This is a genomic window from Cellulomonas sp. P1_G12_2 (assembly GCF_056405535.1).
In genome coordinates this window covers 1-219,644 of sequence record NZ_JBFUBX010000001.1, presented here as the reverse complement: position 1 = coordinate 219,644, position 219,644 = coordinate 1, and the positions used below count along the sequence as shown (strand labels likewise).

Sequence of the window (219,644 nt, the reverse complement as noted above, 5' to 3'; positions counted from 1 at the left end):
GACTACATGATCCTGGGCGACATCATCGGCGGGGCGGTCGACGAGATCGAGGCCGCCGGCCACCGCGGCGAGGGCATGATCGGCGTGCCGACGGGGTTCTCGGACCTGGACCGGCTCACCAACGGGCTGCACCCGGGCCAGATGATCGTGCTCGCAGCACGTCCGGCCATCGGCAAGGCGCTGGCACTCGACACGCCGCTGCCCACGCCGACGGGCTGGACGACGATGGGTGAGGTCCAGGTCGGGGACCAGCTGCTCGCCTCCGACGGGACGCCGACCAGGGTCGTCGCCGCGACCGAGGTTCTCACCGACCGGCCGACCTACCGCGTGACCTTCGACGACGGCAGCCAGATCGTCGCCGACGCCCTGCACCAGTGGTCCACCAGCACGCGCGCGGAGCGTCGGCGGAACGCCGGTCTGTCGGCGATCCGGACAACCGAGGAGATCCACGCGACGCTGCGGTGCGCGACCGGCGACGCCCGCGCGAACCACTCGGTGGCCACCACGGCGGCACTGCGGCTGCCCGAGGCTGACCTGCCGATCGACCCGTACGCGCTCGGCGTGTGGCTAGGCGACGGCCACTCCGCGTCGGCACGGTTCACCAGCGCGGACCCCGAGATCGCGATGCTCATCGAGGGTCGTGGCCTGGTCTCACGAGCGGCCCCGGCCGGCCCCGGTGCCGCGCGTCTGTACTCGATCCAGCTGCCCGTCGACCCGATCGCGTCGCGCGCCTGCGAGGTCTGCGGGGCGTCGTTCGTGCCGCAGCGGTCCCAGGTCCGCACGTGTGGGCGGTCGTGCGGCGGCAAGGTCAAGGCGCTGTCCGGCCCCGTCGCGGTGCCCACCTGCCCGGACTGCGGGGTCGAGACCACCGGACTGCTGCGCTGCCAGCCGTGCCACGACGCGAACGGCACGATCCACGGTCGGCTTCGCACGCTCGGCGTGCTGGGGAACAAGCACATCCCGTCGACCTACCTGCGCGCCAGCGAGCAGCAGCGGCGTGACCTGCTCGCCGGCCTGCTCGACACCGACGGCACGGTCAACCCGACGGGATCGCCGCAGATCGCGCTGACCAGCCGTCGGCTGGCCGAGGACGTCCGGGAGCTCGTGCACTCCTTGGGCTACCGCACGGGCTGGTCGACCAAGCGGGTCGCGGGCCGGACCGAGGACTCGTCGGTCGCCTACACGCTGACCTTCACGACGGACGACGAGGTGTTCGCCCTCGAGCGCAAGCGCCTGGTGCACAAGGAGCGCCGCCGTCCGTCGACCCCACGGCTGACCCAGCGGTACATCGTCTCGGTCGAGCCGATCGACACCGTGCCCGTGCGCTGCGTCGAGATCGACCATGCGTCGCACCTGTACCTCGCGGGCGACGCGATGATCCCGACGCACAACTCGACGATGGGCATCGACATCGTCCGGTCGGCGTCGATCAAGCATGGGATGACGTCCGTCGTCTTCTCGCTCGAGATGAGCCGCAATGAGATCACGATGCGTCTGCTCTCGGCCGAGGCGCGCGTGCACCTGCAGAAGCTGCGCAACGGTCAGATGGGCGAGGACGACTGGGCCAAGATCGCCGCCACCATGGGCAAGATCTCCGAGGCACCGCTGTTCATCGACGACTCCCCCAACATGTCGCTCATGGAGATTCGCGCCAAGTGCCGACGGCTCAAGCAGAAGCACGACCTCAAGCTCGTGGTAATCGACTACCTGCAGCTGATGTCCTCCGGGAAGCGCGTCGAGTCCCGCCAGCAGGAGGTCTCGGAGTTCTCCCGAGCGCTCAAGCTGCTGGCCAAGGAGCTCGAGGTCCCGGTCATCGCCATCTCGCAGCTGAACCGTGGCGCCGAGCAGCGCACCGACAAGCGCCCGCAGATGAGCGACCTGCGTGAGTCGGGATCCATCGAGCAGGACGCCGACATCGTCATCCTGCTCCACCGCGAGGACGCGTACGAGAAGGAGTCACCCCGCGCCGGGGAGGCCGACCTGATCGTGGCCAAGCACCGAAACGGTCCGACGGACACCCTCGTCGTGGCGTTCCAGGGTCACTACTCGCGCTTCGTGGACATGCAGGCCTGACGTTCTTGCTCAGCGAACTCGTAGATGCGAGTCGGAGGGTTCTGAACTGGACCGAGCGGTCGTCGAGCACATCACCTTCTCGGGCCCCTCGCCGCGTGGCGAGCTGCGGTTCGCGCCCGCGTTCGACGCCGCGGGTCGCTGAGCGCCGCTCGACAGCCTCCTGGCTCAGCCGCGAGCCGATCAGTCGAAGTCTGACCTGGCCGGGTGTCGTGGCTACGACGGGCGACCCGCGTTCGGTGCGGTCTCGCTGCTGGTCGCTGCCCAGCTCGCCAGCATGCGGATGGCGTCCGCGTCGGGTGAGCCGGCCGGGCTGGTGAAGGTGATCAGGGTCAGGCCGGGGTCGGCGGCCAGGTCGAGCACCTCGAAGTCCAGGTGCAGCTCGCCGACCACCGGGTGGCGGACGTGTTTGCGGCCGGTGCGGTGCAGGCGCACGTCGTGCGCGGCCCACCGGGTGCGGAACGGCAGGCTCTGGGTGCTGAGCTCGCCCACCAGGTCGGTCAGGGCGCGGTCGTAGGGATCACGGCCGGCTTCGGTCCGCAGCTGGGAGACGGAGTCGTCGGCGGCGCGTTCCCAGTCGATCCAGAAGTCGCGAGCCCGATCGTCGAGGAACGTGAACCGTGCGTGGTTGGCGGGGGCACCTTGGTGGTGCGGTGTCGCGTACACCGGCGAGAACAGGGCGCGCCCAAGGGCGTTGGCGGCGACCAGGTCGAGGCGCCCGTTGTTCACGATGACGGGCACGGTCTGGCCCACGAGGTCGAGCAGCCGTTGCACGCCGGGGCGGATCTTGGCAGGTGTCGGCGTGCGGCGCTGCCTGGTGCCGGGGCCGGCTTCGCGGGCCAGATCGGCCAGGTGGGTGCGTTCTGCCTCGTCGAGCTGCAGCGCGCGGGCCAGGGAGTCCAGGACGCTGTCGGAGACGCCGGCCAGGTTGCCGCGTTCGAGCTGGGCGTAGTACTCGACACTGACGCCGGCCAGGTCGGCGACCTCACCGCGCTTCAGGCCGGGCACACGCCGGTTGCTCGCGAACGCGGTCAGTCCGGCGTCTGTGGGACTGAGTCGGGCTCGGCGGGTGCGCAGGAAGTCCTTGACCTCGTCTCGGTTGTCCACGTCGCCACCGTAGATCGCGTCCGCGGGTCCTGGGGTGGGCTGTCGGTACGCCTTCCCGCAGTGACTTCTTCGCTGGTCTCCTCGCGGGTTGCATGGAACGCGTGCCGCTCCTGGCGGCGGACCCGAGGTCGAGCGGCCCGCGCGGAGACCATGCGCCGCGACTGCTGGCCGGCGGGTACGCGAACCGCACTCCACGACCCCGAAGGAGCACGACCCACATGCGCAACGCCCACCTCGGCGCTCTCGATGTCTCCCGCATCGGCCTCGGCGCCATGACCATGGCCGGCACCTACACCTCGGAGGGCGCTGTCGACGACGCCGAGTCCATCCGCACCATCCACCGCGCCCTGGACCTGGGCGTGACCCATATCGACACGGCGGAGATCTACGGCCCCTTCCACAGCGAGGAGGTCGTGGGCAAGGCCGTGGTCGGCCGGCGCGACGACGTCGTCATCGCCACCAAGTTCGGTCTGGTGTCCCATGCGGGCGGAGGTCCCGGTGCGCTGGACAGCAGCGCCGCCAACATCAGGGCTGCGGTCGAAGGGTCGCTCCAGCGGCTCGGCACGGACCGCATCGATCTGTACTACCAGCACCGCGTGGATCCGAGCACGCCCATCGAGGAGACTGCCGCCGCGGTCGGCGAGCTGGTCGCCGAGGGCAAGGTCCTGCACTTCGGCCTGTCCGAGGCCGCGCCGGCCACGATCCGCCGAGCGCATGCGGTCCACCCGGTCGCCGCGCTGCAGACCGAGTACTCGCTGTGGACCCGAGACGTGGACGACGAGATCCTGCCGCTGCTCCGCGAGCTGGGCATCGGTCTCGTCCCCTACTCCCCGCTGGGCCACGGCCTGCTCACCGGGCAGATCCGCACCGTCGACGACTTCGCCGACGACGACTGGCGCAGGACCAACCCCCGGTTCACCGGCGAGAACTTCCACCGCAACCTGGCGATCGTCGACGAGGTGAGGGCCATCGGCGCCGAGAACGGCGCTACCCCTGCGCAGACCGCACTGGCCTGGCTGCTGACCCGCGGCGCCGACATCGCCCCCATCCCCGGCACCCGCCGCGTCACCCGGGTCGAGGAGAACACCGCGGCCGACCTCATCACCCTGACGCCCGGCCAGCTCCACCGGTTGGACACCCTCGCCCCCGCCGTGGGCGAGCGCCACGACGAAGCCAACATGGCAAGCATCGACCGGTGAGGACGCCGGGCACAGCGGGCCGCTATGACGTCTCGGACGCCCGGCGAGCCCGGTCCTCTCGCAGGAGTCGCCGTGCCCGCTCCACCGGTTCGTCGGTGGCCAGCTCCTGCCTCGACCCGGGGGTCGTGGCGTACAGCTCCACCATCTCCTGGTACGGCAGCGGCGGGAGGAAGGCATGGGGGATCGAGACGGCGTCAGCCTGGACGACCTTGCGGCGTCCGCCGAGCAGCGGCAGCGTGCGACGGCGTCGCGCGGGGCGGCGCGTCTCGACGATGAGCTCCTTAGGCGTCGTGACCAGACCGCGCACGTCGTCCCACGGCACGAAGACGTCTGACCCGGCCCACAGCTGGTGCATGCCCTCCGGGGTGAGCGTCAGCGTCCCGTCGCCGGCCCGTCCGGTGGCGCGCGCCCAGCTCAGGTAGACGAGGTACGCACCGACAACGAGGAACGACGCGGCCGCGTACGGTGCCGACCGAAGGTACCCGACACCGACAGCCAGCATGCCGACGGCGAAGGCCAGCGCCAGCAGGGGAAGCAGCCGGTGCCCACGTGCGGGGTGAATCGCCAGCCCGCACGTTCCCTCGGCCGGCTCGAGGGTCACCACCTCGTCGACGGCCAGCCGTCGCACCGACAGAAGGACCGGCACGGCACACAAGAGCACCAGGGTCGCGATCGCCAGCACACCACCAACGGCACCTCCCACGCGACCACCCCCTCGTCCAAGCGACCTCGCAGGGAAAGCGTCACACGCGGCCAGGGCGCCGTGTGGGCACCGCCGCTCGGCGTGAGCGGGTCGCGCTGCTCGCGCGCAGCGGCTACGGGACGTCGACGGGGGGTTGTGGCGGCGAAACCTCGCTCGAAGTCTCCCGCGGCAGCCCGCCGCGCCTGCGTCGTCGGCGGAAGCGGAGCCACACCAGGACGAGCCCGACCAGCCCGACCAGGACCAGCAGGGGCGCCAGGATCGCCGCGAACGACAGCCCGACGCTCGTCACGTCCTCGACGGTGCTCACCACGGGTGCCCCGGCGCCGAGGGTCGTGACGTTGACGACAGGCCGCACGGTGGCCTTCGCACCGTGCACGACGAGCGCCAGGACGATCCCGATGACGATCGGGACCCACTGGCCGGACTCGACGAACGCCTCGGGATCCGTGACGACGGCGGTCTGGGAGCTCGAGCCCGCACCGAACGCGATGCCACCCGCGACGGGCCGCACGACCGTCTGCACCACGTCGTTGACGCTGTCGACGCCGGGGATCTTGTCGGCGACGACCTCGAGCGCCAGGAGCACGGCCAGCACGGCCAGGACCCAGCCGTTCGTGAGCCACTCCCACCCGGCAGGTGTGTCCATGAGGTCCGTCCACCGCGCGAGCGCGCCGATGACCAGCAGCGGGATGTACGCGTTGAGACCGGCCGCGGTGGCCAGGCCGGTGCCGGTGAGCGCCTCGAGCATGCGGCCAGCATCCCATTGCGGCCCGGCAGGGCGCTCGCTACGCGGCCCGCATCAGCCACCGGGCGAGCGCGTCGGAGATCGGCAGCCCCGCGGCCGTCTCGTACCAGGAGTAGCCCGGGGACGGGTTGACCTCGAAGCACACGATGCGGCCGTCGTCCGCGAGCTTTAGGTCGACTCCGGCGAACGGCAGGTCGAGGTTGCGGGCGAGACCGACGCACCGCTCGGCGACGTCGTCGGGCAGCGCGTACGGCGCGAGCTCGGCGTCCTCGCCCACCTGGGCGCGGGCGTAGCGGTAGTCGGTCGCGGAGGAGTCGACGATCGCGGCGTACACCTCGTCGCCGACCACATGGACGCGCACGTCCCTCCCACGGACGTTCTCCTGGAACTGCACGGGGCACCAGCGGATCAGCTCCAGCCGCTCGGCGTCGCGGTCCAGGTCCACGATGCTGACGATCGAGCGGACCCCGCTGACCGACTTGTAGATCGCTCCGCGGTGCGCGCGCACGAACGCCCGCGCCTCGTCCGGGTCGTCGGTGACGACCGTCTCGGGGGTGTCGAACCCGCCCTGCTGGACCAGCTGCGCCTGGTACGGCTTCGACATGTTGGAGGCCATGGCGGACAGCCGGCTCGCGACCCTGCAGCCCAGCGCGTCAGGAGCGGCCTCGGTGAAGGCCATCAGCGCGTCGAACTCCGCACGAGCGCGCTGCATCGCGGGGTCGTCGGCAGGCACGCCCTTGAGCTCCGGAACGAGCTCCGGCTCGATCGGCCGCACGTAGGCGCCGCCGATGTCGCCGAGATCAGTCGTCCGATCTCCGACCCGGATCGAGCCGCGCAGCTCTCCGCCCGAGAGGTGGACGTCGACGCTCTGCTCCAGGAACTGACGGGGGTGGACCACCACCGGGTCTGCGCCGCGACGGGCCAGGGCCCCCAGCAGGAGCTCGACCGGACTCTCCGTCGGCACTCCCCACACCATGACGCTCATGCCGGCACCTTCTCCACAAGCCCGATCAGATCCTGGACGAGGGCGTCGCCCGCGACCATCAGGTCGGGCAACGGCGTCATGCCCGCGAACCACCACCGGCTCCCCGCGACCACGACGTCGATGCCGATCAGGCCCTCGGCGGCACCGACGGCGGCAGCGAAGCGGGTGACCGCCGACGAGAAGCCCTCGGGCATCCGTGCGCCGACCCGTCGCTCGACGCGGTCGGCATCCGCGATCCGGCCGTCGAGGACGACGAGGTGCAGGACGTGCGCGGCCGGCCCGGCGCGGCGCACCGCGGCCTCGAGGAGCTGGAGCGTGGACGTGCCGGCAGCGAAGTCGGCGTCCGGCACGTCGAGCCCTGCGCGGTGCGCGACGACGGCGGCGCGCAGCGGGTGCGGCGACGGGCCGGCGAGGCAGGTGGGGGACGGACGGTTGCGGACCGCCCCTGGCACGGCCGCGAGCCAGCTGAGCGTGAACGCGGTCATCTCCGCCCCGGCGTAGTCGCGCTCGCCCGGCTTCGCCCACTGCCAGGCGGCGACGGGTGGTGACAGGAGGCGGTTGACGACGAGGTCGGGCTGGTCGATCACGCTGGCCTCGCCGAGGTCGACGACGGCTCGGGTGCCGTCGCGGCCGATCCACTGCGATCGTCGCCGAGCGAACGACAGCAGGCCGGAGGTGACGAGCGTGCAGCTCTGACCGAGGTCGCGGAATCGCGAGTCCAGCCAGAGAGCAGCACTGTCGTCGAGGTCGCACAGGACGACGAACATGGGGTTCCCCTCGGTAGGGACCCGGCCGGTGAGGTCGTCACCGGCCGGGTCGCCGTCTGCTCAGCCCAGAAGGTTGTCGAGGTCGGACTTCGCGGCCGCGGCGTCGGCGACCTGACGTTCGGCCTCGGCACGCAGTGCTGCGATCTCGTCGGTCGAGAGCTCCTCCTCGGCGCTGAACGCGCTGGAGGTCAGGTCCGGGCGGAGCTCGGGCGAGATGAAGCTCTCGAGCGAGCCGAGTCGGCCCTCGAGCTCGGCCAGGCGGTCGTCGAAGCCACCACCGAAGCCCGGACCGTCGCCGGGGTCACCCGGGTGGCCGGGGATGTCGGGCGACTTGAACACGTCCTTGATGTCCTTGAGCCGCTTCCCGTCGATGATGAGCTCCTTCTTGAGCTCCTTGTCCTTGATGACTTCCTTCCTCAGCTCCTTGTCCTTGATGAAGTCCTTGCGGAGCTCCTTGTCCTTGTCCTTGATGATGTCCTTGCGACCGTCCTTGATGTCCTTGATGATCGACTTCCCCTTGGGGATGGCGATGTTCAGCTCGGACAGGACGCTCGCGATCGGGTTGCCGACGGTGTTCGTGCCGGATCCGGCGAACAGCAGGGCCACGACCGCACCGGTCGAGTCGACGATGACGGAACCGGAGTCGCCGTGGTCGGAGAACAGCGGGTTCTGTGCGGTGTCGGTGGCGATGCTCACCTGGTTGGTGAGGGTGTGGACGCCGAGGCCGTCGCCGTAGTCGACGTTCACGGTGAGCGACAGCCCGTCGACGGAACCGTGCGTCAGACCGGTGGTGCGTCCGCGCTTGCGGACCACCATCCCGAGCGTCGCCGGCTTGGTGCCGTTGACCGTCCCGATGTCGACGATCGTCCCCGCCGTCGTCTTGCCCGCATCGATCGAGATGACTGCGCCGTCCACGTGCGACGACAGGACGGCTCGCAGGATCGCCCCGAACTCGTCGCCGGGCACCGTGCCCGTGTCGACGCGGCTGGGCTGTACCTGACGGTCGCCCACGGCCCACCCGCTGTCCACGCACGCCACGTGGAAGTTGGTCACTGCCGCCTTCTTGCCGCTGACGTTGTCCGTGACGATCGCGCCCAACGTTCCGGCGAAGACGAAGCCGCCGATCGCCCTGCTCGGGCCGATGCTGATGCCGCCCTGGAGGGTGGCGTAGTGAGTCGTGTCCGCCTGGGCGCTGAAGTCCAGCGGCTCGCGGACGACCTGCAGCTCGTAGGTGCGCTCGAGCACGTCCGTGACAGCGCCGTCGATCGTCGCCGGAACCAGCTGCGCCTTCGGCACGCTGGCCTTCTTCTTCTCGACGTGGACCCGGATGGCGACCTCGTCCGTCTGGACGCCCCCCACGACCTTGTACCCGACATCGATGCCGGTCACGCCGGGCCGTGCGAGGTACTCCGCCTCGACGCGCTCCTTGATGGCGACCAGCTCCGCAATGGATGGCATGGCTTACCCCCTCGTATGCACCACCGTCGGATGGGCAGACACCCACCCATGGGACAGGAGCGCACCCTCGGTGAGGGAGATACGTCCGACGACGGCGGGCGGCGCCTCGGCACGAGTGGGACGATGGTGCGATGGCACTCACGTATGACGAGGCCGTCGCCGTCCAGCGCGAGCACGAGGCGCGGCTCATCGATCTCGCAGGCGTCAACGCGGTCGGCGTGAAGCAGACCGACTCCGGTCTGGTGCTCGAGGTCACCGTCTCCCCGGACGCCGAGCTCCCCGCCGAGCTGGACGCCGACGAGCTGGACGGTCTGCCGCTCAAGGTCGTCCGCGGCGGCTACACGCTGCAGTGACGCCCGGGCTCAGGCCCCGCTGACGACCACCAGCTCGTTGCCCTCGGGGTCGGCGACCCGCCACCTACCCTCCGACTCGTCCAGGATCCGGCCACCGGCTGCGATGCTCGTGGCGAGGCGCGTCTGCGCGAGGTCCGACGGCACGGCGAGCTCGACGTGGATGCGGTTGCGCTGCCGGCGACGCTCCGTCTCCGACGTGTCGATGTCCTGGAACACCAGCACCGGGTTCAGCCGCCACGGATCGACGATGTCGGTGTTCCAGTCTCGCCGGTCGGGGGTGTAGCCGAGGGCGGCGACCCAGAACGCGCGGACCGCGGCGACGTCGGCGGCGTCGAAGAAGAGCTGGACGAAGCGTGGCAGCCCCGGGTCCGCCGTGGCCCCGAACTCGCGGGCAGCGGTCTGGAGGTTACGGGCGAGGTCGGTGAAGTCGAGCTCGAGGCCGTGGGCATCGTCCACCCACTGGTCTTTGCCGCTGTCGAGGATCACGAGCCCCGGGCGCAGGTCGACCAGCAGCGGGAAGCCGGCGTCGTCGGCCAGCGCCGCTGCGGTGACGGCCAGGTCACGCTGCTGGGCCGGCGAGGTGGTGCGGTAGCACGCCATCGCACTGAACACCGCCTGCCAGTCGGCCGTCCCGGTCTCCTCGCCGAGCGCGTCGCCCGGCACCAGGTCGACCTCGTTGCCGTCGGGGTCGGCGTGACAGACCCCGTACGCTCCGTACGCCTCACCCAGACCCGCCTGCTCGACCGCCGCGGCCGGCCGCACCACGTCGAGGTGGATGCGGTTGCGCAACGGCCGTGGCTCGCTCGACTGCCGGATCCGCATCGCGGGGTCGCGCCGCAACGGATCCGCCAGACCGCTGTCCGGGCCGGGCGCGTAGTCGAGTGCGCGCTGCCAGAACGGCCCGACCGCAGCCGGGTCCGCGGACTCGAGCACGACGCTCAGGTGCTGCAGCGCGGAAGGGTTCGCCACCAGCCCGAGCTCCCGCGCGGCCGCCGACACCGTCTCGGCGTGCTCGGCGGAGTCGAGGCGCACCCGCACGCCTGTCGCGCGCAGGTCGACCACGATCTCGCCAGGCAGCTCCACGATGCGTCCGGCCAGCGCAGCCCCGTCGGTGAGCGAGGGCGCGTCGAACCACGCCGTCACCGCGCCGTCGACGACCCGCCAGTCCGTCCCGACCTCTGTCCTGTCCGGCACTGTCGAGTCCCTTCGGAGGCCGGCGCGTCCACCGTCGATCGCGGCGGTCGTGTCAGTATCGCGGGTCGGGTCGGCTGGGGCCATGGCCCCCTACGCCTTCTTCAGCTCCTCGGCGAGCATCACGAGGATGCCGCTGGGACCGCGGAGGTAGGTGAGCTTGTAGACGTCCTCGTACGTCGCCACGCCGCGGAGCGGACGGTAACCGTGCCTCGCGGCAGTCTCGAGGGCGGCGTCGATGTCGTCGACCGAGAAGGCGACGCGGTGCATGCCGATCTCGTTCGGACGAGTGGGCTCCGTCTCGATCGCTTCGGGGTGGATGTACTCGAAGAGCTCGATGCGACCGTGACCGTCGGGCGTCTGGAGCATCGCGATCTTGGCGTGGTTGCCGTCGAGACCGACGGCCGTGTCGGTCCACTCACCGCTGACCGTGTCACGGCCGACGACCGTGAGGCCGAGGTCGGTGAAGAACGAGATCGTCGCCTCGAGATCGCGCACCGCGATGCCGACGTTCTCGAGCCTGATGGGCATGTCGCGCATGCTACCGAGCCGGCGGTCGGGACAGCCCGATCACGCGCGCACCGCGGCAGACGTGCGCCGACGCTGCCGAGCGGCCCGGCGTGCCTGGATCCGGTGTACCGACCGTCGGATCGGCGGTAGCAGCTGGAACACGCTCAACACCGCGAAGACCAATGTGTTCACGCCGACGAACAGGCTCAACGCCTCGAACCACGTCGACTCCAGGACAGAGGACGGCAGGGGGTTCCACTGGCCCAGCAGGGGCGCGGCGAGCAGCAGGGGCAGAGCGAGCGCGGTGACCGTGGTCCGTGGGACGTAGTTCCACCCCGACTTCTTCCCGCTCGCGATCTGCACGAGCGACGTGACGAACGTCGACTGCAGGAACAGCGCGTACCCCAGCTCGAGCACCAGCGGCAACGCCACCAGCCGCCCGCGCCACCCCTCCGCCCAGGCGGTCACGACGCGCTCGAGCAGGAAGACCAGCCCGACCGTGGTCCAGAACATCGACCAGCGGAACCCGTCGGCCGCGAGCAGGGAGATCGTCGTGAGAAGGAGGAAGGAGTTCAGCGCGACGACCCCGTACGCGAGCCCGACCTGCTGCCACCAGTAGTGGGCGGTGGTGCGCGTCAGGCCGTAGGCCGCGATGTTCTCCAACGCACCGCGCTGCCACCGGTTGCGCTGCCGGCGCAGGTCCCGCCACGTCGGCATGACCTCCGTGACGACCCGGCACTCCGGCGGGGACGCCAGCCCCGCCCCGAGCGTCTTCAGCGCCAGGGTGAGCTCGTTGTCCTCGGTCATGGCCAGCGTGTCGTAGACGTCGCCGGGCCGACCGGGGATCAACGAGCCCCTCGCCTCCGCGACGGCACGCAACGCGTACGCGCGGATCACCGACGCGGTGCCCGTCAGGACGAACACGCGCCCTTCCCGACGACGCAGCACCCGCTGGTACCGGGCGAACTCGTTGCGCTGCATCTGCCCGAGGAGCCGCCCGCCGTCCTCGCCGGAGAACAGACCGCCGACCGCCATCAGGTCGGGGTCGTCCTCCAGCCGGCCGAGCGCCACCTCCAGGAAGTCGGGAGTGATCGTCGAGTCGGCATCCATCACGAGCACGACGTCCGCAGGTCCGGCGTCCGGCAGGAGGCGAGCCAGCACCTGGTTGAGCGCACCGGCCTTGGCCTGCGTGTTGTCGACCGTCTCGACCACCTCGACGCCGTGGTCGCGAGCGATCTGCACGGTCGCGTCGGCGCAGTTGTCCGCGACGACGAGAATGCGGTCCGGTGCGCGGACCTGCCCGAGCAGCGAGGTGAGGGTCCGACCGATCACGGCCTGCTCGTCGTGCGCCGGGATCAGGACGGTGCACCGCACGACCCCTCCCGCGGCGTCGGCGTCGGCGGGGATGGCGGAGCGCGGCCAGGCGGGCGGGTCGTCCAGCGCGAGTGCGCGCGTGGCCGCGGCGCCGAGGACGCGACGCCCCAGCACGGCGGTCGCTCGGGGTACCGGTCGCTCGAGCCCGCGACCCCAGGACAGCACGCGCATCGCGGCGGCAGTCTGCTGAGCGGTCATCGCGACCAGGAACGCTGCGACCGTCAGGCCCACCGCCAGGACGATGATCGGTCGCGGTGCTCTCAGCTCGACGTCCACCGGCAGGATCGCGATCGCGATCTCGGCGTCCGGGACGATCGGCGGAGCACTCGTCGCCAGGAGCCAGATCGCCCACCCCAGGAGCAGTGCAGCGGCCAGGGCGAGCGCGGCGGTGACCCAGCCGAGCCGGGCGGCTCGACGATGCCAGGTCCGCGGCGGCCTCGGGGTCATGGTCGGTTCCGTCGCTGCGTCATGACGGCGCCGACGAGGCCGGTGAGGACGATGATCAGGCCGAGCCAGAGCAGGATCGTGCCCAGACCGGCGAAGCCACCGATCACGAGCGCCACCCCGGCGAGCGTGAGGATCAGCCACAACGGCATCGAGCGAACCCCCCGCCAGTCGGCCACCACCGCCGTTCGGCAGCCTACCGCCGGGTCTCGGCGGGAGATCCGGCACGTCGAGGCTGCGTCCGCCGCCGGTCGACCAGCACCAGGAGAGCGGGCACGACGACGAGGGCGCCGGCCGCCAGGGTCAACGCGGACCACCCGGCGAGCGCGAGGACCACGGTCGAGGTGAGGGTGCCGGCCGCCGCGGAGACCCACACGACGGCCTCGACGGAGCCCTCCACGTCGGTCCGCTGCTCCGCCGGCAACCCGACGGCCAGCGACGCGCTGCCGCCGACGAAGCACAGGTTCCACCCGTAGCCGAGCGCGAACAGGCCCACCGCCTGCGGGACCAGGGAGCCGGACGCGGCCACGACCGTCGAGACCAGCAGCGTGCCGAGACCGAGCGCCATCACCCGCCCCGGGCCCAGGCGGTCGACGAGGCGTCCCGTGAGCGGCGACAGGACGAACATGCCGAGCGTGTGGGCGGCGAGGATCACGCCGACGACGTCGAGCTCGTGATGGTGCAGGTGGAGCTGGACCGGCACCGACGTCATCACGGCGGCCATCACGACCTGGCCGGTGACCATCACGGCGAGGCCGTCGCGACCGGCCGGTGATCCCAGGACGGTCCGCACAGGTACCCCGCGCCCGGTGCGGGGTCGCCTGGCCGTGCGCAGCCCGCTCACCGCCAGCGCGGCGAGCAGTCCCGCCGGGACGCTGAGCAGGAACGCACCGGACAGAGCGGGCCGTCCGACCGCCTCGGCGAGGCGCGCGGTGGGGAGCAGGAGCAGGGGGCCGCCCACGGCCCCGACGGTGCCGGCCCAGACGATCAGGCCGATGGCGACGCCGCGCCGTCCCGCGGGCACCAGCTCAGCTGCCGCGTACCGGGACAGCTGCGCGGCGGCGTTCCCCAGGCCGATCAGGAGCATCGCGCCGACGAGCAGCGGGATGTGTCCGAGCGGCACGGCCACGGCACCGGCTGCGGCGCCGAGCGCGCTCGCCAGGTACCCGAGGCGCAGGGCGGTCCCGGTGCCGGCGCGGTGGGTGAGTGCGGTGACCAGGAGGGCGCCGAGCCCGGTCCCGACGACCGCCGCGGTGCCGGGCACCCCGCCCCAGGCTCGTCCGAGGACGTCGACCGCCACCAGCGCGGCCACCGTGCTGGTCGTCGCGATCACCGCACTGCTCAGGGCCGCACCGGTGAACAGTGCGGTCGTCGCGGGGGCGACGGCGGTGGGACGTGCTGCGCCAGGGGTCATGCGATCGACGCTACGAAGGCCAGGCGCTGCCGTGAATGGCCGATCGCAGACGTTGGTGGCTCTTCGCCTACTGATCACAAGGTGTTCCCGGACTACGGTTTACAGATGAGCAAACCGCTCGACAGCACGGACTGGCGCATCCTCGCCGAGCTGCAGGACGACGGTCGCCGTCGTTCAACCAGCTCGGCCGCAAGGTCAGCCTGTCCCCGCCCGCGGTCGCCGACCGGGTCCGGCGGCTGGAGGAGGCGGGGGTGATCGCCGGGTACCAGGCCCGGATCGACCCCGCGCGTGCGGGCCTCCCCCTGACTGCGTTCATCAAGCTGCGGTGCTCGCCCGGACGCTGCCTGCTCAGGACCACGGCGTCCGACGAGTTCCCCGAGGTCGTCGAGATCCACAAGCTCAGCGGCAGCTCGTGCACCCTCCTGCGGGTGCGTGCCGCGTCGATGCCGCACCTCGAGGAGATCTTCGAGCGCATCGGCAGGCACGGCGAGATCGACACCCAGATCGTGCTCTCCACCCAGTACGAGGGCCGCCCGGTCGCCGAGCCTCCCGCGCACACCCGGTCCGCGCAGCCGTCGCCGGGATGGAGCCGCGAGGCCGGGCCGGACGACGCCTGACCGGGGCTCAGCCCAGTCGGAACTCGTTGCCGTCGGTGTCGGCCAGCTCGACCGCGCCCTCCTCGACCACGCCCAGCCGGGTGGCGCCGAGCGCAACCAGCCGATCCACCTCGGCCGCGAGGTCCCCGTCGACGAGGTCGAGGTCGAACCGCTGGCGGTTCCTGCCCTGCTTCGGCGGCACCGGCGGACCGCCCCATGCGACCTTCGTGCCGCCGAGCGGGGACTGCACCGCGGTCTCCTCGTCCTGGTCCCACACCAGCGGCCACCCCAGGGCCTCCGCCCAGAACAGGCCGACGTCGCGGGTGCCCGTGCACGCCACCTCGCCGAGGAAGCCGCAGCCCGCGAGGAACTTGTTGCCCGGCTCGATCACGCACAGCTCGTTGCCCTCGGGATCGGCGAGCACCACGTGCCCCTCCTCCGGCAGCTGCCCGACGTCCACGTGGCTGCCGCCGAGCCGGAGCGCGTGCGCGACGGTCGCCTGCTGGTCGGCCGGGCTGGTGCTCGTGAGGTGGAGGTGGGTGCGGTTGAGGCCGACCTTCGTCGTCGGGCTGGGCTCGAACCGCAGTCCGACCTGTGTGTCGGAGCCGGGCAGGAGGGCTCCGCGCGAGTCCGTGACGGCGTCGCGGCCCAGGATGCCGGCCCAGAACTGGGCCACACGCGTGGGGTCGTGGGCGTCGAACACGACGGCCGTCAGTCGGGAGGGCACCTTCGCAGGCTAGGCACGGTGCGATGTTCCGGCACAGGTCATTTTCGGACGGCGGTCACTGAGCGGCCACACACCTCGACGGCGTCAGTCTCCGCCCCCGATCGACGACGGTGCGAGCAACCCCGCGAGGCGGTCGCGCTCGGAGCGGTTGGCCTCCAGGTCGGCCCGTGCCTTCCCCTGCGCGGCGGCCGGTGCGCGCCCCAGGAACCCGGCGTCGGCAAGTCGCGACGACAGGCGGTCGGTCTGCTCCTGGGCCTTCGCCAGCTGCCGCTCCAGCGAGCGCCGCTGCGCATCGTCGAGCTCCGGGGCCGCGGGAAGGGTCAAGGTCCCGCCGCGTCGGCTGATCCTGGTGCTCTCGCCGAGCTCCCCGTCGGTGAGGCGGGCCGTGCGACACAGCTCGGTCCACAGCGCGATGCCGTCGCCGCGCGCGGGGAGCCACGCCGCAGCGGGGAAGCCCTGCCGGCCCCGGTGGGCGCGGGCCGCGTCGCGCAGCTCCCGCAGCTGGGCTCCGGCGGATGCTGCCTCCTCGTCCGGCCGCGCCGACGCGGGGAACGGCTCCTGGTCCATGATCCCGGTCCAGCCGATCTCCTCGGCGAGCTCCTCGGTGAGGAACGGCAGCATCGGGTGCAGCGCCAGGAGCAGCGCCGTCAGGGCGTGGGAGAGCGCGGCGATCGCACCACCGTCGCCGCGGTACAGGTCGTCCTTGCGCGCTTCGAGGTACAGCCCGGACAGGTCGTCCTCGGCCAGGCGGGTCAGGGCGTCCGCTGCGCGAGCCAGGTCGCCGCTGTCGTAGCCCGCGTCCGCCTCCGCCAGGGCCGCGTCGAGACGGGTCAGCAGCCACCGGTCGAGCAGGTGCGTCGTCGTCGGCCGCGCTGTCTCCCACGTGCACCCGAGTCGAGCGGCCAGGCCCGCGATGCTGCGCAGCTTGGTCACGTAGCCCCGCGCGCGCGTGAGGTCGTCGAGGCCGAACGGGACGTCCGCTCCGGGGCGAGCCTTCCTGGCCATCGAGAACCGCAGCGCGTCGGGCCCGTGCTGGGCGATGAGCGGCTGCGGGTCGATGGTGTTGCCGAAGCTCTTGCTCATCTTCTTGCCGTGCTCGTCGCGGATCATGCCGTGGAACAGCATGCGCCGGAACGGTGCCTGCCCGGTCAGGTGGGTGCACAGCAGCATCATCCGGAGCGCCCAGAAGAAGATCAGGTCGTTGCCGGTGATGAGCAGGTCGTTCGGGTAGAACCGGTGCAGGTCAGGGGTGTCGTCCGGCCACCCCAGGGTCGAGAGCGGCCAGAGGGCCGACGAGAACCACGTGTCCAGGGTGTCCAGGTCCCGCGTCCACCCGGCAGGGATCTGCTCGTCGGACGCGAACGCGCGCGCCTCCCCGTCGGGGCCGTACCAGATCGGGATGCGGTGGCCCCACCACAGCTGCCGGGAGATGCACCAGTCGCCCAGGTCGGCCGCCCATCGCAGATAGTCCCGCCGGGCCTCGTCCGGCTCGATGCGCGTCGTCCCGCTCGTGATCGCGGCGGTCGCTGGGGCGGCGAGTGCGCTGGTGCGCAGGTACCACTGCGGGGTGGAGCGGGTCTCCAGGGTGGTGCGGCAGCGAGAGCAGGCGGGCGTGCCGGTCGACTCGTCGGCCTCGATGTCGGACAGCGTGGTGGCGCACCCGGGACACCACAGGGTCTCCCGCTCGGCGCGGTAGACCAGGCCCTCGTCGAACAGGCGGGTGAACGCCGTGCGGGTGGCGCGGCTCGGCCCGTCGTCGAGCGTGAACGTCAGCCGGTCCCAGTCCGGGCTGTCGCCGAGGAGACGCATCTGCGCGGTGATGCCGTCGGCGCACGACCTCTTCCACGCCCAGGCGCGGCGGGCGAACTCGTCGCGACCGATCTCGTCCCGGCTGGTCCCCTCCGCGCGCAGCCGGCGCTCGAGGAGCGCGTTCGTGGCGATCGCGGCGTGGTCGAGGCCGGGGAGCCACAGGGTGTCCGCGCCACTCATCCGCTGCCGTCGGGCCAGGGTGTCGGAGAGCGTGTGCTCGTAGGCGTGCCCCAGGTGGAGGTCGCCCGTGATGTTCGGCGGGGGCAGGATCATGGCCCACGTCGGTGCGTCGGTCGTGCCGGTCGCGGCGAAGGCGCCGGCCGCTTGCCATCGCCGGTAGCGGTCGCTGGGGGTGGTCGAGGTAGGCATGGTCGTGGGTCCGTCCGTACGTGTCCTGGAGTCGTCGCTCGAGTCGAGATCTGCTCGACGAGCACAGGAGAGCCCTCGCCAGGTGTCCTACGGACGGCGAGGGCTACGGAACGAGCGCGAGGCGCAGCGAACCCAGGAACCGGGGTGCGCGCGCGGTGGCCATGCCTCCATTGTGCGCGCGGTGCGCTCCGACGCACCACCCGTCACCCGGCGCTCGTGCTCTCCAAGCCGGCCGTGCCGTCCCCGATGACGATCTCCTGTCCCGGACACACCGGCCCGGCCAGCACCACGGACTTGTCGGACGGGAACTCGACGGTGACGTCGCCGGGCGTGCAGCCGTAGTCGAGGAGGGCTGCTCCGCCCCCCGCCGAGACGGTGACCTCCTCGTCCCCGGTCAGGACGGTGACGTCGGCGCTCCCGTCGTTCCTGATGGACAGGTCGCCTGTGTCGCTGCACGCGGTCAAGGACGCGGTGAGGGTGACGGCGACGAGCCCCACACCGATGCGCCACGTCCGACTGCTCATCGCATCCTCCGCCTGATCGCTCGGCCCACCGGTGTTCGTGACGGTAGCCGTCGTGCTCGCACCCGTCCGGGGTATCGCCCGACGGACACGGAATGTGCACAGGACCTGCGGCTGGGCGGTGCTACGTTCCCGCGCATGGGCAGGAGGAACTACCTGGTCGAAGGGCTCTCCGGCACCGGCAAGACCACCGTGGCCGACGAGCTGCAGCGGCGCGGCCACCAGGTCGTCCATGGCGACCGGGAGCTGGCCTACCTGGGCGATCCGTCGACCGGCGAGCCAACCCTCGACGGCGGGCACGAGAACCACCTCTGGGACGTCGACAAGGTGCGAGCCCTCGCCGCGGACCGCACCGTGGAGGCCACGTTCTTCTGCGGTGGGTCGAGGAACTTCTCGACGTTCCTCGACCTGTTCGACGAGGTCTTCGTCCTCGAGGTCGACCTCCCCACGTTGCATCGGCGGCTCGACGCACGGCCGGACGAGGAGTGGGGTGGCGGACGGCCCACGGACCGGGACCTCATCGTGCGATGGCATCAGACGAGAGCCGACGTCCCGAAGGACGGCGTGGTCATCGACTCCACGGCACCGATCGAGCGCGTCGTCGACGACATCCTCCGTCGATGCAACCCGGACGCGTGAGCACCATGGATCTCGTCGTGCGGTTCGACGTCGACGACGAGGCACTCTCCCGGCTCCACACCCGCGCGTTCGACGACGGGAGACCCGCGCAGGTCGTCCCGTGGGCGAGCCGGCTCAGCCGGCACGCGCTCACCTGGGTCGGGGCGTTCGAGGGCGATCGCCTCGTCGGCTTCGTCCATGCGTGCTGGGACGGCGGGGCGCACGCGTTCCTCCTCGACGCCGTGGTCGATCCCGAGCGGCAGCGTCGTGGGATCGGTCGGCGGCTGGTCGAGGCGCTGGTCGACGAAGTCCGGTCGGCCGGGTGCGAGTGGCTGCACGTCGACTACGAGCCCCACCTGGAACCGTTCTACCGGCAGTGCGGCTTCGCCTCGACGCGCGCGGGAGTCCTGAGGCTCGAGCGGTAGCCGTCACCAGATCAGTGGTGGTGGCCGTGCCGGCCGAGGGTCTGCTCCGGGGTCGCGCCGGGCCGGGTCCACTGCGGCGCGGGCCGGCTCGTCGGGCCCCAGCCGGCCCTGCCGCCGGCGTCCGAGCGCCAGAACCAGCCCGGCTCGCGTCCGGCCGGGACGTCCTGCCACGCCTCGCCGCGCCCGGTTCAGGCCTCCGGGATGTCGCGGCCGAACGTCTCGAGGGTCACGACCTCCGGGGCCGGGCCGCCGCGGTGGTCGGTGTCGAGGGCGTCGATCGAGGCGAGCTCGTCGTCGGTGAGGTCGAAGTCGGTGACGGCGAAGTTCTCCGCGATGCGCGAGGGTGTGACGGACTTGGGGATCGCCGAGCGGCCCTGCTGCAGGTGCCAACGCAGCATCACCTGCGCCGGGGTCCTGAGGTGGGCCCGCGCGATCGCGCCGATGACCGGGTCCTCGAGCGTCGAGGTGTGACCGGCGTCGCGGTAGAACGTGATGCCGCCGATCGGGGACCAGGCTTGGGACACGATGCCGTGCTCGGCGTCGGCTGCCAGGACCGAGGGCTGCCGGAAGTACGGGTGGATCTCGATCTGGTTCACGGCCGGCACCACGGTGGTGGCCTCGAGCAGGTCGGTCAGGTGGTCGGCCATGAAGTTGGAGACGCCGATCGCGCGGACCTTGCCGTCCGCCAGCAGCTGCTCGAGGGCGCGGTAGGCGTCGATCGTCAGGTCGAACCGGCCGGGCAGCGCCTGGTGCAGGATCAGCAGGTCGATGGTGTCGACGCCGAGCTTGCCGGCGGACTTGTCGAACGCGTGCAGGGTGGCGTCGTAGCCGAAGTCGCTGATCCAGACCTTGGTCTCGACGAACACCTCGTCGCGGGGCAGCCCGGACTCGCGGATCGCCCGGCCGACCTCCCGCTCGTTGCCGTAGGCGGCGGCCGTGTCGATGTGCCGGTAGCCGACCTGCAACGCGCTGCGCACCGCTGCGACGGTCTCGTCGGGCGGGGTCTGGAAGACGCCGAAGCCCAGGGCGGGCATCGTGACGCCGTTGTTCAGGGTGAGGGTGGGGATCGTCATGCCTGCCACGGTACGAAGGGTTCCGACCCACCGGGAGGGTCTGGTGGTACCTCCCGGGGGCGTAGCAGGAGACGTACGGTCGAACCATGGACCTGAGAGCCGAGACGCGTGAGTTCCTCACGACGCGACGCGGCCGGATCACCCCCGAGCGCGCCAACCTGGCTGCCTATGGCGGGAACCGGCGCGTGCCCGGGCTGCGCCGCGAGGAGGTCTCGATGCTCGCCGGCGTGAGCATCGACTACTACACGCGCATGGAGCGCGGGAACCTGTCGGGGGTGTCCGAGGAGGTCCTCGAGGCCCTCGCGGAGGCGCTCCAGCTCGACGAGGCCGAGCGGGGTCACCTGTTCGACCTGGCTCGCGCCGCCAACGCCTCGGGTGTGGCCCGCTCCCGTGCCCGCCGCCAGCCGGCGCCGGTCCTGCGTCCCGCGGTCCAGCGCATCGTCGACGCCCTGGACGGTGCACCGGCGTTCGTCCGCAACGCCCGGCTCGACGTGCTCGGCGCCAACCTGCTCGGTCGCGCCCTGTACGCGCCCCTCTACGACTCGCCCCAGCACGTGCCCGGCGGGCCGGTGAACACGGCCCGGTTCCAGTTCCTCGACCCGGCCGGTGCGCGCGCGTTCTGGGGCGACAGGGCCGACCGGATGGCGCACGACGCCGTGGCGATCMTGCGCGCCGAGGCCGGCCGCAACCCGTACGACAAGCGTCTGACCGACCTGGTCGGCGAGCTGTCGACCCGCAGCGAGGACTTCCGCCGCCTGTGGGCCTCGCACGACGTGCGCTACCACCGCTCGGGCACCAAGGTCTTCCACCACCCGGCGGTCGGCCTGCTCGAGCTCGACTACGAGGCCCTCGTGCTGCCCGCCGACCCGGGGCTGCAGCTCAACGTGTACACCGCCGTCCCCGGGTCACCGTCCGCGGACGGGCTCACGCTCCTGGCGTCCTGGGCGGCGACGACCCTGGCCCCGATCGAGGCTGCGCAGGGCTGAGGCGCTCGCGGTCAGGAGCCGCTCGCGGCCGCGGCCGCCGCGAACAGGGCGAGACTGCGGCCCCAGGAGCGGGCGTGCTCGAGCTCGTCGGGCAGCAGCCCGCTGCTCCGGCCGCTCACCGTGAAGGACTCAGGCGGGACCACCAGGACCGCGCCGGCCTTGGTGAGCCGCTTGCCGATCGTGGCGGCGGCGGAGCCGGAGAGCCGGCCGGCGACCGCGGTGTCGAAGACGGCGGTCGGCTGGCCGGACACCCGACCGACCAGCTGGTCGAGCCACTCCCGCACGCCGTCTCCGCGCGACACGGTCTCGGCGACGTCCCCACGCGCCACGTCCCGGGTGCGCGTGGTGGACAGTCCGCGCTGGTGGGTGGGGGCGCCGATCACGAGCAGGCTCGGCCGGGTGTTGAACGACGGGACGTGGGCCATTCCCACCTCGCACACGGTGGTCGGGATGCGCAGGTCGGCCAGCCCGGCGGCGACGGCCTCGGCGATCGCAGCGGTACTGCCGTACATCGACTCGAAGACCAGGAGCGCACTCATGGACTCACGGTCCCGTGCCGGTAGGCAGGTGTCGCAGGCCTAACGTCCTCACCCGATCATGATGATTGACAGGAATATAGTTCATCGGCACCTAGTTGTGCCCGACATGGACTTCTTCGACGCACTCGTCCGGTACGAGACGGAGCTGTGGAACCACCTCGACGACCGGCTCCGGGACGCCGGCGCCGTCTCGCTCGCGACCCTCTCGGCGCTGCGGGTGGTCGGACGGCACCCCGAGGACTGCCGGGTGCACGAGATCCGCACCGAGCTGGCGATCACGGTCGGCGCCGCCAGCAAGCTCGTGGACCGGCTGGAGCGCGACGGGTGGGCGGTGCGCCGCGCGAACCCGGGCGACCGGCGCTCCTCGTTCGTCGCGCTGACGCCGGCGGGTTCGGACGCGCTCGCGGTCGGCGCCGCGCTGCTGCAGCGCGAGCTCGATGAGCACCTGAGCGACGAGCCCGGTGTCGCGGACGCCACCGCCGTCCTGCTGCGGCTGCGGTCGCGGCTGGGGGTGCGGTGATGCGCGCCGTCGTCGTCGACGCCCCCGGCGGCCCGGAGGTGCTGCGGGTCCGCGACGTGCCGGAGCCGCGCGTCGAGGCCGGTCAGGTGCTGGTCCGGGTGCGCGCGTCCGGGCTGAACCGGTCCGAGCTGCACTTCCGCCGCGGGCAGGCGTCGTCGGGCAGCTTCCCGCGGATCCCGGGGATCGAGGCCACCGGCGTGGTCGAGTCGGCGCCGGGCGGGGAGCTCTCGGTCGGGACGCAGGTCATGACGATGATGGGCGGTATGGGCCGCACGTTCGACGGCGGCTACGCGGAGCTCGTCGTCGTGCCCGCCGCGCAGGTCATCCCGTTCACCAGCGACCTGCCCTGGGACGTGCTCGGGGCCGTCCCGGAGATGCTGCAGACCGCGCACGGGTCGCTCGCCGTCGGCGTGCAGGCACGTCCCGGCGACACGGTGCTCGTGCGCGGGGGGACGTCCTCGGTGGGCCTGGCGATCGCGGTGCTCGGACGTCTGCGCGGGCTGACCGTGCTCTCGACCACCCGGTCGGCGGACAAGGTCCGGCTGCTCGAGGGGGTCGGCGTCGCGCACGCGCTGGTCGACGACGGTCAGGTGGCCCGCCAGGTGCGCGAGCTCGTGCCCGAGGGCGTCGACGGCGCCGTCGAGCTGGTCGGGGTGAACACCCTGGCCGACACGCTGCGCGCCACCCGCCCCGGCGGCACCGTCTGCTTCACCGGGATGCTCTCGGACCAGTGGACGATCCCGGAGTTCTACCCGATGGACTGGCTGCCCAACGGCGTGCGGCTGACGGCGTACTCGGGCGCGTCGGCCGACCTCCCGGTGGACGTGCTGCAGGGGTTCCTCGACGCGGTCGCCGCCGGTGCGGCGCGGGTCCCGCTCGGGCGGACGTACCGGCTCGACGAGATCGTGCGGGCGCACCGGGACCTGGAGGCGGACGCCGTCGGCGGGAAGGGCGTGGTGGTCCTGTGACACCCGACACCGTGTGCGTGCGCGTCTGGGCGGGCGAGGAGGGAGCCGGTTGGCGCCGCAGGCTGTGGGCGCGGCTCCTCCTCCTTTTCAAGGTATAGCCGGGCGGGGGGCTTGCGGCAAGGCCCCCGTCGCGGCGAAGAATCTCCGACCGTGACACCCCTGACCACCCGTGCGTTCGACCTTCCCGACCACCTCGCCGCCAAGGCGGACCCCGCGCTGATCGCCCGCGACGAGCAGCACCTCGCAGCCATCGGCGAGAGCCTCGCGGAGCAGATCGCGGAGCTGTCCGACCGCCTCGACGTCCAGCGCACCGCCCCCGGCCGGGGCGGTCAGCAGGCGCTGGACCGCGACCAGGAGATCCACCGCCTGACCGCCCGCCTGCGCACCCTGCGGCGGTACGGGCTGGACCTGTGCCTCGGGCGCATGGTCGGCTCGGACGACTCCGAGCCGGTGTACGTCGGACGGCTCGGCCTGACCGACAGCGCCGGGCGTCGGCTGCTGGTCGACTGGCGCTCCCCCGCGGCCGAGCCGTTCTTCGGGGCCACCTACGCGCAGCCGATGGGCCTCGCGAGCCGCCGTCGGTACCGCTGGACGGGCGGCCGGATCCGCGACTACTGGGACGAGGTGTTCACCGCCGACGGGCTCGAGCAGAGTGCCGCGCTCGACGACCAGTCCGCGTTCATCGCGAGCCTGGGCAGCGACCGATCCGACCGGATGCGCGACGTGCTGGGCACCATCGCGGCCGACCAGGACGCGATCATCCGTGCAGGCTCCCGGGGCGCCCTGGTGGTCGACGGCGGTCCCGGCACGGGCAAGACCGTCGTCGCCCTGCACCGCGCGGCCTACCTCCTGTACTCCGACCCGCGCCTCGGTCACCACCGCGGCGACGTGCTGGTGGTCGGACCGCACGAGCCCTACCTCGCCTACGTGTCCGACGTGCTGCCGAGCCTCGGCGAGGAGGGGGTGCAGACGTGCACCCTGCGCGACCTCACGCCCGAGGGGGCCGCGGCCACCGTCGAGACCGATCCGGACGTGGCCCGGCTGAAGGCGTCGGCGCGGCTGGTGGGGGCGATCGAGCCGGCCGTGCGGTTCTCGGAGCGGCCGCCCACCGAGGGGATGCTCGTCGAGACGGAGTGGGCGGACCTCTGGCTCAGCACCGCCGACTGGGCGGAGGCGTTCGGCGCTCCGGACCCCGGCACCCCGCACAACGAGGCCCGCGACCAGATCTGGGAGACGCTCCTGGACATCCTGGTGGACAAGCACGAGGACGAGGACGTCCCGGCCGAGGTGCTCCGCCGGGCCCTCGCCAGGAGCACGGAGCTGGCCCGCGTGTTCAGCGGCGCGTGGCCGGTGCTCGAGGCGACAGAGCTCGTCGGCGACCTGTGGTCGGTGCCGGCCTACCTGCGGCTGTGCGCCCCGTGGCTCACCCCCGACGAGGTCCGCACGCTCCAGCGCGAGGACGCCCAGGCGTGGACCGTCTCCGACCTGCCGCTCCTGGACGCGGCCCGGCAGCGCCTGGGCGACCCCGAGACGTCCCGACGCCGGCGACGGCAGGAGGCAGCGCTGGCCGAGCAGCGCGCCCGGATGGCCGACGTGGTCGACGACCTGATCGCGACCGACGACTCCGAGATGCTCGTGATGTCGATGCTGCGTCGCCCTGACCTGCAGGCTGCGCTCGTCGACGACTCGGCGCTGCCGACCGCCGACCCGGACCTGCTCGCCGGCCCGTTCGCGCACGTCGTCGTGGACGAGGCTCAGGAGCTGACCGACGCGGAGTGGCAGATGCTCCTGCTGCGCTGCCCGTCCCGGAGCCTCACGATCGTCGGCGACCGTGCGCAGGCCCGGCGCTGCTTCCCCGAGTCGTGGGAGGAGAGGCTCGCACGGGTGGGGCTGCACGAGATCTCGGTGGCGTCCCTGAGCATCAACTACCGGACGCCCGAGGAGGTCATGGTCGAGGCCGAGCCGGTCATCCGGGCCGCGGTCCCGGACGCGAACGTGCCGACCTCCGTCCGCCGCAGCGGCCTCCCCGTCGTCCACGGGTCGTGGGCGGAGCGCGACGCGATCCTCGACGCCTGGCTGGCCGCGCACGCCGACGGGATCGCCTGCGTCATCGGCGACCCGTCGTTCGAGGCCACGCCCCGCGTCCGGTCGCTGAGCCCGGAGCTGGCCAAGGGGCTCGAGTTCGACCTGGTCGTGCTCGTCGACCCGGAGGCGTTCAGCGCGGTCGACCGCTATGTCGCGATGACCCGGGCGACCCAGCGGCTGGTCCTCCTCACGAGCGCGACCGGACCGTGAGCGACGAGGCCACCGGTGTCACTCCTCGATCGCGGCGTCGAGGGAGCGCAGGTGCTGGCGGAAGGTGATCCCGTCCCGGTCGCGGGCGACGAGGTAGTCCCCGAACCGGGTCTGCTCGCGCAGGGTCGTACCGAGCTGCATGCGGGCTGCCTGCTGCCGTTCGGTGTCTCGGATCCGCGCCGCGACGACCGCGATCTCGGCAGCCTTCCCGGACGGGATGAACACGACCCCGTCGTCGTCGACGAGCACGACGTCGTCGTCTGTGATCGTGTGCGGTCCGCACCGCGCCCACGCGAGCGCGTCGGCGGGCTGGGCGTCGAGGCGCTCGGGCCCGCCGGGGCAGGCGCCGAGGCTGGCCACGGGCAGGGCGATCGAGCGCAGCTGGGTGGTGTCGCGATGCAGCCCCCAGATCACGATCCCCGCGAGCCCCGCGCGCGCGACCTCCAGGGCGACCAGGTCTCCGACGCAGGCCTCGTCGGTGCGACCGTCGTTGTCCACGACCAGGACGTCCGCGGGCTCGGCGCGCTCGAGGGCCTCGAGGAACACGTCGACGCTCCCGACGTGGCGCACGGGCCGGGCGCGGCCGACCACGTGGACGCCGGCCCACAGCGGTCGCAGCGAGGGCGGGCCGCACCGGACGGCGACGCCGAGACGCAGGCACGCGTCCGCGACGTGCGGGGTGGTCAGGTCCAGGAAGGTGGTCTGCAGGGTCAGTGCGTCCATGAGCGCATCCTCGCCGGTGGTGCCGCCGCCGAACAGGTGAGTTCTGTGCCGAGCCCTCGTGTCGCGCGGGTCCGTCAGTAGGTTCGGCGGATGACCATGGCCAGCGAGGACGACGCGTACGTGCGCGAGCAGGCGATGTTCGGTGGGGTCGCGGTCCAGTCCAGCCGGCCCTCGGACGAGGCGGTGGTCGCCGTGCTGCGGGACGGGCTCGAGCGTGTGGTCGAGCAGTGCATGGGGATCGATCTCTCGTGGACGACGGTCGCCACCGTCGCGTCCGACGACCTGTCGACGGGCCGCGGGGACACGGGCCGCCGCCGGATCGACTGGGACTTCGCGCTCGGACGCGGCGAGCCGTTGCAGACGGTGACGCTCATCGGGATGGCGAGCGCGCTGGAGGGCTACCACTGGCACCCGAAGTGGCTCCCGGTGACTCTGCACGCGACGCTGCCGGTCACCGTCGCGCACGGCCGGGGGGACGGCGGCGGGCTCGCGGTCCGGCTCTCGATGCACCGGTGGGCCATGTACGGGGGCGGCGAGGACCTGGTGCGGGTCGCGGACCTGCTGACGCCCTGGCTCCTGGACGCCGCGGACCGGCTGGACGCCGACACCGGGTACGCGACCCTGGACCAGGTCACCGCGGAGGACGGTCAGAGCCCGTGGGAACGGGCCACCGGATGCGCACCGTCGCTGCGGGACGTCACGCGGACGCTCTGGGGGTACGGCTGGGGCACCCTGCTGTCACCTGTCCACGTCGAGGCCGTCGGTGGGCTCGACGCGCTCCGGGACGTCCTCCCCACGGTCGAGCTCCGCGACGTCGGATCGGGCCGGACGTGGCTGACGCTCGGCCCGGACCCCGCCGCCGTCCAGGCCGAGGACATCAAGGCGCTCCGTGAGGTCCTGGCCCCCGCGCTGCCGGTCGGGGACCGGACCGTCGAGGAGTGGGAGCGGTCCGTGGCCCTGGACGAGCACCCCGAGCGATACGTCGTCTGAGGGCACCACCAGGGTTGGACGGCCCCGCGGGTCAGGGTCGAACCAGGGCCTGACCAGGGGCTTCACCGATGCCGCGCGCGTTCGGGTGACGGGACCATCGTCACGGAACAGATGTCCGGACGTGCACTGAGGTGAGGACCATGACGAGCGAACAGACCACCCCCATCGCGAGCGCCCGCGGGCTCGTGAAGACCTACGGCAAGGGCGACACGGCGGTGCACGCCCTCGCGGGGGTGGATGTCGACTTCGGTCGCGGCGAGATGACCGCGATCATGGGCCCCTCGGGCTCCGGGAAGTCGACGCTCATGCACTGCATGGCCGGCCTCGACCGCACCGACGCCGGGACGGTCGTCGTGGACGGGCTCGAGGTCAGCGGCATGAACGAGCGGCGGCTGACCAAGCTGCGCCGCGACCGCCTCGGGTTCATCTTCCAGGCGTTCAACCTGGTGCCCACCCTGACGGCGCTGGAGAACATCACGCTGCCGCTGGACATCGCGCGCCGGCCCGTCGACAAGGCGCACCTCGCCGAGGTCGTGGAGGCCGTCGGGCTGGCGGACCGGCTGAGCCACAAGCCGTCGGAGCTGTCGGGTGGGCAGCAGCAGCGCGTGGCCTGCGCGCGCGCCCTGGTGTCCCGGCCCGCGGTGGTGTTCGCCGACGAACCGACCGGCAACCTCGACTCCACGTCCTCGGCGGAGGTGCTCGGGTTCCTGCGCCGGTCCGTGGACGAGCTCGGGCAGTCCGTGGTCATGGTGACGCACGACCCGACCGCCGCGTCCTACGCGCACCGCGTGCTGTTCCTGGCAGACGGGCGCGTGGTCGGCGAGCTCACCGACCCGACGCCCGAGTCGGTCCTCGCGGCGCTCGCGGCCATGCGGCCTGCCCGGCAGGGTGCTCCCGTCCTCCTCGCGCAGACCGCGAGCCTGTGATGGGACGCGTCGCACTGCGCGGCATCCGCGCGCACCTGGTGCGGTTCCTGCTGTCCGTGCTTGCCGTCGCGCTGGGCGTCGCGTTCGTCGCGGGCACGTTCGCGCTGCGCACCATGCTCTCGGGCACCTTCGACGGGATCGTCGACGCCGCGGCCCCCGGGGACGTGTATGTGCGCGTGCTGCAGGCCGAGGGGTCGTCCGTCGTCACGGGCACGGCCAACGCCACGGGCGAGAGCGTGCCGCGGGACCTGGTGGAGGAGATCGCGGCGGTCGACGGCGTCGCCCACGCGGTCCCCGGCGTCTCGGGACCCATCGTGCTGGTCGGCGCGGACGGGACCGCCGTCCAGAGCACGCAGGCACCGTCGTTCGCCCTGATGTACGTGCCGGACGACCCGTCGCTCGACGTGGTCGAGGGTCGCGGCCCGCAGCGGCCCGGCGAGGTCGCCCTGGAGTCGGCCACGCTGGAGTCGTCCGGCCTCGCGGTCGGCGACACCACCGACGCGGTGCTCGGGGGCGAGGTCACGCAGGTCGAGGTCGTCGGCCGCGTCGACCTCGGCGGGCCGATGGCGGGCGCGACGATCGTGCTCGTCGACGCGCAGACCGGCCAGGACGTGCTCGCGCCCGAGAACGGTGTCAACGACATCGCGGTGTACGCGGCGGACGGCACGTCGGTCGACCAGCTGGTCGACCGGATCTCCGCGATCGCCCCCGACGGCCTGGAGGTCGTCACGGGTGACGCGCTGCGCGCCGAGAACAAGACCGAGATCGCCAGCCAGCTCGGCTTCGTCACGACGTTCCTGCTGGTCTTCGCGGCGATCGCCCTGTTCGTCGGGGCGTTCATCATCTCCAACACCTTCGCCATGTCGGTGCGGCAGCGGATGCGCGAGCTCGCGCTGCTGCGGGCCGTCGGGGCGTCGCCGTTGCAGGTGTTCTCCTCGGTGCTCGTGCAGGCCGCGGTCGTGGGGCTGCTCGGCTCCGCGCTGGGCATCGCGGGTGGGCTCGGGCTGGTCTCGGCGCTGCGCGTCGGGCTCGGCTCGGCCGGGATGGACCTCGTGGGGACGATCCCGCTCGACGTCACGACGGTCGTGGTGTCGCTCCTGGTCGGCACTGTCGTCAGCGTCCTCGCGGCCGCGCTGCCCGCGCGGCGGGCGGCACTCGTGCCCCCTGTCGAGGCGATGCGCGACGACGTCGCGACCCCGGAGAAGTCACTGCGCTGGCGCGCGTTCGGCGGGCTCGTCGTCACGGGTGCCGGTGTGGCCGCGCTGGTGGTCGCGCTGCTGCGGCCGGAGGCGGACTCCGCGGAGGTCTGGCTCGGCACGGGTGCGGCCGCCGTGCTCGTGGGGGTGCTCATGCTCTCGCCCGTCGTCGCGCGCTCGGCGGTCGGGGTCCTCGCGTGGCCGTTCGTGCGGCTGCTGCGGCCCATCGGGCGGCTCGCCCGCGGCAACGTCGTGCGCAACCCGCGCCGGACCGCCAACACGGCCGGCGCCCTCATGATCGGCATGGCGCTGGTCGGCGCGGTGTCGGTGATCGCCGTGACCGCTCAGCAGTCGGTCGCCGGGGTGGTCGAGGCGCAGACCAACGCGGACGTCGTGGTGCGGTCGGCGACGCAGGTGATCCCGGCCGGCGCGGTGGACGACGTCGTCGCGCTGCCGGAGGCGGGCCGTGCGGACCCGATCGCGTTCGCCCCGCTCGGGGTCGCGGTCGGCGACGCGACGCCCGAGGTGCAGTACGTGATCGGCCTGGACTCCGGGACGCTGGGCGGCTCGGTCGAGGTCGACGTGGTCGACGGCTCGCTCGACGGGCTCGGTGCCGGAGAGGTCGCCGTCCTGGAGTCCGCCGCCGAGGAGCACGGCTGGGGCGTCGGCGACACGCTCTCGGTCAGTGGCACGGGAGGGCCGCAGGACCTCACCGTCACGGCGGTCTTCACGACGAACATCCTCGGGTCGCCGCTCGTCGTCGACCGTGGGGTGCTCGACGACCTGCTGCCGCGCGAGCAGCAGATGGTCGACACGATCCTCGTGTCCGCGGCCTCCGGGGTGAGCACGGCGCAGCTGCAGGACGCGGTCGCCGAGGCTGTCGCGCCGTACGTCGTGGTCTCGGTGCTCACCCGTGCCGAGTTCGTGTCGAGCCTGGCCGACCAGGTGAACCAGGTGCTGGTCATCCTCTACGCGCTGCTCGGGCTGTCCGTGGTGATCGCCGTCCTCGGCATCGTCAACACCCTCGCCCTGTCCGTGATCGAGCGGACGCGGGAGATCGGCCTGCTGCGGGCCGTCGGGCTCGGGCGCCTGCAGCTCGCAGGGACGGTGACCATCGAGTCGGTGCTGACGGCAGTGTTCGGCACGGTGCTGGGGCTGGTGGTGGGCGTGGCACTCGCCTCGACCCTGCCGACCCTCTTCGCGGACGAGGGCCTCTCGACGCTCGTCATCCCCTGGGGGAGCCTCGCCGGGATGCTCGTCCTCGCGGTGGTGGTCGGGGTGCTCGCCGCGGTGTGGCCGGGCTCCCGTGCCGCCCGCATGAAGGTGCTCGACGCGGTCGCGTACGAGTGAGGTCCCGCCGAGGGCGCCCGGAGGGGGGCGCCCTCGGCCGGGTCAGTGCGCGCCCACGAGGACGGCGGCCCCCGAGGCGAAGAACGCGGTGGAGTAGCCGTCGGTGAACGCGACGAGCCGCCCCGCCCCGCTGCCGAGCGAGTCGGCGACGGTGTTCGCGTAGAGGACCGTGAACACGGCGATGCCGATGGAGCCGCCGATGTGGAACGTCGAGCTAGTCCCGGACCGCGGTGCTCGTGAGCATCCGCGACCGCCCCGGACGGGGTCGCCGGGCAGAGCGCCAGGATGCTTCCGGAGCTCCGCGCGAGTGTCGGAGGGTCGTGCAACGCTCGTCACATGACGACCGAGTCGCGGCACCTGAGCGTGCACATCGACCGGCCGGTGGCGGAGGTCTACGCCTTCGTCTCCGACCCGGTGAACCTGCCCCGGTGGGCTCCCGGGCTGGGCACCTCGGTGGTCCACGAGGACGGCCGCTGGTTCGTCGAGACGTCGCAGGGGCGGGTGCCGGTCACGTTCGCCCCGCAGAACGAGCTCGGTGTGCTCGACCACGTCGTGGTGACGCCGTCCGGCGAGACGGTCTATGTGCCGCTGCGCGCGATCGCCGACGGCGACGGGTGCGAGGTGGTGTTCACGCTGCGCCGGGCGCCGGGGATGACCGACGCCGAGCTGGAGCGTGACGCGGCCCTCGTCAAGGGCGACCTGGCACTCCTGAAGAGCATCCTGGAGCGCTAGCCGAGCACGTCGATCGTCGAGCGGTCGCCCTCGAACGGCTGCAGGGTGTCCGGGGCGGGGAACGCGAGGACGTGGCGGGTCACCTCGACGTCCACCGAGCCGAAGTCGTCCGTCTGCACCACGACTCGGTCGGGTGTCACCTCGACGATCCGGACGCGTGCGCGGGTGCCGTCCGGCAGGTCGAGCTGCCACAGGTCCGAGAGCCAGTGCAGGCCGCGCTCCTCCAGGGCCTCCTCGGCCTCCAGCCACTCGACGGGGCCGGTGAGCTCGCGCCCGAGGACGTCCAGCGCGACGAAGGAGTCACCGTCCGGGCGGATCCAGCCGAGGCGCTCGCGGTCGCCGGGGCGCACGTGCTCGATCCAGTCCTCGCTCAGCATCGGGCGATGGTACTGCTCGACCGAGCGCGTCGAGATGCTGCCGCGTTCCGTCAGGATCCCGACAGCCGCTCCGCTGGAGCCACCTCGTCCCGGGCGCCGGCCCTACGATCCGGAACCCCCGAACGGAACGAGGTCAGCGCATGAGCGAGCCCACCGTGGTGTTCGTCGCCGGGATCGGCAACTCCGACCCGGACCACTGGCAGCGCCTCTGGCACGCCCGGCTGCCCGGCAGCGTGTGGGTGGAGCACCGCTCCTGGGACGACCCGGTCCGCGATGAGTGGGTGCGGGACCTCGAGGAGACCATCTACAGGGTCGACGGGCCCGCGTTCCTGGTCGCGCACAGTCTGGGCTGCACGCTCGTCCTGCAGTGGGCCGCGGAGCACGTCGGCGACGGCGTGGTCGGGGCGCTCCTCGTCGCGCCACCGGACGTGCACGGCCCGGTCTTCCCCGTGCGCGCCGTCGGCTTCGACCGATGGGCCCCCGCACGACTGCCGTTCGGCACCGTCGTGGTCGTGGCGGATGACGACCCCTACGGCTCGCCGGAGCACGCGGCGGCGATCGCCGGAGCGGTCGGCGGGGACCTGGTGAACGTGGGGTCCGGCGGGCACCTCAACGCGAGTTCCGGGCTGGGCGACTGGCCTACCGGGTGGGCGGTTCTCGAGCGACTCAGGTCGGCAGAACGGCTGCGATCGCGCTCACCTCGATGAGCGCTCCGGGCACGCCGAGCCCGGCGACGCGCGCGGCGGTGACGAGCGGTGGCTTGTCGGAGCCAGCGAGCCGCGGGGCGATCGCGCCGTAGGCGGCGCCGAGGTCGGCGTCCTCGGCGATGAGCACCGTCCACTGCACGACGTCGGCGAGCGATGCTCCGGCGGCCTCGAGCGCAGTGCTCACGTTGTCGATGGTGCGGACGGACTGCTCGGCGACGTCGTCCGAGACGACCGCACCGGTGTCGTCGACGCCGTTCTGGCCGCCGACGTAGATGGTCGTCGCGCCCGCGGGCACGACGGCGACATGGCTGAATGCCGGGCTCACCACGAGACCGGCCGGTTGCAGGCGGGTGATCTCCATGCCGTCCACCGTGGCACGGACCTCTGACACACGGAGCAGGATCCGAGAAGCACCGGGCGGGCACTCGTTCGTAGCGTCGTCACCATGGCAACCATCGACTCCGTCCTCATCGGTGCGGCCGACCCGTCGGCCGCCGAACGCTTCTACACCGCGGCCTTCGGTCCGCACGTCCCCGTGCACGTCACGGCATCGCAGGAGCCGACCGCGGGCTTCCGCGGGTTCACCCTGTCGCTCACGGTCGCGCAGCCGGCTGACGTGCGAGCTCTCGTCGATGCCGCTCTCGACGCCGGCGCCGTGACGCTCAAGCCGGTGACCAAGTCCTTCTGGGGCGTGGGCGGCGTCGTCCAGGCTCCCGACGGCACGATCTGGAAGGTCGCGACGTCGGCGAAGAAGGACACCGGCCGGGCGACGCGGGAGGTGGACCAGGTGGTGCTCCTGCTGGGCGTCGACGACGTGGCCGTGACCAAGCGGTTCTACGTCGAGCGCGGGCTGACCGTGGCGAAGAGCTTCGGCCGCAAGTACGTCGAGTTCGCGAAGGGCGCCGGCCGGGTCACGCTCGGGCTCTACGGGCGTCGCGCGCTGGCCAAGGACGCCGGTGTCGACCCCGAGGGCTCCGGCGCGCACCGGCTCGCGATCGTCGGTGACGTCGGGTCGTTCGCGGACCCGGACGGGTTCGCGTGGGCGACGGCGTCGGTCGGGGCCGATCAGGGCCGCAGCACGTCGTAGAACAGGTGCGCCGCGTTCCGGGTGATCACGGTCGCGGACTCGTCGAGCCGCAGGGACTGGTGCGTCCCGGCGAACAGCGGGGCGCCCGCGCCGAGCAGGAGCGGAGCCACGTGCAGGTGCAGCCGGTCGACCACGCCCTCGCGCAGGGCGGACCCGCCGAGCTCACCGCCGCCCATGATGAACACGTCCTTGTCCCCGGCGGCGACCGCTGCCTGATCGAGCGCGTCCCTCAGGCCCGAGGTCACGATCGTCATCCGGTCGGTGAGCCGGACGTGGTCCGGCGCGTGGTGGGTGACCACGAAGCACGGTGGCGGCTCGTCGCCCTGGTCCGCGCCGTAGTGACGCTCGTCGTTCCACCCGCCGGGGCCGTCGACCACGTCGAAGGTGTGCCGCCCCATGACCACCGCGCCGGTCGCGGCGGTCAGCGTGGCGAGCACCCGCACGTCGTCGGGCGTCCGGTCGCCGATCGCCCACTCGTGCAGGGGCAGCCCGTCGTCGCCGAGCCCGTTGTCCGGACCCGCGTTCGGTCCGGTGACGAAGCCGTCGAGCGAGATCGTGATGTCGAGGATCACCGCCATGGCAGACCACGATGCCACCGGCTGCGGGTATCTGCGCCTCCTCGCGGGGGTCCTTCGGGAGTGACCGCCTGGAGGCCCCCATGTCCCGACTCGTCCTCGACCGCCCCGTCGACGCGCGCCACGCCGCCGCCCTCCTGGCCCGCGGCCTGCCCGTGGCGCACGGTTTCGGCACCATCTACGCCCTGACCTCCCGAGGCGGCGGCGTCCGTCGGCTCAACGCGCTCAAGGGTCGACCGCTGGGCCAGACCGGCAGCGTGACCGCGCCGACGGGACACGTGCTGGACGCGTTCGACCTCGCGGCGCTGCCGGTCGGCGTGTCCCGCGAGCTGGTACGAGACGTGGTCGACGCGTTCGGCGCGCTGGGCCCGTTCGGGTTCCGTGCACCGGCCGCGGGCCACGTGCCGCCGGAGCTGACCGCCGACGACGCCGGTGTCGTGACCACGCAGGTGATCGTGCCGGGGGACGCCTGCCCGTCGCAGAGGTTCCTCGCGGCCGCGGCGCGCGCCGTGGGCGACGAGCCGCTCGCGATCTCGTCGGCGAACCGGTCGCGTCACGTCACGGGCGGCCACGACGCCCCCGTGCACTGGCGCGCCGACGGACTGCGAGAGGAGCTGGGCGCCGCCGACCTGGTGGTCCTCGAGCACGCCGACGAGGCGGCGGCCCGAGCCCGCTTCCCGCGGCACACCCCGGTGTCGACGACGATCCTCGGGCTGCACCGTGCCGAACGCGCGCACGGTCGGGTGCACCTGGTCCTCGAACGGCACGGCTCCCTGCACGCCGATGACGTCGCCCGCGTGCTGCACTCCCTCGGCCTCGGGCTGACGCTCGGCGAGCGGGCCGCCACCCGCCTGGAGCCCCGCGTCTACTCCGCGCTGGAGCCCGTCGCCTGACGCGTCAGCGGCTGCGAGGTGGCCGAGCCCCCGTGCGCACGCCGCTCGGCCGGGGCGGGCCGGCCGAGCGGCGTCGACGGCGTCAGGCCGCGCTGTACTCCACCGCCACGTCGACCACCCAGGTGACCCCGAACGGGTCCGTGAGCATCCCGTACAGCGGAGCCCACTGCGAGGGCGCGAGCGGGACGGCGACGGTCGAGCCCTCGGACAGCCGCTCCCAGAGCGCGGCGACCTCCTCGGCGGTGTCGCCCCGGAGCGAGACGAAGAACGGGTCGTCACCCCGGCTCCACGGGCGCGCCGCCGGAACGTCGTAGGCCATGACACGGAAGCCGTTCTCGGCGGCGACCTGGCCCCAGACCACCTGGTCGGCCTCCGCCGGGTCCTGGACCGCGCCCATGTCCTGGTAGCTGATGACGGTGAGTGCTCCGCCGAACACGGAGTGGTAGAAGTCGAGCGCCGCACGGGCGTCGCCCCGGAAGTTCAGGTGCGTGGTGGTCTGCACGGTCAAGGTCGTGTCCTTACCTGGGTCCGACGAGGCGGGAAGTCCCGTCCTCTGCGCGCCACTCTCGTCGGCGTAGCGGTCAGGTCCTGTCCTGCTCGTCGTGGCGCCTTGACCTGGCCCTCTCTCCAGGAGAACGGTGGGGGCGTCAGCAGTGGGAGCGCGATCAAGGATGGGTGGCATGGCGAACAAGTCGTCCGGTGCGGGAGGCGGAGCCGTCTACGGGATCGGGTTCGTCGGCGCCGCGGTGTTCTACTTCCAGCAGGCGGACACGTTCTGGTCGTTCGTGCTCGCGATCCCGAAGTCGCTGATCTGGCCCGGGATCGTGGTGTTCGAGCTGCTCAAGAGCTTCTACGGCTGACCTCAGCCCCGCAGAGGCCGCCCTCGCGCGTCACGACTGAACCGACCCCGCCGGACGGACAGGATCAGCAGCCCCTCGGCGAAGCCCCAGACGCCCATGACGATCGCGGCCAGGCCGAGAGTGAAGAACCCGCCGACGACGGTGATCGCGAGCATGGTGAACCCTCGTCGCCAGTAGCCGAGGTAGATCCGGTGCAGGCCGAGACCGCCGAGGAAGACGCCGAGCAGGCCGGCGGCCACGCGTGACCGGGTGAGCTGGGGCAGTCGCCACGGCACTCGTACGGGCTCGCGGGTCCCGTGCACCGCTGAGGTCGTCAGCCACCGCCAGCGCCACCGTCTCGGCACCCGCTCCGTCTCCCGGGCGACGGGAACGGCGTCCTGCACGTCGGGCACCCGACCGGGCGGGTAGCGCACGGTGGCCGAGAGCGGCAGGAACGGTGGGGGCGGCGGGTGCATCGGGCGGCGCGTGACCACGGGGCGCTCGCGGACGTCGTCGTCGAGGTCGAGGTCGAGGACGTCGAGCCGGTCGATGGTGTCGGTCACGGGTGCTCCCGCGGGTCGGCCGCCGCGAGCTGCGGCGGATCCTCCGAGAGTAGGCCGCCGACCGCGTGGCCGGTAGCGCTGGGAGCCCGACCGGTGTCGGAGCCCGGTCCTAGCCTGACCGGTATGAGCGACCTCTCCGACCTGCGCGGCTCGCGGTTCCAGGACGCCGACCTGCAGGGATCACAGTTCACGATGGTGGACCTCACCGGCTCCACGTTCCGCTTCGTGGGGTTCCACGGGGTCGTCATGCGCGGTGTCGAGATCACGGACACGACCATCGACGGCGAGGTCCAGAGCCTCGTCATCAACGGCATCGACGTCGCCCCGCTGGTGGAGGCCGAGCTGGACCGGCGGCACCCCGAGAAGCCGCTGTTCCGGCCGGCCACCGCCGACGGGTTCCGGCAGGCGTGGGACGTCGACGAACGGCTGTGGGCCGCGACGGTGGACCGTGCACGGCGGCTGCCCCCGGAGCTGCTGCACGAGTCGGTCGCGCAGGAGTGGTCGTTCATCGAGACCCTGCGGCACCTGGCCTTCGCGTCCGAGTCGTGGGTGGCGCGCGGGATCCTGGGCGACCCGAGCCCGTGGCACCCGCTCTCGCTCCCGTGGGACCAGATGCGGCCGCGACCGGGAGTGCCGCGGGACCGGGACGCGCGACCGTCGCTCGACGAGGCGCTCGCCCTGCGACTCGACGCGATGGCGGTGGTGCGCGGGGTGGTCGACGACCTGACCGACGAGCAGCTCGACCGCATGACCGCGCCGCTGGTGGGTCCGGGGTGGCCCGACGAGGGCGCGACCTTCCCGGTCCGCGAGTGCCTGCTCGTCGTGCTCAACGAGGAGTGGTGGCACCGCAGGTACGCCGAGCGCGACCTGGCCGTGCTCGAGGCCCGCGGCGGATACTGACGACGTGAGCGATGCGGCCCGCCGTCCTCGACGCACCTACGCGCCCGGTCGGTGGCGTTCGGTCGGGAACAGGGTGATGCTCCCGCTGGTGCGGGCAGGCCTCGTCCCGTACACGTGGATGCTGATCACCCGCGGCCGCACCACCGGGTTGGCTCGGAAGGTGCCGGTCACGCCGGTGGACCAGGACGGCCGGCGGTGGCTCGTCGCGCCGTACGGCGCGGTGGGCTGGGTGCACAACGCCCGGGCTGCCGGACGCGTGCAGCTGGCTCGGCGTCGGGACGTGCGCACCTACGCCGTGCGGGAGGTGACCGACCCGCAGGAGGCCGCCCAGGTCATCCACCGCTACGTCCAGGTGGCCTCGGCGACGCGCGCCTACTTCGCCGCCGACCGGACCGACCCCGTGGACGCGTTCGTCGCCGACGTCGCGGACCACCCGGTGTTCGAGCTCACCCCGGCCTGAACCGCAGCGGCGCCCAGAGCGGTGCGCTCCGGGGTCAGGAGCCCGATGTCGTCGTCGTGGTGCAGCGTCCGCACGGTCAGCCCGGGAGACCCCGGCCAGCTCGCCCACCCGCCAGGACGCACCGTCCATGGTCAGCGCGTGGACGAGTGGATCGCCCAGCGGTGACCGAACGGGTCGACCAGCCACCCGCGCTTCTCGTCGCCCTGGTCGGAGGGCTCCCGGTCTGCGGTCGCCCCGGCGGCGACCGCGGCCGCGTAGACGGCGTCGACGTCGTCCACCCCGAGCACCATCGCGGACGTGCTGTGCCCGAGCGTCGCCGGGGCGTAGGCGCCGTAGTCGTGGAACTCGTCGGACAGGTAGAAGGCGATCTCCCCGATGCGGAGCTCGGCGAAGCCGATCCGGCCGTCGCCCTCGTCGCGCTCGCCGGTCTCCTGCGCACCGAACGCGGCGCCGTAGAACGCGATCGCGGCGGCCGCGTCGTGCACGGTCAGGTACGGGACCAAGGTGGTCATGGTGCCTCCTCGACTCGTGCGGCGCGTCGTCGTCGCCGCTGCGCCCGACGCTAGGCCCTCACGTCAGGTGAGGTGCAAGCGGGTCGCGACGGTGATCAGGTGCGAGCTGAGCCCGAGCAGGCTGGGCTCCGCCTCGATCACGCGCGCGGAGTCCAGGACCACCTCGCGGTCGGCTGCGTCGTCGAGCGCCGGCGCGATCGCCCGGATCCAGTGCGCGAGCCCCTCGACGCCCACGGTCTCGGTGATATCGAGACCGGCCTCGGTCGCCTCCGCGCCCAGCTCCTCCGGGCGGTGGAAGTACGCGGTCGTGAACCAGCGGGGGTCGCCCGTGGGGTTCTGGTGCACCCCGGTTGCGAGGTCCTGCGCGACGATCGCCCGGAACGCGGGGTCGAACAGGTAGGACTGCGCGAGCCCGTCGAACAGGGACGCGAACCGGGAGATCGCCATCGCGATCACCACCCCGCCGGGCACGACGACGCGCCGCGCCTCGCGCCACGCCGCCAGCCGGTCGGCGCGGTCGGTCAGGTGGTAGAGCGGGCCGAGCAGGAGGACGGCGTCCACGGACTCGTCCGGCAGCTCGAGGGCGCGGGCGTCGCCGACGGTCGCGGTGAACCTCGCGTGAACGCCGAGCTGCTCGGTCGCCCGCGCGACGTGCCCGGGCAGGAGGTCGACCAGGTGCACGGTGTGCCCGTCGCCCAGCAGCCACTCGGCGTGCACGCCGGTGGCCCCGCCGACGTCCAGCACGCGGGAGGTCGGGCGCAGGTGGCGACGGACGATCTCCTGCACGCGAGCGAGCTCCAACCGGCCCAGTCCCTGGCGCAGGCGCTGGTCCTCGTCGAAGTCGCTCTCGTAGTGGGAGTGGATCGGGGGCTGCTCCATCGCGACAACCTAGGGCCTGGCCCGTCGCGTCGGCACCGGGTTATCGGTCGAGCAGGACGGGAACGATCAGCACGGCGGCGAAGCAGAGGGGTACGAGCGACGCCAGGGCGACGGTGCTGCGAGTCCGCCACCGGGGCCCCCATCCGCGCCCGGCCTGCACGATCCCGACGAACAGAGCGAGGACCGCAGGGACGGCCGCGACCATCAGGATCACCACCGCGGCGAGGTCGCCCCAGGTCTGCGGGTCGCGGGCGTTGTCGATCGCTGCGTCTGCCGCGAGGACGGCGCCGGCGGCTGCCACGACGGCGAGCACGAGGCCGGACCAGCCCAGGACGGCCGCCCACGGGAACCCGCGCCCGACCTGCAGTGTCACGCCGGTCTCCGTCATGCCCGGACAGTACCGACCGCGCCGCCCCAGCGCCGGAACACGACGACCGCCGTGAGCACGAGGAGCGGCAGGACGAGGAGTCCCTCCGGGCGCGCAGCGTGCACCAGCGGGCTGTCGATGACGAGCACGTCCGCCGCCAGCAGCGGGAACGCGACCGCGTTGGCCATCCCGTGCCCGAGCACCGCGGGCCACACGCTGCCGGTGCGGTCACGGGCGACGCCCCAGATCACGGCCATCGCGAGCACCGCGACGGTGAACAGCGGGAGCTGCGCCGCCAGCGGCAGGTCCGTGTAGCCGTCACCGAACGCGACGATGTACGGCACGTGCCAGACGGCCCACAGGACGCCGACTGCGAGGTGCCGCCGCAGCGGTGGCACGCCGAGCGCGGCGAGCCGCGGCTCCAGGTATCCCCGCCAGCCGAGCTCCTCGAACGCGGCGAACGTCACGCGGGCGAGGAAGCCGGTCGCGAAGAGCGCCGCGAACCGCGGTCCGGCGCCGGGCGCCACGTGCACGTCGCCGGTGAGTGCACCGAGCAGGATCGGAACCGCGAAGAGCACGGGGAACAGCAGGAGCGCGACGGCGTACCAGGCGCGCTCGCGACCCAGCCGCAGCCCGGCGTCGGCCCAGCCCTCCCGGCCGATCGTGCGCAGGCCGACCGCGAGCAGGAGTGGGCTGAGGACGAACACGAGTGCGCCGGCGCTCGTCCCGGGGTCCTCGGACGAGGACATGACCAGACCGCCGATCGTGGCGAGGACCAGGACGCCGGCGGCGTAGACGAGCACCCCGCGGCGGCTGGCGGGTCGGTGGGTGCGTGCGGTGCGTGCGGCGGTGGTGGCGGTCATGGCGCGACTCCTTCGGGCGTGGGGCATCGCCCGGCCGCCGGGTGGCGGTCGGTGAGGGTGCGGGTCGGTCAGTCGGTCAGCTCGGCGAGCAGGTTCTGGGTCCAGTCGAGCTCCGCGCGCGCGTGCGCCAGCCCGTTGGCCAGCGTGGCGAGGCGCAGCCGCATCTCGAGGTCGAGCGTGATGCCTGCCGCGGCGACTGCCTGCTCGCTGGCGTCCCGGGTCTGCTCGAGGACGGCGGCGAGCTCGCGCGCCTCGTCGGCCCGCTCCTGCAGGACGGTCCGGACGCGCTCGACGCCGAGCCGGCCGACGAAGAACAGCCGAACCAGGAACACCTCGCGCGACGGCACGTACTCGACCGGGGACGCGAGCCAGTCGTCGAGCTCCGCCAGCCCCGACTCGGTGATCGCGTGCTCGCGGCGGTCGGGCTTGCCCTCCTGCGGGATCGTCGTCACCGAGACCAGCCCGTCCGCCGCCAGGTGCCCCAGGGTGCGGTAGATCTGCGCCTGGTCGGCCGGCCAGAAGTGCGCGACCGACTCCTCCATGTGCTTGCGCAGGTCGTAGCCGGACATCGGGGCGATCGACAGGAACCCGAGAACGGCGTGCTTCAAGGACATGCCCCGACCATAGAGGACCGGTCATCTATAGGACAAGTCCTGTATGGATGCCGGCGTACTGTCGCGTCGTGCGGAGCGAGTACTCAGGCGAGGGTCTCAGCGAGGACCAGCTGGCGGCGACCCCGCTCGAGCAGGTGCGCAGGTGGGTCGCCGAGGCTGAGACGAGGCAGGCCGACCGCGGCGACGTCGTCGAGCCCGTCGCGCTCTCGGTCGCCACGGTCGACGCCGATGGCCTCCCGAACGTCCGCACGGTCCTCATGCGCTTCCTCGACGACACCGGTCCAGGGTTCGTCACCGACCTCGGCTCGACCAAGAGCCGCGAGATCGGTGCCACGGGTGCCGTCGCTGCGTCGCTCACCTGGCCGGCCATGTACCGCGCCATCCGGTTCCGCGGCCGAGCGGTGCCCATCGGTCGCGACGAGATCGCCGCGTACTTCGTCTCCCGGCCGTGGGGTTCGCGGATCAGCGCGTGGGCCTCGGAGCAGTCGCGGCCGATCGCCGACMGGGCAGCGCTGGTGGAGGCGTACGAGCGCTTCGCGGCGCTCTACCCGGACACCGGCTCACCGGACGACGTGCCGGTCCCGGACAGCTGGGGCGGGTGGCGGATCGCGTGCGACGAGGTCGAGCTGTGGGCGGGCCGTCGCGACCGGCTGCACGACCGGCTCGTGTTCAGGCGCGTGGCGGACGGGGGCCTGGACGTGGCGGAGGCCTGGACCGTGCACCGGCGACAGCCCTGATCAGAGCGGCCGCACCATCTCGAGCTCGGGGCCGATCGAGCCGGTGAACGTGACGCCGGACGGGACGAAGCCGGCTCGACGGTAGGCGCCCTGCGCCCGCGCGTTGTCCTGGTGGACGCCCAGGCTCAGCTCGTCGAAGCCGCGGTCACGCGCCCACTGCGCGGCCGAGTCCAGCAGCCGGTCGATGAGCCCGTCGCCGCGGTGCTCGGGCCGCACGTAGACGCCGACGACGACCGCGCGGCTGCGTTCGACGGGCACGCCGTGGTAGTCGACCGAGCCCGCGCGCTGGACGATCACCGTCACGGAGCCGGCCCACGTGTCGCCGTCGATGGCGACGAGCTGCACGACGTCGTCCCCGGCGGCCGCGCGAGCCGCGCGGTCCTGGAAGAGCTCGTCGGGCTCAGCCGCCGCACGCTCGTAGGTCTCGAGGAACGCGATGCCGGCGGCCTCGTCACGGAGCGCGTCGAGGCGCAGCGCGCGGGCGAGCGCCCACTCGTCGGCCCGGATGCGTCGGACGGTGAGCAGCGGCACCTCGCCGGACGACGAGAACCCCGGCCGGTAGTCGCCGTAGCGCGCCCAGGTCAGCCGGACCCGCACGAGCACCACGCCGTCGTCGGACAGCGAGGCCTCGAACTGCGGGAACGCGTCGAGGTAGGCCCGAGCGCACAGCTCCCGCTCGGTGCCCGCGGGAAGGTCGGCGACGCCCTCGCACTGCAGCGTGGTCCCGTCGCGACCCCCGACGACGACCGCGACCCGCGGGTCCCGGCGGAGGTTCGCGATCTTGCGGGACGTCGCCCGCGCGTCGAACACCAGCTCCGCGCGGTCGGTCGCCGTGATCGGCAGGTAGGCGGCCTGCGGCGATCCGTCCTGGCCGAGCGACGACACGACGCCGTCGCCCTGGGCGCGCACGTACGCGACGAGCTCTGCACGATCCATCGCGGCATCGTAGGGGCGCAATGCCGTGGACGGGGCCGGTCCGGCGCTGCCATCGTCGGCGGGATGGATCCTGACCTGCTCTGGGACGCCGAGACCGCCCGCCGCTACGACACCCCCGGCACCGGCATGTTCGCGCCCGAGGTGCTCGGACCGACCGTCGACCGGCTCGTCGCGCTCGCGGACGGCGGCCGCGCCCTCGAGCTCGCCATCGGCACCGGCCGGGTCGCCGTCCCGCTGGCGGAGCGCGGCGTACCCGTGGTCGGCATCGAGCTCTCCCCGCACATGGTCGAGCAGCTGCGCACCAAGGTCGACGAGGACACGATCCCCGTGGTCCTCGGTGACATGGCGACCGCGACGGCGCCGGGCGAGTTCACGCTCGTCTACCTGGTGTTCAACACGATCGCCAACCTGCTCACGCAGGAGGCGCAGGTCGCCTGCTTCCGCAACGCGGCCCGGCACCTGGCTTCGGGCGGCTGCTTCGTGATCGAGCTCTGGGTCCCTGAGCTGCGCAAGCTCCCGCCGGGCGTGGAGGCCACGGTCTGGCTGAACGAGCCCGGCTACATCGGCCTCGACACCTACGACGTCCTCCACCAGCGGGTGGTCTCGCACCACTTCCGGTTCGACGAGGGCCGCCAGGCCGAGCTGGGCCGGACGCCGCACCGCTACATCTGGCCCTCCGAGCTGGACCTCATGGCGCAGCTGGCCGGGCTGGCGCTGGAGAGCCGGCACGCCGACTGGTCCGGCGCGGAGCTCACCGCCGACTCGCGGTCGCACGTGTCGGTGTACCGGCATGAGTGACCTCACCTACCCGCACCCGCTGGACGACGGCACGGTCCGGCTGCGCCCCTGGGCCGAGCGCGACGTGTCGTGCGTCGAGCAGGCGTCGACCGCCCAGGACATCCTCGGCGGCACGACGGTCCCGCCCGAGTACACGCCGGAGGAAGGGCTGGCCTTCGTCCGCCGCCAGCACGAGCGGCTGACGAGCGGGCAGGGCGTGTCGCTCGCGATCACGAGCACCCGCACGGATGAGGCCGCCGGTCTGGTGATCGTCCAGGTACGCCCTCAGCCCGGCGTCGCAGGGATCGGGTACTGGGTGGTGCCAGGCGAGCGGCGACGGGGCTACGCGAGCCGCGCGGTCTCCCTGGCCACCGACTGGGCGCTCGGCCCGGCCGGGTTCGCGCGGGCGGAGGCGTGGGTGGACCCCGAGAACACCGCGTCCCAGCGAACCCTGGAGCGCTGCGGGTTCGAGCTCGAGGGCCGACTGCGCAGCTTCCGCGAGGTGGGCTCGCGTCGGTCGGACGCCCTGGTCTACTCGCGGATCGATGCAGGATGCTGACCGTCGTCGTGGGTCCCGTCCCCGGGGAGCGCCGGGGTGCCGTGGCAGCCCTGATTGCCGACGCCGTCGGGACCGCCGACGCGGCGGGGCGCCTGCTCGATCGCTCGGTGGCGGTCACCGCGCTGTGGTCCGACGACGTGGTGGCCGCAGCGTGTGTGTCCGTGGACGCGGAGCGCGGCAGACTGCGAGCGATCGCGGTCGCCGAGCCCTTCCGCGGCCGAGGTTTCGGACGGGCACTGGTGGACGAGGTGACCGAGCAGCTCGGGCTGGAGGCCCTCGAAGCCGAGACCGACGCGGACTCGGTCGGCTTCTACCGCTCCTGCGGGTTCACGGTCGAGTCTCTGGGCGAGAAGTACCCCGGCGCCGAGCGCTTCCTGGCCACGCGGCGCGCGACGTTGCACACCCGAGCCCTCACCGACGGTACGACACCTCCGTGAACGTCGGCGGGTGTCCGGCCCCGGCCTCGTCCGATCCGGCGGGATACTGCCGGCATGGTCAGCCAGCGACGTGAGCCTTCCTTCCGGGCGATCGTGGAGGCTGTGAAGGCGACGCCGCAGGTCGCTCCTCCTGATCGGGTGCAGCCGGGCATCGATGCCGACGGCACCGTGGTCGCGCCCGGTGGCCGCACGTACCGCAGGACCGCACGCGACATCTCCGCCGCCGACGCCTTCACCGCGGCGGCGGCCGGCGCGCAGCTCGCCTGGGACCCCTGCGGCTGCGGCGGCTACTGCGGCCTCACCTGGTTCGACGAGGCCACGGTCGCACGGATGGTGGTCGCGGGGCGCCCGCACATCCGACGCACCAAGAACGGTCGCGGCGCCATCTCCACCTACCGCAGCGACGACGGACACATCCTCCTGCTCGCCGAGGACACCGTGCGCTGGGGAAGCTACCTCGCCTGACGGATGGGACTCCTCAGCGGGGTCCTGTCGGTGACCAGCCGTCCGCCCCGGACAGGTACGCGCGGACCGTAAACGCAGCAGCCGCGGCGCGGCCGAGCTGCGGGCGGGCGTCGGTGACCAGCGCGCCGGGTCCGCGGTTGTGGTGCTCGGCGAACCGGGCGTCGCGCCAGGACCACCCCCCGGAGAAGTCGGCCCACGCGACCGGCCCGACGTGGTCGCCGATCCAGGAGTCGCGGACCAGCACCTGCCCGATCGCGTCCGGGTCGTTGCTCGGGTGCCACGGCCGGCCCAGGAACACCGTGCCGGCGGGCGCGTCGCTGGTGAACCGGACCCGCGTGAACAGGAACCCGTAGGGATTGTCGATCATGGTGCTCGGCGCGGTCACGTAGCCGTTGTTCGTCGTCGAGCCGCGGGTCAGCGAGTGGACCTGGCCGCCCTCGAACACCGCGGTGGCACGGCCGAAGATGAAGTCGACGTCCCCCTCGACGTAGCAGTCGCGGAGGTAGGCGCGTGCGACGACGGCCGCGGACGAGCTGTTCACGTAGAGGGTGTCCTGGTTGCCGAGGAACCGGACGCGGTCGAACACCAGCCGGTCCGCGCGCGTGAGGACCGCGACGGCCTGCCGGTTGGTGATCTCCGGGTGCGCGGCCTCGTCGAACAGGTTGGCGAACGTGAGGTTCCGGGCCGTGAAGTCGGCGCCGTCCAGCGTGACGCTCGCGCTCCCGGACGTGCCGTAGGGGCCGGAGCCGTCGGGCTTGGGCGTGCCGTTCGCATTGTCGTAGGCGATGACGACGTCCTGCGCGTGCCGGCCGGTGCCGACGAGCGTGAGGAACGGCTTGGTGGCGGGCACCTTGACCAGCTCGCGGTACAGCCCCGGCCGCACGGCGATGACCCACGGTTCGGTGGCACCCGCGGGAGCGGCGTCGATGGCTGCCTGCACGCTGGTGAAGTCCCCTCGGCCGTCGAGCGCGACGGTGGCGTCGGGTCTCTCGTGCGCCGACGCCGTCCCGCCGAGCGCGACGGTGAGGGCGGCGAAGGTGGCAAGGAACAGGCCTGTACGTCGTCGTACGTGCATCTCAACCCCTGTGAGAAAGCGCTTGCCCAGCGGCGGGACGACGCTAGGGGAGCCGATCGAGGGACGTCACGAGGGCGGGCCGGTGGAGCCGCGCACCACCAGCTCCGTGGCCAGCTCCATGTGCAGCGCCTCGACCTTGTCGCGGTTCATCAGCCGGCTGAGCAGGGCGACCGCCGTGCGGCCCATCTCCTCGAGCGGCTGGCGCGCGGTCGTGAGCTCGGGCGTGGTGGCGCGGCTGATGTCGATGTCGTCGAAACCCGTGATCGACAGGTCCTGCGGGACGGCGAGCCCGCGCGCCTGGGCGGCACGCAACGCGCCCACCGCGATCTTGTCGTTGAAGCAGACCAGCGCGGTCGGCCGGTCCGGCAGGTCCAGCAGGTGACCGGCAGCCTCGAACCCCTCCTCCAGGGTGGGCGGGACCAGCCGGATCAGTGCCGGGTCGGACAGGATGCCCGCCTGGCCCATGGCTGCGTGGTGGCCAGCGAGCCGGTCGCTGCCCGCCAGCCACTCCTGCGGCCCGGCGATCACGCCGATGCGACGGTGCCCCAGCTCGAGCAGGTGGGCGGTGACGCGGCGCGCGCCGGTGACGTGCGCGGCGGACACCGACGCGATGTCGGGGCCCGGCCGGGTGCGCGGGTCGACGACGACGAACGGGAACCCCCGCCGGCGCAGGGCGAGCAGCTCCGCGGGATCCTCGGGCGGCAGGACCAGGATCGCCCCGGCGGCCGAGCCCGCGAGGGTGGCCAGCGGGTGGCTGGACTGGGACGACTCACCGGCGTCGAGGTGGACCACCCGGTCCTGCAGGCGCAGGGTCTCGGTCACCGCGGAGACGATGAGGCCGAAGTAGTCGCTCAGCAGGTAGGGGCAGCGGACGAAGACCGGCCCGCTGCGGGGGATGGTGCTCCGGCGCGGCACCAGCACGGCGGGGGCCCGCGCGGCGATGGCGGCCTCCACGCGGGCGCGGGTGTCCGGAGCGACGTTGGTGTGCCCGTTCAGGACGCGCGAGACGGTCGCGATGGACACCCCGCAGTCCGCGGCGATCTGCCGCACGCTGCTCTGGGCCATGGTGTTACATCTCGTTTCATTGACAGAGCAGGTCTACGGGGTCACGGTATGTCCGATACGAGCGATCTGTTACAGAGTGTTTCACGGCAGCGTGGCCGTGGACAAGCCGCTCGGCGAGGAGCACACGATGAGACGAACAGCCCTGTCCCTGCTGGCGGTGGGATCCCTGGTGGTCGGGCTCGCGGGACCGGCGTCGGCGGGTGACCGAGAGCCTGCGCAGGCCCAGGTGTGGGTGACGACGCCCGACCGCGCGGAGCTCCTGCAGCAGCGCGACCCCGTGGCCTTCGAGCGCGGCGGCAGCGACCTGACCACGATCGTGGTGGACCCGAGCCAGCGCTTCCAGACGATGGACGGCTTCGGGGCGTCGATCACGGACTCGTCGGCGAGCCTGCTGTCCGCGTTGCCCGCGGCCGCGCGGGACGAGGCGATGCGGTCCCTGTTCGACCGACGCGCCGGCATCGGTGTCAGCTTCCTGCGCCAGCCGGTCGGCTCGTCCGACTTCACCGCGGAGGCCGAGCACTACACGTTCGACGATGTCGCGCCGGGCGCCACCGACTTCCCGCTGGAGCACTTCTCCATCGCGCACGACGAGGCGGAGATCCTCCCGCTGCTGCGCGAGGCCAAGCGCCTCAACCCGGCCCTCAAGGTCATGGCCACGCCGTGGAGCCCGCCGGCCTGGATGAAGACGACGGACTCGCTCGTCGGCGGCCGGCTCAAGGACGACCCGGCGATCTACGACGCCTACGCCCGCTACCTCGTGAAGTTCGTCCAGGCGTACACGCGCGCGGGCGTCCCGATCGACTTCCTCTCGGTGCAGAACGAGCCGCAGAACCGCACACCCGACGCCTACCCCGGCACGGACATGCCCGTCGCGCAGCAGGAGAAGGTCATCCTGGCGCTCGGCCCGCTGCTGAAGAAGGCCAGCCCGCGGACCCAGATCCTCGGCTACGACCACAACTGGCAGACGCACCCCAACGACGCGGCGAACACCCCGCCGGGCGAGGACCCCGCCACCGACTACCCGTACCAGCTGCTCTCCGGCCCGGCCGCGAAGTGGATCGCCGGCACGGCCTACCACTGCTACTACGGCAACCCGAGCGACCAGACCGCGCTGCACGAGGCGTTCCCGAAGAAGGGCATCTGGTTCACCGAGTGCTCCGGGTCGCACGGCCCGACGGACACCCCGGAGCAGATCTTCCGCGGCACGCTCACCTGGCACGCCCGCACGATCGCCATCGGCACCACCCGCAACTGGGCGCAGTCGGTGGTGAACTGGAACATCGCCCTGCGCGAGGACGGCACCCCGCACCTGGGGGGCTGCGGCACCTGCACCGGCCTGCTGACCATCGCCGACGACGGCACGGTCCGCACCGACGCCGAGTACTACACGATCGGCCACCTGGCGAAGTTCGTCCGGCCCGGTGCCCAGCGCGTCGCGTCCACCAGCTTCGGCACCACGGGCTGGAACGGTCAGATCATGGACGTCGCGTTCCGGAACCCGGACGGCTCCACGGCCCTCGTCGTGCACAACGAGAACGACGCCCCGCGCAGCTTCGCGGTGGCGGTCGGTGACCGGTCGTTCGAGTACACGCTGCCGGGCGGTGCGTTGGCGACGTTCACCTGGCCGGACTCCCGGGCGCTCCGGGACGTCCCGCGCCAGCTCGACCTGTCGGGTGCCACGGCGACCGCGTCGCTCGCCTCAGCCGATGCCGGCCTGGCGATCGACGACGACGCCTCGACCCGCTGGTCCAGCGGGACCTCCCAGGCTCCGGGTCAGTGGCTCGCCGTGGACCTCGGTCGGCCGACCCTGTTCCGGCAGGTCGCCATCGACTCCGGCGACAACCTCGGCGACTTCGCCCAGGGCTACCGGGTCGAGGTCAGCCTGGACGGTCGACGGTGGCGCACGATCGCCGAGGGGCAGGCGACCGGTCAGCTGACCACCGTGTCGGTCGACCCGACGCTCGCGCGGCACGTGCGGATCGCCTCGACGGCGACCGCCGGGAACTGGTGGAGCCTCGCGGACGTCCGCCTGTACCGCTGACGGTGGTGGCGCGCACGGGGGACCGTGCGCGCCACCCGGTGGTCAGGAGGCCCGCTCCCAGTCGAGACGGTTCTCGTCGGTGCCGAACTTGCCGTGACCGTGCCCGTGGCCCGGCCAGGTGTGCCCGTCGCCGGGGCCGGACACGTTGTTGATGGCCGACGTGTCCCACGCGAGGCTGTAGGTGGACGCGGCGATCGCCTTGGCCATGATGCCGAGCGCGGTCCGGTTCACGTTCGACAGGTTGTCACCGGCGGAGTGGTAGTTCGGGTCCTGCGTGATCCCCGCCGTGCCGCCGAAGAGCGCGACCTGGGCGTCGGTCTTGACGTCGTCGGCACCCGTGAACAGGCCCGACGCCGGGACGCCGTTGAGGATGAACGCCTGGTAGTCGGACCGTCCGGAGAACTGGGTGTCCACCCAGGGCTGGCCGATGCCGTCGAACCAGGTGGTCAGCACGTCCTCGGTGGCGGCCGACCCTTCAGGGATCGGGACCCCGACGGGCGCCGGGTAGGTCGACTGGTCGGCGTCGTAGACCCCGATGATGTAGTTGGGCGAGCCGACCATGTCGTAGTTGAGGTAGGTGGCGATCCGGTCGAGCTCACCCTCCTGGGTGGCCAGCTCCTCGACGTACGCGGTCGAGCCCTGCAGCCCGAGCTCCTCGGCGCCCCACCACGCGAACCGCACGGTGTTGTGGTGCCGGGTGTGCGACTTGGCCAGCTGGACCGCGACCTCGAGGATCGCGGCGGACCCCGTGCCGTTGTCGTTGATGCCGGGTCCCTCCTCGACGCTGTCCAGGTGCGCGCCGAGCATCACGACGTTGTCGTCGCGCCCCTGCCGGGTCTCGGCGATCACGTTGAACGACTCGACCGTCTCGACGTGGTTGGTCAGGTCGAGGGTCACGTTCACCGGCCCGGGGGTGAGGGCGGCCGCGAGCGCCTGCCCGTCGGCCTGCGGGAGGCCGGCCACCGGGATGGCGACCACGCCCTCGGCGCCGAGCGTGCCGAACAGCTGCACGTCGGGCACGTTGTTGTAGATCACCACCGCGATGACGCCGGCGGCCGCCGCGGTGGTGGCCTTGATCGCGAACGTGCAGCCGCCGCGGCTGATCAGCGCGATCTTCCCGGCGGCGGCCGGGGTCCACGTGCCGGCGGTGCAGCCGAACGTATCGGTCGGCGCGGCGAGGTCCCCGGTGACACCGCCCACCGGGGCGTTCGGCGAGTACAGCATCTGGTCGACCTCGTAGGTGGCCGTCCCCGGGCTGTTCTGGGTGAGGGTCGCGGTGTCGATGACCTCGCGGTCGAACGTGAACGGGTCCCGCTCCGTGCGGTACCCGGCCTTCTTCAGGGTGCGCTCGACGTAGCGCGCGCTCGCCTCGTAGCCGGGCGTGAGGGCGGCACGGTTGCCACCGTTCTGGTCGGCGATCTTCTGCAGGGCCTCGAGATGGCCCATGACGTGGCGGGTGGTGACCTTCTGGGCGAACTTCTCCTCGGGTGTCCCGCGACCGTGCGCGGCCGCCGGGGACGCGAGGGCCCCGGCGGCGACGATGGTGATGGACGAGACGAGTGCGACCAGTGTTCGACGTGGCGCCACGGACGGGCCTCCTCACGTGTCGGCACAGCCCGTGGGCCACGCCGGGGCCGACCCCCTGTCGGCCGACCCCACACCAGCACATACCCGGCACCCGGGGGAAGACTCAGATCTCCCGGAGCACCTCGTCGGCGAACCGGGCCGACCGCTCGCGCAGGCCTGCGATGCGGCGCCGGACGACCCCCGCGGCGTCGTCGCCCGCCTCGATGATCGTGGGCGGGCGCCGGACGTTGGCCGAGCAGCCGAAGGTCGTGCAGATCAGGGTGCCGATGGTGTCGCCGTTGCGGCCGGGTGCGCCGGCGCGACGGGCCACGTACAGGGAGACGTCGTCGGTGGCGTAGACGTCCTCGCACCAGGCGCAGACCGCGCGGCGACGCTTGCCGGCGACCTCGGGCGAGCGCAGGGCGATCCCGACGAGGGCGTCCTCGACGGGCAGGACCACGTACGCGCGCAGGGGTGCCTTGCGGTCGATCCAGCCGAGGTAGTCGAGGCGGTCCCAGCGCAGCTCGGACAGGTCGGCGGGGAGAGTCACCTGGGCGGCCTCGCGGCGTGAGCAGTTCACGAAGGACGCGCGGATCTGCTTCTCGGTCAGGGGGTCCATGGGGGCGCTCACGCCGACAACGCCTTGCGCACCGTGAGCAGGAGCTGGCCGACGACGTCGTGCTGCGGCGCCGTCCCCTCACGCAGCTCGCTCCAGGCCAGGTAGAGCGAGGACCACAGCGTGCCCTGCAACCAGGCAGGGGACAGCCGCGGGTCGAGCGTGCCGTCGGCGAGCCCTCGTGCGATCGCGGCGTCGAGCGCCTGGGAGAACCCGTCCTCGTCCCCGCAGGCCTCGAGCGAGATCGTCTCGGTGAACAGCAGGGTGAGCAGGTCACCCAGCGCGAGGCACGTCTGGCACGCCCGGAGCAGGGCGTCGAGGCCCGGACCCTCGTCGAGACGTGCCCGGACGGCTGCCTCGCCCAGCCGTCGGCCGGCCTCCTGCGTCACCGCGGCCAGCAGGTCGGCGCGGTCGGGGAAGTACCGGTGCAGCGTGGTGCGGCCGACGTCGGCGGCGTCGGCGATCTGCCCGAGGCTGGCACCGGGGTCCTGGGCGAGGACCCGGACGGCCGCGTCGAGGATCGCCTTGCGGGTCCGGCTCCGTGTACCCGTCTCGAGCTCGACCGTCATCCACCAAAAGTATCAGGACGTTCCACCGGGGAACACTGTTGACCTTTATGGAACATCAGTGTTCCACTGGACTGATGACGGATCCCGAACCTCTGCGCGGCGAGAAGGTCCGCATCCTCCTCGGCTTCGCGCGACCGCACCGACGCGCCCTGCTCCTGGGCCTCCTGCTCAGCCTCGCGGCGACCGCCATGGGCCTGGCGACGCCGATGGTGACCAAGTGGGTCCTCGACTCGCTGTCGACGGGGGTCAGCCTGGCGAAGCCGGTCGCGCTGCTGCTGGTGATCCTCGTGCTCGGCTCGGCGATCGGGCTCGCGCAGTGGATCCTCATGGGCACGGTGGCCGAGCGGATCGTGCTCGACGCGCGCGAGACCCTGGTCCGCCGGTTCCTGCGCGCCACGGTGCCGGCCGTGACACGGCGCCCCGTCGGTGAGCTGGTCACCCGCACCACCTCGGACACGCTCCTGCTGCGCGAGGCGGCGTCGTCGAGCCTGGTGAGCCTGGTCAACGGCGTCGTGGCCCTCGTCGGCACCCTGATCCTCATGGCCGTGCTGGACCTGGTGCTCCTGGCCACGACCATCGGCGCGATCATCGTGGTCGGCATCCTCATGGCGCTGCTGCTGCCCGGGATCGCGAGCTCGCAGCAGGCGGCGCAGGAGTCGGTCGGACGGCTCGGCGGGACGCTGGAGGGGACGCTGCGGGCGGTCCGGACCGTGAAGTCGAGCCGCGCCGAGGAGCGGCAGGGCGAGCGGATCCTTGCGGACGCGCGGGACGCCAAGGACCACTCGGTGCGCGCGGTGCGGACCACCGCCGTCGCCTGGACCATCTCCTGGGGTGGGATCCAGCTGGCGATCGTGGTGATCCTCGGGCTCGGTGCGTGGCGGGTGTCGGAGGATCTGCTGGCGGTGTCCAGCCTGGTGGCGTTCCTGCTGTACGCGTTCAACATCGTCGGCCCGATCACCGAGCTGACCCAGGCCTTCACGCAGCTGCAGTCGGGCATCGCGGCGGCCGCGCGCATCCGCGAGGTCACGGACATGGACAGTGAGCAGCCCGTGGCGTCCACCCCGCTCGAGGTGGTCCCCGACGACGCGACGCCTGTGATCGAGCTGCGGAACGTGACCGCCGCCTACGGACCGGACGCGGAGCCGGCGGTGCGGGACATCTCGATCACGGTGCCGCGACGGGGCCACACCGCGCTCGTCGGCCCGTCGGGTGCCGGCAAGACCACCGTGTTCTCCCTGCTGCTGCGCTTCCTCGAGCCGCAGTCCGGGGAGCTGCTGCTGGACGGCCGCCCGTTCGCGGAGATCGGGCACGACCGCCTGCGCGAGCGGTTCGCCTACGTGGAGCAGGAGACGCCGATCGTGCCGGGCTCGATCCGCGACAACCTGGTGTTCAGCGCGCCGGACGCCACCGACGAGGAGCTGGACGGGGTGCTCGCGGCGGTCCGGCTGGACGGCGCGTTCGACGCGCTCCCCGAGGGGCTCGACACGTCGCTGACCTCGACGTCCGTCTCCGGCGGCCAGCGGCAGCGGATCGCCCTGGCCCGCGCGATCCTCAAGGCGCCGGACGTCCTGCTCCTCGACGAGGCGACGGCCCAGGTGGACGGGCTCACGGAGTCGGCGATCCACGACTGCATCCGCGACCTGGCGTCGCGCGGCGCCGTCGTCACGGTCGCGCACCGGCTGTCCACGGTCCTCGACGCCGACACGATCCTGGTGATGGAGGACGGCGCCGTGCGGGCCCGGGGGACGCACGAGGAGCTGCTGGGGACCGACGCGCTGTACCGCGACCTCGTCGAGGCGCTGCGCATCGGGGTGGAGCTGCCGGGACGCGAGAGCGTCGGCGTGTAGCTCTCAAGATGCTCAGCATGCTGAGGTTTGGCACGCTGGACGCATGGAGACCCTGAGCACCCTTGTCGACGCCCCCGCCACGACCCGTGACCGGGTCCGCCAGGTCACGGTCCTGCTCGGTGCGGTTGTCGCGATCGCCGGCGCTGCCGTGGGCTCGGGCGCGTTCGGCGGCCAGCCGATCGCGGAGGCTGCCGGAGGTGCCCTGTCCGCGACGGCCACACCGCTGGCCCCCGACTCCCCGGCGTTCTCGATCTGGTCCCTGATCTACCTCGGCCTCGGTGTCTTCGCGGTCGCCCAGGCACTGCCGCGCCAGGGCGCCGACCCGCGGCTGCGTGCCGTCTCGTGGTGGGTGCTGGCGTCCATGCTGCTCAACGCCCTGTGGATCGGGGTCGTCCAGGCGGGCTCGGTGGGCGGCAGCGTCGTCGTGATCGGCGTGCTGCTAGTGGTCCTCGCGGTGATCTTCGTGCGGCTCGTCCGGATCGCCCACACCGGGGCCGTCACCTCGGTGATCACCGACACGACCGTCGGCCTCTACCTCGGCTGGGTCAGCGTGGCGACGCTCGCCAACATCGCCGCGTTCCTGGCCGACGCGGGTGTCGGGGAGCTCGGCCTGGGCGCGACCGCGTGGTCCGTGATCGTGCTCGCTGCCGCGGCCGCACTGTCCGTCGCGTACGCGGTGTTCGGTCGGACCCGACCCACGGTGATCGTGCCGATCGGGCTGGCGATGGCGTGGGGGCTGACCTGGATCGGCCTGGGCCGCACCACCGGCCCGGTCATCGACCGGACGGTCGCGACGGCAGCGTTCATCGCGGCGGGGGTCGCACTGCTGGCCCCCGTCGTCACGTCGATCGCCGCCCGTCGCCGCTGACCATGTCGTTGACACCGTTCTGACGGTCCCGACCCACCACAACGACATGGTCGGCCGCGAGAACAACCTGAGTCGCGGCCGGACGGTCGATGACGCGACCCGGGTTGTTCTCGCGCGCGGGGGCGGACCGGGGGACGCTGGGTCGATGGAACTTCGGTTCAGCGGCGAGATCATCTACTGGCGTGGGCCGTCGCCCTATCACTACGTGCCCGTGCCCGAGGCCGAGAGTGCGGCGATCAAGGCGGTGTCCGCGCAGGTCAGCTACGGGTGGGGCGTGATCCCCGTGCTTGCGCGCATCGACGACACCGAGTGGGAGACGTCCCTGTTCCCGAAGGACGGCCGCTACCTGGTGCCGGTCAAGGACATGGTGCGCAAGGCCGAGCTGCTCGACGTCGGCGACACCGTCGCGGTGCGGCTGATCCTGGGTGGCCCCCGCTGAGGCGTCCCGCGCGGATATCGTCGGGCGCATGCCGACGACCAGCTTCCCCACCGACGCCGCTGCCTGGCCGGACTTCCTGGCCACCACGGTCGACGCCCGTCTCGACGACGCCCGCGCCCTCGTCGCGCGCCTGAAGGACGGCTCGCCGCGCACCTCGAGCGAGGTGCTCGACCTGTGGAACGACTCCGACATCGCGATCGGCACGGCGTCGTCCGCGGCCCACCTGCTGTCCGAGGTGCACCCGGACGCCGACCTGCGCGCGGCCGCGGAGGAGCGGGCGCAGGCGGCCGAGGACCTCGTCACCGAGCGCGGGCTGGACCACGAGCTGTGGCGGGTGCTCGCCGCGACCGACCCGGACGGGCTCGAGCCGGGCGCCGTGCGGGTCCGGGACCGGGTGCTGCGCGACTTCCGCCGCGCCGGCGTGGACCGCTCGCCGGAGGACCGGGACCGGCTGCGCGCGCTCGCGCAGCGGTGCACCGAGCTCGGCCTGGAGTTCTCCCGGAACATCCGCGACGGCGTCCGCAGCATCCGGGTGCGGCCCGAGCAGCTGGACGGGCTGCCCGAGGACTTCCGCGCGGAGCACCCGGCCGACGAGGACGGACTGGTCACGCTCACCACCGAGTACCCCGACCTGCTCCCGGTCCGCACGTACGCGACCGACCCGTCCGTCCGGCTCGCGCTGACCACCGAGCACCAGCGCATCGGCTGGCCCGCCAACGAGCAGGTGCTCGCAGAGCTGCTCCAGCTGCGCGCGGAGCGGGCGACCCTGCTGGGCTACCCCGACTGGCCCACGTACGACGCCGAGGTCAAGATGATCGGCTCCGGCAGCGCCATCGCGGACCTGGTCGAGCGCCTCGACGGACTCACCGCCGAGCACGCCGCGCACGACGTGGACGTCATGCTCGCGCGGTACCGCCAGGACGTGCCCGGTGCCACGGCGGTCACCGCGGCGGACAACCTGTACTACGACCAGATCATCAAGAACGAGCAGTACGACGTCGACTCCCGCGAGGTCCGGGAGTACTTCCGCTACGAGGCCGTGAAGCCGGGCGTGCTGGACGTGGTCTCGCGGCTGTTCGGGATCGCGCTCGAGCGGGTGGACGCGCCGACGTGGCACGAGGACGTCGAGGTGTACGACGTCACGGACGACGGTCGCGCGATCGGCCGGGTGTACCTCGACATGCACCCCCGGGCCGGCAAGTTCAACCACGCCGCCCAGTTCCCGCTGGTGCCGGGCATCGCGGGGCGGTCCCTGCCCGAGGGCACGCTGGTGTGCAACTTCCCGACCGGCCTGATGGAGCACGACGACGTCCTGACCTTCTTCCACGAGCTGGGCCACCTGGTGCACGAGGTGCTCGGCGGCAACCAGCCGTGGGCCATGTTCTCCGGTGTGGCTACCGAGTGGGACTTCGTCGAAGCGCCCAGCCAGCTGCTCGAGGAGTGGGGCTGGGACGCGGGCGTGCTGGGCTCCTTCGCGACGAACGCCGCCGGAGAGCCGATCCCCGCCGCGCTGGTCGAGCGGATGCGCCGCGCGGACGCGTTCGGCCGCGGCGCGTGGACCCGTCGCCAGCTCAACTACACGGCCCTGTCCTACGGCCTGCACGCTGACCCCCCGGCCGACCTGGCCACCTACACGGCCGACGTCGACGCACGGTTCGGCCCCTACACGCCGATCCCCGAGACCCACCAGTACGCCGGGTTCGGGCACCTCGACGGGTACGGGTCGGCCTACTACACGTACCTCTGGAGCCTGGTCATCGCCAAGGACCTGCGCACCGCGTTCATCGACGGGCTGATGGATCCGGTGGTCGGCCGGCGGTACCGCGACGCGATCCTCGCGCCCGGGGGATCGGCCGACGCCGCCGAGCTGGTCGAGCGGTTCCTGGGCCGGCCGTCGTCGTTCGAGGCGTTCGAGGCGTGGCTGTCCGAGGGGACGGTCCGACCGTGACCCGCACCGTCCAGCTCCGCCGGTACAACCTCAAGCCGCACCTGGTCGACGAGTTCCTCGTCTGGTGGCCGACCCGGCTGGTTCCCGCCCGGGACGCCTTCGGGTTCACGGTCGAGTCGGCCTACCTGAACCGGGACACCGCGGAGTTCACGTGGGCGGTCAGCGCCGAGGGCGACCAGGACGAGTTCCGCCGGCTCGAGCAGGTGTGGATGACCTCGCCCGAGCGGACGGCCGTGTTCGAGGGGATCGACGGCTGGAACGAGTCCACCGTCATCGCGTTCGTCGAGCGGTTCGTCTGAGGGTCACTGCGCGAAGGCCGCCGCCCAGAAGTCAGAGAAGACGGGTGTCGGCTGCGGGGACGTCCACGCGTCGGTGGTGAGCAGGATCGCGACGGTGTCGGTGACGGGATCGGTCCACCACGTCGACCCCATGCCGCCGTCCCAGCCGTAGCTGCCGGCGTGCCGACCGTCGGGGAGGTCGGCGAGGAGCACACCGATGCCGAGCCCCCAGCCCTCGCGGCCGTCGGCGTCGTGCGCGCCGCCCCGCGCGGCCAGCATGTCCGCCCGCGGAGCCGCCCGCAGGCTCGTCGCGAACGCGTGCAGGTCCGCCACCGTGGAGACCAGACCGGACGCGGCGTCCGGGAAGGCCGGCGGCCGCGCCCACTGCCCGTCCACCTCGTCGTACACGTCGGTCCCCAGCCACTGCCGGCCGAACCGGCCCAGGCGGTCGGGCGGGACGTGGAAGCCGGTGTCCACCATGCCGAGCGGGTCGAGGAGCCGCTCGGCGAGGAGCTCCGGCAGCGGCCGACCCGCCGCGCGCGCCACCAGGACGCCGAGCACCTGGGCGCCCGTGTTGTACAGCCAGCGGGCGCCCGGCTGCGCCGCGAGCGGGACGCTCCCCACGATCTGCATCCACTCGTCGGGGGCCGGTGACTGCTGCGGTGCGGGCGGACCGACCGGCAGCCCGCCCTCCGCCAGGGCGCCGAGGACCGTGCCGGGGAACGGTCCGGCGAAGTCCATGCCGAGTCCGAGCCGGAACTCGAGCACGTCCCGCACGGTGATCGGCCGGTCGGCGCGGACGGTGTCGTCGATCGGGCCGGCGGGATCGCGCAGCACCCGACGGTCGGCCAGCTCAGGGAGCAGCCCGTCCACCTGGTCGTCCAGCCGGAGCAGCCCGTCGTCGACCAGCTGCATCGCGAGCGCCGCGACCACGGGCTTGGTCACCGACGAGATGCGGAAGATCGTGTCCGTCGCGCTGATGCCCGCCGCCCCGGTGCTCACGTCCCCAGCCCGGTCCACGAGCCAGGCGGCGCCGTGCACCTCACCGGAGTCGACCCGGCCCTCGACCGCCGTCCTCACGTCCATCTGCCCACTGTGCCCCGAGGGTCCGACACGCCCTCGCGACCGGCGTGACTGGGCCGATCGGATGACTGCGGTCGCTCGTGGAGGGTTCACACGGGTGACAGGCCCGGGCTGACCCCATCTTGGGCAGGATCGCCGTCCACAGGACTACTGCAGGGGGGCATCGTGAGAGTGCGACGGACGCTGGCGTCGGCGGTGACGGCTCTGGCCCTTGTGGCCACCGCGGCCGGGTGCATCGACCACCCGCCGGACGCCGCAGAGCTGACGAACGAGAGCGGCCAGCCCGTGGTGGTGACGTTCGAGGGGTCCGACGAGGTCGTCGAGCTCCCCGCCCGGGAGGGTCGGAGCCTGCCCGGCGACGACTGCGTGGGGACCGGCATCGTCGTGTCCGCGCAGGACGGCACGGTGCTCGCCTCGTTCGACGGCGGCGCCTGCACCACCACGATCCTGACCGTGCACGACGATGGCGAGGTCACCGTGCACGACCGCGGTGAGGAAGTCGATCGGCCGACCCGCGACGAGTGACCGACCGGAGCGCTAGTTTCGGCTCGTGCCGCGCCGCGACGACCACTCGGTGTCACGCCGGCTGCGACTGACCCTCGGGATCGTGGCCGTGCTGATCGGCGCGCTGCTCGCGGTGCGGCCCTTCGCGTCGCTCGCGGTCCTGGTGGTTGTGGTCGTGGTCGGGCTGGTGGTGCTGGGCGTAGACGAGCTGGCGGACGGCGACAAGTGGTCGGTGGTGCGCGGCTCGGTCTCCCTGGGTGCCGCGCTCGCGGTGGTGGTGTGGCCGGGCGTGACGATCCGCGTGCTGGCCCTGGTGGTCGCCGCGGCGCTGATCGTCGACGGCGTGCTCGACCTCGCCCGGTCCCGCGGGCTGCACGGGACGGCCCGCGGCAACGCGGTGGTCGGGGGTGCCACGGCGATCGTGCTCGGTCTGCTGGCGCTCGCGTGGCCGGACGTGACCGTGCTGGTGGTCGCCGTCGTGTTCGCGGTGCGGCTGGTGATCGTCGGCGTGCGCGAGATCGTCGCCGGTGTCCGCGGGCAGGACGCCGACCTCGGCCGGCTGTGGCCGCGCCGGGCGGCTCCCCGCGGTGGCTGGTGGCGGCTGACCGGCTCGGTGCTCGGTGCGCTGGTGGCGCTCGTCCTGGTGCTGACCAGCGTGGTCGTGCAGCGCGGCGTGCCCCGGCCGGACGCGTTCTACGACCCTCCCGACGACGTCCCGTCCGCCCCCGGACAGCTGCTCCGCAGCGAGCCGTTCACCAGCGACGAGATCCCCGCGGACGCCAGGGCGTGGCGGATCCTCTACACGACCACCCGCGGCGAGGGGCGTCCCGCCGTCGCCAGCGGGTTGGTCGTCGCGCCGGAGTCGTCGGCCCCCAGCCCGGTGGTCGCGTGGGCGCACGGCACGACCGGTGTGGCGAGCGGGTGCGCCCCCACGGTGCTGACCGACGGGCTGAGCGCCGGCGCGATGTTCGTGCAGGACGAGGTCCTCGCGCAGGGCTGGGCCATGGTCGCCGCCGACTACACCGGTCTGGGCACCGAGGGGCCGCACCCCTACCTCATCGGGCAGGGCGAGGGGCGCTCGGTGCTCGACGCGGTCCGGGCGGCACACCAGCTCTCCGACGCCGACCTGGCCGACGAGACCGTCGTGTGGGGTCACTCGCAGGGCGGCCACGCGGCCCTGTGGACGGGGATGCTTGCGCCGACCTACGCGCCCGAGCTGCAGATCGACGGGGTCGCCGCCCTGGCGCCCGCGAGCAACCTGCCGGCGCTGGTGGACGTCGTGGAGAACGTGACCGCCGGGGAGCTGTTCGCGTCCTACGTGGTGGAGGGCTACACCGCCGAGTACCCCGACGTGACCTTCGACGACCTGGTCCGGCCGGGGGCGCGGATCATCACGCGCGAGATGGCCCAGCGGTGCCTCGCCGAGCCCGGCGTCCTCGTCTCCGTGCTCACCTCGGTGGCACTGGACCGTCCGATCTGGTCCGGCGACCCCAGCAGCGGGGTGTTCCTGGACCGCCTGGTCCAGAACGTGCCGTCGGGGCGCATCGCGGCGCCGCTGCTCGTGGCTCAGGGGGCCGACGACGCCCTGGTCACGCCGGCCGCCCAGGGCGCCTACGTCGAGGACCGGTGCGCCGCCGGCTACGCGGTCGACTACCGCACCTACGCCGGTCGGGGTCACGTGCCGCTGGTCGAGGCGGACTCCCCGCTCATCGGCGAGCTGATCGCCTGGACGGCCGACCGCTTCGCCGGCGAGCCGGCCGTCGACACGTGCCCCTGAGTCAGTCGAAGAGCTCGCCCAGGAAGCCGCCCGGCTTCTTCTTCTTCTTGTAGTAGTCGTCGCGGTCACCGCGGTACCGGTCGTCCTCGGGGTACCTGCTGGGTGTGGGGGCGGCCTGGCGTGAGCCGTAGAACGCGGCCTCGGCGTCGGTGAGCCTCTCGAGCTCCCCGCGGTCCAGGAAGATCCCCCGGCAGCCGGTGCACTGGTCGATGGTCACGCCGTTGCGCTCGTACGCGCGCATGTCGGATCCGCACTTGGGGCAGACGAGCGGGGTCATGGGGTCTCCGTCCGGATGGGGGCTGTCCAGGGGTGAACGACCGAGGCGGCCGGACGGTTTCCTGTGCCTCGGCCGAAGGGAGGACGACGCCGCGGCCCATCGGCCGATGACCGGCACGCTCGAGGTGGCCAGGCTCGGACCACGACGATCCGCACCTGACGAAGGGGGCCCCGTGCCCAGACACGAGTGGCGCATCCCGGCCGGGCTGATCCTGCTGAGCATCGTCCCGGTGCTGGCCGGATCGATCCGGCTGGCAGAGCTCGCCGGCAACCCGGAGGTCACGCCGGACAACGCGCGGTACCTGGCGCTGCCGATGCCCGTGGTCGTGCACATCGTCGCCGCGAGCGTGTTCTGCCTGCTCGGTGCGTTCCAGTTCCACCCCGGCCTGCGGCGCCGGCGTCCGCGGTGGCACCGGCTGGCCGGTCGCGTGGTCGCCCCCGCCGGGATCGTGGCGGCGCTCGCGGGCGTGTGGATGGCGGTGTTCGCGGAGCTGCCCGCCGGTGACGGTCCCCTGCTCGAGGTGTTCCGCGTGGTGTTCGGCTCCGCGATGGTCGCGTTCCTCGTGCTCGGCGTGCTGGCCATCCGGCGCCGGGACGTCGTCACGCACAGCGCGTGGATGACCCGCGGCTACGCGATCGGCCAGGGCGCCGGCACGCAGGCCGTGCTCTTCATCCCCTGGACCCTCGCCGGGTCGGTCGGCGAGACGAGCCGCGCCCTGATCATGGGCGCGGCCTGGGTGCTCAACCTCGCGGTGGCGGAGTGGATCATCCGGCGCCGGCGTCGTGCGGGCGTCAGCTCCGCGGCGGCGCACCCGGCAGCGGCGGGACGGCCGGTGCCGCTGGGCGTTCCGCGGTACCGAGCGGCACCGTGAACGGTCGCACGTCACCGGTGCGCACCGCGCTCGGTCCGGCCCGGACCCGGCTGACCCTGCTGAACCCGGGGGACGGCGCGGCGAGCCCCTGATCGCGTTATCGTCGCCGGGGCCACGACGACGAGGGAGGTGGCCGGTGACCGACTGGGGACCGCTGCCGTACCACCGCGACGTCGCGGCGCTGCTCGAGCGCGAGAACCCGGTGGCGTTCGGCTCGCTGCGACCGCGGGTCTCGGCGCCCTCCGGCGAGCTGGACCAGCTGCTGCTCCGGCAGACCTACCGGGTGGAACCGGTCGGCCACCCGGAGGTGCACGCGGCCGTCCAGCGCGCCGCGGACGCGCTCGGCGTGACGGTGCCGATCGAGATCTACGTCGACGAGGGCGGCCAGGGCAGCAACGCCGAGCTGGTGTACGTGCCGGACCGGGCGGTGCTGGTGCTCACCGGCGGCACGCTCAACCTCCTCGACTCCGACGAGCTGTGCGCGGTCGCAGGGCACGAGCTCGCCCACCACCTGCTCTGGACCGCGGACGACGGCCGGTACCTGGCGGCGGCCCGCCTGCTGGACGCCGCGGAGTCTGATGCGCGGACGCCCTCGGAGTACCTGGAGACCGCCCGCCGGTTCCGGCTCGCCACGGAGCTGTACGCGGACCGCGGCGGCATGCTGGCATGCGGGTCGCTGACCACGACGGTGAGCGGCCTGGTCAAGATCGTCACGGGGTTGGCCAAGGTCGACTCGGCGGCCTACCTGCGCCAGGCGGCCGAGGTGGACTACAGCGTCCCGAGCGCGGGCACCACCCACCCGGAGACGGTGCTGCGTGCCTGGGCCCTCCAGGAGTGGGCCGAGCGCGGACCCGGCGCGGACGCGGCCGTCGCGGCCGCCCTCGGTCCGCAGCTGGACCTCGGCGCGCTGGACGTCCTCGGGCAGGATCGCCTGGCGGAGGTCACACGGTCGCTCGTGTGGATGCTCGTCGCGGACGACGTGGTGCGCAGCGAGGAGGCGCTCGACCTGGCGCAGCGGTTCGGGGTCGTCGTCGGCGGACCGCCCGCCCTCACGGACACGCCCTCGAACCTGGCCTCCGAGACGCGGACCTACCTGGCGGCCGTGCTGGTGGACTTCGCCACGGCCGACGACGGCGGTGGGGTCGACGACCTCGGTGCGGTGCTCGCGGTCGCCCGGCGGGTGGGCCTCGGCGACGAGGTGCTGCGGCTCTTCACCGACGAGCTCGACCTCGGCGACCGGGCGCTGGCCAAGGTGACGGCGGCGGCGGGCTGATGCGCGCACTGATCGGTCGGGCCGTGGCCCGCGGTGGGCTTCCTCCCGACGACGTCCTCGGCCTGCTGCTGCCGATGTTCCGCACGGTGCAGACGCTGCACGAGACCGGCCGGGTCGCCCCGCTGCGCGGCCTGGGAGCCCTCGCGCAGGTCGACGACGAACCGGTGACCGTCGACGTCACGCAGGCGGGTCCGCCGCAGCGGAACCGCGCGGCCATCGCGGCCGCGGAGGTGTCCGCCGCGGTGGAGGTGGAGCACCGAGGGACCGTCGAGCGGGACCTCTCGGGTGCGGCCGGGGAGACTCGCACCTCCGAGGAGGGCACGGTCCGGATCGTCGCCGGCTGGCAGCGGTGGGAGCACCTGGCCGGCCACCACGACGAGCTCACCGACATCGCGAGCCTGGGCGAGCTGTTCGTCGCTCTGGTGTGCGGCCTGGACCTGGCCGACGAGGCCGACGCGGCCCTGCTGCAGCAGCGCCGGAACAACCTGTTCGCCCTCGCGCCCGCTCTGCACCCGGTGCTGGCCACGGTCGCGAGCTCGATGATCGCGCCCGACCGCCGCCGCCGCGCTCAGGACCTCGCGGACGTGATCACCCGGCTGGAGACCTACCGCGACCAGCCCGAGGACTTCGACCTCGACCGCGTGCTCGGCGCGCGCACCGACCGACGCGCCGCCGTGCTGGAGCACCTGCGCGACCGGCTGTTCGACGCGTCCCGGCGCAACCCGCTGCTGCACTTCCGGCCCACCGGGCGGACCATCAACCTCACCGAGGCGTCGGTGCCGCTGGTGCTCGACGTGCGGCACATCCGGGCGTCGCAGCTGTTCACGTGGGGCGGCCCGGCGTCCGCGCGGCTGGTGGACGGGAAGGCGGTCGACGTCGGCTCGCTCGTGCGCTGGGACGACGCGCCCTACGCCGCGGCCGCGCTGGACGCGATCATCTCGTCGGCGCGTCGCGACCGTGCCGAGTACGGCCGGGACCAGCTGCGCCTGGTCGTCGCGTTCCTGCGCTGGCACGACGTGAAGAACGACCCCGGCACGCCCATCGACTCGCCGCTCGTGCTCGCTCCGGTGACCCTGACCAAGCAGCGCGGCGTGCGCGACGCCTACCGGCTGCAGCTGACCGGCACGCAGGCCGAGGTCAACCCCGTGCTGCGGCACCAGCTGGACGAGCTGTTCGGGCTGCGGCTGCCGGAGACCATCGACCTCGCGTCCGAGGGGGCCGTCGAGGAGCTGCGGGCGAGCATCGAGAAGCAGGCGCGCGCGACGCAGCCGGCGGTCGTCGTCGGGCTCGTCGACAAGCCCCGGATCGAGCTGGTCCGGCACCGGGCGCAGGTGGCGCTGCAGGCCTATCGGCGGCGTCGGCCCAGCACCCGTCCGCTGTTCGGCCGTCGGCAGTACGCGTACTCGTACACGAGGCCCGGCTGGAACCCGCTCGGCGTGCAGATCTTCCAGGACCGCATCCAGCGCCGGCCGATCCCGCTGTCCGTGGAGCTCGGCGACGCACCCGCTCCCCAGCACGTGGTCGAGACGTTCTCGGTGCAGACGCAAGGCGACGACAACCCGTACACGTGGGACGTCGACCTGACCATGGTCACGCTGGCCAACTTCAACTACCGCACGCTCAGCCTGGTCCGCGACTACGACTCGTTGCTGGCCGAGCCGATGCCGAACGAGGCGTTCGACGAGCTGTTCTCGACCGCCCCGCGCGACGTCGCCGAGCACGGCGCGACCATCCCGGTGGCCGACCGGTACCTGGTCGTCCCCGCCGACGCCTCCCAGCTGGGTGCCGTGGCGCTGGCTCGCTCCGGCGACAACTTCGTCATCCAGGGACCGCCCGGCACCGGCAAGTCGCAGACGATCACCAACCTCGTCGCCGACTTCGTCGCGCACGGCAAGCGCGTGCTGTTCGTCTGCCAGAAGCGCGCGGCCCTCGACGTGGTGCACGCGCGGCTGCGGGCGCAGGGCCTCGGCGAGATCTGCACGCTGGTGCACGACAGCCAGGAGGACAAGAAGGAGTTCGTGCACGGCTTGCGCGACACCTACGAGCGCTGGCTGGCCGACGACGAGCCGCTGGACGCCGTCGAGGCCCGGCGGACCGCGCTGATCGACGCGACGACCGCCGCGCTGGCCGAGGTCGGCGCGTACGAGCAGGCGCTCGGCGGGGTGCAGGACGTGCTGGAGCGGCTGATCGCGCTGCGCGGGTTCCGCTGGGGCGACGACCTCACGCCCGCCGAGCAGGCGCTCCTCCCCGAGCCCGCCGACTGGATTCCGGCTCGTCCGCTGGTCGACGCCCTCGTCGCCGCGCTGGCTCGGGCCGGCGCCGCCCCGGTGCTCGCGCGGACCCCCGCCCGCTTGATCGACCCGTCGGTGCTGGACCAGCCGCGCGCCGACGCCGTGGTCGCGCAGCGCGCGCAGGAGGCGGCCGCGGCGGTCGACGCCGTGCTCGCCGTCCTGGACGACGGCGACGAGCTCACCGTGGACGACGCCGACGCGGTCGGCCAGATGCATGCCGTCCTCGCGCCGCTGGTCCAGCGCGACCTCGGCTCGGCAGTCACCCCGCGTACCCCGGCCGCTCGGCGACTCCAGGAGGCCGCGGTTGCGTGGCGCGAGGTCGAGGCGGCGGCGGACGCGGCCGACCGGGCGGCGTCGGGCTGGCGCGAGCCGCTCTCCGCGCCGGACGCGACAGCGGCCGTGGAGATCGCCCGGCGCCGCGAGACCTCGGTCTGGAAGTTCCTCGACGGCGGCTGGCGCCGCGTGCGCAAGCTGGTGGACGCCGGGTTCGACGCAGGCGACCGGCAGGTCCGGCCGACGGCCACTGCTGCCCTGGAGCTCCTGGTCGCACGCTACGAGACGGCAGCCCGGGCCGACGCGCTCTCGCAGGAGCTGGCCCGCGACTGGGGGCACGCCGACCTGGCGGTGCTCTCGGACAGGATCACCGCGATCCGGCGGTACACCGGCGCGCTCGCGGTCTGGCGCACGCGGTTGGCGGACACCGAGCCCGACGACGTCCTGGACCGGCTGCCGGAGCTCGTCGAGACGGTCAGGACGCACCTGGCCGGGCTCGTCGCCGGGGCCGACGACCTGCCGATGAGCGCCCTGCGCGACGAGCTGCGCGGCCTCACGGGCGCCGACGGGCAGGCCCTGGTCCGCGCGGCGGCCGGCACGTTGCGGGACCTCGCGGCGGCGCCGACCGTGCTTCGCGCGCTGCGTCAGCTCGACGCGTCCCCCGACCAGCTGGAGCACGCGGTCGTCGCCGCGTCGATGCGCGAGGCCCGCGCACAGGAGCCCGCGCTCAGCCGGCTCGACGGCGACCGGCTGGCCGACCTGCTGGACCGCGTGGCCGAGCGCGCCCCGGAGCTGCAGCGCGCCAACGCCGACGTCGTCACCGCCCGGCTGCGGGCACAGTTCGTCGACGCCGTCGCGCACTCGCAGCGCAGCGTCAGCGGGATGCAGCTGGAGGACCGCGCGCTCAAGGCGGTGTGGATGGCCGGGCGGCGCGAGCTGGAGCACGAGTTCGGCAAGGTCCGGGCGTACAAGTCGATCCGCTACCTGGCCTCGGCCGACCCTGGGGCCGTCGTCGCGGCGATGCGCCCGGTGTGGTTGATGAGCCCGTCGTCGCTCTCGGACACCCTGCCGCTGGAGACGACCTTCGACGTCGTGATCTTCGACGAGGCCAGCCAGATCCCCGTCGAGGAGGCCGTGCCGGCGCTGTTCCGCGGGGCGCAGGTGATCGTGGTCGGCGACCGGATGCAGCTGCCGCCCTCCCGGTACTTCCAGGTGGGCGCGCCCCCCACGGAGGAGCCCGCGGACGAGGACGACGACAACGCCACGGTGGGTGTCGTCCTCGACTCCGACAGCTTCCTCGCGGTCGGGTCCGTGCGGCTGCCGTCGACCATGCTCACCTGGCACTACCGCAGCCAGTACGAGGCGCTGATCCAGTTCAGCAACGCGGCGTTCTACGAGGGCCGGCTGACCACGATCCCGGACCGCACCCTCACCCACGTCCGCGCGCGGCCCCTGGAGGTGACGGTCGCTTCCTTCTCGCAGGAGGACGTCGTCGCCGCCGTCGACGGTCTGCTGGAGCGGAGCATCACTGCCGTTCGCGTGCTGGACGGCGTCTACACCCAGCGGACCAACCCGCAGGAGGCGGTCTGGATCGCCAACCTGGTCCGCGAGCTGCTGGCGCGCGGCAGCGGTCAGACGCTGGGGATCGTCGCGTTCTCGGAGGCGCAGCAGTCGGAGATCGAGCGGGCGCTGGAGCGGCTGGGCCGCGACGACGCCGAGTTCGCGCGCCTGTACGACGCCGAGCTGACCCGCGAGGAGGACGGCCAGGTGGTCGGGCTGTTCGTGAAGAACCTCGAGAACGTCCAGGGCGACGAGCGCGACGTCATCCTCATGAGCGTCTGCTACGCCGCCGGGCCGGACGGTCGCATGCGCATGAACTTCGGCCCGATCAACAACGCGGGTGGCGAGAAGCGGCTCAACGTCATCTTCAGCCGCGCCCGCCGGCACATGGTCCTGGTCAGCAGCATCGATCACACCGCGATCACCAACGTCTACAACGACGGCGCGAACACCCTGCGCGGCTTCCTGCACTACGCCGACGCGGTCTCCAACGGGGACGCCGCCGCAGCCGCCGGGGTGCTGGCTGGCCTGCGCGAACGCTCGGGGCGCGCGGCGGTCCAGCCCGTCCCGCCGATCGTCGAGCAGATCGCCGACGCCGTCCGCGCGGCCGGTGTCGAGGTCGTCGCCGGCGTCGGGCAGTCCGCGTTCCGCTGCGACCTGGCCCTGCGCCCACACGGCGCTCCTGCCCACACGGTCGGCGTGCTGGTCGACCAGTCCGCCCGGCTCGCCGCGCACTCCCTGGACGAGCGGCGGGTCACGCAGCCGACCGCCCTGCGCTCGGGCGGCTGGCGCGTGGTGCAGGTGCTCGCGACGGAGTGGGAGGCCGACCCGGACGGCGTCGTGCGGCGGCTTGTGGCAGCGGTGGGGTTGCCGGACCGGCAACGTGGCTTGCTGGCGTCGTCGGACGCGGCTGACGATGTCGAGCATGACTGAGCACACGCACGGCGAGCACTACTGGGACGAGCACTACGAGACGATCGACCCCTCGTGGGGCACGCGGCCGAACGCGGTCCTGGTCGACGCTCTTCCCGCCCTGGCCCCGACTCCCGGGCGCGCGGTCGACCTCGGCTGCGGGCACGGCGGCGACGCCCTCTGGCTCGCCTCCCTCGGCTGGCACGTGACCGCGGTCGACGCGGCAGCCGTCGCGCTCGGACGCGTGGCGCAGGCGGCCGCCGACGCAGGCCTGACCGACCACGTCACCGTCGAGCAGCACGACCTGCGGGCATCGATGCCGTCCGGCTCGTTCGACCTGGTGACCGCCACCTACCTCCACGGACCGGAGGAGTTCCCGCGCGCGGAGGTGCTGCACCGAGCCTCCGACCTGGTCGCACAGGGCGGGTTGTTCGTGGTGATCGAGCACGCGTCCGTCGCCCCCTGGTTCTGGGACCAGCACCGGGCCTTCCCGACCGCCGCCGAGTCGCTGGCGTCGTTCGAGCTGGGCGACGGCTGGTCCGTGGAACGGCTGGAAGCCCCCCGGCGGACCGCGACCGGTCCGGACGGTCAGGTCGCCGAGGTTACGGACAATGTCATCGCGGTACGCCGGACGCGCTGACGCTCGGCCGTGACGACCCGACCGCTGCCCTCTGGCGCTGGCTAGGATTCCTGGATCACGGCGAGGGGGGATCCCCGAGCCGTCTCCGCGGCGTCGAGCCCAACCGGAGGTGCCCTCGTGCGGAAGGTCGTCCTGTACGAGCTGTTGTCGCTCGACGGCGTGGCGGAGGATCCCTCGGCGTTCTTCACCACCTGGGACGACGAGCTGGACGCCAACCTCGCCACGGTGATCGCGACGCAGGACACGGTGCTCCTCGGCCGGCGCAGCTACGACGAGTGGGCCGGGTACTGGCCGACCAGCACGGTGCAGCCGTTCGCCGACTTCATCAACGGGGTCACCAAGTACGTCGCCACCTCGACACCGCTCGATCAGGAGTGGGACCACGCGACGGCTGTCGACGGCGACCTGGTCGAGTTCGTGCGCGATCTGAAGGGCCGGCCGGGAGGCGACGTCGGCGTGCACGCCAGCATCTCCGTCGCGCAGACGCTGCTCGCGGCCGGAGTCGTCGACGAGCTCACGCTGGTGGTCGCGCCGACGGTGGCCGGCCGCGGACGACGCCTGCTCGACGGGCTCCCGTCGATCGGGCTCCAGACGATCCGGGCCGTGGCCTCACCGACCGGCCACCTGCTTCTCGACTATCGCGTCACCGGATAGCCAGAGTGCGAGCGCGCCTCAGAAAGGCGGGTCGCCCGAGTCGGCTCGTCGCGATGAAGGTCGCCAGTGCTCGAGAGCCTCGGGCGGGACGAGCACGGGGACCGGATGTCGAGCACTGGTGATCCCGTGCCGGTCGGTCCACCGTGAGACGCCGGTGTCCCTGTCGTAGGTGACCTGCCACCAGCCCTCGGTCTTGGCCTGGTGGTGGTGCTTGCACAACGCGTGCAGGTTCGCCTCGCAGGTCTGCGGATCGTGCAGCTGTTCGTGCGGGCTGCGAGTGAAGTCGTAGGGGATGCGGTGGTCGATCTCGCACCTGGTCGCGGGCTGACGGCAGCCCGGGAACGTGCAGGTCACGTCACGGGCCTGCACGGTGCGGGTCAGGTCGGCGCCGGGCCGGTAGGACTGTGTTCCGACGGAGCACGCCTGTCCGGTGGCGGGGTCGGTGAGGACGCGTCGCCAGGTGGCGTCCTGGGCGAGCTCGCGCGCGAGCTGCGCCGGGATGGGGCCGTAGGAGCCGAGGGAGGCCGGGGCGTCGTCCAGGCCGGCCAGGGTGGTGGCCGCCACGGTGACCTGCAGCGCGACCCGCTGTCCGTGGCGCGTGGGGAGCGCCGTCCCGTCGGGGGTCGCCTGCCGTTCCAGGATCGAGGTAAACACGTCGCTGAACGCGTCGGCGCGGCGTTGGTCGATGGTGCGTTCGTCGCCGTCGATCGCGGCGTGCCCGGCCAGGGCGTCGATCGCGGTGAACGCCGCCGTCGCGTCCGCCGCGGGCAGGTAGGCGACCAGTCGGGCCATCGCGTCCGGCGCCAGCTCCAGGAAGACTCCGCGCCGCGTGCGCTCCACCACCCGACGCTCCTCAGCGACCGTGGGACCGGCGGCGATCAGGGCAGCGCGCACGTGCCGGGTCAGCTGCGGTCCCGTCATCTCCGTGGCCCGGTCGACCGCGTCGCTCACCACCGCGTCGACCGCATGCGCGGACAGAGCCGTCCCGGACCGGTGGATCTCGTCGAGGATCACGTCGACCTTGCGCGCGTCCACCGCCCCGGCCGCCCACGCGTCACCCAGCGCAGGGTGCTGGGCTGTGCCCCACGCCCGCATGAACGTGTTCTCAGCGTGCCGCTTGGTGGACACCAGGACGCACGCGAGCTCGTCCGGGACGTGACGCAGCGCGTCCGGCGTGCGAGCCTCGAGCTCGCGGACCCACACCGCCTGGGCGGCTTGGACCATGTTGAGGACCTGCTGCCACGCGGCTACTCCGTTCACCAACGCCGCCCCCGACACCTCCGCGACCGGCACGGAACCGAGCATCGCGACGAGCGCAGCGACGTCCACCCCGGCCAGCGGGAACTCCTCCACAGCGCCCAGGTCCACTACGCGCGCACCTTCCGGGACGACCGGCGACGCCTCAGGACGTGCACCGCGTCCGGAGTCGGCCCACACCATCGTGGGCGAGGTGGGCGAGGTGGGCGAGGTGGGCGAGGTGGGCAAGGTGGGCGAGGTGGGCGAGGTGGGCGAGGTGGGCGAGGTGGGCAACGTGGACGAAGGACGAGGAGTGCGCCGGGCGTCGCGCGCGGGTGGTTGGACGAGAACCGAGGCTCTCGCGGCAAGGTCGCCAACCGCGCGGCCCTCGAGAACTGCCGTCACCCCGATCACCTCCCACGGCACTTGTCCGATCCGACCCGATATCGAACAAGTGTACGATTCACCACTGACACTCTGCTCGGACCTGTGCACTCAGCGGGGCTGTCGGGTCGCGAAGGGTGCGGGCCAGGTCGAACTGCCCGCTGCCCGGCTCGGCCGATCGCAGCACCCGGCAGCGGCCAGGTCGAACTGCCCGATGCCCGGCACGGCCGATCGCAGCACCCGGCAGCGGCCAGGTCGAAGTGCCCGCTGCCCGACACGGCCGATCGCCGCACCCGGCACGACATCTCGACCGGCACCACGCGCGGCGGGAGAGGTCCTACAACCCGCCGCCCCCCGGCTCGTCGACCGACCGCAGCACCCGGCACGGCACCCCGACCGCCACGACGCGGGCCGGGACGTCGTGCGTGACCACGCTGCCGGCGCCGATCACGCCGCCCGCCCCGATGGTCACCCCGGGCAGGATCACCACGTTCGACCCGATCCACACGTCGTCCTCGATGTGCACGGGCAGCGAGAACTGCCGACCACCGGCGCGATCCTCGGGCACGGTCGGATGGCCGGCGGTCGAGATGGTGACGTTCGGCGCGATCATGACGCGGTCGCCGATCACCACGGAGGCGTCGTCCACGATCACGAGGTTGAAGTTGGCGTAGAAGTGCGACCCGATGTGGATGTGCGAGCCGTACGACACATGGAACGGAGGCTCGATCCACACGCCGTCACCGACCGACCCGAGCAGCTGCTGCAGGAGGGCGGTCCGCAGGTCCGCCTCCCCCGGTCGCGAGTGGTTGAAGTCGTGGGCCAGCTCCTTGCCGGCGACACGCTCCGCCTCGAGCGCCTCCAACCCGGGGCCGTAGTCCACGTACAGCCCGCCGGTGTCCATCACGGCTCGGACGGCGTCGTACTCGTCGGTCATCTCACGCTCCTCTAGGGTGTCCCGCAGACATCATCGTCGAATCGATCCGACCCAGGGACATCCTCATGAACGCGGCCTACCAGGACCCTGCTCTGACCGTCGCGGAGCGCGTCGCCGACCTCGTCGGGCGCATGACGCTCGAGGAGAAGGTCGGGCAGATGATGCAGCTGAACGCCCAGGGCGGTGTCGAGGACCTGGTGCTGAACCTGCACGTCGGCTCGATCCTGCACACGTCCCCCGAGCGGGTGCGCCAGGCGCACGAGCTGACCCCGCAGACCCGGCTGCAGATCCCGCTGCTGATCGCGGAGGACTGCATCCACGGGCACTCGTTCTGGGAGGGCGCGACGATCTTCCCGACGCAGCTCGGCATGGCGGCCAGCTGGGACGCCGACCTGCTGGAGCGTGTGGCGCGGGCGACCGCGGTCGAGGTGGCCGCGACCGGCATCCACTGGACGTTCTCGCCGGTGCTCTGCATCGCGCGGGACCTGCGCTGGGGCCGCGTCAGCGAGACGTTCGGCGAGGACCCGTTCCTCATCGGCGAGCTGGCGTCGGCGATGGTCCGCGGCTACCAGGGCGACGGCCTGTCCGACCCGACCGCGATCCTCGCCACCGCCAAGCACTTCGCCGGGTACTCCGAGACGCAGGGCGGCCGCGACGCCACCGAGGCCGACATCAGCCGCCGCAAGCTGCGCTCCTGGTTCCTGCCCCCGTTCGAGCGCGTGGCCCGCGAGGGCTGCCGGACGTTCATGCTCGGCTACCAGTCGATGGACGGCGTGCCGATCACCATCAACGACTGGCTGCTGGGCGAGGTGCTCCGCGGCGAGTGGGGCTACGAGGGCACCCTCGTCACCGACTGGGACAACGTCGGCCGGATGGTGTGGGAGCAGCACATCCAGCCCGACTACGCGCACGCGTCGGCCGCGGCGGTGCGGGCCGGCAACGACATGGTCATGACCACGCCCGGCTTCTTCGAGGGTGCGCAGGAGGCGGTGCACGAGGGACTTCTCGACGAGGCCGCCCTCGACGCCGCCGTCGGCCGGATCCTCACGCTGAAGTTCGAGCTGGGCCTGTTCGAGGACGCCCGCCACCCGAGCGTCGAGCGGCAGGCTGCGGTCATCGGGTCCGCGGAGCACGCCGAGCTCAACCTCGAGGTCGCCCGCCGGTCGCTCGTCCTGCTGACCAACGACGGAACGCTGCCGCTCTCGGAGGGGACGAGGACCATCGCCGTCGTCGGCCCCAACGCCGACGACCAGCACACCCAGCTCGGCGACTGGGCGGGCGCCTCCGGCCAGGCCGACTGGCTGCCCGACGGCCACCCGCGCGAGATGACGCAGACCGTCCTCGACGGCTTCCGCAACCACGTCCCTGCCGGCTGGACGGTCACGCACGCCCGCGGCGCCGAGATCCTCACGCTCGGCGTCGACCCGGAGGGCGAGTTCTTCCCCGACGGCCAGCCGCGCCCGCAGGTCGTCTTCCCGGCGGCACCCGACGAGGCGCTGATCGCGGAGGCCGTGGCCGCCGCCGAGGACGCCGAGGTCGTCGTCGCGGTGGTCGGCGACCGCATCGAGCTCGTCGGCGAGGGCCGCTCCACGGCCACGCTCGAGCTCGTCGGTGGCCAGGTGGCCCTGCTCGACGCCCTCGCGGCGACCGGGAAGCCGCTGGTCGTCGTCGTGATCGCGAGCAAGCCGCTCGTCCTGCCCCCGAGCGCGATGAACGCGGCCGCGATCGTGTGGGCCGCCAACCCGGGGATGCTCGGCGGGCAGGCGATCGCGGAGCTGGTGCTCGGGCGGATCGAGCCGTCCGGACGCCTGCCCCTCTCGTTCGCCGAGCACGTGGGCCAGCTCCCCGTCTTCTACAACCAGCTGCCCGGCCAGCACGGCAGCCGCTACGCGGACCTCACGCAGCGCGTGCCGTTCGCGTTCGGCGAGGGGTTGTCCTACACGACCGTCGACTACGCGGACCTGCGGGTCCTGGAGCCCGTGCTCGGCGTGGCCGACACCGTGCGGGCGCAGGTCACGCTGCACAACACGGGGGACCGGCCGTCGCGCGAGACCGTGCAGGTCTACGTCCGGGACACGGTGACGTCGGTGACCTGGGCGATCAAGGAGCTCAAGACCTACCGGCAGGTCGACGTGGCGGCTGGCGAGCGGGTGACGGTGGACCTGTCCCTCCCGGTCGCGGACTGCACGCTGGTCGACGCGGGCGGGCGCCGGATCGTCGAGCCCGGGAAGTTCGAGCTGCTCGTCGGCCCGTCGTCGCGCGACGAGGTCCTGCTGCGCGCGGGCTTCCTGGTCACGGCCTGACCTGTGGCCGTGGAGCAGCCGGCACGGGGGAGCCGGACGGGCCGGTGACATGATGTGCCCCGTCGAGCGGATCGACGGACGTGACGGGGGAGGACCATGCGCCGAGGGACGAACCTGCCGCGGATGGCCGGGTTCAACCAGACGGTGATCCTCGACGTGATCCGCCGCGCGGACTCGGGCCTCACCCGCGCGCAGCTGGCCCGGCGGACCGGTCTCTCGGCGCAGACCGTCACCAACGCGACGCGACGGCTGCTCGAGCAGGGCCTCGTCCGCGAAGAGGGCGAGGGCACGCGGCTCGGTCCGGGCCGGCCGGGCACGCTGGTCCACCTGGACGCGCGCGGACGGTACGCGATCGGCGTGCACCTGGACCCCGCGACCATGACGTTCGTCATCCTGGACCTCGCCGGGAACGCGGTGGCCGAGTCGCACCTTCCCGTCCCGCGCCCGGACCAGCCCGATCGCGTGGTGGAGGGGATCGTCGGTGCGATCGAGGCCCTGATCGCCTCCGCCGGCATCGATCGCACCCTCCTGCTCGGTGTCGGCATCGCGAGCCCGGGGCCGATCGACGTCGAGCGGGGCGTCGTGCTCGACCCGCCCCACCTGCCGGGCTGGGACGGTGTCCCGCTGCGCGACGCGGTGCAGGCAGGGACCCAGCTGCCCGTCATCCTCGACAAGGACACCATCGCGGCGGCGTCGGCCCACCTGTGGGACCCGGGCGTGCACAGGTCGAGCGAGTTCGTCTTCTTCTACCTCGGCACGGGCGTGGCGATGTCCCTGGTGATCCGCGACGAGGTGGTGCGCGGCGCCTCCGGCAACGCGGGCGAGGCGGGGCACTTCGTGGTCGACCCGACCGGGCCGCTGTGCGACTGCGGCAAGCGCGGCTGCCTGGGCGCGGTGCTGGGCCTCGAGATCCTGGTGCAGCAGGGCCGCGCGGCCGGCGTCCCGCTGCCCGAGGCCGGCGACGTGGTCGAGCTGGACCAGGCGTTCACCGCCCTGTGCACCGCGGCCGACGCGGGTGATGCCCGGGCCGTCGAGGTGCTGGAGACCGCCGGACGTCGGCTCGGGATGGGCGCGGTGGTGATCACCGACCTGGGCGACCTCGACACGGTGATCGTCGGCGGTCCGCTGTGGTCGCGCATGGAGCGCCACGCGATGCCGGCGCTGGAGAAGCTGGTGGCCAACCACCGCGTGCCCAGCAGCGAGCACTCGGTCGCCGTGCTGGGCTCCCCGCTCGGGTCCCAAGTGGGTGCCGTGGGGGCGGGGCGGCTGGTGCTCAGCCACGCCTTCACCCCGCGGACGTCCGACCTCCTCCTGGGCGCCTGACGCACCGCTCCTGGAGATCCGGACGAACAGGGCTTGTTAATAAGTCGTTTCGCGTTAATAATTGAGCCCGGCGTGCGGCAACGAAGCCCGGCACGCGAGGAAGCACGGGAGCAAGGGAGCATCCATGCGTCTCAAGGCAGCAGTGGCCGCGTCCGGAGTGCTGGCGCTGGCCGCACTCACCGCCTGTTCCGGTGGTGGCGGCGGCGCTGACGGCGATGGCACAGCCGGGGCCTCCACCGTCACGGTGGCGTACCAGAAGACCACCGCCTTCCACCAGCTCGACGACATGCTTCAGCAGGCCAGGACCCAGTTCGAGGACGCCAACCCGGGCATCACGATCGACCTGCAGCCCATCGAGGCGGAGCAGGACCAGTACTTCACCAAGCTCGCGCTGATGAACGGGTCGCCGGAGACGGCACCCGACGTGATCTACGAGGACACGTTCCAGATCCGCTCCGACGCGGCCGCCGGCTACCTCCTGCCGATCGACGACTACCTGGCCGACTGGGAGGACTGGGACCAGTTCTTCGAGAACGCCAAGCAGGCCGGCCTGGGCGACGACGGCAAGACGTACGGCGTCTCCATGGGCACCGACACGCGCGGCATCTACTTCAACAAGACGATCTTCGAGCAGGCCGGTCTGCCGGCGGACTGGCAGCCGGAGAGCTGGGACGACATCCTCACGGCCGCACGGGCCGTCAAGGAGAAGGTCCCGGACGTCATCCCGCTGAACATCTACGCCGGCAAGGCGGCCGGCGAGGCCACCACCATGCAGGGCTTCGAGATGCTCCTGTACGGCACCGAGGACACCCTCTACGACACCGACTCGAGCAAGTGGGTCCTGGGATCGCAGGGGTTCACCGACTCGCTCGAGTTCCTCGACACCGTGTACGGCGAGGGCCTGGCTCCGAGCCTGGACATCGCCCTCGACGCCGCTGTCGGCAACCGCGTCAGCACCGAGCTGCTCCCCCAGGGCAAGCTCGCGATGGCGGTCGACGGCTCGTGGATGCCGGGTGGCTGGATCTCCGGGGAGAACGCCTGGCCCGAGTGGGAGCAGACGATGGGGATGGCCAAGATGCCGACGCAGGACGGCGGCGGTCCCGGCTTCACCTCCATGTCCGGCGGCTGGACCCTCGCGGTCGGCGCGAACGCCGAGGACCCGCAGGCGGCGTTCGACTTCATCACCACGGCGCTGAACAAGGAGAACACCTTCAAGTACGACACGGAGAACAGCCAGATCGCCGTGCGCAAGGACGTCGCCGAGGACCCGGAGTACGTCGCCTACAACCCGTCGTTCGAGTTCTTCTCCGCGCTCGTCGACGTGACGCACTTCCGTCCGGCCACCCCGGACTACTCGCAGATCTCGTCGAACATCCAGGTGGCCGCGGAAGCGATGGCCACCCAGCAGCAGTCGCCGGAGGACGCGGCCAAGGCCTATGACGCCGCCGTGACAGGGATCGTCGGCGACGACAACACGACGACCGACTGACCGTGGCGGACCTCGCCATCGAGGCGGGTCGCGGCCGGGGGACCTCCGCCCCCCGGTCGCGGCCCCGCCGGGCCGCCCTGACCCGGGTCCTGCCGCTGGTACCGGCCATCGCTCTGCTGCTCCTCTTCCTGGCCGGTCCGATCGTCTACTCCCTGTACGGCTCGCTGACCAACACCGCCCTGACCGGCTACAAGGCGGCGAACCCCGACTTCATCGGCCTGGACAACTACGCCAACCTGTTCTCCAGCCCCGAGTTCTGGAAGTCCGTCTGGCTCACCGTGCTGTTCGTCGGTGCGTCCGCCGTGATCGGCCAGAACGTGCTGGGGATGCTGCTCGCTCTGCTCATGCGGTCGTCGGTCAAGCCGCTGCGGTCGATCGTCGGCGGGTTGGTCGTCACCGCCTGGGTGCTGCCGGAGATCGTCGCGGCGTTCGCGCTCTACGCGTTCTTCTCCACCGACGGCACGCTCAACACGATCCTCGGCCGGGTCGGGCTCGAGGGCACCACCTGGCTCATCACGTTCCCGATGTTCGCGGTGATCATGGCGAACATCTGGCGCGGCACGGCCTTCTCGATGATGGTCTACAACGCCGCGCTGTCCGAGGTGCCGCCCGAGATCACCGAGGCCGCCGAGATCGACGGGGCCGGCCCGTTCCAGCGCTTCTTCCGCATCACGCTGCCGATGATCCGCCGGTCCATCTCCACCAACCTCATGCTCACCACGCTGCAGACCCTCGGCGTCTTCACGCTGATCTGGGTCATGACCGGTGGTGGCCCGGGGACGGCGAGCTCGACGCTGCCGGTGCTCGCGTACCAGCAGGCGTTCAAGTTCTCCCAGGTCGGCTACGGCACGGCGATCGCCACCGTGACGCTGGCCGTCGGTGCGATCTTCTCGATCGTCTACATCAAGGCGCTGAAGCCGGAGGTGGACTGAATGTCCGTCGTGGACCTGCCTGTCAGCACGCCGGTCGTGCCGCCCACCCGCAAGGAGCGCACCGCGCTCGCCTCCCCGCGCGGCCGGACCTCGCGGTGGGTGTCGTCGGTGATCCTCGGGCTCATCGGCGTGACCTTCCTGGTCCCCCTCGCGTGGATCGTCCTGGCCTCGCTCAACCCCGCCGCGACGGTGGGTGTCACGTGGCCGGGCAACCCGACGTTCGACAACTTCTCGTCGGTGTTCACGTGGGAGCAGACGCTGCTGCCGCTGTGGAACTCGACCGTGATCTCGATGGGCACGGCCGTCATCACGGTGGTCGTCTCGGTGCTCGCGGCGTACCCGCTGTCGCGCTACCAGATGCGGTTCCGCAAGTCGTTCCTCTACGGGATCCTCTTCGCCACCTGCCTGCCCATCACGGCGATGATGGTGCCGGTCTACGCGCTCTTCGTGAACCTGCACCTGCTCGACTCGGTGCCCGGGACCATCTTCTTCATGGCGGCGACGTCGCTGCCCATGGCGATCTGGATGACGAAGAACTTCATGGACTCGGTGCCGATCTCCCTCGAGGAGGCGGCCTGGGTGGACGGCGCGAGCGCGATGACGGCGCTGCTGCGGATCGTCCTGCCGCTCATGCGACCCGGGCTGGCCGTCGTGTTCATCTTCGTGTTCACGATGGCGTGGGGGAACTTCTTCGTCCCCTTCGTGCTCCTGTACAGCCCGGAGAACCAACCGGCCGCCGTCGCGATCTTCGACTTCTTCGGCACGTACGGCTCCGTCGCCTACGGCAAGCTCGCGGCCTTCTCGATCCTGTACGCCACCCCCGTCCTGGCTCTCTACCTGCTGGTCCAGCGGTTCTCCGGCGGCTCGTTCGCCATGGCCGGCGCCGTCAAGGGCTGACGCCCCCAACCGTTTTCGACGAAGGAGCACGATGCACGGCAACCCCCTGCTCGCCGAGGCGCGCATCGACCGGTTCGTGGCCGACCAGATCGTCCCGGCGGTCTATCGCGCCCGGATCCCCCTCGACCTGACTGCGTGGTCGGCTCCCGGCGAGCCGGTGCCGTTCCGGGAGGCGATCAGCCAGGAGTACGCGCCGGTCGCGCCGGGCCTCGCGTGGGGCGCACCGTGGAGCACCACCTGGTTCCACGTGACCGGTGAGGTGCCCGAGGGGTGGTCCGGCGAGGGCACCGCGGTCGAGCTGGTGATCGACCTCGGGTTCTCTCGGTCGAACCCGGGGTTCCAGGCCGAGGGGCTCGTGTGGCGGCCGGACGGGACGACGGTCAAGGGCGTCTCACCGATGAACCAGGCGGTGCCGTGGGCCGGCGACGGGCAGATCGACGTGTTCGTCGAAGCGGCCGGCAACCCGAACATCGCCAGCAACTTCGGGTTCGTGCCGACGCCGTACGGGGAGCTGGCCACGGCGGGCGGCGAGCCGCAGTACGTGCTGCGGTGCGTCGACGTCGCGCTGCGGGACGTCGCGGTCTGGGAGCTGCTGCAGGACCTCACGGCGCTGATCGGGCTGATGAAGGCGCTGCCGGTGGACTCGACCCGACGGGCGAGCATCCGGTTCGGGCTCGAGGACCTGCTCGACACGGTCGATCCCGACGACGTCCCGGGGTCCGCGGGCGCCGCCCGCAAGTCGCTGCGCCCGCTGCTCGACGCACCGGCCTCGGCCAGCGCGCACCACGCCTACGCGGTCGGGCACGCCCACATCGACTCGGCCTGGCTGTGGCCGGTGCGCGAGACCGTGCGCAAGTGCGCCCGCACGTTCTCCAACGTCATCGCGCTGATGGACGCCGACCCGGACTTCGTGTTCGCGTGCTCGTCGGCCCAGCAGTACGCCTGGATGAAGGAGTTCTACCCGGAGCTCTTCGCCCGCATCAAGGAGAAGGTGGCGGCCGGACAGTTCGTGCCCGTCGGCGGCATGTGGGTCGAGTCCGACACCAACATGCCCGGCGGCGAGGCGATGGCCCGGCAGATGGTGGCGGGCAAGCGGTTCTTCCTGGAGGAGTTCGGCGTCGAGACGCAGGACGTCTGGCTGCCCGACTCGTTCGGCTACTCCGGGGCGCTCCCGCAGATCGTCCGGTCGGCGGGGTCGCGCTGGTTCCTGTCGCAGAAGCTGTCCTGGAACGACACCGACCGGATGCCGCACCACACGTTCACGTGGGAGGGCATCGACGGGTCCCGGGTGCTCACGCACTTCCCGCCGGTCGACACGTACAACTCCGACCTGTCCGCGGTCGAGCTGCTGCACACCGAGCGGAACTTTGCGGAGAAGGGCGTCGCCGGCTCCTCGATCGTCCCGTTCGGCTGGGGTGACGGCGGAGGGGGCCCGACGCGCGAGATGGTCGCGTCGGCCCGCCGGTTCGCCTCGCTCGAGGGTGCTCCGACGGTCGAGCTGGGCAGCCCGAACACGTTCTTCGCGCGCGCGGAGGCCGAGCTGGCGCAGCCGTCGGTGTGGACCGGGGAGATGTACCTCGAGTTCCACCGCGGCACGTACACCTCGCAGGCGCGCACCAAGCAGGGCAACCGGCGCAGCGAGCACCTGCTGCGCGAGGCCGAGCTGTGGGCGGCGACGGCCGCCGTCCAGCAGGGGGCCGAGTACCCGTACGACCGGCTCGAGCGGCTCTGGCGCACCACGCTGCTGCACCAGTTCCACGACATCCTGCCGGGCAGCTCGATCGGCTGGGTGCACCGCCAGGCGGAGGAGACGTACGCCGCGATCGGGGAGGAGCTCGAGGGCCTCATCGCCGACGCCGCGTCTGCCGTCGTCGGCGACGGCGACCTGGCTCTGCTGCTCAACGCCGCACCGCACGCCCGGTCCGGGGTGCACGCGCTCGGGGCGGGTCCGGTGGAGGTCGCAGGCGGTGACCCGGTCGTCCTCGTGCGTTCCGAGGACGGCACGATCGCGCTCCGCAACGGCCTGGTCGACGTCCACCTCACGGCCGGCGGGCAGATCGACTCGCTGCGCGACCTGGTGGCGGACCGCGAGGTGATCCCGGCCGGCGCGCTCGCCAACCTGCTGCAGCTGCACCGCGACGCCCCGGCGCAGTGGGACGCCTGGGACATCGACAAGGAGTACCGCCGGGTGGGCACGGACCTGCTCGACGCCGACAGCCGCGAGGTGGTCTCCGAGACCGCCGACACCGTCGTGGTGCGCACCACGCGCTCGTTCGGCTCGTCGCACCTGGTGCAGGACATCACCCTGCGGCGGGGCAGCGCGGCGGTCGAGATCGTCACGGACGTCGACTGGCACGAGCGGCAGAAGCTGCTCAAGCTCGCGTTCCCGCTCGACGTACTGGCGGACCGGTCGGCGGCCGAGACCCAGTTCGGGCACGTCTACCGCCCGACGCACACCAACACGTCGTGGGACGCGGCCCGGTTCGAGATCTGCGCGCATCGCTGGGTCCACGTCGGCGAGACGGGCTACGGCGTCGCGATCGCCAACGACTCCACCTACGGCCACGACATCACGCGCCGACCGGGCGGCTCCGGGACGACCGTGCGGCTCTCGCTGCTGAGGGCCCCGCTGTTCCCGGATCCCGAGGCGGACCAGGGGCGCCACCGGCTCACCACCGTCCTGCACCCGGGTGCCGCGATCGCGGACGCCGTCCAGGACGGCTACCGCACCAACCTGCACGAACGAGTGGTGCGGGGCGCCCACGCCGCCGACCCTCTGGTCACCGTGTCGAACCCGGCCGTCGTGGTCGAGTCGGTCAAGCTGGCCGAGGACCGCAGCGGTGACGTCGTCGTGCGGCTGTACGAGTCGCTGGGCGGGAAGGCGCGTGCAACGCTCGTGCCCGGGTTCCCGGTGTCGGGCGCCCGGCCGGTCGACCTGCTGGAACGCGACGTCGACGCCCCCGGGGTCACCGCGACCGACGACGCTGTCGAGCTCGAGCTGCGCCCGTTCCAGCTGGTCACGCTGCGCCTGCCGAGAGCATGAGAGGACCTGCCGTGAAGACCTTCACCCTGCCCGGCACGGACATCGTCGTCCCCAACGTGGTGCTCGGCCTGATGCGCATCACCGAGAAGTCCGACGAGGAGATCCGCACGCTGGTCGCCGCCGGCCGCGACGCCGGGATCACGATGATCGACCACGCGGACGTCTACGGCGGGGCGATGCACGTCTGCGAGCGGCGGTTCGCGGAGGCGATGCGCCTGACGCCGGCCGACCGCGCGGAGCTCGTCATCCAGTCCAAGTGCGGGATCGTGCCGCCCGACGGGTTCGACTTCTCCTACGAGCACATCATCGAGTCCGTCGACGGGTCGCTGGCCGCGCTGGGCACCGACTACCTCGACATCCTGCTGCTGCACCGCCCGGACGCGCTGGTGGAGCCGGAGGAGGTGGCGCGGGCGTTCGACGAGCTCGAGGCGGCCGGCAAGGTGCGCGCGTTCGGCGTCTCCAACCAGACGCCCGGACAGATCGATCTGCTGAAGAAGCACGTGCGGCAGCCGATCGTGGCCAACCAGCTGCAGCTGTCGATCACGCACTCGTCGATCATCGCGAGGGGCGTCGCGGCGAACATGCAGGCCGAGGACCAGTCGATCGACCGCGACGGCGGCATCCTCGACTACTGCCGCCTGCACGACATCACCATCCAGGCGTGGTCCCCGTTCCAGGCCGGCTTCTTCACCGGTGTCTTCCTCGGCTCGCCCGACTACCCGGAGCTCAACGCGGTGATCGACCGGCTGGCCGGCCAGTACGACGTCCCGCCGATCGCGATCGCCACCGCCTGGATCACCCGGCACCCGGCGCAGATGCAGGTGGTGCTCGGGACCACGAGCMCCGACCGCGTCACCGGTGCGGCCCAGGGGTCGGACCTCCCGCTGACGCGCCCGGAGTGGTACGAGCTCTTCCGGGCGGCCGGCTACATCGTCCCGTAGGTCGCTCGCGTGACGACTCTGTTCCGCCGAGCGCAACAAAGTCTTCACGCGGCGCGGGCGTTCTAGCGCTCGATCCGCCCGAGTGCCCATTGCCGCACGGGCAGGGCCTGGGTCGCCGCGCAAGTGGAGAGCAAAGGTGCCGACGAGGTCTCGACGAGCGTCACGGTCACCGGACCGCCCGCGGTGCCCAGTCGCACGGACCAGCCGTCGTCCGTGCGCTCCTCGTGCAGCGGCGGGTACGCGTCGAGCCTGTCGTCGCCGAGGGAGGCCCGCGCGAAGTGCTGCGCGGCCTGGACCGGGTGCGAGGACGAGCTGCGTCCGCGCAGGAACGCCGGGACGACCCGGCCGTCGAGGTAGGCGTCGGCCACCGCGACCGCGTCGCCGTCATCGACCCAGCCGTAGTACAGGCCGTGCGGGAGCAAGACCATCGTGCCGGCGAACCGGTCGCCGCCCAGGTGCGAGCACTCCCAGGTCTCCTCGGGGTACTCCGCCGCCAGGCGCGCCGCGACGCTGCGACCGCGGACGGCGCAGCACTGGTCGTGCCGGCCGTGGGCACAGACGGCGAAGACCGGGCGGTCGCTGAGTGAGCCCGCCGACCCGTCCAGCGGCACGTCGAGCAGGTCGCGGGGCGTGTCCACCCACCCCCAGCGCACGGACTCCTTGCCCGGCCGCGAGTCGACGAGCGCCCAGCGGGTGCCGTCCTGAGCGGCTCGCCTGCCCGGGCGGCGGATGGCCAGCGGCCGGATGCCGGCGCCCTCGATCCGGTGCACGAGCGCGCGGCCGAGGTCGTGGTCGAACGGCGGGTCGAGCAGGGCGTGCCGACCCCAGCCCGCCTGGTTCTCGACCAGGAACCACCGGTCGCCGTGCGAGCCGGTCGCGACGAGCGAGTCCTGGCGTGCGCGGGCGCCGTCGCTGCAGGGCACCCACCCCTCGGTCACTCCGACGTCACCACCACACCCTCGCGCAGCAGGCGCCGGACGACGACGAGCGCACTGGCCAGGTCGAGGCCGGGCAGGGCTCCGACGGCGACCACGTCACCGGCATGCAGGACCCGGATCGCCGCTGCGGCTTCGACCGGGAGGGACAGGACGGTGCCGCGGGCGGTGATCCGGACGCGGTTGCCCGCGGTCTCGACGCGGCCGCCCAGGGACGGCCGCCACCGGACGCGCGTCGCCTCGGTGAGGCCGGTGATCGCGGAGAGGGTGGCCAGCGGAGCGACGGGCTCGGGACGGGTGTCCCGGCCGAACCGGGCGCCGAGCGATCGCGCGGAGAGCTCCGCGGGGTCGGCGGTGGCCGTGAGCACGCGGACCAGGTCGGCGACGGTCTCCTCGACGATCGGCCGGAGCTGGTCGGGGTCGGACACGTCGATCCCCAGCGGCAGCGACGCGCGCAGCGACCCGGTGTCCCCGACGACGCTGAGCAGGGTGTCGACGACGTCGGCGCGCGTGTAGGCGGCCATGCCGACGGTCAGGTGGATGGACGTGTCGCCCAGCGCGGTCGCGGAGTGGATCCAGCCGCGGGGGAGGTAGAGGGCGTCGCCGGGTCGCAGGACCTGGTCGATGACCGGCTCGCCGCGGCCGGCGTCGGCGACCGCGGTGCGGTGCTCGGTCCACACCTGGTTCTTCAGGGGATCGGGGTGCACGGGTGCGTGGATGACCCAGTGCTTCTCGCCGGACACCTGCAGGACGAACACGTCGTGGGTGTCGTAGTGCGGCGAGAACCCCTGCGAGGAGGGCGGCGTGACGTAGGCGTTGACCTGCGCGGGATGCCCGAGCTCCTCGACCAGCCGCCGTGTGAAGTCCACCAGCGGCGGCCACATCCGGTGTAGACCCTGCAGCACGATCGTCGCGCCCGCGGCGAGCTCGGCCAGCACCTTGTCGCTCGACACCTGGTCGGACACCTCGGCGCCGAACCCGCCCGAGGACGTGAACCGGTCGGGAGCGAGCACGCTGCCCTCGTGGGCGAGCCTTACGAACGGCGTCCGCAGACCGCGCCGGCCGACCAGCTCGTCGACGGCCGCGGGGGAGAACAGGTCCGCGAAGTCGTCGTTCGCCGCCGACAGCAGGGGCGCGCGACCCCAGTGGTCGCGGGCGAACTGCTCCGTCGGCACGTTGATGCAGCGCGAGAGCGCGGACCGGAGGACCGGTCCGCGCTCCACCAGGGCGTCGTGCGGCACTACGCCGAGCCGTCCGCCCCGCCGTCGTGCCCGCCGGGGTTGGCGCCGCCGTCAGCGACACCTTCGCCGGCCGACCCGTCCGCGCCGCCGTCGTGCCCGCCGGGGTTCGCGCCGCCGTCGGCCACACCTTCGCCGGCCGACCCGTCCGCGCCGCCGTCGTGCCCGCCGGGGTTCGCGCCGCCGTCCGCCACGCCCTCGCCTGCGGGCGCCGGCTCGCTGGTGATGTCGTCGTCGTTGATGCTCATGGACACTCCCTCGTTCTCGCAGCCGTGCAGCGACGTCGCCGCCTCGGCGAGCGTATCCACGCCGCGCCGACGACGCCCGACGACCGAGGAGCTACTCGTGCCGGCTGCGCAGCGCGGTGGCGATCCGCTCGATCAGGGCGGTCGGCACCGGGTCCCGGTACAGGAGCTTGACCGTGTCCTTCTGCGTCCGGTGGGGAGCGACCTCGACCTCGAGCTCCGGGTCCAGGGTCGACACCGGGTAGAGGCCCACGTGGTGCTTCCACCCGGCGAAGTGCAGGGCGTAGCGGTCGCCCAGCATGAACGCGGGCATGCCGTAGCGGATCCGTTCCTCGGCCCCCGGCAGCGCTCGGCGCAGCGCGGCGGCCACCTCGGTGAGGATCGGGCGGACGTCGTCGGGGAACGTGGCGATGTACTCGTCGGTGGTGTTCACCTCAGACCGGCTTCGTCGCCTTGCCGTCCAGCCAGAGCGTGTCGCTCTCGTCGCGGTGCACGCCGTCGGTGCCGACGTGCTTGGTACTGATCGTCGGACCCTTCGTGATCACGTGCCACAGGGCCATGGCGTGCCCGCGACCGACGCCGTAGTCCTCCTGCAGCCAGGTCACCACGCCGGCCGCCTTGGCGCCGGGGGCGTCGAGCCCCTTCTCGTGCGCGATCTCCACCAGCTGCCGGGGGGTGAGACCGGTCTTGTCCTCGATCGTGTCGAGGTAGGCCTGGAACGACATGCACGGCTCCTCTCGTCAGCGGAAATCTAGCGCGGCTCGGCCGTGACGGACGGGGACGTGGTCCGGCAGCCCGGGCGCGTACCTGAGGGCCCTCGGTCAGGCGGGGGCCCTCAGGTACGCCTCGATCTCGGCCGGGGTGTTCACCAGCAGGCAGAACTCGTTGCCCTCCGGGTCGGCGAGGACGGCCCAGGGGGCGTCACCCTGGCCGATGTCGACCCGGACGGCACCGAGCTCGAGCAGTCGCGCGAGCTCGGTGCCGTGGTCCTCCGGGGGTCGGAGGTCGACGTGCAGGCGGTTCTTCCCCGTCTTGGCGTCGGCTACCCGGTTGAACAGCCAGTTCGTCGACCCGCCGGTCGGCGACCCGATCGCCACCTCGGCGCCGTCGTCGGACCGCCAGACCTCCTGCCACCCGAGAGCCTCGGCCCACCAGGCGGCGAGGGCGGCGGGATCGGCGCTGTCGATCGTGAGGTGTCCGACGACGGGTGTCATCCCCCGGACGCTAGCGACGGTTCAGGAGAGTCGCCCCTGGAGGTGCACCTCCACCAGCTCGCCCGCCGCGCTCTTGCCGATCGTCGTGCACAGCGCCTTGCGCAGGGGGAGCCAGTGCGGCCCGTTGCCCGACGGCATCAGGGTCGCGGCGAAGTCGTGCCCGTCGAGCGTGCCGGTGACCTTGACCGCCTTGCGGGTGCCCAGAAGCTCCGCCGAGCCGTCCAGCTCCAGGTAGGTGGCGAAGGCACCGTCCTTACGGATGGGCGCGGTGAACGTGGCGTCGAGGCTCATGCGCCGATGATCTCGCGCAGCCGCACCGCGAACGCGTCCGGCTGCTCGGCGAAGCCGATGTGGTCGCCGGGGAACAGGGTGGGCTCGAGGCCGAGCAGGTCCGCGAGCGCCCGCGAGGTCCGGTCGCAGAGCTGCCCGGTGGACTCCTCGCCGATGCCGATGACCAGCCGGGTCGCCGCCGCCGTGAGGGCGTCGATGTTCGGCCGGAAGCGCACGGTGTGCCGGATCAGGTGCGCGAACTGGAAGTGCTCGTCCGCCGCGGCCTGCCCCTCGCGGGGGGAACCGAAGACCATCTCGAACACCTCGTCGGGCATCTGGACGTTCCCGATGACCATGAACTGCTGCCACGCCGACCGGGTGTCGCCCGACAGGTAGGTGGCGATCATGCGCTCGGTCTTCTCGTACAGGTCGGCATGGTCGGGGAGCAGCTCGTCCAGGGGCGGCTCGTGCACGATCGCCGTGTGCACCAGCTCCGGGTCACGCTCGACCAGCGCGAGCAGGCTGACCGCTCCGCCGCTGGAGCCGAGCACCGTGGCGGGTCCGGCGTCGACGTGCCGGATCAGGGCGGCCAGGTCGGCGGCCCGGTCCACCGGCGTCGAGTCCTGGTCCGGGTGGTCGACCGGGCTGCGGTTGATGCCGCGCGGATCGGTGGTGAGGACGGTGTGGTCGGTGGCCAGCAGGTCGGCCAGCGGCGCGAAGGAGGTGGCGTCCATCGGGGCGCCGACGAGGACGACCAGGGGTCCGGAGCCGCGGAGCTCGTAGTGCAGGCGGGCGCCCGGGACGTCGAGGGTGGTGGCGGTGGTGAGTGTGGTCATGCCCCTAGGACTTGCGGCGGGGAGCAGAATCATCGGTCATGACGGACGTCTCCGAGATCCGCGCGCAGGACTTCACCGAGCTCGTCGCGCCGCTGCGCGGGGAGCTGCACGGGCACTGCTACCGGATGCTCGGCTCGGTGCACGACGCCGACGACGCCCTGCAGGACGCGCTGCTGCGGGCCTGGCGGGCCATCGGCGGGTTCGAGGGCCGCAGCTCCTTGCGCTCGTGGCTCTACCGCATCGCCACCAACACCTGCCTCGACGCGATCGCCCAGCGCGGTCGTCGGGCACTGCCCGTGGACCTCGGCCCGTCGAGCGACCTCGCCGTCGTCGGCGACGCGCCCCTGACCGAGGTCGCCTGGCTCGGTCCCTACCCGGACGCGCGGTACGAGCAGCGGGAGTCGGTCGAGCTCGCGTTCGTCGCCGCCCTGCAGCACCTGCCCGGCAACCAGCGGGCCGCGCTCCTGCTGTTCGAGGTGCTCGGCTTCTCCGCCGCCGAGATCGCCACGTGGATGGACACGACCCCCGCGTCCGTGAACAGCGCGCTGCAGCGCGCGCGGGCCACGGTCGCGGAGAAGGTGCCCGCGCGGGACCACCAGCCACCTGCCGACGCACGCGTCCGGGAGGTCGTGGCGGCGTACTCGTCGGCCCTCGAGCGCGGGGACGTGGACCTCCTGCTCTCCCTGGTGACCGACGACGCCACCTGGTCCATGCCGCCGCTGCCGCACTGGTACCGGGGGCGTTCCACCGTCGGCGACTTCGCGACCACCGTCGCGTTCGTGTGCGGCTCGTGGCGGCACGTGCCGACGAGCGCGAACGGCCAGCCGGCGGTCGCGTCCTACCTGCGAGGGCCGGGCGAGCACGTGCATCGGGCGTGGTCGATCGACGTGCTCACGTTCCGCGGGGACCAGGTGGCTGAGCTGACCGCGTTCATCGGCCCGGAGCACTTCGAGGCGTGGGGGTTGCCTGTCACCCTGCCGTGAGCCGTCCGGGTGACGGCCACGTCGTTCGGGCGCCGCCCGGTCCGCGTCGCTCTACCGTCGACGCGGAGGTGGGGCGGTGCTGTTCGTGATCACCTGCTGGGTGCTGCTTCCCGTGGGGGTCGTGCTGGGCGCTCGAGCTCTGCGGCGGCGTGCCCGGGCCGAGCGTCGGCTGTGGGGTCGGCGGCCGATGTCTCTCGGCGAGGAGCTGCGCTGGCTGCTCGTCCTCCTGGTCCCGTGGGGTCTGTTCCTGGCGATCGGCGCCTACGCGATCGACCGGAACTGCGCCGAGGACAGCTACTCGATCGAGCTCGCCCCCGGCACGACCGTCGCCGAGCACTGCGGCGGGGTGCTCCGGGAGCGGTTCCCGGGAACCCTGATCGCCGTGACCGCGTTCTTCGCGTCGGTCGCGCTGCTCTGGGCCGCGATCGTGCTGGTGGTCCGGACGCGCGAGCGTCGGCATTCGTCGATCAGCTGACGCCGGGCCGCCGGCGCTCCCGCCGCGGTCGTCCGTCCGCCGGCTTCTCCAGGATGAGCCACACCACGACCGCGACGAGGATCCACACCAGCAGCCCGACCGACAGGTCCGGCCACAGGAAGATCAGCGCGACCGGCACCGCCACGCTCGGCAGGCCGCGCGCCAGGATCCACCGCCGGTCCTTGCCCACCAGCAGGGCGGTCACCACGCCGATCGCGCAGTAGGCGGCCACCGCTCCGCACAGCAGGGCCCGATACTGGTCGGGCAGAGGCTCGTGGGCGTGCTCGACGGCGACCCCGAGGGCGGCGGCCAGTGCCGCGAGCGCCCCGGTGAGCAGGGCGTGCAGGAGCATGACGATCCGGGGTGCGACCGTGTGCGGCGTGAGCTGGGGGATGCCGGCCGTCCCGTGCAGCAGGCCCGCGGTCCACACCGCCGCGAGCAGGGCGAACGCACCGAGAGCGACGACTGCGGGGTCCTGGTTCCAGGTCGCGGAGTCGGCGGCGGCGTCGATGATCTGGATGAGGCCCTCGCCCAGCACGATGATGACGAACAGGCCGAGCCGCTCCGCGAGGTGCTCCTCGTCGGCGTGGGTGCCCTGGAGCACGAAGGGCCGGCCGCCGCCGGGACCTCCCCGGCGTCCACCCTGCGCACGCTCCAGACGTTCCTCCGCGTTCTGCATCGTGCGTGACGCAGACGCGAGGAGCAGCACGACGAGGTCGATGGCGATCCCGACGACCCAGAGCCAGTACTTCAGCGGCGCGTCCACCCACAGGGAGACCAGCCACGGCACCGCTCCGAGCCCGTACTGCGCCAGCGGCCAGTCGAGCAGGACCTTCCCCCGCGCGATGACCGCACCGGAGAACCAGCGCAGCGCGACGTACGCGATGACGAACGCATTGGACCGGGACTCGTGGATGCCCGGCACCGACGCCGCCATGACGGCGAGCCCGAGCATCGCGGTGATCAGGACGCCGGTGCGCGCGTCGTCGCCCGCGATGTTCCCGTACACCGCGAAGCCGGCCCACGAGATCCAGAACGCCAGGTAGAGGACGGCGTACAGGCCGAGGGTGGTGGGCTCGGTGTCCTCGTGCAGCAGGTGGGCCAGCTGGCCGACGCCGGCGACGACCACGAGGTCGAAGAACAGCTCTTTCCAGCTGGCGTGCCGCTCGACGGTCGCGACGGGCTCGGGTGCCATGCGGTCAGTAGACCGCACCCGCCCGTCCCCTGGTCGGGGACGGGCGGGCGTCGGGTCGCTCAGTGCGTGCCGCAGGTGGCGGTCAGGCCGGTGCCGCTGCCGTTGGCGATGAAGCCGGCGGTGGTGGTGCCGCCGGCGGGAACTGCGCTGTTCCACGCAGCGCTCGTGATGGTGTTGGCGCCCGCCAGGGAGCCGTTCCACGCCTGCGTGAGGGTCGCGCCGCCGATGGCCGTGTGCCAGCCGGTCAGTGCGGTCGAGCCGGCCGTGATGGTGACCTCACCGACGAACGCGCCGTTCCACGCGTTGACCACCTTGACGGTCGCCGTGCACCCGCCGGGCGTCCCGGTCGGTGTGGGGGTGGGCGTCGGGGTGGCTGTCGGCGTGGGGGTCGGGGTCGGCGTCACGGTCGGGGTGGGCGTCGGCGTGGCGGTGACCGTGGGAGTCGGAGTGGGCGTCGGCGTCGTGGTGCCGCCGCCGATGTTGATGTCGCTGCACAGGTAGTAGGACTGGTCGAGGTGGCTGGCCTGCCAGACCGTGTACAGGACCGCGCGGCCGCTACGGCCGGCCAGGTTGATGTCGGTCTCGTACAGACCCGTCGTGCCGTAGCGAGGGGTCTCCTTGAGCAGCGTGAGGTCGTCCCAGCCGATGGCTTCCGTGGTCGGGTCGAAGCCCTGCTTGGTCACGTAGATGCGCAGGTAGTCGGCTCCGTGCTTGGCGCTGTCGGTCAGGGTCAGGGTGAACGACGTCGGGACGCCCTTGGCCACCCAGGGGCCGACCGCGTCGAGCGCGTTGTAGCGGGGCGCCTGGGTCCGGCCGCCCGAGCAGAGCTGCCCGTCGGGGATCGCGGCCTGGTGGTTGCCGGCCACTCCCTCGCGGAAGAGCCCGTTCCAGTTCCACATGGCGTTCGGGTCGGCCTTCCAGGCCTGCCAGCACATGGGGTCCAGCTGTTCCATCGCCGGGTCCAGGTGGTTGCTGCCCCAGCGCTCCCAGCAGCCGTAGTTGCGGGAGGGCGGGTTGGTGACCGATCCGTGGGCGGACGCGGGCTGCGACGTGACGATCGCTGCCGCCAGCGCCAGGACCACCGCGAGGAGTGCGGTGACCAGGATGCGTGGTCGTGCTCGGACAGGCATGGGTTCCCCTTCTCGAAGACGTCGTCGTTGACCCCCCGGAAGCGCCCCTGCCAGCAACCGGGGTCGCTGACGGGGCGACCGGGGCGTCCGTCCACCCTCACGACTGCGGGCCGGGGTGACCAGGCGCCGAAGCGATTCACACAGGGCCGAGGTGTCAGCGCGTCAGGATCCAGTCGAGGGCGGCGGGGGCGGCGCCGAGCACCGACACGTGTCCGTCGCCGGGGCGCAGCCACAGCTCCGCCGACGGGATCCGCTCGGCCAGCCACCGGCTGTGCGCCGCCGGCACGACGCGGTCGGCGTCGCCGTGCAGCAGCAGCACGGGGGCGGTGATGGCCGCCGGGTCGAAGCCCCAGGGCGCGACGTAGGCCAGGTCGTCGTCGACCATCCCGCCGATCCCGCCCTTCTGGGCCTCGCCAGCGATCCGTCCGAGCCAGCCCCACTCGCCGTCGAGCGCCGCGTGGTCGGTCGGCGTGAACATCTCCGGGTCGTACTGGCCGGCCGACAGCTCGCGTTCGAGGGCGCCGCGGCCCGCGACGGCGGCGCGAAGCTCCGCGGTGCCGGTCGGGTTGATGCCCGCGAACCAGTCGAGGCCGTCGGCCGGGTACGGCGCGAGGCCCGATCCGCTCACCGCCGCGACCACCCGGTCACCCAGGAGCGCGGCGCAGGCGAGCGCGTGCGGTGCTCCGCCGGAGTGGCCGAGGACCGCGAACCGCTCGATGCCGAGGGCGTCGACGATCGCCTCGACGTCGCCGGCGGCCGACGCGATGTCCCGGCCGGGGTGCGGGGTGGATCCGCCGTAGCCGGGTCGGTCGTACGAGACCCAGCGGATGCCCGCGTTCAAGGGCAGCAGCGGCTCCGGCGGCGTGCCGACGTTCGGGGTGCCGTGGTGCCAGACGACGGTCAGGCGTTCGTCGTCGACGGGGACGTCGTAGGCGCGCAGCGTGCGGCCGTCGGGCAGCTCGACCCGGGTGGGGGCGGTCACCGGTCGAGCCTAGGGACCTGCGGTTGTGCTCGCCGCCCGGCGCCCGACACGATCGGCACGTGATCCACCTGGACGTCGCGGAGCGGCGCGCACGACTGGCTCGTCGGCACGCCGTGGCCCCGGCCTTCCGCGTGGACTCCGTCGAGGCGGCGGTCGACACGATGGTCTGCCTGCACGGCACGGACCCCGCCGGGCTCTACCTGTCCGCGTGGGCGCGCGTCGACGGGTTCACCGTGCCCGACCTGGACCGCGCGCTCTACGACGACCGCACCCTGGTGAAGCACCTGGCGATGCGGCGCACCCTGTTCGCGGTCACGCGCGAGCTGCTGCCGGTCGTGCAGGCGGCCGCGAGCAACCGGGTGGCGGGGGTGGAGCGGCGTCGGCTCGAGAAGGAGGTCCGCGAGGCGGGTCTGGTCGAGGACGCCGAGCGCTGGTTCGACGAGGTCACGGCTGCCGCTGTCGGCGGCCTCGCCGACGGGCCGCTGACCGCGGCGCAGCTCCGCGACCGTGAGCCGGTGCTGGAGGGATCGATCGCGTACGGCCACGGGAAGTCGTGGGCGGGCACCTTCGCGGTGGTGTCGCGGGTGATGACCTGCCTGCAGGCCGCCGGGACGATCGTGCGAGCGGGCAACCTCGGCTCGTGGACCAGCTCGCGGCCCACCTGGGCGCTCGCGAGCGACTGGCTCGGCGAGGAGATCCTCGCGCTCCCCGAGGATGTCGCCCGGGCGCGCCTGGTGGAGCGGTGGCTGCGCCGGTTCGGCCCGGGCACCACGATCGACCTGAAGTGGTGGCTCGGGTCGACGCTCACCGCGGTCCGGCAGGCGCTGCGGGACGTCGGCGCGGTCGAGGTGGCGCTCGACCAGGGGACCGGGTGGGTGCTCCCCGACGACGTCGACCCGGTCGGTCCGGTCGAGCCGTGGGTCGCCCTGCTGCCCGCGCTCGACCCGACGACGATGGGGTGGTCCGAGCGCGACTGGTACCTCGGGCCGTACCGGGCTCAGGTGTTCGACTCGGTGGGCAACGGCGGCGCGACCGTCTGGGTGGACGGGCGGATCGTCGGCGGCTGGTCGACGAAGGACGGGGTCGTCGACCTGGTCCTGCTCGAGGACGTCGGTGCCGACGCCCGCGCCGCGCTGGACGCCGAGGCCGACCGGCTCACCGCGTGGCTGCACGGCACGCCGGTCCTGCCCCGGTTCCCCGCCCCGCTGGTCACCCCACCCCGGCGACCGCCTGCTGGATGAGGTCCGCGACCTCGTCGGGGTGGCTGATCATCGCGACGTGCGAGCTGTCGATCTCGACCGTCGTCGAGCCCGCCCGGGCCGCCATGGCACGCTCGGCCGCCGGCGGGATGACCCGGTCCGACGACGCGACCAGGTACCAGGAGGGGAGCGTCTTCCACGCGGGCGGACCGGACGGCTCCCCGAGGGTTGCGAGGGCGGCGGGCCGCTGGGAGACGGCCATGACGGCACCCACCTCCGGGGGCAGGTCCTGGCAGAACGTCTGCGGGAAGATGTCGACGTTCAGGTAGGCGTCCGCGTTGCCCTCCCCGGAGTCCGGGAACGGGCGCACCGTGATGACCTGCGTGAGGTCCGGCGGCGGGCCGTCGGCGCCGAGGGCGGTCGCCGCGCCGACCGCCTCGCCCTCCTCGAGCGCGAACGCCGCGATGTAGACCAGGGCCTTCACGTTGTCGGCGCCCACGGCCGCGTTGGTGATGACCGCGCCGCCGTAGGAGTGGCCGACGAGGACCACGGGCCCCTCGATCGTCGACACGAACGACCGGATGTACGCGGCGTCGGCGGACACGCTGCGCAGCGGGTTGGCGGGGGCGTAGGCGGTGACACCGGCGGCGCTCAGGCGGCTGATGACGCCGCCCCAGCCGGAGGCGTCGGCAAATGCTCCGTGGATCAGGACGACGGTGGGGCTCATGGTCGGTTCCCTTCGGGCGACGGCAGGGTGCAGCCCAGTCTCAGGACGTGCGGGCGCGCGTCGGTAGCCCGTGCGTGCACGGTTCTGGTCGGGCTGTGCACGATCAGGCGTGAGACGGGAGGTGCCAAGCGTCGGTCGACGACCGTACGGTTGCTCACAACCGAGATGCCCGACTTGTGAGGTTCCGGTATGAGCCTGGTCCTGCGCTCCGACGACCTACCGCCCGACGACCGCATCGAGATCATCCACGACGCCATCTGGGCCGGGGTGCTGCCGGTCGAGATCGACTACGACCGGCCGGGACCGCAGATCGAGGTGCTCTGCAAGGTGGCGCAGGCGGGACCGGTGAACTTCTCGTCCGCCCGGTCGACGCCGACGATGCTGCGGCGGACCCCGGCCCTGGCGCGGCAGGACCACGACCCGACCGTCTTCCTCGCGGTGCAGGTGTCGGGCACGACGATGGTCGCGCAGGGCGAGCACCAGGCCGTGCTGCGCGCCGGCGACATGGTGGTCTACGAGAGCACCCGCCCGTACACCGTGCTCAACACCGACCGCACCGAGCTGCACTACTTCCAGGTGCCCCGCAGCGCGCTCGGGCTCCCGGCCGGGACGCTCGACGCCGTCACAGGGCTGCGGATCGGGCCGGACAACAACGTGCTCGCGGCCGTGGTCGCGCCGTACTTCGACTCGCTCGGGAGCACCGACGTCCTCGACGACCCGGCCGCGGCTGCCCTCGTCGCCGGCCCGAGCATCGACCTGCTGCGCGCGCTCATCGCCACCCACGTCGCCGACCCCGAGCTCGCCGCCGCACCGCTGCACGGGTCGCTCGTCCTGCGCGTCCAGGAGTACGTCCGCGCGCACCTGGCCGACCGGGGCCTGTCGGCGGCGACGATCGCCGCGGCGCACCACGTCTCCGTCCGGCAGCTGTACGCCGAGCTGGCGCGTGCCGGGATCCGGCTCGGGGACTGGATCCGGGCCGCCCGGCTCGAGGCGTGCCGACGCGACCTGCGCGACCCCGCGTCCGCCCACCTCACCGCCGCGACCGTCGGGGCGCGCTGGGGGTTCACCGACGCCTCGCACTTCGGACGGGTGTTCCGGGACGCGTTCGGGACGACCCCGCGGGAGTGGCGCCTCGCAGGGTCCGCGGGGGCGGTCTGACCTGGGCGAATCCTCCGTTCGTGGGACCTCGTGGGAGGATCGTCCGTTGTCCCAGGGCGAGAGGACGAGGATGAGTGGTCTGTCGGGCACCCCGCGAGCGGTCTTCGTCGACCCCTCCGGACGCCGGGGCCGCACGGTGCGACGGGTCATGTGGACCCTGGGGCTCCTCGTCGGGCTCTACTGCGCGCTCGTCGTCCTCGCCCTCGTGCTCCCGGTCGGCATGAGCAGGCTCGCCGTCCCGGGCCTGGGCCCGCTGCTCCCCGGTCCGGTGGCTCCCGCGCTCGCGGACCCCGGCGCGGACGGTGCACCGCTCGCTCCCCTGACCACCCCGTCGAGCACCCCCTCGCCCACCTCGACCGCCGCGCCCGCGCCGCGAGTGTCGCCGACGCGGGCGACCGCACCGGCCGCGACCGCCGCGCCCACGGCCGCCGCCGTCCCGGTCCCCGTCGCGACGCCCACCCCGTCGACCGAGCCGGGGCGCTCCGCGGAGGCGCCCGGGCAGTCGGCCGACGCGCCGGGCAACGACCCGACCGCCAAGCCCGTGCCGGCGTCGACGCACGCGACCGTCCCGACCCCGCGCCCGACCAAGGGCTGAGCACCGTGCTGGACGAGATGGTCGGCATGGCCGCTGCGCCCGCGCGCCGGCGCGGCGCGCACGTGGAGTACGTCGCGCGGCGACCCGCCCTGGCGCACTGGGTCCTGCTCGTCGCGGTGCTCTCCGCACTGCTCCTGGCGCTCGGGCTGCAGACGCTCTCGTCCGGCGTCGGCGGCGCCGGGACCGCCGCGGCGCGGGAGCGCGTCGCCGCCGACGCGCCGACCGGGGGTCCGGTGCTGGTGCAGGACGGTGGCCGGCTGGTGGGTGTGCCGATGCAGGACCGGACGGTGGCGCTCACGTTCGACGACGGTCCCGACGAGCGGTGGACTCCGCAGGTCCTCGAGATCCTGGCCAGGGAGAACGTCCCGGCGACCTTCTTCGTCGTGGGTGCCCGGGCCGTCGAGGACCCGGCACTCGTGCGTGAGGTGCTGGCAGACGGGCACGAGATCGGGGAGCACACGTGGTCGCACGCCGACCTGTCGGCCGTCCCGGGCTGGCGCCGGAACCTGGAGCTCTCGCTCGGCCAGCTCGGCCTGGCCGGCAGCACGGGTCTGAGCACGTCGCTGCTGCGTCCGCCGTACTCGTCGTCGCCCGGCACGCTCGACGCCGCCGAGCTCTCGGCCGTGAAGAGCGCCACCGACGCGGGCTACCTGGTGGTGCTCGCCGACCGGGACACCAAGGACTGGAGCAGCCCGGGCGTCGAGCAGATCGTCGCGAACGGCCGGCCGGCCGGCACCGACGGGCACATCGTCCTGCTGCACGACGGCGGCGGTGACCGGTCGGAGACGATCGCGGCGCTGCCCGAGCTGATCGAGAGTTATCGGGCCGCCGGCTACCGCTTCACCACGGTGTCCGAGGGCATCGGTCTGACGGGTGGCGCGTCCCGGCCCGCCGAGGCCGTCCCCGCGTTCCAGGGGCACGTCCTGGGGTTCGCCGTCCGGGCGTCGTCGTGGCTGGTCACCGCCGTGAGCTGGGCGGTGCTCGGGTTCGGCATGCTCTCGCTCCTGCGGACGTTCCTCGTCGTCGCGCTGGCCCCGCACCACGTCCGGGTGTCCGCGCGGCGGGTGGCCGGCGAGCCGTGGCTGCCCCCCGTGAGCGTGCTGGTGCCCGCGTACAACGAGGCGGTCGGCATCGAGCGCGCGGTCCGGTCCCTCGTCGCCGGCGACTACCCGGACCTCGAGGTGGTCGTCATCGACGACGGGTCCACCGACGGCACCGCCGACGTGGTCGAGCGCCTCGGGCTGCCGGGGGTGCGGCTCGTGCGCCAGGCCAACGGGGGCAAGGCCGCCGCGCTGCGCACCGGGACCCGGGTGGCGTCGCACGACGTGCTGGTGATGCTCGACGGAGACACGGTGTTCGAGCCGGACACCATCCGGCTGCTGATCCAGCCCCTGCGCGACCCGGCGGTCGGCGCCGTGAGCGGCAACACCAAGGTCGGCAACCGCCGCGGCCTGCTCGGCCGCTGGCAGCACCTGGAGTACGTCAGCGGGTTCAACCTGGACCGTCGCCTGCAGGACCTGTGGGGGTGCATCACCACCGTGCCGGGCGCGGCGGGTGCGTTCCGCCGGCAGGCGGTCGAGGCGGCAGGCGGCCTGAGCTCCGAGACGCTCGCCGAGGACACCGACATCACGATGGGGGTGCTGCGCGCGGGCTACCGGGTGGTGCACGAGGAGCGGGCTCGCGCGTGGACGGAGGCGCCGAGCAGCGTGAACGACCTCTGGCGCCAGCGGTACCGCTGGAGCTACGGCACGATGCAGTGCCTCTGGAAGCATCGCCACGCGGTCCTCGACCGGGGAGGCAGCGGGCGCCGGCTCGGGCTGATCGGCATCCCGTACATGCTCCTGTTCCAGGTGCTGCTGCCGTTGCTGGCGCCGGCCATCGACCTGTTCGCGCTCTACGGCCTGTTCACGGGCAACGCGCAGTCGGTGCTCACGATCTGGCTCGCGTTCGCGCTGCTCCAGACGGCGGTGACCGCGTACGCCCTGCACCTGGACGGCGAGAGCCTCCGGCCGCTGTGGAGCCTGCCGCTGCAGCAGGTGTTCTACCGGCAGCTCATCTACCTGGTGGTCATCCAGTCCATCGCCAGCGCGGTCGCCGGTGCGCGGCTGCCGTGGCACAAGCTGCGCCGGTCCGGGGACGTCGTCGTCCCTGCCTGACGGCGCGATGCCTTGTATCTTGCGAGCACCTGCTCGGTGAGACGCTCGGTGAGATCGAAGGAGCACGCGCCCATGGCATCGCCCCAGGGCCTCGCGCCCTCGACCCGCACGCTCCTGTTCCTCTCGGCCGCCGTCGTGGTGCTCGCCGGGATGCACGCGGCGCGCGAGGTGCTCGCGCCGCTGTTCCTCGCCGCGGTGCTCGTGATCATCGTGCACCCGCTCCGGCACCCCCTGGAGCGCCGCGGATGGCCCCGACCGGCCGCGACGACCGTGGTGATCCTCGTCGTCTACCTGATCCTGCTCGCCCTGATCGCGATGCTGACGTTCGCCGGCATCCAGTTCGGCGGGCTGGTCCAGGACTATCTGAACGAGCTGCAGTCGTCGATCTCCGAGATCACCGCCTGGCTCGCGTCCCTCGGGGTGGACCAGAGCTCGATCGACTCGATCCGGGACGCCCTGCAGCCGTCGCAGCTGGTGGGCGTCGCCGCGTCCCTCGGCGGTGCCGTCATGGGCATCCTCACCACGCTCTTCGTCGTCGTCACCTACGTCATCTTCATCTCGGTCGACGCCGCGCGGTACGACGGGGCCGACGACCACTTCGGGGCGACGCAGGGCAACGTGCTCGGACGCGCCACGACCTTCAACATCGGCGTCCGGCGCTACTTCGTCGTCAGCGCCTCGTTCGGTGCCGTCGTCGCGATCATCGACGGGCTCGCCCTGTGGGCGCTCGGCGTCCCCGCCCCCGCGGTGTGGGCGATCCTCGCCTTCGTCACCAACTTCATCCCGAACATCGGGTTCGTCATCGGTGTCATCCCGCCGACGCTGCTCGCCCTGGTCGTGGGCGGCTGGCCGTTGGCGCTCGCGGTGATCGCCGTCTACAGCGTGGTCAACGTGGTGCTGCAGGTGCTGGTGCAGCCGAAGTTCGTCTCGGACGCCGTGAACATCACGCTCACGCTCAGCTTCGTGTCGGTGATCTTCTGGACCTTCGTCATCGGGCCGCTCGGTGCGATCCTCGCGGTGCCGCTGACCCTGCTGACGCGCGCGGTGCTGCTGCAGGGCGGGCCCGCGACCGTCTGGTACTCGTGGTTGTCGGGGGAGGACCTGCCGAAGGCGAAGGAGCTGCCACCGGCTCCCGCACCGGACGCCGAGGCCGACGTCGACGAGCCGGCTGCGAGCTGACTACTCGTCGCCCTCTATCCGCGCCGGGAACGCGCGTCGCGCCACCGCGATCACCACCAGGCTGACCGCCACGAGGCCCGCGCCGGCGTAGGGCAGCGCGCCGAGGCCAGGGCCGACGAGGACCAGCGCCCCGAGCGCCGCACCGCCGCCGATGCCGATGTTCGCGGTCGAGTTCACGAGGGCGCCGATCACGTCGGGCGAGCCGCCGCGCGTGCGGATGGCGGCGGCCTGGAACACGGACGCCATCGCGCCGAACGCGCCGGACCACACGGCGGCCGCGACGAGCACCCCGACGCGCGAGGGGAACACGACCCCGAGAACCAGCAGCGCGAGCGCCATGACCGCGTGCACCACCAGGGTCCCGCGCCGGGGGTTCCGGTCGAGGGACAGCGCGGCGTACGCGGTGCCGACCAACCCCACGGCACCGAGCCCGAGCAGAACCGGCCCGACGGCGGTCTCGCTCAGCCCGGTCGCCAGCAGGATCACCGACACGTAGGTGTAGACGGTGTACTGCGCGAGGTACGTGAGGGTGTTCGCCGCCGACACCGTCCCGAGCCGGGTCCGCCGGTCGGTCCGGGTGTGAGCGGGGTGCGGGGCGTCGTCGTCGGCGGAGACGGGCGGCAGGAGCAGGGCCACGAGCAGGGTCGCCAACGCGCACACGCCGGCGAGCACGAGGAACCCGTTGCGCCAGCCGACGGCGGTGCCCAGCGCGGTGGATAGCGGGACGCCGAGCACGAGCCCGGCGGACGCCCCCGCGGTGACCAGGGCGAGCGCCCGACCGGTGACCTGCGGCAGGACGAGCCGGGACGCGTACCCGATGCTCAGCGAGAAGAACAGGGCGTGCGCGATCCCGCCGACCGCGCGACCGGCCGCCACCAGCCCGAACGACGGCGCGATCCCGACCAGCGCGTTGCTCACGGTGTAGGCGACGAGCGTGCACAGGAGCAGCCCCTTGCGCGGCAGTCGGCGGGTGCCGAGGGTCAGCGGGATCGCCAGCACCGCCACCATGAACGCGTACACGGTGACCAGCAGCCCGGCAATGGATTCGGTGACGTCGAGGTCGGAGCTGATCTGGGGGAGCAGCCCGACGGGCACGAGCTCGGTGGTGATCGCGACGAAGGTCGCCAGCGTGAGCGCGCCGAGCCCGCCGGTCGCCTCGCCGACCGACCCAGGGCGCCACGTGCTCTGCTCGGTCCCGGTCACCGGCGCATGCTCGCACGGGCCCCCGACAGGATCACAGCGTCCGCTGCCACTCCGCGTCGACGCTCGCCTGCCGGAACCCGAGTGCCACGTTGATGGCGAGCATGTGCGCGTTCTCCTGCGCGTTCCAGGTGTGGATGCGCTCGGCGGCGGGCCGGACGCCGGGGAGCGCGTCGAGCACGGCGATCTTCGCCAGCATCCCGAGGCCGTTCCCGCGGTGCTCGCGCAGCACCAGGGTGTCGCCCTGGAACACCACGGCGGGCTTGTCCAGGGGGAACTCGACCATCGAGAACGCGGCGAGCGTCCGGGTGGGCACGTGCTCGACGACGGCCACGAGGAACCCCTGCCCGCGCGAGCGGATGTCGGCGGCGTTCGCGACGACGCGGGCGGCGTCCCACGGGTCCTCGGCCAGGTCGAGGCCGGCGGACGGGGCGTCGGTGCTCATCCGGGTCTTCAGCACGGCCAGCTCGTCGAGCCACTCGGCGGCGTACGCGTCCCGCATCGTGTGGACGCGGTAGTCGGGTCCAGGATCGCGCCGCAGCGGGCCCAGCACCGACTCGGGGACGGGGAGGTCCAGCACGGAGTGCCGGACCACCTGTTCGAGCGTGAACCCGCGGGCGAGCGCGAACAGGGTGGAGTCGTCGTGCCGGGGGATGCGCCCGCTTCCCGTGGGGGACTCGAGGGCGTCCGGCCCGGGCGGCGGCTCGGGGGCGAAGCTGGAGTCGGAGATGAGGACCCGGCGGTCGGCCTCGCGGGCGATCTCGACCGCGGCGTCCCAGAGCGCCGAGCCGACGCCGCGTCGGCGCCAGTCCGGGTGCACGGCGACGTAGACGAACGCGAGGTGCGTGTTGCCCAGCGTGGGCAGCCGGACCAGCGCCCGACCGACGACCGAGCCGGGTTCGCGTGAGCCGGCCGGCACGGCGACGAGCCGGTGGGTCCTGCGGTGCGGCTCGGACAGGCTCGCGCGCGTGGTGGGCACGTCGAGCGCGAAGTCCGTCGACCCGTGGATGGCCAGGTCGACGGCGTCGCTGACCAGGACCGTCCCCTCGACGGTCCAGGCGTCGGGGTGGGCGGGGTCCGCGGGGACGTGCACCAGGTCGACCATCCGGCCAGCCTCGTGCCCGTCCCCCGCGTGCGGCAACGTCAATCCGTCACCGGCGCACCAGGAACGCCTCGATGCGGTCGAGCGCTCCCACCCAGACCTGCTGCGAGAAGAAGTCGCGCACCTCGACGGCCGGGAAGCCGCTCTGCACGATCGTCATGAGCGTGCCGCCGTCGACCGCCTCGAACGTGATGTCGACGCGCGTGGTCATGGACGAGCCGTCCGGGCCGCCGCCGGTCGACTCGGTGACCAGCCGGTGCGGGCGGTCGATGACGAGGTACGTCTGGGTCTCGTGGAAGAGGTTGTCGCGGTCCGGTCCCCACACGGCGTTCTGCTGGCCGCCGACGCGGAGGTCGACCGTGATCTCCACGATGCCCGGCGTCTCGTCCAGGATCGAGAACCAGATCTTCTGCTTCTCCGCGTCGGTGTAGGCGTCGAACACCTGCTCCGGGGTGGCCGGCAGGACGCGGGTCATGCGCATCTCGAGGGTGTCGGTGGTGGTCATGAGTCGGTGCCTTTCTGCAGGGTGAAGTAGGCCTCGAGACCGTCGAGCCGACGCTCCCAGAGCCGCTGGTAGAACGAGATCCACGCCATGGCGTCGTCCAGTCGCTCCTCGCCGAGCCTGCACTGCCGGGACCGGCCGACCTTCTCGGTGCGGACGAGGCCGGCGTCCTCGAGGACCCGCACGTGCTTGGTCATCCCCGTGAGGGTCATGCCGTGCGGTTCGGCGAGCTCCCCGATGCTGGCGGGGCCCTCTCCGAGTCGCGTGAGGATGTCGCGTCGGGTCGAGTCGGCGAGCGCCGAGTAGATCCGGTCGAGGGTGTCATGCTGAACCATGTGGTTCACCATACGACACTGAACCGAATGGTGCAATGACGGACCGTAGGATCGTGGCGTGAGAGCAATCCGGGGCAAGGTCGGGATCGTCGCTGCGCTGGTGCTCGCCATCGCCCTGGCCCTGTCCGCGCTCGCGGGACTCGGCTCGAGGCCGGCGGGCATCCCCGAGCAGGGACCCTGGGGCATCTCGCTCTCCTACCCGGAGGGCGACTGGAGCACCTGCGTCGACGACCCCTCGATGACCGACGGCCAGATGACTGCCGACATGCCGGTGTCACGCGTCTTCGTGAGCTCCGCGCCCGGCGCGACAGAGGCCGACGTCCAGCGCGTCCTCGACTGCCTGTCCGCCCGGATGACCGGCGGGACGGTCGAGGTCGGTCAGGTCGAGACCCCGCCGCTCGACAGCTGAGCGACGCGCAGGACAGCGACCGCGGTCAGCGCGACCGGACCTCGGCGAGAACCGTCTGCAGCCGGACGGCGAAGTCCTGGGGCGTCCCCGGCGGCAGCGCGTCGACGCCGAACCACGCGACCCGCTCACTCTCGGCGCTCACCACGGGCACCGTGCCCGCGGCGGCGTACGCCACGAACCCGACGTCCCAGTGAACCCGGCAGCGCCCGAACGCCGCGGAGAGCTCGTGGCGGTGCACGTCGGCGGGCAGGTGGCTCTCGAGCTGCAGGTCGGCGATGCCGCCCTCCTCGCGCGCCTCCCGGAGCGCGCCGGCCGCCAGGGACCCGTCGCCGGCCTCCAGGTGCCCGCCGAGCTGCACCCAGAACTGACCCTTGCGGTGGAAGCAGAGCAGCACGCTCGACAGGTCCGGCGTGAGGACGAAGCAGCTCGCCGTGAGGTGCTCGGGGGCCAGCGACCGGTCGACCGCGGCCGGCCCTGAGACGGCGACGAACGCGCGGTACTCCGCCAGCAGACCGGCCTGCGCGGGGTCGCGGGGGGTCCAGGCATCGAGCGCGTCGGTGATCACCGCGGCAGCGTACGGCGCCCGCTCCGAGTGGCCGGTCGGCGGAGCCGGGCTCATACTCGCCGACGTGACGATCCCCCGCGAGACTCCCGCCGAGCAGCGACTCGACCACGCCCCCCTGCGGTCGGCGGTCATCGTCAACCCCAACCGGGTCGAGGGTCTCGACGAGCTCCGCGCCGGCATCCGGGAGCAGCTGGCCGAGGCGGGCTGGCCCGAACCGGCGTGGCTCGAGACGACCGCCGACGACCCCGGCACCGGCCAGGCGAAGCAGGCGGTCGCCGACGGCGCCGAGGTGGTGTTCGTCGCCGGTGGTGACGGGACCGTGCGTGCCTGCATCGACGGGCTGGCCGGGACCGAGGCGGCGCTCGCCATCCTGCCCGGCGGCACCGGCAACCTGCTCGCGACCAACCTCGGCATCCCCACCGACACGATCGAGGGCGTCCAGCTGGCCCTGGACCGCGGCCGTCGGCTGGTCGACCTCGGTGAGGTGGACGGGCAGACGTTCGCGGTGATGGCGGGCATGGGCCTCGACGCGGCGATGGTCGACGACGCCCCCACCAAGCTCAAGGCGGTCCTCGGCTCCGTCGCGTACGTGTACTCGGCGCTCAAGCACCTGAACGACGCCGAGATGAAGGTCGAGGTGCAGGTCGACGACTACCCGGTGCTGCGCCGCCGCGCCCGCACGGTGCTCGTCGGCAACGTCGGGCGCCTGCAGGGCGGGGTCAACCTGCTGCCCGACGCCGAGCCGGACAACGGCCAGATGGACGTCGCGGTGCTGGCGCCCAAGAACCTGGGCCGCTGGATCCAGACCGCGGTCGGCGTCCTGCGCCCGGGGCGCAACAAGGTGCCGAACATGGAGGTGCTGCGCGGGTCACGGATCACGATCACCAGCGACCGCCCGCAGCCCCGCCAGCTGGACGGCGACGTCATCGACCCGTCGACCACCCTCGAGGTCACCGTCCGCCCGGACACCCTGTGGGTGTGCGTCTACCAGCCGGACACGTCCGAGGACCTCACCGAGGGCGCACCGACCCAGGACTGACAGGTCACAGCTCGTCGTGCGGCACGACGAGCACGGGGACCGGCGAGTGCCGGATGATCCGCGTCGCGTTGGTGCCCAGGAACACACGCCGCAGCGTGCCGGCGCTCGACGAGCCGAGGATCAGCAGCTCGTTCGCCAGCCAGTCGACGGACGTGAGCGCCTCCCACCAGCTGCCGCCGGACGCGACGACGAGCTCCACGTCGTCGTCCAGCCCGGCGCCGAGCCGGGCCTTCAGGGCGTGCTGCGCGTCGACCATCTGCGCGCGCCACTGCTCGTTCACCTCCGCCTCGATGTCGGTGCCGACCTCGGGCGGGTACATGGTGGGCGATCGGACGCCGAACGTGGCGATCCGCAGCTGGACGTCGATCTCGCGCGTCAGCCGCGCCGCCCACCGCACGGCGACGGACCCGAGATCGGTGCCGCTGAACGAGCAGGTGAGCCGGTGCGCGGCGACGTCGGCGGGGCCGGGCGGGCACCGGTAGGAGTGCGGCGCGATGGCGAGCGGGACCGGGGACGAGTGCAGGAGGTAGTCGGCGGTCGACCCGATCACCACCCGGCCCGGTGTGCCGTCGGGCGACGAGCCCAGCACCAGGGCGGTCGCGTCCCGCTCCTCGGCCAGGGCCGCGAGCGCCCGTGGCGTCGAGCGGTCGTGCAGCCGCACGAACTCGATGGTCAGGTCGTCGGCGCGCCCGTCGAGGACGTCGAGCACAGCGGCCTCCGCCTCGTCGGCCCGGGCCTGGACCCACTCCTGCATCTCGCCGTCGACCCGCGCCATCGACGGCACGGTCCACCCGTGCGGGACGACGGTCGCGATGACGAGCACGTCCGGCCCCGTCGCCTCCGGCAGCGTCCGGGCCAGCGTGACACCGAGGTCGATGGCGGCGTGGGAGTCGCCGAAGGGGTTGGCACCCACGACGATCGTCATCGGAGGTCCTCGTCGCGCAGCATCCCGGCCTCCACCGCGCGCTCCAGGACCGAGTGCTTGCGGCCCCACAGGAAGTAGAACGCGAGCACCACACCGAGCCACAGGAGGAACCAGGCGTACGTGTACCAGTGCAGGCCGGACAGGATGTACAGGCAGGCCAGCACTGCGAGCACCGGCGTGACGGGGTAGCCGGGGACCTTGAACCCGCGGGTCAGGTCAGGACGGCTGCGCCGCAGGATGATGACGCCGACCGAGACCACGATGAACGCGATGAGCGTCCCGATGGACACCAGGTCCCAGAGGTAGTCGAGCGGGACGAACGCGGCCAGGACGCCCACCACGCCCGCCACGATGAGCGTGTTGTTCACCGGCGTGTGGGTGCGCGGGTTGACGCGGGCGAACGACCGCGGGAGCAGGCCGTCGCGGCCGATGGCGAACAGGATGCGCGTCTGCCCGTACATGGTCACGAGCGTGACCGAGAAGATCGAGATCACCGCGCCGGCGGACAGGATCGTGCCCGGCCAGGTGGCGCCGACGACGTTCTCGAGGATCTTCGCCAGACCGGCCTCGCCCTGCTCCGTGTCGCTGAACGCCTCCCACGGCTGCGTGCCGAGGGCGGACACCGCGACCAGCACGTAGATGGTGGTGACGATCGCCAGGGCGCCGAGGATCGCGCGCGGCATGGTCTTCTGCGGGTCACGGACCTCGTCGCCGGCCGTGGAGATGGCGTCGAGCCCGATGAACGTGAAGAAGATCGTGCCGGCGGCGGCCGTGATCCCGGTGACGCCCATGGGGGCGAAGTCCGCGAAGTTGTCGGCGTTGAACCCGGTGAAGGCGATCGCCACGAAGAGCACCAGCACCGCCAGCTTGATGACGACCATCGTGGCGTTGACCTTGGCGGACTCCGACGCGCCCCGGATCAGCAGGACCGCGCACAGGGCGACGAGGACCAGCGCGGGCAGGTTGATGAGCCCCGGGTCGGCGTCCCACGGTGCGGCGGACAGCGCCGTCGGGATCTCCCACCCGATCAGGTTGTGCAGGAGCTGGTTCAGGTAGCCGCTCCAGCCGACCGCCACGGCCGCCGTGGACACCCCGTACTCGAGGAGCAGGCAGGCCGCGACCCCCATCGCGACCACCTCGCCGAGAGTCGCGTACGCGTAGGAGTAGGTCGACCCGGACACCGGCACCGCCGACGCCATCTCGGCGTAGGACAGCGCCGACAACCCTGCTGCCAGGCCCGCCAGCAGGAACGAGATCACGACGGCGGGACCGGCGTCGGGCACCGCCTCGTGCATGACGAAGAAGACCCCGGTGCCGACGGTCGCACCGACGCCGAACATCATCAGCGTGAAGGTGCCGAGCGAGCGCTCCAGGCCCTCGCTCGACCTCACGGTCGCGGCGGTGATCGGCTTCCTGCGCCAGATCTGCTTCCTCAGGGACGACTGTGTGACGGACATGGGCGGGCCTCTCTGAGGTGGCCCACCTGCCCGGGCCGATGCCGTGTGTGTCCCGCAACGGTAGGAGCGGGAGCGAACGGCGGCAAGGTTAGTGGAACCCGTACAGGTACCACACTGCTGACTCCCAGAAGACGCGGTGAGACGCTCCGCCATTTCGGGCACGCGAGCATGTGTTTGTCGCTACTGTCCGCGCATGATCATCACATCACTCGCCACCGAGGTGGCCACCACGACCTCCGCCACGGTCGGCCCCGGCGCCTACATCGGCGGCATCATCGGCTACCTGATCGGCGCGTTCGCGCTGTTCGGGATCTTCAAGAAGGCCGGCGAGCCGACCTGGCAGGCGTTCGTCCCGATCTGGAACACCATCGTCCTGCTCAAGGTCGCGGGCAAGCCGCTCTGGTGGATCGTCCTGCTGCTCATCCCGATCGTGAACATCGTCATCCTGGTCCTGCTCTACCAGGGGCTGTCGACCGCGTTCGGTCACGGGACGGGCTTCACGGTCGGCCTGTTCTTCCTCCCGATCATCTTCTTCTACATCCTCGGCTACGACTCCAACCCCTACCGGGGTGCTGACGCGGCTCAGCCGGTCGGCTACGCCACCGCCTGACCCGCTCTGGACGAGGCGGCCGTACCCCCACGGGGTGCGGCCGCCTCGTGCGTGGGTGACCATCGCGCATGACGACTTTCGACGCCCTCGCCGACGAGGGGTTCATCTCCCTGACCACGTTCCGCAAGTCCGGAGTCGGGGTGCCGACGACCGTGTGGGTGGGCCGGGACGGCGACGCGCTGCTGGTGACCACCCCGCGGGGCAGCGGCAAGGTCAAGCGGCTCGGTCGGGACTCCCGCGTGGAGATGTCCCCGAGCAGCCGGTTCGGGAGCGTCGACGACGACGCCCCCACGGTGACCGGCGTCGGAGAGATCCTCGACGACGACGCGGCGCGCGAGCGGTGCAACGACGTCATGGTCGAGAAGTACGGCCTCGAGTACCGCGTGATGATGGGGATCGAGAAGCTGGGCCGCAAGGGCGACGACAACCGGGTGATCCTGCGCATCACGCGGGACTGAGAGCGGGCGTAGCCTGCCCGCCGTGCCCCTGACCCACGCGGAGATCACCGCGACCCTGCGCGCCGCCGGCTGCGTGTTCGCCGAGGACGAGGCGACGCTCCTGCTCGGGACGGGGTCCGACGACCTCGACGGGCTGGTCGCGCGCCGCGTCGCCGGTGAGCCGCTCGAGGTCGTCGTCGGGTGGGCGGAGTTCTGCGGGCTGCGGATCGGGATCGACCCCGGGGTGTTCGTGCCGCGCCGCCGCACCGAGCTGCTGGTGGGGGAGGCCGCGCGGCTGGCCCCGCGGACCGCCGAGCCGGTCGTGGTGCTGGACCTGTGCTGCGGCTCCGGGGCGCTCGGGGTGGCGCTCGCGCACCTGCTCGGTGCGGTGGAGCTGTACGCGGCCGACGTGGAGCCCGCGGCGGTCCGCTGCGCACGCCGGAACGTCGGCGCGGTCGGCGGGCAGGTGTTCGAGGGGGACCTGGACCAGCCGCTGCCGGCGTCGTTGCGGGGGCGGGTGCAGCTGCTCGTCGCCAACGTGCCGTACGTGCCGACCGACGCGATCGCTCTGATGCCGCCCGAGGCGCGGTTGCACGAGCCGCGCGTCACGCTCGACGGCGGGTCCGATGGGCTCGAGGTGCTGCGGCGGGTCGCGTCGGTGGCGCCGCGGTGGCTGGCGCCGGGTGGTCACCTGCTGGTGGAGACCGGTGCGGCGCAGGTGCCCGCCGCGGTCGACGCGTTCGGGCGCGCAGGGCTGGCGGCGCGGGTGGTGGTCGACGAGGACGCCGGGGCCACGGTGGTCGTCGGGACCCTGCCGTAGTCCTCCCGTTCTGCGCCATGTCGCCGGTGCGGGGCATGATCAGCGCGTGACCGATGCGTACGCCGGGCCCGAGGGGCAGGCCGACCCGACGTACGAGCGGTTCGCGCGCCTCGCGCAGGCCTACGTCGGCGCACCGGTGTCGCTCGTGTCGTTCGTCGACGACGTCGGACAGGTGTTCCCCGGGGCCCTCGGGCTGCCCGAGCCCTGGATGTCGCGGCGCGGGACGGAGCTGTCCCACTCGTTCTGCCAGTACGTGGTGAGCTCGGACGCGCCGCTGGTGGTCGCCGACGCGCGCGACGTCGACTTCCTGCGCGACAACCTCGCCATCCCGGACCTGAGCGCGATCGCCTACGCCGGCTTCCCGCTGCACGACCTGGACGGGCGGGCTGTCGGCTCGCTGTGCGCGATCGACGACCAGCCGCGGGAGTGGACGCCGGAGGAGCTCGCGGTGCTCTCCGACCTGGCGCAGGCGTGCTCGTCGGAGGTCCAGCTGCGGGCGCTCGGCGAGCGGGCGCGCCGGGCGCAGCGCTCCGCCACGCAGAGCGATCGGCACGCCCGCCTGATGCTCCTGATGTCGGAGGCGTTCGCGGACGCGGTGTCGGTGGACGACGTGCTGGACACGATCCAGCGGGTGGCGGTGACGGCGGCCGGCTCCCGGCGGACCGCGGTGGCGGTGGTGCACGAGCAGGTCCTGCGCTGGGTGCGGTACGAGCAGGTCGAGGGCGTGCCCGCTGCGCTGTGGGGAGACGTGGCCCTGTCCGACGCGCGGTGGCCGTCCGTGGCGGCGGTGACCGGCGAGGGGCCGCAGATCTTCGAGGACTCCGCGGCCATGGCTGCTGCGTTCCCGTCGACCGCCGGGATGGGTGGCGACGGAGCGCTCGCGATCCTGCCGCTGACCGCGGCCACCGGCGTGCTCGGGGCCGTCCTGCTGCGCTGGCAGCTGCCACGGGGGATGGACGCGGAGCTGCGGTCCGTGCTGAGCGCGCTGGCCGCGTACGCCGCTCTGGCGCTCGACCGTGCGCAGCTGCTGGAGGAGCGGCGCGAGGTCGCGCACGTGCTGCAGGCCGCGATGCTCACCGACCTGCCGACGGTCGACGGCCTCACGATCACGGCTGCGTACGCCCCGGCGTCGACCGGCGAGGATGTCGGCGGGGACTGGTACGACGCCATCGCGCTTCCCGACGGGTCGACGGCGCTGATGATCGGCGACGTGACCGGGCACGACATGGGAGCTGCCGCGCTCATGGGGCAGCTCAGGTCGATGCTGCGCGGGCTGACCTGGACGTTCCAGGAACCCCCCGGCGCCATCCTGCGGCGGCTCGACGACGCGAACCTGGGCGTGGGACTGCGGGCGACGGGCTCGGCGGTGCTGGCGCACCTGGACCCGGCAGGCGCCGACGGGGGGCGCGAGCTGCGCTGGTCCAGCGCCGGGCACCCGCCTCCCGTGCTGCTGCGCCGCGACGGCGGGGCCGCCGAGCTGAAGGGCACGCCCGACCTGCTCCTCGGGTTCCGGTCGGGGGCGGTGCGCCGCGACCACACGGTGGTCCTGTACCCCGGTGACGTCCTCGTGCTGTACACGGACGGCCTGGTGGAGCGTCGGCGGGAGAACCTCCGCGCGGGCCTCGCCCGGCTGGTCGCCACGGTGGAGACCGCGGCCCCGGGAGACCCGTGGGCGCTGATCGAGGCGCTGGCTCCGTCGACCATCCGTCGCGACGACGTCGCCGTCCTGACGGTCACCCTCGGATGAGTACCGCCGTCGCTCGCCTCGTGGCGCTGGCCGACCCCGAGCGGGCCGCGGGCATGGCGTCGTTCTTCAAGACCGGCCCGGGGGAGTACGGCGAGGGCGACCAGTTCCTCGGGCTCACCGTGCCGCAGGTGACAGCGGTCGCCAAGGAGCACGTCGGCCTGCCGGTCGCGTCCCTGGAGGAGCTGCTCGAGGACGACCGGCACGAGGTGCGGCTGCTGGCGCTGAAGATCATGGCGATCGAGTGCGCAGCGAAGCGGACCTCGCCGGAGCGGCGGCGCGAGCTGCTCGACCTCTACCTGCGGCGCACCGACCGCGTGAACAACTGGGACCTGGTCGACGCCAGCGCGCCGGACGTGCTCGGCCGCGCGGTGGTGGCCGGGCTGCCGGTCGACGTGCTCTACCGCCTGGCCGCCTCGGACCTCCTGTGGGAGCGACGCATCGCGGTCGTCGGGACGTTCCCCCTGATCCGTGAGGGGTCGCTGGACCACACGTTCGCGCTCGCCGCACTGCTGGAGCCGGACCGGCACGACCTCATGCACAAGGCCATCGGGTGGATGCTGCGCGAGGCCGGCAAGAAGGACGAGCCGCGGCTCCTGGCGTACCTCGACGAGCATGCTGCGACGATGCCGCGGACCACCCTGCGGTACTCCCTCGAGCGCCTGGATCCCGAGGTCCGGACGCACTACATGCGGGCGAAGCAGCGGGTCAGCTGACGATCTCCAGCCAGTGCGGGTTGGTCATGATGCCGATCAGGTTGCCGAACGGGTCGACGACCGAGGCGGTGGTGAAGCCCTCGCCGCGCTCGCGGATGCCCTCGTGCTCGGTCGCACCGAGTGCGAGCAGGCGCTCGAACGTCCCGAGCAGGTCGTCGACGTGCCAGGACACGACAGCGCCGCTGGGACCGCCGCCGTTCGGGACGTAGCGGCGGTCGATGATGCCGAGCTCGTCGAGGTGGTCACCGATGCGGAACTCGATGTATCCCTCGCGGGCGAAGTACGGCTCGACGCCGAACAGCTCGGTGTACCAGGTGCGGGCGGCGTCGAGGTCGTCGGCGAAGAAGGAGACGTTGGCGAGGCCACGGAAGGTGCTGGTCGTTGTTGTCATGACTCGACTCTCCTCGGCTAAGTGCTCACCTTCTGAGCACTTTGTTTGCCATTCTTGAGCCATGCGCGCGGACCGCCTGGTGGCCACCCTCCTGCTCATGCAGGCACGCGGGCGGGTGACCGCCGCCGAGGTGGCCGGCGAGCTGGAGGTCTCGGTCGCGACCGCCCGGCGCGACCTGGAGGCGCTGTCCACGGCGGGCATCCCGGTCTACCCGCAGCCAGGGCGCGGCGGTGGCTGGTCGCTCGTCGGCGGTGCGCGCACCGACCTCACCGGGCTCACCGCCTCCGAGGCGCAGGCGCTCTTCCTGCTGGTCGGCTCGTCGTCCGACCGGTCCGCCGAGGCCACCTCCGCCCTGCGCAAGCTCGTCCGCGCTCTGCCCGCGACCTTCCGGGCGGAGGCCGAGGCGGCCGGGCGGGCGGTCCTGGTGGACCCGGTCGGGTGGGGCTCGTCGGCCCGCGCCCGGCAGCCGTGGGTGGAGGACCTGCAAGGGGCTGTCGTGCGCCGGCGGCAGGTGACGCTCGTGTACAGCGGTCGTGCCGGCGAGTCCGAGCGGACCGTCGACCCGTGGGCGCTGGTCGACAAGGGCGAGCACTGGTACCTCGTGGCCGGGACGCCGGCGGGCCGACGCACGTTCCGGCTGGACCGGATCACCAGCCTGGCCGTGCGTGACACAGCGGCCGCGCGGCCCGACGACCTGGACGTGGCCGGTGTCTGGGAGTCGGTGGTCGACGAGGTCGAGGAGCGTCGCTCGCGGGTGACCGCGACCGTGCTGACGACACCGTTCCTGGTGCGCGTGCTCCGAGGCCAGTTCGGGCGGCACGTCACCGTGCTCGGGACCGACGCCGACGGGCGGGTCCGGCTCGAGGTGGGGTCGCACACCGCGCGGTCGGTCGCTGAGCACCTGGCCGGGTTCGGCGCTGCGGTCCAGGTGCTGGGGCCCGCCTCCGTCCAGGCCGAGCTGGCGGTGCTGGGCGCGGAGCTGGTCGGGCTGTACGGGGGTGTCGGTGGTCCTGGCTAGCGTGCCGCCCATGATCACCGAGGGAACGTTCACGGTCAGCGGGTTCACGGGCGTGCCGGTCGAGCAGGACGCCGAGCCGGTCAGCACGGCGCTCGCTGTCGGGGTCGCGACGATGGTCAAGCAGTACGCGGGCGGCGTCGAGGGGCGGTCCACCACCCTGTTCACCTCGGCGTTCGACCCGGAGCTCGGTGTCGGCACGTACGTGGCGATGGAGTCCTTCGAGGGCAGCCTGGACGGGCGTCCCGGCACCTTCAACTTCGTCCACGTGGCGTCGACGCACGGCTCGGACCGGTTCGACGAGCATGTCGCGATCGTCCCGTCGAGCGGCACCGGCGAGCTGGCCGGCATCACGGGCGGTGGCGCGCTGGAGGTGGACGCGGACGGCACGCACCGGATGCGGTTCGACTACACGCTGGGCTGAGCACCTGCCCGGCGCGCCTCTTCCGCCTCCGCGAGCGCCGCGAACGTGCGCAGCTGCTTGCGCATCATCACCAGGTCACCCCACGCGAGCAGCCACGCGCCGACGGCTCCCGCCCGGCCGGTCGGTTCCGGGGTGCGGAGCACGGCCACGAGCCTGCTGCGCGCCGGACCCGCCGCCAGGACCGCGTAGGTGACGGCGACGTCCCCGAACATCCGGGCACCGGAGGGGTTCATCCGCACGGTCAGGTGCTCGTCGGGGGCGAACGAGGCGAGCGTGAAGATCCGCGAGAACGTCTGGCCGACCTCCAGCTCCCACGTCCACGGCATGGGCACGCGAGGGCTGCGCCGGCCACCGTTGTCGATCCAGTCGTAGCTGTAGGGCGCGACGCGGAACTGGCACACCCACCGGTAGACCACGTCGGGCGGCGCCGCCACGTCGACCCCGCGGAACAGTCGCCGCGCGGGGGCGGGGACGAGGTCGTCGCACGGGTACGAGCGCTGCTGCTCGGACCCGGTCACGCCCCACGCCGTGGCGATCGTCATGAGTGTCACGCTAGGGGGAGCCGGGTGCGGGCGCCCCGACCGCTCAGCGGGCTCTCAGCGCGGGAGCGCCCGGACCGTGTTGTTGCGGGCGTCGTGGGTCAGCTCCGCCAGGCCGAGCTCCTCGAGCAGCGGAGGCAGGTACATGCCGAACCGGCCGCGGTAGCCCTTGCGCAGCCCGTACCAGCCGCCCACCGGGTTGGACTCGTCGCGGCCCCACGCCTCGACCGTGCCCGGTGCGGCCGGCTTCTGCTCGTCCGCGGCGCCGAGGGGCACGGCGCCGCCCTGCTCCAGCAGCCACGCGTGCAGGTCGTCGATGGCGCTCAGGTGGTACTTCAGCGTCGTCGAGCCCACCTGGCACACGAGCGCGGGCGGGTCGGCGGACTCGTCGCGGTACATCGTGTACGCGGACGAGCCGGGTGCGGTGGTGAGCTGCCAGGGGTCGTCCTGGGTTCCCGTGCCTGCCATCGGTCTCTCCCTCGAGCGTCGAAGCCTGTCGGGTTCACTATCGACCCGGTGGACGGTCCTGGGCACTGTCCGAAGCGCCCGATACGCTCGCGACCGGCATCGACGCAGGAGGCTGGATGAGCGGGCTGGTGGCTGCAGGACTGGTGAGCGCGGTGTCGGACGAGCCCTGGTACGTGATCGTCGCGACGTTGGGTCCTCTGGTGGCGGCCTTCGGTGCGATCGGTGCGCTGATCGTCGGGATCCTCACCGTGCGGCAGCGCACGGCCGCCGACTCCCGGTCGCAGTGGTGGGCACGTGTGCAGTGGGCCGTCGGCCTGGCCTTCGAGACGGACGAGAGCAAGCGTGTGGTCGGGTTCGACGCGCTGGCGCTGCTCGCGTCCTCCCCGCTGGCCGGTCCCGACGACGACGCGTTCCTGGCCGGTCTGTCGCTCGACGTGCTCGACGCGGCCGAGGAGCGGGGTGCCGGCGACGACGCGGACTTCGTCCCCGCCGACGACGACAGGACGCCGGTGCGACCGTCCACGGCCCGCCCGGTGGTGCGGGTCTCGCGGTCCGAGGTCGCGGCCGCGCGGCTGCGCGTGGTCACCGATCGCGGACGCGGGCGGCCCACGCCGTCGTGGATCGCGCGGCTGGCTCAGACCAGCGACGTCCGGCACTGACCAGCGGGAACATCACTCGATCGGGCAAACACTTACCGACCTGTCAGGGTTGACACGAGTCACTAACTGAGTACCTTTCGTCCTGACCGGCACCGAATGTCCGGTCACCGGCGCCAACGGCGGTGCCTCCTCGCGCGCGGGGAGCCGTCTTGCGACGTCCCCTGTGCGGAGAAAGGTCCCTCATGCTCCTTCGTAGGCAGAGCCCCTCGCGTCCCCGACGCCGACGGACCGCGACGGTGCTGGCCACCGCGCTCGCCGTCGCCCTGGTCCCCCTGATCGCCGCGCCCGCCCAGGCGGCCGCTCCGGTCGACCTCGGCCCGAACACGATCGTCTTCGACCCCAGCCAGCCGATCGAGCAGATCCAGGCGACGGTCGACGCCATCGCGACCCAGCAGGTGCCCGCGCACTTCGGGCAGGGCCGGTACGCGCTGCTGTTCAAGCCCGGCACGTACGGGACGCCCGAGCAGCCGCTCCGGTTCGAGGTGGGCTACTTCACCGAGGTCGCCGGTCTGGGCCAGGACCCGGGTGACGTGGTCATCAACGGCGCCATCGAGGTCTACAACCAGTGCCTCCCCGTGCCCGAGGGCGCGGACCCCAACTGCCTCGCGCTGGTGAACTTCTGGCGCTCGCTGTCCAACCTCACCATCCAGTACGCGGCCGGCGACGCCGACGGCTGCCGCAGCTCGGCCAACTTCTGGGCCGTCTCGCAGGCTGCCCCGATGCGCCGCGTGAACGTCACGGGCGCCAACGTCAGCCTCATGGACTACTGCACTGCAGGTCCGCAGTACGCGTCCGGCGGTTTCATCGCCGACTCGACCCTGCCGTTCGTGGTCAGCGGCAGCCAGCAGCAGTTCCTGGTCCGCAACGGCTCGGTGGCCGGCTGGAGCAACAGCGTCTGGAACCAGGTGTTCGCGGGCGTCCAGGGCGCTCCCGCCACCGACTTCGTGACGAACAAGTACACGACGCTCGACACCACGCCGGTCTCCAAGGAGAAGCCGTACCTCTACGTGGACGACGCCGGCCGGTACCAGGTGTTCGTCCCGTCGGCGCAGAGGGACTCCGCCGGAGCCACCTGGGCCGCGGGCAGCACGCCCGGCAAGTCGCTGCCGCTGAGCAAGTTCTTCGTCGCCAAGCCCGGTGACAGCGCGTCGAAGATCAACACCGCCCTCGCGCTGGGCAAGAACGTGCTGTTCACGCCGGGCGTCTACCACGTGAACCGCACGCTCAACGTGATCTGGCCCAACCAGGTGGTGCTCGGCCTCGGGCTGGCGACGATCATCCCGGACAACGGCGTGGTGGCCATGCAGACGCTCGACGTCCCCGGCATCGACATCGCCGGGATCATGTTCGACGCCGGCACGAAGAACTCCCCGGCGCTGCTGCAGCTGGGCACCAAGCTCTCGGCGCTCGACGCCAGGCTGAAGAAGCCGCTGCTGAGCAGCGCGAGCAACCCGACCGCGGTGCAGGACGTGTTCTTCCGGATCGGTGGCGAGGCCGTCGGCAAGGCCACGCAGAGCCTCGTGGTCAACACCAACCAGACGATCATCGACCACACGTGGGCGTGGCGGGCGGACCACGGCACCGGCGTCGGCTGGGACGTCAACACCGCCGAGACCGGAGTGCTCGTGAACGGCAACGACGTCACCGCGACGGGCCTGTTCTCCGAGCACTACCAGAAGTACAACGTCATCTGGAACGGCGAGCGCGGCAAGACGATCATGTTCCAGAACGAGCTGCCGTACGACGCGCCCGACCAGGCGTCCTGGCAGCACGACGGCAGCAACGGCTGGGCCGCCTACAAGGTGGGCGACAAGGTCAAGGTGCACGAGGGCTGGGGCATGGGCGCGTACATCTACACCAACGTGAACCCGACCCTGCACCTCAGCCGGGCGTTCGAGGTCCCCGTCACGCCGGGCGTCAAGCTGCACAACGTGCTGACGGTCTCGCTGAACGCGGCGGGCACCATCGACCACGTGGTCAACGACACGGGCGACCCCGTGACGCCGACCTTCGCGGGACCGAGCACGGTGCTGGAGTGGCCGGTCCCCTGAGCTGACCGGTGAACGGCGAAGGGCCCGACCGTCGCGGTCGGGCCCTTCGTCGTCAGGTTCGCAGGACGGCTCGGCCCGCTCGGCGCAGCGCCCGACCGACCTCCACCGGCTCGACGCCCGCGCCGGTGGCCATGGCTCCGTCGCGCAGCATGACGAGCTGCACCGCGACGGATCGGGGCTCGGGGAGACCCAGCTGGGCGACGAGGTCCTCGGCCACGTCGCGGAGCCAGTCGCGGTGCCGCTCGGCCACGGCACGGACCGGGTGGGCGACGTCGGGGTACTCCGCCGCGGCGTTGAGGAACGGGCACCCGCGGAACGCGGCCCCGCACACCTGGGCGGCCAGCTGGTCGGCGTAGGCAGCCAGGACCGCCGTCGGGTCGCCGACGTGCTCGGCGCGCCAGGTGGTGACCGCGTGCCGCTCCGCCGCGGCGACCGTCTCCAGGTAGGCCTCGACCAGGTGGTCCTTCGTCGGGAAGTGCCGGTAGAAGGTCACCTTGGTGACGCCGGCCTCCGCCATCACGGCGTCGGCGCTGACCGCGCGGATCCCCTCGAGGTAGAACCGCGGCGCCGCGACGTCGAGGATCCGGCGGGCGACCTCGGACTGCCCGCCGTCGCGCGTCGGCCGCCCGACGATCGGGGCGTCTGCCAGGGCCGCCGTCATCGCGGCAGTGCCTCTGCGGGCTGCGCCGCCAGCGCGGCACGCAGCGACCGCCAGGCGCCTGTCGACCACAGTGCCCAGAGCACCAGCACCGGCTGGCCGAGCAGCCGGACGGCGCGGGCGGTGTCGGACTCGAGCCCGAACGCGTCGGTCCGCGTGACCAGCTGGGAGATGTTGCCGGGGAAGATCGCCACGAAGAAGCCGGCGGCGATCCAGCCGACGGCCGCGCGACGGCGCCCGGGTGCGGCGAGCAGCGCGCAGCCGAGCGCGATCTCCACCACCCCGGACGCGAGCACGACCGCGTCGGGGTCGGCCGGGAACCACGTCGGCACCTGGGCCTGGAACTCCTCGCGCGCGAACGTGAGGTGCGAGGTCCCCGCGAGCGCGAGGGTGGCGCCGAGCCAGAGGCGACCGACCGTGCGGCGCACCCCGCTGCCCCGGCTCGGCGGCTCCGCGACGACGTCGCCGCGGAGCACCGTCGCGAGCGCCCGAGCCGTCCGCGAGACGTTCATGCCGTGGTCGTCGTCAGGCGGACGGCGATGTTGCCCCGCGTGGCGTTGGAGTACGGGCACACCTCGTGCGCGCGTGCGACGAGCCGCTCAGCCGTGGCCTGGTCGAGCCCGGCGACCTCGGTGTGCAGGGCTGCCTCGATGGTGTAGCCGCCCGCCCCGTCGGACACGAGGCCGATCTCCGCGACGACCGCGGACTCGGAGATCGGGGTCTTCTCCGCCGCCGCGACCGACTTCAGGGCGGAGTGGAAGCACGACGCCCAGCCGGCGGCGAAGAGCTGCTCGGGGTTGGTGCCGTCGCCACGGCCGCCCAGTGCGGCGGGGACGGCGAGCGTCAGGTCCAGAGTTCCGTCGTCACTGACCGCCCGTCCTCCGGCACGCCCCTCCCCGGTCGCGGTGGCGATGGCGGTGTACAGAGCGGCCACGAGAGGTCTCCTTGGTAGACGAACTAGTACACCTACCTTAGCCCCTCGTCGTCCGGGAGGGAGATGCCGAAGATCTTGCGACGGGGCACGCCCAGGGTGTCGGCCCCGGGCTCGGGCGCAGGGAAGGCACCCGCGCGGGGCGGCCCGACCCACAGCCGCCACCATCCCTCGGTGTCGTGGAACACCTGCCCGGGGGTCTCGAGCCGCGCCCGGCCGGCGGCGGCCAGCTGCGCACGCACGGACGCCTCGCGCGACGGCGGCACGAACCCCACGACGTGGTTGCGGCACACCACCACGGCGCGTGCGCCGCCACCCTCCGTCTCGAGCGTCAGGTCGACGCGCACGGGTGCGTGCGCGGCGCGCTCGGCGGGGGTCAGCGCGCCGACGAAGGCAGTCTGCAACGCCACCGCCTCACCGGCGACGAACCCCTCACCGACGTCCGCGGTGACCGAGCCTCGATGCGCGAAGAGCTTCACCGGTCCAGCGTCCCACGCGGGGTTCCTGCGGTCATCAGAACTCGTCGCCCCCCGCTGTCGAAGAAGCCGGGGCCCGTTCGACGACCTGGTGAGGGCACGGCCTCGGCACTAGCGTCGAGGTGGCCACCGAGCGGAGGAGATCACCATGAAGGTCCTGGTCATGATCAAGGGCGACGGCGCGGACGAGGACAAGATCGCGCCCACGGACGAGATGTTCCGGGAGATGAACGTCTACAACGAGCAGCTGGTGAACGCGGGGATCATGCTCGCCGGCGAGGGGCTGCAGCCGAGCAAGGCCGGCGCCAAGGTGGTCTGGGACACCAGCGGCGAGGTCTCGGTGGTCGACGGTCCGTTCGCCGAGGCCAAGGAGATCATCGCGGGCTACTGGATCTGGCAGGTGAGCTCGCTCGACGAGGCCGTCGAGTGGGCCAAGCGGTGCCCGTCCACTCAGGGCATGCGTTCGGTGCTGGAGATCCGGCCGTTCTTCGAGATGGAGGACTTCGCCCAGGTGGTCTCGCCGGACGTGCTGGAGAGGGAGCAGGCGATCGTCGACAAGCTGAAGGCCCAGCAGGCCTGATGGCCGACGCGCGGCGGACCGTCGAGGTCATCTGGCGGATCGAGTCGCCGCGCCTCATCGCCTCGCTCACCCGCCTGGTCCGGGACGTCGGGCTCGCCGAGGAGCTGGCGCAGGACGCGTTCGTGACCGCGCTGGAGCAGTGGCCGGTCACGGGCGTCCCGGACAAGCCCGGCGCGTGGCTGATGGTCACGGCACGGCACCGGGCGATCGACCTGGTCCGCCGGGAGCAGAACCGCGACGCCAAGTACGCGGTGCTCGCGCGCTCGCTGGCCGACGAGGCGGGGGCGGACCGGATCGTCGACGAGCCCATCGGCGACGACCTGCTCTCCCTGGTCTTCCTCACCTGCCACCCCGTGCTGCCACGGGAGTCGCGGATCGCGCTGACGCTCCGGCTGTTCGGCGGCCTGACCACCGAGGAGATCGCCCGCGCGAACCTGGTGCCGTCGCCGACGATCGGCCAGCGGATCTCCCGCGCCAAGCGCACGCTGGCCGAGGCCCAGGTGCCGTTCGAGGTGCCGCAGGCGGACGCACTACCGGCCCGGGTGGGCTCGGTGCTCGAGGTGATCTACCTGATCTTCACCGAGGGCCACTCGTCCACCAGCGGCGACCGGTGGGTGCGTCGGGACCTGGCCGACGAGGCGATGCGCCTGGGACGCGTGCTGGCCGGGCTCCTCCCGCGCGAGCCGGAGGTGCACGGGCTGGTGGCCCTGATGGAGCTGCAGGCATCCCGCTTCGACGCGCGCGGCGACGGTGTCCTGCTGCAGGACCAGGACCGCAGGCGGTGGGACCGGACGCTCATCGAGCACGGTCTCGGCGCGCTCGACCGGTCGATCTCGCTGCGCCGACCGCTCGGTCCGTACACCGTGCAGGCGGCCATCGCGGCGTGCCACAGCCGGGCGCGGTCGTTCGAGGAGACCGACTGGGAGGCGATCGTCGCGCTCTACGACGCGCTGGCGCAGCTGGCCCCGTCGCCGGTTGTCGAGCTCAACCGGGCCGTCGCGGTGCTGCACGCGGACGGGCCGCAGGCGGCCCTGGACGCCCTCGACGCGGTGCACGCCGACCCGCGGCTGGCCCGGTACCACCTGTACGGCGCGGTCCGCGGGGACGTGCTGCTCCGGCTCGGGCGTGCCGACGAGGCGGCCGACGAGCTGGAGCGGGCCGCGACCCTGGCGCCGACGCGGCGGGAGCGGGACCTGCTGATGGCTAGGGCGGCGTCAGCCGGAGAGGGTGCCGCGGCTGCGGCGGCCTCCGAATCTCCGGAGACCGATGTCGGAGCCGGCTGACACCATGAGCGGCATGACCGAACCGACGCAGACGGACGTGGAGGCTCCCACGCCCGAGCGACCCGGTTGGCGCCGGGACGTCACGATCTTCCTGTCCGGCCAGACGGTCTCGCTGTTCGGCTCGATGCTCGTCCAGTACGCCGTGATGTGGCACCTGACCCTGGAGACCAAGTCCGGCGGGGTCATGGCCATGTACGCGGTGTTCGGGTTCCTGCCGCAGGCCGTCATCTCGATCTTCGGCGGCGTGTGGGCGGACCGGCTGGACCGCAAGAAGCTGATCATCGGCGCCGACGCCACCATCGCGATCGTCACGCTCGCCCTGGCGATGTTCATGGCAGCCGGCGCCACCGACCTCTGGCTGATCTTCGTGGCGATCGCCATCCGCTCGGCCGGCGCGGGGATCCAGATGCCCGCGGTCGCCGCGCTCCTGCCGCAGATCGTCCCGGCCGACAAGCTCATGCGGGTCAACGGGATCAACGGCACCATCCAGTCGGCCATGATGCTCGTCGCCCCGGCGGCCGCGGCCGCGGTCTACGCCAGCATGTCGATCGTGGCCGTGTTCTACATCGACGTGGTCACGGCGGTCATCGGGATCGGTCTGCTGCTCCTGGTCACCGTCCCGCGGCTGGTGCGGTCGGCGGAGACCGAGCACCTGGGCTACTTCGACGACCTGGTCGGCGGCGTCAGGTACGTCGTCTCGCACGCGTTCGTCCGCTGGGTGCTCGTCCTGTACGCCGTGGTGTTCGTGCTCATCGTCGCCCCCTCGTTCCTCACGCCGCTGATGATCGTGCGGACCTTCGGCGACGAGGTGTGGAAGCTGACGGCCAACGAGCTGGCGTTCAGCATCGGCATGGTGCTCGGCGGTGCGGCGGTGGCGGCCTGGGCGGGGAAGTGGAACCGGGTCCGCATGATCCTGGGCTCCACACTCGTGTTCGGTGGCATCTCCGTCGGGCTCGGCCTGTCCACCAACCTCTGGGTGTTCCTCGGCTTCATGTTCCTGCTCGGGCTGTTCGTGCCGTCGTTCTCCACGCCCTCGTTCACGGTGCTGCAGGAGACGGTGGAGCCGGAGATGCAGGGGCGGGTGTTCGGGTTCGTCGGCATCGTCATGGCCGTGTCGATGCCGTTCGGCATGGCGGTGTTCGGGCCGCTCGCGGACCGGTTCTCGGTGGAGTCGCTGCTGATCTGGGCCGGGATCGCCCTGCTGCTGGTGGTGGCGCTGGCGCTGGTGGTCCCGGGCGGGCGGCGGGCGATCCGCGAGGCGAACGCGCACGCCGAGGCGTGAGGACGTCGGGCACGATGGCCGCATGATCGCGCCCTTCACCCTGACCGGCCGGCACGTCCAGCTCGAGCCGCTGGCCCTCGCGCACGTCGGCGAGCTCGCCGTGGCCGCCGCCGAGGAGCGCGGCAGCTACGGGTTCACGTGGGTGCCCGACGGGGTCGAGGAGACCCGGACGTACGTCGAGGCCGCCCTCGAGCACGCCGCCGGCGGTCGCGCGGTGCCGTTCGCGGTGCGGCGGACGTCGGACGGGGCGCTCGTCGGCAGCACGCGGTTCCTGGACCTCGAGGTCTTCGAGAACCCGGCACCGTGGCCTCCGGGCATCGGCGTCGGCGGGGCGCCGAGCGATCAGAACCCCCCGTCCGTCGCCGAGATCGGGAGCACCTGGTACGCGGCGTCGGCGCAGCGCACCGCGGTGAACACCGAGACCAAGCTGCTCCTCCTCACGCACGCGTTCGAGACCTGGAACTCCCTGCGCGTCACCCTGAAGACCGACGCGCACAACGCGGCGTCACGCGCGGCGATCGAGCGGATCGGCGGGAAGCTCGAGGGGGTCCGCCGCGTCCACACGGTCGCCACCGACGGCGGCCTGCGGGACACGGCGTACTTCTCTATCGTGGCCGCGGAGTGGTTCGCGGTCCGCGCGGACCTGGTCAGCCGGCTGGGCTGAGCGCGTCCCGGCTGGCGGTCAGGAAGGCCCGCTCGGAGGGGTTCTCCGTCAGCGCCAGGGCCCGGTCGTAGGCGTCGGCGGCCTCCGGGGCACGATCCAGGCGGCGCAGGAGGTCGGCACGGACCGCGTGGAACAGGTAGAAGTGCTCCAGCGGCAGCCCGTCCACCAGGGTCAGGCCGGCGGTGGGCCCCTCCAGCTCCGCGACCGCGACCGCCCGGTTGAGCGCGACCACCGCGCTGGGCGCGATCGACATCAGCTGGTCGTACAAGAGCACGATCTGCCGCCAGTCGGTCCCCGCCGGCTCGCTGTGCACGGCCTGCATCGCCGCCTGCAGCTGGTACGGACCCAGGTGGTCGCGTCGTAGGCACCGGCGCACGAGCTCACGGCCCTCGTCGAGCTGCTCGGCGTCCCAGAGTGCGCGGTCCTGGTCGCGCAGGAGCACCAGGTCGCCGGTCTCGGAGATGCGGGCGTCCCGGCGGGCGTCGGTGAGGAGCATGAGGGCGAGCAGGCCGAGCGCCTCGGGCTCGTCGGGCATGAGCTCGACCAGGACGCGGCCCAGCCGGATCGCCTCGGCGCAGAGGTCGTCTCGCGTGAGGGCGGCCGAGCCGGTGGTGAACACCAGGTAGACCACCGCCAGCACCGCGCGCAGGCGGTCGGGCAGGTCGGCGTCGCGGGGCACCCGGTAGGGGATGCGGGCGTCGCGGATCTTGCCCTTGGCGCGCACCAGCCGCTGCGCCATCGTCGGCTCCGGCACCAGGAAGGCGCGGGCGATCTCCTCGGTGGTCAGCCCGCCGAGCAGCCGCAGCGTGAGCGCCACCTGCGCCTCCACCGACAGCGCCGGGTGGCAGCACGTGAACACGAGCCGGAGCCGGTCGTCGCGCACGGGCCCCACCTCCACCGGGTCGTCGCGCTCGTGCAGGAGCGCCGCCTGAGCGTGCCGGTCGTCGCGGGACGCCTCGCGGCGCAGCCGGTCGATCGCCTTGCGCTTGGCCGTGGTGATGATCCAGCCGGCCGGGCTGGGTGGGACGCCGTCCGCGGGCCAGCGCTGCACGGCTGCGACGAACGCGTCCTGCACGGCCTCCTCGGCGACGTCGAGGTCACCGAAGGACCGGGCGAGGACCGCGACCGCGCGGCCGTGCTCCGCGCGGAACACCCGCGCGATCGCGTCCTCGTCCGCCACCATCACTGGTAGCGGAACGGCCGCACCTCGATCGGCAGCCCCGTGGCGACGGCCAGCTGTCCGCCCCAGTCGAGGGCCGCGTCGAGGTCGTCGGCGTCGATGATCGTGAACCCGCCCAGGTGCTCCCGCGCCTCGACGAACGGTCCGTCGGTGGGGATGACGTCGCCGTCCTTGGCGCGCAGGACGGTGGCGGTGCTGGGGTCGTGCAGCCCGCCCGCGTAGACCCAGATGCCGGCGTCCTTCATGGCCTGGTCGACGTCGCCGACCGCCTTCATGATCGGCTCGAGGAACTCCGGGTCGGGCATGGGACCGGCGGGCTCCATCACGCTCAGCAGGTAGTGGCTCATGGCGTCCTCCTCGATGTGCGGCCGCCGGCCCTGCGCCGGCTGCTCACCGTCTGTACGAACGGTGAGCAGCCGGATCGACAGCTACGAAGGAACGTAGTCGAACGTGTCGGGGTCGGGGCCGGTGCGCTCGTCGCGGTTGAGCGCCGAGATGTCCGCCACGTCCAGGTCGGCGAGCTCGAAGTCGAAGAGCGCGAAGTTCTCCTCGATGCGGCTGCGGGTGACCGACTTCGGGAACACGATGTCGCCGCGCTGGAGGTGCCATCGCAGCGTGACCTGCGCGGGGGTCTTGCCGATGGACTCGGCGATCCGCACGATCGTCGGGTCGTCCAGCACCTTGCCCTGCGCGATCGGGCTCCACGCCTCGGTGGCGATGCCGTGCTCCGTGCCGTACGCGCGCACCGCCTCCTGCGTGAGGTACGGGTGCACCTCGATCTGGTTCACGGCGGGCGTGATCGTGGCTTCCGCCTTGAGGCGGTTCAGGTGGTGCGGCTGGAAGTTGGAGACGCCGATCGACTTGGCTCGGCCGGACCGGTAGAAGTCCTCCATCGCCTTCCAGGTCTCCACGAAGTCGCTCACCGTCGCCAGCGGCCAGTGGATGAGGAAGAGGTCCACGTAGTCCGTGCCGAGCGCCTCGAGCGTGAGGTCGAACGCGATCGCCGCGTCCGCGGGGTCGTGCATGTCGTTGTTCAGCTTGCTGGTGAGGAAGACGTCCTTGCGATCCAGGCCGGATGCGGCCACGGCGTCGCCGACGCCCTTCTCGTTGCCGTACATCTGCGCGGTGTCGATGTGGCGGTAGCCGACCTCGAAGGCCTGCAGGACCGCGTCCTTGGTCTCCGCGGGGTCGATCTGGAAGACGCCGAAGCCCAGCTGGGGGATCTGCACGCCGGTGTTCAGGGTGATGTTCGGGACGGTGGTCATGTCTCCATTCGACCCCGCGCGGGCCGCGATCGCCTGTTATGGTGACCAACTAACCAGTTGGTTGCTTACCGCGAGGAGCTTCAGATGTACGTCGTCCCCGACCAGTCCGGCCGCACCGTCGTCGTCACCGGAGCCAACAGCGGCACCGGGCGGGAGGCCGCCGAGCGCCTGGCCGCCGCGGGCGCGCACGTGGTGCTCGCGGTGCGCAACGCCGAGAAGGGCGACAAGGCGCTCGCGGAGATCGTGGCGGCCCACCCGGACGCCTCCGCGGAGGTACGTCTGCTGGACCTCGCCTCCCTCGCGTCGGTCCGCGCGTTCGCCGAGCAGCTCGGTCGCGACCTGCCGCGCCTCGACACCCTGGTCAACAACGCCGGCGTGATGGCCCCGCCCACCCGCTTCGAGACCGAGGACGGCTTCGAGCTGCAGCTGGGCACCAACTACCTGGGGCCGTTCGCGCTGACCAACCTCCTCCTGCCGCTCCTGCTCGCCGCGCCCGAGGGCCGCGTGACCACGATGAGCAGCGGCATGGCCAACGTGGGCCGCATCCGGTTCGACGACCTGCAGTGGACCCGCCGCCGCTACAGCCCCACGCGGTCGTACGCCCAGTCCAAGCTGGCCGACCTGCTGCTCTCCCGGCAGCTGGCGCGCGTGTCGATGCAGCGCGGCTGGGCCCTGCGCAGCAACGCCGCCCACCCGGGGTTCACGCAGACCAACCTGCAGACCGCGGGCGCCTCGCTCGGCCGCGACTCGGTGCACCGCTCGCCCATCGGCAACCTGCCGTTCGTCCCGTCGCAGCAGCCGGAGCAGGGCGCCGAGCCGATGTTGTTCGCCGCGGCCGACCCCCGCGCGGTCGAGGACGGCTACTACGGCCCGTCCGGACGGTTCGGGCTCGTCGGCCCCACCGGTCCGGCCCGCCTCAACCGCCGCATGCGCGACGACCACACCGCGGCGCGCCTCTGGGCGGTGGCGCAGGACCTCACGGGCACGACGCTGCCCGCGTGATGGCCGCCGACACCCCGCGCCGCATCCTCGACGCGGCCGCCGACGAGTTCGCCGAGCGCGGGCTCGCCGGCGCGCGCGTGGACCGGATCGCCGAGCGCGCGGGCGCCAACAAGCAGCGGATCTACGCGTACTTCGGCAGCAAGGACCAGCTGTTCGACCGGGTGATCGAGGACCGGATCGAGCAGCTGCTGGACGCCGTGCCGTTCGACGCCGCGGACCTGCCCGGGTACTCGGTGCGCATCCTCGACTTCAACCTGGCGCACCCGTCGCTCGTGCGGCTGCTCCTGTGGCACAACCTGGAGCGCCCGGCGGTGCTCGCGCGGCTGCCGCAGTCGGTCGAGTCGCACGCGCGGAAGGTGGCGGCCCTACGAGCAGAGCGGGGCGACGACGAGTGGGCCGCGGACCGGCTGCTCGGCCAGGTGCTCGGCCTGGTCCACGGCGTGACGCTCGCCCCCGGGCCGGACCTGGAGCAGACGCGGGCGGACCTGCACCGCGCGGTCAGCCTGCTGGTCGGCTGACCGCCTCCACCACCGCGCGCAGGCGCTCGGGCTGGACGCCGTCCTCCCGGGCGACCGAGCGACGGATGACCCCCGCGAGGAGCTTCACGGGCCCGCGCACGACGACGTCCGCGACCAGCCGGAGATCGGTGCCGGGCACGGTCGGGGTGAGCGTGTAGGTGTACACGGCCGTCACCGGTCCGGAACGCGACACCAGGTCCAGGCGTCGGGGCGCGTCGACGCCGTCGACGAGGGCGGTCCGTTCCTTGCCGCGCACCGTGAACGTCACCGTCGACCCGGGCGCCACGGGCCCGGTCATGGCGGAGACCCCGGGCATCCAGCGCGGCGCCAGGGACCAGTCGGTGAGCGCGGCCCAGACCGCGTCGGGCGGTGCGGCGATGCTCGTCGTGGTGTCGATCGCGATGGTCATGGCGCGACGCTAGGCGTCCGGGACGACGCCGTCTTGGACGGAGTTGACCACCGGCGCGAACCCCGGCTCGGTGGGCACGTCCCCGTAGACCGCGCGGTACGCCGCGAGGTAGGCGTTCGGCGTCGTGCCCGTGTGCCGCCGGAAGTGCCGGATGAGGTGCGCCTGGTCGTACCAGCCGCGGTCGGCGGCCACCTGCCCCCAGCCGACCGGACGGCCGAAGTCGAGCGAGGCCAGCAGGTCGCGCATCCGAGCCACGCGGGCGAACGTGCCGGGACTCAGCCCGACCACGCGCCGGAACCCCCGGTCGAGGTGGGCGTGCGACAGGTGCACCGCGCGCGCGACGTCGGCGACCGGGCGGCCCGGCTCCGCGGCGAGCGCGCCCACCGCCGCCTCGACCGCGTCGGTGCAGCGGGGGAGCGCGCGCTCCCGTCCCGCCACCGACTCCACCAGCGCGGCCTCGACGGTGGCGATCATCGCGTCCGGGCTCTCGAGCCCGAGCAGCTCCCGACGCAGCGGGGCCCACGGCTCCGCTCCGACCAGCCGGCCCCGCAGCACCCGGGGGTCGACGCCGAACGCGGTCGCGCACCCGATCGGCGTCGCGACCACGCCGACGCACCACGTCTCGCCGAGGGGCCGGTTGAGCATCGGCTGGTCGTCGGGACCCAGCAGGAACCCGGTCCGCGCGAGGTGCACGTCGCCGGTCCCGTTGCGCGCCACCTGCGCGATCGGTGCACCCAGCACGAGTCCCAGGACGGCCGACCCCGTCGGCGCCACCCGCTCGGCCGGGGCACGCAACCGCCCGCGGGCGTACCAGATGCTCGCCACGTACCGCCCGAGCGTGCCGGTGGGCTCGTGGGTGACGTAGGTGAACGCGTCGGTCACCCGACGATCGTCCCGCAAAGGAGTGTCGGAGGTCGGTGCAAGGGTGACAACCTGCCCGCGAGAGAACCCAGCGCCACCGACCTGCAAGGAGTCAGGCATGTCTCACCCCCTCAGCTCCCGCGTCACCGGCCCCGTGCTGACCCCGGACCGCGAGGGGTTTGCCGACGAGGTCGCCGCCCACAACCGCGCGATCGTCCATACGCCCGACGTCGCGGTCGGTGCCACGAGCACGCAGGACGTTGCCGAGACCGTGCGCTGGGCCACCGAGCAGGGCGTGCCGGTCCACGTGCTGGCCACGGGCCACGGCTCCACCACGCCCGTGACCTCCGGCGTCCTGCTCACCACCCGCCGCCTCGACGGGGTCGAGGTCGACCCGGGCACCCGCGTCGCGACGATCGGAGCCGGCGCCCGCTGGACCGACGTCATCCCCGCGGCCGACGCGCACGGCCTGGTGCCGATCGCCGGCGCCTCGGCCAGCGTGGGCGTGGTCGGCTACCTCCTCGGCGGTGGGCTCGGCCCGTTCGCCCGCAGCCACGGGTTCAGCTCGGACCTTCTCGAGTCGCTCACCGTCGTCACGGGGACGGGTGAGGTGGTCGAGGCGTCCGCCGACGAGCACCCGGACCTCTTCTGGGCGCTCCGGGGCGGCAAGACCGGCCTCGGCGTGGTGACGCAGGTGCGTCTGCGGCTGGTCGCCATGCCCGCGCTCTACGCCGGCACCCTGTTCTTCGGCGCCGAGCACATCGACACCGCCCTGCGCGGCTGGCTGGCGTGGACGCCCACCGCGGACGCCGACACGACCACCAGCGCGGCGATCGTCCGCTTCCCCCCGCTCGAGGTCATCCCGCCGTTCCTGCGTGGGCGCACGGTCCTGCTCCTGCGCGTGGCCCGCCCGGGCGACGAGGCGGCGGGCACGGCGGCCGCCGCGCCCCTGCGCGCTCTCGCGCCGGCGTTCATGGACACGGTCGGCGTGCTCCCGGCGGCCCGAGCGGCCGAGATCCACAACGACCCGGGGCAGCCGGGTCCCGGCTGGGTGCGCGGCATGCTGCTCGACCGCGCCGACGACGGGCTGGCCGGCGCGTGGCTCGGGCTCGTGGGTGCCGACGCGTCGACCCCGTTCATGGCCGCGGAGCTGCGGCACGTCGCGGGGGCCACCGGCGAGGACGTGCCGGGCGGATCGGCCGTGTCCGGGCGCGGGTCGGCGTTCGTCGTGTCGGTCGCGAGCGGCGATCCGAGCCGGTTCGCCGAGCTGCCGGCCGCTGCGGACGCGATCACCGAGGCGTTGGCCCCGTGGGCATCGACCGAGGTCAACCCCAACTTCTGCGGCACCGGGACGGCCGTCTGGGCGCCGGCGACGGCCGACCGCCTGACGCAGGTGCGCCGGACATATGACCCAGACAGGGTGGTTGCGTGACCCCGTCTGGGGAGGAGTGGTGAAGGCTGCACCGTTCCCGCCCGCCGGGTGACCCGGTGGTGACACGCTCTCGGAGCGTCGTGCGGACGAGTCAGCCGGTGCATCAGCAGGAAGCGGCGCGATGCCGCGCGACGAGGGGACAGCATGTCGTTCGCAGGTGAACGCGCAGTGGCCGGTCGGCGGCTCGTGGGCGGCGGGATCGCCCTCGTGATCGCGGCGGCCGGCCTGACCGGCTGCTCGTCGGAGCCCCCCGACCCGACGAGCGCGACCGAGGCGCTCGCGGCTGCGCTCACCTCGGGCGACTTCAGCAAGGCACCGTTCGCCGGCGGGACCGCCGACGTCACCGCGGCGACGGAGCTCCGCACCAGCGCCTACGAGGGTCTCGCCCCGTGGGAACCCACCGTGACGGTCGTCTCGACGACCGTGGACGACAAGGACGAGGACGTCGCCACGGCGACCCTGGGGTTCACGTGGGACGTCGACGAGAGCGACTCCGACTGGACGTACGAGACGCACGCGAAGCTCGCCCGCGACGACGAGGACGTCTGGCACGTCACCTGGTCGCCCGCGCTGCTCGCGCCGGACCTGGTCGCGGGAGAGGTGCTCGGCGTGCAGCGCTCCCGCGCCGAGCGCGCCAACGTGCTGGGCGCCAACGGTTCCGTCATCGTCGAGCCGCGCCGCGTGCACCGGGTCGGGATCGACAAGACGCGCATCGCCGCCCCCGAGCAGGACGCCGCGGCGCGCGAGCTGGCGCGGCAGCTGGGCGTCGACGCCGAGGCCTACGCCGCCAAGGTGCTCGGTGCCGGCGAGAAGGCCTTCGTCGAGGCGATCACCATCCGCGACGGCGACACCGGCTACGACATCCCGGCGCTCGTCGGGCTGCCCGGCGTGATCGAGGTCCCGGACACGCTGCCGCTCGCCCCCACGCGCCAGTTCGCCCGGCCGATCCTCGGGACGGTCGGACCCGCGACGGCCGAGATCATCGAGAAGTCGGACGGCGCCGTGTCCGCCGGGGACCTGGCAGGGCTGTCCGGGCTGCAGCGCCAGTACGACGCCCAGCTGCGCGGCCTGCCGGGACTGACCATCACCGCAGCGCAGGCCGACGGCGCTGCTCCGCGGCAGCTGTACGCCGTCGAGGCGACTCCGGGCACCCCGCTGACGACCACGCTCGACGTCCGGCTGCAGGAGGCGGCCGAGTCCATCGTCGCCACCGTCGGGCCCGCCAACGCGATCGTCGCCCTCCGCCCCTCCACCGGGGACGTGCTCGCCGCCGCCAGCGGGGTGGGTGGCGAGGGCATGTCCACCGCCACGCTCGGCCAGTTCGCCCCCGGCTCGACCTTCAAGGTGGTCAGCGCGCTCGCCCTGCTGCGGTCGGGGCTCACGGCGGACAGTGACACCACCTGCCCGGCCAGCGTCTCCGTGGACGGGCGCTCGTTCTCCAACTTCCCCGAGTACCCCACCGACAAGCTCGGCACCATCCCGCTGCGGACAGCCTTCGCGTACTCGTGCAACACGGCCTTCATCTCGGCGCGCGACCAGGCGAACCAGGACGCGCTCATCGACGCAGCCGGATCGCTCGGGCTGGACCCGAACGCGACGCTCGGCTTCCCCGGGTTCCTCGGGGACGTCCCCGCCGACTCCGACGGCACCGACCACGCCGCGTCGATGATCGGCCAGGGCCGCGTGCTGGCGTCGCCGCTGGGCATGGCCACGGTCGCCGCCTCGGTGGCGAAGGGGTCGACGGTGGTGCCGCGTCTTGTGGTCCTGGCCGAGGGCGTCGAGAGCCCGGCCGCCACCGACTCGGCCGAGCCGAGCGAGACGTCCGCGCCCGCTGCCCCGCTGACCGCCGACGAGGCCGCCACCCTGAAGCAGCTGATGCGCGGCGTGGTGACGGAGGGGGGCGCGACGTTCCTGCAGGACGTGCCCGGCGACGAGGTGGCGGCCAAGACCGGTACCGCGCAGTTCGGTGAGGCCGGCAACCTGCAGAACCACGTGTGGATGATCGCGATCCAGGGGGACCTCGCGGTGGCGGTGTTCGTCGACGTGGGCGAGTACGGGTCGACCACCGCCGGTCCGCTGCTGGAGCAGTTCCTGCGGGCGGCGCAGGGGTAATCCCGGGACCGGGGAGGCCGCGGTCGACACAATGACTGCGTGTTCCTCACCCTGACGTCGACGGCCGACTCCGCGAGCGACCTGGGCTTTCTCCTGCACAAGCACCCCGACCGCGTGCAGACGTTCGACCTGTCCGTGGGCAAGGCGCACGTGTTCTACCCGGAGGCCTCCGACGAGCGCTGCACGGTCGCGCTGCTGCTCGAGGTGGATCCGGTGGAGCTGGTGCGCGGCGGGCGGTTCGGAGACGGGTTCGCGCTCGCCGCCTACGTGAACGACCGGCCGTACGCGGCGAGCTCGCTGCTGGCGGTCGCGCTCGGGCGCGTGTTCCGCTCGGCGATGGCGGGCACGTGCGCTGCGCGACCGGATCTCGTCGGCGTCGCGCTGCCCCTGGAGATCCACGTGCCGGCCGTGCCCGACGAGGGCGATCCCGCGCTGGTGGCGCGGCTGTTCGAGCCGCTCGGGTGGCAGGTGTCGGCCGGGGTCGGCCCGCTGGATCCCGCGGTGCCGGCATGGGGTGACTCGCCGTACGCGGACGTGCGACTGACGGGGACGTTCACGGTGGCGGACGCGCTGCGCCACCTCTACGTGCTGCTGCCGGCGCTGGACGGCGGGAAGCACTACTGGGTCGGTCCCGACGAGGTCGACAAGCTGGTGCGCAGCGCCGGGGAGTGGCTGGGCGACCACCCGGCGCGGGACTGGATCCTGCGGAGGTCGCTGGCCCACCGACGGGAGTACGTGGCGGAGGCGGTGGAGCGGCTGGGCGTGGTCGACGACGCGGGCTCGGCGCTGGGCGTCGTCGACGAGCCGGTCGCGACCGACGTGCGCCCGCTCTCCGAGGTCCGGCGCGAGGTCGTCCTGGCCGAGCTGCGGGCGGCGCGTGCCGCGTCGGTCGTCGACCTGGGCTGCGGCGAGGGCGCGCTGCTGCGCGAGCTGCTGGCGGACCCGGCGTTCACGCGGGTGGTCGGCGCGGACGTGTCGCACCGGGCGCTGCGGCGCGCGGCCGAGCGGCTGGGTCTGGACCGGATGCCCGACACGGTCCGCGCGCGGCTGACCCTGCTGCAGACGTCCGTGACGTACCGGGACGCGCGGCTGGCAGGCGCCGACGCGGTCGTGCTCATGGAGGTCGTCGAGCACGTGGACCTGGACCGGCTGCCGTCGCTGGAGCGGACCGTGTTCGGGGACGCCCGCCCGCGGACCGTCATCGTCACCACCCCGAACGAGGAGTTCAACGTGCGCTACCCCACCCTGCACTCGGGGACGATGCGCCACACGGACCACCGGTTCGAGTGGACGCGCGCGCAGGGCGAGGCGTGGGCGGCGGCCGTGTGCGAGGCGTACGGGTACACGTTCCGCGCGGGTGCCGTCGGTGACGTCGACCCCGACGTGGGGCCGCCGACGCAGCTGCTCGTCTTCACGCTCGGAGCGGCGGCGTGAGCGCGCTGGAGATCCCGGAGCTGTCGCTGGTGGCGCTGGTCGGCGCGTCGGGTTCGGGCAAGTCGACGTTCGCCGCCGAACGGTTCGGGCGGTACGAGGTGGTGTCCAGCGACGCCTGCCGCGCCATGGTGGCCGACGACGAGACCGACCAGGACGCCACCAAGGACGCGTTCGAGGTGCTGTCGTTCGTCGTCGGCAAGCGCCTGGACCGCGGGCGCCTCACGGTGGTGGACGCCACGAACGCGCAGCGCGACGCCCGCAAGCACGTGGTCGAGCTGGCCCGCGCGCACGACGTCCTGCCGGTCGCGATCGTGCTGGACCTGCCCGAGGACGTGTGCCTGGAGCGCAACCGGGGCCGGGGTGGGCGGGCGCTGCCGGAGCGCGTGGTGAAGCGCCAGCGCGACCTGGTCCGCCGCGCGGTCAGCGGCCTGGCCCGCGAGGGGTTCCGGCAGGTGCACGTGCTGCGCACGGTCGAGGACGTCGAGGCGGCGACCGTCACCCGGACGCGCCTGCATACCGACCTGCGCGACGAGCACGGTCCGTTCGACGTCATCGGCGACGTGCACGGCTGTCGGTCCGAGCTGGAGACGCTGCTGGAGAAGCTCGGCTACGTGCTGGTGCGCGACGACGCCGGGCGACCGGTCGACGCCGTGCACCCGGAGGGCCGGAAGGTCGTCTTCCTCGGCGACCTGGTCGACCGTGGCCCGGACACCCCGGGCGTGCTGCGGCTGGCCATGGGGATGACCGCGGCGGGTCACGCGCTCGCGGTGCCGGGCAACCACGAGCACAAGCTCGTGCGCGCGCTGGACGGTCGGAACGTGACGGTCAGCCACGGGCTCGAGACGTCGCTCGCCCAGCTGGCCGCCGAGGGCGGGGAGCTCTCCGCGCAGGTGCGGGCGTGGGCGGACGGGCTGGTCTCGCACCTGGTGCTCGACGACGGGCGGCTCGTCGTCGCCCATGCCGGGCTCAAGGAGGCGTACCACGGGCGCGCGTCGGGGCGGGTCCGCAGCTTCGCCCTCTACGGGGACACCACGGGGGAGACCGACGAGTTCGGCCTGCCGGTGCGCTATCCCTGGGCCGACGAGTACCGCGGTCGCGCCATGGTCTTGTACGGGCACACGCCGACCCCGGTCCCGCAGTGGGTCAACAACACGATGTGCCTGGACACGGGGGTGGTGTTCGGGGGGCACCTGACCGCGCTGCGGTACCCGTCGAAGGAGCTCGTGCAGGTGCCGGCCGAGGAGGTCTGGTACGAGCCGGCGCGGCCGTTCCTGGTCCCCGCCGCGGTCCGGCCGGACGACGTGCTCGACATCGAGGACGTGCTCGGGCGACGGTCGGTGGAGACCCGGCACCACGGACGCGTCACGATCGGCGAGGAGAACGCGGTCGCCGCGCTCGAGGTGATGAGCCGGTACGCGCTGCACCCGCGCTGGGTGCCGTACCTCCCGCCGACGATGGCGCCGGTCGCGACCTCCCCGCTGCCGGGCGTGCTCGAGCACCCGGCGGAGGCGTTCTCGGCGTTCGCCGCCTCGGGGGTGCAGCACGTGATCTGCGAGGAGAAGCACATGGGCTCGCGGGCGACCGTGCTCGTGTGCCGGGACGGGTTCCGCTGGTCGGGTGCTCCGGACGGCGAGACGGGGGCGGTGTGGACGAGGACCGGGCGGGCGTTCTTCGACCGGCCGCTGACCGAGGTGTTCCTGTCGGGCGTCCGCGCCGCGGTCACCGCCGCCGGGCTCTGGGACGAGCTGGCCACCGACTGGCTGCTGCTGGACGGTGAGCTGCTGCCCTGGTCGCTCAAGGCCGGACCGCTGCTGCGCGAGCAGTACGCGGCGACCGGCGCGGCCGCGAGGGCGATGCTGCCCGGCGCGGTCGGCGCGCTGGAGGTCGCCGCGTCGAGGGGCCTCGACGTGGGACCCCTGCTGGACCGCACGCGCCGGCGGGTGGTCGACGCCGACGCCTTCGTCGACGCGTGCCGCCGCTACGTCTGGCCGACCGACGGGCTCGAGGGTGTTCAGCTGGCACCGTTCCAGGTGCTCGCCGCCGAGGGGGCCACGTTCCACGACCGCGACCACGGGTGGCACCTCGGGGTGATCGACCGGCTGGTGGACGCCGACCCCGTGCTCCTGCGGCGGACGGGCCGCCTGGAGGTGGACGTCGCCGAGCCGCAGGCCGGGATCGACTGGTGGGAGGAGCTCACCGCGGCCGGTGGCGAGGGGATGGTCGTCAAGCCGTTCGCCAACCTCGTGCACGGCCGGCGGGGGCTGGTGCAGCCGGGGCTGAAGGTCCGCGGCCGGGAGTACCTGCGGATCATCTACGGGCCGGAGTACACCCAGCACCTGGACCGGTTGAAGGTCCGGTCGCTCGGGCGCAAGCGGGGGCTGGCGCTGCGGGAGTACGCGCTCGGGCTGGAGTCGCTGGACCGGCTGGTCGCCGGCGAGCCGCTGTGGCGCGTGCACGAGCCCGTGTTCGCGGTGCTGGCCCTGGAGTCGGAGCCGGTGGACCCGCGGCTGTGAGAGCGTCGGACGCATGAGTGACGAGGACACCCGCACCCAGTACGAGCGCATGGTCGCCGGCGACTGGTACGAGGCCGACGCCCAGATCCACGAGCTGACCAGCGCCGCGCAGGCGCGCGCGGAGCGGTTCGCGCAGGCCGTGAAGGACGGTGCCGACGACGCCGTCGACCGGCTGCGCGAGCTGCTGGGCTCGCTGGGCGAGGACACGTGGATCCGCCCGCCGCTGTACGTCGACTACGGCGTGCACCTGCACGTGGGCGCGCGGACCTTCGCCAACTTCGGCCTGGTCGCGCTCGACGTGGCCCCCATCCACATCGGCGACGACGTGCAGATCGGCCCCAACGTCCAGCTCCTCACCCCGATCCACCCGGTGGACCCGGAGCCGCGCCGGAACAAGCTCGAGGCCGCCAAGCCGATCACGATCGGCAACAACGTCTGGCTCGGCGGCGGGGCCGTCGTGTGCCCGGGCGTGACCATCGGCGACAACACGGTGGTCGGCGCCGGGGCGGTCGTCACCAAGGACCTGCCCGCCAACGTGGTCGCGGTCGGCAACCCCGCACGCGTGATCAAGGAGATCTGATGACTGAGAGCGCCGTCGGCGTCATGCTCCCGCGGGACCTTCCCGCGCACCGGTTCCGTACGTACGCACAGCGCGCCGAGACGCTGGGGTTCGACGAGCTCTGGGTGGTGGAGGACTGCTTCTTCCGCGGCGGTGTCGCCCAGGCCGCGGCAGCCCTCGCGATGACCGAGCGCATCCGGGTCGGCATCGGCATCCTGCCCGCCGCGGTGCGCAACGCGGCGTTCACCGCGATGGAGGTCGGGACCCTGGCGGAGCTGTTCCCCGGGCGGATCGACGTGGGCATCGGGCACGGGATGCGCGGCTGGATGCGGCAGGTCGGCGCGTGGCCGGCGAGCCCGCTGACGATGCTGGGTGAGCACCTGGACGCGGTGCGCTCGGTGCTGGGCGGCTCCCTGACCAGCACCGACGGCCGGTACGTGACGCTGGACGGCGTGCAGCTCGAGTCCGTCCCGCGGGCGCCGCGGATCCTGGCGGGGGTCCGCGGACCGAAGTCGCTCGCCCTCGCGGGCAGGGCCGCCGATGGGACGATCCTCGCCGAGCCGGTCACGCCCGAGTACGTCACCGACGCGCTCCGGCACATCGCGCCCACCCGCGAGCACCGGATCGTGGCGTACTGCGTCGCGGTGGTCGACGACTCCTCGGCCACCGCCCGCGACGCCGCCCGGCCCGCGCTGGAGTGGATCGGCGAGCCCGACTGGGACGTGCACATCGCCCCGTTGCCGTTCGCCCACGAGTTCCGCGCGCTGAGGGCCGCGTCGGCCAGTCGTGCGGACTTCGTGGCGGCGATGCCGGACGCGTGGGTCGACCAGCTGGCCGTCGTCGGCACGGTCGACGACGCCCGCACCCGGATCGGGCAGCTGCACGACGCGGGTGTGACGACGACGGTGCTGATGCCGGTCGGCCCGGACCCGCTGGCGGCGCTGGAGGACCTCGCGCGGGTGCTCTAGAGACCCAGTCGGTCGGCGATCTCGAGGGCGACCGCGGACGGGGTCCGGTCGTGGTTGTCGACGACGAGGTCCTCGACACCGGCGGTCGCCAGCAGGACGGCGAGCACGTCGGTGCGGGCCAGGTGCCAGTCGCGCTCCGGGCCGGGCGCGTGCCGCGCGACCAGGCGCGCGTGCCGGGCGTCCGCGGGCGCGTCGAGCCGCACCACGCGCACGGCCTCGCCCAGGGCGTCCGCGTAGGAGTCGCGCTGCGCCGCCGTCTCGAGGACCCGGGGCAGGAGCAGGATCTCCAGCCCGGCGTCGTGCCAGTGCGGGCGCATGGCGCGCAGGTGGGCGACCACGACGCGTTCGTTGAAGGGGTCGTCGGCCGGCGCGGGGGTCTCGGTGGCGACGGCGTCGACGTCGAGCTCGCCCGCCGCCCGCCCGCGCGCGAGGAGCTCGTTGCGCAGGGCGGCCGCGACGGTGGTCTTGCCCGCCCCGACGGTCCCGGAGATCACCACCACATCCATGGCCGCCATGATCCACCATGTTAAGAACTCTTGACATGGTGTCTGGTTCGCCATACCTTCGCCATGTCAACAATTCTTAACACGGAGGCTCCGATGAGCGTCGAGACCGAGACCCGCACCATGCAGGCGATCGTCCAGAGCGCGTACGGAGCGCCGGAGACCGTCCTCACCCACCAGACGGTCGCGCGGCCGGTGCCGAACCCCGACGAGGTGCTCATCAGGGTCCACGCGTCCTCGCTGAACTTCGCCGACGTCGCCATGGTCACCGGACGGCCCTCGCTGATCCGGACCGTCATGGGGTTGCGGCGGCCGAGGCACACGGTCCCCGGCAGGGACGTCGCCGGCGTCGGCGAGGCCGTCGGCGCGGACGTCACCGACCTGGCGGCAGGTGACGAGGTCTATGCCGAGGCATCCGCGGGATCGTGGGCCGAGTACGTGGCCGTCCCGGCGAAGTTCGTCGGTCGCAAGCCCGCCACCCTGAGCTTCGCGGACGCGGCGACGCTGCCGCTGGCCGCAGGCACGGCCCTGGACTGCGTCGCCGGGGTCCGGCCGGGGCAGAAGGTGCTGGTCAACGGGGCTTCCGGAGGCGTCGGGACGTTCGCGGTGCAGCTGGCCAAGGCGCTCGGCGCGGAGGTCACGGGGGTGTGCAGCGGCCGGAACGTCGAGCTGGTCCAGGGGCTCGGTGCGGACCACGTCATCGACTACGACCGGTCCGACTTCACCAGCACGGGCGAGCGCTACGACCTGGTGATCGACCTCGTCGGCAACCGGACGCTCGCCGCCTGCCGACGGGCGCTGGCCCCGGGCGGCACGCTCGCCCTGTCCTCCGGCGGCGGCGGCCGGGTGATCGGTCCGATGGGCCGCCTGGCCAGGGCGGTGCTGCTCAACCCGTTCGTGAGCCAGCGTCTGCGACCGGTGTCGGCCACGCGAAGCCGCGCCAAGCTGGACCGCCTCACCGAGCTCGCCGAGGCGGGACAGATCGTGCCGGCCGTCGAGCGCACCTACCCTCTGAGCGACGCCCCCGAGGCGCTGCGCCGGCTGATCGCCGAGCACGCCCGGGGCAAGACCGTCCTCACCGTCGTCCAGGAGCGCTGATGTCGTACGAAGAGCGGAACGTCTGGGTGTTCCTCGTCGTCGCCGTGCTCGCCTATGCGGCGTACGTCGTGGTGATCCTCAGCCGCGCACGGGACACCCCGCTGACCGAGGTCGCGTACGCCGGGCCGCTGCTCTGGTCGATCGGCGGCGCGATCGTCGCGTCCATCGTCGGCACCATCGCGGTCTCGCTGGCCAACCGGCGTGACGGCCACCTGAGCGACCAGCGCGACAAGGAGATCAACCGGGTCGGCGAGCGCACGGGTCAGTCCTTCGTCGTGATCGGCGCGCTCGGCGCGATGGTCCTCGCGATGCTCGAGGCCGACTGGTTCTGGATCGCCAACGCGATCTACCTCTGCTTCGTCCTGTCGGCCGTCCTCGGGTCCCTCACCAAGCTCGCCGCCTACCGCCAGGACTTCTCGACGTGGTGAAGCCCACGCAGGTCACCAACGCCATCCGCACCCTCCGGTTCACGCACGGCGAGATGACGCAGGCCGAGCTGGCCGAGCGCATCGGCGTCACCCGTCAGACCGTCATCGCGATCGAGCAGGGCCGCTACTCCCCGTCGCTCGAGATGGCCTTCCAGATCGCCCGCGCGTTCGACGTCCCGCTCGACGACGTCTTCCAGTACCCGGGCTGACCCCCGCACCACCCGCACGAGGCCACGCGGTCTCGCGATCCGTCCTGCCCACAGAGAGGCATTGCCATGCGCACTGCTCGACTTGCCGGTCTGCTCTACCTCGTCGTCGCCGTCTGCGGTGGGTTCGCCGAGCTGTTCGCCCGGGCGAAGGTCCGCGCGTCCGACGACGTCGCCGCGGCCCTGCGCGAGAACGCCGGACTCATGAAGGTCGCGTTCGCTGCGGATCTCGTCGCGTTCACCGCCTTCCTGCTCGTCGGCATCGCCCTGTACGCGCTGTTCAAGGACGTCCACCGGACCGCCGCGCTCACGATGCTCACCATGAACGCGGTGGCCGTGGCGATCCAATGCCTGAACATGGTCAACCACGCCGGCGCGGTGATGGCGGCGGAGCGGGGTGCCGACGAGCTCGCCGTGCTGCTCCTGGACCTCCACGGCATCGGGTACCTGGTGGCGCAGATCTTCTTCGGGGCGTGGCTGATCCCGCTCGGGTACCTGGTCGTGCGGTCCGGCTGGGTGCCGCGACTGTTCGGGTACGCGCTGGTGGTCGGCGGACTCGGGTACGTGGCGGGGCTGGCCGTCGAGCTCGTGGCGCCGGGCGCGGACGCCGCGTCGATGGCGCTGGGCCTCGTGGGCGGGGTGTCCGAGATCGCGTTCCTGCTGTGGCTGCTCGTGAAGGGTGTGTCGTCGCCCGTTCGCGAGCGGGTGCTCGTGCCCTAGTTTGGCGATATGTCCGACGCCACCGTCAGCCTCCTGGTGCTGGCGGGCTGCGTCGGGCTCTTCGTCTGGAACCGGCTCAGCGTCGGCGTGGTGGCGATCCTCACCGCGCTGACCCTCTACGCCACCGGTCTGATCACCGCCAACGAGGCCGTCGCCGGCTTCGGTGACCCGGTCGTCGTGTTCATCGCGTCGCTGTTCGTGCTCAGCGAGGGTCTGGAGTCGTCGGGCGTCACCGCCTGGGCCGGTCAGCAGCTGATCGCCCGGGCGGGGACGGCGCGCAGCCGGCTGCTGATCGCCCTCATGCTCCTCTCGGCTGTCATGGCCGCGCTGGTCACCCCCAACGGCGCCGCGGCCGCGCTGCTGCCGGTGGTGGTGCTGGCGTCGAGGCGCTCGAAGCAGTCGACGTCGCAGATGCTCATGCCGCTCGCCTTCGCCGCGAGCGCCGGTGCGCTGCTGGTGCTCAGCGGCAGCACGGTGAACGTCATCGTGTCGGACGCGCTGGTCACCGCCACCGGCGAGCAGTTCGGGTTCTTCGAGTTCGGCCTGATCGGGCTGCCGCTGGTGCTCGCGACGATCGCGGTCTCGGTGCTCGTCGGCCAGCGGCTGCTGCCCGACCGCTCGCCCACCGCGCTGCCCGCCGACTACTCCCGGCACGTCGACACCCTGGTCGAGCACTACAGCCTGGACGTGGGCTTCTTCCGCCTCGCGGTCGACCCGGGGTCCGACGTGATCGGCAGCCGGCGCGAACAGGTCGAGGTGCCGGACGGCGTGGTGCTCATCGGGGTGCAGCGGGCCACCGGTGAGCCTGCCGCCGAGGACGAGACGCTGAGCGTCGGCGACGTCGTCGTCGTGACCGGCGAGAGCGCGGGGATCTCGTCGCTGGTCGAGCGGCACGCGTTGACGGTGGCGACGACGCCGCTGTCCCGGGGCACGCGGGAGGCGCTGCTCGGCCGCGAGGTCGGTGTCGCCGAGCTGGTGGTCCGGCCGCGCTCGCGGGTGATCGGCCAGGTCGTGTTCGCGGGGCTGGTCCGCTCGGGCGTCACGGTGCTGGGCGTGCGCAGGCTGGGCAAGGACCGCGGCGCCGACCACCTGGTGCTGGCCGAGGGTGACTCGCTGCTCGTGCACGGGCCCTGGCCGGCCGTCGAGGCGTTCGCCGCCGGGGACGACGTGCTCATCGTCGACAGCCCGGAGCTGGTCCGCCGGCAGACCGTGGCGCTCGGGCCGAAGGCGTGGCGGGCGATCGCGGTGCTGGTCGCGACGGTCGCGCTCCTGGCCACGGGGGTGGTGCCGCCCGCGATCGCGGGGCTGATCGGCGCCACTCTCATGGTGATGACCGGCGTGGTCGGCGTCCCGCAGGCCTACCGGGCGGTGTCGTGGCAGGTGGTCGTCCTCGTCGGCGGGCTGATCCCGCTGTCGGTTGCGATCGCCTCGTCCGGCGCCGCCGACCTGGTGGCCGGGTGGCTGGTGGACATCGTCGGCGACGGGGGCCCGCGCGTCGTGCTGGCCACCCTGTTCGTCCTCACGCTCGTGCTGGGCCAGGTGGTGAGCAACACGGCCACCGTCCTGATCGTCGCGCCCATCGCGGTCGCCATGGCCGACGCCTCCGGGGTGGCGCTCGCGCCGACCCTCATGCTCGTCGCGGTGGCCGGTGCCGCGTCGTTCCTCACCCCGATCGCCACCCCGGCGAACATGATGGTCATGGGGCCGGGCGGCTACACGTTCAGCGACTACTGGAAGCTCGGACTCGCGACCACGGCGGCGTGGTTCGTCGTCGCCATCCTGCTCATCCCAGTCATCTGGCCCACGTAAGGAGCACGACGATGACGTTCGACCCGATCCCCTCCCGCGCGCTGTTCGAGGACGTCACGGTGCGTGTGGCGCCACCCGGTGCGGGTGCCGGTCGTGCCCTCGGGCTGGCCGTGACCGCCACCGGTGAGGTGCCGTCGGGCGTTCCTCTCGACCGGGCCGCGCTCACCGAGTGGGGGTTCCGTGGCTCCGTCGGCGAGATCCTCATCCTGCCCCGCGAGGGCGGCGCGGTGGTCGCGACGGGCGTCGGCGACGACCCGTCCGACGCCACGTTGCGCGACGCGGCGGCGGCGTTCGCCCGGGCCGCGGGTCGCGACGACGTCCTGACCACGGACCTGGTCGGCGCCGGCGCCTCGGTGGAGGGCGCCGCCCAGGCCGTGGTCGAGGGGATCCTGCTCGGCCGCTACCGGTACGACGCCCTGAAGACCGACCCGTCGACGGTTCCGGTCAGGGAGATCGTCCTCCTGGTCGACGACGCCTCCGCCGCCGACGCCCGCCGCGGAGCTGACCGAGGAGTCGTGCTCGCCCGCGCGGCCTCCCTGTCCCGCGACCTGGCCAGCACCCCCGCCGGGCACCTCACCGCGCCGGACCTGGCCGACGTCGCCGTCTGGCTGGCCGGCGAGCACGGGCTCGACATCGAGGTCTTCGACCAGGAGGCCCTGATCGCGATGGGCTGCGGCGGACTGCTCGGGGTGAACGCCGGGTCGGTGGTCGAGCCGCGGATGATCGTGATCCGGTACGTGCCCGCGACGGAACCGACAGGTCACCTCGGCTTCGTCGGGAAGGGCATCACCTACGACTCCGGCGGCATCAGCCTCAAGCCCTCGAACGCGATGCACGCGGCGATGAAGATGGACATGAGCGGCGCCGGGGCGGTGCTCGCGGCGATGACCGCGCTCGCGGACCTCGAGGTGCCCGTGGCGGTCAGCGCCTACCTGGCCTGCACGGACAACATGCCGTCGGGCTCGGCCACCAAGCTCGGGGACGTCCTGACGAGCCGCAGCGGACGCACGATCGAGGTCGTCAACACCGACGCCGAGGGACGCCTGGTCATGGCCGACGCCATCGCGCTCGCGAAGGAGGACGGTGTCGACGCGATCGTGGACATCGCCACGCTCACGGGTGCCGCGCTGGCGGCGCTGGGCATGCTGACGGCAGCCGTCATCGGCAACGACGACGGGATGCTGGACCTGGTCGAGGCCGCCGCGGAGACGACGGACGAGCAGGTCTGGCGGCTGCCGCTGGACCGCCGGTACCGCAAGCAGCTGGACTCCGAGGTGGCGGACATCAAGAACCTCGGCGGCGAGTTCGCGGGGGCGATCACCGCCGCGCTCTTCCTGGCCGAGTGGGTGGGGGACACCCCGTGGGCGCACCTCGACATCGCGGGGACGATGCGGTCCGACGCCGACGACGCCTGGCGGACCAAGGGCGCGACCGGCTTCGGCGCGCGACTGCTGGTGGAGGTGGCGTCGACGTTCGTCGCCCCGGGTCGGTGACCTCGCTGTGACCGAGCGCCGCGCGATCCAGGAGTCGATCGCGGGGGCGGCCGTCCTCGGCACCCTCGCGGTCGCCTGGGGCATCGCCGCCCAGTCGCGCGTGCTGCTGTTCGACGGAGCGTTCATCCTGCTCGGCATCGTGCTGTCGGCGCTCTCGCTCATGGCGTCGCGCGCCGCCGCGGAGAGCCCCACCACCCGGTTCCCGTTCGGCAAGGCGGCCGTCACCCCGCTGGCCATCGCGGTCCAGGGCGTGGCCCTGCTCGGCACCCTCCTGTACGCGGCGGTGGACGCCGTCGCGATCATCACGGCGGGCGGCTCCGACGTCGCTGCCGGCACCGTGGTCGCGTACGGGCTGATCACGATGGTGTGCTCGTACGCGCTGAGCCGCTGGCTGACCCACCGCGCGCCCACGTCGGAGCTGGTGGCGGCCGAGGTGGCCCAGTGGCGGGCGGGTGCGCTGCTGAGCCTGGTGTTCGCCGTCGGCGCGGGGCTCGCGCTCGCCCTGTCCTCCGTGGGGGACGTGGTCCGCTACGTCGACCCGGTCCTCGTCCTCGTGGCCTGCCTGGTGCTGGCACCCATCCCGCTGCGGCTGCTGCGGGCGGCCGGGCTCGAGCTGCTGGAGGCGGAACCGCCGGCCGACATCCGTCGCGCCCTGGCCGAGGCCGTGACCGCCGTGCGGACCGAGTTCGGGCTCGACGAGCCGTTCGTGCGCTCCACCAAGCTGGGCAGCCGGCTGTACCTGGAGGTCGACTTCGTGGTGCCCCAGGGCGTCTGGGACGTCAGCGGTGAGGACCGCGTCCGCCGCGCCCTGATCAGCCACCTGGAGCCGCTCGGGTACGAGCTGTGGGCCAACGTGGAGCTCACCACCGACCCTGAGCTCGCGCAGTGACGACGGTGCTCGACGCGCTGCTCGTCGTTTCGGGCCTCGGTCTCGTCGTGACGACCGTGGTGGACGTCGCGCGCAGGCCACCGCACATGACCGTGCTCGAGGGGTGGGGCAACCCCTCCGGTCCGCGCACGGCGTGCGTGGCGGTCTTCGTCGTGACGGTGCTGGTTCGCCTCCTCGTGAGCTGACGGCTCCGCTACATTGCGCGCGTGACCGTGCAGGTGAAGCCGCAGCCGCGGGCGGCGAAGCGCGGCGCCGAAGCGCTCCGCAGCGTTCGGTGATCCCGTTGGCTGAAGCCCTCGCGGTCGTGGCCGGGCTTCTTGCGTTGCTCGCGGCGTGGAGCGGCGGGGCGGTGTTCCACTTCGGGCGTCGCGACCGGTGGAACTCCGCGGGGCACTGGGGTGCGACGGCCGAAGCGCTGGGGGCCGCACTCGCCGGCATGGCTGCGTTCATCGCGATCCAGCACGGGAACGACGAGCCGATCGAGCCCGGTGCACTCCTCAGCACGACGCTGCTGGTCGGTCTCGCGGGCGTCTTGGCGGTGATCTACCTGTGGCTCCTGGTGGTCCTCACGCAGTCGGTCCCGGGATCGCGGCGCAGGAGGCTGACCTGGAAGGATCGCGCCGGGCTCACGGACCTGACCGCCGGGGAGCTGCTGCCCGGCGTCGCGATCCTGCTGTCGGCGGTCCTTCTGCTGGTCTCAGCGACCCACTAGGTCGACGAGAGGCGGGTAGTCCGATGAGCACACTGACGACCGCTGTCTGCTGGGGCCTCGTCGCGCTGAGGTGCTGACGCTGGTCCGCGACATCCGGCGCAGACCTCCAGGGCAGGGGGTCATCGTGACGCTGAAGAAGCCGTCCGCGGTGAGCTGGGTCGTGATGGTGCTGGCGCTCGCCACGATCGTGTGGCTGGCCTGAGGGCGGCGACGCGGCCTCGGATCGGTGTCCGCGCTTGTAGCGTCCGCGCATGGGGATGGACGAGGTCGAGCTGCTGGAGCTCGACGACCGAGGAACGGGGAGTTGCTGTGGCTTCGCCCTGATCCTCGGGATGACCCGATGACAGGGACCGAGGCCGAACCGGAGCCTCACCCGATCGACGAGTTCGCGGCCTCCGCCACCTGCCCCTAGCCCGGTGCACCGGAGAACCAGGTCCGGTCACCCTCGCGTGAAGACTTCGTCGCTCTGAGCGCGACAAGGTCTTCACGCGAGCACCAGGGACGCTAGTTCGAGTAGATCGCCCCGGTCCCAGCGGGCGCCGGCGTCCTGTACGAGCCGGAGATCGTTGCCGGACTGCTGGTGTGGCGGATGGTGACGATCTTCGGGACGCTGGCACTCGGGCTGGTGACGCTGGGGTGGTGGCGCTACCGGTGCCGGGACGTGTAGCCCAACGGGGGGAGTCGCCATGTCAGCGTTGATCGGGTCCTTGCGGGAGGACGAGCTCCTGCTGGTCCGCGAGACAGAGCCTGCCGCGATGGAGGAGCTGGACGAGGACGCCCTCCTCGAGCTCCATACCCGCGTCCGGCGCGCACGGACCAAGTACACGAAGCTCTACCGCCGGCAGGCTGCCGCGCGCGTCTCCGACGTCGGTGGCCGTGGCAAGGCTCGTCCGCAGAACCGGCGCAACGCCGAGAAGGCAGAGGTCTTCGAGGAGGCGCTGGCGCGCGTGAGCAAGCGTGTCGACGTGGTCGCCCGGAGGGCCGCGGCGGAGCTCAAGGCCGAGCGCCTGGCCGCCGCCCGCACGGGGTCCACCGGACCGGCGACCGCGCCCGGGGCCCGGGCGGGGACGGGAACGTCGCAGGTGGTGCCACGTGGCAAGACCACCGGCGGCCTCAAGCGTGACGCGTCGTCGCAGGCGCAGGGCGCTCGCCGGCAGGCGAAGCGCGACAGCCGGTAGCCGGCACTCCTCGGAGTGCCACCCGTTTGGGTGAACCTGTCATTGGATCTGTCATCGGAGCCAAAAGCACCCATGACACCCCTGGTTGTCCCGATATGTTCCTCGCACTTCCGCCGCGGACACCGACCGTCCGCGCGGTTCAGTCAGGGGAGCAGTAATGATGCGTGGACGTCGTGTGTCGGGGATCCGGGCGGGGCTCGTCGCCGGACTCGTGAGCGTGAGTCTCGTGGCCATCGGGATCCAGCCGGTCCAGGCTGCGCCTCCTGCGCCCGCCGCTCCCGCGAAGCCGGTGAGCATCTCCGCGGACGACGTCCCGCCTCTGAAGTCGGCCGAACCCCCGACGCTCTCCACGCCGGTGGACGCCAGCACGTTCGACGTCCCGGTCGTCCCGCCGGCTGCCGCACCTGAGCCGACCGGAGAGGCACCCGAAGGGTTCGACAAGAAGACCTCCACCGTGGCGGCTCGGACCGAGACGGCCACCATCTACGAGAACGCCGACGGGACGTACACGTCGGAGATGACGGCCGAGCCGGCGAACGTGCTCACCTCCAACGGCACCTGGCAGCCGATCTCCACCGTCGTCGCGTCGAGCACCGGCGGTGGCGGCAAGATCGACCGGCACCCGCTGTCCCCGCGGTTCGCGGCCAAGGGTGACTCGGCCGACCTGCTCCGTCTGTCCCGGCGGGGGGCAGACGTGAGCATCGGCCTGATCGGTGCCCGCGGGAAGGCCCTGGCTCGCAAGGGCTCGGTCGCCACGTACTCGGACGTGCTCCCCGGGGCCGACCTCGAGTACGAGGTCACGCCAGGCTCGGTGAAGGAGTCGGTGGTGCTCGACAGGGCGCCGGCGACGGCGCCGACGTACCGCTGGCGCATCAAGGGCACCGGCTTCACCGTGCGGGAGGGTCGCTCGGGCTCGTACGACCTGGTGGCCCGCGACGGCACGGTCGCGATGACCATCCCGCCCGCGCTCATGGTCGACTCCTCCGGCAAGGAGGGCGTGCGGGAGCCGGCTTCCGCGAACACGCCGATGACCGTCACCAAGGACGGGAACAGCTGGGTGCTGTCGGTCACGCCTGACCTGGCGTGGCTCACTGACCCGGCGCGCGTCTACCCGGTCTCGGTGGACCCGACGGTGACGACGGGCGTCGGGGGCGTCGACGCGTGGTCGTACAAGTCCGACGGCGCGGTGGTGCACGACGGCAAGATCCGGATCGGCAACTCCCGCGACAGCAACACGAACACGACCTGGCGGACGGTCTTCTACTACGACTACACGCCGTTCTTCGGCAAGCAGGTGGTCGACGTCTTCCTGCACGCCGTGGTCGAGGTCGGTACCGCCAACTCCTACTACGCGCAGACAGGATGGGCCTCGTGCTTCGGGTACGAGTGCCGCGGCACGAACGTCGCGCAGACGTACATCGGCGGTGACGGCTACTTCGACTCCGACGGTCTGGGTGGGCAGTACGCGGGCTGGGTGAACAGCGGTGGCGGCGGCGCCTACGTGTACATGTCCGGTGACGAGTGGTCGGGCATCTACACGTACAAGAACATGCGCACCGCCATGTACATCACGACCGCGGAGTTCCCCTCCGCCGCCCCGACGTCGCCCGCGCACTGGGGACGAGTTCCGGTCGCACCGACCCTCACGGCCACGTTCTCCGACCCCGCCGGATCGCCTGCCATCTATCGCCGGTTCAAGGTCGGTGCGACGACAAACCCTGACGCGAACCCCGTCTACGACAGCGGATGGATCGGGACGGACTCGGTCACCCTGCCGCAGGGTCTGCTCGAGGAGGGGACGGCCTACTACTGGAAGGCGATGGTCGCCAACGGCTACAACGGCATCTTCGGCACATGGACCGAGCGCAGCAGTGGCGTCTACGCCATGGTGACGAACACCGTTCCGAAGGTCGACAAGGCGCAAGCCAAGCTCGACGGCGTCGCACCACCCGTGTCCGGCACCCAGACGATCGTGAGCACGTCGCCTCTCGTCACCTGGGCAGCGGTCACGCCCGACGCCGACGGTGCGGTGCAGTACCAGGTGCGGGTCGCCACCGGGAGCGACGCCGCGTCGGGCACCGTCCTCACGTCGGGCTGGCAGAGCGGGACGTCGTACCAGGTGCCGGAGGGCAGCCTCCGCGACGGCGGCACCTACAGCTGGACGGTGGAGACCAAGGACCCGCTCGGCGGTGGGGCACGGTTCGCCTGGACGTCGACGTTCACGGTCAACCGGCGCCTCGCGGAGTCGGGACCGGCGCCCGTCGAGCAGGTCGGGCCCGTCACGGTGAACCTGGCGAACGGCAACGTGGGCCTCCGGTTCGCGTCGCCGACCGTCAACACCGTCGGCGGACCGATGGGCCTGTCGTTCTCCTACAACTCCCAGGCCGCGCGGGAGAAGGGCCTCCTCGGCCGGTACTACGCGGCGGGGTCGCCGGCCTCCTCGTTCGCCTTCACGGGCGAACCGCTGATGACGCGTATCGACGCGAGCCCGAACTTCTTCTGGGGGACCGAGTCCCCGGCTCCCGCGCTACCCGCGGACAACTTCGCCGTGCGCTGGACCGGATTCTTCACACCGCCGACCGCGGGTGCGTGGGAGTTCGGGGTCTTGCAGGACGACGGCACACGAGTGTTCGTCGGTGACGGCCCGGCCGCGGTGGACCGATGGTCCGATCAGGCGGGCGGGGTGTACTACGGTCCGGCGAAGAACGTCACGGGCCAGACACCAATTCGCGTCGAGTACTACGAGTCGGGTGGCGGGGCGACCTATCAGCTGTGGGCCAGGGGCCCGGGCTACCCCAACGGCGTGATCGTGCCGCCGTCCTGGTTGTCGCCCACGTTCGAGACCCTGCCTGCCGGGTGGACCTCGTCCGCTGCCCTCGCGGGCGGGAGCGCGGAGTACGTGTCGGCGGCAGTCGAGGCCACCGTTGTCGTGGTCACCGATGCGACCGGCACGACGCACACGTACACGAAGAAGTCCGAGGGCGGGTACACCGCACCGCAGGGCGAGTACGGCGTGCTGGCACTTGCGGGCACCGGACAGGTGAACCTGACCGACGACGACGGCACCGTGTACGTGTTCGGGACCAACGGTCGCCTCGAGTCGTCCACGCCACCGGGCGACGCCAAGAACTCGGCATCCCCGAAGGTCGTGTGGAAGGGCTTCACCGGGCAGCTCGACTACATCGAGGACCGGGCCTCGGGCAAGCAGGTCCGGTTCTACTACAGCGACTCGACCGCGCCCGAGGGCAGCGGGTCGGCCTGCCCCGCAGAGTCGGGCTTCTCGGCACCCCCGGCTGGGATGGTGTGCCGCATCGTCTACCCCTCGGCGTCGGGCACCGGCGTCGGCGACTCGACGTACCTGCGCTACGACGCGTCCGGGCGCCTGGTCCGCATCGTCGACCCGGGCGCGGAGGTGGCCGACTTCGAATACGGGAGCGCCGGGCAGCTCGTCGCCCTGCGCACGCCGCTGATCACGGACTGGCTCGCCGCGGACGTCAGCCGCGTGAAGGCGGACGCGAACAAGGTCCAGGTGACCTACGACGGGACCGCTCCGACCGTGAAGGGTCTGAAGGTCACCAAGGTGACGCTCCCGGCCGCGGACGGTGTCGCGACGACCGGAAGGCTCGAGACGTCGTTCACCTACGCCAGCCCGACCACCACGTTTGTGGACCGGACCGGGATCAGCGGCCATGCGCGGACGGTCACCTACGACGCCCTGTGGCGACAGACCGCCGACGCCAGCGCCAGCGGTCTGACTGCAACCCAGGTCTGGGACGCGGCAAAGGACCTCGTCCTGTCCTCGACCGACCCGGCGGGCCGGATGTCGACGACCCTCTACGACAACCGTGACCGCGCGACCGACAGCTACGGACCTGCGCCGGCGAACTGCTTCGACGGCTCTCGTAAGCCCGTCGCGTCGTGCCTCGCGACGACCGCGCACCAGTCGACCAAGTACGACGAGTCCCTCAACGGCCTCAACGTCGCCTACTACGCCGGTCCGAGCCTGGCCGGAGCGCCCAAGGCCTTCGCGCTCGGCCTCCCCGGCGGGACCCTGTCCAAGGACTGGGCCTCCACCATGCCGGACCCGGCCATCACGGCGGCCCCCTGGGGCGCCCGGCTCACGGGGATCATCACGTTCCCGGCCGCCGGCACCTACACGCTGAGCGCGGGAGCGGACGACCAGGTCCAGCTCTGGCTCAACGACATCCGGAAGCTCGCACCACCCAACCTTGCGACCAACTCGACGACCCACACCGCGACGGTGGCGGGCGAGACGGCACGCATCCGGATCGACTACGTGAACGCCGGTGGGCCCGGATCTCTGAACGTCACGTGGTCAGGCCCCGGGGTCACCTCTGGCCCGGTGCCCAACTCGGCTCTCTCGCCGGACTACGGCCTGGTCACCAGCTCGACCACCGATGACGCCGCGCCCGCGACCGTGCCGACGGGCACGCCCGCGGTCTCGTCCTCCCAGGTGCCTGCCCAGAACACGCGAACGGCCTACGGCGCGAGCCCGTGGCTCGGCCAGCCGACCACGGTCACGGACGACCCGGCAGGCCTGGCCCTCAGCACCACCACGGCCTATGAGGCGCCCGGCATCGGCTTCGGTCGCCGCACCGGACGATGGCTGCCGGCCGCATCTGCTGCAGGCACCCTCGATGCGGCAAAGGGCTCCACCTACACCTACTACTCGTCGTCAGACACCCAGGAGAACGTCTGCGGAGTCAGCGCGGGCGCCAAGCCGGCTGGTCTGCTCAAGTCCACCACCGGGCCGACGCCGGCCGTCGGCTCGGCCGTCACGTCGTGGTTCGTCTACGACCACTTCGGCCGCGCAATCGGGACCAAGACCTCCGGCGACGCGGGCTGGACCTGCACGACCTATGACCCCCGCGGACGGGCTGTCACGGCGACATACCCTGGAACGACCACGAGGACCGTGACCTCGAACTTCGCGGTCGGAGGCGACCCGCTCACGACGTCGGTGGCGGATACAGCCGTCGGATCCCCAAACGGGGGCACGGTCACGACGAAAGTGGATCTGCTCGGGCGAATGGTGTCGTACAGCGACGTCTGGGGTGTCACCACGGCGAGCACATATGACGCGGCCGGGCGAGCCCTCGGATCCACCACGACCGTCACGACGACGGCCGGGGTCGTCAGTACCTACACGGGCGGGGTCACGTACGACGCGGACAGCCGGATCGCGACGGTGCTTGATGGCGGCAAGACGATCGCCTCCTTGACCTACACGGGCCCAGACCTGACCTCGGTGTCCTACCCGTCCGGCACTGGCAATGCCGGGAACGGCACGTCGATGGCGATCGCCCGGTCCACAGCGGGTGCGGTCACGAAGCTTCTCGCGACGTTCACAGGTGCTTCTGCGCCCGTTTCCGACCTCGTCGTGCGCTCGCAGAGCGGCCGCGTCCTTACGGCCAACGCGACAGACGGTACGGCGACGACCAGCTCGTCCTATTCCTACGACACGGCGGGACGGCTGATCAAGGCCACCATCCCCGGCCACACCTTGCAGTACGACTTTGCCGCCTCGGCCGGATGCGGCGCGAACGCGCTGGCAGGGCGGAACGGCAACCGCACGAACTACACCGACACCACCACGGCAGGTGCCGTCCGGACAACTAGCTACTGCTACGACCACGCCGACCGACTCACCTCGACGACCGTGGTCAACCCCGAGGCCGGTGCCACCCCGGTCACCGGAACGAGCCTGACGGCGACATCCCTCAAGTACGACGCCCAGGGCAGCACCACGACGCTGGCTGATCAGACCCTTGTGTTCGACTCGGCCGGCCGACATGCGTCCACCTCCACCACGGGCGGCACGACGGTCGCCTACAAGCGCGACGCGTCCGACCGGATCGTCCAGCGCGACGGCCACGACGTGAGCACGACGACGACTCGGTATGGCTTCAGCGGCCCTGGTGACACCGCCGACCTGTCGATGGACTCGACCAACAGGGTCTACCAGCGCACCCTCGCGCTCCCGGGTGGGGTGATGGTCAGCCTGCCGAGCACCGGCACCTCGGCGTGGTCCTACCCGAACGTCCATGGCGACGTCATCGCCATGGCGGACGGCACGGGCACGCGCACGAGCGCCGTGTACCGGTACGACCCGTTCGGTCAGCCCGTCGACCTGACCACAGGGAACATCAGCACCGCCGCTGCCGGCGACGCGGTGCCCGATAACTCGCCGAACAACTTCGACTACGCCTGGGTCGGGCAGCACCAGAAGGCCTACGACCACACGGGCACATTGGCGTCGGTCGAGATGGGCGCTCGGGTGTACCTGCCCGCACTTGGCCGCTTTCTCTCCGTCGATCCCGTCCAGGGCGGGGTTGACAACGACTACGGGTACCCCAACGACCCAGTGAACTCATTCGACCTGGATGGAAACTTCGACTGGGGGAAGCTCGCCGACGGGCTCTCACTCGCCTCGGCCGTCGTGGGCTTCTGCCCGCTTCCGGTGTGCCAGGCAGTTACCTTGACCTTGGGCCTCGCGTCCGCCGGTGCGTACGCCGCCGCCGGTGACAAGTCGGCGGCGTTGATGCAGGTGGCGTCTACTGCGATAACCATCGCAACGGGGGGCCTCGGCTCTTATGCTTCTGTCGTACGCGGCACGGGCAAGGTGGCGTCATCGGCCAGAAAGGCGCTATCAGTGACAAGCAAGCTTGATCACAAGAGCCTTAGCGCGCGTGCGTGGACTCGGCTCGGAAGGGGGTCCAGCGGCTGGACGCGAGGCCGGGCCAAGTTCGCGGTTGGCTACACGATGTACAACACCGCAATGATGAATCTCTCGATGCCAAGCCGGTATACATATTCGAGGCGCTGATGGTGAAGGAAGAAACGTCATTTTGGGAGCTTTCCCCGGCCGCATTCGTCGTGCCTGCCATCATCGTGACCTGCATCTATCTCTTCGGTCTCTACTTGGCGGGGTACCTCGAGTGGGGATGGGCGATTGGGGGAGCGGCGCTAATCCTCCTCGGCTCCGCGGCCATCGGTAGGCCGGTTCGGGTCGGCTTGGTCCGTGACGAGATTGTGTGGAGCAAAGGGCGGAAGAATTCGCGGATCGCCATCGATGAAATTCAGCTCGTTGCGTTGACGTGGGCACCGAAGCTAGACGTGTACCTCCTCATCAGTGATGGCACGACGGACATCGCGGTTCACGAACTCGGAGATCCAAGCCTCGAGTTCCGTCGCAATCTTGGCGGTCGGCTACGTTCTGCGAGGCCCGATTTACGGCTGTCAGCCAAACTTCGCGCGCTCCTCGACGAGTAGGTGAGGGTTGGGTTTGGCCCGATACGGGTACTGGCACGAGCTGTCCCGTGCGCTGCGGCAGCCGCACGAGGCGTGGCTGGTGATGGGCACCCTCGGACCTGCGTGGGGAGAGGTCTACCGGGAGATTGCGCGCGACATCGCTGACGAACGAGCAGCCGATCCGCCACGTGAACAGTCGTCCGACTACGTCCTGGCTGTGAAGGCGATGAACTCCTTCGCCCTCTCCGCGCGGGGCGTGCTCGCACTGCTCTGCGCCCCGATCATCGTGGTCGTCTATCTGACGGGTGACACTCCGCTGGCCGAGGTGGGACTCGCGCTGGGCTGGACCGCGATGCTGGGCGCGGCGACGTGCCTTGTCCGGATCGGCGTGGCGTCCATCCCCGCCGGCCGCGCGTCACGGCTGCTGGAACCGTGGAACGGGGACCTGCTCTGGCAGTTCGCCGTGGTCGCCGCGGTGATCGCCTGGATGATCCGGTGAGCGCGCGGACGACTGCGATCTACGGTGGCCTGATAGCGCTGCTGCTGCTGCCCCTGTCGCGCGACATTCGGCGCAGACCTGATGGGCAGGGGGTCATTGTGACGTCGAAGAAGCCCTCGCTCCTCAGTTGGGTCGTGATCGTGCTGGCGCTCGCCACGGTCGTGTGGCTGGGCTGGAGACGGGCTCAGTTGAGGTAGATCGACGCCCCCGGTCCCAGCGGGATGCCCAGCAGGTACCAGACCACCAGCAGCGCGGACCAGGTGATCAGCAGCACCACGGTGTACGGGAGCATCAGTGAGATCACCGACCCGACGCCGACCTTCCGCCGGTACCGCTCGGCGAAGATCACGATCAGCGCGAAGTACGGCATCAGCGGCGTGGCCACGTTCACGGGCGAGTCGCCCACGCGGTAGGCGGCCATGGCCAGGTCCGGGGAGATGCCCAGCTGGATGAACAGGGGCACGAACACGGGCGCGAAGATGGCCCACTTGGGCACCACGCCGCCGATGAAGATGTCGATGACGGCGGTCATCGCGATGAGCCCGAGGATCAGCCAGACGGTGCTCAGGTTGGCGGCCTCGAGGGTGTCGGCCATGTTCACCGCGGCGATGGTGCCGAGGTTCGAGTAGTTGAAGTACGCGATGAACTGGCTGATCACCAGGAGCAGGAAGATCAGGCCCGAGAGGCCGGCGATCGTCTTGGTCATCGGGTTGATGACGTCCATCGAGCCCTTGATCGTGCCGGCGCCCTTGCCGTAGCAGAGCCCCATCACGAAGAAGTACACGAGGATCAGGAAGATGATCGAGTTCAGCAGCGGGGAGTCCTCGATCAGGCTGCCGGTCTCGGGGTTGCGCAGGAGCGCGTTCGGCGGGAGCGAGAGCGCCAGGACGACGGCCGTGGTGCCGAGGAATCCCCAGAACGCCCAGCGCAGACCGTTCTTCTCCTCGGCGCTGAGCTCACCGGAGGGTGGCTCGTCGGCAGTCTCGGGGCCTTCCGACGGGTGATAGGCGCCGAGGCGCGGCTCGACGAACTTCTCCGTGAGCAGCGTGACCACGACGGTGACCAGCAGGGTCGAGACGATGCCGAAGAACAGGTTGCCGGTGATGGCGACGTGGTTGGCGGGGTCGGCGATCGCCTCGTTGGTGATCTCGGCGAGCATCCCGTCGACGGGGGTGATCAGCACGTTCACCGCGAACCCGCCGCCCACGCCGGCGAACGCGGCCGCGAGGCCCGCCAGGGGGTGCCGGCCGAGGGAGAGGAACACCGCGGCCGACAGCGGGATGAGCACCAGGTAGCCGGCGTCGGTGGCGATGGAGGACAGGACGCCCAGCAGCACGATGATGAACGTGATCGCGCGCGGCGGGGTGACCTTGACCAGCCGCTTGATGAACGAGGCGATCAGGCCGACCTCCTCGGCCATGCCCACGCCGATCATGGCGACGACGATGACGCCGACCACGCCGAAGTTGTTGAAGTTGGCGACCGGCGACGTGAACACGAACCGCAGGCCGTCGGCGTCGAGAAGGCTCTGCGCGGCCACCGTGACGGTGATCGGTTCCTCGGCCCCGATCTGCGCCTGCTCGAACGTGACGGTGCTCCCGGCCGCCTGGAACGCCGCCGAGAGCAACATGATGAACGCGATCAGGATGAGGAAGATGATCACCGGATGGGGGACCTTGTTGCCCACCCGTTCGATCCAGTCGAGCACCCCTTGCAGGGGTGACGGCTTGGCGACGACCTCGGCCTGGCTCATGCGCGCTCCTTGGCTCGAACCGCTTTGCGGTCGACGCTAGCGAAGGACCGGACAATTCTGACCCCCCGTGATGGGATGGCGTGATGAAGCAGCCCGACTACGCCCCTGGTCAGTCCGCCTGGATCCGCGATCTCGGCTCCACGGGCCTGAAGGTCTCGGCCGTCTGTCTCGGCGGCAGCCCCCTCGGCAGCATGCCCGCGCTGTACGGCCGGGACGTCTCCGCCGACGAGGGTGTCGCCACCGTGCTCGCCGCGTTCGACAGCCCGATCCGGTTCATCGACACCTCCAACGGCTACTCCGACGGGGAGAGCGAGCGTCGGATCGGTGCCGCACTCGTCGAAGCGGGGGGCGTCCCGGAAGGCGTCGTCATCGCCACCAAGGTCGACCCCGTGGGCCGCGACTACTCGGCGGACCGGGTGCGCGCGTCCGTGGCGGAGAGCCGCGAGCGCCTCGGCCTCGACCACCTGCCCCTGGTCCACCTGCACGACCCGGAGTCGTTCGACTTCGAGGAGATGTCCGCGCCGGGCGGGCCGGTCGAGGCGCTCGTCCGGCTCAAGGAAGAAGGCCAGGTCGGGGCGATCGGCCTGGCGGGCGGTCGCGTGCAGGAGATCGCCAAGTACCTGGACCTCGGCGTGTTCGACGTCCTGCTGGTGCACAACCGCTGGACGCTCGTGGACCGCAGCGCCGGCCCGCTGCTCGAGGAGGCCGTCCGGCAGGAGATGGGGATCCTCAACGCGGCGGTCTACGGCGGCGGGATCCTCGCGTTCCAGTCCGGGGGTCCGACGAGCTACGGGTACCGCCCGGCACCGCCCGAGACCCTCGCCGCGATCAAGTCCATGCGCGAGGTCTGCGCCGACTTCCATGCGGACCTCGGCACGGCGGCGCTGCAGTTCTCGCTGCGGGACCCGCGGATCGCGTCGACGGTCGTCGGCATGAGCCGCCCAGGCCGCGTCGCGCGCACGCTCGACCTGGCCTCCGAGCCGCTGCCGGAAGCCCTCTGGCCGGCGCTGGAGGCTCTGGTCCCGCCGCCGCACGTGTGGCTCGACGCGGGATAGCGTCGGGACCATGAGTCGCGTCGTGGTCACTGGTGGGAGCGGGAAGCTCGGTCGTGCGGTCGTGGAGCACCTGGCGGAGCACGGGTACGACGTGGTCAACGTCGACACGGCGCTCCCGCCCGCAGGTCAGAAGGCGGTGTTCACGCGGGTCGACCTCACCGACCTCGGCCAGGTGACCGAGGCGTTGAGCGGCATCGACGACCGGTACGACGGTGTCGACGCCGTGGTCCACCTCGCGGCGATCCCGGCGCCGGGCCTGCGTCCGAGCGGCGCGACGTTCGCCAACAACGTCGTCGCCACCCACCACGTGTTCAGCGCTGCGCGCCGGGCGGGCATCAAGAACGTCGTCTGGGCCTCCAGCGAGACGGTCCTCGGCCTGCCGTTCGAGACGCCCCCGCCGTACGTGCCGGTCGACGAGGAGTACGCGGTCCGTCCCGAGAGCACCTACTCGCTCGGCAAGGCGGTCGAGGAGGAGATGGCCCGGCACTTCACGCGGTGGGACCCCGAGCTCAAGCTCATCGGACTGCGGTTCTCCAACGTGATGGACGTGGCCGACTACGCCGCGTTCCCGAGCTTCGCGGACGATCCCCGCAGCCGGATCTGGAACCTGTGGGGCTACATCGACGCCCGCGACGGAGCCCTGGCGGTCCGGCTCGCGCTCGAGAGCGACCTCACCGGGTTCGAGGCGTTCATCATCGCGTCGCCGGACACCGTGCTGGAGAGGCCGTCGGCGGAGCTCGTCGCCGAGTACTTCCCGGACCTTCCCGTCACCCGTCCGATCGAGGGCCGCGAGACGCTCCTGTCCATCGACAAGGCGCGACGCCTGCTGGGCTACGACCCGCAGCACACCTGGACCACGGAAGTGTGAACCTGCGGGTGAACCCACCCGCGCGCCATCTGCCCGACACATTCGCTTGCTTCTCTGGTTCTGCGACCACCTCACCCGGCACCGGCGGTATCACCGGGGTGCGCGCGCGCCCCTTCGGGGCACAGACCCACCTCGACGACGCGGCCGCGATGCCGCGCGGCCACAGGGGAGCCCCCGATGAGCACCGCTGCACCGTTCGCTTTCCTGGTCCACCCGCGAGCCCGCATCGCTGAGGACCTGGCCCGCATCTGGAGCCCGCTCGGTCGGGTGCCGGAGCGCCTCATCGACACCGCGGTCCGTCGACTCCCGCTCCCGCCCTACGCGATGTCCCGGATCGACCTCGACGACCAGCCGGTCGGCCACGTGGTGCTCGTCCCGTTCGGCGCGCGGCACCTGCTGTCCGAGCCGCACGAGGGCCGGGCCCGCGTCGGCCGGGCGATCGACCACGCCGCGCGGCTCGGTGCGGGCGTCGTCGGCCTCGGGGCGCTCACGGCGACGGTCACCGCCGGCGGCGCCACCCTGCGCGGCCGCACCGACATCGGCGTCACCAACGGCAACGCGTACACCGCCGCGATCGTGGAGGACCAGCTGCTGATCCTGCTCGCGGACCTGTCCGACCGCCGGGTGGCCGTCGTCGGCGCCACCGGCTCGGTGGGCACCACCCTGGTCCGCCTGCTCGCTGCCGCCGGCTCGGTCGACTCCCTCCTCCTGGTGGCCCGGGGGACCGCGAAGCTGGACGCGTTGGCCGCCGAGGTCGGGGGACGCGTGCCGACGACCATCTCGACCGACCTCCACGACGTACGCAGCTGCGACGCCGTGGTGCTCCTGACGGCGTCGGCCGACGCGCTGCTCGGGGCCGAGCACCTGGCACCGGGCGCCCGCGTGCTGGACGCGACGCAGCCCCGCAACACCTCGCCCGACCTCGCGGCGGCGCGGCCCGACGTGACGCTCGTCGACGGCGGGGTCGTCGAGATCCCCGGGATGCACCTGCGCGGCGGGGACATCGGGCTGCCGCGCGGTCAGGCGTACGCATGCTTCGCGGAGACGTTCCTGCTCGGGCTGGCCGGGCACGTGGGGCACTTCTCGACCGGCGTGCCGACGCTCGACCACGTGGCTCACGTCCGGGGGCTGGCCGACCGCTTCGCGCACCACGGGTTCACGGCAGCCGCCCCCTCGAGCTTCGGGCGGCCGCTGGCGGGTGTGCGATGAGGCGCGTCGTTCTGCTCGGCGGCGGTTACGTCACGCTGCACGCGTACGGTGCGCTCGTACGGCGGCTGCGCGGAGCACTGCGGCGCGGCGAGGTCGAGATCGTCGTGCTCAGCGCGGACACCGTGCACAACTTCCACGGGTTCACCGGGGAGGTGGTCGCCGGGCTGCTGCCGATCGCGCTGACGCAGACGCCGCTGACCGAGGCGATGCCGCGCGCCCGCGTGCTCCACGCCCGCGTCACGCGGGTGGACCTCGTCGCCCGGCGGGTGCACTTCTCCGGCGTCGACGGGGACGACGAGCTGGCCTACGACGCGCTCGTCGTCGGGACCGGCGGACGCGAGCCCCTGGATGCGGTCGACGGGCTCGCCGGTCGGGGACTGACCCTGCGCGGGCCGGGCGACCTGGCCGAGCTGCTCCAGCGCGTGCGGGTGGTGGACGGACCCGTGGTGGTCGTCGGCGGCGGGCTCGCGGGGGTGGAGCTCGCCGCCGCGCTCGCCGCACGGGTGCCGGACGTGGTCCTGGTGCAGTCGGCGGACCGGGTGGTGCCCGCGCTGCACGACGAGCAGCCCCGGCTGGCCGCCCGCTGCACGGCGGAGCTGGTGCGGCTCGGGGTCGACGTCCGCACCGGCGTGCGGGTGGTGGCCGTCGACGACGGCTCGGTCACCCTGTCCGACGGGTCCGCGGTGCGGACGCACACCGTGCTGGCGACCACCGGGCAGCGCGCCGTCGTGCTCCCGGGCCTGGACCGGCTGCCGCGGGACGACCGTGGTCGCCTGGTGACCACGCGCGAGCTGCTGGTGGCGCCCGACGTCTGGTCCGCGGGCGACGCGGCCTCGGTGGCGCACCCGCGCAGCGGCGTCCCGGTGACCGCGAACGCGCTGTGGGCGATCAAGGCGGGGGACCAGGTGGGCCGGAACGTCGCCCGCGCGCTGGCGGGCCGCCCGGGCCGGCGGTTCCGCTACCTCGGGCTCGGGCAGGCGGCGTCGTTCGGGGTCGGCCGCGGCGTGGCCGACCTCTACGGCTTCCCCCTCACCGGCTGGGTGGCGTGGGTGATGCGGGTGGGGTTCTTCGTGCGGTTCATGCCGTCACGCACTCGCGCGATGCGAGTGCCGGGGGAGCTCGTCCGCCGCTCGCGCGCAGCTCAGACCCCTGCGCGGCTCGCCGTCCCGAGGTGACGCGGACGGGCGGGTGCGGCCCAGCACCCGCTCGCGTCTCGGGTACCGTCCAGGCGTGACGCTCCGACGGACCCTGGCCCGCGCCTACTGGCGGCTGAGCCGCTGGACCCTGCAGACCGAGCGCGTGCCCGTGGACGGCGCCGGCCTGCTGATCGGGGCGCCGCACACGTCCAACTGGGACTTCATCCTCATGCTGGCGATCAGCGGCGAGGCGGACCTGACGGTCAAGTGGCTCGGCAAGCACCAGCTGTTTCGCGGTCCGGCGGGACCGGTCATGCGGGCGCTCGGTGGCATCCCGGTGGATCGCCGCGACCCCGCGGGGCTGGTCGACGAGCTGGTGGCCCGGATCCAGGGCGGGGACCGCTTCTACCTCGTCGTGACCCCGGAGGGCACGCGCAGCGGCTCCGGCTGGAAGTCGGGGTTCTACCGGATCGCCCGCGCCACGGACCTGCCGGTCACCCTCGGCTACGTCGACCGCACCACCATGACGGCCGGCCTGGGACCGACCCTCCAGCTGACCGGCGACGTCGCCGCGGACATGGACGAGGTGCGCGCGTTCTACGCCGACAAGTCCGGGTTCGCGCCGCACCGCCGGACCGAGCCGCGCCTCCGGGAGGAAGCCGCTCCCGAGTGAGTGTCCGAGGGCTTCGCTACGGTCGGGACGCCGCAGCCCCCTCGTGAGGAGCCCATCGTGGACGAGTTCGACTGGTCGATCCTGAGCGTCCCCACGCCGCGCGCGGTGGTCCGGGGGCAGCTGGAGTTCTCCTGGTGGGAGCTCGGTCGGCGCCTGGAGACCGTCACGCAGGACGAGTTCCAGTGGGAGCCCGCACCCGGGGCGCTGAGCGTCCGGCGGCGCACCGAGACGACCGCGCCGCGCACGTTCGGCGTCGGCGAGTGGGTGGTCGAGTGGCCCGAGGGGCCGGACCATCCCGGCCCGCGGACGGTCTCGTGGCTCGTGGCGCACCTGACCGAGGTGCTCACCGAGCGGTACGACTGGACGTTCGGCGCGCACGAGGCCAAGCGGCCGACGCTGACCTACTCGGGCGAGGTCGGGCCGGCGGTCGCGGAGCTCACGCGGGTGGCCGACGCCTGGCGAGCGGGGATCGCCGGGATGTCCGACGATGACATCTTCACGGTCGGCCTCAGCCAGGCCACCGAGATCGATGCGCAGTCACCGTTCGCGCACCTGGTGGCGCACATCAACCGCGAGATCATCCACCACGGGTCGGAGATCTTCACGCTCACCGACCTGTACCGCGCGCGGGGAGGCGCACATGTCTGAGAACCACGTCGCTCGAGCGTCCGCGGAGATCCCGGCGCCGGCCGAGACCGTCTGGGACACCCTGGTCGATCCCGAGGCCACCTGGATGATGGGTGCGCGCGTGACCAGCACCTACGTGGTCGGCGTGCCCATCACCTTCGACGGCGAGTGGGACGGCAAGCCGTTCCAGGACCACGGCGAGATCCTCGAGGTCGACCGTCCGCGGCGGCTGCGCTACACGCACTACTCACCGCTGAGCGGGCATCCGGACATCCCCGAGAACTACCACCACCTGACGTTCACGTTCGACGAGCAGGAGGGGTCCACGACCGTGACGCTCGAGCAGGACGGGAACGGCTCGGCCGAGGAGGCGGCGCACTCCACGGCAAACTGGGAGCAGGTGCTCGGCGCCCTGCGCGACGCGGTCGTTGCGGATGCGAGGCGCGCAGGGTCGTCGTAGCGTCGAGGAGTTGCCAACCCGAGAGGAGTGATTCTGATGGGTCTCGACGACAAGATCAGCAACGCTGCGGAAGAAGCCAAGGGCAAGGTCAAGGAAGCGGCCGGCAAGGCGACTGACGACGAGCGTCTCGAAGCAGAGGGCAAGGGCGATCAGGCCAGCGCGAACGTGAAGCAGGCTGGCGAGAACATCAAGGACGCGTTCAAGTGATCTGACCCGTCCCCGCACGACGCGAAGGCCCCCACCATGGCGGTGGGGGCCTTCGTCGTTCACAACATCTCTTTCGCAATAACTCTTGCGCAACGATCGTTGCGCGTTCTACAGTCTCACCATGAGCACCGAGCAGAGCAGCGAGACCCGGGTGAGCCGGAGCGACCCCGAGCGGATCCGCGCACTGGCGCACCCCCTGCGGCTCGCCCTGCTCGAGTACCTCGACGACACCGGTGAGGCCACCGCCACCCAGTGCGCCAAGCACACCGGCGAGTCGGTCGCCAACTGCTCGTTCCACCTGCGCCTGCTGGCCCGCTACGGGTTCATCGAGCCCGCCGAGCAGCGCGGCCGCGAGCGCCCCTGGCGCCCGAGCGCCCGGCGCGAGCAGTTCGTGCCGGACGAGTCGGTCCCCGGCTCGGTGCGTGCGGTCGTCGAGCTGGCCGAGGTCGCAGTCCGCCAGGAGGCCGAGGGGTTCATCGGCTTCCTCCACCAGCGCGCCGACCGCGCCGCCGAGTTGACCGGACGGTCGCTCCCGGCGTCGATGACCAAGGACACCTTCTGGGCCACGCCCGACGAGACGGACGCCTTGCTCCACGCCGTCGGCGCCCTGCTCGAGCCGTATGTCGCGCGCATGAAGGACAGCTCGTCGCGCCCCGCCGGCGCCCTGCTCATGCGGTGGTTCGCCACCAGCCACCCCGACCTCGCGGTCGACCCCGCACCCGGTCCGGAGGCGTCCGACGCCCCCCACCCGCTCTCTCCCGACGCATCCGAGGAGGCGTGACATGGTCGCGCTGACGTACGACGTGCGCACCGTGCGCATCCCCATCCCCCGACTCGTCCTCCGCTCGTCCCGTGCGCGGCTCGCCCGCCGGGTGGTCGCGCCCGCCGAGCCCTGGCAGCACGCCGAGCGCCGGACGCACGAGCAGCGCCGCGAGGCCCACCTCGACGCCGCCGTCGCACTGCGCCGCTGACGGGACGGTCGTAGCCTCGGGCCAGGAGGTCCGATGGCGCGCACGACGGTGGTCCCCGTGGTCGTCGACCGGCCCGCGGTGCCGTACGTGGGCATCAGCGCGTCGGTCACGCCGGGCACGTTCGCGCGGGCTGCGGGCGGGTTCCCGGAGCTGTTCGCCTGGCTGACCGCGCACAGCCTGCACCCGGCTGGTCCGCCGTTCTTCCGGTACGACGTCGTCGACCCCGAGCGGGGCATGGTCGTCGAGGCCGGGGTGCCCCTCTCCGAGGCGGTGCAGTGGACCGACGGGGGCGTCATCACCGGCGTCCTGCCCGCCGGCCGCTACGCGGTGACCAGCCACGTGGGCCCGCCCGACGAGCTGGTGCAGGTGACCGCCGGGATGCAGGCGTGGGCGGCCGCCGAGGGCCTGCGGTTCGACCGCTGGGACACCCCCGAGGGCGAGGCGTGGGGATGCCGCCTCGAGCTGCAGCTGACGGACCCGCTCGTCGAGCCCGAGATGTCCCGGTGGGAGACCCAGCTCGCGCTCCGGCTCGCGGACGACGAGCCCGCGGCGGGGACCGGCGCGGACCTCGGCGACATCGGGCTGCTCTGAGCCATCCGCGGGGGCGGCGGCGTCGAACCACTGCTGACCCATCCACCGACGGACGACGGACCCGATGTCCCTGCAGCAGCTGTCGACGCCACCGGCGCGCCCCCCCGGGCACGCCGGCACGCGGCGCGCGACCGCCGAAGGGCGAGCGGCGACCCGGTGGGGCACACTGGCCCGCGTGGAGCGAGGACCTGGCGAGGCCGACGCGCCCCGCTCCGCCGAGTCCCTGCTCTCGGACGTCGCGCTGGGCGACGACTCGGCGTTCGCGGTCCTGTACGACGCGCTCGGACGCGCGGTCTTCGGCACCTGCCTCGGCGTCCTGCGGGACCCCGACCACGCGGCCGAGGTGGCCCAGGAGGTCTGGGTCGAGGTCTGGCGCACCGCCGCCCGGTTCGACGCCACCCGCGGGTCCGCCCGCACGTGGACGCTGACGCTCGCCCACCGGCGGGCCGTCGACCGCGTCCGCGCGGTGCAGGCCCAGCGCGACCGCGACCAGCGGGTCCTCGACGGGAGCACCGAGCGGGAGTTCGACGTCGTCGCGGACGAGGTCGAGGCCGCCCTCGAGCAGGTCCGCGTCCGCGACTGCCTCGGCACCCTCACGTCCACCCAGAAGCAGGCGGTGGTCCTCGCGTACTACGGCGGCCGGACCTACCGTGAGGTGGCCGACGAGCTCGCCGCGCCGCTGCCCACGGTGAAGAGCCGCATCCGTGACGGCCTGCTCCGCCTGCGCGACTGCCTGGGGGTGACGTCATGACGGTGTCCGACGACGACGCCCGCTCCCTGCTCGGCGCCTACGCGCTGGACGCGGTCGACGCCGACGAGCGCGCCGCCGTGGAGCAGCTCGTCGCCACCGACCCCGAGGCCGCCGCGGAGCTCGCACAGCTCACGGCCGTCGCGGCCACCCTGGGCGACGCCGTCGCCGGCGAACCCCCGGCCGCGCTCCGTGCCTCGGTCCTGGCTGCGATCGCCGACGTCCCGCAGCTCGGTCCGCTCGCGGGCCCGCGCCACGCGGTGGCTCCGGCGGCTCCGGCGTCTGTGCTCGCTGGCGCCCCTACCTCGCCCGAGGGCACCGCACCGTCCGACGCCGTTGCGTCGCCCGACGCCCCGGCGCCGGGCGTCACGAACCTCGCCGACCGCCGGCGCCCGTCCCGCACGCGCTGGCTCGCCGTCGCCGCAGCCGTCGTCATCGGCGCCGCCGTCCCGACCGCGCTCGCGGTCCAGCAGGCCCAGCGCGCCCACGAGGCGGAGCAGCAGCAGCAGGCGCTCGCGGACCTGCTCACCGACCCGTCGGCGGTCGTCGTGCACGGCGACGTCACCGGCGGCGGCACCGCGACCGCGATCCTCACCGACGACCGCGCCCTCTTCAGCGCGACCGGCCTGCCGGACCCCGGCGACGACAAGGCGTACCAGCTCTGGGTCGTCGACGCCGACGGCGCCGCCTCGGCGGGCGTGCTGGCCGACGACGCGGGCGCGGTCCGCCAGCTCGCCGACGACTTCTCCACGGGCGACGCCCTGGCCATCACGGTCGAACCCGCCGGCGGCTCCACGCAGCCGACGACGGACCCGCTGGTAGTCCTCTCGGCCACCTGACCCACCCCGCCCCGCACCGTCCCGCACGAGTTCGTGAGTTACAGGCGAGATCGGCAGTTCCAACTCACGAACTCGACCGGAACGCACGAACTCACGGACGGGTGCGGGAGTCGGGTCCGGACGCGACGGAGCCCCCTCGCCGTACCCTGCGAGGGGGCTCCGCTGCTCGGCCGCTGAACGGCCGAGCGCTGACGGGCCGGCCGCCTCAGCGACCGGCCCGCCGGGTCGTCACATCGTCGGCATGAGCACCGAGTCGATGAGGTAGACGGTCGCGTTGGCGGTGTGGACGCCGCCGCAGATGACGGACGCGCCGTTGACCATGAGCGAGTCACCCGAGCCGGTGACCTCGACGGTCCCGCCCTGGACGGTGGTCTGCGTGCCGGCCACCATGTCGGGGGACAGCTGCCCGGGCACCACGTGGTACGTGAGGATCGAGGAGAGCGTCGCGGAGTCGGTCTTGAGGGACTCGATGGTCGCCGGGTCGATCTTGGCGAACGCGTCGTCGACCGGCGCGAACACGGTGAACTCCGCACCGTTCAGGGTGTCGACCAGGTTGACGTCCGGGTTCAGCTGGCCGGAGACGGCCGCCACGAGCGTGGTCAGCAGCGGGTTGTTCGACGCGGCCACGGCGACCGGGTCGGTCGACATGCCGGTCACGGAGCCGGGGCCGTCGGGGACGGCGGTGGCGTAGTCGGCACAGCCGGGGCCGACGAGGTCGGCGGCGGGGTCCGCGGTCATCGCGTCCTCGGTCGGCATCTCCGACGGCGTCTCCATGGGCGTCTCCATCGACGACGACTCGGATCCTGCAGTGTCGTCGGCCGCGCCGGAGCTGCAGGCGGTCAGGGCGAGGCCCGTGACGCCGGCGAGCAGGACGGCGGCGATACGGGTGCGGTTCGTGGTGCGCATGGTGGCTCTCCCTTGAATCAGGTCCGGGTGGGTACCCGCCCGGTCGTCTCTCGGGAGGGGTTCGGCACCGTCGGGGGAGCGGATGGGTGCCGGTTGCGACGAGGACCCATCCCCGAGGGTCGCGGCGGCGAACCCCGGCCATGGACCTGCTCACGCTCGCGCTCATCGGGCTCGTCGGTGGCCTCATCACCGGCATCTCGCCGTGCATCCTGCCCGTGCTGCCCGTCGTGTTCTTCGCGGGCGGCGTGCAAGGGGCACGCGCTCGACCATCCGCCACGACGAAGACCACGAAGGGCGCCGCCGGCTCCGTGGGGGCGATGGCCCAGCCGTCGTTCCTGTCGAGCGGCACCACGTGGACGCCCGGTGGCGTCGCCACCCTGGAACCACCCGCGGAGGTGACGGCCACGCGCGACAAGGCGTCGGCCCGCCGCCCCTACCTGGTCATCGCGGGCCTGGTCACCAGCTTCACGCTGGTCACCCTGGTCGGCACGCTCCTGCTCAACCTGCTCGGTCTGCCGCAGGACCTGCTGCGCTGGGCCGGCATCGCCGTGCTCGCGCTCCTGGGCATCGGCCTGCTGGTGCCGCGGTTCGAGGAGCTCCTGGAGCGTCCGTTCCAGCGGCTGACCCCGAAGCGTGCGCCCGGGGCGGGCCGCGGCGGCTTCGTGCTCGGTCTCGGACTGGGCGCGGTGTACGTGCCGTGCGCCGGGCCGGTGCTCGCGGCGATCACCGTGGCGGGTGCAACGGGGTCGGTCGGCCCCGGCACGGTTGTCCTGACCGTGGCGTTCGCGCTGGGCGCGTCGATCCCGCTGCTGATCCTCGCGCTCGCGGGCCGCCGGGTCGCCGAGCGCATCGCCGCGTTCCGCACCCACCAGCGCGGCATCCGCGCGGCCGGCGGTGCGCTGATGATCGCGCTCGCCCTGGCGCTGGCGTTCAACCTGACCGACGCGATCCAGCGGGCGCTCCCGGGCTACACGGAGTCGCTCCAGGCGAGGGTCGCCGCCAGCGAGACCGTGCGCGAGCAGCTGGACCTCGGCGGGCTGGTCACGGACGAGAACCGGCAGCTGGCCGAGTGCAGCAACAACTCCGCCGAGCTCGAGGACTGCGGACCCGCGCCGGCGATCCGAGGTATCGATACCTGGCTGAACACCCCGGACGGTGCACCGGTCGACCTGGCGGACCTGCGCGGCAAGGTCGTGCTCCTCGACTTCTGGGCGTACTCCTGCATCAACTGCCAGCGCTCGGTCCCGCACGTGACCGCGTGGGAGGAGGCCTACCGCGACGACGGCCTCGTGGTGATCGGCGTGCACACCCCCGAGTACGCGTTCGAGCGCGAGACCCGCAACGTCGTCGACGGCGCGGAGCGGCTGGGCATCACGTACCCCGTGGCGCAGGACAACTCGTACGCCACCTGGACCGCCTACCGAAACCGCTACTGGCCTGCGCACTACCTGATCGACGCCGACGGCCGGATCCGGCAGGTGTCGCAGGGCGAGGGCGGTTACGCCCAGACCGAGACCCTGATCCGGGAGCTCCTGACGCAGGCGGACCCCGGCGTGACGCTTCCCGCGCAGACCCAGGTGGACGACACGACACCGGAGGGAGACGTCACCCCGGAGACGTTCCTGTCGGTGAGCAAGCACGCGAACGTGGCGGGCGACTACCGGGAGGGCGCGGGGACCTACACGTTCCCCACGGACCAGGCGCCGGACACGGTCGCGTTCGGCGGGACGTGGACCACCGACTACCAGGGCGCGACCGCGGGCCCGGACGCGCAGCTGCAACTGCGGTACCACGCCGCGGTGGTGCAGGTGGTCCTCGGCGGGACGGGTGCGGTCACGGCCACCGTGCGCGACGAGGACGGGTCGGTCGTGGACCGGGTGGAGCTGGCGGTGGACGGTGCACCGCGGGCGTACGCGCTGGTCGACGACGATTCAGTGCGGAGCGGCACCGTCGAGCTGACTGCGCAGTCAGGGGTCCAGGCGTTCTCGTTCACCTTCGGGTGAGCGGCCACGAGCGTGAAGGAGACGCTCTGATACGTCCGACCGGGTGAAAAGGGCGTATGTCCGGTTCTGCTGACGGTGACACGCTTCCACGAACTCTCATGTTGCTCTAATGTCGGACTTGTCAGCGAAACGGCAAACCCTCCGCAAGGAGGGGACGCAAAGCCACGGGACCTACAGGGTCAGCCGGGCTACCGAACAGACAGGACAGCGACATGGACCAGCGCGGATTCTCAGCGGACCCGTCCGAGACCTCCATCACCCCCACCCCGGCCTTCCCGGCTCCTCGCGTCTCCGCGTGGGCCGGCCTCGCCGCTCGTCGCAGCGCGATCGAGCTGGTGCCGGCGCAGCGCGAGCACGTGGCGGCCTGAGGTCTCGAAGCACGGCAAGCCCTCCTCGTCGAACCCCTCGGAGCCTCCCGGCTCCGGGGGGTTCTGCGTTGCCGCAGGTCAGCGTGTGTCGGTGGGTGCTTTTTGTCCGCCATGTCCACTAGCCTCGACGTGAGCGAGCTCCCGCTCGGGGGCACTTCCGGAGAGAAGGTCACATGGACAGCTTCTTGGACTGGTTCTGGCTTCTCGTCTACTGGTTCCTGTTCTTCGCGTACCTCGTCATCCTCTTTCAGATCCTCGGAGACCTGTTCCGTGACCGTGACCTCGGCGGCTTCGCCAAGGCCGTCTGGATCATCGCGCTGGTCTTCCTGCCGTTCCTGACCGCGCTGATCTACGTGATCGCCCGCGGCAAGGGCATGGCGGAGCGGCAGATGCAGGCCGTCCAGCAGGCGAAGTCCGATACCGACAGCTACATCCGAGACGTGGCGGGCAAGTCACCGACCGAGCACATCGCCGAGGCGAAGGCGCTGCTCGACGCGGGCACGATCGACGCCAACGAGTTCGCGGCGCTCAAGGCCAAGGCGCTCGCCTGACCGACGCTGCCGCACGAGTTCTCCGGGCCGGTACCGCACAGGTGCCGGCCCGGACCTCTGTCTACAGCTCGCCGGTCTTCTGCAGCACGCGCATGGCCACCCAGCCGAGCGGGATGCGCAGCCAGTACGTGGCCACCCGGAACAGGACCGCGACCGACGTCGCGACACCGGGGTTGATCGTGGTGAAGCTGGTGAGCGCGGTGGCGAGGGCCAGCTCGATCGTGCCCATGCCGCCGGGCGTCGGGATCAGCGCGCCCGCGGTGTTGCCGGCCAGGTAGACCAGCGCCACCTGGATGAGCGTGGCGTCCTGGCCGAACGCGGCGAGGCTCGCGTCGAACGCGAAGATGAAGCCGAGCGTCATCAGCAGGTTGCCGCCGACGGCCAGCGCCAGCCGCCACGGCTGCCCGAGCACCTCGATGAGGCGCGGCCACGTCTGGCGGAGGGTCGGCATGGTCTTGGCGAGYACCCACTGACGCACCTTGGGCACCAGGAGCGCCGACGCGACGAGCGCGGCGACGATCCCCAGGACGAGCAGGACGACGGGCGAGACCGGCAGCGCCGACTCCTTGTTGCCGGACGCGATGGTCAGGACCAGCAGCAGACCGAGCGTCACGACGAACTGGCTCACCTGGACGAGCGCGACGGTGGCCGCCGCCAGGGTGGTGGACACCCCCCGCTTGGTGAGCATCCGCAGGTTCAGCGCGGCCGGTCCGATGCCGGCTGGTGCGGCGAGCCCGACGAAGGTCGCGGCGGTCTGCACCAGCGTGGCGCGCCACAGCGGCAGCTTGACCGGCGAGAACGCGACGAACGCCAGCGCGGCCCCGACGAGCGTGACGAGCCCGAGCACGAACGCGACCACCGTCCAGCGCCAGTCGCCGGCCGCGAGCGCGGAGGTGATCTCGTCGACGTTGATGCTGGTGATGACGAAGACGATGGCGGCGATCGGCACGACGATCGTCAGCACGGTGCGGGCACCGAACCGGACCAGCTGCTGCGGCTCCACGTCGGCCTCGGGCAGCCGGGCGACCAGCGCCGACCGCAGCTCGGCGAGCACCTTCTTGTCCGCGCGCATCTCGTCGCGGGTCAGGCGCGGCAGCGTGATCGTCTGCAGGAGTGGACCGATCGCCGCGACGTGCTCGGCGGGGACGACGCTCGCCGCGGACTCGAGGGCGCGCGTGGCGCCCACCCGCAGGGCGAGGAGGGCCACGAGCTGGGTGACGTCCATGCGTCGGGCCAGCTCGGACGAGGCGACGTCGCCCTGCTCCCAGCTGGTCAGCCAGACGACCGGCCGGCCGACGACGGTCTCGACGAGCAGGACGTCGCTGGTCAGCGACCGGTGGGCGATGCCGGCGTCGTGGGCGAGCTGGAGCTGCGCCCAGAGCTCCTCGAGGACCTCGTCGGTGAGCTCCTCGCTGGTCAGGTCGCTCAGCGGGACCGCGTGCCCGGGGCGCTCCTGGACCAGGAGCATGGAGTCGTCGGCCTCGGCGATGCTCAGCAGCTTGGGGGTGCGGACGCCGGCGGCGCGGGCGGCGTAGGCGAGCAGGGCGGTGCGCTCGGCAGCCTGGCGCAGTGACACCACCGAGCGGCCCTCGATCCCGCGCAGCCGCAGCGACCGCCACAGCCGGGTCAGCATGCCGACCACCTGCCGGTCGCCGTCGACGACGACCAGGTCCAGCTCGTCGCCGTCCTCGGTGGTCAGCTCGTACACGCGGTGGTCGGTCGACCGGGTGAGCGCCCGGGCCGCGGAGTCGCCGTCGAGCTCGTCGGCCCCGACCTCGGACTCCGCCTCCGTGGTCGCGTCCGCCACCCGGCTCAGCTGGACGGGATCGAACCCGGCGCGCCGCACGCCGGCCACCAGGCTCGCCCCGTACGCCCGCTCCGACTGCACGCCGGACAGGTAGCGCACCCCGAGCCCCGTCACGCGGCCGATGAGGAAGGAGACGGCCAGCCCCGGCAGCGAGACCCCGGCGGTGATGAGCAGCACGCCGATCGCGATCCAGATGAGGTTCCACGACCACTTGACGGTCCGGCGGCGACCGCGCGGGCCGACGACCGTGAGCAGGCCGACCAGCAGCGCGACGTACCCGGGGAGCGTGACGACCCACTGGTTGTCCGACCGGATCGACATGCCGACCACGAGCTCTTCGGACCCGAGCGTGGTGATGGCCCAGTAGACGACCGCGTTGAGGACGAGGGCGGCAAGTGCGGCGACCAGACCCTCGACCAGCTGCCGGCCGAGCCGGCGGATCGCGAGCTCGGTGATGACCGCGAGGGGGACGGCGACGATGACGAAGCCCTCGAGCAGGGTGACGGGGACGAAGAGGATCCGCTTGAGCAGGGTGGCGAAGCCCTGGACGTCCTCCGCCACGCCGGTGGTGGTGTTGTGGGCGTAGGTCGCCAGCACGAGCACGACCGCGATGCCGAGCGCGGACAGCACCGTGCCCAGGAGGTCGCTCGGGTGGTGCACGCGGACGGTGGGGACGTCGTGGATCACCACGTCGCGAGCGGGGTCTGCTGCCTCCTCGGCAGTCTCTGCGGGCGCGACGACGTCCGTGGGCGCAGCGGCGTCTGCCGCTGCGCGACTGGCGGGCGTCGCGGGCATAGGGGCGAGTCTAGGCAGCCACGCCGGACCTGCTCGGTAGGTCGCGTGACCTGCCGGTAAGCGTTTGTGCGCGTCGAGGTGCTTCGTCCGGATCCTCCACTAGCGTGAGGAGCAGGACGCTGCTGTTCCGACCCCTCGTCCTGACAGCTGGAGGCATCGATGTCCGACGACCTGACCACCGCCGACGTCTCGTCCGCGCTCCGCCGGATCTGGTGGCTCCCCATCCTGCGCGGCGTGGTGCTGGTGATCCTCGGGTTGTTCATGCTCGTGCAGCCGCTGGGCACGGTGAAGGCGCTCGTGTGGGTGTTCGGGGTGTTCGCGATCATCGACGGGCTGGTGGCCATCGCGCAGTGGCTGGGCAACCGCAAGGAGCCGGGCGCCGGCTGGTGGCTGATCTCGGGCCTCGTCGGCATCGCGTTCGGTGTGACCGCCGTGGTGTGGACCGGGCCGACCGCGCAGGTGATCTTCTACCTGATCGCCCTCTGGGTGCTGGTGCTCGGCGTCCTGTCAATCATCGCCTCGGTGGTCCTGTACCGGTCGCGCGACATCGGCTGGTACTGGGTGCTGACGTTCGGCCTGATCGCGTTCCTGTTCGGGCTGCTGCTGATCATGAACCCGCAGACGTCGGTGAGCGTGATCGTCGTGCTGCTGGGCCTGTTCGCCTTCGTCGGCGGCGTGGTGCTCATCGTCAGCGGCTTCGCGACGAAGCAGCTGGCCCACCAGCTCGACAAGGGGTCGGCGACGATCTAGTTCAGCCCGATCGCCGCGAGCAGCGCGGCAGGGACGAGCGCGTAGCCGACGAACACGACCATGTCCATGATCGTGTGCGCCATCACGAGCGGCATCACCCGGCGCTTCCGGCGGTAGTACTCGGCGAACAGCAGGCCCATGATCGCGTTCCCGACGAAGGCGCCCCAGCCCTGGTACAGGTGGTACGAGCCGCGCAGCAGGGCGCTCGCGACGACGATGGCCGGCGCGCTCCAGCGCAGCTCGCGCAGCCGCTCCATGAGGTACCCGACGACGATGACCTCCTCGAGCAGCGCGTTCTGCAGCGCCGCGAGGAGCAGCACGGGGATGGTCCACCAGGCCGCGTTGAGGGCCGACGCCTGGACCTCGACGGCCAGCCCGAGCGCCCGCGCGAGCGCGTACAGGCCGAGCCCGGGGATGCCGATGAGCGCGGCGAGGCCGACGCCGACCGCGAGGTCACGCCACGGCCGCGTGAGCTCGAGCCCGATGCGTCGCACCGCCGACTTCCCGTTGGCCGAGAGCAGGTAGAGGGCGAGCGCGACGGGGACCAGCGCGAAGCCGATCTGCAGCAGCTGGTAGGTGAGGTCGAGCCACGGGCGCGGTGAGCGGCTGGGGTTGAGGGTGGTCGACTGGTCCGCCAGCGGGGGACCGGCGGTGAGCCGGTCGATGATGTTGACCACCGCGTAGAGGCCGGACTTCCCGAGCGACAGGCCGAGGACGATCCAGATCTCGGTGGTGAGCCGGCGGCGGTACGCGCGCTGGCTGGGCGGCGGGGCCGTGAGCACCGGAGCCGCGAGGTCGTCCGGGGTCGCGTCGGCGGGCGTCGGCGCAGTCATGGCTCGCAGCGTAGGCCGCAAGCCTGGACGCCGGCTGGACCGGACCTGAGCAACCCCCTTGCGCGTCGGGACGAGACAAACTACTTTGTGTCGCAAACCTAGGAGGAAGGCATGACACCGGAGCAGCCGCGCGACGCAGCCGCCGCCGGTCCGGACGAGGCACCGGACCCGGCCGACGCGCTCGCGATCATCGCCGCCCAACGCGCGCGTGCCGAGGGCACCCGCCCGTCGAGCACCTGGATCTTCGGGCTCTGGGGCACCGCGTGGCTGCTCGGGTACGGCGCGATGTGGCTGACTGCCCGCGACGACCGCCGCCCGTCGGTGCTCGCGGTGGTCGTCGCGATCGGCCTCGGCCTGGTGGCCGTGGTGCTGACGATCGTGCACGTGCTGCGCAGGACGCACGGGATCGCCGGCGCCGGCGCACGTCAGGGCGCCCTGTACGGCTGGGCGTGGCCGATCGGCTTCACCGCGCAGAGCCTGATCGTCGCCGGGCTGGGCCGGGCGGGGGCGTCGGACGAGGTGACCGGGCTGGCGGCCAACGCGATCGCGGCGCTGGTGGTCGGGCTGCTCTACCTCGCGGGGGGCCTGCTGTGGGACGACAGGGGGATGTACTTGGTCGGCGGCTGGATGGCGCTCGTGGGGGCGGCGGCCGCGCTCACCGGGCTGCCGGCGTCCTACCTGGTCATGGCGCTCGCGGGCGGTGGCGGGATGCTCGCGCTCGGCCTCGTCACGCGGATCCGGTCCCGTGCCTGAGGAGCCGCTCGACCCCGTCATCCATGCGCAGGCCCGGCTGCGGGTCGTGGCCACGCTCGCGTCGCTCGGTGCGCACGACCGCATCTCCTTCCCGCGGCTGCAGAAGCTGCTCGACATGACCGCGGGGAACCTGTCCACCCATCTGCGCCGACTCGAGGAGGCGGACTACGTGAGGATCACCAAGACCCATGAGGGCCGGACCCCGGCCACCTACGTGGAGCTGACGCTGGCCGGACGGCTGGCGTTCGAGAGGTACACGCAGACGCTGCGTTCACTGCTGGGAGGAACGTCATGACCGCCGTCGTGGAGCTGGAGCACGTCACCCGCACGTTCGGGGCGGTGACCGCGCTCGACGACGTGTCGCTGAGCGTCGGCGAGGGGCAGCTCGTCGGGCTGCTCGGACCCAACGGCGCGGGCAAGACCACCCTGCTCAGCCTGGTCAGCGGCCTGCGCCGGGCCGACTCCGGCACCGTCCGGCTGTTCGGCGGGAACCCGCGGGACGCGTCGTCGCGGATCGCGCTCGGGACCACCCCGCAGGAGACCGGCCTGCCGCCGACACTCACGGTCGGGGAGGTCGTCGACCTCGTCGCCGGGCACTACCCCGCCCCCATGACGCGCGCGGAGGTGCTCGCCCGGTTCGGGCTCGAGGACCTGTCCGGGCGGCAGACCGGTGGCCTGTCGGGCGGCCAGAAGCGCCGGCTCGCGGTGGCCCTCGCGCTCGTCGGCCGGCCGCGGCTGGTGCTCCTCGACGAACCGACCACCGGGCTCGACGTCGAGGCGCGGCACATCCTGTGGCAGGCGCTGCGCGACTACCACGCCGACGGCGCGACCGTGCTGCTGACCAGCCACTACCTCGAGGAGATCGAGGCGCTCGCGGAGCGCGTGGTGGTGATCGGCGAGGGCCGCGTGCTGGCCGACGACACCCTGACGTCGGTGCTCGGGCTCGTCGGACTGCGCCGCGTGATCTTCTCGGTGCCCGTCGGGGACACCGTCGACCTGGCGCGGCTGCCCGGAGCGGCCAGCGCGCAGCAGGGGGCCGACGGGCGCTGGACGGTGCTCGCGTCCGACGCCGACCTGACCGTTCGCGCCCTCGTCGAGCAGGCCGTGCCGTTCGAGGGCCTGGAGGTCCGTGGCGCCTCGCTGGAGGAGGCGTTCCTCACGCTCACGCAGAAGGAGGAGGTCGTCCGATGAGCACCGTTCTCGCGCCACGCCCGTTCTGGTCGCTGGCCGTCCTGCACGCCCGGTTCCAGTTCCTCGAGACCGTGCGGATCCCCATCGCGGTGATCGGCAACCTGCTGTTCCCGTCGCTGGCCCTGCTGTTCTTCGTCATCCCGCAGCGGTCGGTGGCCGACGACCCGGGGATCGCCACCGCCGCGATCGCGCAGCTCGGGGTGTTCGCCGTGATGTCCACGTGCCTGTTCTCGTTCGGCGTCGGCGTCTCCGAGGACCGCGCGATGCCGTTCGACCCGTTCCTGCGCACGCTGCCCGCCGGCGCCGGACCGCGGCTGGTCGGCCGGGTGCTCAACGGGGTGCTCTGGTCCTACCTCGCCCTGGTGCCGCTGGTCCTGCTCGGCGCGTTCCTCACCGCGGCGACCCTCACCCCGGCCCAGGCGATCGCGGCGATCGCGATGGTGCCCGCTGTGGCGGTGCCGTTCCTGCTGCTCGGGCTGGCGATCGGGTACCGGCTCAGCTCCAAGGCCGCGATCGCGGTGGTGCAGGCCACCCTGTTCCCGCTCGCGTTCGCCGGGGGACTGTTCCTGCCGCCCGAGGCGTTCCCCGCGTGGCTCGATGCCTTGTCGAAGTTCCTGCCGTCGCGGGCCGCCCGCGACCTGGCCGTGCAGGCGGTGACCGGGTATGACGCCTACGCGGGGGCTCTCGTGGTGATCCTCGCGTGGACGGTGGTGTTCGCGGCCCTCGCCGTGACGGCGTACCGCCGCGACGAGGGCCGCCGGTTCCACTGAGACGGACCGGTACGGTGACCTCGCCCGACTGTCGGAGTCGTGCCCCGTCCCCTAACCGAGGTGCCGAGAAGCGATGTCCGTGACCGACGTCCTCGCGCTGATGCTCGCGGTGGTCGCGGTGGTCGCGGCGGCGAGCGGCCTCGGACTGGTGGTGGTCGGGGAGTGGATCTTCCACATCGACAGTGAGGACTACTGGCGCAACCCGGGAGTCGTGGTCGGGCTGCCGGCTGCGGCCCTCGGCTGCTCCTACGTGGTGGTCGGGATCGCGGAGGCTGCCCGGAGAGCAGGTGCGGGCGGGTGGACGGCGTGGTTCGACGCCGCGGCCGCCCTGGTCGGCGGTCTCGGGATGGCTCTCGGCGCCGTGTACCTCTGGCTGCTCCGGACGAGGCCGGTGCACGTCCGCCCGAGCCGGAGCGCCTACGACGTGCCGCGCTACGTCCGCAGGGACCGGGACCGGACCGTCACGTCCTGGCACCGGTACCCGGGGATCCTCGCGCTCGTCGGAGGCGTGGCCCTCGTCCCCCTGTACGCGGTGGGCTGAGAGCCGTGCTGAGACCTACTCGAACCGTCGCAGCCTCAGCGAGTTCCCGACCACCAGCACCGACGAGAGCGCCATCGCAGCGCCCGCGATCATCGGGTTGAGCAGGCCGAGGGCGGCCAGCGGGATCGCGGCGACGTTGTAGGCGAACGCCCAGAACAGGTTCTGCTTGATGACCCGCAGCGTGCGCCGGGAGAGCCGGATCGCGTCGCCGGCAGATCGCAGGTCGCCACGGACCAGCGTGATGTCGGCGGCCTCGATCGCGACGTCGGTCCCGGTGCCCATGGCCAGGCCGAGGTTGGCGGTGGCCAGGGCGGCGGCGTCGTTGACCCCGTCGCCGACCATCGCGACGCGTGCGCCCTCGGCCTGCAGCCGGGCGACGACCGCCACCTTGTCGGCGGGCAGCACGTGCGCGATGACGTCGGTCGCGGAGATCCCGACCTCGCGTGCGGCTGCCCGGGCCGCGCCCTCGTTGTCCCCGGTGAGCAGGACCGGCCGCAGGCCCAGGGCGCGCAGCTCGGCGACCGCCTGCGCGGAGGACGGCTTGACCGGGTCGCGCAGGACCAGCACGCCGCGCGGCGAGCCGTCCCAGGCGACCATGACCGCGGTGGCACCGTCGGCCTCGGCGGCGTCGAACGGACCCTGGTAGTCGGTCGGGTCGATGCCCTGCTCCTTGAGCCACGCGGGCTTGCCGACGAGGACACGACGACCCAGCCCGACTCCCGAGTGCGCGGTGCGGACCACGCCCGAGACGCCGTGACCGGCCTCCGCGCGGAAGTCGTGCACCTGGTCGGAGCCGATGATGACGCCGTCGCCCCCGGTCGGTCCGTCCGTGCGTCCGGCGGCGACCGCGATGGCCTGGCCGATGGGGTGCTCGGCGAGCTGCTCGACCGCGGCGGCGTAGCGCAGGACCTCGGGCTCGCCCACCACGTCGACCAGCGCCATGCGGCCCTCGGTCACCGTGCCGGTCTTGTCCAGCACGACGGTGTCGATGGTGCGGGTCTGCTCGAGGATCTCGGGGCCCTTGATGAGGATGCCCCGCTGCGCGCCGCGGCCGGTGCCGACCAGCAGCGCGGTGGGCGTGGCCAGGCCGAGGGCGCAGGGGCACGCGATGATCAGCACGGCGACCGCAGCGGTGAACGCCGCCTGCACGCCCGAGCCGGTGAGCAACCAGGCGGCCAGCGTACCGAGCGCGAGGACCAGCACCACGGGCACGAACACCGCGGAGATCCGGTCCGCCAGCCGCTGCACGGGTGCCTTGCCGGTCTGCGCGGCGGCGACGAGCCGGCCGATCTGTGCCAGCCGCGTCTCCGCGCCCACGCGGGTGGCCCGCACGACGAGCGCGCCCGAGGTGTTGATCGTGGCGCCGGTGACCTCGTCGCCGGGGCCGACGTCGACCGGCACCGGCTCGCCGGTGAGCAGCGAGGTGTCCAGCGCGGAGGTGCCGCTGACGACCACCCCGTCGGTGGCGACCTTCTCCCCCGGTCGCACGACGAACTCGTCGCCGACGGTGAGCCGGTCGACGGGCACGCGCCGCTCGGTGCCGCCGACCAGCAGCGACACGTCCTTGGCGCCCAGGTCCAGCAGCGCGCGCAGGGCGTCGCCGGCACGGCGGCGGGACCGGTGCTCGGCGTACCGGCCGGCCAGCAGGAACGTGGTGACGACGGCCGCGACCTCGAAGTACAGCTCCGGGACGGCCATCTCCTCGGCGGCCCGCGGCCACAGCGTGGGGGTCATGGTCATGCCGAGCTCGCCGGCGCCACCGAACAGCAGAGCCCACAGGGACCAGGCGCTCGCGGCGATGATGCCGATCGACACCAGTGTGTCCATGGTCGAGGCGCCGTGCCGGGCGGCCCGGAACGCGGCACGGTGGAACGGCCACGCGGCCCACGTGACCACGGGCAGGGCCAGCGCGGCGACGACCCACTGCCACCCGGTGAACTGGAGCGCGGGGATCATCGAGACCAGCAGCACGGGCACGGTGAGGACGGCGGCGACCCGCAGGCGGCTGCGCAGCTCGGTACCGCGCGCGTCGGTCGGGGCCGAGGTGTCCTCGGCCGGGTCCATGTCGTGGCCGGGCGCCATCGAGTGACCCGAGAGGGCGTGCTCGACGGGGTCCATGCCCTCGTGGTGCTCGTGCGGGGGGCGCACGACCGTGGCGTCGTAGCCAGCGGCGCGGACGGCGGCGACCAGCTCGTCCGTGGCGGTCGGCCCGTCCACACGGACGTGCGCCGACTCCAGCGGCAGGTTCACGGTCGCCTCGACGCCCGGCAGCCGGTTCAGCTTCTTCTCGACGCGCGCGACGCAGGAGGCGCAGGTCATGCCCTCGATCGCGAGATCGACGGTTCGTTCGCTCACAGCAACGACCTCCGCGGGGTGACGGCATAGCCGGCCTCGACGACCGCCGAGGCGACCGCGTCGTCGGCCAGGGGCGCGTCGGAGATGACCGAGACCGTCGACGACCCGCCGACGACGAGCTGGACCGTGACGTCCTTGACGCTCGGCAGGGCGGACAGCTCGGAGGTCACCGCGGAGACGCAGTGGCCGCAGGTCATGCCGTCGACGCCGAACGTGGTCGTGATGGTGCTGGTGCTCATGGGAGGTGCTCCTTCTAGCTGCGGACGAGGCGGGCGATGGCGTCGGAGGCTTCCTTCACCTTCGCCGCTCCCTCCTCGGGGGACTGGCGGGCGGCGTCGACGACGCAGTGCGCGAGGTGGTCCTCGACCAGGCCGATGCTCACGGCCTGCAGGGCCTTCGTGACGGCGGCGACCTGGGTGAGGATGTCGATGCAGTACACGTCCTCGTCGACCATCCGGGCGATGCCGCGGACCTGGCCCTCGACCCGGCGCAGGCGCTTGAGGTAGTCGTCCTTGGCGTCCGTGTAGCCGTGCATGGGGGCCTCTTTCGTCGTCGAGCGGGTGCTCTTTGCGCAACACGATACCCCCATGGGGTATTCCGGGGAGCCATCCCCGCTCCGCTGCACGGCAGAATCAGCGGCATGCGGGTCTCGGCGAAGGCGGACTATGCGGTGCGGGCGTGCGCCGAGCTGGCGGCGTCCCCTCACGGGGACCCGGTGCGGGCGGACGACCTCGCCGCCGGGCAGCAGCTCCCGGTCGCGTTCCTGGAGCGGATCCTCGGTGACCTGCGCCGCGGCGGCGTGGTGTCCAGCGTCCGTGGGCGGTCCGGCGGGTACCGGCTGGCGCGGCCCGCCGACGAGATCACGCTGGCCGACGTCATCCGCGCGGTCGACGGTCCGCTGGTCACGGTGCGCGACGAGCGGCCGACCGAGCTCGAGTACGGCGGGTCGGCGCAGGCGCTGCTGCGGGTGTGGGTCGCTCTGCGCGTGAGCGTGCGGGACGTGCTCGACCAGGTGACGCTCGCGGCGCTGGTGTCCGGGGAGCTGCCCGCGCACGTGCGTGACCTGGGCGCCCGCGAGGACGCCTGGGTCAACCCGTAGGACCTGGTCAGAGCGGCGGGGCCGCGGAGCGCCACGCGAGCAGGATCGGGACGCCCGTGAGCGCCAGCCAGCCCACGAAGACGACGGCGGCGACCACCAGCCGCGGTCGCCGTGCGGGCCGCCACGGCAGCAGCACGAACGGCGAGGCGACCACGAGGGCGCCGAGGACCAGGAACGGGACGACCTGCGCGCGCCCGGAGTCGGTGACCCCGAACCCCCCGCCCGTGCACCCGCTGATCCCGCACAGGGAGATCGTCGCGAGGAAGAGCGGCACCAACGACGCGGCGACCGCGGCCGGGACCGCCCAGAGCAGGTGGAGCCAGCGACGGTCGCGCCGGAGCGCGGGGGCGCCGACCGAGGTCGCCACCCTGCTCAGTCGGTCGGTGCCGTGGCCTGCGCGGCCGCGCGGACGGCGGCCGGGAGGGCCGAGACGATCCGGTCCACCGCGGCGTCGTCGTGCGCTGCCGAGACGAACCAGGCCTCGAACGGCGACGGCGGCGCGTACACCCCGGACTCCAGCAGCGAGTGGAAGAACGGCGCGTACCGCCACGACTCGGTGGCCAGCACCGCGTCGTAGTTCCGGGCTCCGTGCGCGGCGGCGTCGGCACCGAAGAACGTGCTGAACAGGTTCCCGGCCCACTGGATCGCGTGCGGGAGGCCCTCGGAGGAGAGGGCCGCACCCAGCTCGGTGCGCAGCTGCGCGGAGACGGCGTCGACGCGGGCGTACACGTCCAGGTCGGCCAGCCGCAGCGTCGCCAGGCCCGCGGCGGTCGCCACGGGGTTCCCCGACAGCGTGCCCGCCTGGTACACCGGCCCGACCGGCGCCAGGAGCGCCATGACGTCCCGACGCCCACCGACCGCGGCGACCGGCAGGCCGCCGCCGATGACCTTGCCGAACGTGTGCAGGTCCGCGGCCCAGCCCTCGCGCAGCCCCTCGAGCCCCCACCACCCGGAGTACCCGACCCGGAAGCCCGTGAGGACCTCGTCCTGGATCAGCAGGGAGCCGTGCTCGAGCGTGAGGCGGCGCAGCGAGGCGTTGAAGCCGGGCAGCGGCGGGACGACACCCATGTTGGCGGGCGCGGCCTCGGTGATCACGGCGGCGATGCGGTCCCCGTGCTCCGCGAACACGGCCTCGATCGCCTCGACGTCGTTGTAGGGGACGACGATCGTCTCGCCGGCGACCGCGGCGGAGACGCCGGCCGAGTCGGGCAGGCCGAGGGTCGCGACGCCGGAGCCGGCCGAGGCCAGGAGCGCGTCGACGTGGCCGTGGTAGCAGCCGGCGAACTTCACGATGAGGTCCCGCCCGGTGAACGCACGGGCGAGACGCAGGGCGGTCATGGTGGCCTCGGTGCCGGTGGACACCAGGCGCACCTTCTCGGCCGGGGGGACCCGCGAGCGGATCTCGTCGACCAGGTCCACCTCGGTGAGCGTCGGGGCGCCGAAGCTCAGGCCACGTCCGGCGGCGTCGCGGACGGCCTCCACCACCTCGGGGTGCGCGTGGCCGAGGAGGGCGGGGCCCCAGGAGCCGACGAGGTCGACGTACTCGTTGCCGTCGACGTCCGTGACGTACGGACCCTGCGCGGACGCGAGGAACCGGGGGGTGCCGCCGACGTTGCCGTACGCCCGCACCGGCGAGTTGACGCCGCCCGGGATGACGGCCTGCGCGCGCGCGAACGCCGTCTCGCTCGTCGTCGCGTTGGTGGTGACGCTCATCGGTTCTCCTCTGCCAGCCAACCGGCCAGCTCTGTCGCGCTGTAGGTAAGCACGTGATCGGCACCGGCACGACGGATGCTGAGCACGGACTCCAGGATCGCCCGTCTGCGCTCGATCCACCCTCGCGCGGCGGCGGCCTCGATCATGGCGTATTCGCCGGACACCTGGTAGGCCGCGACCGGAACTGACGACATCGCGGCCACGTCGGCGAGGATGTCGAGGTACGCCAGCGCCGGCTTGACCATGACGATGTCGGCGCCCTCCGCGATGTCGAGGGCCACCTCACGGACGGCCTCCCGACGGTTCGCCGGGTCCATCTGGTACGTCCGGCGGTCGCCCTCGAGCTGCGACTCGACCGCGTCGCGGAACGGGCCGTAGAACGCCGACGCGTACTTGGCGGCGTAGGCCAGCACGGCGACGTCGTCGCGACCCGCGGCGTCGAGGGCGTCGCGCACGTACCCGACCTGGCCGTCCATCATGCCGCTGAGCCCGACCAGGTGGGCGCCCGCCTCCGCCTGCGCGAGCGCCATCTCCGCGTACCGGACGAGGGTCGCGTCGTTGTCCACGGCCCCGCCCGGGGTCAGGACCCCGCAGTGCCCGTGGTCGGTGAACTCGTCGAGGCACAGGTCCGCCTGGACGACGAGCGCGTCGCCCACCTCGGCGACCGTGTCCGCGATGGCGAGGTTGAGGATGCCGTCGGGGTCCGTGGCCTGCGACCCGATCGCGTCCCGGACGGTCGGGACGGCGAAGAGCATCACGCCGCCGAGCCCGGCACCGGCCGCCTCGGCGACCGCCTTCCGCAGGGAGTCGCGGGTGTGCTGGTAGACGCCCGGCATGGAGCTGATCTCGCGCGGCTCGGTCAGCCCTTCCTTGACGAACACCGGGAGCACCAGCTGCGCAGCGTCGAGGCGTGTCTCGGCGGTCAGGCGGCGCAGGGCCGGGGTGGCGCGCAGACGTCGGGGCCGGATCCTGCGGGCGTTCGTCATCACAGCTCCTCGGGGCTGGGGATCGGACCGGGCAGCACGGTGGTGACCGCGCGAGTCAGGGCGTCGACCATGCCGAGCATCGTCTGCTCGGTGGCGATGCCGGCCAGCGGCAGGCCCAGGCGGGCGGCCTCCGCGGCGGTCGACGGGCCGATGCCGATCATCAGGGTGGTCGTGGGGGGTGCGCCCAGGCGCGCGGCGAGCTCGCGGACGGTGCTCGCCGAGGTGAGCAGGGCGGCGCGGATGGTGCCGTCGGTCCAGGCCTCGCGGACGTCGTCGGGGGGCGGCGCCGCGGACACGGTCCGGTAGGCGACGACGTCGGTGACCTCCCACCCCCGTTGCCGCAGCCCGTCCGTGACTGTCGCCGCCGCCAGGTCGCCGCGCGGGAACAGCACGCGGGCGGGCTCGGCGGGCTCCGGCCACGCCTCGACCAGCGCGCGGGAGGAGGACTGGCCGCGGGGGACCAGGTCCGGCTCGACGCCCGCCTCACGCAGCGCGCGAGCGGTGCCGGGTCCGATGGCGGCGACGCGCACCCGGCCGTCGGCGAGCAGCTGCGTCAGGCTGCCGGCGCTCTCTTGCGCGCGGTCCACGAGCACCGGGACCGCGGCCGCGCTGGTGAGCACGAGCCACGCGAACCAGCCAGACTCCAGGGCCAGCAGGGCGTCGTCCAGCTCGGTGGGGTCCTCGGGCGGCACGGTCTCGATGAGGGGCACGACGACCGCCTCGGCACCGGCGGCGGCGAGCGCGACCTCGGCGGGGCTGCGGCCGGCGGAGGGCCGGGGCACCAGCACGCGCCAGCCGGACAGGGGCAGGACGGGCGTCGCGGTCATCGGACGGCGCCCAGCACGGCGAGATCGGCGGCACCGGCGGCGAGGAGCGTCTCGGCCAGCTCCACGCCCAGGCGGCGGGCGTCCTCCAGGCTGTCCGCACCCAACGTGGTCGCGGCGCCGCGGCGCAGGGTCGCGGTCCCGTCGGGGCGGGCGATCACGGCCTCGAGGCTCAGCGACCGGCCGTGGTCGGCCAGGTGGGCGGTGGCGCCGATGGGCGCGGCGCACCCGGCCTCGAGGCGCGCGAGCAGGGACCGCTCGGCGACGACGGCCAGGTGGGTGGGCCGGTGGTCGAGCGCCCGGAGCGCCGCGTCGAGCGCGGTGCCCGGGACGAGGTCGGAGCTGCGGACCTCGACGGCGAGGGCGCCCTGGCCGGGTGCTGGTGCCATGACGTCCGGTCCGAACGCCTCGGTCATCGCGTCGAGGCGGCCCAGCCGGGCCAGGCCGGCGCGCGCGAGGACCACCGCGTCGAGGTCACCCGTGCCGCTGCGCGCACCCGCCACGCGACCGAGGCGGGTGTCGACGTTGCCCCGGATGTCGACGACCACGAGGTCCGGGCGGGCGGCGAGCAGCTGGGCGGCCCGGCGCGGGGACCCCGTGCCGACCGTGGCGCCCCGGGGCAGCTCGGCCAGTGTCAGGCCGTTGCGGGCGCACAGGGCGTCGCTGGGGTCCTCGCGCGGCGGGACGACCATCGACAGGCCCTCGGCGTCGCCCGTCGGCAGGTCCTTGAGCGAGTGCACCGCGACGTCGCACCGACCGTCGAGCAGGGCGTCGCGCAACGCGGTCACGAAGACCCCCGTACCGCCCAGGCTCTGCAGCGATCCGGTCAGCCGGTCGCCGTCCGTGCGGACGTGGACGGTCTCGAGGGTGAGGTCGCCACGCCCCAGGGTGGTGAGGGCGTCGACCACGTGACCGGTCTGGGTGAGCGCGAGGGCGCTCGCGCGGGTCCCGACGCGCACGTGCTGGAGCATGCGGTCAGTGTCCCTCTCCGTCGCGGCGATGTCGAAGTGCGAGGAAATCCGAGGACGTCCGAGAACTCCGTGACGCGGTCATGACAACCTGTCAGAAAATGCTGCCGGAAAATGTGACGTGCGACATTCTTCCGCAGCGTGACGACGCGTTGTCCAGAATCGCGCCGACGAATTCTCCTCAGAGCACCGAGCGTGCCGCGGCGCGCGCGTCGGGGATCACGGACGCAAGCCCGTTGCCCGCCACCCAGGCGCCGCAGACGGCCACCCCGGGCCGCGCGTCCACCGCGGCGCGGACGTCGGCCACCACCTGCGCGTGCTGGGCGCTCGGACGAGGGAGCGCCTGCGTCCACCGGACGATCGCGTGGCCCACCAGCTGGTCCCGCGTCAGCGGGGTGCCCAGGAGCGTGGCGGCGTCGCGCAGCGCGGTGTCGACGTCGGGATCTGTGCCGTCCTCGCCGGCCCGGCCGTAGGAGAGCCGCACGACGTGCCGACCGGCACCTGCGGCCTGCGCGAGCCAGGCCCACTTGGCGGTGCCGTGCGTGAGCGCCTTCGCGGAGACGTCCGTGGCCTCGCGCGCGACGAGCACCCCCGTGCCGCGCGGCGCGCTGTCGAGCGCGGGGGCGTCGAGCACGAGGGTGACCAGCGTGACCTGCGCCCCCGGGTCCGGCCGGCCCACCGGCAGGCCGAGCAGGTCCACGGCGGCCGGCGTGGCGAGCACCCAGCGGTCCGTGCGCTCGTCGTCCAGGGACGCGACCGTCGCGCGGGTACGAACCGTGCCGCCGTGGGCTTCGACGTCCGCGACGAGGGCGTCCACGAGCACGTGCAGGCCGCCGTCGAGCCCCTGCACGGCGGAGCCGGCGGGTGCCGAGGCGCGCAGGCTCCGGACCGCCCGGGCGAGCGACCCGCGCTCGCGGCGCAACGCGTCGGGCAGGCCAGGAGACACCGCGTCGACCGCGAGATCATCAGGATCCGCGGCGTGCACGCCCCCGACCACCGGTCGCACCAGGCGATCCAGCACCCGGGCGCCCATGCGCCGGCGGACCAGCTCACCGAGCGTGTCCGCGCGGGACGGCGGGAGCACCAGGTCGAGGCTCGCGCGCAGCGCGCCGAGCGGTCCGAGCGTCCGGCGCACGTCAGCCGCCCAGGGGTCGGCGGGGATGCCGAGCAGGCCGGTGCGCGGCAGCGGGCCGTCGCCGTGCGGCAGGTGGACCCACGAGCCGTGCGGCTCGGGCGTCCGGACGCGGTCGGTCAGCCCGAGCTCGTCGAGCAGCGCGGCGACCACGCCGCCGCGCGTGGCGAACGACTCCGCGCCGGCATCGAGCCGCAGCCCGGCGACCGTGTGCCCGCGGACCGCCCCGCCGGGTGCGTCCCGGCCCTCGAGCACGAGGGTCCGCAGGCCTTCGTGGGCCAGCTCCCGCGCGGCGACTAGCCCCGCGATCCCGCCGCCGACGACGACCGCGTCCCAGGTCATCAGATGTCGTGGACCAGCTGGGCGACCCGCGTCAGGACGGTCGGATCGGTCTCCGGCGGCACCCCGTGGCCCAGGTTCACCACGTGCCCGGGCGCCACCGACCCGCGCGTCACGACGTCGCGGACGTGCGCCTCCAGCACCGGCCAGGGAGCGGCCAGCAGCGCCGGGTCGATGTTCCCCTGCAGCGGCGTGGTGCCGCCGAGCCGTCGGTTCGCCTCGTCCAGCGGCAGGCGGTAGTCGACGCCGATGACGTCCGCGCCCACGTCCCGCATGGCGCCGAGCAGCTCGCTGGTGCCGGTGCCGAAGTGGACCTTCTTCACGCCCAGGTCCTGCACGTGGCTCAGCGCGCGGGCCGACGCCGGCGCGACGTGGGCCGTGTAGTCGGCCAGGCCCAGCGAGCCCGCCCACGAGTCGAAGAGCTGGGTCGCGCTGGCGCCGGCCAGCACCTGCGCGCGCAGGAACGCCCCGGTCACGTCCGCGGCCCACTCGGTGAGCGCGGTCCACGTGGCGGGGTCGGCGTGCATGAGGGTGCGGGCGGCCAGGTGGTCGCGGGACGGCCCGCCCTCGACCAGGTACGCGGCGAGCGTGAAGGGTGCGCCCGCGAAGCCGATGAGGGGTGTGGAGCCGAGGGCCGCGACCGTGAGCGCGACGCCGTCCGAGACCGGCTGGAGCGCCTGCGGGGTCAGCGGGCCGAGGTCGCGCAGGCGCGCGACGTCGTCGGCCGTCCGGACCGCGGCGCCCATCACCGGTCCGACGCCGGGCTTGATCTCCACGTCGACGCCCGCGAGCTTGAGGGGCACGACGATGTCCGAGAAGAAGATCGCCGCGTCCACGTCGTGCCGGCGCACCGGCTGGAGGGTGATCTCGCTGGCCAGCGCCGGGTCCAGGCAGGCGTCGAGCATGGCCGTGCCGACGCGCGCCTCGCGGTACTCGGGCAGGGACCGTCCGGCCTGTCGCATGAACCAGACCGGCCGACGCGCAGGCCGCTCGCCGGAATAGGCGCGCACGAGCGAAGAATTCTCCGTCCGGCCGTCGACGAGGGGGTGCGAGGAAGGAAGGATCACGGGTTCGATTGTGCCGGACAATTGTCGAGATGATTAACTCGGGGACGTGGTGCTGCTGTCCCTTGCTGCCAGCCACCACGACCTCGACCTCGATGTGCTGGAACGTCTCTCGTCGGACGTGCAGGCCGTCGCGTCCGAGCTCGTGGGCTCGGTCGCGTCCGTGTCCGGTGCCGTCGTCCTGGCGACGTGCAACCGGTTCGAGCTGTACCTGGAGGTCGACGACGCGGCCGACACCCCGGCCGCTCTCGACACGGCCGCCGTCGCCGTGGCCGGTCGCTCCGGCTACACCGCCGGGCAGGTCTCCGGACACCTCCGCGTGCGCACCGGCACCGACGCCGCCGCCCACCTGTTCTCCGTCGCCAGCGGCCTCGACTCCATGGTGGTCGGCGAGCGGGAGATCGCCGGACAGGTCCGCCGCGCGCTGACCAGCGCCCGCCGTGACCACACCACCACCTCCGGCCTCGAGTCCCTGTTCCAGGCGGCCTCGCGCGTCTCGCGCACCGTCGAGAGCCGCACCGGCCTCGGCGCCACCGGCCGCTCGGTGGTCGGCGTCGCGCTCGACATCGCCGAGCAGCACCTGCCCGACTGGTCCGCGGTGCGCTGCGTCCTCATCGGCACCGGCTCCTATGCGGGAGCCTCCCTGGCCGCCCTCAAGGCCCGCGGCGCGCGCGACATCCGGGTCTACTCCGCCTCCGGCCGCGCCGGCTCGTTCGCGGCCGCCCGCGGCGTCCGGTCGCTGCCCGCGTCGGCCGACCTCGCGGCCGAGGTGTCCGACGTGGACCTCGTGGTCGCGTGCAGCGGGGCCGCGGGTGCCGTGCTCGGGGTCGACGCGCTCGCCGCCGCGCGCGTCGGGACGCCTGCCTCGCTCACCGTGGTGGACCTCGCGCTCCGGCACGACGTCGACCCCGGCGTCCGCACGCTGCCCGGCGTCCGGCTCGTCAGCCTGCACACCGTCGCCGAGCACGCCCCGGCCGAGCACGCCGCCGTGCGTGCCGCGCACGAGGTCGTCGAGGCGGCCGCCGAGGCGTACGAGGCCGACCGGCGGGTGCGCGACTGGAACCCGGCCGTGGTCGCGGAGCGGACCCGCGTGCTGGGCGGTCTCGAGGCCGGCCTGAGCGCGTTGCCCGCCGAGCTCCGCGACGAGCGTGCGGAGCGGGCCCTGCGCCGCCGCACCCGTGCCGCCCTGCACGCACCGACGGTCCGCGCCCGCGAGGCCGCCCGCGCCGGCGACGCGGCGACGTACGCGGTCGCGCTGACGGAGCTGGCGTCGATCCCGGTGCCGACCGTGGTGGCCGACGCGCACTGACCTCGCGCGCATGGTCGACCATGTCGTTGTTCTCCTGACAGGGCCGGATACCGATCACCACGACGTGATCGCTGATTCGTCGCCGCTCGTCAGCAGGGCGGCGTGGCGGGCCGCGGCCCATGACGGGGTCGTCCGTTCGGACGTGGAGCGTGCCGGGCCTGGACGGGGGGGAGGGCCAGGCCCGGCACGCGTTCCGCGAGGGTCACAGCAACGCTGGCGTGACCCTGGTGAGGAACCCTCGGTTCCGTGCGCTCAGGAGCGCACCACCTGCTGTCGGGGAGCAGCAGGTCCGGGGGCCCAGGTGTGAGGGACCACCTGGTTGGTCTGGATGTCGGTCAGCTCGGCGGCGTAGACGATGCCCTCGTAGACGCCCGCCTCGACGCGGTTGAGGTGCAGGCGCTCCGCGCGCTCGATGTCGTCGCCGAGGTGCGAGATGCGGGCGACGACGTAGCGCTGGGCGTCCTGCCACTGGTCGACGGCGCGGACGCTGAGGCCGTTCCAGCGCGCCGTCAGGTCCAGCTCGAACAGCTCGGAGACGTCCTCACGGGCCACGCGGCGGTACCAGCGGCCCGACGGCGACTGGTGGAACCCGGTCTCGGCCAGCGGGGGGTTGGCCAGGGCGAGGACCACGGTGTGGCCGCCGTCGACCACGTCGGCCTCGAGGTAGGCGCCGTGCCACTTGGCGACAGGCCCGACGCAGCGGGACAGCGAGGCGAGCGAGGGGCGGGGTGCGCCCAGCTGCGTCACCGTCCAGCCGGCACCGACGTCGCCGTAGCGGGCCAGCAGCGTGGACGTGCCGTTGTCGTAGATGCGGATGAGCTCGGCGCCCGGGGGGATGCGGGAGTGGCGCAGCCACCACAGCGGCAGGATGTAGCCAGGCACGTCGCGGTACTGCAGCTGCGGGGACGACTCGAAGCGCAGCACGTCGATGGACCGGTCGTACGGGCTGAAGGGCGTGCCCTCGTAGCCGAGTCCGTGCACCTCGAACAGCTGGGCCGGAGTCGTCGCGAAGGCGACGTCCTCAGCGCGCACCACGTACCCCGCCAGGCGATCGTGTCCCGCGGTGAGGTGAGCGCGGGTGAGCGCTGGCGTGATCGCCTTCTGCATGAGCGTCACGATGGGCTTCCTTGCCAGAAAAGGGATGAACCGGATGTTTCCGACCGGTCGGTGCACGATTGTGCAACCCAAATAGGGCACGTGTCCAGGAGAGATCACTCATTTGAGTGAAGATGCAGGTCAGAGGGCTGAGAGCGGTCCCGTCGAACCGTTTCGTCTTCCGTCGGAAGGCATGCAGAAGTGACAAAGCGGGCGCCGTGCGTTCACCCGATTGGCCTAGTTGCTCTGGCGGTGACTCACGAGTCGAGGTATATGACCAGATCTCCCGCGAGCCCCGTGTAGGACGCCGGCGTGAGGGCGGCGAGGCGCGCGGCGACGTCGTCGGGAAGCCCGAGCCCGCCGATGAACTCGCGCATGTCGTCCGCCGTCAGCCGCCGGCCCCGGGTCAGCTCCTTGAGCCGCTCGTACGGGTTCTCCATGCCGGTCACGCCGGCGACGGACGCAGCGCGCATGGCCGACTGGACGGGCTCGCCGAGCGTCTCCCAGTTCTCGTCGAGCTCACGGGCCAGCAGCACGGTGTCGACCGACAGCGCGCGCAGGCCACGGGCCACGTTGTCGATGGCCAGCAGCGAGTGCCCGAACGCGGGGCCGATGTTCCGCTGCGTCGTGGAGTCGGTGAGGTCGCGCTGCAGCCGGCTGGTCACCAGGGTGCTGGCCAGGGTGTCCAGCAGGGCCGACGAGAGCTCGAGGTTGGCCTCGGCGTTCTCGAACCGGATGGGGTTCACCTTGTGCGGCATGGTCGAGCTGCCGGTGGCGCCCGCGACGGGGATCTGGATGAAGACGCCGCGCGAGATGTAGGTCCAGACGTCGGTGGCCAGGTTGTGCAGCACGCGGTTGAACCGGGCGACGTCGGCGTACAGCTCGGCCTGCCAGTCGTGCGACTCGATCTGCGTGGTGAGCGGGTTCCAGGTCAGGCCCAGGTGCTCGACGAACGCCTTGCTCACCGCAGGCCAGTCCGCACCCGGGACCGCGACCACGTGGGCGCCGTAGGTTCCGGTCGCGCCGTTGAGCTTGCCCAGGTACTCGTCGGACGCGATCCGCCGCAGCTGCCGCCGCAGCCGGTGCGCGAGGACCGCGAGCTCCTTGCCGAGCGTCGTCGGGGTCGCCGGCTGCCCGTGCGTGAGGGCCAGCATCGGCTGGTCCTTGAGCTCGTGCGCGAGCGCCGCAACCTGGTCGACGAGGGTGGTCGCCGCCGGCGCCCAGACGTCCTGCACCGCGCCGCGGACCATCAGCGCGTACGACAGGTTGTTGATGTCCTCGCTCGTGCACGCGAAGTGCACCAGCTCGCCGACGTCCCGCAGTGCCGACCCCTCGGGCGCGGCCGCGAGCCGGCTCTTGAGGAAGTACTCGACCGCCTTGACGTCGTGCACGGTGATCTTCTCGATGGCGGCCAGCTCGGCGACCTCGTCGGGTCCGAACGTGTCGACGACGTCCCGCAGGTACTGCTCGTCGGCCGCCGTGAGCGTCGGGGCGCCCGGGACGACCTGGTTCTGCGCCAGGTGGATCAGCCACTCGACCTCGACGTGCACCCGCTCGCGGTTGAGCGCCGCCTCGCTCAGGTGGTCGACCAGCGGCGCGACCGCGGCACGGTAGCGACCGTCGAGCGGGCCGAGCGCGATGGGGGGCGTGACGTCTGCGAGCCGGACACGAGAAGGCATGGCGCCAGTGTCCCAGAGCGGTCCGGTCGAGTGCGGCGGTGTCCGGGACCGAGGTCAGTAGCCTGGGCGCACCGGCGCGTCCCGCCGGCCCCCGACGACGAGGAGCCCCGTGGCACCGCCAGCACGCAGGCCCAGCGCGGTCCTGCTGGTCGGTGCGTTCGTGGTGGTGGCCGTGATCGGCGCGGCCCTGGCAGGCCCGTTCCGGCTCGGCCAGCGCAACGAGGGCGGTGCGCCGTTCACGCTCCCCCCGCCGGTGCTGCCGACGAACACGACGACCCCGGTCCCGCAGGAGACCGGCCTCGACGGCGAGCAGATGACGATGGAGGCCCAGCGCTGGATCTACCTGCTGGTCATCGCGGTCATCGGCGCTCTGCTGGTGATCGGGGTCGCCCTGCTGGTCCGACGGATCCGGGCGATGCGGGAGCGGCGTGCGCCGCACGAGATCGACTCGGCGGTGCCGGACATCGAGCTGGGCGGGGACGTCCTGGACGGTGCGACGCCGGCGCTGCGCGAGGGGGTCCGCCGGGCGGCGCAGGTGCTCGAGGACGAGGTGCCGCCGGGGGACGCGGTGATCGCGGCGTGGGTCGCGCTGGAGGCCTCGGCGGAGCGCAGCGGGCTGGTGCGTGACCGTGCGGAGACGGCGACGGAGTTCACGGTCGAGGTGCTCGACGCCACGCGGGCGGACCCGGTCGCGACGCGCGCCCTCTTGCAGCTGTACCTGGCGGCGCGGTACTCCGAGCACGTGCTCACCCCGGTGGACGTCGCGCGGGCCAGGGAGAGCCTGGCCGCGATCGCCGACGACCTCGGGCGACGGGCCGAGGAGGACGCATGAGGTGGTGGGACTGGCGCCCGCTCGCCGGCTTCGGCGCCGGCTTCGTGGCGGCGTGGGCGGCGGGACTGACGGTGCAGACGTCCGCACTCCTCGGGCTGATGATCGCGGCGGGGGTCCTGCTTCTCACGCGTCTCGACGGCACCCCGGACCCCGGGTGGGCCCGCGACCGGCTGGACCGTCGGCACGGCGCGCGCGGCGAGGTGCAGGACCTGGCGTGGGCGATGGTCGGGCGCGACGGTCGGATCGGCGAGCGCGTGCTGCGGCGGCTGCGCGAGGTGGCCCGGAGCCGGCTCGCGCGGCACGGGCTGACGATCGACGATCCCGAGACCGAGACCCTGCTGGGCACCCGCGCCGTCCGCACCCTGACCCGCACCACCGCACCGCTGCCGACGGTCGCCGACGTGAAGTACACCCTCGACGTGCTCGACCGCCTCGGACCGAGGCGCGCCACCCCCACCGACGATGGAGCCCCCGCCGATGACTGAGCAGCCCACGCCACTGACCGTCGCGCAGGTCGCCGACCGCGGGAGCGCGGTGCTCGACGAGGTCGCGACGCTGGTCGTCGGCATGCGCGAACCGCTGAGAGTTGCGCTGGCGGCCATCCTCGGCGGCGGCCACGTGCTGTTCGAGGACGTGCCCGGGCTCGGCAAGACGCTGGCGGCCCGGAGCCTGGCCACCGCGCTCGGGCTCGCGTTCCGGCGGGTGCAGTGCACGCCCGACCTGCTGCCGTCGGACATCACGGGGTCCAGCGTGTTCGACCCGGCGACGGCGTCGTTCCTGTTCCGGCCGGGCCCGGTGTTCGCGGGCCTCCTGCTGGCCGACGAGATCAACCGGACCGCCCCGAAGACCCAGTCGGCCCTGCTGGAGGCGATGGCCGAGCGGCAGGTGACGGTCGACGGGGAGACGTACCAGCTGCCCGACCCGTTCCACGTCGTCGCCACCTCCAACCCGGTGGAGTACGAGGGCACCTACCCGCTGCCGGAGGCGCAGCTCGACCGGTTCATGGTCCGCGTGGCGGTCGGCTACCCGGAGCGCGACGCCGAGGTCGACGTGCTGTCGCGGCGGCTCGCGCGGCGCCAGGAGATGGGGTCGGTGCGGACGGTCGTCGACGCCGCCACCCTGAGGGCGATGCAGGCGGGCGTCGAGCAGGTCACGGTCGACGCCGACATCCTGCGGTACTGCGTCGACCTCGCCTCGGCCACCCGCACGCACGACGCGGTCGAGGTGGGTGCCTCGCCGCGCGGCTCCCAGGCGCTGGTCCTCGTCGCGCGCTCGCTGGCGGTGCTGTCCGGCCGGGACTTCGTGACGCCCGAGGACGTCAAGGCGGTCGCCGTCCCCGCGCTCGCGCACCGGCTGTCCCTGACCCCGCAGGCGTGGGCCACCGGCACGGCGCCGCAGAAGGTCGTGGCGGACGTGCTGGCGCGGGTGGCGGGGCCGACGACGGCGAGACGCGGATGATCTGGGAGCGCTCGCGGGCGACGGCCGCCGGGGTCGTCGTCGGCCTCGTGCTCGTCGCCGTGGGCGCGCTGCTCGGCCGGCCCGACGTCGCGGTGCTCGGCGCCGCACCGCTGGTCGCGGGGGTGTGGGACTGGCGCCGACGACCCTCGACGGACCCGACCGTCCGTCTGGAGGCGTCGGACGAGCCGCCCGCCGCCGGGAGCCTGCGCGCCGACATCGTGACCGCCGCACCCACCGACGTGCTCGTCGGGGTGCGGCGCGGGGTGCGCGTCCTGGCCGAGGCGTGGGTGCGGGTCGACCGCACGCGGCGGCTCCCGCTCGTCGTCCGCACGGTCCGCACCGGGCCGCAGGAGGTGGCGTTCGTCGACGTGCAGGGTGTCGGACCCGGCGCCGCAAGCGTGTCCGAGCCCAGCCCGGCCGCGTCCCGGTCCGCCCTGGTCCTGCCCGCGCCGCGCCCGCTCGGCGACCTGCCGCTCCCGCCCCGGCTGCGCGGGCTGACCGGCGCGCACGAGTCCCGACGGCCCGGCGAGGGCGGCGGGCTGCGCGACGTGCACCCGTTCTCGCCCGGCGACCGGCTGCGGCGGATCGACTGGCGGGTCACCGCCCGCCGCGCGCCCGACCTGCACGAGCTCTACGTCCGGCGCGAGCACGCGCTCGCGGAGGCGGTCGTCGTGCTGGTCGTGGACTCGCGCGACGACGTCGGCCCCGACCCGATGACCTGGCGCGGCTCGACCCCGGCGAAGGCCGAGGACCCGACGTCCCTGGACCTGGCGCGGCAGGCTGCGACGTCCGCGGCGCAGGGGTTCCTCGACCTCGGCGACCGCGTCGGACTCGACGACCTCGGTGCGCTGCGCCGGCCGCTCCCACCCGGTGGCGGACGCCGGCAGCTGGACCGGATCCGGCACGCGCTGGCCCTGACGCGGCCGGAGGGCGACCCGCTGCGCCGGCTGCGCGCCCCGCAGATCCCGTCGGGCGCGCTGGTCCTGCTCTTCTCGACGTTCCTCGACGACGAGGCGGCGCTGGTCGCCTCCGTCTGGCGGCGTGCCGGGCACCGGGTGATCGCGGTCGACGTGCTGCCCACCCTCCGCGAGCGGCAGCTCGGCGAGCGCGAGCGGCTCGCGATGCGGCTGATCCGGATGGCGCGCGAGGATCGGCTGGCCGAGCTGGTGGACCTCGACGTCGAGCTGGTCACGTGGCGCGACCAGCCGCACATCGCGCTCGCGTCCCTGGCGCGCCGGGCGCAGCGGCGGGCGGGGGCGTCGCGATGAGCGAGGTGACTCTGGAGCTGGAGCGGCCGGTGCCCGCCTGGGCGTTGCGCGCGTCCCTCGCGGTCCTGTCCGCGGCGACGCTGACGGTGGCGTTCGCCGGCACCGGCCCCCGGCCACCCCTGGCGCTGGTGGTCGGGTTCGTCGCGCTCGTCGGCGCCGCGGTGCTGGTCCCCGGACTCGGCCTGGCTGCGCTCGTGGTGCTCGTCGCCGGGACGCGGCTGCTCGTCGGCGACCCGCCCGCGCTCGGCACGGTGATGGTCCTCGTCCTGCTCGTGCACCTGACCCTGTGGGCGGGGGCGGTCTGCGCGCGGACGTCGTGGCGCACCCTCGTCGAGGTCGCCGTCCTCGTGCGCGCGCTGCGCGAGGTCGCGCTCGTGCAGGTGGGCGCGCAGCTGCTGGCCGTGCTCGCGATGCTCCTGGTCGGGACGACGGAGGGTGACCTGTGGCGGGCGGCAGGGCTGCTCGCGGCGATCATCCTGGCGGCGGCGATGCTGCCGCGGCCGTCGGCCTGATCCGCCCACAGCCCCTGCCCGTCCCCAGGCCGTCGCCGACGCGCTGACCTGCTCCGTAGCGTCTCCGGCATGCAGATCGAGCACGGCCTTCCCCTGGTGCTCCAGGCACTGGACGACGTGGAGAGCGCGTCCCGTGCGCTGCGCGGCGCCGCGCAGGTGCAGTGGACGTCCGGCGCCGCGGACCGGTTCCGTGCGGCGCTCGACGAGGCGGTCGTGTGCGTGCGCCAGGTGCAGGTCTCGGTGGAGCGGACGGTGCAGCCGGTGGCGGCGGCTGACCTGGACGCGCGGGGAGGCCTGTGAGCAGCGCGACGGACTGGTTCCGTGGGTACCGCGTGGCGGGTGGTCCGGGACCGACGGTCGCCGACCTGGAGGAGCTGATGTTCGCGTGCCGGCTGCTGGAGGGCGCCGCGGACCGGCTGGATGCGGCGTCGTGGACGCTGCTGCGGGCGTCGCAGGCGTGCGACGGGCTGAGCCGGGTAGGCGCCGAGGCGCGGCACGCTCTGGCGTGCGCTCGGGAGGGTGCGGGCGACCCCTGGCGTGTCGCCGAGCGGCTGCGCGAGCTCGCGGCTGCGCTGCGGCGGGTGGTCGAGGTGTACACGGAGGCCGAGTCAGCGGCACACCTGGCCCTGCGGGTGGGTGTCGTCGCCACGGCGTCGCAGCTCGGCGAGCGGCCGGTCGTCGCGGGCCTTCTCGGCGCCGCCGGCGTCGTGCTCGGGGTGGCCGCGGTCGGCAGCGTGATCGCGGGCGGCGTCGGACGCTCCCTGCTCCTGCACCGGCCCGACCCGGTGCTCCCCTGGCTCGCGCGGCGCCTGGGCCCGGCGGCGCGTGAGCTTCCCGGCATGCTCGCGGCCGACGGCCGTGCGGAGCTGGGCATCCTGGCGGTCGGCGCGTTCGTGCGCTCGGCGGCGCCCGGGCGGCAGATCCCCACGCTCCGACCCGTGCAGGGCGCCGCCCGGCTCCTGTTCGGCGCGCTCCCGGCGGCCGGTCCCACGGCACTGCTCGTGCGGGCGCACCCGCCGCAGCTCCCCGTGCCGCGGACGACCGCCGGGGTGCTGGCCAACGTGGGGCGCAGCTACCAGGACGGCACGGAGACCGGGCTCGCCGGGACCCCGGCGGGCGTCATCTCGGTGCAGCAGCTCACGCACCCCGACGGGACGCGCGCGTGGGTCGTCGAGATCCCGGGCACCGAGAGCTGGGCACCGAACGCTCCCACCCCGATGGACCTGACCACCGACGGCCGCCTGCTGGCGGGGCTCACCGACGACATGACGGACGCCGTGCTGGAGGCCATGAGGCTGGCGCGGATCGGTGCCGACGAGCCCGTGATGCTCGCGGGGCACAGCCTGGGCGGGATGGTCGCCGTGTCGGTCGCCGCCGCCGCGGGCAGCACGTACTCCGTGCGGGCGATCGCCACGGCGGGCAGCCCGGACCTGACCCGGTCGCCGCCGCGCGCCGTGGAGGTCCGCCACTACCGGCACCGGGAAGACGCCGTCCCCCAGCTGGACGGCACGCCCGACGTCACTGATGCCCGGGTCACGGTGGTCACCCGCGACCTCGACTCGACTGGTGGTCCTCCCGTCCCGTCGCCGACCGAGGCGCATGCGATCGCCCGGTACGTCGAGACGGCCGACGTGGCCGACCGCGAGCTGGCAGGCAGCCCGGGCATGCGGTCGTTCGACGCGGCCGTCCGTGACGTGCTCGGTCCGCCCGGGACGGCCGGCGTGACCCGGCAGTTCCAGGCGACGCGCGACCCGGTGCTGGTCTCCGCGCAGCCGCCGAGGGTGACGCCTAGTAGCTGACCTCGGTCGACGACGAGCTCCGCGTGCGGTCGCCGGGGATCAGGACCGAGAGGACCAGGCTGACGATCGAGACGATGATCGCGCCCCAGCAGGCGGTGCCGAAGTTGTCGATCCGCAGACCCCAGCTGGTCGCCTCGGTGATCCAGGCGGTGAGCATGAGCATGAGCGCGTTCACGATGATCGTGAACAGGCCGAGCGTGAGGATGTAGAGCGGGATCGAGATGAACGCCACGATCGGCTTGACGATCGCGTTGACCAGCCCGAAGACCAGCGCGATGAGCAGGATGATCGCGAGGGTCTCCCAGTTGCTGTCGCCGCCGACGATGTGGAGTCCCGGCAGGATCAGCGTCGCGAACCAGAGGGCGACGGCGTTGATGAGCACGCGGACGAGGAAGGCCATGCGTCGATCCTGCCACCGTGGGTGCCTCCGTTGTCGAGACAACGCGGTGCGGGGGTCCTAGGTGGGCGGTGGCATGCTGAGGCCCGTGACCCGCGTCCCCCTCCGCCAGGCACTGTCCGACCTGCCGCCCTACGTCCCGGGGGCCCGCGTCCCCGTCGGCGCGGCCGCGTACAAGCTGTCGTCCAACGAGAACCCGTACCCGCCGCTGCCCTCGGTGATCCTGGCCATCTCCGACGCGGCCGAGGACGTCAACCGGTACCCGGACATGTACGCCACGGAGCTGACCGGGTCGATCGCGGCGTCGCTGGGCGTGGTGCCCGAGAACATCGTCGCGGGCTGCGGCTCGGTCGCGGTGCTGGGCCACGTGCTCACGGCAGTCTGCGAGCCGGGCGACGAGGTCGTCGTCCCGTGGCGCTCGTTCGAGGCGTACCCGATCGCCGTGACGCTCGCGGGGGGCGTGGGCGTGCACGTGCCGGTGGGCGACGACGGCCGGCTGGACCTGGAGGCGATGGCGGCGGCGATCACCCCCCGCACCAAGGCCGTGCTGGTCTGCACCCCGAACAACCCCACCGGCCCCGCTGTGCACGCCGACGAGCTGGCCACGTTCCTGGCCGCGGTCCGCAAGGACGTGCTCGTGGTGCTCGACGAGGCCTACGTCGAGTTCGTCCGTGACGAGGCCGCACCCGACGGCCTGGCCGTGTTCGCCGACCACCCCAACGTCGTGCTGCTCCGCACGTTCTCGAAGGCGTTCGGGCTGGCCGGCCTCCGGGTCGGGTACGCGGTTGCGCGCCCGCGGCTGGCGGCGGGGATCCGCGCGGCGTCGACGCCGTTCGGGGTCTCCCACGTCGGCCAGCTGGCCGCGCTGGCGTCGCTGCGTGCGACGGCCGAGCTGATGACCAGGGTGGACGCGATCGTCGTCGAACGCACGCGCCTGCTCACCGGGCTCCGGAAGCAGGGCTGGACCGTGCCGGACAGCCAGGCGAACTTCGTGTGGCTGCCGCTCGGCGACCAGTCCTCGGCGTTCGCGGAGCGGTCCGGCCGCGCCGGGGTGCTCGTGCGGCCGTTCCAGGGCGACGGCGTCCGGGTGAGCGTGGGGGAGCCCGAGGCCACCGACCTGCTGCTCGAGATCACCGCGGAGTGGCTCGCTCGCTGAGCGTGCCGGGGGAGGTGTAGACAGTCCACAAGGGCGTGCGCCGAGGCTTGTCGGGGTCCTTCGCGCGCTACCTACGGTGCCGTAGCCTACGCTGACGTAGGTTTCGAGACTGATCCCGGCGCGGCCCCCCGCCGCAGCACCCGCGAAGGAGAACCGCGTGGTCCCGAACGGCCCCCTGACCGACGACGGCCTCGTGCAGCTGCTGACCCCCGCGGGTCACCGCACGGCTCATCCCGACTACGACCCCCGCATCGCCCATCTCGACGCCGACGCCCTGCGCGCGCTCTACCGCGACATGGTGCTGGTGCGTCGGTTCGACAACGAGGCGACGTCCCTGCAGCGCCAGGGCGAGCTGGCCCTGTACGCCCAGTGCCTCGGCCAGGAGGCCGCGCAGATCGGCTCCGGCCGCGCGCTCCTGCCGCAGGACCAGGTGTTCCCCAGCTACCGCGAGCACGGCGTCGCGTACACGCGCGGCGTCGACCTGGCGGAGGTGCTGCGGCTGTTCCGCGGCATCGACCACGGCGGCTGGGACCCGACGGCGTACGGGTTCCACCTGTACACGCTGGTCATCGGCTCGCACACGCTGCACGCCACCGGCTACGCGATGGGCCTGCAGCGCGACGGGGCGGTCGGCACGGGCGACCCGGCGCGGGACTCGGCGGTCGTCACGTACTTCGGCGACGGGTCCACCTCGCAGGGCGACGTGAACGAGGCGCTCGTGTTCGCCGCGGTGAACAACGCCCCGGTCGTCTTCTTCTGCCAGAACAACCAGTGGGCCATCTCGGAGCCCACCAGCCGGCAGTCCCGCGTGCCGCTTGCCGACCGCGGCCCCGGCTTCGGCATCCCGAGCGTCCGGGTGGACGGCAACGACGTGCTAGCCACCTACGCGGTCACCGCCGAGGCGCTGGAGCGGGCGCGGTCCGGCGGCGGGCCGACGTTCATCGAGGCCTTCACGTACCGGATGGGCGCGCACACCACCTCCGACGACCCGAGCCGCTACCGCTCCGCCGCCGAGGAGGAGTACTGGCGCCAACGCGACCCGATCGACCGGCTCCGGCTGCACCTGGAGGACCGCGGCGAGCTGCCGCAGGACTTCCTCGACGGGCTCGCGGCGGAGGGTGACGCGCTCGGGGAGAGGATCCGGACCGCGGTGCGCGGCATGGGCCGCCCCTCGGCTGCGTCGATGTTCGAGCACGTGTACGCGACGCCCCACGCGGTCGTCGAGTCCGAGCGCCAGTGGTTCGAGGCGTACGAGGCCTCGTTCCTCGAGGGCGAGGGGAGCCACCGATGACCACCATCACGTTCGCCAAGGCGATCAACCTCGGCCTGCGCAAGGCGCTCGAGCAGAGCCCCAAGGTGCTCCTCATGGGCGAGGACATCGGGGCCCTCGGCGGGGTGTTCCGGGTGACCGACGGCCTGCAGAAGGACTTCGGGCAGGAGCGCGTCGTCGACACCCCGCTCGCGGAGTCGGGCATCGTCGGAACCGCGATCGGCCTGGCGCTGCGCGGCTACCGGCCGGTGTGCGAGATCCAGTTCGACGGGTTCATCTTCCCGGCGTTCGACCAGATCACGACCCAGCTGGCCAAGATGCACTACCGGTCGCAGGGCCGCCTGAGCCTCCCCGTCGTCATCCGCGTGCCGTACGGCGGCGGCATCGGCGCGGTCGAGCACCACAGCGAGTCGCCCGAGGCGCTGTTCGCGCACACCGCCGGCCTGCGCGTGATCAGCCCGTCCAGCCCGGCCGACGCCTTCGCGATGATCCAGCAGGCGATCGCGTCGCCCGACCCGGTCCTGTTCTTCGAGCCCAAGGGTCGCTACTGGGAGAAGGGCGACGTCGACCTGGACGCCGCCGTCGGTGCCCCGCACCCGGCGCTCGACACGGCCAAGGTGCTGCGCGAGGGCACCGACCTCACGCTCGTCGCCTACGGCCCCACGGTGCAGACCGCGCTCAAGGCCGCCGAGACCGCCGCCGCCGAGGGCACGAGCGTCGAGGTCGTCGACCTGCGCACCCTGTCCCCGCTGGACACCGCGACGGTCGCGGCCTCGGTCAAGAGGACCGGCCGCTGCGTCGTCGTGCACGAGGCCCCCGTGCTCTACGGCACCGGCGCCGAGGTCGCCGCGCGGATCACCGAGGAGTGCTTCTACCACCTGGAGGCCCCCGTGCTGCGGGTCGGCGGCTTCCACACCCCCTACCCGGTGGCCAAGATCGAGCACGACTACCTGCCCGGGCTGGACCGCGTCCTGGACGCTGTCGACCGCTCGCTGGCCTTCTGAGGAGACACCCCGTGCCGACCTACCAGCAGTTCCCGCTCCCCGACGCCGGTGAGGGCCTGACCGAGGCCGAGATCGTCGCGTGGCACGTGGCCGTCGGCGACACGGTCGAGGTCAACCAGACCATCGTCGAGATCGAGACCGCGAAGTCGCTGGTCGACCTGCCGAGCCCGTGGGCCGGCGTCGTGACGCGGCTCCTGGTCGAGCCGGGGCAGACGGTGGACGTGGGGACGCCGATCATCGAGGTCGACACGGACCCGACGGGTGCGGCACCGGTCGAGGAGACGCCTGCGCCGCCCGTGGCCGCGGCGCCGAAGGGCGGCGCGATCGAGCACGGGCACCGCGGCGGCGGCAACCGGCACGCGGGGGTCGAGCCCGGGGGGTCCGACGAGATCGAGGCCGCACGTCCGGCGCGCGCGCCCGAGAAGGAGCCGGAGCCCGCGCGCGAGGCCGTGCTGGTCGGCTACGGGCTTGCGGAGGCCAGTACCGGACGCCGGGAGCGGACGGCCGACGGCACTCCGGCCACCCCGTCGCAGCGCGAGGCCACCCGTCACGCGCTCGCCAAGCCGCCCGTCCGGAAGCTGGCTCGTGAGCTGGGCGTGGACCTGGACTCGGTCTCGCCGACGGGCCCGGGCGGCATCGTCACCCGTGAGGACGTGCTCGGCCGCGCGGCCCAGGCCGAGGCGCGGACCCTGGCCACCTACCCCGGCGACGACGCGCCCTGGCTGGCCAGCGGCACGGTCTCCTCGGACGGCCGCCAGACGCGCGTCCCGGTGAAGTCGGTGCGCAAGCGGACCGCCGAGGCCATGGTGACCAGCGCGTTCACCGCCCCGCACGTCACGGTCTTCCACACGGTCGACGTCACCAAGACCATGAAGCTGGTCGAGCGCCTGCGCGCCGACCGGGAGTTCTCCGACGTCCGAGTGACCCCGCTGCTCATCGCCGCGAAGGCCCTGATGCTCGCCGTGCGCCGGCACCCGGACGTCAACGCGAGCTGGGACGACGCGTCGCAGGAGATCGTCTACAAGCACTACATCAACCTCGGCATCGCGGCATCGACCCCGCGGGGGCTCGTCGTCCCCAACATCAAGGACGCGCACCGGCTGGGCCTCAAGGAGCTGGCGACCGCGCTGGCGGAGCTCACCGCGACCGCCCGGTCGGGGAAGACGACCCCCGCCGACATGTCCGACGGCACCATCACGATCACCAACGTCGGGGTGTTCGGCATCGACACGGGCACGCCGATCCTCAACCCGGGGGAGGCGGCGATCCTCGCGTTCGGCGCCATCCGCGAGCAGCCGTGGGTGCACAAGGGCAAGATCAAGATCCGTCACGTCACGCAGCTGGCCCTGAGCGTCGATCACCGTCTGGTGGACGGGGCGCTGGGCTCGCAGGTGCTGGCGGACGTCGCGCGCGTGCTGCACGACCCGTCGCACGGGCTCGTGTGGGGCTGAGCCGCGCCCGCCGTGTGACACTCGCGGGATGACCCGCACCCTCACGGCGCACGACGACCTCGAGCTCCACCGGGTCGGCTACGAGCGCGGTGACGTCCTGCTGCGGACGGCCCTCGGTCCGGTGGCGCACCGGTACCGGGTCGACACCACGAGCCCTCTGGTGGTCGACGGCCTGGTCCGGGTCGACGAGGTCGACGGCGACGCCGTGCGGTTCCTCGACACCAACCTGGTCCCGCTGACCGTCCGCGACCTGCGCCGGTTCCGGATCCTGGTGAAGGTGGCCGACGCCGTCCGGTCCGCTCCGGGTGCGGTACCAGAGTCGGCAGAGTCGGTCCCGTCGTCCCCGGACCTCGTGGACCTGCGCGACGACGCCCTCGACAACGGGCTGCTCGACGGAGTCGACTTCACGGTGGGCGGCGGTCCGGGCGGCGACGAGTGCATCACCTTCGAGGGCGGGCCCGACGGGTTCGTCGTCGGCTACCGGGAACTCGGTTCCGCCAGCACCCTGTTCGCATCGCGGTCGTTCGCGCAGGCGCGGGCGGTGTTCCTCGACGAGGCGTGCTGGCTCGGTGCCGAGCGGGGCCGCGGACCGTACGTGGGCCGCGACCAGGCCGTCGGCACCGAGGGTTGGACCTCCGCGCAGGTGGTGGCGGCGTACGAGCGCCGACTGCTCGAGGGAGTCTGAGCCCGGACTCCACACCTGGGGGTCGAGCCGCGTTCTAGAGGGGTACGCCCATCCGCACGCTGCTCCCCGGAGGACCCCATGAACGCCAGCACCACCCGCACCCGACGCCTCGTGGCCGTCGGAGCCGTCGCCGCCGGTCTGTGCGTCGCCGGCACCGGTGTCGCCACGGCAGCCGCGCCGACGTCGGCCCTGTCGCGGTCGGTCACCGAGATCCTCCAGTCGGCGGGCGTCGACTGGTCGACGATGCCCGACGGGTACACGCCGGAGCAGTACGAGGCCTTCTGGGGAGCGGGGTACACGCCCGAGAATGTCGACGAGCTGGGCGCGCTGTGGAACCTGGACACCACCGAGACCAAGGCCCGCGCCGGTCAGCTGCTCCTCGACGGGCAGCCGGTGCCGGTCGCGCCGGGCGGCGGCGAGTCGTCCCCGACGGTCGAGATCACCGGCGAGCAGCTCGATGCGCTCTTCGGCGCCGGGTACACGGGCGAGGACGTCGAGGCGCTCGCGGAGCTCTGGCACAGCGAGTTCGGCGAGACCAAGGCGCGTGCCGGCCAGATGATCCTCGACGGGCAGACTCCTCCCGTGGCCCCGAGCGGTACCCCCGCGACCTCCTGACCCCGACGAGTGCGAGGAGACGCTGTGGACGAGCTGTCGCTGCGGACCGGGTTCGAGATCGAGCTGCTGGCACCCGCCGGTTCCGACCGGCAGGTGCTGGCCGACGAGCTCGCGGCGCGCTGCGACGGCCGTGTGCGGCGGTCCTTCCACACCGACTCCGAGCCGTCGGTCGTGCCCGGCGTCGGGGTCTTCCGGCACCTGTCGCCGGCGTTCGACGTGGTCGACGCCGACGGACGTCCCGTGGCGCGGCTCGTCGACGACATCACCCTCGAGGCCGATCTGGTCCCGGTGCCCGGACGCCCCGGGCACCGGGGCTGGTACCGGGTCCTGTGCGACGACGCCCGGCTGCTGCGCCTCATCGAGCGGCACGCGGACCCGGACGCGCCCCTGCGGTCCGTACTGGACCCGGTGGCCGAGCTGTTCGGGGTGCGCGCCGAGGTGGTCGGCTCCGCGGTGCGCGTCGACGACACCCGGGGCGCCACCGTCGCCGTCGCGATGCCGTTGCCGGCCGGCCGGGAGCGACCGTGCGAGATCATCACGCCGCCGCTGGCCACCGACCACCTCCGCGCACTGGAGCGGCTGCTCGGCCCGGCCCGCGAGCTCGGGTTCACGGTCCCGCAGGAGGCGGCGGTGCACCTGCACGTGGACGGGGCGCCGTTCCGTCGGCCGGAGGCGTTCGCGAACCTCGTCCGGCTGTTCGGCCACTGGCGTGAGGAGCTGTGGGCGGCCCTGGGCACCAACCCCGCCTGCCGGCGGCTGGCGCCGCTGCCGGACGCGCTGCTCGAACTCGTCGAGCAGCCCGGCTTCACCCTCGCGGCGGCGCGGTCGACGGGCGTCACCAAGTACGCCGACGTGAACCTCACCCAGCTGCTGACCGACAGACCCCTGCGGGACACCGTGGAGGTGCGGATCCTGCCCGGTGACGTCGACGGACCCGCGATCGTCGGGCGCGCTGCGCTGGTGGAGGCCCTGCTCTCCCGCTGCCTCGATCCGGCCCCCCTGCCCCAAGGGGCGCTGCTGAGCGACCTGGTCGGGGTCCGCCGATGAGCGTCGACAGCGCCGCGATCCCGATCGTGGAGCCCGCGCTGGACGACCTCGTCCGCGTCCACCTGGCTGGGCTGCTCCGGTACGCGACCGTGCTGACCGGCGACGGGCACACCGCCGCCGACCTGGTGCAGGAGGTGCTCCTGCGCGCCCATGTGCGCTGGACCCGGATCGCCCTCCTGGAACGGCCCGACCTGTACCTGCGCCGGATGGTCACCAACGAGCACCTGTCCTGGCGCCGCCGCTGGCACGTGCGGACCATCCGGCCCGCCGCCGACGAGGTCCTCGCCGCCCACGCCGACCCGCACGGCGACCACGCCGACGACGTCGTGCACCAGGACGCGATGTGGCGACACCTCGAGGCGCTCCCGCCCCGCCAGCGCGCGGTCCTGGTGCTCCGGTACTACGAGGGTCTCAGCGACGTGGAGATCTCCCAGGTCCTGGGCACCTCGCCTGCCACCGTCCGCTCGCACGCCTCCCGCGCGCTGGCGACCCTGCGCGACACCGACCTCTCGACCCGACCGGAGCAGTGATGAACGAGCACCCCTCGCAGGACGACGAGCTGATCGCGCGGATCACCCGTGCGCTGCACTCGCGTGAGGCCCAGCAGCCGGACCCTGCCGTCGTGGCCGCCCGGCTCAGGGCCGAGCTCGCGCACCAGCCGGAGGCCACGGTCACCACCCTCACGCGCCGCGGCGGGAAGCTGGTCGTGGCCGGCGTCGTCACCTCCGCGCTGGCCGTCGCCGGAGCGGGTGCGGCTGCGGCGGCGAACCCGTACTCGGACGCGGCACGCAGGTTCGAGGACGTCGTGCAGTCGGTGGGCATCGAGTGGTCGGCGATGCCGGCGGGCTACACCCGCGATCAGTACGAGGCCTTCTGGGGTGCCGGCTACACCCCCGAGGACGTCACCGCGCTCGAGGAGCTCTGGCACACCGACACCACCGAGACGAAGGCGCGCGCCGGGCAGCTGCTCCTGGACGGCGACACGCCCCCCGTGGCACCCGGCCGTGTCGCGCTCCCCGAGCAGGCCGAGGTGGACGCCTTCTGGTCCGCCGGGTACACGATCGAGGACGTCGAGACGCTCAGCGCGCTGTGGCACACCGACACGTTCGAGACCAAGGCCCGCGCGGGCCGGCTCATCCTCGACGGGCAGCCGCTCCCGCTGGACTGACCGGGGAGCGCCGGCGTTCCCCGACGATCGCCGCGATGCCCAGCACGATCGCGCCGATCTCCGAGATGGCCGACAGCCACACCGGCACGCCCACCCACTGCTCGTGCACCCCGAAGAACCCGCCGGGTGTCGTCGAGACGAGGAACGCCGTCAGCGTGGCGACGCCGAACCCCACCGCGCCGAGCAGCGGCAGCCAGTGCCGCCAGACGAGCACCAGGACGGCGATCACCAGGCCGCCGACGCCGTTGAGCAGGAACGCCGGGCCGACCACGTCGACGGACTTCATCCCGTCCTGCCACAGGTAGAGGTGGACGACGGCCGACACCGCGACGCAGATCGCGACGAGCACGCGCAGGATCATGGCTCAGGCCTTTCCCGGGAGGACCGCGCCGTCGCTCACGTGGACGTCGACCGCGGGCAGGGGCTTGTCGGCCGGGCCGGAGACGTTGGCACCGGTCAGGTCGTAGATCGAGCCGTGGCAGGGGCACGCCAGCTCCTCGCCGTCGACCGCGACCGTGCAGCCCTGGTGGGTGCAGATGGCCGACAGGCCGATCACGGTGCCGGCCTCGGGCTGCACGAGGAAGATCGGCTTGCCGTCGGCGCCGGTCGCGGAGATCGCGCCGCCCACCGGGATCTCCGACACCTGCGCCAGTGCGCCCCCGCTGGCCGCCGCGGACGAGCCGCCCGACGGGGTCTCGGTGCCGCCGCCGCAGGCCGCCAGGACGCCCACCGCGGCGACGCCCATCGTCACGACACCGGCCCGGACGAGCACCTCCCGGCGGTCGAGGCAGCCGTCACAGGCGTGCGCGCTGGGCGGTGCTGCAGGAAGTTCGCTCGTCGACCGGGACATCTCCACCTCCGTGGGACATGGTGCTCGGGACCGTCACCAGTGTCACGATGCCGAGGGCGTCCAGGTTCAGCGATCCCGGCACCAGTTCTCAGGGTCGCGGACTCTGCGCCTCCGCGCGATCCACCGCCGCCTCGTCGGCGACGATCCCCGCGACCCCGCCGACAGCGGTCGCGGCGGCGGCGGGCTGCGGCTGAGCGGCGGCCGCGGCGTCATCGTCGAACCGCCCCTGGATGCCGGACACGTTCCGCAGCGGGAGCTCGGGGAGCAGGACCGTGAGGATCACGCCGAACGCCATGATGATCGCGGCGAGCAGCAGGACGGTGTCCACCGACTGCGCGAAGCCGTCGAGGAACGGCTGCGCCAGCCGCGGGTCGAGGTTGTTGATGAAGGACGAGTCGTCCAGGGACGGCACCGTCCCGCCGCCCTGCAGCATCGACAGGACCGGCGCGTTCGCCGGGTCCGCCTGCACCGCGGGATCGGCGACGGCCGCCTGGAACTCGGGGGTCGCCGACGCGGTCCGGAACGCCGACGCGATGTTGCCGCCCACGGTCGAGAACAGCACCGAGAGGAACACGGCGGTGCCGAGCGTGCCACCCATCTGCCGGAAGAAGAGCGACGACGAGGTGGCCACGCCCATGTCGCGGACGGGCACCGCGTTCTGCACGGCGAGCACCAGAGGCTGCATGGTGAGCCCCAGGCCGAGTCCGAACACGATGGACACCGCGAACACGTAGGGCAGGCCGGTGTCGGCCTGGAGGCGCGAGAACAGCAGGGCGCCGATGCCCATGAGGATCGTGCCGATCACCGGGAACACCTTGTAGCGGCCGGTGCGGGAGGTCATCTGACCCGCGACGATCGAGCCGGTCATGATGCCGAGCGTGAACGGGATGAGCGTCAGGCCGGCCTGGGTGGGCGACTGGCCCTTGACGATCTGCAGGTACAGCGGGAGCGTCGCCAGGCCGCCGAACATGCCCAGGCCGATCACCGTGTTGGCGCCCGCGCCGACCGAGAACGTGCGGTTCCGGAACAGGTACAGCGGCAGGATCGCGTCGGCCTTGGCGTACCGCTCGGCGACTATGAACGCGACCACGCCGAACACGCCGATCACGTAGCAGGCGATGGACCGGGGGGAGTCCCAGCCCCAGATGCGGCCCTGCTCGGCGACGACCAGCAGCGGGACCAGCGCCACGACGAGCGCGATCGCGCCCGGGTAGTCGATCCGGTGGTCGACGCGCTTCAGCGGCGGCAGGTGCAGCACGCGCGAGATGACGAGGATCGCGATGATCCCGATCGGCACGTTGATGAGGAAGACCCAGCGCCAGCCCGCGATGCCGAGGATCGTCTCGGCGCCCGCGAAGAACCCCCCGACCACCGGCCCGAGCACCGACGACGTGCCGAACACCGCGAGGAAGTAGGCCTGGTAGCGGGCCCGCTCCCGGGGCGCGACGAGGTCGCCGAGGATGGTGATCGCCAGCGCCATGAGGCCACCCGCGCCGAGCCCCTGGATGCCCCGGTACGCGGCCAGCTGGTACATCGAGTCGGCCGTGCCGGACAGCAGCGAGCCGACGACGAAGATCGAGATCGAGATCATGTACAGCGGCTTGCGGCCGTAGATGTCGGAGAGCTTGCCGTACAGCGGGGTCGAGATCGTGGCGGTCAGCAGGTACGCCGTGGTGACCCACGCCTGCAGCGACAGGCCGTGCAGGTCGTCGCCGATGGTCCGGATGGACGTCGCGACGATGGTCTGGTCGAGCGCGGCCAGGAACATGCCGAGCATCAGGCCGCCGAGGATCGTGAGGATCTCGCGGTGGGTCGGCGGCGTGAAGGTGGCCGGTGCGGCGTCGGTGGGGGCGGTGCTCTGCTGCGACATCGGACCTTCTCGCGGATTGATTGCGCAGGACAACCATCCTGCGACGTGTCGCAACAACCGGCCACCCGATATGTGTTCCCCGCCACCCGAATCTCGCCCGCCCGCAGATAATCGCTTCGCACCTGGGACGTCCGTCGCGGCGCCCGCTACCGTGTCGGGATGCCTGCGCCCGAGACCGGTCCGCTGCGCCTGGTGCGCGCCGGGATGGTCGCCGCGGTCACCGTCGCGCTCGGGGCCCTCGCGCACGTGCTGGCCGGGGGAACCCTGCCGCCGTCGGTCGTGCTGGTCACCCTGACCGCCGTCGCGCTCGCAGCTGCCGTGGTCTTGACCGCCCGTCGGCTCGGTCCCGTCGGTGCCCTCGCGCTGCTCGGGGTCGGGCAGCTCGCGGTGCACTCGTCGTTCAGCCTGTTCACCACCGTGGCATGCCTCCCCGGCCAGGCTTCGCTGCAGGGGCACGTGCACCACCCGGGCATGGTCATGGCGACGCAGGCATCGTGCACGCCCGCGGACGTCACGCTCGCGCAGCCGCTGCTCGGCGCCCCCGCGATGCTCGTCCTGCACGTGGCCGCGTCCGTCGCCGCGGCCCTCGTCCTCGTCGCCGCCGACCGGGCGCTCTGGTGGCTCGCCGCCTGGCTGAGCCCGCTGCTCGGCACGCCGGAGCCGGCGGTCGTCGTCCCGCGCCCCTCGCTGCCGACGCCCGCCGAGGTCCCGTGGTCGGGGTACGCCTGGTGGCGCGACGCCGTCCCGCTGCGCGGCCCACCCGCGTGGCAGTCGCCCGTGGTCCCCCCGCGCTGACCGGGTGTCGAGGGGCCCGCGCGCGTGCGCCCGCCCACCTCTCGTCTCCACCCCTGGGATCCGTCATGCCATCGCTGCACCCTGCCCGCCACGCCCTCGCGGCGCTCCTCGGCCTCGTCCTCGCGCTGGCCACCCTGGTCCTCGGCGCGCCCGCCGCGCAGGCCCACAACGTCCTGCAGAGCACCGACCCCGCGGCCGGCTCGACCGTGCCGATGGTGCCCGAGATCATCACGCTGACCTTCAGCGAGCCGGTGCTGCCCGTCGGGGCGACGATCATGGTGCACGCGTCCGACCAGCGCATGGTGAACGTCGGGCCGCCGGTCCTCGTCGACAACACCGTCTCGCAGGCGGTCACCGGCGAGCTCCCGGCCGGCGAGTACACGGTCCTGTACCGGGTCACCTCGGAGGACGGGCACCCCATCGAGGACCAGTTCCGGTTCACCGCGGCCGAGGCCACGTCGTACGGGGTCGCGACGCCCGCGCCGACGATGACCGCGTCCCCGACGCCGACGACCTCGGCGGAGGTCACGCCTTCGCCCTCACCGACTCCCACTCCCAGTCCCAGTCCCGCTCCCACAGCGGAGGGCCGGGTCTCCGGAGGGGTGCTGATCGGGATCGCGGCGGTCCTCGTGGTGGTCGGTGGCATCGTCGCGTGGCTGCTGCTGAGGCGGCGCGAGCCGACGTCTCCGGGCGCGCGGCCGGGCTCGTCGCCGCAGTGACCGACGGCATGTCTCCCGGGCGCTCGCGGCGACCTACGCTGGTCAGATGACTGCGCCGGTGACGAGCGCCGGCCGCGCAGGTGCCGGTGGGCCGGGGGTCGACGAGCGTCGGCCTCCCAGCCCGGGGCGCGTCGTCGTCCTCGTGCTCGCGGCGGTCGCGGCCGCCCTGCTCGGCGTCGCGTTCTCGGGCGCCGCGCTGCCCGCACTGCTCCGCGACCCGGGCGCGGCCGTCCGCTGGGGCCTGCCCGCCGCCGAGGTGCTCACCGAGCTCGCCGGGTCGGTGACGCTCGGCGCGCTGGTGCTCGCCGTGTGCGTGCTGCCGCGGCGCGCGGAGGTGGCGTCGACGCGCGCGGCCCGCGCCGGCGTGGGCACCGCGGACGGGCGGGCGTACCCGCGCAGCACGCTCCTGGCCGGCTTCGCCGCAGGCGCGTGGACGCTCCTGTCGATCGCGCACCTCGTCCTCACGTACGCGAGCGTCGCCGGCCGGACCCTCGACTCGGCCACGTTCGGCGCCGAGCTCGGCGTGTTCGTCACGCAGATCGACCTCGGGCGCACGCTCCTGCTGATCACCACCGTCGCGGCCGTGGTCACCGCCCTGGCGCTCGTCGTCGCGACGCCGACCGGCGCGGCCTGGACGGCGGCGCTCGTGCTGGTCGCGCTCTGGCAGCAGGCGCAGCTCGGGCACGCCGCGGGGGCCTCGGGGCACGACATCGCGACGTCGTCGATGGTGGTGCACCTCGTCGGCGCCGCGATCTGGATCGGGGCGCTCACCGCGCTGGCCCTGCTGGTCCGGCGCGTCGGCACCGACCTGTCCGCGTCGGTCGCGCGGTACTCGGCCATCGCCGGCTGGTGCTTCGCCGCGGTCGCCGTGTCGGGCCTGGTCAACGGACTGCTGCGCACCAACGGCTGGGCCGACCTGACCAGCTCGTACGGCATCCTCCTGCTCGCCAAGGTCGTCCTGTTCGGGGTGCTCGGTCTGCTCGGTCTCGCGCACCGCCGGTCGATCCTGCCGCGGCTGGCGACGCGCACGAGCGACTGGCTGTTCTGGCGCCTCGTGCTCGTCGAGCTCACCGTCATGGGGGCGGTCTCCGGGGTCGCCGTCGCACTCGGCGAGACTGCTCCGCCGGTGTCGGAGGAACCGCCGCTCGACCAGTCCCCGGCCTACCAGCTGACGGGTCACCCGCTGCCGCCGGAGCCCTCCGGTCTTCGCTGGTTCACCGAGTGGCGGTGGGACCTCGTGCTCGCGTCCGCGGCCGTCGCCGGCCTGATCGTCTACTGGCGCTGGGTGCTCCGGCTCCGCCGGCGCGGCGACTCCTGGTCGTTGCTGCGTGCCGCGTCGTGGACGGTCGGCATGGTCCTGTTCTTCTGGGTGACGAACGGCGGACCCGCCCTCTACGGGCACGTCCTGTTCAGCGCGCACATGGTCCAGCACATGGTGCTCGCGATGGTCGTCCCCCTGTTCCTCGCCCTGTCCGCACCCATCACCCTGGCCCTGCGCGCCCTCCCCGTGCGGTCCACGCAGCTGCGCGACGACGCCTCCCGCGGCCCGCGCGAGTGGATCCTCACGCTCGTCGACAGCCACGTCGGGCACTTCCTCGCGCACCCCGTCGTCGCCGCGGTGAACTTCATCGGGTCGATGCTGCTCTTCTACTACTCCGGCCTGTTCGAGTGGTCGCTGCGCAGCCCCGTCGGCCACCTGGCGATGGTCGTGCACTTCACCGCCGTCGGGTACCTGTTCGTCAACGCGCTCGTCGGCATCGACCCCGGCCCGCGCCGGCTCCCCTACCCGCAGCGCCTCCTGCTCCTGTTCGCGACGATGGTGTTCCACGCCTTCTTCGGCGTGACTCTCGTGACCGGCGACGTGCTGCTGGTCGCCGACTGGTTCGGTCTCATGGGCCGCCCCTGGGGCGCGTCCGCGATCGCCGACCAGCAGGCCGGCGGTGCGATCACCTGGGGCATCGGGGAGCTCCCGACGCTGGCCCTCGCGATCGGCGTCGCGATCGCCTGGTCCCGCGACGACGACCGCACCGCCCGCCGCCGCGACCGCCAGGTCGACCGCGACGGGGACCTCGAGATGGACGAGTACAACGCGATGCTGGCGCAGCTGGCCGACCGCGACGCGCACCCGGAACTGCCCCCGAGGACCTGACCCCGCGGTTCTGCGCGCCTGATTCAGCCGCACCCGGGTTGGTCGGGGTTCTCGTTGCAGTCCTCGGCGACCAGGTGCGATCGCCGTTCGACGACCTCGAACGGCGCCGTGGTGCTCGTCGTCTCGGCGGTGCCGACGACCTCGCGCCACGTGCCGTCGCCGTCCACCCGGTATCGGCCGGACCACGTGGTGGTCAGGCTGATCGCGGCGGTGCCCGGTTCTTCGTAGACGTGGAAGACGTCGAAGCCCGGGTATGGGTGGCCGGGGCTGTYGGTGGTCAGGTGCTTGGTGTCGTCGCGGAAGTCCCACGTGTACTGGGTCGGGGTGGCGACGACGTCAATGCCGTAGCCGAACAGGTCCGTGCGGAAGGTCTGCTCGGCGGGGTCGGTCAGGACGATCGTCTCCTTGTTGACCAGCACCCAGCCGCGGTCGGGCTGCATCTGGATGATCTGCGGGGCGATGGGGAGACGGCGGAAGTCCTCTGCGGTGAGGGTGGGGAGGAGGTCGCCCGGGCAGGCCCAGCCGGCGATCATGCGCCAGGGTTGCCACGGGTCGACGGGGGTGGCGCGGTCGCGGCGCCAGAGGGGCTGGACCGGTGGGTCGCCGTCGCAGTTGGGGACGACGGAGCCGTCCTCCGGGGCGCACGCGCCGCCGATGTCGGACTCGAGGGTGCCGGAGGTGACGTTGCAGAGGGCGGCGCGGCGGAGCTGGAAGAGCTCGATCCGGGGAGACACGGCTGCACGGGTGTAGGCGCGAAGCTCTTGTTCGCCTCGGAAGGCGGTTAGGTTCATCGAGTCGCCGGCGGCGTGCCCACCGAGACTGTCTGCCGATGCGCCGCTAGCCGCAACAATCACAAGCAGCACAGCAATGGCACTCGAGACGGTCCGCCGAGAGGTCACCGAGCAGCCACCTCGACGGGAGTTGCTTCTCGGACGCGCCAGGTCGAGTTCTCCCAGACGAGAGCCATGTCGACGAGGTAGGTCGATGGTCCGGGGAACGACTCGACAACGGAGCCCGTCGAGTCGAGCGTTGCTGAGGACGCTTGGACTAGTTCCACCTTGGCGGAGTAGAAGGAACCCGGATCGACTTCGGCTGCTGAGCCGGACGTGATCGTCGTCGCGCCGCCCTCGTCGTGATGCTGTGCGGCGATCTTGGCCTCGACGCCGGCCACTACGCTCGCGCAGAAGATGCACTCTGGATGAGTCAGGGAACTCCACTCGCGTAGATCGCCGGTGGCGTTCACGTAGGGGAACAGCAGCAGGAAGTACTCCGCCACCGCCACCGCGCCATCCACGCTCGGCGGCTCGTCCAGCGCCGCCGGCCGTTCGGGCTTCACGGTCACGTCCACCACGGGGGTCTCGGTCGGGGTGGGAGAAGGCGTCGGCGTGGGCGACTCCACCGGGGGCGCCGTGGAGGACTCGGTTGCGGTCGGAGCGCCCTCGGTACACCCGGCCAGGAGCAGCAACGCAGTCACAGGCGCAACGAGCAGGGCACGTGCGCGTCGACCGCTCCACCTGGGCATGCGGGCGAACGTACCGAAAACGGACACTCCCCGTCACGGCCGCCCACCCAGTTGTGGACAACCCTGTGACGACGACGTCGCAGGCGCGCTGGCTCGGCGACCCCGATCGCACCAGCCCGGAACCAGTGCCATACCAGCCGGGCACCGTGCTGTGAGCCGCCCGCAGCCCGCCGCGGACGACCGCTGTCCACCGACCACGGTGAAGGCGCCCTTCGTCTTCCTCAGGTGCGTGCCATTGCGCCATGCGCACCCTGGCACCTCTCCCACCGTCTCTTCTCTCGCTCGCCTTCCGCCAGGAGGGGCTGGTGGCTTCGGCGCAGTGTGACGACGCGGGCATCGCCGCAGGTCAGCGAGCGCGACGGGTGCGGTCTGGGGAATGGCGGCGAGTGACGCACGGCGTCTACGACCTGACGCCGGCGATGGGCCGACGCCGGGACGCTGACAGCTGTCGACGACGCGCCGCATGGGTCGGGCTGCTCGCGCACGGTCCCTCGGCAATCGCCGTCGGACCGTGCGCGCTGGCATTGCACGGCGTGCGAGGGCTGCCGCTGGACATCGTCCCGGAGGTCGCGTTGCCTTCGGTGCACCCGCGACGGACGCGTGACGGCATCCGCGTGCGGCAGTTCGGCTCGATCGAGATCGAGCGATTCGGCAGCCGATCAATCGCGGCGCTGGTGCCGGCCTTGGTGCACGCGGTGCCTGAGCTGCCGCGCGACCACGCGATCGCCGTCCTGGACGACGTGCTGTACCGGGGTCTGCTGCCACGCCATGCGCTCGACGCGGTGCGGTCGCGGGTTCGCGGACGCCGCGGCTCAGCCCAGTGCGACTCGTGGTGGGACCTGGTCGATCCTCGAGCAGAGTCGCCGCTCGAGTCGTTCGCGCGGCTGCAGTGCACGGATGCCGGTCTCCCACCCGACGAGCTGCAGGTCGCGATCCGGGCGTCGAACGGTCAACTGCTGGGGCGTGGGGATCTGGGCTGGCGACTKGGGGCTGGTCGATGGCTCGTCGCCGAGATCGACGGGCGAGAGTTTCACGAGACGCCTGAGGCGGTCCTGCACGACCGACGACGCCAGAACGCGCTGCTGGCGACAGGGAACGTCGACCTGCTGCGGTTCACGTCTGCCGACATCGCCGCTCGGACCGTCATCCCCGTGGCGATCCGAAGTGCGCTGACCAAGGCGGGCAAGCCATGAGTGACGCCAAGCAGCGACTTGACCGAACTCATGGCTCGTTCGCCGCCTCACGGACCGTGGCATCAAGCCTTCAGTGACGGATAGAGGGTCGATCGCGTGACTCAGGGCTTGGTCGCAACGAGTGCGAGACGCAACCGCCCACGGCAACCCGGCCCAACAACTCGGCGGACGGCGCCCAGGTCGGGGTGGTAGGACGGTGCGCATGACTTCGACGCCCTTTCATGACCTCGATCAGTACGTCGGCATCCCTCGGCTGAGCGGGCTGGTCCTCAATGCGGACGGCACGCGGCTGGTGACCAGCGTCGCGACGCTCGACTCCAAGAAGACCAAGTTCGTGACCGCCCTGTGGGAGGTCGACCCGACCGGTGAGAAGCCGGCGCGCCGGCTCACACGCAGCGCCAAGGGTGAGTCGAGCGCCGCGTTCACCAGCAACGGCGATCTCCTCTTCACCAGCGCGCGGCCGGACCCGGACGGCAAGGACGGCGGCGGCGACGACGAGCCGGTCCCGGCGCTCTGGCTGCTGCCGCGCGACGGTGCGGAGGCACGCGTCGTGGCGGACCGGGCGGCTGGTCTCGGCGGGGTGCACGTGGCGAAGGACGCCGACGTCGTCCTGGTCGGCTCGGACGTCCTGCCCAGTGCGAGCGACGCCGAGACGGACGAGAAGCTGCGCAAGACGCGCAAGGAGAAGAAGGTCGCGGCGATCCTGCACGACGGCTATCCGGTCCGGTTCTGGGACCACGACCTGGGGCCGGAGTCGCCGCACCTGTTCGTCGCGGAGGTCGGCACGGACGTCGTCGCGCCCCTGGCAGGTGCCAAGGACCCGCGGCTGACCCTCACGGACCTCACGCCGGGCGCGCGCTCGGCGCTCGTCGAGCAGGGCTCGGCGATCAGCCCCGACGGTCGCACGGTGGTTACCGGCTGGAACCTGCCGTTGGCCAAGGGCGAGCAGCGGGGGCGGCTCGTGGCGATCGACGTGGCGTCGGGGGAGCACCGGGTGCTGGTCGACGACCTGCAGGCGGACCTCTGGTCGCCCGTCATCTCGCCCGACGGCCAGTGGGTGGCGTTCGCGCGCGAGTCGCTGTCCACGCCGCACGTCGCGCCGCGCGTCACGCTCCAGGTCGTCCCGCTGGCCGGTGGTGACGCGCGAACGCTCGTCGACAGCTGGGACCGCTGGGCGACGGGCGCGGTCTGGCTGCCGGACAGTGCGGGGCTGCTGGTGACGGCCGACGACGACGGCCGCAGCCCCGTGTTCCGCGTCGACCTGCAGAAGGACGAGGTCACGCGCGTGACCAGCGACGACGCGACGTTCACCGACGTGTCGGTCAGCCCGGACGGCACGGTCGCGTTCGCGCTGCGGTCGTCGTACGAGGCGCCGTCGCACCCGGTGCGGATCGACCTGGAGACGGGGGCGACGACGGCGCTGCGCAGCCCGGCCGCGACCCCGGAGCTGCCCGGCACCCTGACCGAGATCGAGACGACGACCGAGGACGGCCGGCGGGTCCGTGCCTGGCTGGCGCTTCCCGGGACCACGGAGAACGGGACCACGGAGAAGGCGCCGCTCCTGCTCTGGATCCACGGCGGCCCGCTGGGGTCGTGGAACGCGTGGTCGTGGCGGTGGAACCCGTGGATCCTCGTCGCGCAGGGGTACGCCGTCCTGCTGCCCGACCCGGCGCTGTCCACCGGCTACGGTCAGGAGTTCATCCAGGCCGGCTGGGGTGCGTGGGGCGCGGCGCCGTACACGGACCTGATGGCCATCACGGACGTGGCGGAGGCGCGCGACGACATCGACGAGACCCGCACGGCCGCGCTGGGCGGCTCGTTCGGCGGCTACATGGCCAACTGGGTGGCCGGCCACACCGACCGGTTCCGGGCGATCGTCACGCACGCGAGCCTGTGGGCCCTGGACCAGTTCGGTCCGACGACCGACGCCGCCTACTACTGGCAGCGCGAGATGACCGACGAGATGGCGCTGGAGAACTCCCCGCACCGGTTCGTCGACAAGATCGTCACGCCCATGCTCGTCGTGCACGGCGACAAGGACTACCGGGTGCCCATCGGCGAGGGTCTGCGCCTCTGGTACGAGCTGCTGGCGAAGAGCGGCCTGCCCGCCGACGAGGAGGGGAAGACCCCCCACCGGTTCCTGTACTTCCCGGACGAGAACCACTGGGTGCTCAGCCCGCAGCACGCCATCGTCTGGTACCAGGTGGTGCAGACGTTCCTCGCGGAGCACGTCCTCGCCCGATCGGGTGAGTATCCCGAGATCCTCGGGTGACGAGCGCTCTCGACGTGCGGGGTCGCCCGGTCGGCACCAGACTCACCGGTCAAGGCCGCGCGACAACCGTGCGGCTCGACGGAAGGACCGACATGGGTATCGGAGGCGGAATCGCCCTCATCGTCATCGGCGCGATCCTCTCGTTCGGCGTCAGCGACGCCGTCGACGGGGTCAACCTGACGGTGATCGGGTACATCTGCATGGGCGCCGGTGTCATCGCACTGATCCTGGCGATCGTGCTCAACAACCAGCGCAGCAACACGTCCCACACTGCCGTCGTCGAGCAGCGCACCACTCCCAACGCACCGCCCGCTCAGGCGGCCCCCGCGGCCCCGCCGGCCGCGCCGGTGCAGCAGACGTACCAGCAGCAGCCGCCGCCGGCGGCGCCGCCCGCCGTCTGACGCACGCACGACGAGACGCCCCCTCCCCTCGGAGGGGGCGTTCTCATGCCTCCAGCGGTCCCCGCACGATCGAGTCGCCGGAGTGGGCCGGGTCGCCGTCGAACTGCTCCTCGGACACGTCGACCACGGAGTACTGGCTGAGGTCGAGCCCCGCCGGCAGGTCGAACCGGCCGGAGGTGCCCTCGAGGGTGCCCAGGCTGACCAGCCCGCTGACGTCGGGCTTGAGCAGCCAGACCTCACGGAACGCGTCGTCGGACGGGGTGTCCTTGGACAGGTCGACGACCAGCACGCGGCTGCCGTCCGATCGCGTCTCGACCACGGCGGACCCGGACGCGTCCCAGCCGGGCAGCGGCTCGAGCGTCGCGGTGGCCTGCACGGTCACCGGGTCGGCGCGGTTGGCCACCCACCAGGCACCGCCGCCGCCGACCACCAGGCCCGCGGCCGCGGCACCGGCGATCCAGCCCCACGCGCTCGGGCGTCGGCGACGGGAGTCGAGGGGCACGACGGTGGCCGGGGCGCGGGTGGCGGACTCGAGGCCGAGCTCGTCGGCGACGCGGTCCCAGACCTGCGGAGCGGGCGCGACGAGCGGACCCTCCGCAGCGCCGGCGCGGGCCAGCCCGACCACGTCACGCAGGGAGTCGAGCTCGTCGGTGCACCGCTCGCACTCCTCGATGTGTGCAAGGTCCGACGCCGAACCCGCCGGCTCGCCGAGGGCGAGGAGCGCGAGCACGTCGTCGTCCACGTGGGACTCATCGAACGGCACCATCCACCTCCCATCGGGTCCGCAGCCGGGCGAGGCTGCGCCGGACGTGGCTCTTGACGGTGCCGAGCGGCAGGTTGAGCCGAGTCGCGATCTGGTCGTGCGTGAGGTCGTCGAAGAACGCGAGCCGCAGGATCGTGCGCTGCGGGTCTCCCAGCCGGTCGAGCTCGTCGGCGACGACCACCCGGTCCACGACGCGGCCGTCGACGGACGGCACGGGCAGGTCGGACGCGCCGGCCACGGTCTTGTCCCGCAGCCGCCGGTCGCGCGCGCGCTTCTCGTGCGTGTCGGCGACGACGTGCCGCGTGATCCCGAGCAGCCAGGCGGGCAGCCGGGACTTGTCCGGGTCGAACCGCTCGCGGCTGCGCCACGCCTCGACGAACACCTGCTGCGTCACGTCCTCAGCGTCCGTGACGCTGCCGAGCGAGCGGAGCGCGATCGTGTGCACGAGCGCAGACCAGCGTCGGTAGGCCTCCGCGATAGCCGTCTCGTCGCCGCGCGCGAACGCGGCACCGAGCTCCTCGACACCCTCGCCGTCCGGGTCGAGCCGGTGCCCAGGGCGCGACGAGTCAGCGGACCCGGTCCCGGGTGCGCTCACGGACGGCTCCTCCCTGGTCAGCAGCATCGTCATCATTACCCACCGATCGGCTCGGCGGTGACGACGACGTTGTCCGTATAGTGCCCGATGTCGCGGCGGAACGTGCCACCGCAGGTCACAAGCACCAGTCGCGGCGCGCCGGACCGGTCGAACCACTGGTCCACGGGCGCACCCTCCTTGGCGATCCTCTCGACGCCGACGACGCGGTACTCGCGCACGCCGCCGTCGGCGGAGGTCACGGTGATCGCCGCCCCCACCGCCACGTCGACGGGCGGGCGCGAGGGCCTGCTCGGGCTGCGGTGTGGTGGTCATGCTCGGATCAGTCGCGCTGCGTGGCGGGGCGACGAGCGAACGCGAGGCCGACGAGGCCGGCGACGACGAGCCCGGCGATCGCGAAGGTCCACGCGGACGACCCGCCGTCGGAGACGAGACCGACCTGGCCGGCGTTCACCCCGGACGGGTTGCTGTGCAGGCCGGTGATGGTCTGCGTGGCGAGGGCCAGGGTGGACGGCGACGCCGCGACCACCGGTCCGGCAGAGGGCGCCGGACCGGTGCACGCGGTCAGCAGGCCGAGCGTCGTGCCGAGTGCGACGACGGCCGCGAGCACGCGTGCGGGTCGGGGGCGCACCGCAGCCCGGGCGGGCGCGAGGGCCTGCTCGGGCTGCGGTGTGGTGGTCATGCTCGGATCAGTCGCGCTGCGTGGCGGGGCGACGAGCGAACGCGAGGCCGACGAGGCCGGCGACGACGAGCCCGGCGATCGCGAAGGTCCACGCGGACGACCCGCCGTCGGAGACGAGACCGACCTGGCCGGCGTTCACCCCGGACGGGTTGCTGTGCAGGCCGGTGATGGTCTGCGTGGCGAGGGCCAGGGTGGACGGCGACGC

At 72.7% G+C, this 219,644-nt stretch carries 232 protein-coding genes, 2 pseudogenes and 1 riboswitch (1 of these 235 running past the window's edge); of the genes and pseudogenes, 137 read left to right on the top strand and 97 right to left on the bottom strand.

The genetic code is table 11. The annotated features are described in order from the left end of the window. Nucleotides 1-2,073, top strand: partial view of a replicative DNA helicase gene (gene dnaB / locus AC1DXT_RS01170; RefSeq protein ID WP_477059558.1) — the 3' portion only. 522 nt of this gene lie to the left of the window's left edge; only the last 2,073 of its 2,595 coding nucleotides appear in the window; its start codon lies beyond the left edge, outside the window; it ends in the stop codon at nt 2,071-2,073. Nucleotides 2,074-2,286: 213 nt separating this feature from the next. On the opposite strand, the gene AC1DXT_RS01165 is transcribed toward dnaB, so the two are convergent. Then, nucleotides 2,287-3,177 (bottom strand): helix-turn-helix domain-containing protein, encoded by an 891-nt coding sequence (locus AC1DXT_RS01165; protein ID WP_477059557.1) that lies wholly within the window; start codon nt 3,175-3,177, stop codon nt 2,287-2,289. 218 nt (nt 3,178-3,395) lie between these two features. Here AC1DXT_RS01165 and AC1DXT_RS01160 point away from each other — a divergent pair, with 218 nt between their 5' ends. Next, complete coding sequence (locus AC1DXT_RS01160) at nt 3,396-4,376, top strand: aldo/keto reductase (protein WP_477059556.1); 981 nt, start codon at nt 3,396-3,398, stop codon at nt 4,374-4,376. Between the two features lie 22 nt (nt 4,377-4,398). On the opposite strand, the gene AC1DXT_RS01155 is transcribed toward AC1DXT_RS01160, so the two are convergent. The 5 genes from AC1DXT_RS01155 to AC1DXT_RS01135 form a co-directional block, all read right to left on the bottom strand. Continuing rightward, nucleotides 4,399-5,079, bottom strand: a complete 681-nt coding sequence (locus AC1DXT_RS01155) for a hypothetical protein (protein ID WP_477059555.1) — start codon at nt 5,077-5,079, stop codon at nt 4,399-4,401. A 112-nt stretch (nt 5,080-5,191) separates the two neighbouring features. Then, complete coding sequence (locus AC1DXT_RS01150; protein WP_477059554.1) at nt 5,192-5,827, bottom strand: DUF4126 domain-containing protein; 636 nt, start codon at nt 5,825-5,827, stop codon at nt 5,192-5,194. A 37-nt stretch (nt 5,828-5,864) separates the two neighbouring features. Continuing rightward, a complete protein-coding gene (locus tag AC1DXT_RS01145) occupies nt 5,865-6,809 on the bottom strand; it encodes an ATP-grasp domain-containing protein (protein ID WP_477059553.1) in 945 nt (314 codons plus the stop codon). Continuing rightward, entirely contained in the window at nt 6,806-7,576 is a 771-nt protein-coding gene (locus AC1DXT_RS01140) for a hypothetical protein (protein ID WP_477059552.1), read from the bottom strand. Before AC1DXT_RS01140 ends, AC1DXT_RS01145 begins: the two co-directional genes overlap by 4 nt. 60 nt (nt 7,577-7,636) lie before the next feature. Then, nucleotides 7,637-9,034, bottom strand: coding sequence for a chymotrypsin family serine protease (locus tag AC1DXT_RS01135; RefSeq protein ID WP_477059551.1), 1,398 nt, complete (start codon nt 9,032-9,034; stop codon nt 7,637-7,639). A 131-nt stretch (nt 9,035-9,165) separates the two neighbouring features. Between AC1DXT_RS01135 and AC1DXT_RS01130 the strand changes: the two genes are divergently transcribed. Next, the gene (locus AC1DXT_RS01130) at nt 9,166-9,387 is read left to right on the top strand and encodes a hypothetical protein (RefSeq protein WP_477059550.1); all 222 of its coding nucleotides are present in this window, start codon (nt 9,166-9,168) and stop codon (nt 9,385-9,387) included. A 9-nt stretch (nt 9,388-9,396) separates the two neighbouring features. Here the strand turns inward: AC1DXT_RS01130 and AC1DXT_RS01125 are convergent, their stop codons facing one another. The 5 genes from AC1DXT_RS01125 to AC1DXT_RS01105 form a co-directional block, all read right to left on the bottom strand. Next, nucleotides 9,397-10,581, bottom strand: coding sequence for a VOC family protein (locus AC1DXT_RS01125; protein ID WP_477059549.1), 1,185 nt, complete (start codon nt 10,579-10,581; stop codon nt 9,397-9,399). A gap of 90 nt (nt 10,582-10,671) precedes the next feature. Beyond that, nucleotides 10,672-11,109, bottom strand: a complete 438-nt coding sequence (locus tag AC1DXT_RS01120) for a VOC family protein (protein ID WP_477059548.1) — start codon at nt 11,107-11,109, stop codon at nt 10,672-10,674. Nucleotides 11,110-11,148: 39 nt separating this feature from the next. Next, on the bottom strand, nt 11,149-12,909 hold the full coding sequence (locus AC1DXT_RS01115) for a glycosyltransferase family 2 protein (protein WP_477059547.1): 1,761 nt from the start codon (nt 12,907-12,909) through the stop codon (nt 11,149-11,151). Next, nucleotides 12,906-13,058 (bottom strand): hypothetical protein, encoded by a 153-nt coding sequence (locus tag AC1DXT_RS01110; RefSeq protein ID WP_477059546.1) that lies wholly within the window; start codon nt 13,056-13,058, stop codon nt 12,906-12,908. The genes AC1DXT_RS01115 and AC1DXT_RS01110 overlap by 4 nt, the downstream gene beginning before the upstream one ends. A 44-nt stretch (nt 13,059-13,102) precedes the next feature. After that, nucleotides 13,103-14,320, bottom strand: a complete 1,218-nt coding sequence (locus AC1DXT_RS01105; RefSeq protein WP_477059545.1) for an MFS transporter — start codon at nt 14,318-14,320, stop codon at nt 13,103-13,105. Nucleotides 14,321-14,451: 131 nt separating this feature from the next. On the opposite strand from AC1DXT_RS01105, the pseudogene AC1DXT_RS01100 reads away from it, so the two are divergent. Both AC1DXT_RS01100 and AC1DXT_RS01095 read left to right on the top strand, forming a co-directional pair. Further along, a pseudogene (locus tag AC1DXT_RS01100) lies at nt 14,452-14,565 on the top strand (AsnC family transcriptional regulator); the annotation flags it as partial. Between the two features lie 6 nt (nt 14,566-14,571). Then, nucleotides 14,572-14,937, top strand: coding sequence for an Lrp/AsnC family transcriptional regulator (locus AC1DXT_RS01095; protein ID WP_477059544.1), 366 nt, complete (start codon nt 14,572-14,574; stop codon nt 14,935-14,937). 7 nt (nt 14,938-14,944) lie between these two features. Here AC1DXT_RS01095 and AC1DXT_RS01090 read toward each other — a convergent pair whose 3' ends face one another. The 3 genes from AC1DXT_RS01090 to AC1DXT_RS01080 all read right to left on the bottom strand — a co-directional run bounded on the left by AC1DXT_RS01090 (nt 14,945) and on the right by AC1DXT_RS01080 (nt 18,345). Next, on the bottom strand, nt 14,945-15,643 hold the full coding sequence (locus AC1DXT_RS01090; protein ID WP_477059543.1) for a VOC family protein: 699 nt from the start codon (nt 15,641-15,643) through the stop codon (nt 14,945-14,947). A gap of 84 nt (nt 15,644-15,727) precedes the next feature. Further along, entirely contained in the window at nt 15,728-17,821 is a 2,094-nt protein-coding gene (locus tag AC1DXT_RS01085) for a class I tRNA ligase family protein (protein ID WP_477059542.1), read from the bottom strand. A 203-nt stretch (nt 17,822-18,024) separates the two neighbouring features. Next, entirely contained in the window at nt 18,025-18,345 is a 321-nt protein-coding gene (locus AC1DXT_RS01080; RefSeq protein ID WP_477059541.1) for a hypothetical protein, read from the bottom strand. Between the two features lie 135 nt (nt 18,346-18,480). On the opposite strand from AC1DXT_RS01080, the gene AC1DXT_RS01075 reads away from it, so the two are divergent. After that, nucleotides 18,481-18,981, top strand: coding sequence for an AAA family ATPase (locus AC1DXT_RS01075; protein ID WP_477059540.1), 501 nt, complete (start codon nt 18,481-18,483; stop codon nt 18,979-18,981). Next, nucleotides 18,963-19,385: a GNAT family N-acetyltransferase gene (locus AC1DXT_RS01070; RefSeq protein ID WP_477059539.1), complete on the top strand. Its 423-nt coding sequence runs from the start codon at nt 18,963-18,965 to the stop codon at nt 19,383-19,385. The genes AC1DXT_RS01075 and AC1DXT_RS01070 overlap by 19 nt, the downstream gene beginning before the upstream one ends. A gap of 188 nt (nt 19,386-19,573) precedes the next feature. Here AC1DXT_RS01070 and AC1DXT_RS01065 read toward each other — a convergent pair whose 3' ends face one another. Next, nucleotides 19,574-20,458 carry an aldo/keto reductase gene (locus tag AC1DXT_RS01065; RefSeq protein WP_477059538.1) on the bottom strand — a complete coding sequence of 295 codons (885 nt, stop codon included), beginning with the start codon at nt 20,456-20,458 and terminating at the stop codon, nt 19,574-19,576. A gap of 86 nt (nt 20,459-20,544) precedes the next feature. On the opposite strand from AC1DXT_RS01065, the gene AC1DXT_RS01060 reads away from it, so the two are divergent. Beyond that, nucleotides 20,545-21,444, top strand: a complete 900-nt coding sequence (locus tag AC1DXT_RS01060; RefSeq protein WP_477059537.1) for a helix-turn-helix transcriptional regulator — start codon at nt 20,545-20,547, stop codon at nt 21,442-21,444. Between the two features lie 11 nt (nt 21,445-21,455). Here AC1DXT_RS01060 and AC1DXT_RS01055 read toward each other — a convergent pair whose 3' ends face one another. Next, nucleotides 21,456-21,983: a flavodoxin family protein gene (locus tag AC1DXT_RS01055; RefSeq protein ID WP_477059536.1), complete on the bottom strand. Its 528-nt coding sequence runs from the start codon at nt 21,981-21,983 to the stop codon at nt 21,456-21,458. A gap of 106 nt (nt 21,984-22,089) precedes the next feature. Here AC1DXT_RS01055 and AC1DXT_RS01050 point away from each other — a divergent pair, with 106 nt between their 5' ends. The 3 genes from AC1DXT_RS01050 to helR all read left to right on the top strand — a co-directional run bounded on the left by AC1DXT_RS01050 (nt 22,090) and on the right by helR (nt 25,766). Then, nucleotides 22,090-22,503, top strand: coding sequence for a MarR family winged helix-turn-helix transcriptional regulator (locus AC1DXT_RS01050; RefSeq protein WP_477059535.1), 414 nt, complete (start codon nt 22,090-22,092; stop codon nt 22,501-22,503). Further along, the gene (locus AC1DXT_RS01045; RefSeq protein WP_477059534.1) at nt 22,503-23,471 is read left to right on the top strand and encodes an alcohol dehydrogenase catalytic domain-containing protein; all 969 of its coding nucleotides are present in this window, start codon (nt 22,503-22,505) and stop codon (nt 23,469-23,471) included. The genes AC1DXT_RS01050 and AC1DXT_RS01045 overlap by 1 nt, the downstream gene beginning before the upstream one ends. Before the next feature lie 150 nt (nt 23,472-23,621). Then, entirely contained in the window at nt 23,622-25,766 is a 2,145-nt protein-coding gene (helR, locus tag AC1DXT_RS01040; protein ID WP_477059533.1) for an RNA polymerase recycling motor ATPase HelR, read from the top strand. A gap of 18 nt (nt 25,767-25,784) precedes the next feature. On the opposite strand, the gene AC1DXT_RS01035 is transcribed toward helR, so the two are convergent. Next, the gene (locus AC1DXT_RS01035) at nt 25,785-26,489 is read right to left on the bottom strand and encodes an RraA family protein (RefSeq protein ID WP_477059532.1); all 705 of its coding nucleotides are present in this window, start codon (nt 26,487-26,489) and stop codon (nt 25,785-25,787) included. 90 nt (nt 26,490-26,579) lie between these two features. On the opposite strand from AC1DXT_RS01035, the gene AC1DXT_RS01030 reads away from it, so the two are divergent. From AC1DXT_RS01030 to AC1DXT_RS01020, 3 genes are all read left to right on the top strand, one after another. Beyond that, nucleotides 26,580-27,479, top strand: coding sequence for a hypothetical protein (locus tag AC1DXT_RS01030; protein WP_477059531.1), 900 nt, complete (start codon nt 26,580-26,582; stop codon nt 27,477-27,479). Nucleotides 27,480-27,619: 140 nt separating this feature from the next. Beyond that, a complete protein-coding gene (locus tag AC1DXT_RS01025) occupies nt 27,620-28,405 on the top strand; it encodes an ABC transporter ATP-binding protein (RefSeq protein ID WP_477059530.1) in 786 nt (261 codons plus the stop codon). Then, entirely contained in the window at nt 28,405-30,951 is a 2,547-nt protein-coding gene (locus AC1DXT_RS01020; RefSeq protein ID WP_477059529.1) for an ABC transporter permease, read from the top strand. The genes AC1DXT_RS01025 and AC1DXT_RS01020 overlap by 1 nt, the downstream gene beginning before the upstream one ends. A 42-nt stretch (nt 30,952-30,993) precedes the next feature. Here the strand turns inward: AC1DXT_RS01020 and AC1DXT_RS01015 are convergent, their stop codons facing one another. Further along, nucleotides 30,994-31,128, bottom strand: coding sequence for a hypothetical protein (locus AC1DXT_RS01015; RefSeq protein WP_477059528.1), 135 nt, complete (start codon nt 31,126-31,128; stop codon nt 30,994-30,996). Nucleotides 31,129-31,287: 159 nt separating this feature from the next. On the opposite strand from AC1DXT_RS01015, the gene AC1DXT_RS01010 reads away from it, so the two are divergent. Further along, on the top strand, nt 31,288-31,683 hold the full coding sequence (locus tag AC1DXT_RS01010; RefSeq protein WP_477059527.1) for an SRPBCC family protein: 396 nt from the start codon (nt 31,288-31,290) through the stop codon (nt 31,681-31,683). On the opposite strand, the gene AC1DXT_RS01005 is transcribed toward AC1DXT_RS01010, so the two are convergent. Continuing rightward, the gene (locus AC1DXT_RS01005; RefSeq protein WP_477059526.1) at nt 31,680-32,060 is read right to left on the bottom strand and encodes a hypothetical protein; all 381 of its coding nucleotides are present in this window, start codon (nt 32,058-32,060) and stop codon (nt 31,680-31,682) included. The genes AC1DXT_RS01010 and AC1DXT_RS01005 overlap by 4 nt on opposite strands. A gap of 140 nt (nt 32,061-32,200) precedes the next feature. Between AC1DXT_RS01005 and AC1DXT_RS01000 the strand changes: the two genes are divergently transcribed. Further along, nucleotides 32,201-32,767, top strand: coding sequence for an RBBP9/YdeN family alpha/beta hydrolase (locus AC1DXT_RS01000; protein WP_477059525.1), 567 nt, complete (start codon nt 32,201-32,203; stop codon nt 32,765-32,767). On the opposite strand, the gene AC1DXT_RS00995 is transcribed toward AC1DXT_RS01000, so the two are convergent. Next, nucleotides 32,727-33,128 carry a RidA family protein gene (locus AC1DXT_RS00995; RefSeq protein WP_477059524.1) on the bottom strand — a complete coding sequence of 134 codons (402 nt, stop codon included), beginning with the start codon at nt 33,126-33,128 and terminating at the stop codon, nt 32,727-32,729. The two genes, AC1DXT_RS01000 and AC1DXT_RS00995, sit on opposite strands and share 41 nt — an antisense overlap. Nucleotides 33,129-33,212: 84 nt before the next feature. On the opposite strand from AC1DXT_RS00995, the gene AC1DXT_RS00990 reads away from it, so the two are divergent. Continuing rightward, nucleotides 33,213-33,854 (top strand): glyoxalase, encoded by a 642-nt coding sequence (locus AC1DXT_RS00990; RefSeq protein WP_477059523.1) that lies wholly within the window; start codon nt 33,213-33,215, stop codon nt 33,852-33,854. Here the strand turns inward: AC1DXT_RS00990 and AC1DXT_RS00985 are convergent. Continuing rightward, nucleotides 33,833-34,432: a dihydrofolate reductase family protein gene (locus tag AC1DXT_RS00985; RefSeq protein WP_477059522.1), complete on the bottom strand. Its 600-nt coding sequence runs from the start codon at nt 34,430-34,432 to the stop codon at nt 33,833-33,835. The genes AC1DXT_RS00990 and AC1DXT_RS00985 overlap by 22 nt on opposite strands. Before the next feature lie 80 nt (nt 34,433-34,512). Here AC1DXT_RS00985 and AC1DXT_RS00980 point away from each other — a divergent pair, with 80 nt between their 5' ends. Beyond that, on the top strand, nt 34,513-35,322 hold the full coding sequence (locus tag AC1DXT_RS00980; RefSeq protein WP_477059521.1) for a hypothetical protein: 810 nt from the start codon (nt 34,513-34,515) through the stop codon (nt 35,320-35,322). A gap of 82 nt (nt 35,323-35,404) precedes the next feature. Here the strand turns inward: AC1DXT_RS00980 and AC1DXT_RS00975 are convergent, their stop codons facing one another. Beyond that, a complete protein-coding gene (locus AC1DXT_RS00975) occupies nt 35,405-35,830 on the bottom strand; it encodes a VOC family protein (RefSeq protein WP_477059520.1) in 426 nt (141 codons plus the stop codon). A gap of 172 nt (nt 35,831-36,002) precedes the next feature. On the opposite strand from AC1DXT_RS00975, the gene AC1DXT_RS00970 reads away from it, so the two are divergent. Then, nucleotides 36,003-36,182 (top strand): hypothetical protein, encoded by a 180-nt coding sequence (locus AC1DXT_RS00970; protein ID WP_421742680.1) that lies wholly within the window; start codon nt 36,003-36,005, stop codon nt 36,180-36,182. A 2-nt stretch (nt 36,183-36,184) separates the two neighbouring features. Here the strand turns inward: AC1DXT_RS00970 and AC1DXT_RS00965 are convergent, their stop codons facing one another. Continuing rightward, nucleotides 36,185-36,724 carry an NINE protein gene (locus AC1DXT_RS00965; protein ID WP_477059519.1) on the bottom strand — a complete coding sequence of 180 codons (540 nt, stop codon included), beginning with the start codon at nt 36,722-36,724 and terminating at the stop codon, nt 36,185-36,187. Nucleotides 36,725-36,847: 123 nt separating this feature from the next. On the opposite strand from AC1DXT_RS00965, the gene AC1DXT_RS00960 reads away from it, so the two are divergent. Together AC1DXT_RS00960 and AC1DXT_RS00955 are read left to right on the top strand one after the other, a co-directional pair. After that, a complete protein-coding gene (locus AC1DXT_RS00960; protein WP_477059518.1) occupies nt 36,848-37,624 on the top strand; it encodes a DinB family protein in 777 nt (258 codons plus the stop codon). A 4-nt stretch (nt 37,625-37,628) separates the two neighbouring features. Next, complete coding sequence (locus AC1DXT_RS00955; protein ID WP_477059517.1) at nt 37,629-38,084, top strand: nitroreductase family deazaflavin-dependent oxidoreductase; 456 nt, start codon at nt 37,629-37,631, stop codon at nt 38,082-38,084. A 131-nt stretch (nt 38,085-38,215) separates the two neighbouring features. On the opposite strand, the gene AC1DXT_RS00950 is transcribed toward AC1DXT_RS00955, so the two are convergent. From AC1DXT_RS00950 to AC1DXT_RS00930, 5 genes are all read right to left on the bottom strand, one after another. Further along, entirely contained in the window at nt 38,216-38,596 is a 381-nt protein-coding gene (locus tag AC1DXT_RS00950) for a VOC family protein (RefSeq protein WP_477059516.1), read from the bottom strand. Nucleotides 38,597-38,659: 63 nt separating this feature from the next. Next, nucleotides 38,660-39,475, bottom strand: coding sequence for a class I SAM-dependent methyltransferase (locus AC1DXT_RS00945; RefSeq protein ID WP_477059515.1), 816 nt, complete (start codon nt 39,473-39,475; stop codon nt 38,660-38,662). A 40-nt stretch (nt 39,476-39,515) separates the two neighbouring features. Beyond that, entirely contained in the window at nt 39,516-39,863 is a 348-nt protein-coding gene (locus AC1DXT_RS00940; RefSeq protein WP_477059514.1) for a hypothetical protein, read from the bottom strand. Continuing rightward, nucleotides 39,860-40,705 (bottom strand): lysostaphin resistance A-like protein, encoded by an 846-nt coding sequence (locus tag AC1DXT_RS00935; protein WP_477059513.1) that lies wholly within the window; start codon nt 40,703-40,705, stop codon nt 39,860-39,862. The genes AC1DXT_RS00940 and AC1DXT_RS00935 overlap by 4 nt, the downstream gene beginning before the upstream one ends. A 68-nt stretch (nt 40,706-40,773) precedes the next feature. After that, nucleotides 40,774-41,319: a PadR family transcriptional regulator gene (locus tag AC1DXT_RS00930; protein ID WP_477059512.1), complete on the bottom strand. Its 546-nt coding sequence runs from the start codon at nt 41,317-41,319 to the stop codon at nt 40,774-40,776. A 68-nt stretch (nt 41,320-41,387) separates the two neighbouring features. On the opposite strand from AC1DXT_RS00930, the gene pdxH reads away from it, so the two are divergent. Further along, nucleotides 41,388-42,056: a pyridoxamine 5'-phosphate oxidase gene (pdxH, locus tag AC1DXT_RS00925; RefSeq protein ID WP_477059511.1), complete on the top strand. Its 669-nt coding sequence runs from the start codon at nt 41,388-41,390 to the stop codon at nt 42,054-42,056. On the opposite strand, the gene AC1DXT_RS00920 is transcribed toward pdxH, so the two are convergent. After that, a complete protein-coding gene (locus tag AC1DXT_RS00920; protein WP_477059510.1) occupies nt 42,057-42,992 on the bottom strand; it encodes a GNAT family N-acetyltransferase in 936 nt (311 codons plus the stop codon). A gap of 63 nt (nt 42,993-43,055) precedes the next feature. Here AC1DXT_RS00920 and AC1DXT_RS00915 point away from each other — a divergent pair, with 63 nt between their 5' ends. From AC1DXT_RS00915 to AC1DXT_RS00900, 4 genes are read left to right on the top strand one after another with little or no spacing between them, the layout of a single operon-like run. Then, nucleotides 43,056-43,790: a class I SAM-dependent DNA methyltransferase gene (locus AC1DXT_RS00915; protein WP_477059509.1), complete on the top strand. Its 735-nt coding sequence runs from the start codon at nt 43,056-43,058 to the stop codon at nt 43,788-43,790. Beyond that, the gene (locus AC1DXT_RS00910; protein ID WP_477059508.1) at nt 43,783-44,328 is read left to right on the top strand and encodes a GNAT family N-acetyltransferase; all 546 of its coding nucleotides are present in this window, start codon (nt 43,783-43,785) and stop codon (nt 44,326-44,328) included. Before AC1DXT_RS00915 ends, AC1DXT_RS00910 begins: the two co-directional genes overlap by 8 nt. After that, nucleotides 44,322-44,765, top strand: a complete 444-nt coding sequence (locus AC1DXT_RS00905; RefSeq protein ID WP_477059507.1) for a GNAT family N-acetyltransferase — start codon at nt 44,322-44,324, stop codon at nt 44,763-44,765. The genes AC1DXT_RS00910 and AC1DXT_RS00905 overlap by 7 nt, the downstream gene beginning before the upstream one ends. 54 nt (nt 44,766-44,819) lie before the next feature. After that, entirely contained in the window at nt 44,820-45,230 is a 411-nt protein-coding gene (locus AC1DXT_RS00900) for a hypothetical protein (RefSeq protein WP_477059506.1), read from the top strand. A gap of 13 nt (nt 45,231-45,243) precedes the next feature. Here AC1DXT_RS00900 and AC1DXT_RS00895 read toward each other — a convergent pair whose 3' ends face one another. Together AC1DXT_RS00895 and AC1DXT_RS00890 are read right to left on the bottom strand one after the other, a co-directional pair. Continuing rightward, nucleotides 45,244-46,305: a pectinesterase family protein gene (locus AC1DXT_RS00895; protein ID WP_477059505.1), complete on the bottom strand. Its 1,062-nt coding sequence runs from the start codon at nt 46,303-46,305 to the stop codon at nt 45,244-45,246. Between the two features lie 66 nt (nt 46,306-46,371). Next, complete coding sequence (locus tag AC1DXT_RS00890) at nt 46,372-47,370, bottom strand: LacI family DNA-binding transcriptional regulator (RefSeq protein ID WP_477059504.1); 999 nt, start codon at nt 47,368-47,370, stop codon at nt 46,372-46,374. A gap of 127 nt (nt 47,371-47,497) precedes the next feature. Here AC1DXT_RS00890 and AC1DXT_RS00885 point away from each other — a divergent pair, with 127 nt between their 5' ends. Next, a complete protein-coding gene (locus AC1DXT_RS00885) occupies nt 47,498-49,411 on the top strand; it encodes a discoidin domain-containing protein (RefSeq protein ID WP_477059503.1) in 1,914 nt (637 codons plus the stop codon). Nucleotides 49,412-49,453: 42 nt separating this feature from the next. Here AC1DXT_RS00885 and AC1DXT_RS00880 read toward each other — a convergent pair whose 3' ends face one another. The 3 genes from AC1DXT_RS00880 to AC1DXT_RS00870 all read right to left on the bottom strand — a co-directional run bounded on the left by AC1DXT_RS00880 (nt 49,454) and on the right by AC1DXT_RS00870 (nt 52,162). Beyond that, nucleotides 49,454-50,998: a M20/M25/M40 family metallo-hydrolase gene (locus tag AC1DXT_RS00880; protein WP_477059502.1), complete on the bottom strand. Its 1,545-nt coding sequence runs from the start codon at nt 50,996-50,998 to the stop codon at nt 49,454-49,456. A gap of 103 nt (nt 50,999-51,101) precedes the next feature. After that, nucleotides 51,102-51,596, bottom strand: a complete 495-nt coding sequence (locus AC1DXT_RS00875; RefSeq protein ID WP_477060788.1) for an FBP domain-containing protein — start codon at nt 51,594-51,596, stop codon at nt 51,102-51,104. 8 nt (nt 51,597-51,604) lie between these two features. Further along, nucleotides 51,605-52,162, bottom strand: coding sequence for a TetR/AcrR family transcriptional regulator (locus tag AC1DXT_RS00870; RefSeq protein ID WP_477059501.1), 558 nt, complete (start codon nt 52,160-52,162; stop codon nt 51,605-51,607). 74 nt (nt 52,163-52,236) lie between these two features. Between AC1DXT_RS00870 and AC1DXT_RS00865 the strand changes: the two genes are divergently transcribed. The 5 genes from AC1DXT_RS00865 (at nt 52,237) to AC1DXT_RS00845 (ending at nt 57,563) form a co-directional block, all read left to right on the top strand. Continuing rightward, the gene (locus tag AC1DXT_RS00865) at nt 52,237-54,009 is read left to right on the top strand and encodes an ABC transporter ATP-binding protein (RefSeq protein ID WP_477059500.1); all 1,773 of its coding nucleotides are present in this window, start codon (nt 52,237-52,239) and stop codon (nt 54,007-54,009) included. Nucleotides 54,010-54,052: 43 nt separating this feature from the next. After that, entirely contained in the window at nt 54,053-54,877 is an 825-nt protein-coding gene (locus AC1DXT_RS00860) for a tryptophan-rich sensory protein (RefSeq protein ID WP_477059499.1), read from the top strand. A 145-nt stretch (nt 54,878-55,022) separates the two neighbouring features. Beyond that, entirely contained in the window at nt 55,023-55,316 is a 294-nt protein-coding gene (locus AC1DXT_RS00855) for a DUF1905 domain-containing protein (protein ID WP_477059498.1), read from the top strand. Nucleotides 55,317-55,344: 28 nt separating this feature from the next. Further along, nucleotides 55,345-57,264: a M3 family metallopeptidase gene (locus AC1DXT_RS00850; protein WP_477059497.1), complete on the top strand. Its 1,920-nt coding sequence runs from the start codon at nt 55,345-55,347 to the stop codon at nt 57,262-57,264. Continuing rightward, nucleotides 57,261-57,563: a hypothetical protein gene (locus AC1DXT_RS00845; protein ID WP_477059496.1), complete on the top strand. Its 303-nt coding sequence runs from the start codon at nt 57,261-57,263 to the stop codon at nt 57,561-57,563. The genes AC1DXT_RS00850 and AC1DXT_RS00845 overlap by 4 nt, the downstream gene beginning before the upstream one ends. 3 nt (nt 57,564-57,566) lie before the next feature. Here the strand turns inward: AC1DXT_RS00845 and AC1DXT_RS00840 are convergent, their stop codons facing one another. Further along, on the bottom strand, nt 57,567-58,628 hold the full coding sequence (locus AC1DXT_RS00840; protein ID WP_477059495.1) for a serine hydrolase domain-containing protein: 1,062 nt from the start codon (nt 58,626-58,628) through the stop codon (nt 57,567-57,569). Between the two features lie 162 nt (nt 58,629-58,790). Between AC1DXT_RS00840 and AC1DXT_RS00835 the strand changes: the two genes are divergently transcribed. Both AC1DXT_RS00835 and AC1DXT_RS00830 read left to right on the top strand, forming a co-directional pair. Next, nucleotides 58,791-59,150: a hypothetical protein gene (locus AC1DXT_RS00835; RefSeq protein ID WP_477059494.1), complete on the top strand. Its 360-nt coding sequence runs from the start codon at nt 58,791-58,793 to the stop codon at nt 59,148-59,150. Nucleotides 59,151-59,175: 25 nt separating this feature from the next. Further along, a complete protein-coding gene (locus AC1DXT_RS00830) occupies nt 59,176-60,906 on the top strand; it encodes a lipase family protein (RefSeq protein ID WP_477059493.1) in 1,731 nt (576 codons plus the stop codon). 1 nt (nt 60,907) lies between these two features. Here the strand turns inward: AC1DXT_RS00830 and AC1DXT_RS00825 are convergent, their stop codons facing one another. Beyond that, nucleotides 60,908-61,183, bottom strand: coding sequence for a TFIIB-type zinc ribbon-containing protein (locus AC1DXT_RS00825; protein ID WP_477059492.1), 276 nt, complete (start codon nt 61,181-61,183; stop codon nt 60,908-60,910). A 172-nt stretch (nt 61,184-61,355) separates the two neighbouring features. Between AC1DXT_RS00825 and AC1DXT_RS00820 the strand changes: the two genes are divergently transcribed. From AC1DXT_RS00820 to AC1DXT_RS00800, 5 genes are all read left to right on the top strand, one after another. Next, nucleotides 61,356-62,054, top strand: a complete 699-nt coding sequence (locus AC1DXT_RS00820) for a DUF2306 domain-containing protein (protein WP_477059491.1) — start codon at nt 61,356-61,358, stop codon at nt 62,052-62,054. A gap of 136 nt (nt 62,055-62,190) precedes the next feature. Continuing rightward, complete coding sequence (locus tag AC1DXT_RS00815; protein WP_477059490.1) at nt 62,191-63,327, top strand: M48 family metalloprotease; 1,137 nt, start codon at nt 62,191-62,193, stop codon at nt 63,325-63,327. Then, nucleotides 63,327-68,384: an AAA domain-containing protein gene (locus tag AC1DXT_RS00810; RefSeq protein WP_477059489.1), complete on the top strand. Its 5,058-nt coding sequence runs from the start codon at nt 63,327-63,329 to the stop codon at nt 68,382-68,384. The genes AC1DXT_RS00815 and AC1DXT_RS00810 overlap by 1 nt, the downstream gene beginning before the upstream one ends. Continuing rightward, nucleotides 68,377-69,003 (top strand): SAM-dependent methyltransferase, encoded by a 627-nt coding sequence (locus AC1DXT_RS00805; protein WP_477059488.1) that lies wholly within the window; start codon nt 68,377-68,379, stop codon nt 69,001-69,003. Before AC1DXT_RS00810 ends, AC1DXT_RS00805 begins: the two co-directional genes overlap by 8 nt. 117 nt (nt 69,004-69,120) lie before the next feature. Then, the gene (locus AC1DXT_RS00800; protein WP_477059487.1) at nt 69,121-69,657 is read left to right on the top strand and encodes a dihydrofolate reductase family protein; all 537 of its coding nucleotides are present in this window, start codon (nt 69,121-69,123) and stop codon (nt 69,655-69,657) included. An 18-nt stretch (nt 69,658-69,675) separates the two neighbouring features. Here AC1DXT_RS00800 and AC1DXT_RS00795 read toward each other — a convergent pair whose 3' ends face one another. Both AC1DXT_RS00795 and AC1DXT_RS00790 read right to left on the bottom strand, forming a co-directional pair. Then, the gene (locus AC1DXT_RS00795) at nt 69,676-71,025 is read right to left on the bottom strand and encodes a DUF222 domain-containing protein (RefSeq protein ID WP_477059486.1); all 1,350 of its coding nucleotides are present in this window, start codon (nt 71,023-71,025) and stop codon (nt 69,676-69,678) included. Between the two features lie 589 nt (nt 71,026-71,614). Then, a complete protein-coding gene (locus tag AC1DXT_RS00790) occupies nt 71,615-72,214 on the bottom strand; it encodes a sugar O-acetyltransferase (RefSeq protein ID WP_477059485.1) in 600 nt (199 codons plus the stop codon). Nucleotides 72,215-72,279: 65 nt separating this feature from the next. On the opposite strand from AC1DXT_RS00790, the gene AC1DXT_RS00785 reads away from it, so the two are divergent. The 7 genes from AC1DXT_RS00785 (at nt 72,280) to AC1DXT_RS00755 (ending at nt 83,142) form a co-directional block, all read left to right on the top strand. Next, nucleotides 72,280-74,517 carry an exo-beta-d-1,3/1,6-glucosidase gene (locus AC1DXT_RS00785; RefSeq protein ID WP_477059484.1) on the top strand — a complete coding sequence of 746 codons (2,238 nt, stop codon included), beginning with the start codon at nt 72,280-72,282 and terminating at the stop codon, nt 74,515-74,517. A gap of 96 nt (nt 74,518-74,613) precedes the next feature. Further along, nucleotides 74,614-75,840, top strand: coding sequence for an ROK family transcriptional regulator (locus tag AC1DXT_RS00780; RefSeq protein ID WP_477059483.1), 1,227 nt, complete (start codon nt 74,614-74,616; stop codon nt 75,838-75,840). Nucleotides 75,841-75,964: 124 nt separating this feature from the next. After that, complete coding sequence (locus AC1DXT_RS00775; RefSeq protein WP_477059482.1) at nt 75,965-77,329, top strand: extracellular solute-binding protein; 1,365 nt, start codon at nt 75,965-75,967, stop codon at nt 77,327-77,329. Next, the gene (locus tag AC1DXT_RS00770) at nt 77,326-78,261 is read left to right on the top strand and encodes a carbohydrate ABC transporter permease (RefSeq protein ID WP_477060787.1); all 936 of its coding nucleotides are present in this window, start codon (nt 77,326-77,328) and stop codon (nt 78,259-78,261) included. The genes AC1DXT_RS00775 and AC1DXT_RS00770 overlap by 4 nt, the downstream gene beginning before the upstream one ends. After that, on the top strand, nt 78,262-79,158 hold the full coding sequence (locus tag AC1DXT_RS00765) for a carbohydrate ABC transporter permease (protein ID WP_477059481.1): 897 nt from the start codon (nt 78,262-78,264) through the stop codon (nt 79,156-79,158). It abuts the gene before it with no gap. A gap of 31 nt (nt 79,159-79,189) precedes the next feature. Then, complete coding sequence (locus AC1DXT_RS00760) at nt 79,190-82,201, top strand: alpha-mannosidase (RefSeq protein ID WP_477059480.1); 3,012 nt, start codon at nt 79,190-79,192, stop codon at nt 82,199-82,201. Between the two features lie 11 nt (nt 82,202-82,212). Next, nucleotides 82,213-83,142, top strand: a complete 930-nt coding sequence (locus AC1DXT_RS00755) for an aldo/keto reductase (protein ID WP_477059479.1) — start codon at nt 82,213-82,215, stop codon at nt 83,140-83,142. A 62-nt stretch (nt 83,143-83,204) separates the two neighbouring features. Here AC1DXT_RS00755 and AC1DXT_RS00750 read toward each other — a convergent pair whose 3' ends face one another. From AC1DXT_RS00750 to AC1DXT_RS00715, 8 genes are all read right to left on the bottom strand, one after another. Further along, a complete protein-coding gene (locus tag AC1DXT_RS00750) occupies nt 83,205-84,065 on the bottom strand; it encodes a sucrase ferredoxin (protein WP_477059478.1) in 861 nt (286 codons plus the stop codon). Between the two features lie 11 nt (nt 84,066-84,076). Further along, nucleotides 84,077-85,318, bottom strand: coding sequence for a cupin domain-containing protein (locus AC1DXT_RS00745; RefSeq protein ID WP_477059477.1), 1,242 nt, complete (start codon nt 85,316-85,318; stop codon nt 84,077-84,079). Continuing rightward, nucleotides 85,318-85,623, bottom strand: a complete 306-nt coding sequence (locus tag AC1DXT_RS00740; RefSeq protein WP_477059476.1) for a BatC protein — start codon at nt 85,621-85,623, stop codon at nt 85,318-85,320. Before AC1DXT_RS00740 ends, AC1DXT_RS00745 begins: the two co-directional genes overlap by 1 nt. A 31-nt stretch (nt 85,624-85,654) precedes the next feature. Beyond that, nucleotides 85,655-85,993 carry an iron chaperone gene (locus tag AC1DXT_RS00735; RefSeq protein ID WP_477059475.1) on the bottom strand — a complete coding sequence of 113 codons (339 nt, stop codon included), beginning with the start codon at nt 85,991-85,993 and terminating at the stop codon, nt 85,655-85,657. Nucleotide 85,994: 1 nt separating this feature from the next. Next, nucleotides 85,995-86,285, bottom strand: coding sequence for a DUF4287 domain-containing protein (locus AC1DXT_RS00730; protein WP_056086516.1), 291 nt, complete (start codon nt 86,283-86,285; stop codon nt 85,995-85,997). Between the two features lie 96 nt (nt 86,286-86,381). Next, a complete protein-coding gene (locus AC1DXT_RS00725; protein WP_477059474.1) occupies nt 86,382-86,774 on the bottom strand; it encodes a VOC family protein in 393 nt (130 codons plus the stop codon). A gap of 21 nt (nt 86,775-86,795) precedes the next feature. Beyond that, the gene (locus AC1DXT_RS00720) at nt 86,796-87,065 is read right to left on the bottom strand and encodes a DUF1905 domain-containing protein (RefSeq protein ID WP_477059473.1); all 270 of its coding nucleotides are present in this window, start codon (nt 87,063-87,065) and stop codon (nt 86,796-86,798) included. Next, on the bottom strand, nt 87,062-87,880 hold the full coding sequence (locus AC1DXT_RS00715; RefSeq protein WP_477059472.1) for an alpha/beta fold hydrolase: 819 nt from the start codon (nt 87,878-87,880) through the stop codon (nt 87,062-87,064). The genes AC1DXT_RS00720 and AC1DXT_RS00715 overlap by 4 nt, the downstream gene beginning before the upstream one ends. Before the next feature lie 38 nt (nt 87,881-87,918). Here AC1DXT_RS00715 and AC1DXT_RS00710 point away from each other — a divergent pair, with 38 nt between their 5' ends. Continuing rightward, nucleotides 87,919-88,863 (top strand): sigma-70 family RNA polymerase sigma factor, encoded by a 945-nt coding sequence (locus tag AC1DXT_RS00710; protein ID WP_477059471.1) that lies wholly within the window; start codon nt 87,919-87,921, stop codon nt 88,861-88,863. Between the two features lie 76 nt (nt 88,864-88,939). Continuing rightward, complete coding sequence (locus AC1DXT_RS00705; protein WP_477059470.1) at nt 88,940-89,338, top strand: hypothetical protein; 399 nt, start codon at nt 88,940-88,942, stop codon at nt 89,336-89,338. Here AC1DXT_RS00705 and AC1DXT_RS00700 read toward each other — a convergent pair. The 3 genes from AC1DXT_RS00700 to AC1DXT_RS00690 form a co-directional block, all read right to left on the bottom strand. Beyond that, nucleotides 89,331-90,533, bottom strand: coding sequence for a low temperature requirement protein A (locus AC1DXT_RS00700; protein ID WP_477059469.1), 1,203 nt, complete (start codon nt 90,531-90,533; stop codon nt 89,331-89,333). The two genes, AC1DXT_RS00705 and AC1DXT_RS00700, sit on opposite strands and share 8 nt — an antisense overlap. Before the next feature lie 59 nt (nt 90,534-90,592). Then, on the bottom strand, nt 90,593-91,663 hold the full coding sequence (locus AC1DXT_RS00695) for a lytic polysaccharide monooxygenase (protein WP_477059468.1): 1,071 nt from the start codon (nt 91,661-91,663) through the stop codon (nt 90,593-90,595). A 154-nt stretch (nt 91,664-91,817) separates the two neighbouring features. Beyond that, the gene (locus AC1DXT_RS00690) at nt 91,818-92,645 is read right to left on the bottom strand and encodes an alpha/beta fold hydrolase (protein ID WP_477059467.1); all 828 of its coding nucleotides are present in this window, start codon (nt 92,643-92,645) and stop codon (nt 91,818-91,820) included. Nucleotides 92,646-92,704: 59 nt separating this feature from the next. Between AC1DXT_RS00690 and AC1DXT_RS00685 the strand changes: the two genes are divergently transcribed. Further along, nucleotides 92,705-93,886 carry a winged helix DNA-binding domain-containing protein gene (locus AC1DXT_RS00685; RefSeq protein ID WP_477059466.1) on the top strand — a complete coding sequence of 394 codons (1,182 nt, stop codon included), beginning with the start codon at nt 92,705-92,707 and terminating at the stop codon, nt 93,884-93,886. Here AC1DXT_RS00685 and AC1DXT_RS00680 read toward each other — a convergent pair. Then, nucleotides 93,855-94,571 carry an alpha/beta hydrolase gene (locus AC1DXT_RS00680; protein WP_477059465.1) on the bottom strand — a complete coding sequence of 239 codons (717 nt, stop codon included), beginning with the start codon at nt 94,569-94,571 and terminating at the stop codon, nt 93,855-93,857. The two genes, AC1DXT_RS00685 and AC1DXT_RS00680, sit on opposite strands and share 32 nt — an antisense overlap. Nucleotides 94,572-94,760: 189 nt before the next feature. Between AC1DXT_RS00680 and AC1DXT_RS00675 the strand changes: the two genes are divergently transcribed. From AC1DXT_RS00675 to AC1DXT_RS00660, 4 genes are all read left to right on the top strand, one after another. After that, complete coding sequence (locus AC1DXT_RS00675; protein WP_477059464.1) at nt 94,761-95,729, top strand: helix-turn-helix domain-containing protein; 969 nt, start codon at nt 94,761-94,763, stop codon at nt 95,727-95,729. A 70-nt stretch (nt 95,730-95,799) separates the two neighbouring features. Continuing rightward, nucleotides 95,800-96,324, top strand: a complete 525-nt coding sequence (locus tag AC1DXT_RS00670; RefSeq protein WP_477059463.1) for a hypothetical protein — start codon at nt 95,800-95,802, stop codon at nt 96,322-96,324. 5 nt (nt 96,325-96,329) lie between these two features. Further along, complete coding sequence (locus tag AC1DXT_RS00665) at nt 96,330-98,480, top strand: bifunctional polysaccharide deacetylase/glycosyltransferase family 2 protein (RefSeq protein WP_477059462.1); 2,151 nt, start codon at nt 96,330-96,332, stop codon at nt 98,478-98,480. Nucleotides 98,481-98,552: 72 nt separating this feature from the next. After that, the gene (locus AC1DXT_RS00660) at nt 98,553-99,659 is read left to right on the top strand and encodes an AI-2E family transporter (protein WP_477059461.1); all 1,107 of its coding nucleotides are present in this window, start codon (nt 98,553-98,555) and stop codon (nt 99,657-99,659) included. Here AC1DXT_RS00660 and AC1DXT_RS00655 read toward each other — a convergent pair whose 3' ends face one another. The 4 genes from AC1DXT_RS00655 to AC1DXT_RS00640 are packed head-to-tail and all read right to left on the bottom strand — an operon-like array spanning nt 99,660 to nt 102,798. Continuing rightward, complete coding sequence (locus tag AC1DXT_RS00655) at nt 99,660-100,862, bottom strand: MFS transporter (protein ID WP_477059460.1); 1,203 nt, start codon at nt 100,860-100,862, stop codon at nt 99,660-99,662. It lies immediately after the preceding gene. Nucleotides 100,863-100,893: 31 nt separating this feature from the next. After that, entirely contained in the window at nt 100,894-101,964 is a 1,071-nt protein-coding gene (locus tag AC1DXT_RS00650) for a GNAT family N-acetyltransferase (RefSeq protein ID WP_477059459.1), read from the bottom strand. Nucleotides 101,965-102,010: 46 nt separating this feature from the next. Next, a complete protein-coding gene (locus tag AC1DXT_RS00645; protein ID WP_477059458.1) occupies nt 102,011-102,466 on the bottom strand; it encodes an SRPBCC family protein in 456 nt (151 codons plus the stop codon). Beyond that, entirely contained in the window at nt 102,463-102,798 is a 336-nt protein-coding gene (locus tag AC1DXT_RS00640) for an ArsR/SmtB family transcription factor (RefSeq protein WP_477059457.1), read from the bottom strand. The genes AC1DXT_RS00645 and AC1DXT_RS00640 overlap by 4 nt, the downstream gene beginning before the upstream one ends. A gap of 58 nt (nt 102,799-102,856) precedes the next feature. Between AC1DXT_RS00640 and AC1DXT_RS00635 the strand changes: the two genes are divergently transcribed. After that, complete coding sequence (locus tag AC1DXT_RS00635; protein ID WP_477059456.1) at nt 102,857-103,207, top strand: hypothetical protein; 351 nt, start codon at nt 102,857-102,859, stop codon at nt 103,205-103,207. 25 nt (nt 103,208-103,232) lie between these two features. Here the strand turns inward: AC1DXT_RS00635 and AC1DXT_RS00630 are convergent, their stop codons facing one another. Further along, nucleotides 103,233-103,772, bottom strand: coding sequence for an NUDIX hydrolase (locus AC1DXT_RS00630; protein ID WP_477059455.1), 540 nt, complete (start codon nt 103,770-103,772; stop codon nt 103,233-103,235). A 64-nt stretch (nt 103,773-103,836) separates the two neighbouring features. Between AC1DXT_RS00630 and AC1DXT_RS00625 the strand changes: the two genes are divergently transcribed. Beyond that, entirely contained in the window at nt 103,837-104,811 is a 975-nt protein-coding gene (locus AC1DXT_RS00625) for a diacylglycerol/lipid kinase family protein (RefSeq protein ID WP_477059454.1), read from the top strand. A 4-nt stretch (nt 104,812-104,815) separates the two neighbouring features. Here AC1DXT_RS00625 and AC1DXT_RS00620 read toward each other — a convergent pair whose 3' ends face one another. Further along, nucleotides 104,816-105,736: a universal stress protein gene (locus AC1DXT_RS00620; RefSeq protein WP_477059453.1), complete on the bottom strand. Its 921-nt coding sequence runs from the start codon at nt 105,734-105,736 to the stop codon at nt 104,816-104,818. Beyond that, complete coding sequence (locus AC1DXT_RS00615; RefSeq protein WP_477059452.1) at nt 105,733-107,193, bottom strand: APC family permease; 1,461 nt, start codon at nt 107,191-107,193, stop codon at nt 105,733-105,735. The genes AC1DXT_RS00620 and AC1DXT_RS00615 overlap by 4 nt, the downstream gene beginning before the upstream one ends. Nucleotides 107,194-107,386: 193 nt before the next feature. Here AC1DXT_RS00615 and AC1DXT_RS00610 point away from each other — a divergent pair, with 193 nt between their 5' ends. From AC1DXT_RS00610 to AC1DXT_RS00590, 5 genes are all read left to right on the top strand, one after another. Beyond that, nucleotides 107,387-107,803 carry a DUF5684 domain-containing protein gene (locus AC1DXT_RS00610; RefSeq protein WP_477059451.1) on the top strand — a complete coding sequence of 139 codons (417 nt, stop codon included), beginning with the start codon at nt 107,387-107,389 and terminating at the stop codon, nt 107,801-107,803. A gap of 68 nt (nt 107,804-107,871) precedes the next feature. Next, entirely contained in the window at nt 107,872-108,261 is a 390-nt protein-coding gene (locus tag AC1DXT_RS00605; RefSeq protein WP_477059450.1) for a PPOX class F420-dependent oxidoreductase, read from the top strand. Between the two features lie 22 nt (nt 108,262-108,283). Then, nucleotides 108,284-109,060, top strand: a complete 777-nt coding sequence (locus AC1DXT_RS00600; protein WP_477059449.1) for a putative protein N(5)-glutamine methyltransferase — start codon at nt 108,284-108,286, stop codon at nt 109,058-109,060. Nucleotides 109,061-109,106: 46 nt separating this feature from the next. After that, the gene (locus tag AC1DXT_RS00595; protein ID WP_477059448.1) at nt 109,107-110,807 is read left to right on the top strand and encodes a GAF domain-containing SpoIIE family protein phosphatase; all 1,701 of its coding nucleotides are present in this window, start codon (nt 109,107-109,109) and stop codon (nt 110,805-110,807) included. Continuing rightward, entirely contained in the window at nt 110,804-111,520 is a 717-nt protein-coding gene (locus AC1DXT_RS00590) for a DNA alkylation repair protein (protein WP_477059447.1), read from the top strand. The genes AC1DXT_RS00595 and AC1DXT_RS00590 overlap by 4 nt, the downstream gene beginning before the upstream one ends. On the opposite strand, the gene AC1DXT_RS00585 is transcribed toward AC1DXT_RS00590, so the two are convergent. After that, a complete protein-coding gene (locus tag AC1DXT_RS00585) occupies nt 111,513-111,911 on the bottom strand; it encodes a VOC family protein (protein WP_477059446.1) in 399 nt (132 codons plus the stop codon). The genes AC1DXT_RS00590 and AC1DXT_RS00585 overlap by 8 nt on opposite strands. 61 nt (nt 111,912-111,972) lie before the next feature. Here AC1DXT_RS00585 and AC1DXT_RS00580 point away from each other — a divergent pair, with 61 nt between their 5' ends. Together AC1DXT_RS00580 and AC1DXT_RS00575 are read left to right on the top strand one after the other, a co-directional pair. Then, nucleotides 111,973-112,929 carry a helix-turn-helix transcriptional regulator gene (locus AC1DXT_RS00580; RefSeq protein WP_477059445.1) on the top strand — a complete coding sequence of 319 codons (957 nt, stop codon included), beginning with the start codon at nt 111,973-111,975 and terminating at the stop codon, nt 112,927-112,929. 10 nt (nt 112,930-112,939) lie between these two features. Then, complete coding sequence (locus AC1DXT_RS00575) at nt 112,940-113,350, top strand: DUF3224 domain-containing protein (RefSeq protein ID WP_477059444.1); 411 nt, start codon at nt 112,940-112,942, stop codon at nt 113,348-113,350. Here AC1DXT_RS00575 and AC1DXT_RS00570 read toward each other — a convergent pair. After that, entirely contained in the window at nt 113,335-113,892 is a 558-nt protein-coding gene (locus AC1DXT_RS00570) for an SRPBCC family protein (protein ID WP_477059443.1), read from the bottom strand. The two genes, AC1DXT_RS00575 and AC1DXT_RS00570, sit on opposite strands and share 16 nt — an antisense overlap. 54 nt (nt 113,893-113,946) lie before the next feature. After that, nucleotides 113,947-114,357: a DUF6855 family protein gene (locus tag AC1DXT_RS00565; RefSeq protein WP_477059442.1), complete on the bottom strand. Its 411-nt coding sequence runs from the start codon at nt 114,355-114,357 to the stop codon at nt 113,947-113,949. 116 nt (nt 114,358-114,473) lie between these two features. Here AC1DXT_RS00565 and AC1DXT_RS00560 point away from each other — a divergent pair, with 116 nt between their 5' ends. Next, nucleotides 114,474-115,016, top strand: coding sequence for a hypothetical protein (locus AC1DXT_RS00560; RefSeq protein WP_477059441.1), 543 nt, complete (start codon nt 114,474-114,476; stop codon nt 115,014-115,016). A 182-nt stretch (nt 115,017-115,198) separates the two neighbouring features. Then, nucleotides 115,199-117,067: an adenylyl cyclase gene (locus tag AC1DXT_RS00555; protein WP_477059440.1), complete on the top strand. Its 1,869-nt coding sequence runs from the start codon at nt 115,199-115,201 to the stop codon at nt 117,065-117,067. Nucleotides 117,068-117,119: 52 nt separating this feature from the next. Here AC1DXT_RS00555 and AC1DXT_RS00550 read toward each other — a convergent pair whose 3' ends face one another. Genes AC1DXT_RS00550 through AC1DXT_RS00535 form a run of 4 tightly spaced genes read right to left on the bottom strand, consistent with a single transcriptional unit; the run spans nt 117,120 to nt 119,135 of the window. Then, complete coding sequence (locus AC1DXT_RS00550) at nt 117,120-117,728, bottom strand: TetR/AcrR family transcriptional regulator (protein ID WP_477059439.1); 609 nt, start codon at nt 117,726-117,728, stop codon at nt 117,120-117,122. After that, complete coding sequence (locus AC1DXT_RS00545; protein WP_477059438.1) at nt 117,725-118,237, bottom strand: DoxX family protein; 513 nt, start codon at nt 118,235-118,237, stop codon at nt 117,725-117,727. Before AC1DXT_RS00545 ends, AC1DXT_RS00550 begins: the two co-directional genes overlap by 4 nt. After that, nucleotides 118,234-118,659, bottom strand: a complete 426-nt coding sequence (locus AC1DXT_RS00540; protein WP_477059437.1) for an organic hydroperoxide resistance protein — start codon at nt 118,657-118,659, stop codon at nt 118,234-118,236. The genes AC1DXT_RS00545 and AC1DXT_RS00540 overlap by 4 nt, the downstream gene beginning before the upstream one ends. Nucleotides 118,660-118,691: 32 nt before the next feature. Beyond that, on the bottom strand, nt 118,692-119,135 hold the full coding sequence (locus AC1DXT_RS00535) for a hypothetical protein (RefSeq protein ID WP_477059436.1): 444 nt from the start codon (nt 119,133-119,135) through the stop codon (nt 118,692-118,694). A 145-nt stretch (nt 119,136-119,280) separates the two neighbouring features. Between AC1DXT_RS00535 and AC1DXT_RS00530 the strand changes: the two genes are divergently transcribed. Genes AC1DXT_RS00530 through AC1DXT_RS00515 form a run of 4 tightly spaced genes read left to right on the top strand, consistent with a single transcriptional unit; the run spans nt 119,281 to nt 122,941 of the window. Further along, nucleotides 119,281-119,712, top strand: coding sequence for a YciI family protein (locus tag AC1DXT_RS00530; RefSeq protein WP_477059435.1), 432 nt, complete (start codon nt 119,281-119,283; stop codon nt 119,710-119,712). Next, nucleotides 119,712-120,995, top strand: a complete 1,284-nt coding sequence (locus AC1DXT_RS00525; protein ID WP_477059434.1) for an RNA polymerase sigma factor — start codon at nt 119,712-119,714, stop codon at nt 120,993-120,995. Before AC1DXT_RS00530 ends, AC1DXT_RS00525 begins: the two co-directional genes overlap by 1 nt. Nucleotides 120,996-121,008: 13 nt before the next feature. Beyond that, nucleotides 121,009-122,277 (top strand): MFS transporter, encoded by a 1,269-nt coding sequence (locus AC1DXT_RS00520; protein ID WP_477059433.1) that lies wholly within the window; start codon nt 121,009-121,011, stop codon nt 122,275-122,277. Between the two features lie 22 nt (nt 122,278-122,299). Next, nucleotides 122,300-122,941 (top strand): GNAT family N-acetyltransferase, encoded by a 642-nt coding sequence (locus tag AC1DXT_RS00515; protein ID WP_477059432.1) that lies wholly within the window; start codon nt 122,300-122,302, stop codon nt 122,939-122,941. Here the strand turns inward: AC1DXT_RS00515 and AC1DXT_RS00510 are convergent. The 3 genes from AC1DXT_RS00510 to AC1DXT_RS00500 form a co-directional block, all read right to left on the bottom strand. Further along, complete coding sequence (locus AC1DXT_RS00510) at nt 122,925-124,124, bottom strand: RNA polymerase sigma factor (protein ID WP_477059431.1); 1,200 nt, start codon at nt 124,122-124,124, stop codon at nt 122,925-122,927. The two genes, AC1DXT_RS00515 and AC1DXT_RS00510, sit on opposite strands and share 17 nt — an antisense overlap. Then, nucleotides 124,124-124,468: a YciI family protein gene (locus AC1DXT_RS00505; RefSeq protein WP_477059430.1), complete on the bottom strand. Its 345-nt coding sequence runs from the start codon at nt 124,466-124,468 to the stop codon at nt 124,124-124,126. Before AC1DXT_RS00505 ends, AC1DXT_RS00510 begins: the two co-directional genes overlap by 1 nt. Before the next feature lie 81 nt (nt 124,469-124,549). Next, a complete protein-coding gene (locus AC1DXT_RS00500) occupies nt 124,550-125,386 on the bottom strand; it encodes an aldo/keto reductase (protein ID WP_477059429.1) in 837 nt (278 codons plus the stop codon). Between the two features lie 84 nt (nt 125,387-125,470). Between AC1DXT_RS00500 and AC1DXT_RS00495 the strand changes: the two genes are divergently transcribed. Together AC1DXT_RS00495 and AC1DXT_RS00490 are read left to right on the top strand one after the other, a co-directional pair. Beyond that, entirely contained in the window at nt 125,471-126,388 is a 918-nt protein-coding gene (locus AC1DXT_RS00495) for an SDR family oxidoreductase (RefSeq protein WP_477059428.1), read from the top strand. Then, nucleotides 126,388-126,906 carry a TetR/AcrR family transcriptional regulator gene (locus AC1DXT_RS00490; protein WP_477060786.1) on the top strand — a complete coding sequence of 173 codons (519 nt, stop codon included), beginning with the start codon at nt 126,388-126,390 and terminating at the stop codon, nt 126,904-126,906. Before AC1DXT_RS00495 ends, AC1DXT_RS00490 begins: the two co-directional genes overlap by 1 nt. Here AC1DXT_RS00490 and AC1DXT_RS00485 read toward each other — a convergent pair. Both AC1DXT_RS00485 and AC1DXT_RS00480 read right to left on the bottom strand, forming a co-directional pair. Continuing rightward, the gene (locus AC1DXT_RS00485; RefSeq protein ID WP_477059427.1) at nt 126,887-127,315 is read right to left on the bottom strand and encodes an SRPBCC family protein; all 429 of its coding nucleotides are present in this window, start codon (nt 127,313-127,315) and stop codon (nt 126,887-126,889) included. The two genes, AC1DXT_RS00490 and AC1DXT_RS00485, sit on opposite strands and share 20 nt — an antisense overlap. A 9-nt stretch (nt 127,316-127,324) precedes the next feature. Next, nucleotides 127,325-128,197, bottom strand: coding sequence for a helix-turn-helix domain-containing protein (locus AC1DXT_RS00480; RefSeq protein ID WP_477059426.1), 873 nt, complete (start codon nt 128,195-128,197; stop codon nt 127,325-127,327). A gap of 97 nt (nt 128,198-128,294) precedes the next feature. On the opposite strand from AC1DXT_RS00480, the gene AC1DXT_RS00475 reads away from it, so the two are divergent. From AC1DXT_RS00475 to AC1DXT_RS00450, 6 genes are all read left to right on the top strand, one after another. After that, nucleotides 128,295-129,608: an FAD-binding oxidoreductase gene (locus tag AC1DXT_RS00475; protein WP_477059425.1), complete on the top strand. Its 1,314-nt coding sequence runs from the start codon at nt 128,295-128,297 to the stop codon at nt 129,606-129,608. A 144-nt stretch (nt 129,609-129,752) separates the two neighbouring features. Then, on the top strand, nt 129,753-131,720 hold the full coding sequence (locus AC1DXT_RS00470; RefSeq protein ID WP_477059424.1) for a penicillin-binding transpeptidase domain-containing protein: 1,968 nt from the start codon (nt 129,753-129,755) through the stop codon (nt 131,718-131,720). A 39-nt stretch (nt 131,721-131,759) separates the two neighbouring features. Further along, entirely contained in the window at nt 131,760-133,154 is a 1,395-nt protein-coding gene (locus AC1DXT_RS00465; protein ID WP_477059423.1) for a 3' terminal RNA ribose 2'-O-methyltransferase Hen1, read from the top strand. Next, nucleotides 133,151-135,667 (top strand): polynucleotide kinase-phosphatase, encoded by a 2,517-nt coding sequence (locus AC1DXT_RS00460; protein WP_477059422.1) that lies wholly within the window; start codon nt 133,151-133,153, stop codon nt 135,665-135,667. The genes AC1DXT_RS00465 and AC1DXT_RS00460 overlap by 4 nt, the downstream gene beginning before the upstream one ends. Before the next feature lie 13 nt (nt 135,668-135,680). Continuing rightward, on the top strand, nt 135,681-136,247 hold the full coding sequence (locus AC1DXT_RS00455; RefSeq protein ID WP_477059421.1) for a sugar O-acetyltransferase: 567 nt from the start codon (nt 135,681-135,683) through the stop codon (nt 136,245-136,247). Continuing rightward, entirely contained in the window at nt 136,247-137,194 is a 948-nt protein-coding gene (locus AC1DXT_RS00450; protein WP_477059420.1) for an LLM class flavin-dependent oxidoreductase, read from the top strand. Before AC1DXT_RS00455 ends, AC1DXT_RS00450 begins: the two co-directional genes overlap by 1 nt. Here the strand turns inward: AC1DXT_RS00450 and AC1DXT_RS00445 are convergent. After that, nucleotides 137,191-137,709, bottom strand: a complete 519-nt coding sequence (locus tag AC1DXT_RS00445) for an adenylyl-sulfate kinase (protein WP_477059419.1) — start codon at nt 137,707-137,709, stop codon at nt 137,191-137,193. The two genes, AC1DXT_RS00450 and AC1DXT_RS00445, sit on opposite strands and share 4 nt — an antisense overlap. An 84-nt stretch (nt 137,710-137,793) precedes the next feature. On the opposite strand from AC1DXT_RS00445, the gene AC1DXT_RS00440 reads away from it, so the two are divergent. From AC1DXT_RS00440 to AC1DXT_RS00370, 15 genes are all read left to right on the top strand, one after another. Continuing rightward, entirely contained in the window at nt 137,794-138,795 is a 1,002-nt protein-coding gene (locus AC1DXT_RS00440) for an NAD(P)-dependent alcohol dehydrogenase (RefSeq protein ID WP_477059418.1), read from the top strand. Then, entirely contained in the window at nt 138,795-139,223 is a 429-nt protein-coding gene (locus AC1DXT_RS00435) for a hypothetical protein (protein ID WP_057209161.1), read from the top strand. The genes AC1DXT_RS00440 and AC1DXT_RS00435 overlap by 1 nt, the downstream gene beginning before the upstream one ends. Next, nucleotides 139,217-139,432, top strand: a complete 216-nt coding sequence (locus tag AC1DXT_RS00430) for a helix-turn-helix transcriptional regulator (RefSeq protein WP_056086683.1) — start codon at nt 139,217-139,219, stop codon at nt 139,430-139,432. The genes AC1DXT_RS00435 and AC1DXT_RS00430 overlap by 7 nt, the downstream gene beginning before the upstream one ends. 66 nt (nt 139,433-139,498) lie before the next feature. Then, nucleotides 139,499-140,149 carry a DUF4386 domain-containing protein gene (locus AC1DXT_RS00425; protein WP_477059417.1) on the top strand — a complete coding sequence of 217 codons (651 nt, stop codon included), beginning with the start codon at nt 139,499-139,501 and terminating at the stop codon, nt 140,147-140,149. Between the two features lie 9 nt (nt 140,150-140,158). After that, the gene (locus tag AC1DXT_RS00420) at nt 140,159-141,958 is read left to right on the top strand and encodes an SLC13 family permease (RefSeq protein ID WP_477059416.1); all 1,800 of its coding nucleotides are present in this window, start codon (nt 140,159-140,161) and stop codon (nt 141,956-141,958) included. 11 nt (nt 141,959-141,969) lie between these two features. Continuing rightward, on the top strand, nt 141,970-143,451 hold the full coding sequence (locus AC1DXT_RS00415; RefSeq protein ID WP_477059415.1) for a leucyl aminopeptidase: 1,482 nt from the start codon (nt 141,970-141,972) through the stop codon (nt 143,449-143,451). Nucleotides 143,452-143,458: 7 nt separating this feature from the next. After that, entirely contained in the window at nt 143,459-144,340 is an 882-nt protein-coding gene (locus AC1DXT_RS00410; RefSeq protein WP_477059414.1) for a cation efflux transmembrane domain-containing protein, read from the top strand. After that, complete coding sequence (locus tag AC1DXT_RS00405; protein ID WP_477059413.1) at nt 144,337-144,525, top strand: hypothetical protein; 189 nt, start codon at nt 144,337-144,339, stop codon at nt 144,523-144,525. The genes AC1DXT_RS00410 and AC1DXT_RS00405 overlap by 4 nt, the downstream gene beginning before the upstream one ends. A 98-nt stretch (nt 144,526-144,623) precedes the next feature. Further along, on the top strand, nt 144,624-145,052 hold the full coding sequence (locus AC1DXT_RS00400; protein ID WP_477059412.1) for a hypothetical protein: 429 nt from the start codon (nt 144,624-144,626) through the stop codon (nt 145,050-145,052). A gap of 70 nt (nt 145,053-145,122) precedes the next feature. Then, nucleotides 145,123-145,254: a hypothetical protein gene (locus tag AC1DXT_RS00395; RefSeq protein WP_477059411.1), complete on the top strand. Its 132-nt coding sequence runs from the start codon at nt 145,123-145,125 to the stop codon at nt 145,252-145,254. A 484-nt stretch (nt 145,255-145,738) separates the two neighbouring features. Next, the gene (locus AC1DXT_RS00390; RefSeq protein WP_477059410.1) at nt 145,739-146,230 is read left to right on the top strand and encodes a hypothetical protein; all 492 of its coding nucleotides are present in this window, start codon (nt 145,739-145,741) and stop codon (nt 146,228-146,230) included. Between the two features lie 226 nt (nt 146,231-146,456). Then, a complete protein-coding gene (locus AC1DXT_RS00385) occupies nt 146,457-153,077 on the top strand; it encodes a PA14 domain-containing protein (protein ID WP_477059409.1) in 6,621 nt (2,206 codons plus the stop codon). Further along, a complete protein-coding gene (locus AC1DXT_RS00380; RefSeq protein WP_477059408.1) occupies nt 153,077-153,523 on the top strand; it encodes a hypothetical protein in 447 nt (148 codons plus the stop codon). Before AC1DXT_RS00385 ends, AC1DXT_RS00380 begins: the two co-directional genes overlap by 1 nt. Before the next feature lie 13 nt (nt 153,524-153,536). Beyond that, nucleotides 153,537-154,001, top strand: a complete 465-nt coding sequence (locus AC1DXT_RS00375) for a hypothetical protein (RefSeq protein ID WP_477059407.1) — start codon at nt 153,537-153,539, stop codon at nt 153,999-154,001. After that, nucleotides 153,998-154,198 (top strand): hypothetical protein, encoded by a 201-nt coding sequence (locus AC1DXT_RS00370; RefSeq protein ID WP_477059406.1) that lies wholly within the window; start codon nt 153,998-154,000, stop codon nt 154,196-154,198. The genes AC1DXT_RS00375 and AC1DXT_RS00370 overlap by 4 nt, the downstream gene beginning before the upstream one ends. Here the strand turns inward: AC1DXT_RS00370 and AC1DXT_RS00365 are convergent. Continuing rightward, entirely contained in the window at nt 154,186-155,754 is a 1,569-nt protein-coding gene (locus AC1DXT_RS00365) for an AbgT family transporter (protein WP_477059405.1), read from the bottom strand. The two genes, AC1DXT_RS00370 and AC1DXT_RS00365, sit on opposite strands and share 13 nt — an antisense overlap. 83 nt (nt 155,755-155,837) lie before the next feature. Here AC1DXT_RS00365 and AC1DXT_RS00360 point away from each other — a divergent pair, with 83 nt between their 5' ends. The 13 genes from AC1DXT_RS00360 (at nt 155,838) to AC1DXT_RS00300 (ending at nt 165,138) form a co-directional block, all read left to right on the top strand. Next, the gene (locus tag AC1DXT_RS00360) at nt 155,838-156,809 is read left to right on the top strand and encodes an aldo/keto reductase (RefSeq protein ID WP_477059404.1); all 972 of its coding nucleotides are present in this window, start codon (nt 155,838-155,840) and stop codon (nt 156,807-156,809) included. Nucleotides 156,810-156,819: 10 nt separating this feature from the next. Continuing rightward, nucleotides 156,820-157,677 (top strand): NAD-dependent epimerase/dehydratase family protein, encoded by an 858-nt coding sequence (locus AC1DXT_RS00355; protein ID WP_477059403.1) that lies wholly within the window; start codon nt 156,820-156,822, stop codon nt 157,675-157,677. Between the two features lie 177 nt (nt 157,678-157,854). Further along, nucleotides 157,855-158,886 carry a semialdehyde dehydrogenase gene (locus AC1DXT_RS00350; protein ID WP_477059402.1) on the top strand — a complete coding sequence of 344 codons (1,032 nt, stop codon included), beginning with the start codon at nt 157,855-157,857 and terminating at the stop codon, nt 158,884-158,886. After that, on the top strand, nt 158,883-160,061 hold the full coding sequence (locus AC1DXT_RS00345; protein ID WP_477059401.1) for an NAD(P)/FAD-dependent oxidoreductase: 1,179 nt from the start codon (nt 158,883-158,885) through the stop codon (nt 160,059-160,061). Before AC1DXT_RS00350 ends, AC1DXT_RS00345 begins: the two co-directional genes overlap by 4 nt. A gap of 55 nt (nt 160,062-160,116) precedes the next feature. Beyond that, on the top strand, nt 160,117-160,695 hold the full coding sequence (locus tag AC1DXT_RS00340; protein ID WP_477059400.1) for a 1-acyl-sn-glycerol-3-phosphate acyltransferase: 579 nt from the start codon (nt 160,117-160,119) through the stop codon (nt 160,693-160,695). 57 nt (nt 160,696-160,752) lie between these two features. Beyond that, nucleotides 160,753-161,343 (top strand): DinB family protein, encoded by a 591-nt coding sequence (locus AC1DXT_RS00335; RefSeq protein WP_477059399.1) that lies wholly within the window; start codon nt 160,753-160,755, stop codon nt 161,341-161,343. Continuing rightward, entirely contained in the window at nt 161,336-161,782 is a 447-nt protein-coding gene (locus AC1DXT_RS00330; RefSeq protein ID WP_477059398.1) for an SRPBCC family protein, read from the top strand. The genes AC1DXT_RS00335 and AC1DXT_RS00330 overlap by 8 nt, the downstream gene beginning before the upstream one ends. 36 nt (nt 161,783-161,818) lie before the next feature. After that, entirely contained in the window at nt 161,819-161,989 is a 171-nt protein-coding gene (locus tag AC1DXT_RS00325) for a CsbD family protein (RefSeq protein ID WP_056086725.1), read from the top strand. Nucleotides 161,990-162,110: 121 nt separating this feature from the next. Then, a complete protein-coding gene (locus tag AC1DXT_RS00320; RefSeq protein ID WP_477059397.1) occupies nt 162,111-162,770 on the top strand; it encodes an ArsR/SmtB family transcription factor in 660 nt (219 codons plus the stop codon). Between the two features lies 1 nt (nt 162,771). Then, the gene (locus tag AC1DXT_RS00315; RefSeq protein ID WP_477059396.1) at nt 162,772-162,960 is read left to right on the top strand and encodes a hypothetical protein; all 189 of its coding nucleotides are present in this window, start codon (nt 162,772-162,774) and stop codon (nt 162,958-162,960) included. Between the two features lie 33 nt (nt 162,961-162,993). Next, a complete protein-coding gene (locus tag AC1DXT_RS00310) occupies nt 162,994-163,551 on the top strand; it encodes a GyrI-like domain-containing protein (protein WP_477059395.1) in 558 nt (185 codons plus the stop codon). Nucleotides 163,552-163,726: 175 nt separating this feature from the next. Then, a complete protein-coding gene (gene sigK / locus AC1DXT_RS00305) occupies nt 163,727-164,302 on the top strand; it encodes an ECF RNA polymerase sigma factor SigK (protein ID WP_477059394.1) in 576 nt (191 codons plus the stop codon). Beyond that, complete coding sequence (locus AC1DXT_RS00300; RefSeq protein ID WP_477059393.1) at nt 164,299-165,138, top strand: anti-sigma factor; 840 nt, start codon at nt 164,299-164,301, stop codon at nt 165,136-165,138. Before sigK ends, AC1DXT_RS00300 begins: the two co-directional genes overlap by 4 nt. Nucleotides 165,139-165,366: 228 nt before the next feature. On the opposite strand, the gene AC1DXT_RS00295 is transcribed toward AC1DXT_RS00300, so the two are convergent. Continuing rightward, entirely contained in the window at nt 165,367-166,044 is a 678-nt protein-coding gene (locus tag AC1DXT_RS00295) for a fasciclin domain-containing protein (RefSeq protein ID WP_477059392.1), read from the bottom strand. Nucleotides 166,045-166,184: 140 nt separating this feature from the next. Here AC1DXT_RS00295 and AC1DXT_RS00290 point away from each other — a divergent pair, with 140 nt between their 5' ends. The 3 genes from AC1DXT_RS00290 (at nt 166,185) to AC1DXT_RS00280 (ending at nt 168,966) form a co-directional block, all read left to right on the top strand. After that, on the top strand, nt 166,185-168,047 hold the full coding sequence (locus AC1DXT_RS00290) for a cytochrome c biogenesis protein DipZ (protein ID WP_477059391.1): 1,863 nt from the start codon (nt 166,185-166,187) through the stop codon (nt 168,045-168,047). A gap of 121 nt (nt 168,048-168,168) precedes the next feature. Continuing rightward, nucleotides 168,169-168,243, top strand: a riboswitch (cyclic di-GMP riboswitch). 16 nt (nt 168,244-168,259) lie between these two features. After that, entirely contained in the window at nt 168,260-168,415 is a 156-nt protein-coding gene (locus AC1DXT_RS00285) for a hypothetical protein (protein WP_477059390.1), read from the top strand. A gap of 173 nt (nt 168,416-168,588) precedes the next feature. Next, nucleotides 168,589-168,966: a PLDc N-terminal domain-containing protein gene (locus tag AC1DXT_RS00280; protein WP_477059389.1), complete on the top strand. Its 378-nt coding sequence runs from the start codon at nt 168,589-168,591 to the stop codon at nt 168,964-168,966. 61 nt (nt 168,967-169,027) lie between these two features. On the opposite strand, the gene AC1DXT_RS00275 is transcribed toward AC1DXT_RS00280, so the two are convergent. Beyond that, nucleotides 169,028-171,568 carry a flippase-like domain-containing protein gene (locus AC1DXT_RS00275; protein ID WP_477059388.1) on the bottom strand — a complete coding sequence of 847 codons (2,541 nt, stop codon included), beginning with the start codon at nt 171,566-171,568 and terminating at the stop codon, nt 169,028-169,030. A gap of 159 nt (nt 171,569-171,727) precedes the next feature. Between AC1DXT_RS00275 and AC1DXT_RS00270 the strand changes: the two genes are divergently transcribed. Next, complete coding sequence (locus tag AC1DXT_RS00270) at nt 171,728-172,318, top strand: HdeD family acid-resistance protein (protein ID WP_477059387.1); 591 nt, start codon at nt 171,728-171,730, stop codon at nt 172,316-172,318. Here the strand turns inward: AC1DXT_RS00270 and AC1DXT_RS00265 are convergent. Next, nucleotides 172,315-173,151: a CPBP family intramembrane glutamic endopeptidase gene (locus AC1DXT_RS00265; RefSeq protein WP_477059386.1), complete on the bottom strand. Its 837-nt coding sequence runs from the start codon at nt 173,149-173,151 to the stop codon at nt 172,315-172,317. The genes AC1DXT_RS00270 and AC1DXT_RS00265 overlap by 4 nt on opposite strands. Nucleotides 173,152-173,262: 111 nt before the next feature. Here AC1DXT_RS00265 and AC1DXT_RS00260 point away from each other — a divergent pair, with 111 nt between their 5' ends. The 5 genes from AC1DXT_RS00260 (at nt 173,263) to AC1DXT_RS00240 (ending at nt 176,406) form a co-directional block, all read left to right on the top strand. Further along, entirely contained in the window at nt 173,263-173,904 is a 642-nt protein-coding gene (locus AC1DXT_RS00260; protein WP_477059385.1) for a hypothetical protein, read from the top strand. Next, a complete protein-coding gene (locus AC1DXT_RS00255; RefSeq protein WP_477059384.1) occupies nt 173,897-174,199 on the top strand; it encodes a transcriptional regulator in 303 nt (100 codons plus the stop codon). Before AC1DXT_RS00260 ends, AC1DXT_RS00255 begins: the two co-directional genes overlap by 8 nt. After that, on the top strand, nt 174,196-175,095 hold the full coding sequence (locus tag AC1DXT_RS00250) for an ABC transporter ATP-binding protein (RefSeq protein WP_477059383.1): 900 nt from the start codon (nt 174,196-174,198) through the stop codon (nt 175,093-175,095). Before AC1DXT_RS00255 ends, AC1DXT_RS00250 begins: the two co-directional genes overlap by 4 nt. Further along, a complete protein-coding gene (locus AC1DXT_RS00245; protein WP_477059382.1) occupies nt 175,092-175,865 on the top strand; it encodes an ABC transporter permease in 774 nt (257 codons plus the stop codon). The genes AC1DXT_RS00250 and AC1DXT_RS00245 overlap by 4 nt, the downstream gene beginning before the upstream one ends. Before the next feature lie 79 nt (nt 175,866-175,944). Next, a complete protein-coding gene (locus AC1DXT_RS00240; RefSeq protein ID WP_477059381.1) occupies nt 175,945-176,406 on the top strand; it encodes a hypothetical protein in 462 nt (153 codons plus the stop codon). A 15-nt stretch (nt 176,407-176,421) separates the two neighbouring features. Here AC1DXT_RS00240 and AC1DXT_RS00235 read toward each other — a convergent pair whose 3' ends face one another. From AC1DXT_RS00235 to AC1DXT_RS00225, 3 genes are read right to left on the bottom strand one after another with little or no spacing between them, the layout of a single operon-like run. Further along, nucleotides 176,422-178,725, bottom strand: a complete 2,304-nt coding sequence (locus tag AC1DXT_RS00235; protein ID WP_477060785.1) for a heavy metal translocating P-type ATPase — start codon at nt 178,723-178,725, stop codon at nt 176,422-176,424. Nucleotides 178,726-178,757: 32 nt separating this feature from the next. Further along, complete coding sequence (locus tag AC1DXT_RS00230; RefSeq protein ID WP_477059380.1) at nt 178,758-179,000, bottom strand: heavy-metal-associated domain-containing protein; 243 nt, start codon at nt 178,998-179,000, stop codon at nt 178,758-178,760. Nucleotides 179,001-179,014: 14 nt separating this feature from the next. Continuing rightward, entirely contained in the window at nt 179,015-179,296 is a 282-nt protein-coding gene (locus AC1DXT_RS00225; protein WP_056086768.1) for a metal-sensitive transcriptional regulator, read from the bottom strand. Nucleotides 179,297-179,401: 105 nt separating this feature from the next. Here AC1DXT_RS00225 and AC1DXT_RS00220 point away from each other — a divergent pair, with 105 nt between their 5' ends. Continuing rightward, on the top strand, nt 179,402-179,860 hold the full coding sequence (locus AC1DXT_RS00220; protein WP_477059379.1) for an RrF2 family transcriptional regulator: 459 nt from the start codon (nt 179,402-179,404) through the stop codon (nt 179,858-179,860). A 7-nt stretch (nt 179,861-179,867) separates the two neighbouring features. Here the strand turns inward: AC1DXT_RS00220 and AC1DXT_RS00215 are convergent, their stop codons facing one another. From AC1DXT_RS00215 to hemE, 7 genes are all read right to left on the bottom strand, one after another. Continuing rightward, the gene (locus AC1DXT_RS00215; RefSeq protein ID WP_477059378.1) at nt 179,868-180,227 is read right to left on the bottom strand and encodes a hypothetical protein; all 360 of its coding nucleotides are present in this window, start codon (nt 180,225-180,227) and stop codon (nt 179,868-179,870) included. Between the two features lie 5 nt (nt 180,228-180,232). Beyond that, complete coding sequence (gene hemL, locus AC1DXT_RS00210; protein WP_477059377.1) at nt 180,233-181,573, bottom strand: glutamate-1-semialdehyde 2,1-aminomutase; 1,341 nt, start codon at nt 181,571-181,573, stop codon at nt 180,233-180,235. Further along, nucleotides 181,570-182,559 (bottom strand): porphobilinogen synthase, encoded by a 990-nt coding sequence (gene hemB, locus AC1DXT_RS00205; RefSeq protein WP_477059376.1) that lies wholly within the window; start codon nt 182,557-182,559, stop codon nt 181,570-181,572. Before hemB ends, hemL begins: the two co-directional genes overlap by 4 nt. Further along, nucleotides 182,559-183,386: a uroporphyrinogen-III synthase gene (locus tag AC1DXT_RS00200; RefSeq protein ID WP_477059375.1), complete on the bottom strand. Its 828-nt coding sequence runs from the start codon at nt 183,384-183,386 to the stop codon at nt 182,559-182,561. The genes hemB and AC1DXT_RS00200 overlap by 1 nt, the downstream gene beginning before the upstream one ends. Next, a complete protein-coding gene (gene hemC, locus AC1DXT_RS00195) occupies nt 183,383-184,354 on the bottom strand; it encodes a hydroxymethylbilane synthase (protein ID WP_477059374.1) in 972 nt (323 codons plus the stop codon). The genes AC1DXT_RS00200 and hemC overlap by 4 nt, the downstream gene beginning before the upstream one ends. Nucleotides 184,355-184,532: 178 nt before the next feature. Beyond that, complete coding sequence (locus AC1DXT_RS00190; RefSeq protein ID WP_477059373.1) at nt 184,533-185,825, bottom strand: protoporphyrinogen/coproporphyrinogen oxidase; 1,293 nt, start codon at nt 185,823-185,825, stop codon at nt 184,533-184,535. Beyond that, nucleotides 185,825-186,889, bottom strand: a complete 1,065-nt coding sequence (gene hemE, locus AC1DXT_RS00185; RefSeq protein ID WP_477059372.1) for a uroporphyrinogen decarboxylase — start codon at nt 186,887-186,889, stop codon at nt 185,825-185,827. The genes AC1DXT_RS00190 and hemE overlap by 1 nt, the downstream gene beginning before the upstream one ends. Nucleotides 186,890-186,935: 46 nt before the next feature. On the opposite strand from hemE, the gene AC1DXT_RS00180 reads away from it, so the two are divergent. Then, entirely contained in the window at nt 186,936-188,195 is a 1,260-nt protein-coding gene (locus AC1DXT_RS00180; RefSeq protein WP_477059371.1) for a glutamyl-tRNA reductase, read from the top strand. Between the two features lie 252 nt (nt 188,196-188,447). Here AC1DXT_RS00180 and AC1DXT_RS00175 read toward each other — a convergent pair whose 3' ends face one another. Next, nucleotides 188,448-189,302 carry a hypothetical protein gene (locus AC1DXT_RS00175; protein ID WP_477060784.1) on the bottom strand — a complete coding sequence of 285 codons (855 nt, stop codon included), beginning with the start codon at nt 189,300-189,302 and terminating at the stop codon, nt 188,448-188,450. A 245-nt stretch (nt 189,303-189,547) separates the two neighbouring features. Beyond that, the gene (purB, locus tag AC1DXT_RS00170) at nt 189,548-190,969 is read right to left on the bottom strand and encodes an adenylosuccinate lyase (RefSeq protein ID WP_477059370.1); all 1,422 of its coding nucleotides are present in this window, start codon (nt 190,967-190,969) and stop codon (nt 189,548-189,550) included. A gap of 109 nt (nt 190,970-191,078) precedes the next feature. On the opposite strand from purB, the gene AC1DXT_RS00165 reads away from it, so the two are divergent. From AC1DXT_RS00165 to AC1DXT_RS00135, 7 genes are all read left to right on the top strand, one after another. Beyond that, nucleotides 191,079-191,801 carry a DUF4129 domain-containing protein gene (locus AC1DXT_RS00165; protein ID WP_477059369.1) on the top strand — a complete coding sequence of 241 codons (723 nt, stop codon included), beginning with the start codon at nt 191,079-191,081 and terminating at the stop codon, nt 191,799-191,801. Continuing rightward, the gene (locus AC1DXT_RS00160) at nt 191,798-192,286 is read left to right on the top strand and encodes a hypothetical protein (RefSeq protein ID WP_477059368.1); all 489 of its coding nucleotides are present in this window, start codon (nt 191,798-191,800) and stop codon (nt 192,284-192,286) included. The genes AC1DXT_RS00165 and AC1DXT_RS00160 overlap by 4 nt, the downstream gene beginning before the upstream one ends. Further along, a complete protein-coding gene (locus AC1DXT_RS00155) occupies nt 192,279-193,259 on the top strand; it encodes an AAA family ATPase (RefSeq protein ID WP_477059367.1) in 981 nt (326 codons plus the stop codon). Before AC1DXT_RS00160 ends, AC1DXT_RS00155 begins: the two co-directional genes overlap by 8 nt. Next, nucleotides 193,256-194,527: a DUF58 domain-containing protein gene (locus AC1DXT_RS00150; RefSeq protein ID WP_477059366.1), complete on the top strand. Its 1,272-nt coding sequence runs from the start codon at nt 193,256-193,258 to the stop codon at nt 194,525-194,527. Before AC1DXT_RS00155 ends, AC1DXT_RS00150 begins: the two co-directional genes overlap by 4 nt. Next, on the top strand, nt 194,524-195,039 hold the full coding sequence (locus AC1DXT_RS00145; RefSeq protein ID WP_477059365.1) for a hypothetical protein: 516 nt from the start codon (nt 194,524-194,526) through the stop codon (nt 195,037-195,039). The genes AC1DXT_RS00150 and AC1DXT_RS00145 overlap by 4 nt, the downstream gene beginning before the upstream one ends. A gap of 69 nt (nt 195,040-195,108) precedes the next feature. After that, nucleotides 195,109-195,339: a hypothetical protein gene (locus tag AC1DXT_RS00140; RefSeq protein WP_477059364.1), complete on the top strand. Its 231-nt coding sequence runs from the start codon at nt 195,109-195,111 to the stop codon at nt 195,337-195,339. After that, the gene (locus AC1DXT_RS00135; RefSeq protein ID WP_477059363.1) at nt 195,336-196,838 is read left to right on the top strand and encodes a hypothetical protein; all 1,503 of its coding nucleotides are present in this window, start codon (nt 195,336-195,338) and stop codon (nt 196,836-196,838) included. Before AC1DXT_RS00140 ends, AC1DXT_RS00135 begins: the two co-directional genes overlap by 4 nt. Here AC1DXT_RS00135 and AC1DXT_RS00130 read toward each other — a convergent pair. Beyond that, nucleotides 196,828-197,238 (bottom strand): phage holin family protein, encoded by a 411-nt coding sequence (locus AC1DXT_RS00130; RefSeq protein ID WP_477059362.1) that lies wholly within the window; start codon nt 197,236-197,238, stop codon nt 196,828-196,830. The two genes, AC1DXT_RS00135 and AC1DXT_RS00130, sit on opposite strands and share 11 nt — an antisense overlap. Before the next feature lie 85 nt (nt 197,239-197,323). Here AC1DXT_RS00130 and hisC point away from each other — a divergent pair, with 85 nt between their 5' ends. The 9 genes from hisC to AC1DXT_RS00085 all read left to right on the top strand — a co-directional run bounded on the left by hisC (nt 197,324) and on the right by AC1DXT_RS00085 (nt 205,631). Continuing rightward, entirely contained in the window at nt 197,324-198,391 is a 1,068-nt protein-coding gene (hisC, locus tag AC1DXT_RS00125; protein WP_477059361.1) for a histidinol-phosphate transaminase, read from the top strand. 157 nt (nt 198,392-198,548) lie between these two features. Then, nucleotides 198,549-199,682 (top strand): pyruvate dehydrogenase (acetyl-transferring) E1 component subunit alpha, encoded by a 1,134-nt coding sequence (gene pdhA / locus AC1DXT_RS00120; protein WP_477059360.1) that lies wholly within the window; start codon nt 198,549-198,551, stop codon nt 199,680-199,682. Beyond that, nucleotides 199,679-200,665, top strand: a complete 987-nt coding sequence (locus AC1DXT_RS00115) for an alpha-ketoacid dehydrogenase subunit beta (protein ID WP_477059359.1) — start codon at nt 199,679-199,681, stop codon at nt 200,663-200,665. The genes pdhA and AC1DXT_RS00115 overlap by 4 nt, the downstream gene beginning before the upstream one ends. 11 nt (nt 200,666-200,676) lie before the next feature. Then, nucleotides 200,677-202,116 (top strand): dihydrolipoamide acetyltransferase family protein, encoded by a 1,440-nt coding sequence (locus tag AC1DXT_RS00110; RefSeq protein ID WP_477059358.1) that lies wholly within the window; start codon nt 200,677-200,679, stop codon nt 202,114-202,116. 28 nt (nt 202,117-202,144) lie between these two features. Next, a complete protein-coding gene (locus AC1DXT_RS00105; protein ID WP_477059357.1) occupies nt 202,145-202,801 on the top strand; it encodes a hypothetical protein in 657 nt (218 codons plus the stop codon). Between the two features lie 78 nt (nt 202,802-202,879). After that, on the top strand, nt 202,880-203,416 hold the full coding sequence (locus AC1DXT_RS00100) for a hypothetical protein (RefSeq protein WP_477059356.1): 537 nt from the start codon (nt 202,880-202,882) through the stop codon (nt 203,414-203,416). Between the two features lie 24 nt (nt 203,417-203,440). Then, a complete protein-coding gene (locus tag AC1DXT_RS00095) occupies nt 203,441-204,463 on the top strand; it encodes an amidoligase family protein (protein WP_477059355.1) in 1,023 nt (340 codons plus the stop codon). Continuing rightward, on the top strand, nt 204,460-204,993 hold the full coding sequence (locus tag AC1DXT_RS00090) for an RNA polymerase sigma factor (RefSeq protein ID WP_477059354.1): 534 nt from the start codon (nt 204,460-204,462) through the stop codon (nt 204,991-204,993). Before AC1DXT_RS00095 ends, AC1DXT_RS00090 begins: the two co-directional genes overlap by 4 nt. After that, on the top strand, nt 204,993-205,631 hold the full coding sequence (locus AC1DXT_RS00085) for a hypothetical protein (protein ID WP_477059353.1): 639 nt from the start codon (nt 204,993-204,995) through the stop codon (nt 205,629-205,631). Before AC1DXT_RS00090 ends, AC1DXT_RS00085 begins: the two co-directional genes overlap by 1 nt. Here AC1DXT_RS00085 and AC1DXT_RS00080 read toward each other — a convergent pair. From AC1DXT_RS00080 to AC1DXT_RS00070, 3 genes are all read right to left on the bottom strand, one after another. Continuing rightward, complete coding sequence (locus tag AC1DXT_RS00080) at nt 205,597-205,992, bottom strand: hypothetical protein (RefSeq protein WP_477059352.1); 396 nt, start codon at nt 205,990-205,992, stop codon at nt 205,597-205,599. The genes AC1DXT_RS00085 and AC1DXT_RS00080 overlap by 35 nt on opposite strands. A 3-nt stretch (nt 205,993-205,995) precedes the next feature. Then, nucleotides 205,996-206,481 (bottom strand): QcrA and Rieske domain-containing protein, encoded by a 486-nt coding sequence (locus AC1DXT_RS00075; RefSeq protein WP_477059351.1) that lies wholly within the window; start codon nt 206,479-206,481, stop codon nt 205,996-205,998. 88 nt (nt 206,482-206,569) lie between these two features. Then, complete coding sequence (locus tag AC1DXT_RS00070; RefSeq protein WP_477059350.1) at nt 206,570-208,351, bottom strand: MDR family MFS transporter; 1,782 nt, start codon at nt 208,349-208,351, stop codon at nt 206,570-206,572. Between the two features lie 159 nt (nt 208,352-208,510). Here AC1DXT_RS00070 and AC1DXT_RS00065 point away from each other — a divergent pair, with 159 nt between their 5' ends. The 3 genes from AC1DXT_RS00065 (at nt 208,511) to AC1DXT_RS00055 (ending at nt 212,014) form a co-directional block, all read left to right on the top strand. Next, nucleotides 208,511-209,146, top strand: a complete 636-nt coding sequence (locus tag AC1DXT_RS00065) for a hypothetical protein (RefSeq protein WP_477059349.1) — start codon at nt 208,511-208,513, stop codon at nt 209,144-209,146. A gap of 65 nt (nt 209,147-209,211) precedes the next feature. Further along, nucleotides 209,212-209,865, top strand: coding sequence for a copper resistance CopC family protein (locus AC1DXT_RS00060; protein ID WP_477059348.1), 654 nt, complete (start codon nt 209,212-209,214; stop codon nt 209,863-209,865). Nucleotides 209,866-209,911: 46 nt separating this feature from the next. Then, complete coding sequence (locus AC1DXT_RS00055) at nt 209,912-212,014, top strand: bifunctional copper resistance protein CopD/cytochrome c oxidase assembly protein (protein ID WP_477059347.1); 2,103 nt, start codon at nt 209,912-209,914, stop codon at nt 212,012-212,014. Nucleotides 212,015-212,037: 23 nt separating this feature from the next. On the opposite strand, the gene AC1DXT_RS00050 is transcribed toward AC1DXT_RS00055, so the two are convergent. After that, complete coding sequence (locus tag AC1DXT_RS00050; protein WP_477059346.1) at nt 212,038-212,748, bottom strand: hypothetical protein; 711 nt, start codon at nt 212,746-212,748, stop codon at nt 212,038-212,040. 161 nt (nt 212,749-212,909) lie between these two features. Continuing rightward, nucleotides 212,910-213,365, bottom strand: a complete 456-nt coding sequence (locus AC1DXT_RS00045; RefSeq protein WP_477059345.1) for a DUF6318 family protein — start codon at nt 213,363-213,365, stop codon at nt 212,910-212,912. Between the two features lie 413 nt (nt 213,366-213,778). On the opposite strand from AC1DXT_RS00045, the gene AC1DXT_RS00040 reads away from it, so the two are divergent. From AC1DXT_RS00040 to AC1DXT_RS00030, 3 genes are all read left to right on the top strand, one after another. Beyond that, nucleotides 213,779-214,729: a type IV toxin-antitoxin system AbiEi family antitoxin domain-containing protein gene (locus AC1DXT_RS00040; protein WP_477059344.1), complete on the top strand. Its 951-nt coding sequence runs from the start codon at nt 213,779-213,781 to the stop codon at nt 214,727-214,729. A 202-nt stretch (nt 214,730-214,931) separates the two neighbouring features. Next, the gene (locus AC1DXT_RS00035; RefSeq protein WP_477059343.1) at nt 214,932-217,001 is read left to right on the top strand and encodes a S9 family peptidase; all 2,070 of its coding nucleotides are present in this window, start codon (nt 214,932-214,934) and stop codon (nt 216,999-217,001) included. Between the two features lie 92 nt (nt 217,002-217,093). After that, a complete protein-coding gene (locus AC1DXT_RS00030) occupies nt 217,094-217,402 on the top strand; it encodes a DUF6458 family protein (protein WP_477059342.1) in 309 nt (102 codons plus the stop codon). A gap of 43 nt (nt 217,403-217,445) precedes the next feature. Here the strand turns inward: AC1DXT_RS00030 and AC1DXT_RS00025 are convergent, their stop codons facing one another. The 5 genes and pseudogenes from AC1DXT_RS00025 to AC1DXT_RS00005 form a co-directional block, all read right to left on the bottom strand. Continuing rightward, nucleotides 217,446-218,144 carry an anti-sigma factor gene (locus AC1DXT_RS00025; RefSeq protein WP_477059341.1) on the bottom strand — a complete coding sequence of 233 codons (699 nt, stop codon included), beginning with the start codon at nt 218,142-218,144 and terminating at the stop codon, nt 217,446-217,448. Between the two features lie 7 nt (nt 218,145-218,151). Further along, nucleotides 218,152-218,760 (bottom strand): RNA polymerase sigma factor, encoded by a 609-nt coding sequence (locus AC1DXT_RS00020; protein WP_477059340.1) that lies wholly within the window; start codon nt 218,758-218,760, stop codon nt 218,152-218,154. 35 nt (nt 218,761-218,795) lie between these two features. Further along, the gene (locus tag AC1DXT_RS00015) at nt 218,796-219,017 is read right to left on the bottom strand and encodes a class F sortase (RefSeq protein WP_477060783.1); all 222 of its coding nucleotides are present in this window, start codon (nt 219,015-219,017) and stop codon (nt 218,796-218,798) included. A 62-nt stretch (nt 219,018-219,079) separates the two neighbouring features. After that, entirely contained in the window at nt 219,080-219,439 is a 360-nt protein-coding gene (locus tag AC1DXT_RS00010; protein ID WP_477059339.1) for a hypothetical protein, read from the bottom strand. A 7-nt stretch (nt 219,440-219,446) separates the two neighbouring features. Next, nucleotides 219,447-219,644: pseudogene (locus AC1DXT_RS00005) on the bottom strand (DUF4397 domain-containing protein); the annotation flags it as partial.

What these genes read in the sequence shown, in the direction of transcription:
- AC1DXT_RS00610 (WP_477059451.1), top strand. Translation starts at nt 107,387, where the DNA reads ATGATCATCACATCACTCGCCACCGAGGTGGCCACCACGACCTCCGCC.
- AC1DXT_RS00555 (WP_477059440.1), top strand. Translation starts at nt 115,199, where the DNA reads ATGCTCCTTCGTAGGCAGAGCCCCTCGCGTCCCCGACGCCGACGGACC.
- AC1DXT_RS00605 (WP_477059450.1), top strand. Translation starts at nt 107,872, where the DNA reads ATGACGACTTTCGACGCCCTCGCCGACGAGGGGTTCATCTCCCTGACC.
- AC1DXT_RS00785 (WP_477059484.1), top strand. Translation starts at nt 72,280, where the DNA reads ATGAACGCGGCCTACCAGGACCCTGCTCTGACCGTCGCGGAGCGCGTC.
- AC1DXT_RS00345 (WP_477059401.1), top strand. Translation starts at nt 158,883, where the DNA reads ATGAGGCGCGTCGTTCTGCTCGGCGGCGGTTACGTCACGCTGCACGCG.
- AC1DXT_RS00855 (WP_477059498.1), top strand. Translation starts at nt 55,023, where the DNA reads ATGGAACTTCGGTTCAGCGGCGAGATCATCTACTGGCGTGGGCCGTCG.
- AC1DXT_RS00030 (WP_477059342.1), top strand. Translation starts at nt 217,094, where the DNA reads ATGGGTATCGGAGGCGGAATCGCCCTCATCGTCATCGGCGCGATCCTC.
- AC1DXT_RS00220 (WP_477059379.1), top strand. Translation starts at nt 179,402, where the DNA reads ATGCGGGTCTCGGCGAAGGCGGACTATGCGGTGCGGGCGTGCGCCGAG.
- AC1DXT_RS00885 (WP_477059503.1), top strand. Translation starts at nt 47,498, where the DNA reads ATGAGACGAACAGCCCTGTCCCTGCTGGCGGTGGGATCCCTGGTGGTC.
- AC1DXT_RS00115 (WP_477059359.1), top strand. Translation starts at nt 199,679, where the DNA reads ATGACCACCATCACGTTCGCCAAGGCGATCAACCTCGGCCTGCGCAAG.
- AC1DXT_RS00440 (WP_477059418.1), top strand. Translation starts at nt 137,794, where the DNA reads ATGAGCGTCGAGACCGAGACCCGCACCATGCAGGCGATCGTCCAGAGC.
- AC1DXT_RS00330 (WP_477059398.1), top strand. Translation starts at nt 161,336, where the DNA reads ATGTCTGAGAACCACGTCGCTCGAGCGTCCGCGGAGATCCCGGCGCCG.
- AC1DXT_RS00640 (WP_477059457.1), bottom strand. Translation starts at nt 102,798, where the DNA reads ATGGTTCAGCATGACACCCTCGACCGGATCTACTCGGCGCTCGCCGAC.
- AC1DXT_RS00365 (WP_477059405.1), bottom strand. Translation starts at nt 155,754, where the DNA reads ATGAGCCAGGCCGAGGTCGTCGCCAAGCCGTCACCCCTGCAAGGGGTG.
- AC1DXT_RS00310 (WP_477059395.1), top strand. Translation starts at nt 162,994, where the DNA reads ATGGCGCGCACGACGGTGGTCCCCGTGGTCGTCGACCGGCCCGCGGTG.
- AC1DXT_RS00875 (WP_477060788.1), bottom strand. Translation starts at nt 51,596, where the DNA reads ATGGACCCCCTGACCGAGAAGCAGATCCGCGCGTCCTTCGTGAACTGC.
- AC1DXT_RS00265 (WP_477059386.1), bottom strand. Translation starts at nt 173,151, where the DNA reads ATGACTGCGCCGACGCCCGCCGACGCGACCCCGGACGACCTCGCGGCT.
- AC1DXT_RS00130 (WP_477059362.1), bottom strand. Translation starts at nt 197,238, where the DNA reads ATGGCCTTCCTCGTCCGCGTGCTCATCAACGCCGTCGCCCTCTGGTTC.
- AC1DXT_RS01120 (WP_477059548.1), bottom strand. Translation starts at nt 11,109, where the DNA reads ATGCCCATCAGGCTCGAGAACGTCGGCATCGCGGTGCGCGATCTCGAG.
- AC1DXT_RS01010 (WP_477059527.1), top strand. Translation starts at nt 31,288, where the DNA reads ATGACGACCGAGTCGCGGCACCTGAGCGTGCACATCGACCGGCCGGTG.
- AC1DXT_RS01025 (WP_477059530.1), top strand. Translation starts at nt 27,620, where the DNA reads ATGACGAGCGAACAGACCACCCCCATCGCGAGCGCCCGCGGGCTCGTG.
- AC1DXT_RS00080 (WP_477059352.1), bottom strand. Translation starts at nt 205,992, where the DNA reads ATGATCCTGCGCGTGCTCGTCGCGATCTGCGTCGCGGTGTCGGCCGTC.
- AC1DXT_RS00140 (WP_477059364.1), top strand. Translation starts at nt 195,109, where the DNA reads ATGCAGATCGAGCACGGCCTTCCCCTGGTGCTCCAGGCACTGGACGAC.
- AC1DXT_RS00505 (WP_477059430.1), bottom strand. Translation starts at nt 124,468, where the DNA reads ATGAGCCACTACCTGCTGAGCGTGATGGAGCCCGCCGGTCCCATGCCC.
- AC1DXT_RS01085 (WP_477059542.1), bottom strand. Translation starts at nt 17,821, where the DNA reads ATGCCTACCTCGACCACCCCCAGCGACCGCTACCGGCGATGGCAAGCG.
- AC1DXT_RS00065 (WP_477059349.1), top strand. Translation starts at nt 208,511, where the DNA reads ATGCCTGCGCCCGAGACCGGTCCGCTGCGCCTGGTGCGCGCCGGGATG.
- AC1DXT_RS00585 (WP_477059446.1), bottom strand. Translation starts at nt 111,911, where the DNA reads ATGACAACAACGACCAGCACCTTCCGTGGCCTCGCCAACGTCTCCTTC.
- AC1DXT_RS00155 (WP_477059367.1), top strand. Translation starts at nt 192,279, where the DNA reads ATGACTGAGCAGCCCACGCCACTGACCGTCGCGCAGGTCGCCGACCGC.
- AC1DXT_RS00270 (WP_477059387.1), top strand. Translation starts at nt 171,728, where the DNA reads ATGTCCGACGACCTGACCACCGCCGACGTCTCGTCCGCGCTCCGCCGG.
- AC1DXT_RS00905 (WP_477059507.1), top strand. Translation starts at nt 44,322, where the DNA reads ATGCTGACCGTCGTCGTGGGTCCCGTCCCCGGGGAGCGCCGGGGTGCC.
- AC1DXT_RS00290 (WP_477059391.1), top strand. Translation starts at nt 166,185, where the DNA reads ATGGACCTGCTCACGCTCGCGCTCATCGGGCTCGTCGGTGGCCTCATC.
- AC1DXT_RS00650 (WP_477059459.1), bottom strand. Translation starts at nt 101,964, where the DNA reads ATGGTCGACCTGGTGCACGTCCCCGCGGACCCCGCCCACCCCGACGCC.
- AC1DXT_RS00085 (WP_477059353.1), top strand. Translation starts at nt 204,993, where the DNA reads ATGAACGAGCACCCCTCGCAGGACGACGAGCTGATCGCGCGGATCACC.
- AC1DXT_RS00565 (WP_477059442.1), bottom strand. Translation starts at nt 114,357, where the DNA reads ATGGCAGGCACGGGAACCCAGGACGACCCCTGGCAGCTCACCACCGCA.
- AC1DXT_RS00870 (WP_477059501.1), bottom strand. Translation starts at nt 52,162, where the DNA reads ATGACGGTCGAGCTCGAGACGGGTACACGGAGCCGGACCCGCAAGGCG.
- AC1DXT_RS00550 (WP_477059439.1), bottom strand. Translation starts at nt 117,728, where the DNA reads ATGACGGCGGCCCTGGCAGACGCCCCGATCGTCGGGCGGCCGACGCGC.
- AC1DXT_RS00950 (WP_477059516.1), bottom strand. Translation starts at nt 38,596, where the DNA reads ATGACCACCTTGGTCCCGTACCTGACCGTGCACGACGCGGCCGCCGCG.
- AC1DXT_RS00850 (WP_477059497.1), top strand. Translation starts at nt 55,345, where the DNA reads ATGCCGACGACCAGCTTCCCCACCGACGCCGCTGCCTGGCCGGACTTC.
- AC1DXT_RS00415 (WP_477059415.1), top strand. Translation starts at nt 141,970, where the DNA reads ATGACGTTCGACCCGATCCCCTCCCGCGCGCTGTTCGAGGACGTCACG.
- AC1DXT_RS00390 (WP_477059410.1), top strand. Translation starts at nt 145,739, where the DNA reads ATGTCAGCGTTGATCGGGTCCTTGCGGGAGGACGAGCTCCTGCTGGTC.
- AC1DXT_RS00580 (WP_477059445.1), top strand. Translation starts at nt 111,973, where the DNA reads ATGCGCGCGGACCGCCTGGTGGCCACCCTCCTGCTCATGCAGGCACGC.
- AC1DXT_RS00715 (WP_477059472.1), bottom strand. Translation starts at nt 87,880, where the DNA reads ATGACCACACTCACCACCGCCACCACCCTCGACGTCCCGGGCGCCCGC.
- AC1DXT_RS01020 (WP_477059529.1), top strand. Translation starts at nt 28,405, where the DNA reads ATGGGACGCGTCGCACTGCGCGGCATCCGCGCGCACCTGGTGCGGTTC.
- AC1DXT_RS00930 (WP_477059512.1), bottom strand. Translation starts at nt 41,319, where the DNA reads ATGTCCTTGAAGCACGCCGTTCTCGGGTTCCTGTCGATCGCCCCGATG.
- AC1DXT_RS00250 (WP_477059383.1), top strand. Translation starts at nt 174,196, where the DNA reads ATGACCGCCGTCGTGGAGCTGGAGCACGTCACCCGCACGTTCGGGGCG.
- AC1DXT_RS00420 (WP_477059416.1), top strand. Translation starts at nt 140,159, where the DNA reads ATGTCCGACGCCACCGTCAGCCTCCTGGTGCTGGCGGGCTGCGTCGGG.
- AC1DXT_RS00590 (WP_477059447.1), top strand. Translation starts at nt 110,804, where the DNA reads ATGAGTACCGCCGTCGCTCGCCTCGTGGCGCTGGCCGACCCCGAGCGG.
- AC1DXT_RS01065 (WP_477059538.1), bottom strand. Translation starts at nt 20,458, where the DNA reads ATGACGATCCCCACCCTCACCCTGAACAACGGCGTCACGATGCCCGCC.
- AC1DXT_RS00510 (WP_477059431.1), bottom strand. Translation starts at nt 124,124, where the DNA reads ATGGTGGCGGACGAGGACGCGATCGCGCGGGTGTTCCGCGCGGAGCAC.
- AC1DXT_RS00760 (WP_477059480.1), top strand. Translation starts at nt 79,190, where the DNA reads ATGCACGGCAACCCCCTGCTCGCCGAGGCGCGCATCGACCGGTTCGTG.
- AC1DXT_RS00145 (WP_477059365.1), top strand. Translation starts at nt 194,524, where the DNA reads ATGAGCGAGGTGACTCTGGAGCTGGAGCGGCCGGTGCCCGCCTGGGCG.
- AC1DXT_RS01005 (WP_477059526.1), bottom strand. Translation starts at nt 32,060, where the DNA reads ATGCTGAGCGAGGACTGGATCGAGCACGTGCGCCCCGGCGACCGCGAG.
- AC1DXT_RS00295 (WP_477059392.1), bottom strand. Translation starts at nt 166,044, where the DNA reads ATGCGCACCACGAACCGCACCCGTATCGCCGCCGTCCTGCTCGCCGGC.
- AC1DXT_RS00515 (WP_477059432.1), top strand. Translation starts at nt 122,300, where the DNA reads ATGATCGCGCCCTTCACCCTGACCGGCCGGCACGTCCAGCTCGAGCCG.
- AC1DXT_RS00570 (WP_477059443.1), bottom strand. Translation starts at nt 113,892, where the DNA reads ATGACGATCGCCACGGCGTGGGGCGTGACCGGGTCCGAGCAGCAGCGC.
- AC1DXT_RS00100 (WP_477059356.1), top strand. Translation starts at nt 202,880, where the DNA reads ATGAACGCCAGCACCACCCGCACCCGACGCCTCGTGGCCGTCGGAGCC.
- AC1DXT_RS00990 (WP_477059523.1), top strand. Translation starts at nt 33,213, where the DNA reads ATGGCAACCATCGACTCCGTCCTCATCGGTGCGGCCGACCCGTCGGCC.
- AC1DXT_RS01160 (WP_477059556.1), top strand. Translation starts at nt 3,396, where the DNA reads ATGCGCAACGCCCACCTCGGCGCTCTCGATGTCTCCCGCATCGGCCTC.
- AC1DXT_RS01070 (WP_477059539.1), top strand. Translation starts at nt 18,963, where the DNA reads ATGCAACCCGGACGCGTGAGCACCATGGATCTCGTCGTGCGGTTCGAC.
- AC1DXT_RS00325 (WP_056086725.1), top strand. Translation starts at nt 161,819, where the DNA reads ATGGGTCTCGACGACAAGATCAGCAACGCTGCGGAAGAAGCCAAGGGC.
- AC1DXT_RS00075 (WP_477059351.1), bottom strand. Translation starts at nt 206,481, where the DNA reads ATGTCCCGGTCGACGAGCGAACTTCCTGCAGCACCGCCCAGCGCGCAC.
- AC1DXT_RS00545 (WP_477059438.1), bottom strand. Translation starts at nt 118,237, where the DNA reads ATGAACGTCTCGCGGACGGCTCGGGCGCTCGCGACGGTGCTCCGCGGC.
- AC1DXT_RS00675 (WP_477059464.1), top strand. Translation starts at nt 94,761, where the DNA reads ATGAGCCTGGTCCTGCGCTCCGACGACCTACCGCCCGACGACCGCATC.
- AC1DXT_RS00150 (WP_477059366.1), top strand. Translation starts at nt 193,256, where the DNA reads ATGATCTGGGAGCGCTCGCGGGCGACGGCCGCCGGGGTCGTCGTCGGC.
- AC1DXT_RS00710 (WP_477059471.1), top strand. Translation starts at nt 87,919, where the DNA reads ATGACGGACGTCTCCGAGATCCGCGCGCAGGACTTCACCGAGCTCGTC.
- AC1DXT_RS00455 (WP_477059421.1), top strand. Translation starts at nt 135,681, where the DNA reads ATGAGTGACGAGGACACCCGCACCCAGTACGAGCGCATGGTCGCCGGC.
- AC1DXT_RS00360 (WP_477059404.1), top strand. Translation starts at nt 155,838, where the DNA reads ATGAAGCAGCCCGACTACGCCCCTGGTCAGTCCGCCTGGATCCGCGAT.
- AC1DXT_RS00175 (WP_477060784.1), bottom strand. Translation starts at nt 189,302, where the DNA reads ATGCAGAAGGCGATCACGCCAGCGCTCACCCGCGCTCACCTCACCGCG.
- AC1DXT_RS00980 (WP_477059521.1), top strand. Translation starts at nt 34,513, where the DNA reads ATGTCCCGACTCGTCCTCGACCGCCCCGTCGACGCGCGCCACGCCGCC.
- AC1DXT_RS00660 (WP_477059461.1), top strand. Translation starts at nt 98,553, where the DNA reads ATGGCATCGCCCCAGGGCCTCGCGCCCTCGACCCGCACGCTCCTGTTC.
- AC1DXT_RS01140 (WP_477059552.1), bottom strand. Translation starts at nt 7,576, where the DNA reads ATGTTCGTCGTCCTGTGCGACCTCGACGACAGTGCTGCTCTCTGGCTG.
- AC1DXT_RS00315 (WP_477059396.1), top strand. Translation starts at nt 162,772, where the DNA reads ATGGTCGCGCTGACGTACGACGTGCGCACCGTGCGCATCCCCATCCCC.
- AC1DXT_RS01115 (WP_477059547.1), bottom strand. Translation starts at nt 12,909, where the DNA reads ATGACCCCGAGGCCGCCGCGGACCTGGCATCGTCGAGCCGCCCGGCTC.
- AC1DXT_RS01000 (WP_477059525.1), top strand. Translation starts at nt 32,201, where the DNA reads ATGAGCGAGCCCACCGTGGTGTTCGTCGCCGGGATCGGCAACTCCGAC.
- AC1DXT_RS00915 (WP_477059509.1), top strand. Translation starts at nt 43,056, where the DNA reads ATGGATCCTGACCTGCTCTGGGACGCCGAGACCGCCCGCCGCTACGAC.
- AC1DXT_RS00450 (WP_477059420.1), top strand. Translation starts at nt 136,247, where the DNA reads ATGACTGAGAGCGCCGTCGGCGTCATGCTCCCGCGGGACCTTCCCGCG.
- AC1DXT_RS01135 (WP_477059551.1), bottom strand. Translation starts at nt 9,034, where the DNA reads ATGCCATCCATTGCGGAGCTGGTCGCCATCAAGGAGCGCGTCGAGGCG.
- hemL (WP_477059377.1), bottom strand. Translation starts at nt 181,573, where the DNA reads ATGAGCGTCACCACCAACGCGACGACGAGCGAGACGGCGTTCGCGCGC.
- AC1DXT_RS00620 (WP_477059453.1), bottom strand. Translation starts at nt 105,736, where the DNA reads ATGACGATCGTCGTGGGTGCCAACCCCTTCGGCGACTCCCACGCCGCC.
- AC1DXT_RS00035 (WP_477059343.1), top strand. Translation starts at nt 214,932, where the DNA reads ATGACTTCGACGCCCTTTCATGACCTCGATCAGTACGTCGGCATCCCT.
- AC1DXT_RS00865 (WP_477059500.1), top strand. Translation starts at nt 52,237, where the DNA reads ATGACGGATCCCGAACCTCTGCGCGGCGAGAAGGTCCGCATCCTCCTC.
- AC1DXT_RS00355 (WP_477059403.1), top strand. Translation starts at nt 156,820, where the DNA reads ATGAGTCGCGTCGTGGTCACTGGTGGGAGCGGGAAGCTCGGTCGTGCG.
- AC1DXT_RS01050 (WP_477059535.1), top strand. Translation starts at nt 22,090, where the DNA reads ATGGACTTCTTCGACGCACTCGTCCGGTACGAGACGGAGCTGTGGAAC.
- AC1DXT_RS00995 (WP_477059524.1), bottom strand. Translation starts at nt 33,128, where the DNA reads ATGGAGATCACCCGCCTGCAACCGGCCGGTCTCGTGGTGAGCCCGGCA.
- AC1DXT_RS00575 (WP_477059444.1), top strand. Translation starts at nt 112,940, where the DNA reads ATGATCACCGAGGGAACGTTCACGGTCAGCGGGTTCACGGGCGTGCCG.
- AC1DXT_RS00320 (WP_477059397.1), top strand. Translation starts at nt 162,111, where the DNA reads ATGAGCACCGAGCAGAGCAGCGAGACCCGGGTGAGCCGGAGCGACCCC.
- AC1DXT_RS00105 (WP_477059357.1), top strand. Translation starts at nt 202,145, where the DNA reads ATGACCCGCACCCTCACGGCGCACGACGACCTCGAGCTCCACCGGGTC.
- AC1DXT_RS00805 (WP_477059488.1), top strand. Translation starts at nt 68,377, where the DNA reads ATGACTGAGCACACGCACGGCGAGCACTACTGGGACGAGCACTACGAG.
- AC1DXT_RS00090 (WP_477059354.1), top strand. Translation starts at nt 204,460, where the DNA reads ATGAGCGTCGACAGCGCCGCGATCCCGATCGTGGAGCCCGCGCTGGAC.
- AC1DXT_RS00940 (WP_477059514.1), bottom strand. Translation starts at nt 39,863, where the DNA reads ATGACGGAGACCGGCGTGACACTGCAGGTCGGGCGCGGGTTCCCGTGG.
- AC1DXT_RS00280 (WP_477059389.1), top strand. Translation starts at nt 168,589, where the DNA reads ATGGACAGCTTCTTGGACTGGTTCTGGCTTCTCGTCTACTGGTTCCTG.
- AC1DXT_RS01150 (WP_477059554.1), bottom strand. Translation starts at nt 5,827, where the DNA reads ATGCTCGAGGCGCTCACCGGCACCGGCCTGGCCACCGCGGCCGGTCTC.
- AC1DXT_RS00425 (WP_477059417.1), top strand. Translation starts at nt 139,499, where the DNA reads ATGCGCACTGCTCGACTTGCCGGTCTGCTCTACCTCGTCGTCGCCGTC.
- AC1DXT_RS01035 (WP_477059532.1), bottom strand. Translation starts at nt 26,489, where the DNA reads ATGGACGCACTGACCCTGCAGACCACCTTCCTGGACCTGACCACCCCG.
- AC1DXT_RS00840 (WP_477059495.1), bottom strand. Translation starts at nt 58,628, where the DNA reads ATGGACGTGAGGACGGCGGTCGAGGGCCGGGTCGACTCCGGTGAGGTG.
- AC1DXT_RS01145 (WP_477059553.1), bottom strand. Translation starts at nt 6,809, where the DNA reads ATGAGCGTCATGGTGTGGGGAGTGCCGACGGAGAGTCCGGTCGAGCTC.
- AC1DXT_RS00695 (WP_477059468.1), bottom strand. Translation starts at nt 91,663, where the DNA reads ATGCCTGTCCGAGCACGACCACGCATCCTGGTCACCGCACTCCTCGCG.
- AC1DXT_RS00960 (WP_477059518.1), top strand. Translation starts at nt 36,848, where the DNA reads ATGAGCGACCTCTCCGACCTGCGCGGCTCGCGGTTCCAGGACGCCGAC.
- AC1DXT_RS00920 (WP_477059510.1), bottom strand. Translation starts at nt 42,992, where the DNA reads ATGGATCGTGCAGAGCTCGTCGCGTACGTGCGCGCCCAGGGCGACGGC.
- AC1DXT_RS00765 (WP_477059481.1), top strand. Translation starts at nt 78,262, where the DNA reads ATGTCCGTCGTGGACCTGCCTGTCAGCACGCCGGTCGTGCCGCCCACC.
- AC1DXT_RS00490 (WP_477060786.1), top strand. Translation starts at nt 126,388, where the DNA reads ATGGCCGCCGACACCCCGCGCCGCATCCTCGACGCGGCCGCCGACGAG.
- AC1DXT_RS00985 (WP_477059522.1), bottom strand. Translation starts at nt 34,432, where the DNA reads ATGGCGGTGATCCTCGACATCACGATCTCGCTCGACGGCTTCGTCACC.
- AC1DXT_RS00235 (WP_477060785.1), bottom strand. Translation starts at nt 178,725, where the DNA reads ATGACCTGCGCCTCCTGCGTCGCGCGCGTCGAGAAGAAGCTGAACCGG.
- purB (WP_477059370.1), bottom strand. Translation starts at nt 190,969, where the DNA reads ATGCCTTCTCGTGTCCGGCTCGCAGACGTCACGCCCCCCATCGCGCTC.
- AC1DXT_RS00260 (WP_477059385.1), top strand. Translation starts at nt 173,263, where the DNA reads ATGACACCGGAGCAGCCGCGCGACGCAGCCGCCGCCGGTCCGGACGAG.
- AC1DXT_RS00200 (WP_477059375.1), bottom strand. Translation starts at nt 183,386, where the DNA reads ATGACCGCGACGCCCGTCCTGCCCCTGTCCGGCTGGCGCGTGCTGGTG.
- AC1DXT_RS01110 (WP_477059546.1), bottom strand. Translation starts at nt 13,058, where the DNA reads ATGCCGTTGTGGCTGATCCTCACGCTCGCCGGGGTGGCGCTCGTGATC.
- AC1DXT_RS00790 (WP_477059485.1), bottom strand. Translation starts at nt 72,214, where the DNA reads ATGACCGACGAGTACGACGCCGTCCGAGCCGTGATGGACACCGGCGGG.
- AC1DXT_RS00645 (WP_477059458.1), bottom strand. Translation starts at nt 102,466, where the DNA reads ATGACCACCACCGACACCCTCGAGATGCGCATGACCCGCGTCCTGCCG.
- AC1DXT_RS00060 (WP_477059348.1), top strand. Translation starts at nt 209,212, where the DNA reads ATGCCATCGCTGCACCCTGCCCGCCACGCCCTCGCGGCGCTCCTCGGC.
- AC1DXT_RS00300 (WP_477059393.1), top strand. Translation starts at nt 164,299, where the DNA reads ATGACGGTGTCCGACGACGACGCCCGCTCCCTGCTCGGCGCCTACGCG.
- AC1DXT_RS00380 (WP_477059408.1), top strand. Translation starts at nt 153,077, where the DNA reads ATGGTGAAGGAAGAAACGTCATTTTGGGAGCTTTCCCCGGCCGCATTC.
- AC1DXT_RS00525 (WP_477059434.1), top strand. Translation starts at nt 119,712, where the DNA reads ATGGCCGACGCGCGGCGGACCGTCGAGGTCATCTGGCGGATCGAGTCG.
- AC1DXT_RS00910 (WP_477059508.1), top strand. Translation starts at nt 43,783, where the DNA reads ATGAGTGACCTCACCTACCCGCACCCGCTGGACGACGGCACGGTCCGG.
- AC1DXT_RS00530 (WP_477059435.1), top strand. Translation starts at nt 119,281, where the DNA reads ATGAAGGTCCTGGTCATGATCAAGGGCGACGGCGCGGACGAGGACAAG.
- AC1DXT_RS00285 (WP_477059390.1), top strand. Translation starts at nt 168,260, where the DNA reads ATGGACCAGCGCGGATTCTCAGCGGACCCGTCCGAGACCTCCATCACC.
- AC1DXT_RS01055 (WP_477059536.1), bottom strand. Translation starts at nt 21,983, where the DNA reads ATGAGTGCGCTCCTGGTCTTCGAGTCGATGTACGGCAGTACCGCTGCG.
- AC1DXT_RS00500 (WP_477059429.1), bottom strand. Translation starts at nt 125,386, where the DNA reads ATGACCACCGTCCCGAACATCACCCTGAACACCGGCGTGCAGATCCCC.
- AC1DXT_RS00615 (WP_477059452.1), bottom strand. Translation starts at nt 107,193, where the DNA reads ATGTCCGTCACACAGTCGTCCCTGAGGAAGCAGATCTGGCGCAGGAAG.
- AC1DXT_RS00225 (WP_056086768.1), bottom strand. Translation starts at nt 179,296, where the DNA reads ATGCACGGCTACACGGACGCCAAGGACGACTACCTCAAGCGCCTGCGC.
- AC1DXT_RS00670 (WP_477059463.1), top strand. Translation starts at nt 95,800, where the DNA reads ATGAGTGGTCTGTCGGGCACCCCGCGAGCGGTCTTCGTCGACCCCTCC.
- AC1DXT_RS00560 (WP_477059441.1), top strand. Translation starts at nt 114,474, where the DNA reads ATGAGCGGGCTGGTGGCTGCAGGACTGGTGAGCGCGGTGTCGGACGAG.
- AC1DXT_RS01045 (WP_477059534.1), top strand. Translation starts at nt 22,503, where the DNA reads ATGCGCGCCGTCGTCGTCGACGCCCCCGGCGGCCCGGAGGTGCTGCGG.
- AC1DXT_RS00160 (WP_477059368.1), top strand. Translation starts at nt 191,798, where the DNA reads ATGAGGTGGTGGGACTGGCGCCCGCTCGCCGGCTTCGGCGCCGGCTTC.
- AC1DXT_RS00230 (WP_477059380.1), bottom strand. Translation starts at nt 179,000, where the DNA reads ATGAGCACCAGCACCATCACGACCACGTTCGGCGTCGACGGCATGACC.
- AC1DXT_RS00700 (WP_477059469.1), bottom strand. Translation starts at nt 90,533, where the DNA reads ATGGCACCCGAGCCCGTCGCGACCGTCGAGCGGCACGCCAGCTGGAAA.
- AC1DXT_RS00520 (WP_477059433.1), top strand. Translation starts at nt 121,009, where the DNA reads ATGACCGAACCGACGCAGACGGACGTGGAGGCTCCCACGCCCGAGCGA.
- AC1DXT_RS00070 (WP_477059350.1), bottom strand. Translation starts at nt 208,351, where the DNA reads ATGTCGCAGCAGAGCACCGCCCCCACCGACGCCGCACCGGCCACCTTC.
- AC1DXT_RS00730 (WP_056086516.1), bottom strand. Translation starts at nt 86,285, where the DNA reads ATGTCGTTCCAGGCCTACCTCGACACGATCGAGGACAAGACCGGTCTC.
- AC1DXT_RS00190 (WP_477059373.1), bottom strand. Translation starts at nt 185,825, where the DNA reads ATGACCTGGGACGCGGTCGTCGTCGGCGGCGGGATCGCGGGGCTAGTC.
- AC1DXT_RS00825 (WP_477059492.1), bottom strand. Translation starts at nt 61,183, where the DNA reads ATGACCCCGCTCGTCTGCCCCAAGTGCGGATCCGACATGCGCGCGTAC.
- AC1DXT_RS01130 (WP_477059550.1), top strand. Translation starts at nt 9,166, where the DNA reads ATGGCACTCACGTATGACGAGGCCGTCGCCGTCCAGCGCGAGCACGAG.
- AC1DXT_RS00775 (WP_477059482.1), top strand. Translation starts at nt 75,965, where the DNA reads ATGCGTCTCAAGGCAGCAGTGGCCGCGTCCGGAGTGCTGGCGCTGGCC.
- AC1DXT_RS00720 (WP_477059473.1), bottom strand. Translation starts at nt 87,065, where the DNA reads ATGAGCCTCGACGCCACGTTCACCGCGCCCATCCGTAAGGACGGTGCC.
- AC1DXT_RS01080 (WP_477059541.1), bottom strand. Translation starts at nt 18,345, where the DNA reads ATGAGCAGTCGGACGTGGCGCATCGGTGTGGGGCTCGTCGCCGTCACC.
- AC1DXT_RS00725 (WP_477059474.1), bottom strand. Translation starts at nt 86,774, where the DNA reads ATGACACCCGTCGTCGGACACCTCACGATCGACAGCGCCGATCCCGCC.
- AC1DXT_RS00900 (WP_477059506.1), top strand. Translation starts at nt 44,820, where the DNA reads ATGGTCAGCCAGCGACGTGAGCCTTCCTTCCGGGCGATCGTGGAGGCT.
- AC1DXT_RS01075 (WP_477059540.1), top strand. Translation starts at nt 18,481, where the DNA reads ATGGGCAGGAGGAACTACCTGGTCGAAGGGCTCTCCGGCACCGGCAAG.
- AC1DXT_RS00470 (WP_477059424.1), top strand. Translation starts at nt 129,753, where the DNA reads ATGTCGTTCGCAGGTGAACGCGCAGTGGCCGGTCGGCGGCTCGTGGGC.
- AC1DXT_RS00350 (WP_477059402.1), top strand. Translation starts at nt 157,855, where the DNA reads ATGAGCACCGCTGCACCGTTCGCTTTCCTGGTCCACCCGCGAGCCCGC.
- AC1DXT_RS00810 (WP_477059489.1), top strand. Translation starts at nt 63,327, where the DNA reads ATGCGCGCACTGATCGGTCGGGCCGTGGCCCGCGGTGGGCTTCCTCCC.
- AC1DXT_RS00935 (WP_477059513.1), bottom strand. Translation starts at nt 40,705, where the DNA reads ATGACCGCCACCACCGCCGCACGCACCGCACGCACCCACCGACCCGCC.
- hemB (WP_477059376.1), bottom strand. Translation starts at nt 182,559, where the DNA reads ATGACGAACGCCCGCAGGATCCGGCCCCGACGTCTGCGCGCCACCCCG.
- AC1DXT_RS00945 (WP_477059515.1), bottom strand. Translation starts at nt 39,475, where the DNA reads ATGGAGCAGCCCCCGATCCACTCCCACTACGAGAGCGACTTCGACGAG.
- hemC (WP_477059374.1), bottom strand. Translation starts at nt 184,354, where the DNA reads ATGCTCCAGCACGTGCGCGTCGGGACCCGCGCGAGCGCCCTCGCGCTC.
- AC1DXT_RS00055 (WP_477059347.1), top strand. Translation starts at nt 209,912, where the DNA reads ATGACTGCGCCGGTGACGAGCGCCGGCCGCGCAGGTGCCGGTGGGCCG.
- AC1DXT_RS01030 (WP_477059531.1), top strand. Translation starts at nt 26,580, where the DNA reads ATGACCATGGCCAGCGAGGACGACGCGTACGTGCGCGAGCAGGCGATG.
- AC1DXT_RS00245 (WP_477059382.1), top strand. Translation starts at nt 175,092, where the DNA reads ATGAGCACCGTTCTCGCGCCACGCCCGTTCTGGTCGCTGGCCGTCCTG.
- AC1DXT_RS01105 (WP_477059545.1), bottom strand. Translation starts at nt 14,320, where the DNA reads ATGACCCCTGGCGCAGCACGTCCCACCGCCGTCGCCCCCGCGACGACC.
- AC1DXT_RS00445 (WP_477059419.1), bottom strand. Translation starts at nt 137,709, where the DNA reads ATGGCGGCCATGGATGTGGTGGTGATCTCCGGGACCGTCGGGGCGGGC.
- AC1DXT_RS00435 (WP_057209161.1), top strand. Translation starts at nt 138,795, where the DNA reads ATGTCGTACGAAGAGCGGAACGTCTGGGTGTTCCTCGTCGTCGCCGTG.
- AC1DXT_RS00860 (WP_477059499.1), top strand. Translation starts at nt 54,053, where the DNA reads ATGGAGACCCTGAGCACCCTTGTCGACGCCCCCGCCACGACCCGTGAC.
- AC1DXT_RS00780 (WP_477059483.1), top strand. Translation starts at nt 74,614, where the DNA reads ATGCGCCGAGGGACGAACCTGCCGCGGATGGCCGGGTTCAACCAGACG.
- AC1DXT_RS00680 (WP_477059465.1), bottom strand. Translation starts at nt 94,571, where the DNA reads ATGAGCCCCACCGTCGTCCTGATCCACGGAGCATTTGCCGACGCCTCC.
- AC1DXT_RS00495 (WP_477059428.1), top strand. Translation starts at nt 125,471, where the DNA reads ATGTACGTCGTCCCCGACCAGTCCGGCCGCACCGTCGTCGTCACCGGA.
- AC1DXT_RS00475 (WP_477059425.1), top strand. Translation starts at nt 128,295, where the DNA reads ATGTCTCACCCCCTCAGCTCCCGCGTCACCGGCCCCGTGCTGACCCCG.
- AC1DXT_RS00890 (WP_477059504.1), bottom strand. Translation starts at nt 47,370, where the DNA reads ATGGCCCAGAGCAGCGTGCGGCAGATCGCCGCGGACTGCGGGGTGTCC.
- AC1DXT_RS00895 (WP_477059505.1), bottom strand. Translation starts at nt 46,305, where the DNA reads ATGCACGTACGACGACGTACAGGCCTGTTCCTTGCCACCTTCGCCGCC.
- AC1DXT_RS00970 (WP_421742680.1), top strand. Translation starts at nt 36,003, where the DNA reads ATGGCGAACAAGTCGTCCGGTGCGGGAGGCGGAGCCGTCTACGGGATC.
- AC1DXT_RS00485 (WP_477059427.1), bottom strand. Translation starts at nt 127,315, where the DNA reads ATGACCATCGCGATCGACACCACGACGAGCATCGCCGCACCGCCCGAC.
- AC1DXT_RS00010 (WP_477059339.1), bottom strand. Translation starts at nt 219,439, where the DNA reads ATGACCACCACACCGCAGCCCGAGCAGGCCCTCGCGCCCGCCCGGGCT.